At 58.4% G+C, this 230686-nt stretch carries 208 protein-coding genes and 11 pseudogenes (2 of these 219 only partly in view); 126 read left to right on the plus strand and 93 right to left on the minus strand.

The genetic code is table 11. From position 1 onward, the window contains the following. Positions 1 to 401, minus strand: the 5' portion of a protein-coding gene (locus tag CAter10_RS00255; RefSeq protein ID WP_061531822.1) for a DUF4148 domain-containing protein. The gene continues 1 nt to the left of window position 1, outside the view; only the first 401 of its 402 coding nucleotides appear in the window; the start codon lies at positions 399 to 401; the stop codon is cut by the window's left edge — 2 of its three bases fall inside, at positions 1 to 2. 633 nt (positions 402 to 1034) lie between these two features. On the opposite strand from CAter10_RS00255, the gene CAter10_RS00260 reads away from it, so the two are divergent. The 7 genes and pseudogenes from CAter10_RS00260 to CAter10_RS00285 all read left to right on the plus strand — a co-directional run bounded on the left by CAter10_RS00260 (position 1035) and on the right by CAter10_RS00285 (position 6418). Further along, a complete protein-coding gene (locus tag CAter10_RS00260) occupies positions 1035 to 1652 on the plus strand; it encodes a TetR/AcrR family transcriptional regulator (RefSeq protein ID WP_061531823.1) in 618 nt (205 codons plus the stop codon). A 359-nt stretch (positions 1653 to 2011) separates the two neighbouring features. Then, positions 2012 to 3223, plus strand: a complete 1212-nt coding sequence (locus CAter10_RS00265; RefSeq protein WP_061531824.1) for a porin — start codon at positions 2012 to 2014, stop codon at positions 3221 to 3223. 103 nt (positions 3224 to 3326) lie between these two features. After that, a complete protein-coding gene (locus CAter10_RS23220; RefSeq protein WP_061531825.1) occupies positions 3327 to 3647 on the plus strand; it encodes a hypothetical protein in 321 nt (106 codons plus the stop codon). Further along, positions 3644 to 4744, plus strand: coding sequence for an SLC13 family permease (locus tag CAter10_RS00275; RefSeq protein WP_061531826.1), 1101 nt, complete (start codon positions 3644 to 3646; stop codon positions 4742 to 4744). Before CAter10_RS23220 ends, CAter10_RS00275 begins: the two co-directional genes overlap by 4 nt. Positions 4745 to 4793: 49 nt before the next feature. Then, positions 4794 to 5642 carry an N-formylglutamate amidohydrolase gene (locus tag CAter10_RS00280; protein WP_061531827.1) on the plus strand — a complete coding sequence of 283 codons (849 nt, stop codon included), beginning with the start codon at positions 4794 to 4796 and terminating at the stop codon, positions 5640 to 5642. Positions 5643 to 5657: 15 nt separating this feature from the next. Beyond that, positions 5658 to 5768 (plus strand): annotated as a pseudogene (locus CAter10_RS24095) (IclR family transcriptional regulator); the annotation flags it as partial. Between the two features lie 107 nt (positions 5769 to 5875). Next, a complete protein-coding gene (locus CAter10_RS00285; RefSeq protein ID WP_335340176.1) occupies positions 5876 to 6418 on the plus strand; it encodes an IclR family transcriptional regulator in 543 nt (180 codons plus the stop codon). A 21-nt stretch (positions 6419 to 6439) separates the two neighbouring features. On the opposite strand, the gene CAter10_RS00290 is transcribed toward CAter10_RS00285, so the two are convergent. Further along, on the minus strand, positions 6440 to 7333 hold the full coding sequence (locus CAter10_RS00290; protein WP_061531828.1) for a LysR family transcriptional regulator: 894 nt from the start codon (positions 7331 to 7333) through the stop codon (positions 6440 to 6442). Positions 7334 to 7429: 96 nt separating this feature from the next. Here CAter10_RS00290 and CAter10_RS00295 point away from each other — a divergent pair, with 96 nt between their 5' ends. The 7 genes from CAter10_RS00295 to CAter10_RS00325 all read left to right on the plus strand — a co-directional run bounded on the left by CAter10_RS00295 (position 7430) and on the right by CAter10_RS00325 (position 11613). Then, complete coding sequence (locus CAter10_RS00295; RefSeq protein ID WP_061531829.1) at positions 7430 to 8395, plus strand: SDR family NAD(P)-dependent oxidoreductase; 966 nt, start codon at positions 7430 to 7432, stop codon at positions 8393 to 8395. Positions 8396 to 8569: 174 nt separating this feature from the next. Further along, positions 8570 to 8908 carry a hypothetical protein gene (locus CAter10_RS23225; RefSeq protein ID WP_236905435.1) on the plus strand — a complete coding sequence of 113 codons (339 nt, stop codon included), beginning with the start codon at positions 8570 to 8572 and terminating at the stop codon, positions 8906 to 8908. Positions 8909 to 9139: 231 nt separating this feature from the next. Continuing rightward, a complete protein-coding gene (locus CAter10_RS00305) occupies positions 9140 to 9532 on the plus strand; it encodes a hypothetical protein (RefSeq protein WP_061531831.1) in 393 nt (130 codons plus the stop codon). Positions 9533 to 9582: 50 nt separating this feature from the next. Next, a complete protein-coding gene (locus CAter10_RS23015) occupies positions 9583 to 9810 on the plus strand; it encodes a hypothetical protein (protein ID WP_061531832.1) in 228 nt (75 codons plus the stop codon). Positions 9811 to 9987: 177 nt separating this feature from the next. Beyond that, the gene (locus CAter10_RS00315; protein WP_014004094.1) at positions 9988 to 10272 is read left to right on the plus strand and encodes an HU family DNA-binding protein; all 285 of its coding nucleotides are present in this window, start codon (positions 9988 to 9990) and stop codon (positions 10270 to 10272) included. 199 nt (positions 10273 to 10471) lie between these two features. Then, entirely contained in the window at positions 10472 to 11158 is a 687-nt protein-coding gene (locus CAter10_RS00320; protein ID WP_061535087.1) for a VIT1/CCC1 transporter family protein, read from the plus strand. A gap of 50 nt (positions 11159 to 11208) precedes the next feature. Further along, positions 11209 to 11613 carry a c-type cytochrome gene (locus tag CAter10_RS00325; RefSeq protein ID WP_061531833.1) on the plus strand — a complete coding sequence of 135 codons (405 nt, stop codon included), beginning with the start codon at positions 11209 to 11211 and terminating at the stop codon, positions 11611 to 11613. On the opposite strand, the gene CAter10_RS00330 is transcribed toward CAter10_RS00325, so the two are convergent. Beyond that, positions 11610 to 12467, minus strand: a complete 858-nt coding sequence (locus CAter10_RS00330) for a cysteine hydrolase family protein (RefSeq protein WP_061531834.1) — start codon at positions 12465 to 12467, stop codon at positions 11610 to 11612. The genes CAter10_RS00325 and CAter10_RS00330 overlap by 4 nt on opposite strands. Before the next feature lie 37 nt (positions 12468 to 12504). Further along, on the minus strand, positions 12505 to 12984 hold the full coding sequence (locus tag CAter10_RS00335; RefSeq protein WP_061531835.1) for an HAD domain-containing protein: 480 nt from the start codon (positions 12982 to 12984) through the stop codon (positions 12505 to 12507). A 246-nt stretch (positions 12985 to 13230) separates the two neighbouring features. Here CAter10_RS00335 and CAter10_RS00340 point away from each other — a divergent pair, with 246 nt between their 5' ends. The 3 genes from CAter10_RS00340 (at position 13231) to CAter10_RS00350 (ending at position 15349) form a co-directional block, all read left to right on the plus strand. Further along, positions 13231 to 14226 (plus strand): LLM class flavin-dependent oxidoreductase, encoded by a 996-nt coding sequence (locus CAter10_RS00340; protein WP_061535088.1) that lies wholly within the window; start codon positions 13231 to 13233, stop codon positions 14224 to 14226. Positions 14227 to 14435: 209 nt separating this feature from the next. Beyond that, complete coding sequence (locus CAter10_RS00345; protein WP_128082942.1) at positions 14436 to 14930, plus strand: pyridoxal-phosphate dependent enzyme; 495 nt, start codon at positions 14436 to 14438, stop codon at positions 14928 to 14930. Further along, positions 14900 to 15349, plus strand: a complete 450-nt coding sequence (locus tag CAter10_RS00350) for a pyridoxal-phosphate dependent enzyme (RefSeq protein ID WP_128082943.1) — start codon at positions 14900 to 14902, stop codon at positions 15347 to 15349. Before CAter10_RS00345 ends, CAter10_RS00350 begins: the two co-directional genes overlap by 31 nt. Here CAter10_RS00350 and CAter10_RS00355 read toward each other — a convergent pair. Then, on the minus strand, positions 15326 to 15589 hold the full coding sequence (locus CAter10_RS00355; protein ID WP_061536869.1) for a hypothetical protein: 264 nt from the start codon (positions 15587 to 15589) through the stop codon (positions 15326 to 15328). The genes CAter10_RS00350 and CAter10_RS00355 overlap by 24 nt on opposite strands. A gap of 112 nt (positions 15590 to 15701) precedes the next feature. On the opposite strand from CAter10_RS00355, the pseudogene CAter10_RS00360 reads away from it, so the two are divergent. Continuing rightward, positions 15702 to 16678 (plus strand): annotated as a pseudogene (locus CAter10_RS00360) (LysR substrate-binding domain-containing protein). On the opposite strand, the gene CAter10_RS00365 reads toward CAter10_RS00360, so the two are convergent. After that, positions 16671 to 17045: a hypothetical protein gene (locus tag CAter10_RS00365; protein ID WP_061531839.1), complete on the minus strand. Its 375-nt coding sequence runs from the start codon at positions 17043 to 17045 to the stop codon at positions 16671 to 16673. The pseudogene CAter10_RS00360 and the gene CAter10_RS00365 sit on opposite strands and share 8 nt — an antisense overlap. Positions 17046 to 17133: 88 nt before the next feature. Beyond that, positions 17134 to 17496 carry a hypothetical protein gene (locus CAter10_RS22685; protein WP_164840391.1) on the minus strand — a complete coding sequence of 121 codons (363 nt, stop codon included), beginning with the start codon at positions 17494 to 17496 and terminating at the stop codon, positions 17134 to 17136. On the opposite strand from CAter10_RS22685, the gene CAter10_RS00370 reads away from it, so the two are divergent. From CAter10_RS00370 to CAter10_RS00395, 6 genes are all read left to right on the plus strand, one after another. After that, positions 17377 to 18015, plus strand: a complete 639-nt coding sequence (locus tag CAter10_RS00370) for a tRNA-uridine aminocarboxypropyltransferase (RefSeq protein WP_061531840.1) — start codon at positions 17377 to 17379, stop codon at positions 18013 to 18015. The genes CAter10_RS22685 and CAter10_RS00370 overlap by 120 nt on opposite strands. 186 nt (positions 18016 to 18201) lie before the next feature. Continuing rightward, positions 18202 to 18480 carry a DnaJ domain-containing protein gene (locus CAter10_RS00375; RefSeq protein WP_061531841.1) on the plus strand — a complete coding sequence of 93 codons (279 nt, stop codon included), beginning with the start codon at positions 18202 to 18204 and terminating at the stop codon, positions 18478 to 18480. Next, a complete protein-coding gene (locus tag CAter10_RS00380; protein WP_061531842.1) occupies positions 18477 to 19019 on the plus strand; it encodes a hypothetical protein in 543 nt (180 codons plus the stop codon). Before CAter10_RS00375 ends, CAter10_RS00380 begins: the two co-directional genes overlap by 4 nt. 140 nt (positions 19020 to 19159) lie before the next feature. Next, positions 19160 to 19885, plus strand: coding sequence for a hypothetical protein (locus tag CAter10_RS00385; RefSeq protein WP_061531843.1), 726 nt, complete (start codon positions 19160 to 19162; stop codon positions 19883 to 19885). A gap of 110 nt (positions 19886 to 19995) precedes the next feature. Continuing rightward, the gene (locus tag CAter10_RS00390; protein ID WP_061531844.1) at positions 19996 to 21228 is read left to right on the plus strand and encodes a hypothetical protein; all 1233 of its coding nucleotides are present in this window, start codon (positions 19996 to 19998) and stop codon (positions 21226 to 21228) included. Positions 21229 to 21356: 128 nt separating this feature from the next. Next, positions 21357 to 22211, plus strand: a complete 855-nt coding sequence (locus CAter10_RS00395) for an NAD(P)-dependent oxidoreductase (RefSeq protein WP_061535089.1) — start codon at positions 21357 to 21359, stop codon at positions 22209 to 22211. Positions 22212 to 22431: 220 nt separating this feature from the next. On the opposite strand, the gene CAter10_RS24430 is transcribed toward CAter10_RS00395, so the two are convergent. The 7 genes from CAter10_RS24430 to CAter10_RS00435 all read right to left on the minus strand — a co-directional run bounded on the left by CAter10_RS24430 (position 22432) and on the right by CAter10_RS00435 (position 29300). Next, a complete protein-coding gene (locus CAter10_RS24430) occupies positions 22432 to 22950 on the minus strand; it encodes a GNAT family N-acetyltransferase (RefSeq protein ID WP_082797735.1) in 519 nt (172 codons plus the stop codon). A 113-nt stretch (positions 22951 to 23063) separates the two neighbouring features. Next, positions 23064 to 23450 (minus strand): hypothetical protein, encoded by a 387-nt coding sequence (locus CAter10_RS22230; protein WP_128082944.1) that lies wholly within the window; start codon positions 23448 to 23450, stop codon positions 23064 to 23066. 385 nt (positions 23451 to 23835) lie between these two features. Continuing rightward, entirely contained in the window at positions 23836 to 25266 is a 1431-nt protein-coding gene (locus tag CAter10_RS00410) for an IS1182 family transposase (protein WP_061531847.1), read from the minus strand. A 141-nt stretch (positions 25267 to 25407) separates the two neighbouring features. Further along, positions 25408 to 25776, minus strand: coding sequence for a hypothetical protein (locus CAter10_RS00415; protein ID WP_061531848.1), 369 nt, complete (start codon positions 25774 to 25776; stop codon positions 25408 to 25410). Between the two features lie 877 nt (positions 25777 to 26653). Beyond that, positions 26654 to 27241, minus strand: a complete 588-nt coding sequence (locus CAter10_RS00425; protein ID WP_061531850.1) for a hypothetical protein — start codon at positions 27239 to 27241, stop codon at positions 26654 to 26656. 895 nt (positions 27242 to 28136) lie between these two features. After that, positions 28137 to 28646, minus strand: coding sequence for a DUF2199 domain-containing protein (locus tag CAter10_RS00430; RefSeq protein WP_061535090.1), 510 nt, complete (start codon positions 28644 to 28646; stop codon positions 28137 to 28139). Positions 28647 to 28895: 249 nt separating this feature from the next. Continuing rightward, entirely contained in the window at positions 28896 to 29300 is a 405-nt protein-coding gene (locus tag CAter10_RS00435) for a hypothetical protein (RefSeq protein ID WP_061531851.1), read from the minus strand. Positions 29301 to 29513: 213 nt separating this feature from the next. Between CAter10_RS00435 and CAter10_RS00440 the strand changes: the two genes are divergently transcribed. Further along, on the plus strand, positions 29514 to 30944 hold the full coding sequence (locus CAter10_RS00440; protein WP_061531847.1) for an IS1182 family transposase: 1431 nt from the start codon (positions 29514 to 29516) through the stop codon (positions 30942 to 30944). Positions 30945 to 31474: 530 nt separating this feature from the next. Beyond that, positions 31475 to 31876, plus strand: a complete 402-nt coding sequence (locus tag CAter10_RS00445) for a cupin domain-containing protein (RefSeq protein ID WP_231879097.1) — start codon at positions 31475 to 31477, stop codon at positions 31874 to 31876. 152 nt (positions 31877 to 32028) lie between these two features. On the opposite strand, the gene CAter10_RS00450 is transcribed toward CAter10_RS00445, so the two are convergent. Then, entirely contained in the window at positions 32029 to 32397 is a 369-nt protein-coding gene (locus tag CAter10_RS00450) for a MerR family transcriptional regulator (protein WP_061531853.1), read from the minus strand. A 106-nt stretch (positions 32398 to 32503) separates the two neighbouring features. Between CAter10_RS00450 and CAter10_RS00455 the strand changes: the two genes are divergently transcribed. Further along, entirely contained in the window at positions 32504 to 33307 is an 804-nt protein-coding gene (locus CAter10_RS00455; protein WP_061535091.1) for an SDR family NAD(P)-dependent oxidoreductase, read from the plus strand. 79 nt (positions 33308 to 33386) lie between these two features. Here the strand turns inward: CAter10_RS00455 and CAter10_RS00460 are convergent, their stop codons facing one another. The 3 genes from CAter10_RS00460 to CAter10_RS00470 form a co-directional block, all read right to left on the minus strand. After that, on the minus strand, positions 33387 to 34199 hold the full coding sequence (locus tag CAter10_RS00460; RefSeq protein ID WP_061531854.1) for a crotonase/enoyl-CoA hydratase family protein: 813 nt from the start codon (positions 34197 to 34199) through the stop codon (positions 33387 to 33389). 135 nt (positions 34200 to 34334) lie between these two features. After that, positions 34335 to 36410: an NADPH-dependent 2,4-dienoyl-CoA reductase gene (locus CAter10_RS00465; RefSeq protein WP_061531855.1), complete on the minus strand. Its 2076-nt coding sequence runs from the start codon at positions 36408 to 36410 to the stop codon at positions 34335 to 34337. Between the two features lie 152 nt (positions 36411 to 36562). Beyond that, positions 36563 to 37675 (minus strand): SGNH/GDSL hydrolase family protein, encoded by a 1113-nt coding sequence (locus tag CAter10_RS00470; protein ID WP_197467163.1) that lies wholly within the window; start codon positions 37673 to 37675, stop codon positions 36563 to 36565. A gap of 273 nt (positions 37676 to 37948) precedes the next feature. On the opposite strand from CAter10_RS00470, the gene CAter10_RS00475 reads away from it, so the two are divergent. After that, entirely contained in the window at positions 37949 to 38869 is a 921-nt protein-coding gene (locus CAter10_RS00475) for a LysR family transcriptional regulator (RefSeq protein WP_061531856.1), read from the plus strand. A gap of 21 nt (positions 38870 to 38890) precedes the next feature. On the opposite strand, the gene CAter10_RS00480 is transcribed toward CAter10_RS00475, so the two are convergent. The 5 genes and pseudogenes from CAter10_RS00480 to alaC all read right to left on the minus strand — a co-directional run bounded on the left by CAter10_RS00480 (position 38891) and on the right by alaC (position 44711). Beyond that, a complete protein-coding gene (locus CAter10_RS00480; protein ID WP_061531857.1) occupies positions 38891 to 39364 on the minus strand; it encodes a TssQ family T6SS-associated lipoprotein in 474 nt (157 codons plus the stop codon). Between the two features lie 23 nt (positions 39365 to 39387). Next, positions 39388 to 41031: a serine/threonine protein kinase gene (locus CAter10_RS00485; RefSeq protein ID WP_231879099.1), complete on the minus strand. Its 1644-nt coding sequence runs from the start codon at positions 41029 to 41031 to the stop codon at positions 39388 to 39390. 83 nt (positions 41032 to 41114) lie between these two features. Further along, positions 41115 to 41957: a PP2C family protein-serine/threonine phosphatase gene (locus CAter10_RS00490; RefSeq protein WP_061531859.1), complete on the minus strand. Its 843-nt coding sequence runs from the start codon at positions 41955 to 41957 to the stop codon at positions 41115 to 41117. 45 nt (positions 41958 to 42002) lie between these two features. Beyond that, on the minus strand, positions 42003 to 43202 hold the full coding sequence (gene tagH / locus CAter10_RS21705) for a type VI secretion system-associated FHA domain protein TagH (protein ID WP_164840396.1): 1200 nt from the start codon (positions 43200 to 43202) through the stop codon (positions 42003 to 42005). A gap of 316 nt (positions 43203 to 43518) precedes the next feature. Then, positions 43519 to 44711: pseudogene (alaC, locus tag CAter10_RS00500) on the minus strand (alanine transaminase). Positions 44712 to 44929: 218 nt separating this feature from the next. Here alaC and CAter10_RS00505 point away from each other — a divergent pair. The 4 genes and pseudogenes from CAter10_RS00505 (at position 44930) to CAter10_RS23245 (ending at position 47636) form a co-directional block, all read left to right on the plus strand. Next, positions 44930 to 46191, plus strand: a pseudogene (locus tag CAter10_RS00505) (DEAD/DEAH box helicase). Positions 46192 to 46606: 415 nt separating this feature from the next. Beyond that, positions 46607 to 47122, plus strand: a complete 516-nt coding sequence (locus CAter10_RS23235; RefSeq protein ID WP_236905439.1) for a Glu/Leu/Phe/Val dehydrogenase dimerization domain-containing protein — start codon at positions 46607 to 46609, stop codon at positions 47120 to 47122. Then, positions 47095 to 47352: an NAD(P)-dependent oxidoreductase gene (locus CAter10_RS23240; RefSeq protein ID WP_236905560.1), complete on the plus strand. Its 258-nt coding sequence runs from the start codon at positions 47095 to 47097 to the stop codon at positions 47350 to 47352. The genes CAter10_RS23235 and CAter10_RS23240 overlap by 28 nt, the downstream gene beginning before the upstream one ends. Continuing rightward, positions 47307 to 47636 (plus strand): Rossmann-fold NAD(P)-binding domain-containing protein, encoded by a 330-nt coding sequence (locus CAter10_RS23245; protein ID WP_236905441.1) that lies wholly within the window; start codon positions 47307 to 47309, stop codon positions 47634 to 47636. Before CAter10_RS23240 ends, CAter10_RS23245 begins: the two co-directional genes overlap by 46 nt. Positions 47637 to 47714: 78 nt before the next feature. On the opposite strand, the gene CAter10_RS00515 is transcribed toward CAter10_RS23245, so the two are convergent. Then, the gene (locus tag CAter10_RS00515) at positions 47715 to 49895 is read right to left on the minus strand and encodes a xanthine dehydrogenase family protein molybdopterin-binding subunit (RefSeq protein ID WP_061531860.1); all 2181 of its coding nucleotides are present in this window, start codon (positions 49893 to 49895) and stop codon (positions 47715 to 47717) included. 10 nt (positions 49896 to 49905) lie between these two features. Then, on the minus strand, positions 49906 to 50364 hold the full coding sequence (locus tag CAter10_RS00520) for a (2Fe-2S)-binding protein (protein WP_061531861.1): 459 nt from the start codon (positions 50362 to 50364) through the stop codon (positions 49906 to 49908). A 175-nt stretch (positions 50365 to 50539) separates the two neighbouring features. On the opposite strand from CAter10_RS00520, the gene CAter10_RS00525 reads away from it, so the two are divergent. Continuing rightward, positions 50540 to 51076, plus strand: coding sequence for a methylated-DNA--[protein]-cysteine S-methyltransferase (locus CAter10_RS00525; RefSeq protein WP_061531862.1), 537 nt, complete (start codon positions 50540 to 50542; stop codon positions 51074 to 51076). A gap of 4 nt (positions 51077 to 51080) precedes the next feature. On the opposite strand, the gene CAter10_RS00530 is transcribed toward CAter10_RS00525, so the two are convergent. The 3 genes from CAter10_RS00530 to CAter10_RS00540 form a co-directional block, all read right to left on the minus strand. After that, entirely contained in the window at positions 51081 to 52259 is a 1179-nt protein-coding gene (locus CAter10_RS00530; RefSeq protein ID WP_061531863.1) for an NAD(P)/FAD-dependent oxidoreductase, read from the minus strand. A 140-nt stretch (positions 52260 to 52399) separates the two neighbouring features. After that, positions 52400 to 53812: a heavy metal sensor histidine kinase gene (locus tag CAter10_RS00535; RefSeq protein WP_061531864.1), complete on the minus strand. Its 1413-nt coding sequence runs from the start codon at positions 53810 to 53812 to the stop codon at positions 52400 to 52402. Beyond that, on the minus strand, positions 53809 to 54489 hold the full coding sequence (locus tag CAter10_RS00540; RefSeq protein WP_061531865.1) for a heavy metal response regulator transcription factor: 681 nt from the start codon (positions 54487 to 54489) through the stop codon (positions 53809 to 53811). The genes CAter10_RS00535 and CAter10_RS00540 overlap by 4 nt, the downstream gene beginning before the upstream one ends. Before the next feature lie 191 nt (positions 54490 to 54680). Between CAter10_RS00540 and CAter10_RS00545 the strand changes: the two genes are divergently transcribed. From CAter10_RS00545 to CAter10_RS00555, 3 genes are read left to right on the plus strand one after another with little or no spacing between them, the layout of a single operon-like run. Next, positions 54681 to 55319 (plus strand): hypothetical protein, encoded by a 639-nt coding sequence (locus tag CAter10_RS00545; RefSeq protein ID WP_061531866.1) that lies wholly within the window; start codon positions 54681 to 54683, stop codon positions 55317 to 55319. A gap of 58 nt (positions 55320 to 55377) precedes the next feature. After that, complete coding sequence (locus tag CAter10_RS00550) at positions 55378 to 56049, plus strand: cytochrome b/b6 domain-containing protein (protein ID WP_061531867.1); 672 nt, start codon at positions 55378 to 55380, stop codon at positions 56047 to 56049. Next, positions 56046 to 56804: a molybdopterin-dependent oxidoreductase gene (locus tag CAter10_RS00555; RefSeq protein WP_061531868.1), complete on the plus strand. Its 759-nt coding sequence runs from the start codon at positions 56046 to 56048 to the stop codon at positions 56802 to 56804. The genes CAter10_RS00550 and CAter10_RS00555 overlap by 4 nt, the downstream gene beginning before the upstream one ends. A gap of 7 nt (positions 56805 to 56811) precedes the next feature. Here CAter10_RS00555 and CAter10_RS00560 read toward each other — a convergent pair whose 3' ends face one another. Then, entirely contained in the window at positions 56812 to 57021 is a 210-nt protein-coding gene (locus tag CAter10_RS00560) for a hypothetical protein (RefSeq protein ID WP_061531869.1), read from the minus strand. After that, the gene (locus tag CAter10_RS00565; RefSeq protein WP_061531870.1) at positions 57018 to 57668 is read right to left on the minus strand and encodes an epoxyqueuosine reductase QueH; all 651 of its coding nucleotides are present in this window, start codon (positions 57666 to 57668) and stop codon (positions 57018 to 57020) included. The genes CAter10_RS00560 and CAter10_RS00565 overlap by 4 nt, the downstream gene beginning before the upstream one ends. A gap of 261 nt (positions 57669 to 57929) precedes the next feature. Here CAter10_RS00565 and CAter10_RS00570 point away from each other — a divergent pair, with 261 nt between their 5' ends. Beyond that, entirely contained in the window at positions 57930 to 58868 is a 939-nt protein-coding gene (locus tag CAter10_RS00570) for a S1/P1 nuclease (protein ID WP_061531871.1), read from the plus strand. 187 nt (positions 58869 to 59055) lie between these two features. Here the strand turns inward: CAter10_RS00570 and CAter10_RS00575 are convergent, their stop codons facing one another. After that, positions 59056 to 61104 carry a M3 family metallopeptidase gene (locus CAter10_RS00575; protein WP_231879100.1) on the minus strand — a complete coding sequence of 683 codons (2049 nt, stop codon included), beginning with the start codon at positions 61102 to 61104 and terminating at the stop codon, positions 59056 to 59058. A gap of 269 nt (positions 61105 to 61373) precedes the next feature. Between CAter10_RS00575 and CAter10_RS00580 the strand changes: the two genes are divergently transcribed. Beyond that, on the plus strand, positions 61374 to 62597 hold the full coding sequence (locus CAter10_RS00580) for an MFS transporter (RefSeq protein WP_061531873.1): 1224 nt from the start codon (positions 61374 to 61376) through the stop codon (positions 62595 to 62597). 10 nt (positions 62598 to 62607) lie between these two features. Here the strand turns inward: CAter10_RS00580 and CAter10_RS00585 are convergent. From CAter10_RS00585 to CAter10_RS00615, 7 genes and pseudogenes are all read right to left on the minus strand, one after another. Then, positions 62608 to 65348, minus strand: a pseudogene (locus CAter10_RS00585) (molybdopterin-dependent oxidoreductase). Between the two features lie 36 nt (positions 65349 to 65384). Continuing rightward, positions 65385 to 66626: an NAD(P)/FAD-dependent oxidoreductase gene (locus tag CAter10_RS00590; protein ID WP_061531874.1), complete on the minus strand. Its 1242-nt coding sequence runs from the start codon at positions 66624 to 66626 to the stop codon at positions 65385 to 65387. Next, on the minus strand, positions 66623 to 66970 hold the full coding sequence (nirD, locus tag CAter10_RS00595; RefSeq protein WP_061531875.1) for a nitrite reductase small subunit NirD: 348 nt from the start codon (positions 66968 to 66970) through the stop codon (positions 66623 to 66625). The genes CAter10_RS00590 and nirD overlap by 4 nt, the downstream gene beginning before the upstream one ends. A gap of 141 nt (positions 66971 to 67111) precedes the next feature. After that, positions 67112 to 69682 (minus strand): nitrite reductase large subunit NirB, encoded by a 2571-nt coding sequence (gene nirB / locus CAter10_RS00600; RefSeq protein WP_061531876.1) that lies wholly within the window; start codon positions 69680 to 69682, stop codon positions 67112 to 67114. A 10-nt stretch (positions 69683 to 69692) separates the two neighbouring features. Continuing rightward, positions 69693 to 71017, minus strand: a pseudogene (locus CAter10_RS00605) (MFS transporter). A 301-nt stretch (positions 71018 to 71318) separates the two neighbouring features. Continuing rightward, positions 71319 to 71963: a LysE family translocator gene (locus CAter10_RS00610; protein WP_061531877.1), complete on the minus strand. Its 645-nt coding sequence runs from the start codon at positions 71961 to 71963 to the stop codon at positions 71319 to 71321. Between the two features lie 11 nt (positions 71964 to 71974). Further along, on the minus strand, positions 71975 to 72835 hold the full coding sequence (locus CAter10_RS00615; protein WP_061531878.1) for an NIPSNAP family protein: 861 nt from the start codon (positions 72833 to 72835) through the stop codon (positions 71975 to 71977). 110 nt (positions 72836 to 72945) lie between these two features. Between CAter10_RS00615 and CAter10_RS00620 the strand changes: the two genes are divergently transcribed. Both CAter10_RS00620 and CAter10_RS00625 read left to right on the plus strand, forming a co-directional pair. Further along, on the plus strand, positions 72946 to 73893 hold the full coding sequence (locus tag CAter10_RS00620; RefSeq protein ID WP_061531879.1) for a helix-turn-helix transcriptional regulator: 948 nt from the start codon (positions 72946 to 72948) through the stop codon (positions 73891 to 73893). A gap of 244 nt (positions 73894 to 74137) precedes the next feature. After that, a complete protein-coding gene (locus tag CAter10_RS00625; RefSeq protein ID WP_061531880.1) occupies positions 74138 to 74584 on the plus strand; it encodes a ProQ/FINO family protein in 447 nt (148 codons plus the stop codon). A 121-nt stretch (positions 74585 to 74705) separates the two neighbouring features. Here CAter10_RS00625 and CAter10_RS00630 read toward each other — a convergent pair whose 3' ends face one another. From CAter10_RS00630 to CAter10_RS00640, 3 genes are all read right to left on the minus strand, one after another. Beyond that, positions 74706 to 75164, minus strand: coding sequence for a transposase (locus CAter10_RS00630; RefSeq protein WP_061531881.1), 459 nt, complete (start codon positions 75162 to 75164; stop codon positions 74706 to 74708). A 97-nt stretch (positions 75165 to 75261) separates the two neighbouring features. Beyond that, positions 75262 to 75807, minus strand: coding sequence for an isochorismatase family protein (locus CAter10_RS00635; RefSeq protein WP_236905444.1), 546 nt, complete (start codon positions 75805 to 75807; stop codon positions 75262 to 75264). Between the two features lie 97 nt (positions 75808 to 75904). After that, positions 75905 to 76516, minus strand: a complete 612-nt coding sequence (locus tag CAter10_RS00640; RefSeq protein WP_061531883.1) for an NAD(P)-dependent oxidoreductase — start codon at positions 76514 to 76516, stop codon at positions 75905 to 75907. 105 nt (positions 76517 to 76621) lie between these two features. On the opposite strand from CAter10_RS00640, the gene CAter10_RS00645 reads away from it, so the two are divergent. Further along, on the plus strand, positions 76622 to 77047 hold the full coding sequence (locus CAter10_RS00645; RefSeq protein WP_082797738.1) for a winged helix-turn-helix transcriptional regulator: 426 nt from the start codon (positions 76622 to 76624) through the stop codon (positions 77045 to 77047). 54 nt (positions 77048 to 77101) lie between these two features. Here CAter10_RS00645 and cqsA read toward each other — a convergent pair whose 3' ends face one another. Continuing rightward, entirely contained in the window at positions 77102 to 78346 is a 1245-nt protein-coding gene (gene cqsA / locus CAter10_RS00650; protein ID WP_061531885.1) for an alpha-hydroxyketone-type quorum-sensing autoinducer synthase, read from the minus strand. Between the two features lie 165 nt (positions 78347 to 78511). Between cqsA and CAter10_RS00655 the strand changes: the two genes are divergently transcribed. The 3 genes from CAter10_RS00655 to CAter10_RS24005 are packed head-to-tail and all read left to right on the plus strand — an operon-like array spanning position 78512 to position 81658. Beyond that, a complete protein-coding gene (locus CAter10_RS00655) occupies positions 78512 to 79831 on the plus strand; it encodes a sensor histidine kinase (RefSeq protein ID WP_061531886.1) in 1320 nt (439 codons plus the stop codon). A gap of 60 nt (positions 79832 to 79891) precedes the next feature. Further along, positions 79892 to 80899, plus strand: a complete 1008-nt coding sequence (locus CAter10_RS00660) for a response regulator (protein ID WP_061531887.1) — start codon at positions 79892 to 79894, stop codon at positions 80897 to 80899. Positions 80900 to 80920: 21 nt separating this feature from the next. After that, complete coding sequence (locus tag CAter10_RS24005; RefSeq protein WP_082797739.1) at positions 80921 to 81658, plus strand: helix-turn-helix transcriptional regulator; 738 nt, start codon at positions 80921 to 80923, stop codon at positions 81656 to 81658. Positions 81659 to 81722: 64 nt separating this feature from the next. On the opposite strand, the gene CAter10_RS00670 is transcribed toward CAter10_RS24005, so the two are convergent. Further along, positions 81723 to 83363 carry a methyl-accepting chemotaxis protein gene (locus CAter10_RS00670; protein WP_082797740.1) on the minus strand — a complete coding sequence of 547 codons (1641 nt, stop codon included), beginning with the start codon at positions 83361 to 83363 and terminating at the stop codon, positions 81723 to 81725. 285 nt (positions 83364 to 83648) lie between these two features. On the opposite strand from CAter10_RS00670, the gene CAter10_RS24010 reads away from it, so the two are divergent. Continuing rightward, complete coding sequence (locus tag CAter10_RS24010; protein WP_257722348.1) at positions 83649 to 83774, plus strand: hypothetical protein; 126 nt, start codon at positions 83649 to 83651, stop codon at positions 83772 to 83774. Between the two features lie 7 nt (positions 83775 to 83781). Here CAter10_RS24010 and CAter10_RS00675 read toward each other — a convergent pair whose 3' ends face one another. Both CAter10_RS00675 and CAter10_RS00680 read right to left on the minus strand, forming a co-directional pair. After that, on the minus strand, positions 83782 to 84036 hold the full coding sequence (locus tag CAter10_RS00675) for a hypothetical protein (RefSeq protein WP_061531889.1): 255 nt from the start codon (positions 84034 to 84036) through the stop codon (positions 83782 to 83784). A gap of 95 nt (positions 84037 to 84131) precedes the next feature. Beyond that, on the minus strand, positions 84132 to 84548 hold the full coding sequence (locus tag CAter10_RS00680; RefSeq protein ID WP_061531890.1) for a MarR family winged helix-turn-helix transcriptional regulator: 417 nt from the start codon (positions 84546 to 84548) through the stop codon (positions 84132 to 84134). A gap of 175 nt (positions 84549 to 84723) precedes the next feature. Here CAter10_RS00680 and CAter10_RS00685 point away from each other — a divergent pair, with 175 nt between their 5' ends. The 3 genes from CAter10_RS00685 to CAter10_RS00695 all read left to right on the plus strand — a co-directional run bounded on the left by CAter10_RS00685 (position 84724) and on the right by CAter10_RS00695 (position 87243). Then, positions 84724 to 85293, plus strand: coding sequence for a TetR/AcrR family transcriptional regulator (locus CAter10_RS00685; protein ID WP_061531891.1), 570 nt, complete (start codon positions 84724 to 84726; stop codon positions 85291 to 85293). 137 nt (positions 85294 to 85430) lie between these two features. Next, the gene (locus tag CAter10_RS00690) at positions 85431 to 86069 is read left to right on the plus strand and encodes a glutathione S-transferase family protein (RefSeq protein ID WP_061531892.1); all 639 of its coding nucleotides are present in this window, start codon (positions 85431 to 85433) and stop codon (positions 86067 to 86069) included. An 88-nt stretch (positions 86070 to 86157) separates the two neighbouring features. Further along, positions 86158 to 87243: a pyridoxamine 5'-phosphate oxidase family protein gene (locus CAter10_RS00695; protein WP_335340177.1), complete on the plus strand. Its 1086-nt coding sequence runs from the start codon at positions 86158 to 86160 to the stop codon at positions 87241 to 87243. A gap of 7 nt (positions 87244 to 87250) precedes the next feature. Here CAter10_RS00695 and acpA read toward each other — a convergent pair whose 3' ends face one another. Next, positions 87251 to 89383: an acid phosphatase gene (gene acpA, locus CAter10_RS00700; RefSeq protein WP_061531893.1), complete on the minus strand. Its 2133-nt coding sequence runs from the start codon at positions 89381 to 89383 to the stop codon at positions 87251 to 87253. Positions 89384 to 89563: 180 nt separating this feature from the next. On the opposite strand from acpA, the gene CAter10_RS00705 reads away from it, so the two are divergent. Continuing rightward, positions 89564 to 90835, plus strand: a complete 1272-nt coding sequence (locus CAter10_RS00705; protein ID WP_231879103.1) for a cytochrome-c peroxidase — start codon at positions 89564 to 89566, stop codon at positions 90833 to 90835. 45 nt (positions 90836 to 90880) lie between these two features. Here CAter10_RS00705 and CAter10_RS00710 read toward each other — a convergent pair whose 3' ends face one another. From CAter10_RS00710 to CAter10_RS00735, 6 genes are all read right to left on the minus strand, one after another. Beyond that, entirely contained in the window at positions 90881 to 92536 is a 1656-nt protein-coding gene (locus CAter10_RS00710) for a bifunctional aspartate transaminase/aspartate 4-decarboxylase (protein WP_061531894.1), read from the minus strand. A 677-nt stretch (positions 92537 to 93213) separates the two neighbouring features. After that, positions 93214 to 94899 (minus strand): aspartate-alanine antiporter, encoded by a 1686-nt coding sequence (aspT, locus tag CAter10_RS00715; protein ID WP_061531895.1) that lies wholly within the window; start codon positions 94897 to 94899, stop codon positions 93214 to 93216. A gap of 361 nt (positions 94900 to 95260) precedes the next feature. Then, positions 95261 to 95890, minus strand: coding sequence for a glutathione S-transferase family protein (locus CAter10_RS00720; protein WP_061531896.1), 630 nt, complete (start codon positions 95888 to 95890; stop codon positions 95261 to 95263). Between the two features lie 85 nt (positions 95891 to 95975). Further along, the gene (locus CAter10_RS00725) at positions 95976 to 96677 is read right to left on the minus strand and encodes a helix-turn-helix transcriptional regulator (RefSeq protein WP_231879106.1); all 702 of its coding nucleotides are present in this window, start codon (positions 96675 to 96677) and stop codon (positions 95976 to 95978) included. Between the two features lie 32 nt (positions 96678 to 96709). After that, positions 96710 to 97855, minus strand: a complete 1146-nt coding sequence (locus tag CAter10_RS00730) for a branched-chain amino acid ABC transporter substrate-binding protein (protein WP_061531897.1) — start codon at positions 97853 to 97855, stop codon at positions 96710 to 96712. A gap of 62 nt (positions 97856 to 97917) precedes the next feature. Then, the gene (locus CAter10_RS00735; RefSeq protein ID WP_061531898.1) at positions 97918 to 98400 is read right to left on the minus strand and encodes a hypothetical protein; all 483 of its coding nucleotides are present in this window, start codon (positions 98398 to 98400) and stop codon (positions 97918 to 97920) included. Positions 98401 to 98609: 209 nt separating this feature from the next. Here CAter10_RS00735 and CAter10_RS00740 point away from each other — a divergent pair, with 209 nt between their 5' ends. Both CAter10_RS00740 and CAter10_RS00745 read left to right on the plus strand, forming a co-directional pair. Further along, a complete protein-coding gene (locus CAter10_RS00740) occupies positions 98610 to 101036 on the plus strand; it encodes an alkaline phosphatase family protein (RefSeq protein WP_061531899.1) in 2427 nt (808 codons plus the stop codon). Positions 101037 to 101186: 150 nt separating this feature from the next. After that, positions 101187 to 102539, plus strand: a complete 1353-nt coding sequence (locus tag CAter10_RS00745; RefSeq protein WP_236905446.1) for a cytochrome-c peroxidase — start codon at positions 101187 to 101189, stop codon at positions 102537 to 102539. Here CAter10_RS00745 and CAter10_RS00750 read toward each other — a convergent pair. The 7 genes from CAter10_RS00750 to CAter10_RS00775 form a co-directional block, all read right to left on the minus strand. Then, positions 102536 to 103048: a hypothetical protein gene (locus CAter10_RS00750; protein ID WP_061531900.1), complete on the minus strand. Its 513-nt coding sequence runs from the start codon at positions 103046 to 103048 to the stop codon at positions 102536 to 102538. The two genes, CAter10_RS00745 and CAter10_RS00750, sit on opposite strands and share 4 nt — an antisense overlap. An 82-nt stretch (positions 103049 to 103130) precedes the next feature. Beyond that, positions 103131 to 104123 carry a prolyl aminopeptidase gene (pip, locus tag CAter10_RS00755; RefSeq protein WP_061531901.1) on the minus strand — a complete coding sequence of 331 codons (993 nt, stop codon included), beginning with the start codon at positions 104121 to 104123 and terminating at the stop codon, positions 103131 to 103133. Between the two features lie 79 nt (positions 104124 to 104202). Continuing rightward, on the minus strand, positions 104203 to 104379 hold the full coding sequence (locus CAter10_RS22695) for a hypothetical protein (protein ID WP_164840397.1): 177 nt from the start codon (positions 104377 to 104379) through the stop codon (positions 104203 to 104205). Next, positions 104376 to 104879, minus strand: coding sequence for a hypothetical protein (locus CAter10_RS00760; RefSeq protein WP_205630277.1), 504 nt, complete (start codon positions 104877 to 104879; stop codon positions 104376 to 104378). Before CAter10_RS00760 ends, CAter10_RS22695 begins: the two co-directional genes overlap by 4 nt. A 79-nt stretch (positions 104880 to 104958) precedes the next feature. Further along, the gene (locus tag CAter10_RS00765; protein ID WP_061531903.1) at positions 104959 to 107439 is read right to left on the minus strand and encodes a DEAD/DEAH box helicase; all 2481 of its coding nucleotides are present in this window, start codon (positions 107437 to 107439) and stop codon (positions 104959 to 104961) included. After that, a complete protein-coding gene (locus tag CAter10_RS00770; RefSeq protein WP_061531904.1) occupies positions 107436 to 108209 on the minus strand; it encodes a hypothetical protein in 774 nt (257 codons plus the stop codon). The genes CAter10_RS00765 and CAter10_RS00770 overlap by 4 nt, the downstream gene beginning before the upstream one ends. Further along, positions 108206 to 108976, minus strand: coding sequence for a GNAT family N-acetyltransferase (locus CAter10_RS00775; RefSeq protein ID WP_236905447.1), 771 nt, complete (start codon positions 108974 to 108976; stop codon positions 108206 to 108208). The genes CAter10_RS00770 and CAter10_RS00775 overlap by 4 nt, the downstream gene beginning before the upstream one ends. Positions 108977 to 109178: 202 nt before the next feature. Here CAter10_RS00775 and CAter10_RS00780 point away from each other — a divergent pair, with 202 nt between their 5' ends. From CAter10_RS00780 to CAter10_RS00795, 5 genes are all read left to right on the plus strand, one after another. Beyond that, positions 109179 to 110777, plus strand: coding sequence for a S9 family peptidase (locus tag CAter10_RS00780; RefSeq protein ID WP_236905448.1), 1599 nt, complete (start codon positions 109179 to 109181; stop codon positions 110775 to 110777). Next, positions 110708 to 111337, plus strand: a complete 630-nt coding sequence (locus CAter10_RS23260; RefSeq protein ID WP_236905450.1) for a prolyl oligopeptidase family serine peptidase — start codon at positions 110708 to 110710, stop codon at positions 111335 to 111337. The genes CAter10_RS00780 and CAter10_RS23260 overlap by 70 nt, the downstream gene beginning before the upstream one ends. A gap of 58 nt (positions 111338 to 111395) precedes the next feature. Further along, positions 111396 to 112817 carry a prolyl oligopeptidase family protein gene (locus CAter10_RS00785; RefSeq protein ID WP_061531905.1) on the plus strand — a complete coding sequence of 474 codons (1422 nt, stop codon included), beginning with the start codon at positions 111396 to 111398 and terminating at the stop codon, positions 112815 to 112817. Continuing rightward, positions 112754 to 113581: a prolyl oligopeptidase family serine peptidase gene (locus CAter10_RS00790; protein ID WP_061531906.1), complete on the plus strand. Its 828-nt coding sequence runs from the start codon at positions 112754 to 112756 to the stop codon at positions 113579 to 113581. The genes CAter10_RS00785 and CAter10_RS00790 overlap by 64 nt, the downstream gene beginning before the upstream one ends. A 213-nt stretch (positions 113582 to 113794) precedes the next feature. After that, the gene (locus tag CAter10_RS00795) at positions 113795 to 116068 is read left to right on the plus strand and encodes a glycoside hydrolase (RefSeq protein WP_061531907.1); all 2274 of its coding nucleotides are present in this window, start codon (positions 113795 to 113797) and stop codon (positions 116066 to 116068) included. A gap of 250 nt (positions 116069 to 116318) precedes the next feature. On the opposite strand, the gene CAter10_RS00800 is transcribed toward CAter10_RS00795, so the two are convergent. After that, positions 116319 to 117392, minus strand: coding sequence for an AraC family transcriptional regulator (locus CAter10_RS00800; protein WP_164840398.1), 1074 nt, complete (start codon positions 117390 to 117392; stop codon positions 116319 to 116321). Between the two features lie 183 nt (positions 117393 to 117575). Here CAter10_RS00800 and CAter10_RS00805 point away from each other — a divergent pair, with 183 nt between their 5' ends. The 7 genes from CAter10_RS00805 (at position 117576) to CAter10_RS00835 (ending at position 128204) form a co-directional block, all read left to right on the plus strand. Further along, complete coding sequence (locus CAter10_RS00805) at positions 117576 to 118976, plus strand: flavin-containing monooxygenase (protein WP_061531909.1); 1401 nt, start codon at positions 117576 to 117578, stop codon at positions 118974 to 118976. Next, positions 118973 to 119821, plus strand: a complete 849-nt coding sequence (locus tag CAter10_RS00810; protein ID WP_061531910.1) for an SDR family NAD(P)-dependent oxidoreductase — start codon at positions 118973 to 118975, stop codon at positions 119819 to 119821. Before CAter10_RS00805 ends, CAter10_RS00810 begins: the two co-directional genes overlap by 4 nt. A gap of 163 nt (positions 119822 to 119984) precedes the next feature. Then, positions 119985 to 121202 (plus strand): MFS transporter, encoded by a 1218-nt coding sequence (locus CAter10_RS00815; RefSeq protein WP_061531911.1) that lies wholly within the window; start codon positions 119985 to 119987, stop codon positions 121200 to 121202. A 65-nt stretch (positions 121203 to 121267) separates the two neighbouring features. Next, complete coding sequence (locus CAter10_RS00820; RefSeq protein ID WP_231879107.1) at positions 121268 to 122647, plus strand: DUF1329 domain-containing protein; 1380 nt, start codon at positions 121268 to 121270, stop codon at positions 122645 to 122647. 100 nt (positions 122648 to 122747) lie between these two features. After that, positions 122748 to 124682: a DUF1302 domain-containing protein gene (locus tag CAter10_RS00825; protein WP_061531912.1), complete on the plus strand. Its 1935-nt coding sequence runs from the start codon at positions 122748 to 122750 to the stop codon at positions 124680 to 124682. 67 nt (positions 124683 to 124749) lie between these two features. Continuing rightward, positions 124750 to 127167, plus strand: coding sequence for an efflux RND transporter permease subunit (locus tag CAter10_RS00830; protein ID WP_061531913.1), 2418 nt, complete (start codon positions 124750 to 124752; stop codon positions 127165 to 127167). 8 nt (positions 127168 to 127175) lie between these two features. Further along, positions 127176 to 128204: a WD40/YVTN/BNR-like repeat-containing protein gene (locus tag CAter10_RS00835; RefSeq protein WP_128082948.1), complete on the plus strand. Its 1029-nt coding sequence runs from the start codon at positions 127176 to 127178 to the stop codon at positions 128202 to 128204. A 9-nt stretch (positions 128205 to 128213) separates the two neighbouring features. Here the strand turns inward: CAter10_RS00835 and CAter10_RS00840 are convergent, their stop codons facing one another. From CAter10_RS00840 to CAter10_RS00855, 4 genes are all read right to left on the minus strand, one after another. Further along, positions 128214 to 129371, minus strand: coding sequence for a nucleoside hydrolase (locus CAter10_RS00840; protein WP_197467165.1), 1158 nt, complete (start codon positions 129369 to 129371; stop codon positions 128214 to 128216). A 73-nt stretch (positions 129372 to 129444) separates the two neighbouring features. Next, positions 129445 to 130404 carry an alpha/beta fold hydrolase gene (locus CAter10_RS00845; protein WP_061531914.1) on the minus strand — a complete coding sequence of 320 codons (960 nt, stop codon included), beginning with the start codon at positions 130402 to 130404 and terminating at the stop codon, positions 129445 to 129447. Positions 130405 to 130500: 96 nt separating this feature from the next. Further along, entirely contained in the window at positions 130501 to 132762 is a 2262-nt protein-coding gene (locus CAter10_RS00850) for a TonB-dependent receptor (RefSeq protein ID WP_082797741.1), read from the minus strand. 528 nt (positions 132763 to 133290) lie between these two features. Next, complete coding sequence (locus tag CAter10_RS00855; protein WP_061531915.1) at positions 133291 to 134019, minus strand: GntR family transcriptional regulator; 729 nt, start codon at positions 134017 to 134019, stop codon at positions 133291 to 133293. Positions 134020 to 134336: 317 nt separating this feature from the next. Between CAter10_RS00855 and CAter10_RS00860 the strand changes: the two genes are divergently transcribed. From CAter10_RS00860 to CAter10_RS00910, 11 genes are all read left to right on the plus strand, one after another. Further along, the gene (locus tag CAter10_RS00860) at positions 134337 to 135875 is read left to right on the plus strand and encodes an ABC transporter ATP-binding protein (protein WP_061531916.1); all 1539 of its coding nucleotides are present in this window, start codon (positions 134337 to 134339) and stop codon (positions 135873 to 135875) included. Beyond that, on the plus strand, positions 135868 to 136956 hold the full coding sequence (locus CAter10_RS00865) for an ABC transporter permease (protein ID WP_061531917.1): 1089 nt from the start codon (positions 135868 to 135870) through the stop codon (positions 136954 to 136956). The genes CAter10_RS00860 and CAter10_RS00865 overlap by 8 nt, the downstream gene beginning before the upstream one ends. Before the next feature lie 8 nt (positions 136957 to 136964). Beyond that, positions 136965 to 137885, plus strand: a complete 921-nt coding sequence (locus tag CAter10_RS00870; protein WP_061531918.1) for an ABC transporter permease — start codon at positions 136965 to 136967, stop codon at positions 137883 to 137885. Between the two features lie 73 nt (positions 137886 to 137958). Further along, entirely contained in the window at positions 137959 to 139101 is a 1143-nt protein-coding gene (locus CAter10_RS00875) for a BMP family ABC transporter substrate-binding protein (protein WP_061531919.1), read from the plus strand. A 221-nt stretch (positions 139102 to 139322) separates the two neighbouring features. After that, positions 139323 to 140447 (plus strand): sterol desaturase family protein, encoded by a 1125-nt coding sequence (locus CAter10_RS00880; RefSeq protein WP_231879330.1) that lies wholly within the window; start codon positions 139323 to 139325, stop codon positions 140445 to 140447. A gap of 167 nt (positions 140448 to 140614) precedes the next feature. Beyond that, positions 140615 to 141589 (plus strand): alpha/beta hydrolase, encoded by a 975-nt coding sequence (locus CAter10_RS00885; RefSeq protein WP_061531920.1) that lies wholly within the window; start codon positions 140615 to 140617, stop codon positions 141587 to 141589. Positions 141590 to 141784: 195 nt separating this feature from the next. Beyond that, positions 141785 to 142162: a nuclear transport factor 2 family protein gene (locus CAter10_RS00890; protein ID WP_061531921.1), complete on the plus strand. Its 378-nt coding sequence runs from the start codon at positions 141785 to 141787 to the stop codon at positions 142160 to 142162. Between the two features lie 76 nt (positions 142163 to 142238). Next, positions 142239 to 142616, plus strand: a complete 378-nt coding sequence (locus tag CAter10_RS00895) for a hypothetical protein (RefSeq protein ID WP_128082950.1) — start codon at positions 142239 to 142241, stop codon at positions 142614 to 142616. Positions 142617 to 142789: 173 nt separating this feature from the next. After that, positions 142790 to 143305, plus strand: coding sequence for a hypothetical protein (locus CAter10_RS00900; RefSeq protein ID WP_061531923.1), 516 nt, complete (start codon positions 142790 to 142792; stop codon positions 143303 to 143305). A gap of 50 nt (positions 143306 to 143355) precedes the next feature. Continuing rightward, positions 143356 to 143817 carry a GNAT family N-acetyltransferase gene (locus tag CAter10_RS00905; protein WP_061531924.1) on the plus strand — a complete coding sequence of 154 codons (462 nt, stop codon included), beginning with the start codon at positions 143356 to 143358 and terminating at the stop codon, positions 143815 to 143817. A 19-nt stretch (positions 143818 to 143836) separates the two neighbouring features. Then, positions 143837 to 144271, plus strand: coding sequence for a GNAT family N-acetyltransferase (locus CAter10_RS00910; protein ID WP_061531925.1), 435 nt, complete (start codon positions 143837 to 143839; stop codon positions 144269 to 144271). Between the two features lie 26 nt (positions 144272 to 144297). Here CAter10_RS00910 and CAter10_RS00915 read toward each other — a convergent pair whose 3' ends face one another. Then, positions 144298 to 145341, minus strand: coding sequence for a questin oxidase family protein (locus CAter10_RS00915; RefSeq protein WP_061531926.1), 1044 nt, complete (start codon positions 145339 to 145341; stop codon positions 144298 to 144300). Positions 145342 to 145429: 88 nt separating this feature from the next. Between CAter10_RS00915 and soxR the strand changes: the two genes are divergently transcribed. The 6 genes from soxR to CAter10_RS00945 all read left to right on the plus strand — a co-directional run bounded on the left by soxR (position 145430) and on the right by CAter10_RS00945 (position 149651). Beyond that, a complete protein-coding gene (soxR, locus tag CAter10_RS00920) occupies positions 145430 to 145915 on the plus strand; it encodes a redox-sensitive transcriptional activator SoxR (RefSeq protein WP_082797742.1) in 486 nt (161 codons plus the stop codon). Between the two features lie 129 nt (positions 145916 to 146044). After that, on the plus strand, positions 146045 to 146323 hold the full coding sequence (locus tag CAter10_RS00925) for a metal/formaldehyde-sensitive transcriptional repressor (protein WP_061531928.1): 279 nt from the start codon (positions 146045 to 146047) through the stop codon (positions 146321 to 146323). A gap of 90 nt (positions 146324 to 146413) precedes the next feature. Then, on the plus strand, positions 146414 to 147529 hold the full coding sequence (locus tag CAter10_RS00930; protein ID WP_061531929.1) for a nickel/cobalt efflux protein RcnA: 1116 nt from the start codon (positions 146414 to 146416) through the stop codon (positions 147527 to 147529). Positions 147530 to 147671: 142 nt separating this feature from the next. Then, on the plus strand, positions 147672 to 148070 hold the full coding sequence (locus tag CAter10_RS00935) for a nuclear transport factor 2 family protein (protein ID WP_061531930.1): 399 nt from the start codon (positions 147672 to 147674) through the stop codon (positions 148068 to 148070). Positions 148071 to 148153: 83 nt separating this feature from the next. Further along, positions 148154 to 149020, plus strand: coding sequence for a helix-turn-helix domain-containing protein (locus CAter10_RS00940; protein ID WP_061531931.1), 867 nt, complete (start codon positions 148154 to 148156; stop codon positions 149018 to 149020). 88 nt (positions 149021 to 149108) lie between these two features. After that, the gene (locus tag CAter10_RS00945; protein ID WP_061531932.1) at positions 149109 to 149651 is read left to right on the plus strand and encodes a DUF3455 domain-containing protein; all 543 of its coding nucleotides are present in this window, start codon (positions 149109 to 149111) and stop codon (positions 149649 to 149651) included. Between the two features lie 24 nt (positions 149652 to 149675). Here the strand turns inward: CAter10_RS00945 and CAter10_RS00950 are convergent, their stop codons facing one another. Continuing rightward, positions 149676 to 150968: an ATP-binding protein gene (locus CAter10_RS00950; RefSeq protein WP_236905451.1), complete on the minus strand. Its 1293-nt coding sequence runs from the start codon at positions 150966 to 150968 to the stop codon at positions 149676 to 149678. A 7-nt stretch (positions 150969 to 150975) separates the two neighbouring features. Continuing rightward, positions 150976 to 151653, minus strand: coding sequence for a response regulator transcription factor (locus CAter10_RS00955; protein ID WP_061531934.1), 678 nt, complete (start codon positions 151651 to 151653; stop codon positions 150976 to 150978). A 264-nt stretch (positions 151654 to 151917) separates the two neighbouring features. Between CAter10_RS00955 and CAter10_RS23265 the strand changes: the two genes are divergently transcribed. From CAter10_RS23265 to CAter10_RS00985, 7 genes are all read left to right on the plus strand, one after another. Then, positions 151918 to 152604, plus strand: coding sequence for a TonB-dependent receptor plug domain-containing protein (locus tag CAter10_RS23265; RefSeq protein WP_236905457.1), 687 nt, complete (start codon positions 151918 to 151920; stop codon positions 152602 to 152604). Next, entirely contained in the window at positions 152601 to 154091 is a 1491-nt protein-coding gene (locus CAter10_RS00960) for a TonB-dependent receptor domain-containing protein (RefSeq protein WP_236905561.1), read from the plus strand. The genes CAter10_RS23265 and CAter10_RS00960 overlap by 4 nt, the downstream gene beginning before the upstream one ends. 55 nt (positions 154092 to 154146) lie before the next feature. Next, the gene (locus tag CAter10_RS00965) at positions 154147 to 154824 is read left to right on the plus strand and encodes a MotA/TolQ/ExbB proton channel family protein (protein WP_061531935.1); all 678 of its coding nucleotides are present in this window, start codon (positions 154147 to 154149) and stop codon (positions 154822 to 154824) included. Position 154825: 1 nt separating this feature from the next. Further along, entirely contained in the window at positions 154826 to 155224 is a 399-nt protein-coding gene (locus CAter10_RS00970; RefSeq protein WP_061531936.1) for an ExbD/TolR family protein, read from the plus strand. A gap of 8 nt (positions 155225 to 155232) precedes the next feature. Further along, positions 155233 to 155922, plus strand: a complete 690-nt coding sequence (locus tag CAter10_RS00975) for a TonB family protein (protein ID WP_061531937.1) — start codon at positions 155233 to 155235, stop codon at positions 155920 to 155922. 51 nt (positions 155923 to 155973) lie between these two features. After that, a complete protein-coding gene (locus tag CAter10_RS00980; protein ID WP_061531938.1) occupies positions 155974 to 156696 on the plus strand; it encodes an acid phosphatase in 723 nt (240 codons plus the stop codon). Positions 156697 to 156841: 145 nt separating this feature from the next. Beyond that, positions 156842 to 157627: a hypothetical protein gene (locus CAter10_RS00985; protein ID WP_061531939.1), complete on the plus strand. Its 786-nt coding sequence runs from the start codon at positions 156842 to 156844 to the stop codon at positions 157625 to 157627. A gap of 77 nt (positions 157628 to 157704) precedes the next feature. On the opposite strand, the gene CAter10_RS00990 is transcribed toward CAter10_RS00985, so the two are convergent. Continuing rightward, positions 157705 to 158229, minus strand: coding sequence for a DUF1993 domain-containing protein (locus CAter10_RS00990; RefSeq protein ID WP_082798027.1), 525 nt, complete (start codon positions 158227 to 158229; stop codon positions 157705 to 157707). Between the two features lie 280 nt (positions 158230 to 158509). Between CAter10_RS00990 and CAter10_RS00995 the strand changes: the two genes are divergently transcribed. Continuing rightward, complete coding sequence (locus tag CAter10_RS00995) at positions 158510 to 158956, plus strand: CBS domain-containing protein (RefSeq protein ID WP_128082951.1); 447 nt, start codon at positions 158510 to 158512, stop codon at positions 158954 to 158956. Positions 158957 to 159054: 98 nt separating this feature from the next. Then, a complete protein-coding gene (locus CAter10_RS01000; RefSeq protein ID WP_061531941.1) occupies positions 159055 to 160206 on the plus strand; it encodes a tetratricopeptide repeat protein in 1152 nt (383 codons plus the stop codon). 231 nt (positions 160207 to 160437) lie between these two features. Here the strand turns inward: CAter10_RS01000 and CAter10_RS01005 are convergent, their stop codons facing one another. Next, the gene (locus CAter10_RS01005; RefSeq protein WP_231879115.1) at positions 160438 to 161466 is read right to left on the minus strand and encodes an SMP-30/gluconolactonase/LRE family protein; all 1029 of its coding nucleotides are present in this window, start codon (positions 161464 to 161466) and stop codon (positions 160438 to 160440) included. Between the two features lie 98 nt (positions 161467 to 161564). On the opposite strand from CAter10_RS01005, the gene CAter10_RS01010 reads away from it, so the two are divergent. After that, positions 161565 to 162446, plus strand: a complete 882-nt coding sequence (locus CAter10_RS01010) for a LysR family transcriptional regulator (RefSeq protein WP_061531942.1) — start codon at positions 161565 to 161567, stop codon at positions 162444 to 162446. Between the two features lie 11 nt (positions 162447 to 162457). Here the strand turns inward: CAter10_RS01010 and CAter10_RS01015 are convergent, their stop codons facing one another. Further along, a complete protein-coding gene (locus tag CAter10_RS01015) occupies positions 162458 to 162940 on the minus strand; it encodes a GNAT family N-acetyltransferase (RefSeq protein ID WP_061531943.1) in 483 nt (160 codons plus the stop codon). Between the two features lie 277 nt (positions 162941 to 163217). Between CAter10_RS01015 and CAter10_RS01020 the strand changes: the two genes are divergently transcribed. The 9 genes and pseudogenes from CAter10_RS01020 to CAter10_RS01060 all read left to right on the plus strand — a co-directional run bounded on the left by CAter10_RS01020 (position 163218) and on the right by CAter10_RS01060 (position 171315). Then, positions 163218 to 163538, plus strand: coding sequence for a hypothetical protein (locus CAter10_RS01020; RefSeq protein WP_061531944.1), 321 nt, complete (start codon positions 163218 to 163220; stop codon positions 163536 to 163538). Positions 163539 to 163698: 160 nt separating this feature from the next. Further along, positions 163699 to 164253, plus strand: coding sequence for a GNAT family N-acetyltransferase (locus tag CAter10_RS01025; RefSeq protein ID WP_061531945.1), 555 nt, complete (start codon positions 163699 to 163701; stop codon positions 164251 to 164253). Between the two features lie 202 nt (positions 164254 to 164455). Further along, a complete protein-coding gene (locus CAter10_RS01030; protein ID WP_061531946.1) occupies positions 164456 to 165250 on the plus strand; it encodes a substrate-binding periplasmic protein in 795 nt (264 codons plus the stop codon). Further along, positions 165247 to 168336, plus strand: coding sequence for a bifunctional diguanylate cyclase/phosphodiesterase (locus tag CAter10_RS01035; RefSeq protein WP_061531947.1), 3090 nt, complete (start codon positions 165247 to 165249; stop codon positions 168334 to 168336). The genes CAter10_RS01030 and CAter10_RS01035 overlap by 4 nt, the downstream gene beginning before the upstream one ends. A 53-nt stretch (positions 168337 to 168389) precedes the next feature. Beyond that, positions 168390 to 168632, plus strand: a complete 243-nt coding sequence (locus CAter10_RS01040; protein ID WP_061535103.1) for a DUF6868 family protein — start codon at positions 168390 to 168392, stop codon at positions 168630 to 168632. Between the two features lie 43 nt (positions 168633 to 168675). Further along, positions 168676 to 169362 carry a haloacid dehalogenase type II gene (locus CAter10_RS01045; protein ID WP_061531948.1) on the plus strand — a complete coding sequence of 229 codons (687 nt, stop codon included), beginning with the start codon at positions 168676 to 168678 and terminating at the stop codon, positions 169360 to 169362. 59 nt (positions 169363 to 169421) lie between these two features. Continuing rightward, positions 169422 to 170069 (plus strand): annotated as a pseudogene (locus CAter10_RS01050) (LysE family translocator). 34 nt (positions 170070 to 170103) lie between these two features. Continuing rightward, the gene (locus CAter10_RS01055) at positions 170104 to 170691 is read left to right on the plus strand and encodes a YdeI/OmpD-associated family protein (RefSeq protein ID WP_061531949.1); all 588 of its coding nucleotides are present in this window, start codon (positions 170104 to 170106) and stop codon (positions 170689 to 170691) included. A gap of 72 nt (positions 170692 to 170763) precedes the next feature. Continuing rightward, positions 170764 to 171315: a GNAT family N-acetyltransferase gene (locus tag CAter10_RS01060; protein WP_061531950.1), complete on the plus strand. Its 552-nt coding sequence runs from the start codon at positions 170764 to 170766 to the stop codon at positions 171313 to 171315. Here the strand turns inward: CAter10_RS01060 and CAter10_RS01065 are convergent. Beyond that, positions 171312 to 171776: an RDD family protein gene (locus CAter10_RS01065; protein WP_061531951.1), complete on the minus strand. Its 465-nt coding sequence runs from the start codon at positions 171774 to 171776 to the stop codon at positions 171312 to 171314. The two genes, CAter10_RS01060 and CAter10_RS01065, sit on opposite strands and share 4 nt — an antisense overlap. An 84-nt stretch (positions 171777 to 171860) precedes the next feature. Further along, the gene (locus CAter10_RS01070; protein ID WP_061531952.1) at positions 171861 to 172574 is read right to left on the minus strand and encodes a GntR family transcriptional regulator; all 714 of its coding nucleotides are present in this window, start codon (positions 172572 to 172574) and stop codon (positions 171861 to 171863) included. Positions 172575 to 173104: 530 nt separating this feature from the next. Between CAter10_RS01070 and CAter10_RS01075 the strand changes: the two genes are divergently transcribed. The 3 genes from CAter10_RS01075 (at position 173105) to CAter10_RS01085 (ending at position 176537) form a co-directional block, all read left to right on the plus strand. Then, positions 173105 to 174184 carry a porin gene (locus CAter10_RS01075; RefSeq protein WP_197467167.1) on the plus strand — a complete coding sequence of 360 codons (1080 nt, stop codon included), beginning with the start codon at positions 173105 to 173107 and terminating at the stop codon, positions 174182 to 174184. A 41-nt stretch (positions 174185 to 174225) separates the two neighbouring features. Next, complete coding sequence (locus CAter10_RS01080) at positions 174226 to 175686, plus strand: NCS1 family nucleobase:cation symporter-1 (protein WP_061531953.1); 1461 nt, start codon at positions 174226 to 174228, stop codon at positions 175684 to 175686. A 116-nt stretch (positions 175687 to 175802) separates the two neighbouring features. After that, on the plus strand, positions 175803 to 176537 hold the full coding sequence (locus CAter10_RS01085) for an aspartate/glutamate racemase family protein (RefSeq protein ID WP_061531954.1): 735 nt from the start codon (positions 175803 to 175805) through the stop codon (positions 176535 to 176537). 21 nt (positions 176538 to 176558) lie between these two features. On the opposite strand, the gene CAter10_RS01090 is transcribed toward CAter10_RS01085, so the two are convergent. Together CAter10_RS01090 and CAter10_RS01095 are read right to left on the minus strand one after the other, a co-directional pair. Beyond that, positions 176559 to 176921, minus strand: a complete 363-nt coding sequence (locus CAter10_RS01090; protein ID WP_061531955.1) for a hypothetical protein — start codon at positions 176919 to 176921, stop codon at positions 176559 to 176561. Positions 176922 to 176989: 68 nt separating this feature from the next. Beyond that, on the minus strand, positions 176990 to 177877 hold the full coding sequence (locus CAter10_RS01095) for an HTH-type transcriptional regulator ArgP (protein WP_061531956.1): 888 nt from the start codon (positions 177875 to 177877) through the stop codon (positions 176990 to 176992). Between the two features lie 211 nt (positions 177878 to 178088). On the opposite strand from CAter10_RS01095, the gene CAter10_RS01100 reads away from it, so the two are divergent. Then, positions 178089 to 180473 carry a penicillin-binding protein 1A gene (locus CAter10_RS01100; RefSeq protein ID WP_231879119.1) on the plus strand — a complete coding sequence of 795 codons (2385 nt, stop codon included), beginning with the start codon at positions 178089 to 178091 and terminating at the stop codon, positions 180471 to 180473. 4 nt (positions 180474 to 180477) lie between these two features. Further along, positions 180478 to 181101: a trimeric intracellular cation channel family protein gene (locus tag CAter10_RS01105; RefSeq protein WP_061531957.1), complete on the plus strand. Its 624-nt coding sequence runs from the start codon at positions 180478 to 180480 to the stop codon at positions 181099 to 181101. Between the two features lie 45 nt (positions 181102 to 181146). Here CAter10_RS01105 and CAter10_RS01110 read toward each other — a convergent pair whose 3' ends face one another. Further along, positions 181147 to 183258 carry a carboxy terminal-processing peptidase gene (locus tag CAter10_RS01110; protein ID WP_061531958.1) on the minus strand — a complete coding sequence of 704 codons (2112 nt, stop codon included), beginning with the start codon at positions 183256 to 183258 and terminating at the stop codon, positions 181147 to 181149. 363 nt (positions 183259 to 183621) lie between these two features. Between CAter10_RS01110 and CAter10_RS01115 the strand changes: the two are divergent. The 6 genes and pseudogenes from CAter10_RS01115 (at position 183622) to ahpF (ending at position 193602) form a co-directional block, all read left to right on the plus strand. Next, positions 183622 to 185234: pseudogene (locus tag CAter10_RS01115) on the plus strand (S53 family peptidase). Further along, on the plus strand, positions 185231 to 186832 hold the full coding sequence (locus CAter10_RS01120; protein WP_082797743.1) for a S10 family peptidase: 1602 nt from the start codon (positions 185231 to 185233) through the stop codon (positions 186830 to 186832). Before CAter10_RS01115 ends, CAter10_RS01120 begins: the two are co-directional and overlap by 4 nt. A gap of 169 nt (positions 186833 to 187001) precedes the next feature. Beyond that, entirely contained in the window at positions 187002 to 188660 is a 1659-nt protein-coding gene (locus CAter10_RS01125) for a VRR-NUC domain-containing protein (protein ID WP_061531959.1), read from the plus strand. After that, complete coding sequence (locus CAter10_RS01130) at positions 188657 to 190921, plus strand: ATP-dependent DNA helicase (protein WP_061531960.1); 2265 nt, start codon at positions 188657 to 188659, stop codon at positions 190919 to 190921. The genes CAter10_RS01125 and CAter10_RS01130 overlap by 4 nt, the downstream gene beginning before the upstream one ends. Before the next feature lie 453 nt (positions 190922 to 191374). Beyond that, complete coding sequence (gene ahpC / locus CAter10_RS01140) at positions 191375 to 191938, plus strand: alkyl hydroperoxide reductase subunit C (RefSeq protein WP_061531962.1); 564 nt, start codon at positions 191375 to 191377, stop codon at positions 191936 to 191938. Positions 191939 to 192006: 68 nt separating this feature from the next. Beyond that, the gene (gene ahpF / locus CAter10_RS01145; protein WP_061531963.1) at positions 192007 to 193602 is read left to right on the plus strand and encodes an alkyl hydroperoxide reductase subunit F; all 1596 of its coding nucleotides are present in this window, start codon (positions 192007 to 192009) and stop codon (positions 193600 to 193602) included. A gap of 117 nt (positions 193603 to 193719) precedes the next feature. Here ahpF and CAter10_RS01150 read toward each other — a convergent pair whose 3' ends face one another. The 7 genes from CAter10_RS01150 to CAter10_RS01180 all read right to left on the minus strand — a co-directional run bounded on the left by CAter10_RS01150 (position 193720) and on the right by CAter10_RS01180 (position 202450). Next, positions 193720 to 194514, minus strand: coding sequence for an SDR family NAD(P)-dependent oxidoreductase (locus CAter10_RS01150; protein ID WP_061531964.1), 795 nt, complete (start codon positions 194512 to 194514; stop codon positions 193720 to 193722). Positions 194515 to 194680: 166 nt separating this feature from the next. Then, positions 194681 to 196177 (minus strand): cytochrome c, encoded by a 1497-nt coding sequence (locus CAter10_RS01155; RefSeq protein WP_082797744.1) that lies wholly within the window; start codon positions 196175 to 196177, stop codon positions 194681 to 194683. A 3-nt stretch (positions 196178 to 196180) separates the two neighbouring features. Further along, the gene (locus tag CAter10_RS01160) at positions 196181 to 197833 is read right to left on the minus strand and encodes a GMC family oxidoreductase (RefSeq protein WP_061531965.1); all 1653 of its coding nucleotides are present in this window, start codon (positions 197831 to 197833) and stop codon (positions 196181 to 196183) included. After that, positions 197830 to 198360, minus strand: coding sequence for a sugar dehydrogenase complex small subunit (locus CAter10_RS01165; RefSeq protein WP_061531966.1), 531 nt, complete (start codon positions 198358 to 198360; stop codon positions 197830 to 197832). The genes CAter10_RS01160 and CAter10_RS01165 overlap by 4 nt, the downstream gene beginning before the upstream one ends. A gap of 309 nt (positions 198361 to 198669) precedes the next feature. Continuing rightward, complete coding sequence (locus CAter10_RS01170) at positions 198670 to 198858, minus strand: hypothetical protein (protein ID WP_128082952.1); 189 nt, start codon at positions 198856 to 198858, stop codon at positions 198670 to 198672. A gap of 123 nt (positions 198859 to 198981) precedes the next feature. Then, complete coding sequence (locus tag CAter10_RS21710) at positions 198982 to 199233, minus strand: hypothetical protein (protein ID WP_061536888.1); 252 nt, start codon at positions 199231 to 199233, stop codon at positions 198982 to 198984. A gap of 634 nt (positions 199234 to 199867) precedes the next feature. Further along, on the minus strand, positions 199868 to 202450 hold the full coding sequence (locus CAter10_RS01180; RefSeq protein ID WP_061531969.1) for an alpha/beta hydrolase family protein: 2583 nt from the start codon (positions 202448 to 202450) through the stop codon (positions 199868 to 199870). Between the two features lie 300 nt (positions 202451 to 202750). Between CAter10_RS01180 and CAter10_RS01185 the strand changes: the two genes are divergently transcribed. From CAter10_RS01185 to CAter10_RS01205, 5 genes are all read left to right on the plus strand, one after another. Continuing rightward, a complete protein-coding gene (locus CAter10_RS01185; RefSeq protein WP_061531970.1) occupies positions 202751 to 203449 on the plus strand; it encodes a dienelactone hydrolase family protein in 699 nt (232 codons plus the stop codon). A gap of 155 nt (positions 203450 to 203604) precedes the next feature. Beyond that, the gene (locus tag CAter10_RS01190; protein ID WP_061531971.1) at positions 203605 to 204189 is read left to right on the plus strand and encodes an RNA polymerase sigma factor; all 585 of its coding nucleotides are present in this window, start codon (positions 203605 to 203607) and stop codon (positions 204187 to 204189) included. An 11-nt stretch (positions 204190 to 204200) separates the two neighbouring features. After that, the gene (locus tag CAter10_RS01195) at positions 204201 to 204506 is read left to right on the plus strand and encodes a hypothetical protein (RefSeq protein WP_061531972.1); all 306 of its coding nucleotides are present in this window, start codon (positions 204201 to 204203) and stop codon (positions 204504 to 204506) included. Between the two features lie 2 nt (positions 204507 to 204508). Then, positions 204509 to 204814, plus strand: coding sequence for a 4Fe-4S dicluster domain-containing protein (locus tag CAter10_RS01200; RefSeq protein ID WP_061531973.1), 306 nt, complete (start codon positions 204509 to 204511; stop codon positions 204812 to 204814). 4 nt (positions 204815 to 204818) lie between these two features. Beyond that, the gene (locus CAter10_RS01205) at positions 204819 to 206075 is read left to right on the plus strand and encodes an MFS transporter (protein WP_061531974.1); all 1257 of its coding nucleotides are present in this window, start codon (positions 204819 to 204821) and stop codon (positions 206073 to 206075) included. A gap of 93 nt (positions 206076 to 206168) precedes the next feature. Here the strand turns inward: CAter10_RS01205 and CAter10_RS01210 are convergent, their stop codons facing one another. Continuing rightward, positions 206169 to 206546: a VOC family protein gene (locus CAter10_RS01210; RefSeq protein ID WP_061531975.1), complete on the minus strand. Its 378-nt coding sequence runs from the start codon at positions 206544 to 206546 to the stop codon at positions 206169 to 206171. Positions 206547 to 206680: 134 nt separating this feature from the next. Beyond that, on the minus strand, positions 206681 to 207049 hold the full coding sequence (locus tag CAter10_RS22235; RefSeq protein WP_128082953.1) for a hypothetical protein: 369 nt from the start codon (positions 207047 to 207049) through the stop codon (positions 206681 to 206683). Between CAter10_RS22235 and CAter10_RS01220 the strand changes: the two genes are divergently transcribed. Both CAter10_RS01220 and CAter10_RS01225 read left to right on the plus strand, forming a co-directional pair. After that, positions 207037 to 207831 (plus strand): transporter substrate-binding domain-containing protein, encoded by a 795-nt coding sequence (locus CAter10_RS01220; protein ID WP_061531977.1) that lies wholly within the window; start codon positions 207037 to 207039, stop codon positions 207829 to 207831. The two genes, CAter10_RS22235 and CAter10_RS01220, sit on opposite strands and share 13 nt — an antisense overlap. A gap of 174 nt (positions 207832 to 208005) precedes the next feature. Then, positions 208006 to 208542, plus strand: coding sequence for a DUF2058 domain-containing protein (locus CAter10_RS01225; RefSeq protein ID WP_061531978.1), 537 nt, complete (start codon positions 208006 to 208008; stop codon positions 208540 to 208542). 59 nt (positions 208543 to 208601) lie between these two features. Here the strand turns inward: CAter10_RS01225 and psrA are convergent. Continuing rightward, positions 208602 to 209697 (minus strand): annotated as a pseudogene (psrA, locus tag CAter10_RS01230) (iron-containing alcohol dehydrogenase PsrA). Between the two features lie 139 nt (positions 209698 to 209836). Here psrA and CAter10_RS01235 point away from each other — a divergent pair. Next, positions 209837 to 210721 (plus strand): LysR substrate-binding domain-containing protein, encoded by an 885-nt coding sequence (locus CAter10_RS01235; protein WP_061531979.1) that lies wholly within the window; start codon positions 209837 to 209839, stop codon positions 210719 to 210721. 25 nt (positions 210722 to 210746) lie between these two features. On the opposite strand, the gene CAter10_RS01240 is transcribed toward CAter10_RS01235, so the two are convergent. Beyond that, the gene (locus CAter10_RS01240) at positions 210747 to 211661 is read right to left on the minus strand and encodes a LysR family transcriptional regulator (RefSeq protein ID WP_061531980.1); all 915 of its coding nucleotides are present in this window, start codon (positions 211659 to 211661) and stop codon (positions 210747 to 210749) included. A gap of 227 nt (positions 211662 to 211888) precedes the next feature. On the opposite strand from CAter10_RS01240, the gene CAter10_RS01245 reads away from it, so the two are divergent. The 3 genes and pseudogenes from CAter10_RS01245 to katG all read left to right on the plus strand — a co-directional run bounded on the left by CAter10_RS01245 (position 211889) and on the right by katG (position 217276). After that, positions 211889 to 213286 carry a YfcC family protein gene (locus tag CAter10_RS01245; RefSeq protein ID WP_197467168.1) on the plus strand — a complete coding sequence of 466 codons (1398 nt, stop codon included), beginning with the start codon at positions 211889 to 211891 and terminating at the stop codon, positions 213284 to 213286. 90 nt (positions 213287 to 213376) lie between these two features. Then, positions 213377 to 214579, plus strand: a complete 1203-nt coding sequence (locus CAter10_RS01250) for a M20 aminoacylase family protein (protein WP_061531981.1) — start codon at positions 213377 to 213379, stop codon at positions 214577 to 214579. Positions 214580 to 215129: 550 nt separating this feature from the next. Further along, positions 215130 to 217276: pseudogene (katG, locus tag CAter10_RS01255) on the plus strand (catalase/peroxidase HPI). A gap of 189 nt (positions 217277 to 217465) precedes the next feature. On the opposite strand, the pseudogene CAter10_RS01260 reads toward katG, so the two are convergent. Further along, positions 217466 to 219282 (minus strand): annotated as a pseudogene (locus tag CAter10_RS01260) (phospholipase C); the annotation flags it as partial. Between the two features lie 558 nt (positions 219283 to 219840). On the opposite strand from CAter10_RS01260, the gene CAter10_RS01265 reads away from it, so the two are divergent. Next, entirely contained in the window at positions 219841 to 221223 is a 1383-nt protein-coding gene (locus CAter10_RS01265) for a cytochrome-c peroxidase (protein ID WP_061535109.1), read from the plus strand. Positions 221224 to 221235: 12 nt separating this feature from the next. Here CAter10_RS01265 and CAter10_RS01270 read toward each other — a convergent pair whose 3' ends face one another. Further along, positions 221236 to 222210, minus strand: a complete 975-nt coding sequence (locus CAter10_RS01270) for an AraC family transcriptional regulator (RefSeq protein WP_061531982.1) — start codon at positions 222208 to 222210, stop codon at positions 221236 to 221238. A gap of 75 nt (positions 222211 to 222285) precedes the next feature. Between CAter10_RS01270 and CAter10_RS01275 the strand changes: the two genes are divergently transcribed. Then, positions 222286 to 223101: an SDR family oxidoreductase gene (locus tag CAter10_RS01275; RefSeq protein WP_061531983.1), complete on the plus strand. Its 816-nt coding sequence runs from the start codon at positions 222286 to 222288 to the stop codon at positions 223099 to 223101. A gap of 93 nt (positions 223102 to 223194) precedes the next feature. Here CAter10_RS01275 and CAter10_RS01280 read toward each other — a convergent pair whose 3' ends face one another. The 5 genes from CAter10_RS01280 to CAter10_RS01300 form a co-directional block, all read right to left on the minus strand. Beyond that, positions 223195 to 223428 carry a hypothetical protein gene (locus CAter10_RS01280; RefSeq protein WP_128082955.1) on the minus strand — a complete coding sequence of 78 codons (234 nt, stop codon included), beginning with the start codon at positions 223426 to 223428 and terminating at the stop codon, positions 223195 to 223197. A gap of 277 nt (positions 223429 to 223705) precedes the next feature. Next, positions 223706 to 224827, minus strand: a complete 1122-nt coding sequence (locus CAter10_RS01285; protein ID WP_417924701.1) for a thioredoxin family protein — start codon at positions 224825 to 224827, stop codon at positions 223706 to 223708. A 147-nt stretch (positions 224828 to 224974) separates the two neighbouring features. Then, positions 224975 to 225787 (minus strand): alpha/beta fold hydrolase, encoded by an 813-nt coding sequence (locus tag CAter10_RS01290; protein ID WP_061531986.1) that lies wholly within the window; start codon positions 225785 to 225787, stop codon positions 224975 to 224977. 34 nt (positions 225788 to 225821) lie between these two features. Continuing rightward, positions 225822 to 226238 (minus strand): organic hydroperoxide resistance protein, encoded by a 417-nt coding sequence (locus tag CAter10_RS01295; RefSeq protein WP_061531987.1) that lies wholly within the window; start codon positions 226236 to 226238, stop codon positions 225822 to 225824. A gap of 114 nt (positions 226239 to 226352) precedes the next feature. Beyond that, complete coding sequence (locus CAter10_RS01300) at positions 226353 to 227399, minus strand: alpha/beta fold hydrolase (RefSeq protein ID WP_061531988.1); 1047 nt, start codon at positions 227397 to 227399, stop codon at positions 226353 to 226355. Between the two features lie 178 nt (positions 227400 to 227577). Between CAter10_RS01300 and CAter10_RS01305 the strand changes: the two genes are divergently transcribed. The 3 genes from CAter10_RS01305 to CAter10_RS01320 form a co-directional block, all read left to right on the plus strand. Next, positions 227578 to 228048 (plus strand): MarR family winged helix-turn-helix transcriptional regulator, encoded by a 471-nt coding sequence (locus tag CAter10_RS01305; protein ID WP_061531989.1) that lies wholly within the window; start codon positions 227578 to 227580, stop codon positions 228046 to 228048. A 905-nt stretch (positions 228049 to 228953) separates the two neighbouring features. Then, a complete protein-coding gene (locus tag CAter10_RS01315) occupies positions 228954 to 229589 on the plus strand; it encodes a hypothetical protein (protein WP_061531991.1) in 636 nt (211 codons plus the stop codon). 245 nt (positions 229590 to 229834) lie between these two features. After that, positions 229835 to 230686: the 5' portion of an arabinofuranosidase catalytic domain-containing protein gene (locus CAter10_RS01320; protein ID WP_061531992.1), read on the plus strand. 651 nt of this gene lie beyond the right edge of the window; only the first 852 of its 1503 coding nucleotides appear in the window; its start codon is at positions 229835 to 229837; its stop codon lies beyond the right edge, outside the window.

Below are 230686 nucleotides of genomic sequence, written 5' to 3' on the forward strand. Positions count from 1 at the left end.
CAGGACTTGGTGTTCGAGTCGATTGGATATTGCGAGCCGCTGAAATCGAGTTGGCCGGAAGAACGGGCTTGCGACAACTCGGCTTTGACTTCGGCGCGGGTTTTACCGATGGCGTTCGATGGTGTGAACACTGGGTATTGCGAGCCGCTGAAGTCGAGTTTGCCTGCAGCGCGGGCTTGTGCCAGTTCTGCTTGCACTTCGGCGCGGGTCTTGCCGGGGGCGGTTGATTTCGCCAGAACCGGGTATTGACCGTTGCTTTGCACCAGTTCGCCGGCGGCTTGGGCGCGGACCAGTTCAGCTTGTACCTGGGCGCGGGTCAGAGGAGTAGTGTTGTTGTCTGCAAAGGCAGGGGCGGAGACGATTGCTGCAAATGCCAGAGTGGCGATGACTGTGGTTTTCATGATGGTTCTTTCTTGATTTTCAAGTTAATGACAAAGTGCCAAATACAGCGGTTACACAAGCGCCTGTACTAACAAGAATCTCGACAAACCTACTACGCTACGGTTTTTCGAGATCCCCTGACGGTTCGGCGTTCTTGCTGCACCGTCGGTGCTTTGGGCGGAGCTGAATTTACATCTATCACTAGATAGACTATCGGATGAAATAAAAAGCGTCTTGCTTGGCGACGCTTGTCCTATCCTTAATTCTTGCCCCTATAAAGCCCGGGCACGTCATCCAGGCCAGTCCTTAACGAAAGGAAAACAAAACTGGCTGCGGGACGTATGAAACAACGTGTCTGCAACTACTGTAAGACTGATTCTAGTTATCTACTGGAAGGTAGTCAAATAGAATATGCATATAACAAAACATCATTACCAAATGGGCCACAATCGAAGAAAACAGCTTGATTGTCTATCTTTCGATAGATAAAATAAGCGGGTAGCGTCTTTGTGATCCTGAGTTTTACTGAATAGTCGGCAAGAAGTTGCCGACGGACCTATAAAAGACGTAGCATGGCGGCTAGCCCAGCTGCCTGGAATTGAAACGCCGGATGTCGGCGCCATGCATCGCTATCTCTCTATAGGTAAATCATCATGAAGACCGTCTCTCCCGTCCGCGAACAACTGCTGGAGCACACGCTGGTGCTGCTGGGAACGCGCGGCTATAACGGTTTCAGCTATCGCGACCTGGCTGAACTGGTCGGCGTCAAGACTTCCAGCATCCACTACTATTTCCCGACCAAGGAAGACCTGGCGCTGGCTGCAGTGCAAGCGTATGCCGCCAACATCGGTGAAATCATGCGCGATATGGATATCAACGGCCCGCTCAAGGAGCAGATCGAGAAATATCTGGCGCTGTGGCGCAAGAACCTCGGTACCGGCAGGGTTTGCCTGTGCGGCATGCTGGCGGCCGAAGCCACCAGCCTGCCGGAAAACGTGCTGGCCGCATTGCAAACCTTTTATTGCATGCATGAAGCCTGGATCACGCGGCGTCTTGAACGGGTTGTTGCCGAAAAGGGCGCGCAGTTGCCGGCCCCGCCGGCAGCATATGCGATGACGATCCTCGGCGCGCTGCAAAGCGGGCTGGTATCGGCGCGCCTGTTCGGCAAGCCGGACCGCCTCGATGCAGCATCGGCAATGCTGCGCTCGGCCATTGGAGCGGACAGCAGCAAACAAACGGCGCCGGTTGCGGCCGTTGCCTGGTCAGACTAACTCCGCCGGACTGATCCTTTTCTGACTCGGGCGTCGCGCAAAGAAAACCCAAAGCGCCACGCCGATTTCAATTTTTCTCCCCTGGCAATTCAAGCATCGTCATCTTTCCGCTCTGTTTGCACCCCCTTCACTTTTCTCCCGCACGCAACACCCGCTCATAGAGCGCGCTCAAATTTTCAGCAATTGAGATTGACACGGGAAAATATCGCCCCTACCATTGTTTCATATATCAATACGTTGTTTTATTAGATGAAACAATAGAGCAAGCGATCCGGCACAGGTTTTTCAATAAACCTCGAATAAAAACAAGCGCCGGGCGAAGTTGCCTTAGGATTTTTTTCAACAGGGAGGAGTGGTTCATGAAGAAGTCGTTAGTTGTACTTTCCGTTTTGGGTAGCTGCAGTTACGTAGCGCAGGCGCAAACCAACGTCACCGTCTACGGTTTGCTGGATTCCGGCGTTACCTATGTGAATAACATTGCCACACCAAGCACGAGCAATCCGCGCGGTACCGGCAGCCGCATGAGCGTCGACTCAGGCGATCTGCAGCAATCGCGCTTCGGCTTCAAGGGCGTCGAGGACCTGGGCGGCGGCATGAAGGCGATGTTCAACCTGGAAGGCGGGTTCGCAGTCGATACCGGCGCTTCCGGTCAGGGCGGCCTGACCTTCGGCCGCACCTCGATCGTCGGCCTGTCAGGCAATTACGGCTCGCTGCAACTGGGACGTCGCAAGGACTTCATCGACGAAGTAGCCACTTACTACTCAAGCGTCTACGACTTCGGCGTCTTCATCAATGGCGTGCACGATAATAATCTGGACCGCGTCGGCGGCAACCGCGCCAATAATCAGATCCGCTACGACACACCGTTGTTCAAGGGCCTGGTGCTGAACGCCACCTACGGCTTCGGCGAAACCGCAGGTTCGACTTCCACCGGCCAATCGCTCGGCCTCGGCGCGAATTACACCAACGGCCCATTCGGCGTCGGCTTCGGTTACTGGCAATCCAAGCTCGGTACCCTGTCGGGCGGTGTCAATACGTCCAGCGACCAAGGCACCAGCCTCGGCGCCGGCTGCACCCCGAGCTACGGCCATCCTGGCGATACCTGCATCAAGACCTGGATGCTCGGTTCAAGCTACAAGACCGGCCCGTGGCGTTTCTTTGGCGCCTGGTCGAAGGTGCTGCAGCCGCTGGCCACCAACGGTGGCGCAAGCGCCCCGCTGGTCGCGAAGTTTGCCGGCACCGCAGGCCTGTCACCATTTACCGCTGGCGGTTCCAACAACAACAGCACCAACGTGTTCGACCTGGGCGTCAATTATGCAGTTTCGGATAGCCTGCGCCTGGTTGGCAGCGTATTGCAATCGCGCTACGGCTTCGTGGGCAGCGACACCAAAGGCCGCCTGACTCAGCTCAACCTAGGTCTGACCTACGCGTTCTCCAAGCGTACCGACCTCTATAGCTATGTCGCCAACCTGCGCGCGTCCGACATGTATAGCCCGGGCATCACGGGCGGCGCTCCTGGCGCCGACAATTCGCAAACTGCATTCACTGTCGGCTTGCGTCACAAGTTCTAACATGAGGTAGAACGACCGGGCCGGAAAGGCGCAATGCTTTTCCGGCCCGTACATTGAAAAGCATACTATTCTGCAAACGGACAGACAGGCACACGGAGATCACATGGCCAGTACCACCACCGACGAGCAAAAACAGGATGCGCACGGCAAGAGCCGCATGCTGCATCCGGTGGCGATGATGCTGCTGATCATGCTGGTAGCGGTCGGCCTGACCTATGTGCTCGATTCGGGCGAGTTCCAGCGCCAGGCCAAACTGGTGGTGCCCGGGACTTATCAACTGATCGCCAAGGAGCGCGACCTGGCCGCCCTGGTGGCCGCGCATCCGCCAGCAAGCAGCATTGAGCGCGCCTACCCTGCCAGCCTGTTTTCTGCGATGTCGGCGATTCCTGCCGCCTCGCCAAAAGTGCGCCGCTGGTGTTCATGATCATGTTCATCGGCGGCATGTTCGGTGTGCTGCGCAAGAGCGGCGCGCTGGACGCGGGCATCGACCGCTTGCTGGTACGTACCGGCGGCAACGTCTACCTGCTGACGCCGGTGCTGATGCTGGCGATTGCCGCCGGTAGCACCTTCCTCGGGCTGATTTCTGAATACCTGGTGATCATTCCGATGATGCTGATCCTGGCGCAGCGGCTCGGCCTGGGGCCGTTGTATGCCACTGGGTTGGTGGCGATTGCCGCCAAGATCGGTTACCTGGCTTCGGTCACCAATCCGTTGGCGCTGGTGATCGCCCAGCCGATCGTACAGGTGCCGCTGTTGAGCGGCGCCGGTTTGCGGATGGCGGTGTTTGTGCTGTTCCTGGCGATCGGCATCGCCTATTTACTGCTTTACGTAAAGCGCACGGGCTACAGCGTGCCAACCGGTCTCGACCTGCAGGGTCGTCTGTTGTTGTCGCACCGCTTCGTATTATTTGTGGTCGGCGCTAGCGTGGTGGTGCTTGTGATCGGCACCAGCGTCTGGAAATGGGGCGATATCCAGCTCGGCGCGTTTTATATTTTTGAGGGCATCATCATTGCCATCGCCGCCGGCATGTCGGTGCGCACCGCCTGCGATGCGTTTGTCGAAGGCATGAAAGGCATGATGCTGGCGGGTTTGCTGATCGGCCTGGCGAAAGCCATCGAAATCGTGCTGCACGACAGCCTGGTGCTCGATACCGTGATTTACCACCTGGCCGCAATCGTTGAAGGCCGCAGCAAGATCTTTGCGGCACAAGGCATGATCCTGGTGCAGATGCTGCTCGACGTGCTGATTCCGTCGACCTCCGGCAAAGCCGCCATCAGCATGCCGATCCTCGGCCCTATCGGCCATATTTCCGGCGTCAGCGGCCAGAGCGTAGTGCTGGCTTTCCTGTTCGGAAACGGGCTGACCAACATGGTGACGCCGACTTCCGGCATGCTGCTGGCCTACCTGGCGACCGGCAAGGTTGGCTATGGCGCCTGGCTGCGTTTCATTTTTCCGCTGTTCGCAATTTTGACGCTGCTATCGATGGCGGTCATGGCGTTTGCGGTCTATACCGGTTATTGAGTCAAATCAGATTCAGATAGAAAACACAGAAGTGCTAAGGAACACCAAGATGCAAGAAGCTTTTATTTTGACCATTTCGGATAACGCCAAGTTGATCCCGCTGGTCTTCGATTCGCCGCACAGTAGCCGCTACTGCCCGCCGGACATGCAGGCGGTGGCGCCGGAAGCCGCGCTGATGTCTGGTTGGGATGCCTATGTCGATGAACTGTGGAGCGGCGCCGTGCAGCATGGCGCGACACTGTTGGCGGCGCGTGTGCACCGCTGCTATATCGATTTCAACCGCAGCCGCAGCGACATCGACCCGGAATTGCTGGATCAGCCCTGGCCCGAACCGATCAAGGTGTCGGAAAAGAGCAAGGCCGGCATGGGCCTGATCCGCCGCTATGCGCTGCCGGCGGTGCCGATGTACGACCGCAAGCTGGGTATCGCCGAAGTGCAGCAGCGCATTGAGCGCTATTACGATCCGTATCACGCCGAACTACAGCGCCTGATTAACGCCGCGCACGCGCGCTTCGGCCGCTCCTGGCATATTGATTGCCATTCGATGAAGTCGGTCGGCAATGCGATGAATATCGACAATGGCGCGCGCCGTCCCGATTTCGTGCTGGGCGACCGCGACGGCAGCGCCGCCGATCCGGTCTTTACCGCCTGGGTCGCGCAGCAGTTGCGAGGCATGGGCTATGTGGTCAAGATCAACGATCCGTATCGCGGCGCTGAACTGGTGCGCGCCTACAGCGATCCGCAGCGCGGCCGCTACAGCATGCAGATCGAAATCAACCGTGCGTTGTACATGAATGAGCAAAGCCTGGAGCGCAGCGCCGGATTTGCGACGCTGCAGCAGCATTTGACACAACTGGCGCAAGCGATGTCGAGGTATATTATCGACCAATTGAATTAACGAGAATCCCCACGCATGGCCGACTACACCGTTGCCGCAGTAGATGAAGCATTGGCGCTGCTCCTGTTGGTCGCTCAAAGTCCGGGACTGGGCGTGACCGAGCTATCGGTCCGTTCCGGCAACACCAAGGCACGAACCTTCCGCCTGCTGTACACGCTGGAACAGCGTGGCCTGCTGCATCGCGAAGGCGATACCCGACGTATCATCTTGGTTACAAGGCGCTGTATTTGGGCGTGGCGGCGCAGGAACAGGTCAGCCTGGTGCGGGTGGCGCGCAGCCATTTGCGTGATATTGGCGGCATCTGCAACGAAAACGTCCAGGTGCGGGTGCGCGACGGATTGGAAATGGTCTGCGTGGCGCGCTGGGAGTCGACCCAGGCGATTCGCGTCCACACTGATGTCGGCAACCGTCGGCCATTGTATGCCGGTGCGTCCGGCAAAGTGCTGCTGGCGCATGCGCCGCAATCGGTGCAGCAGGCAGTGCTGGGCGGTACGCTGACGCGCTTCACCGATAACACCATCATCGATCGTCAGTTGCTGGAACAGGAACTGCAGCAAGTACTGGCGCAAGGCTACGCGGTTTCCTACGCCGAGCGGTCCAGCGGTGCGGTAGCGATCGCAGCGCCGATCATGGATGCCGACGGTGAAGTGATCGCCGCCCTCGGCATCGCCGGCCCGGCCAGCCGCATCACGGCCGATAACCTGCAAGGCTTTATTGATCTGGTGGTGCAGCGCGCACGCGATCTGTCACTCGGCCTGGGCTATGTTTACCGTTGAGTCGGGTCACAACAGTTGCGATCAGCCGCCATCGGCAATATAGCTGGACACACCGCTGACCAGCGCGTCGAAGACGATCCGGCAGCGCTCGCTGGAGCGCAGGTCTTCATGCATCACAATCCAGGTTTCAAGCTCGCTCTTGACGGCTTCCTCCAGCACGGGGAATAGCTCCGGGTTATGCCTGGCAAGCGGCGTCTGGCACATGCCGATGCCGTAGCCGGCACGAATCGCCGCCAGTTGCGCCAGCTGGTTGTCGGTATGGAGAGAAAACATCTCGCGCTGCAGCGCCAGGCCGCGCCTTTGCATGACGCGGATGTAGTTGGTTTCCTGATCGAACCCGATCAGCGCATGGTTCTTCAATTCCCCATACGTCGCCGGCACACCACAGCGATCCAGATAGCGCCGGTGCGCGAACAGGCCGAGCGGGATCGCCCCGATGCGGCGCGCAATCAGCGCCGCCTGGCTCGGTTGCACCATGCGCACCGCGATGTCGGCGTCGCGGTTCAACAGGTCTTGGGCGCGGTTCGACAAGACCAGTTCGATCTTGATGGATGGATGTGCCTCGCGCAATGCAGTCAGGATCGGCGGCAGCACTTCGGCGCCGACCACATCTGACGCAGTGATCCGCACCGTACCGCTGGCGCCGGCAGCGGTTGACGCGCGGCGCAGCGCGTTGGCGGTGGCGCGCAGGTTTTCGGCAAACGGACGCAGGGTCAGCGCAATGTCGGTCGTCGCCAGTCCGGTCTGCGAACGGGTGAACAACTTCACCCCGAGCGCCTGTTCCAACGCCTCGATCTGGCGGCCGACGGTTGGTTGGGTCAGCCCCAGGCTGCGCGCGCCGCCGGACAGCGAACCTTCTTCCAGTACAGCCAGGAAAGCCCGGTACAGGTCCCAGCCAGGTTCTTGGGTAGTCATACAAATATGTATAGTCGCTATGTGATGATAGGTAATTTTAAACCAACATGGCCGGTGCTAACCTGAATTCCTACAACAACTTTAGGAGTTCCTGTCATGACACAACGCAAAATAGCCCTGGTACTTGGTGCAACCGGCGGCATCGGCAATGCAATGGCGCAAAAACTGATACAGCGCGGCTGGCAGGTGCGCGCCCTGCACCGTCGTGCTGGTGAGATGGCCGTCAGCAACAGCAGCGGCATCGAATGGCGTCAAGGCGACGCGATGCAGGCGCAGGATGTGATTGCCGCCGCCGAAGGCGTCGCGCTCATCGTCCACGCAGTCAATCCGCCGGGTTACCGCAACTGGGCGCAGCTGGTGCTGCCGATGATCGACAACAGCATCGCCGCCGCCCGCGCCAGCGGCGCCCGCATCGTCCTGCCCGGCACCGTCTATAACTATGACGCCGACGCAATCCTAGCGCCGAACGAGGCGTCGCCACAGAAGCCTGTCACCCGCAAGGGCGCGATCCGGGTCCAGCTGGAACGGCGCTTGCAGGCAGCGGCGCAAAGCGGGGTGCGGACCCTGGTGGTGCGCGCCGGGGATTTTTTCGGGCCGCACATGGCCAATTCGTGGTTTTCGCAAGGATTGGTCAAGGCCGGCCAGCCGATCAAGAAGGTGGTCTACCCGGGCAAGCGCGGCATCGGCCATCAATGGGCTTATCTGCCCGATGTCGCCGAAACCATGATGCAACTGATCGAGCGTGAAGCGGAACTGGGCGCTTTTGAGACCTTCCACATGAACGGTCACTGGGATACCGATGGCACGGAAATGGTGGCGGCAATCGGCCGCGCGAGCGGTCAGCCGGACCTGCGCGCCTGGGCTTTCCCCTGGTGGCTGGTGGTGCTGGGGTCGCCTTTCGTGCCGTTGTTCCGCGAAATGCGCGAGATGAGCTACTTGTGGCGGCAACCGTTGCATCTGGACAACCGACGCCTGCTCAAACTGCTCGGCAAAGAGCCTCACACGGGGCTCGATGAGGCCGTACGGGCCGCTTTGACCGGTATCGGCTGCATCAAAACGTAGTGATGGGCGGGCCGCATGCACAATTATTTTGTCGGAATCCATTCGCAGCAAATCGTGTCGGGGGATAATGCGTACTGCATTTGATTCACACACGGTTGCCTGCATGCCGGCGGCCATCATTATTGGAAGTAACGCATTTTGAACACGACAAGAAACAAACGCTGGAGCGGTAAGATGGACTCCCTGACAACGGATTACCTGAAAGATGTCATGGGGAAGATGGAAGTATATGGCGACCGCGTGCAGTTCGGCCTCACCAGCCCGGGGCCGCGCCCATATTATCAGGTGACCAATACTGCCGAAAAGAAAATGGCATTCGACAGTAATCACCACCTGTTGCACCCTAAGGAAGACGAGTTTGTCGGCGTCAACAGCACCCGGTATTCTCGCTGGAGCAGATCAAGGCGGCGGTTGCTGCCGGCGGCTTCCGCTCCACCAGCAGCCGCAGCACGGGCGGCACCCGCAGCAGCAGTGGCAGCAGCGGCGGTACGCGCGGCGGCAGCGCTGCAGTAAAGGCCAAGGATCTGATCGATGCTGCAAAATACGCGTATTTCAAGGAAAATCGCCATATGTTGCCAGATGGTATCGGCGGACACTCTGCCGAAATCACCGAACTGATGATCAAGGGCAGCTCCGCCGCCGAGGCGTTCGAGGTTGTCATCAACCGGTATTTCTGAGTACCGTAGCGAGACCCGGCCTACGCGCCGGGTTGCTTGCCTGTCTGATTTTTCTGAAAGGGTGGGAATGATTCGCGCAGTGATATTTTCCATCGCCGCATCTGCGGTACTACCCGCCTGGGCCGGTTGTCCGGCCGCAGAAGGTCTGATCGCGCAATACGGCATTTCCTTTTCCGGATTCAAACAAACTTTGCCGCGCGTTTCCGCACCGGCCGAATCGCCGGCCCAAGCCAGCGAACTGGTGACGATTGCGCTGCCGAACAAGAACGGCAATGTCAGCGATGGCTACGTGCATTCCGCACTCATCAACAAAAATCTGAAACGCGCCTGGATCCTGCGCACCGGCGGCTTTGCCGGCGTCTACGAATGGTATGGTCCGGTAGCGCTACCGAGCAGCGATTTCGCCGGCTGCATCGGCGAGCCGGGGCGATTGCCGCAGCCGTCCACCGCGACGCGATGACGTGTTAGTGTTGGCGCTTCAAGCCCCATCTTTACAATCTGCTCTACGTAATGATCGCCCCGCTGTTGCCACTGGCCCGGCGATTGTTCCCTCAATTTGTGACGACGAGTGAACAAATCGGCCGCGCCATGATCAAACTGGCGCGTGACGGCGGTCCGCAGCCGGTATTGGAAAGTATCGGCATCAACGCTATGTCGCGTGTTGACGTTCAAATTGTCCCGTCAGGCGCGCCGGTAAAGGGCGCCGTGGCAGCGCCGCACCCCCGGTTTTGCGCATAAGAATCCTCGTTTTTTTCGCAAAACCTGTGGTTTTGTGCTGCCGATACAACTGGGGGCGCGCCAAAAATCAAAAGCAATTTGTCTGAAAGCCGCGTTTGCGGTAGTCTACATCGCCGATTCCAAGCAGATACGGTGCTAGAATTTGCAACTCACAACTTTTTTTGAGGATTTAACGAAATGAACAAAACCGAATTGATCGACGCCATTGCCACCGACTGCGAAATCTCGAAGGCCGCTGCACAGCGCGCTTTGGAATCGGTCGTAGACAATGTGATCAAGGCTGTTACCAAAGGCAGTACCGTTCAATTGATTGGATTTGGTTCGTTCTCTTCCGGCAAGCGTGCCGCTCGCACTGGTCGTAACCCACGTACCGGCGAAGCAATCAAGATCGCAGCAGCTAAAACCGTGAAATTCACGGCTGGTAAAGCGTTCAAAGATGCAGTGAACAAGAAGAAGAAATAATGTAAGCGAGCCCCTTGGAGAAATCCAAGGGGCTTTTTTTTCGTCATCCGCTTCTTGATCGGCACGGTTCTTATTGCTGCCGTTGCGATTGTCAGACGACCCGTCTTGGCGTGCACGCTCCGGCGACATGGACCGGTTGCCCCCAACTGTGGCCGTCAACGCCTATACTGCATGCATTCTGCAGAAATTTTTATATTCCATGACTTCACATACGCATCGGACTCACCGCTCTGGATGGTTGCGCGCAGGCGTGCTTGGCGCCAACGATGGCGTGCTGTCGATTTCCAGTTTGCTGCTCGGCGTCGCTGCGGCGCAGATGGATGCCGGCCAGATCCTTGTGACTGGATTGGCTGGCCTCGTTGCTGGGGCGTTTTCGATGGGCGCGGGCGAATATGTTTCGGTCAGTTCGCAGGCCGATACCGAGCGCGCTGACCTCGAAATTGAACGCGCTGCGCTGCTGAACGACTATGATGCCGAGCATCTCGAATTGCGCGACATTTATGTCAATCGCGGCCTGGATATTGAACTCGCATCGGAAGTCTCGCGGCAGCTGATGGCGCACGATGCGATCGGTGCGCATGCCCGGGATGACATCGGCATTACGGAAACGCTGGCAGCGCGGCCGCTGCTGGCAGCTGTGGCGTCGTCCGCCAGCTTTGTACTCGGCGGGATCGTGCCGCTGCTGGCATGCATGCTGGCACCGAGAGAGGTGCTCATCCCAGCGATTGCCGTCGTATCTCTTGTCTTCCTCGCCGTACTCGGCGCATCCGCAGCGCGTGCGGGTGGTGCGCCGGTTGTTCGTGGCGCGGCGCGCGTCCTGATATTGGGAGTGCTGGCGATGGGAGGAACGGGTTTGATCGGCTCGTTGTTTGGTGGTGTTGCATGATGGGCGTCGGCCGATCACGCTGAGCGCTCCATGCGGCAAGAAAGTAAAAAATGTATAAACAATTATTGCCGACGTTGATATTGGTCTTCCAATTATCCGCTGCAAGCGCCGCCGGCGACCCGATAGCCGGCAAAGCCGCATTCGCGAAATGTGCCAGTTGTCATCAGGTAGGTCCCTCCGCCCGCGGCGGCTTCGGGCCGCAATTGAACGGCATCATCGGCCGGCCGGCGGCGTCGACCAAGGATTACAAGTATTCGCAGGCCATGCAAAGTTCGGGGATTGTCTGGTCTGAGCAAAAACTGCGGGCCTTCCTGAAGGCGCCCGGCGACGTGGTTCCTGGTACAAAAATGCGTTTCTTCGGGATTGGCAGCGATACACAGATTGATAATCTGCTGGCGTATCTGCGCACTTCCAGCGCGGTTTCCAATGGCGCACCTGCGTCGTCACCGCGCTAACTTTCCGCGTTTTCCAGCAACTCCGCCAGCACCTGTGCGGCATTCGCCGTGCGTGCACCGCGCGTCACCATGTCGGCAACAAACTGCCGGTACTGCGTCTCGAAGCCGCTGACCGGGCTCATGCAATCGCTGACCAGCACCAGCTTGGCCATGTGCTCTGGGCCAAAATAATCCGCGATGTGTTCGGTAGTGGCTTTGACGCAGTGACTGCCGGCTTCGCCAGTGATATAGATGCGGTCTGCGCGGGCCAGGCTGTCGAGGAAGGGCCGGTTCGATTGGGTCAGCTCATCGTCGGGATCGGGCACTTCGGCTTGCACCGCGGAATAGTGTTCGGTCCACGGGTTGCTGCCTTTGCTGATCTTGTTGACGCTGCGGAGCGTGCGTTCTTCCCACAGGTTGTAGGCGTGCCGCACGTCAGCATGCACGTTGTGGCCCCAGGAGCCGATCTCGCAATGGACCGGCCACACCATCAACTGGTAACGCCCTGCCGCTTCCAGCTGGTCGAGGTAGTGCAGCACGCGCGGCAGCGTGGCGGCCACGCGCGGTTGATACTTTCCGGCGCGGACATCGGTTGCCGAGATTTGCGTAAATGGCGTGACGTCGCCGCCGTTTGCGCTGTTCCAGAAACCGGGATGGGCGATGTCGAGCCGGTGATGCGAATCGAGCGTGATGCTGATCTCGTCGATACCGGCGCCGCCGCGATTGATCAGCTCGGTCACGCGCAGCATGTCGGCGTGAGCGCCGGGCACCGGTAGCGACGGCGCCAGCTTGCCGCCGGCAGGAAGATAATCCGCGGGCAGATCGCAAAAGTCGTTTTGCGGATCGATGATCAATAGGTGCAACTGACGGCGCATCTTGCTCTCCCGGAGGACCCTTCTAATCGATGGCGGCTTACAGCGCAGCCAGCATTTTTTTCAGTTCATCCTGCGTGGCCGGATCGCTCAGGCCGAGATTGCCCTTGGTTTCCAGCAGGCGGTTGCGGCAGGCTGCCGGCCAGCCGAAAGCGTCGTCGTCCAGCGCCAGCCAGCTGGTAGGCTTGCGGCGTTCGACATCGCGCCAGACTTGCATGCCGCGCGGCATGGTGTCGAATTCCGATGGCGTCAGTTTGGGATGGTGGAAGGTCGAGCCGATCACGCGTTCTTGTAACGGAACGGAGAGCTCATGGCGAGTGGCGTCGAAGCCGAGCGCCCGTACCCAGCTGGTTGACAGCACGATCTTGACGTCCGGGTACGGCGCCAGCAGTTCTTCCAGGATCGGCATCCATTCGAAGAAGACGCGGTCCGGAGTGGCGATGTAGAGACCGCGCTGGCGGTTGCGGATTACCTTGGCGTCGTGCAGAACGCCGTTGTAGTCCAGATATAAAATTTTCATTGGATGTGTATTTGTTAAGATTGAAGCGAAAGCCAGGTTCCGCCGAGCCACAACGGCAACGACAGCCGCGGGCGTCAGTTCTGGCATTTGCCGGAATGGCGCTATTAGACCATCAAGTTTACTCCAAGGGAATCCGGGCGGCCCGGCGTCTGTTTGCGTGATCGGCAAAATCGGGCGTCGCCAGCAGGCTTGAAGCGCTGCGGCTATACTCGAAAACCGCACAATCAGTCGAACAAGGAAGTCTCCGTGATCCCTATTTCAATCCTGGACCTGGTCCGCATCAGGGAGGGCAGCGATGCCCGTGCAGCGCTCGATAATGCGCGCGACCTGGCACGGCATGCCGAGGGCTGGCAGTATCGCCGCTTCTGGATGGCCGAACACCACAACATGCGCGGCATCGCCAGCGCCGCTACCGCAGTGGCCATTGCTCACGTTGCCGCTGGTACCAGCACGATCCGTGTCGGCGCTGGCGGCGTCATGTTGCCGAACCATGCGCCGCTGGTGATTGCCGAACAGTTCGGTACGCTGGCCTCGCTTTTTCCCGGCCGCATCGATCTCGGTCTCGGGCGCGCGCCCGGCACCGACCAGATAACCACCCGCGCATTGCGGCGTGATCCGGCCAGCGCCGAATCTTTCCCGCAAGATGTTCTGGAACTGCAAGCTTTCCTGGCCCCGGCGGAAGTCGGCCAGCGCATCGTCGCCGTGCCCGGCCACGGCACTCAGGTGCCGTTGTGGATTCTCGGTTCCAGCACCTTCGGCGCGCAACTGGCGGCCGAACTCGGGCTGCCGTATGCATTTGCCTCGCATTTCGCGCCCGATTCGCTGGAGATGGCGCTGCAACTGTATCGCGCCCGGTTCAAGCCATCGGCGCAGCAGGCCAAGCCGCATGCGATGGTCGGCGTCAACATCATTGCCGCCGATACCGACGCCGAAGCGCGCCGTCTGGCCACCACCCAGCAGATGTCGTTCACTGACATGCACCGTGGCGTGCGCGGCCTCAGTAAACCGCCGATCGACGATATCGAAACCTATTGGTCGCCGCTGGAAAAGGCGCAGGCGTCGCACATGCTGGCGTGTTCGATCATCGGCTCACCGGAAACCGTGCGCGCCGGCATCGAACGATTCCTGTTGCAGACCGGCGCCGACGAATTGATGATTGTCTCGGATGTGTTCGATCACCAGGCACGTTTGCATTCGTATGAATTGATTGCCGAAGTGGCGCGCGGTGTTCAGCCTATCTGACCATTTGCGGTGCAGGGTTCATAGTCACCTGCATCTTATTTAACATCTGGGGTCATCCCCGCGCACGCGGGATCCATTTTGCGCAACGTGGATTCCCGCGTGCACGGGAATGACGGGGACGCCTAGTCGGGGGGGGGGCGAGCTGGGGTCACCGAGCCGGATAAAATTAAATAGCCCCTATTTACTCGCACAGAAAAGCAGCAAGACCAATGCCCTTCCCCAGTTCTCCTTCCCCCTGCCATCTCATCGAAAGTACCGCTTTCCTGGGCCGCAAGGTGTGGGTCAAGCGCGACGATCTGTTGCATCCGGAAGTCTCCGGCAATAAATTCCGCAAGCTCAAATATCCGTTACTGGCCTGGCAGGATCGCCACCCGACCTGGGTCAGCATGGGCGGTCCCTGGTCGAACCATCTGCACGCTCTGGCCCACGCCGGCGCTCTCGGCGGTTGGCCGACCAAGGCGCTGGTGCGCGGCGCACCCGGGATGCAAAGCGCCACGCTGGATGATTGCCGGCGGCTCGGCATGCAAGTCAGTTTTGTATCGCGCGACGACTATCGCCAACTGCGCGAAGATCCGCAAGCCTGGCGTCGCCATCTCGATACGGTCGACGATAAACACGTCTGGCTACCGGAAGGCGCAGCTCACCGCAGGCATTGCGCGGCGTTGCCGAACTGGTGGATGAGTTACCGTTCATTCCGGAAGTGATCATGGTCGCCTGCGGCACCGGCGCCACGCTGGCGGGAATCCTGGCGGGGTTGCGCGGACGCAGCCGTGTGGTCGGCATTGCGGTACTGAAGAACGCCGACTACCTGCGTCAGGAGATCGCAGACTTGCTGCTGCAGGCCGGTTATCCGGCGTATCAAAACTATGAGTTGATCACCGATGCCCACCATGGCGGTTACGGCAAGGCGCCGCCAGAGCTGCGGCAGTTCTGCCGCGAATTTTCAGCGGCATGCGATTTGCCGATAGAGCCGGTATACACAGGCAAGTTATTCCACGCGCTCAAGAAAATGCAGCAGGCGCAGGCATTTGGCGACGACGACCGCGTGCTGGCGATACATACCGGCGGCATGCAAGGTGCACGCGGATTTGCCGAAGCCTCATTGATCCCGCCGCAGGTTTGATTGCTTACGTGGCGGAAGTACATCGATATAGCCGATATCGCGCAGCAGATGGTCGCTCATCTCGCTCATGTTAATCGGCGGTTGTGCAGACGGTGTGAGGAGACGTTGCTGCCACCAGTTGGAAACCTGTATGGCGACTTGTCCGAACGCCTGCGCCAGACGTTCCGAACGCGACTGCGCCGCCAGCGATTCGCATGGCAATGTAGTGGCAACTTGGCAAGATGTCGGTGCGTAGTTCATGGCGAGCTCCCGGAGTGGTTTCGAAGAATGTATAAAGTTGTTTCGGTACTGGTCAGAATATCCGACCAATTTAACAAAGGGAAACGACTTGTTCTAACCACATTGGTCAGTTATGCTTACCAACATGAGCCGACTCCCACTTCACACCCTCCCGGTCTTTCGCACAGCAGCGCGGCTGCAGAATTTGCGCGCCACCGCGCTTGAAATGCACCTGACCCACAGCGCCGTCAGTCAGCAGATCGGCGTGCTGGAAGAACAGCTCGGTTTTGCGCTGTTCGAACGGCGCGGGCGCCGCATTGTGTTGAACGAAGCCGGCCATGCATTGTTGGCAGTGTCGAGTCGGCGCTGGCGCAACTGGATGCCGGCGTGTTGATGGCTGCCGCCACCGCAGTCGGCAGCAGCCAGCGTTTGCGGCTGACGGTCATGCCTTCCTTTTTACAGCGCTGGTTGTTGCCGCGCATGCAGCGCTGGCGCGAACGTCATCCAGACATTGCGCTGGAATTGCATTCGTCGCAGCAACTGATGGATCTGCAGCGCGACGGTTTTCACGCCGCCTTGCGTCAAGGCAGTGGCGGCTGGCCCGGCTTGAGCGACGAGCGACTTCTGGACAGTCCGCTAGTGGTGGTCGCTTCACCCGGCACTGCACGCCGACTGCAAGGTGGCAGCATTGCCGCGTTGGCGCACGAGCCGTTGCTGGGTGATGCCGACCTGTGGGATCGCTGGTTCAGCGAAGGCGGCCTCAAGCTGCGCAGCAATCCGGTCGCCAGTTTCAACGACGCCGGGCTGATGCTGCAGGCGGCGGAGCAAGGTTTGGGCATTGCGCTGGGACGCGAGTTCATGGTCGCCGACGCCTTGCGCGACGGCCTGCTGGTGCAGTTGTCGGAGCAAAGGCTGGCGCCGGATGCGGCGTATGCTTCTTACTTCCTGGTTTATCCGCCCGCCTTGCGCGACTGGAAGCCTTTGCGGGCTTTGCGAGAGTGGCTGCATGAAGAGGTGTGCATGCTACAGAAGAGCATGCCGGCGGCGACGCCAGTGTTGACGCCGGTCGAGCCGCCGAAGCCGCCTCAACTACATAACGGACTTACTTGACCAGTTTGGCCGGCACCAATGCCAACACCTGATCGTCGCTGATCAGCAGCACGCCTTCGGCGACTGCGTTGGCCTTGATCGTGGCGCCGGCGTTCAACAGCAATTCGCCCAGCGCACTGCCGACCACGGTAATCGTGCCGCTTACGCCGCTCTTGTCCAATTGATAGACGGTGCCGTCGGCCGACGCTTCCACGTTTTTCACCTGATAGCTGGCGCCGCCAGCAATGAACGCCGCCGGCGCCGCAACCGCAGCCACCATCGAGACCGCAGTCATGTCGACGCCGCCGGTATCCACCGCCCAAACACTGCCGGTTGCCAGGCTGGCGCAAAGGGAAAGTGCGATGGCGATACGGTTGAATTTCTGCATGGCGGCCTTTGGAATGATGTTCGGATGAATTCCGGGGGCTCCGGATTTTCAAAAGAGACGGATCATAACAAAAAGCCATGCTCAGCGCTCAATTCAGGTGCAACAGTTCCGACGGCAGGAAATCGGCGGCGTGTTGCTGGTGACACTGTTGACGATTTATCGTTTCGTCGCCGTCATGTCGGGCAATTTCATCTGCTGAATCCGCAAACATTGCGGTCATCGCGGTCACGACGGCGCCAATGCTGGTTAGAAGTTGGCATCGCGGCAGAGTTAAAATTGCTGCTGAAGCCGATTCTTTCACGCCGTGATGTAGCCAGAAATGCAGCCAGAAATGCAGCCAGAACCCATCAAACGCCCGATTTGCCCGACATGCTTGCGCCCGCAGCGGACCTGCATCTGCGAATGGATCACGCAGACAGATAACACCGTCGAATTGCTGATCCTGCAGCATCCGCTGGAAGTCGATCAAGCCAAAGGCAGCGCGCGCCTGCTCACCCTGAGCCTGGTGCGCAGCGAAGTGATTGTCGGCGAAACGTTTGCCGAAGCTGGCCTGCGGGATCGCCTGCACGCAGCGTGGCATGGTGCCGCGGCGCCCGGTTATACCGCCTTGCTCTACCCGGACAGTCCGGATGACCTGGGCCTGAAACTGGCGACGCCGCCAGTCCTGGATCAGATGCAATTGCAACAGCCGGCGCAGCTGCGCCTGGTGGTGCTGGACGGCACCTGGCGCAAGAGCCGCAAGATGTTGTACCTCAATCCACTGTTGCAGCATCTGCCGCGCCTGGCATTGCGCGATGTGCCGCCGTCGCGTTATCTGATACGCAAGGCCCATGCGCCGGGGCAGTTGTCGACACTGGAAGCGACTTGCCAGGCGTTGATGCAGCTGGAGCAGAATCAGGAGAAGTATCTGCCGCTGCTGGAGGCATTCAGCGGGTTTGTGGGGCGGCAGGCGAGTTACGGCCATTCCTGAACCACCCGGCTGGCTGTGGTTTGGAGTCGTTCTGCCATCGACTTAACGCCGCCATTGGTGTATGCTCTCAGACCTCTTCCAAAGTGTTTGTTTGCGTTCGGCAACAAACGTTTACCCAGCAAGTATTCCCTAGCAAGCAATATGCGACAGTCTCTGCTGATCGCCGATACCAACGTGTGAGGACGCATGAAGGATTATTACGCCGTTCTTGGCATAGACAGCGATGCACCGATCAGCGCTCTGAAAAGCGCGTATCGCAAGAAAGCGTCGGAGTTTCACCCGGACCGCAACACGTCGCCCGATGCACCGTCGCGGTTTCGCGAAGTGCAGGAAGCCTATGACCTGTTGTCGGATGCGGTGAAACGGCAGGAGTATGACGAGAACCGGCGGCGCAGCCTGCTGGAAAACCCGCTGGAAACCGCCGAACAAATCTGGACTACCTATATCAATAAGGTTCTGCAATGATGCTATCTTCTTTCTTCGAGGACTTGACCAAGGCTTACCAGGCTGAACTCGAGGACTTGCAAAGCGATTCCGAAGGCAACGACATCCTGACCTCGCGCCTGAAAAGCAAGCGCGCGCAGTTTGCGCTGATGATGCCGATGATCGATACCGATCCGGAAATGGTCTCCGTCGCTTTTCACGGCGGCATCGATTTCGTCAATCCGCAATTGCTGACGATGCTGTCATCCGACGAGCCGGACGATTTTCCATCCTGGGCCGATGTTGCCGACGCTGTGCAATTCGAATCCTGGGCGCAAAAGCTGGCCGACATCGCATTGCAGGAACCGGGCGGCGAGCGCTTCCTGATTACCACCATCTGCCTTGAATACCTGTACGAGAAAAGCAACGGCAACTACCATGGCGCGTACAACCAGTCCGCCCATGGCGAGTCGGACGATGCGGTTGAAGGTGTCGAGAACGATGAAGACGAAGATGGTAGCGATCTGGAAGTCGAAGGCGCCGATTGGCTCGCGGAGCAAGGCTTCGAACGGCTTGGTTAAGCAAGTATTACATTTCAAGTATTACGTCTGCGTCATTCCCGCGAAGGCGGGAATCCATGTTGATCTTAAAATGGGTCCCCGCGTTCGCGGGAGCGACAAATCAGCAGAAATAATTTCACGCATTTTTTTACAGTGAACCCATGACAAACGCGCTCATAGTAAAAGCAGCAAACCTGATCCGCAACGGCGACATCGCCGGGGCGGAGTTCGCACTGGTCAGTCTGGCGGAAACCGAAGGCGATTACGCGCTGGTCGCGGCGCTGGATACTTTGCCGCCGAAAGACTTGCTGGCCGTGATCCGCGAATACGATACCTCGAAAGAGTCGGTCGTCAACCTGCTGGTGACGCCGGAACAGTTCGCGCGTGCGGTCGTCATGGAGCGCCTGTATGGCGACCACAGCCATGTGCGCCTGCGCGGCATGGTGAATGCGGTGCTGTTTCGCGATGAAACACAAACCGGTGATTTCATCGAAGCCATCGGCGATGTTGACGGCGGCTGCGAAGCGCTGGTCGATTATCTCTCCGAGCGCGATGAAGAAGTGGTGCATTTCGTCACCTACGATACCTTCAACGTCAATCGCACTGAAGAAGGCGACGAAGTCGACAAAGCGGAAGTCAGCGACCGCGATTGGAAAGAACTGACCTGGCTGCTCAAGCACGAGCACCCGGACATGTTCGAACAGATCTGGCCGGTGCTGAAAAAACGCATGAAGGAACGCCTGCGGCGCGAAGCGGAACTGGAAATGCTGGAACAGCAGCAGTTGGATCAGGCCGACCACGCCGAGCCATCAGAACAACCATCGCGCAAAACCGCCGTCAAGCCGACGCCAGGCGCCGTCGATCCGGGCGAAGAGTCGGCGCTCTAAGACGGCGCGCCGGATTCAACCGGCCCCGTTGCGCCGAACCGGTCTTGCCGTCGCCTGTCTGTCCCGCGCGGCAAGATGCGTTTTAACCGTTCCAGACATCCAAGCATCCCATGTCCGACAACCTCCGGAAACTACAAGTCATCGACAAGCGCCCTTTCTTTGAAAAGGCGCTCAGTCACGGCGTGACGCATCATATTCTCGACCAGGCGAAATGTCGCGCGATCATCGCCGACGGCGCCAAGGGCACGGTGCAGGTCGCCGCATTTTTCGGCACCAGCCACCTGCATACGGACCTGGAAAACGCGCGCCTGCGCGTAGTCAACCTGGTCAGTCTTTACCTGGAACACACCTTCGACGGCGATCTGCAGAAAGCCGCGGAATCGCTGCGCGACAATACCTTCCTGTCGCATTCGCGCGGTGGCAACGAGATGCTCAAGGCGCTGCACGCCATGCCGGATTCGACCGTCTTGGCCGACACCAAAGGTCAGGGACAGAAAGAGTTCCAGGACGAACGCACGCTGGCCAAGCCGTTTTCGCTGGCTGCCTACCGCAAGGAACGCAAGGCGCGCGAAGAATCGGCTGCCGTGATCGCGGCGGCCCTGTGGTTCGCCAACGACCTCGGCCTGGCACGCGCAGATCTCGATTTCGTCGGCGCCGAAGCGGTGATCCGCAGCGCGATATTGGTGCGCCTGGGCGATGCCGAAGAATTCCCCAGCCGCCTCGGCTTCGCCCGATTGATCGACAAGATCCGCGGCCAGCACAAGGCCGGCACGAAATGGAAAATCGCCAAGACGCTGCTCGACGACGTGCCATCGGCGCATCACGACATCGCAGAAAAAATCCGCCGTGAAATCGAAAAACATGATGCGCCATTGCTGTCGGATCAGGCCATGCCGCTCGACGTCTTGCTCAACCAGATCGAGTCACGTTACTTCGTGCAGGAAGGCGGTCTGGAAGAAGTCGACAACTTCGACGCGCTGGTGTCGAAAGAGTGGCACAAGGTCACCAAGGGCAAGGAAGATCCTTATTCGCGCCTGACCGTGTTCATGTGTATCGCCTGCGGCATAAAGCCGAAGACCACCATCTCGGATACCGAGGCCAGGACCATGATTCGTCACGTGCGCGAACACGGTTTCGACAGCGACGCAGTCACCGCCTTCATCGCCGGCGCCGCGCCATTTGAGATCAAGGACAACCTGCAATCCCTGTGGGAAGACGAATTCCTGCCGGAAGCGGAGGAATACCTGGACGACGACAGCGACCCCAAATACACCCGCGCGCTGCAGTTCCTGAAAGAGAACTGCAACATCAAAAGCAAGAGTGCGGGTAAAGAAACGAGGTAAGCGGCGTTACCGAGGCACCCTCGGTCAGCGCACAGCAGCGCAAAACCAGCAGCCGCAAACTGCCAAATTGTTCCGGTGTTATATTTCAAGGCCTTGCTGTTCAAGCATAATTTGAAAGGAACATGATCATGGCAACTATCGCTTTTCTCGGCACCGGCCTACTCGGCAGCGCATTCGCAGAAGCCGCCGCAAAACGCGGCGATACAGTCACCGCATGGAACCGCTCCATCGACAAGGTACAAGCCCTCGCCCAGTTCGGCGTCAAGGCGGCAGCAACGCCGGCCGACGCGGTGCGCGGCGCATCAAGAGTGCACATCGTGTTGAAAGACGACGCCATCGTCGAAGAAGTCATCTCGGCAGCGCGCAGCGGACTGTCGCCTGACGCCATCCTGATCGACCACACTACAACGCTGCCGACACTGACCGCCGAACGCGCCAAACGCCTGCACGCCGCCGGCATCAAGTATCTGCACTGCCCCGTTTTCATGGGCCCGGCAGCCGCGCGCAACGCCCAAGGCTCGATGATGGCCGCCGGCCCGAAAGCGCTGTTCGAATCAGTCCAGGCAGACCTCGCAAAAATGACTTCGCGCCTCGAATACCTGGGTGAGCGCAGTGACCTGGCCGCCGCCAACAAACTGTTCGGCAACGCCATGATCATCGGCCTCTCCGCCGTCATGGCCGACGTCCTCACCCTGGCGCAGGCAAGCGACGTCAACGGCGAAGACGCGATCAAACTGCTGAGCTTGCTTGACCTGAATTCGATGGTCGCGGTGCGCGGCGTGAACATGGCAAAAGGCAATTTCACCCCAAGCTTCGAACTGGCAATGGCCCGCAAGGATGTCCGCCTGATGCTGGAAACGACAGGCGACCGGCCAATGGCGGCGTTACCTGCGGTTGCCGCCAGAATGGATCAGCTGATTGCGGCGGGACATGGAGCTGAGGATGCTAGTGTTGTTGGGATTGATGCGGTGTCGCGCGGGTAATCGTTTGGACTCATGGGGCAGGGTTTGATCTGATGAGACATGGCGGCAGCGCGAGGGTTGCGATTTGACTCAAGTCTGCCGCTTGTGCGATCCACGTTACGGCATGAGGACTGATGAACGGCTGTTTGCGACCCAAAGCAGCCTGTGACGATTCCGAAAAGCAGACTTTCAACACCTGAGCTAAGTGGGGCTGCGAAGCGGCTTCGGCTTGAACAAATTGTTAGATTGCGGCGTGCGCGCGAATGTCACTACGCATGCGAAGAGTCACCGAGGACGTCTTTGCGTCGGATAAATGTTCTTCCTCGGCGACTGGAACGTACCCGGCCCGATGGTAGAACTCAACGGCGTTGAAGGAAGCCTCAAGAGTGAGCGCTTTGATGCCACTCACAGCCGCCATAGCTTCAAGTGCGCGCAGGATTTTCAGACCAACCCCTTGCCGGGAATGGGATGGACTGACATAAACAGCCTCGATGAACGCAGTCTCTGGGTTCAACTGGCCGAATGCGATGATACTTTCATTTATTTCTTCGACGAGCACTGTTTGTAGTTCAATCGCCGGGTGATATGTCTCGGCGGTTCGAGAGGAACACCAGCCTTCTATTTCTTTCGCCGGATAATGCGCAGCGGCTTGCCCCCGAATTGCGGCTATGCGGGTTTGCAGTATTTCCGATGCATCAGGGATTTGGCTAGTCGGAGCATTCTTCTGCGGTCTAACGCGATTAAAGGTTAATTTGAAAATTAATCAGTGCTAAGAACAATATCATGAATGCCCGTTATTGCCGATAGCGGACGCACTTGGCGCTTTTATAATCAAGTGCAGCCACATAAATACTCGCTCAAACTAAGTGTTGTTTAGTTCATGCGTTCGCGTCGCTGGAAATATAGCGCCCCGCCGTAGATACAAAGTAACGGGTAGACAAACCAAAAAACTTTGCGCCAAACTTCATTGATATTTGGGAGATGAGACAAAAGTAAAATGACAACAGACAGGCCAATGTGAAACAGTGGAGCGCGCCAAGATGCTGGCGGAGACCATCTGGCTGCGACAAAGCCGGTTAAAAAATAAGCAAGAGCGCCGGGAATTTGGTAAATAAACCATTCGTTGGAATTCACATCCAACGGGCCTGACGACCCGTAGGGGGCATTGTGTATGGCTGGCCAAATAACAAATATATTCACCAATATACAAACAGGAATGCCAATGACCTTCGCGACAACACCTGCAATAATTCCGCGCAATGTACTCCGCTTCCGATGCGACGTTGATATAGATGGAGAACTATCAGTATTTTTAGGAAACATATATTTAAGAAGTTTTTATTCAATATCGATGAATCGAAGGGCAATATATCCCGATTTTACTTCATGGACCGCACCTCTTTGGAACGGACGATTGCCTTGAATGTAGTCAACATTTTGACCTGGTATGGATGGAAGCATGACGCTGGTGAAAGTCTGCTTCTGGCCGAGGCCGTGTAAAAACGCTGAATCCATCAAGGGAGCCGAGATCCACGTCATTTTAACGCGACATTGTTGATAATAGAGAGCCCTGCAAACGCGGCGGCTATTTCCCTTGGCCTAGTAAATAGCCGTCTCCAAACATATCTCCTGACGCTAAAAGCGCCTATGCGCTCATCACCTTCATCAAGGTTCCCACGCCCAGCACGTTGATCATCCGCTTCATGTTGTAAGCCAGGACATGCAAGCTCATCTCGGTGCTCACTCGGGCCTTGGTTTTGGTGAGGAAGTGCGTAGCACCCATCCATGCCTTGATGGTGCCGAATGGATGCTCAACCGTTTGCCGGCGTATTCGCATCGCCTTCGGCGTTCGTTCCAACCGCTCCTGCATGGCCTCCAGTACAGACTCATGCTCCCATCGTGTCACGCGCCGTTGAGGACTTGGCGTGCATGCGGATTTGAGTGAGCACTGCTGGCAATTCGAGCTCCAATAGCGGTGCAAATTCAAGCCTTTCTCTTTGCTCGTGAAACGCCAGATCAATCGCTCTCCGGCGGGACACTGATATTCATTGGCGCGTGCGTCGTAAATGAAATCCGCTTTGCCAAACCGACCTTCAGCAGAGGCATTGGAGGTCAGGTTCTTCGGGACGATCACGTTGATGCCGGCTTGTGTGCACGCCAGGATCTCTTCTCCTTTGAAGTAACCACGATCAGCAACTACGGTCAGCGATGCGGTGCCAATCGCTTCTTGCGCTTGCCGGCTCATCGAGTGCAGTTGATCCCGGTCGCTCCCGATGTTGGTCACCTCGTGCGCCACAATCAGATGATGCTTTGCGTCGACCACCGTTTGTACGTTGTAGCCAACGACGCCTGTACCACGCGTCTTCATCGACCGTGCATCAGGATCGGTTTGAGAGACTTGTTGATCCGGCGTCTTCTGGAGTTTTAATTGGATGTCTTCAAGCTCTCGCATCTGCGCCTTGAGCGCTGCGATATTCTCATGCAGTCGAGTTGTCGTGAGTTGCTTGCGGTCCGGCTCTTGGCGATCCGCCGTGTCGAGGGCTGTCAGATAGCGATCAATGCTCGCTGCGATCTCTTCCATGCGCCGTTGCAGCTTGGCGCTGGTGAAGTTGCGGTCGCGGTTGTTGACGGCTTTGAATTTGCTGCCGTCAATAGCGACCAGCGCTTCAGAGAACAGGCCAAGTCGCTGACACAGCACGACGAACTGCTTGCATACATTGGAGATGGCACGGCCATTGTCTTTGCGGAAGTTGGCGATAGTCTTGAAGTCCGGCGTCAAATGCCCTGTCAGCCACATCAGTTCAACGTTACGCTGCGCCTCTCGTTCCAGGCGACGGCTTGATTGGAGCCGATTGAGATAGCCGTAGATGTAAATCTTGAGAAGAACCGATGGGTGATAGGCCGGACGTCCTGTTTGTGCAGGCATTGTTCCTTCGAAACCCATTTGCACCAGGTCCAGTTCATCGACGAAAACATCGACTACCCGCACTGGGTTGCTATCGGCAACGTAGTCGTCCAGTTGCTCGGGAAGCAAAATGCGTTGACTGCGATCCAGCCCTTCAATGAAGCGTTTCATAGGTGTACCTCGAACAGAGTCATCTGTTCGTGTGACATGGATCGCCGCAAATCGTTTACTTCCGATTAGAATTAGCGCTCAACAGCGTTTTTACACAGCCTCGGCCGATACCAGACGCAGGTGAATGGATAGTCGATTCGGTTACCGGAGTGCAACAAAGGCAGCATGCATAGCCAGTTCGTAAGCCTCTTCGTTGAATCCTGGGTTTCCCATTTTGAAAGCAATTAGTTCTTCTTCGAATGTCCGCTTGGCCCGAGGATACTTAAATAACGCTAGGCCTACTGCTGTCGCGTCTTTCCACATTCGCTTCACCAAAGCCAAGGCGTGCTCATAAGCAGGCTGGCTCAATGCAGGCAGAACTTCCGACAAGTCAAGCGCCGGGGGACGCTCCGATGGTGGTCCCCATTTACGCGTCCATTCGTTGTAGTAGAAGAGCAGGAACACCGCGTCTAATAACTGGGCGGCACGTATTTTGCGGATGTAGTCCGCCCGTTGCTCAGTCCTGTCCATCCCCCTCCCGATTATTGTTTGAAGCGGATAACCCAGAGTCTAGACTCTCGGTGGTCGATTGAGCATCAATGCCCAAGCTGCACTGGCCCACATAATGATGCCTGTGCCTAGGCAGCCAATTGCGTCAAATGCAACGACAGGTACAAGCTGCGGGTATACGACGGCGAACAATATCAACGCGCTCCCAGTAAAGTAACGAGGGCGGGTTGAGAGGATATGCGTAAGCGGAAAACAGAACAGACCAATGACGAAAATGGCGGATGGGAAGACCCAGGTAGCAAGGTTAATCCTTGGCAAGAGTATATAAATTACAGCTATCAAGCCCATTGAGTTGTATTTACGATGGTAAAGACACGCTTTGTCCGTTGCCCCTGAGGGGAGTTGGCGTCTATTTTTAGAGCGCCTTGATATTTCCGGTATTGCAAAAGAGCGAGGACAGTTAATGCGAGTGTGCCTATTATTGTGAGCACCAGCCCAGTGAAATGTATTCCGTTGGCAAGATTCAAACACCAAAGGCCAAGCCCCATGCCGCCTAAAACGGCGAATCTTCCTGCCTCAGAAGCTTGATTTGCACGAAGTACATCTATGCTTGTGGGGGCTGGAATCATATTCGTAACACTCCCTTCAATTAGATTTCTTAAGTGATTTACATGCTTGGCTGGAACGAGCGCTTCTGGCCCAAGCAGTATAAAAACGTAAGCCTTAGAAATAATATATATGTAACTGATAAACAACTGTGAAATGAGGCAGCTTAAGCCGATGCCATGATGGCAGAAACAAAATTTCCTTACGACAACATGTTCGTTTTTGTTATCGATTTGACGGCGGGCATAACCGGCCGGTTTTGGCCGACTACGGTCGTCCGCCGTGGGTAGCTTCAGAAGGGATTGTTCTCGCCCTGGGCGCCATTTTCAAACATATTGAATGCGCCCCTAAAAGCCCATATTTCGGGAGGCGTAGGATGTCGAGGCCCGCCACGTGGGACTTTGCTTGTCTGTTTCTTGACCCATTGTCTGAGCATTTTCCAGAATTTTTCAGTTTGCATCGTCGCCCCGATACCAATTACACGGTAATGATTGCCAATCCATTCAAAGGATGACAGCCCTATGGTGCGCATTTCAGAGAGCTTATCCGTTTGCATATTGCGAATATTCAGCCAAATTACACCGGGGTGGGCACCAAAATAAGGTAGCGAAGTATCTGCTCCCGATTTAACTTCTACCCAACCGTCGAACGGATTGCTAATTTCTCCTGACGTTTCCTTAGCACCTCGAAAAAGAGGAAGAGAGCCACTGGGGATGTGCCAAAGGCAATAACGGCCTGGCTCTAAAACCTCAATGCGTTTTACTGCTACCCATCGTCCTGCGCCAGCCGAGACTATGAACGCAATTTCCTCATTTTCATTGAGATAAGAAAGCACCTCTAGCTGGTCGGATTCGTTGCAATAAATTGGCAACCAAGGCATGTATTAACTTCCTATTCAAATGGCAATGTCTCGAGATTAAACTGCTTCTGCTTCTGCTTCTGCTTCTGCTTCTGCTTCTGCTTCTGCTTCTGCTTCCGCTTCTGGCCGCATTGCGACCTTCATTTGCCATTCGAATTGCGCTTTATGGACTTGTTAGTGTTTCCGTCATGTCACGCCATGCAATCGACGCAGGAAATTCACGGCCATTAAAAAACGCCAGAAACGCATCTACCACCATCGGAGCCGTAAACCATTCATCCGCCAATAATTTTATTTCGCCACCCCCAAAGGCCAAGATTGTGCCATCGGGATAAGCCTTGCTCGGGTATCGTGATATCCGCGGTAATGTCGATTCTTGAAGATGTCACGATGTTCCAACATGCATGTAACGCCACCGCCGGCAACTTGCAAATAGTTCCCATGGACGTCAGTTAGCGATGCATATGATGAAGGGCCGTAACTACGCAGTACCAAAATCGCCGAACGAACCTGTGCCTCGTTGGCATTTTCAACTGGACGCTTTTTCTCAACCTCTAGCCGCATTATTTACTGACCTCCCGAATACCCCATCACCTACCTGCGGCAACATTAAATTTCCAAAATAGTATCAGATTGCTCAAACGCTCGACCGTCTGGAATTGGCCGTTTTGTGTCGGCCGACTCATAATAAGTTGTCCACTTTCATACGCATCTTTGAAGCCCCGGCATGAATTCCTCGCAGATGAGTCCTCCACATATATTTTCTGCTAGCTTGGGCGTATTGCCGTTAATTTCCAGGGAGGTTCAGCGGGACACATCATTGTGCGATGAAATTTCAAGCGAATTGGATATTAATTTTGGCGCTTCTGCGGCTATAACGAAACACCACCGCTGAATCACCGGTTAGCCTATTCCGCTACTTCCCCACTGGATGCATCATTACAGAATAAAGTTCAGCAACCCGCTCCACCGTTACTCCGTTCCGCTGCTCCATTGCAAGTGGGTGGCCAGTTGGCTCAAGCTCAATATACGGACGGATACCATCGTCTCGTAAATGAACCATCGTTTTGAGATTCATTGTGTCTGGATAGGGCTTCAGCCACGCGTTAAGCCAGCCAAAGAATGGCCCAACTTGCGAGCGCTTATCCTGCTCAAAATATTTGAGCCATTCAATAAAATTGGCGTCACTAAGTGATACCCATACGCCCCAACTGAATGGTTCTGCTTCTCCTATGACTGGGATTTCAATGCATCCGCGAACGAAGAAATGCTGTTTATCTATAACGCAATCGTCGCTCCCCAAATCGCACCGGGTCGCACGCTCGCCTTCAGGAATTTCGTAGTAACTAAGTGGGGCATGGGCGCCAAAGCTCGGCATACCTTCGTGAATCTCGCCGCATGAATTGCATTTGAATTTAAATGACATATTGAACGACGAGGCGGGCGAGTTTGCGATTATGAATCCTGCCATGGAAAATTTGGCAAAGCAACATTAATTCGAGCTCGCACTTGAAGGACGGCTATTGGCCAATAGCGGGCGCTAGTTTAAGGTAACCTGTGAGCGAACTCCATAACGAGACGCCGATTGTGATATGTAGTCCGCAGCAGTCACCCTGCATTCCTCATCAGTAGTCTATTAATGATCCCTGGAAGATCAGTGAATCCATCCCAGGATTCAAGGCTTTTTAACAAATTCGACACGATAATCGGGGACTGTCGATAACAATTTTCCGCCCCTCGTTGACAGGGTAAACATTCCTACCACTACATCATTTTTTATGTCCTCGTAGTTTTTTTGATCGATAGTTTCACCACGCAATGCGTTAGTCAGGCCCTTTCGAATGGATGGTTCGACAATAAAACAAGCTGTCGCTACTAAACTTTCGACTAGTTGCCCGTTGACCAGGAGGCTACGTTTTTCCCTGAGCTCAGTTGCACTAAACTCGAACTCGAGATTCGGACTTTTGTAGACGAAAAAAAACTCATCCGCAATGTCGTAAAACTTGGTTGAGCCCCTAATTCTTATATTTTTTTCTGTATCGACAGCACTAATCGTCTTCTGGTCATATTGAAACGCCATTCTGTGCTCCTTAGGCTATGCGATTTTCTTGATATTGGCGATGGTCAGTCATATGACGATGATGTCCAGATGTCCGCTTTGGGCTGAATTCGTCAATGACTGCTACTGGCCGAGGCTGTGTAAAAACGCTGTCGAGCGCTAATTCTAATCGGAAGTAAACGATTTGCGGCGATCCATGTCACACGAACAGATGACTCTGTTCGAGGTACACCTATGAAACGCTTCATTGAAGGGCTGGATCGCAGTCAACGCATTTTGCTTCCCGAGCAACTGGACGACTACGTTGCCGATAGCAACCCAGTGCGGGTAGTCGATGTTTTCGTCGATGAACTGGACCTGGTGCAAATGGGTTTCGAAGGAACAATGCCTGCACAAACAGGACGTCCGGCCTATCACCCATCGGTTCTTCTCAAGATTTACATCTACGGCTATCTCAATCGGCTCCAATCAAGCCGTCGCCTGGAACGAGAGGCGCAGCGTAACGTTGAACTGATGTGGCTGACAGGGCATTTGACGCCGGACTTCAAGACTATCGCCAACTTCCGCAAAGACAATGGCCGTGCCATCTCCAATGTATGCAAGCAGTTCGTCGTGCTGTGTCAGCGACTTGGCCTGTTCTCTGAAGCGCTGGTCGCTATTGACGGCAGCAAATTCAAAGCCGTCAACAACCGCGACCGCAACTTCACCAGCGCCAAGCTGCAACGGCGCATGGAAGAGATCGCAGCGAGCATTGATCGCTATCTGACAGCCCTCGACACGGCGGATCGCCAAGAGCCGGACCGCAAGCAACTCACGACAACTCGACTGCATGAGAATATCGCAGCGCTCAAGGCGCAGATGCGAGAGCTTGAAGACATCCAATTAAAACTCCAGAAGACGCCGGATCAACAAGTCTCCCAAACCGATCCTGATGCACGGTCGATGAAGACGCGTGGTACAGGCGTCGTTGGCTACAACGTACAAACGGTGGTCGACGCAAAGCATCATCTGATTGTGGCGCACGAGGTGACCAACATCGGGAGCGACCGGGATCAACTGCACTCGATGAGCCGGCAAGCGCAAGAAGCGATTGGCACCGCATCGCTGACCGTAGTTGCTGATCGTGGTTACTTCAAAGGAGAAGAGATCCTGGCGTGCACACAAGCCGGCATCAACGTGATCGTCCCGAAGAACCTGACCTCCAATGCCTCTGCTGAAGGTCGGTTTGGCAAAGCGGATTTCATTTACGACGCACGCGCCAATGAATATCAGTGTCCCGCCGGAGAGCGATTGATCTGGCGTTTCACGAGCAAAGAGAAAGGCTTGAATTTGCACCGCTATTGGAGCTCGAATTGCCAGCAGTGCTCACTCAAATCCGCATGCACGCCAAGTCCTCAACGGCGCGTGACACGATGGGAGCATGAGTCTGTACTGGAGGCCATGCAGGAGCGGTTGGAACGAACGCCGAAGGCGATGCGAATACGCCGGCAAACGGTTGAGCATCCATTCGGCACCATCAAGGCATGGATGGGTGCTACGCACTTCCTCACCAAAACCAAGGCCCGAGTGAGCACCGAGATGAGCTTGCATGTCCTGGCTTACAACATGAAGCGGATGATCAACGTGCTGGGCGTGGGAACCTTGATGAAGGTGATGAGCGCATAGGCGCTTTTAGCGTCAGGAGATATGTTTGGAGACGGCTATTTACTCGGCCAAGGGAAATAGCCGCCGCGTTTGCAGGGCTCTCTATTATCAACAATGTCGCGTTAAAATGACGTGGATCTCGGCTCCCTTGATGGATTCAGCGTTTTTACACGGCCTCGGCCGGTTACGGTCATTCATGTTGAATGACTTTATCAGAAGTATTTAAGTTTTCTCGACTGAGCCAAGAAGCATATAACTAGCCGCGTTGATTTCCGATAGGTTGGCAGTAGGGGCGGAGCCATAAGGTTTTCTTTACTCTTGCCAAAACTAATCTCGCTTGCGCGTGCTCCTCCGAAAGAGGATATTTCAGTCTTTGCATGACTCAGGGCTGACTCCATTGCGTCTATAAATACCGCCATTGAGAACATCAATGGTGACGGGACTGGTTCCGATTTGCTGGAAATGAACGCTTTGCTGAACGTCCAATATCTAACTGAAAAGTTACGACACCTTATCAATATTAATTCATAGAATAGTTCGGAGAACCCATAGTGAAAGCGTATCTTTCTATTTCCATCCTTCTGGCGGGCATTCTGTCGGCGCATTTTGCAATGGCTGCGGATATGGCCCCGGCAGCAAAGGCGACACAAGTCTTGCAAAGAATCCGCGTGCAGGGAACCGAGCGCGAAATGGGCATGGGGATTGCTGAGTTCGCTCCGAACGCCGAAAAACCTCGCCACAAGGCGATAGGGCCCGAGATCGTGTATGTGCTTGAAGGGGAAATAACGGTTCTGGTAGATGGTGCGCCTGCAAAAGTTGTGCATGCGGGCGGGAGTTACCAGCTTGCAGCGAAAGATGTGCATGTCACTAAAGCAGGACCGGCAGGCGCGAAAACCATTGCATCTTGGGTGACCGTACCAGGCAAGCAATTTAACGTATTTGTGCCAAGATAATCAGGGAGAAGCAGCCGCTTGCGATAGGCTGATTTCACCTAACTGCGGCCGGTCGCGATCCTGATAGTGGTCGTTCGACTTCGCCAATGATGCACTGCCAATCTCGTGCTTTGCGAGGCAAAACAGCTATCGCATCATATCTTTCAGCTGCACTAGACTTCATCGTTGCAACCGCTTTCGACCTTGTTCAAGGCATCTGACAATGCAACGCGCAATATGGATAGCGAATGCGCTTTTTTCTCCACTTCACACATTTTTTCTTGAATCAGAAGACGTTTTTTGCTCGGGGCCAGCCAGTCCTGCTCCCAGGCGACGATTACGTCCGCGATCTCTTTTAAAGTAAATCCGAGCGCCTTGGCGTGTGTAATAAGCGCAATGCGGCGCAACGCCAGCGGCGAATATTCCTTATAGTTGTTGCTTAAATGAGGCTGGGCCGCCTCGTCGAGCAAGCCCATACGTTCATAAAATCGGACAGTATCGCGCGATACGCCGGCCCGAGATGCAATTTCACCAATCCGCATTGCCCAGTTCCCTTCCAATCGAGATGCAAGCAGTCGAAAATAATGATTGACCATGGACCGTAGTCCACGCTTTACATTCGACATTCCCATAACGAATCATTTCACCATGCGACCACTCAACTATCGCAACACCGCCGTCATGATAACAGGCGCCTCATCCGGAATTGGCCTGGCATTTGCCCATGCGCTTGCCGCACGCGGTGCGGACCTGATTCTTGTCGCACGCTCAGGTGACAAGCTAAACAGCCTGGCGCGGGAGCTGGTGCATTGTCACGGCATCCTGGCTCGCGCTCTGGTAGCCGATCTGACCGAATCCGGTGCTGCCAGCGATGTCCATGCAAGGGCAAGTGCGCTTGGTTTGACGCCGAACATTGTCATCAACAATGCCGGCTTTGCGACTCACGGTCATTTCGATACGTTGTCGCTAGAACGGCAACTCGATGAGATATCGCTCAATTGCAGAGCCGTTGTCGAACTCACTCATGCAGCATTGCCAGCCATGTTGAATCAAGGAGAGGGATCGATCATTAACGTAGCGTCAACCGCCGCTTTGCAGCCACTGCCCTATATGGCCATCTATGGCGCCACCAAGGCTTTCGTGCTCTCTTTTTCAGAAGCTTTGTGGCAAGAATATCGTGCTCGTGGCGTGCGCGTGCTTGCGGTGTGCCCAGGTGCCACCGATACCGCTTTCTTTGATGTCGTGGGCGCCGCCGAGGCCGGGGTTGGCACGCGCATGGCCACAGACACTGTCGTCAATGCGAGCTTGCAGGCACTCGATCGCGGTCAAAGCCATGTCGTCCCCGGAGGCGCAAATCGGATGCTTGGGTTGTTACCGCGGATACTCCCAAGGCAAACAATATTGCAAATCGTCGCGAACATGCTCCGGCCTCGTCATCAGGGCTCGATGTGATTCTTCGAAGTCCCCCATGTTTGCATGACATTCCGGCATGAATGATCTACCTCCGATAGACATAAACTGCCGGGCTCGATCAGTCCTTGAATTCAGCCGGACGCTTGCCAACATTGGCCATCATCGCCTCTTGCAGATCATTAGACATCAACATGGCGGCGTTCCAGGTGGCGATGTATTTCAGGCCATCGGCCACGGAGTGGTCGCGTGCGTAGGTAATCATTTCCTTGACGCCGCGGATGGCGAGAGGCGACTTCGCTGCGATGCTGGCGGCAATCTCCATTACCCCTTCGCGTAGCGCTTCGCGGGATGCGAATACACGGTTAACCAAATGGATGTCGCGGGCCTCCGCAGCGTCCACCTTGCGTGCGGTGTAAGCCAACTCACGCGCCATGCCTTCACCGATGAGCTTTGGCAGCCGTTGTAGCGTGCCGACATCAGCGGTCATGCCGATGTCGATTTCCTTGATGCTGAAATAAGCATCGCTGGAGCAATAACGCATGTCGGCGCAGGTGATCAAATCGATGCCGCCGCCGACACAGGCACCATGCACGGCGGCCAGTATCGGCTTGCGGCAGCGCTCCAGGCTGCTTAGCGCATCTTGCAAATTGAGGATGATGCTGCGCAAGGCTTCGCGCTTGCGACCTTCGCACGGGTTCTGGATTTGCGCTCCCAGTCCCATCATCATTTGCAGGTCTATGCCCGCAGTGAATGTCTTTCCTTCTCCTTCGAGAACCGCCACCCGTGCTTCTGGAGTGGCGTCCACCCACTCGAAAGCCGTTCGAATCTCCTGCCACATCTGCATGTTCATCGCATTGGCCTTGTCAGGGCGATTCAAGCGAACAATGGCGATGTTTTGGGCCAGGCTGACGGATAACGTTTCATAAGTCATTTGAAAGCTTTCAGTACGATGGGTTAAGGTAACGTGTTCAGGTCGGGCGCGATACCATGCCTGAGCGTGACATCGCCACCTCACAAAATTCATGCAAATATTGCGCGCTCAACTTTGATGAGCACAACCAGATCCTTACAACCCAGCCGCCAACTCCGCACCTTCCCGTATCGCCCGCTTGGCATCCAGCTCGCTCGCAAACGACGCACCACCAATTACGTGATAACGGGTCCCGGTTTGTTGCGGCTTGGTCTTGACGGGTTCACCTGGCTTGCCTGGCAGGATCGCATCTGCGGGAATCAGTTCATGCAGGGATTCCTGGCCGGCGCAGATGATGACGTTGTCTACCGCCAGCACGCGTTGTTCGCCAGCGATACAGATGTGCAGGCCCTGGTCGTCGATGCGTTGGTAGTCGACGCCGGCCAGCATCTGCACGCTGTTGCGCTGCATGACGCTGCGATGTACCCATCCTGATGTCTTCCCCAAACCTGCGCCGACTTTGCTTTGCTTGCGTTGCAGCAGATGGATTTCGCGCACCGGCACCACCGCTTCCGGCTGCCGCAGGCCGCCTGCTTGCGCGGCCAGCGGATCGACGCCCCATTCATCCATCCAGTTGGCAATTGGCAGCGGTAGCGGTACGTGCGGATCGTGCAGCAGGAATTCGCAGACGTCGAAACCGATGCCGCCGGCACCGATCACGGCGACGCGTTTGCCGACTGGTGCGTTCCGTTGCAGTACGTCGAGGTAGGACAGTACCATCGGATGGTCGATGCCGGAGATGCGCGGATTGCGTGGCGAGACGCCGGTGGCAACGATCACGTCGTCGAAGCCTTGCGCCTGCAGTTGCTCGCGGGTGACGCGCTGGTTCAGTTTCAGTTCGACACCGGTACGTTTGAGGCGGTGCTGGAAGTAGCGGATGGTTTCGTTGAACTCTTCCTTGCCTGGAATCCGTTTGGCGACGTTGAACTGACCGCCGATTTGCGCTGCAGCTTCAAACAAGGTGACCTGATGGCCGCGTTCGGCGGCGACGCTGGCGGCCGACAGGCCGGCCGGGCCGGCGCCGATCACGGCGACTCGTCGTGCTTTGGCGACAGGCCTGTAAACCAGTTCGGTTTCATGACAGGCTTGCGGGTTGACCAGGCAGCTGGCGCGTTTGTTCTGGAAGGTGTGGTCGAGGCAGGCCTGGTTGCAGGCGATGCAGGTGTTGATTTCGTCGGCACGGTTCTGCTGCGCTTTCAGCACGAAGTCGGGATCGGCGAGGAACGGCCGCGCCATCGACACCATATCGGCATCGCCTTCGGCCAGGATCTGTTCGGCCACTTCCGGGGTGTTGATACGGTTGGAGGCGATTACGGGAATCTTGACCGCCTGCTTGAGGCGGGCGGTAGCTTCGCGGAAGGCGCCACGCGGCACAGAGGTGACGATGGTCGGGATGCGCGCTTCGTGCCAGCCGATGCCGGTATTGAGCAAGGTGACGCCGGCGCGTTCCAGCGCCTGCGCTACCGCGACCACTTCCTCCCCGGTGTTGCCGTTTTCGACCAGGTCGAGCAGTGAGAGCCGATACATGATGATGAAATTTTTACCGACTGCCTCGCGCATGCGCTGCACGATGTCGACTGCCAGCCGCATGCGGTTTTCGATGCTGCCGCCCCAGCGGTCCTGGCGGTGGTTGGTGCGCGGCGACAGGAACTGGTTGAGCAGATAGCCTTCGCTGCCCATGATCTCGACGCCGTCGTAGCCGGCGCGTTGCGCCAGCGTCGCGCTGCGCACGTAGGCATTGATGGTGGACTGGATGCCGCGTTCGGTCAGTGCGCGCGGTTTGAACATCGAGATCGGCGATTTGATGGCGGAGGCCGAGACCACCAGCGGTTGATAACCGTAGCGTCCGGAATGCAGGATCTGCATCACGATCTTGCCGTCTTCCTCGTGCACAGCCTTGGTCACGCGGCGGTGATTGAAGATATCGCCGACGGTGTTCATGGTGCCGCCGAACGGCAGCAGCCAGCCTTGCCGGTTCGGCGAGATGCCGCCGGTGACGATCAGGCCGACGCCGCCTCTGGCGCGCGCCCGGAAATATTCGGCCAGCTTGGCGTAGTGGAAGAAGCGGTCTTCCAGGCCGGTGTGCATCGAACCCATGACGACGCGGTTTTTCAGCGTGGTGAAACCGAGGTCGAGCGGGGCCAGCAGGTGTGGGTAGACGGGATGGGACATAGGGATTCTTATAGGTTTTTTAACAGGCCGCGACATTGTAAAAGTCGGCTACTGGCCTGGAATTTACCTGAAAAGCACCGGCGGATCGCTGAAATAGCGCGATTTTGCCGGTGATTAGAGTCAAAAACCTATTTAGAGTCCGTCTTCAGCTGTCATGGTTTTCCCAATAATTGATGCAGATCGATGGCATCGGCCATGGCCTTGTAGCCGCGATCGCCAGGGTGCAGGTGGTCGCCGGAATCGAAGGCCGGCAGGAAACGGCGCGGCTGTTGCGGATCCCTGAGTACGGCATCGAAGTCGATCACCGCGTCGAATTCGCCGCTACTGCGTATCCATTGATTGAGCCTCTGCCGTGTCTGTTCCTTGGCTTCGGAGTAGTAATTTTTGATATCGCCATCCTGCAGCGCGCCTTTGAACGGCGTCAACGTCGCGCCGACGATGCGAACATGGCGCAAGTGGGCGCGCGCAATCAATTGGCGATAAGCTGCGATCAGCGGATCGACGCTCATCGCGGGATCTTGCGAAGCGAGGCTGCTGCCGGGCCAGGCAATATCGTTGATACCCATCAGCAGGATCACGCTATCGAGATTCGGCTGGCTCAGCACATCCCGATCAAAGCGCGCCATGGCATTGACGCCCATCTTGTCGTCCAGCATTCTGGCCCCCGAAATGCCAGCGTTGATCACCGCGACCTGTTGCCCGACCAGCCGTTGCGCCAGCAGATCGGGCCAGCGCTGATTGCTGTTGGAGGTGGAACCGGCACCGTCGGTAATCGAATCGCCAAAGGCGGTCACTACCGGCGCTGCTGACGGTGTATCGACCAGGATCGCGCTGAGGAACAAACGTGCTTCCACAGTGTTGTCGGTCTCGATCAGAGGTGCTGCCGCCAGGTCGCCCTGACCAATGTAGGCGGTCTGCTTGCCATCCCAGTGGAAAGTGGAGAGCGGCGTTGCCTGTGGCAGGTAGATGCTGACCGCGACCTGGGTCAGCGGCGCCAGTTCGAGGTTGACCGGATCGCTGATCGCCGATGCGCCCGGTGCAATTGTCACCGCGCCGCTACCTCCGAAAGTCAGCGCATGGTCCGAGCCGGCCGCGATGCGCGAACCGCCCGCCGCCCGTGCAATGTGTGCTACGCCAATTACCAGCGGTGTCGCGCCATATTCATTAGATAACACTACTCGAGCGCGTTTGCCGCCGATGCTGAGCCTGGCGATCTGACGCACTGTCTGGTTCGACAGGCTGGCCGGAATATTGGTCGGTAGCATAAAGCCCGGCTCCCACACCGGCTGTGGCTAGGCCGTCCAACTAGGACTCCAGTGGTGTTCGGCGTAGTTAGCCTCAGCTGCCTGGACGGCGCCAACGGATGTGTTCAGTAGCGACAGCAAAGCAAGGGTCGCGGCGATTTTTGGATGGTGTTTAAGTAATTGCATGAGTCACTCCATGAGTTGATCGCTGATGCGATGTCATCAAGATATGCTCTTCACAATGCGCATGGTAGAGGCGATAATTGGATATGGTTTATTCCAAAATGGAATGATATGGATCAGATCAAGGCAATCCGCGGCTTCGTGCGCGCAGTGGAACTCGGCAGCCTGTCAGCGGTAGCGCGCGAGCAGCACACAACGCAACCGACCGTCAGCAAGATGATTGCAGCATTGGAAAAGGAACTCGGGGTGCGGTTGCTGGAACGCAGCACCACCAGCCTGACGCTGACCGACCAGGGCAAGCGTTTCTATGAACGCTCCAAGCGTGTGCTGGAGGAATTCAGCGAAGCCGTTAGCGATGCACGTGGCCTGACCGAGAAGCCGGCCGGCCAGTTGCGCGTCAATGCGCCGCTCGGTCTCGGACAGTTGCGTTTGAACGCGCTGGTGCTGGAGTTTCTTGCGCTTTATCCGGACATCGAAGTGGAGTTGATCCTGAACGATCGCTTTGTCGATCTGGTCGAGGATGGCGTCGATGTCGCCTTGCGCTTGGCCGGTTCATTGCCGCCGAATGTGATTGCGCGCAAGATCGCCGCCTCGCAGCGCTATCTGGTGGCAGCGCCGGCCTATCTGGAACGCTACCCGGAGATACGCAGCCCGGCCGACCTGGCCAGCCATCGCTACATCGGCTTTGCGCGCCCGGCCAATGGCGAAGTGACCGAGCTGAGCGGCCCCGGCGGTACGCTGGAGATCGTCACCCGCAGCCGTTACCAGGTGAACAGTTCACTAGCGATACGCGAGAGTTTCCTGATGGGAGCGGGCCTCGGGATATGTCCGTCGTGGCTGGTGCACGACCTGGTGGCGAGCGGACAGCTGCGGCGGGTTCTTCCCGAGTGGAGCGCGGCCGGGCAGGAAGCGTCGCTGCTGTATCCGTCACGCCGCTATCAATCCTTGCGCGCCACGTTGTTCATGCAATTCCTGGCGGAGAAAATCCCGCAACTGCCGGGTTTTACCGCGCCGTCGTTTTACGCTGAGTGACAGCTTGCTTGCTGCGCACTCCTACGCAGGCTTTTTGGTCTTCGCTGTGACTGCCTTCTTGGCCTGATTGAAGACAGGACCCCACAGCGGATGACCCTTTTCTCCCGGCGCCAGATCGAATGCAGGATCCAGTTTCAGGGCCTTTTCAAATTGCAGCCGGCATAGTTTTTTTCTGGAAGTCACGCAATAGCTGAAGGCCATGTACTTCAATGCTTCGGTCTGGAACGCCGTGTCCGCCGACCAGATCTCCTGGGCATTGGCGAGCCGCTTGATCGCGCCATTGTAATTGCCGTTGTTGTACAGGGAAATACCGTCGGTCAGCGCGGCTGGTGGTGGTGGCGGTTCCGGTGTGACTGGGGCTGCCGGCGCGGCAACGCTCGGGGTTGCATCGGCCGGCGCCGTCTTTTGTGTGGAATCCATTGTGTCGCAGCCGGCCAGCAGCAGGGCGGCGGCGATCATGGCGATATTGCCGATATGGCGGAAGTTGGTCGTCATTGTTCGGCCTTGTTGATCACTTGCTATTTATCGGGAGAAAAATCGAAGTCGATATTACTCGATTTTTTCTTCGTCACGTTGATGTCGATGGCGTGGTCCGGGAAACTCGGGTTCACCAGCTTGATCTGGTGCTTACCCTCGGGCAGGACCAGCTTCTTCAATGGCGGGCTGACACCTTTCATGCTGCCGTCGACCAGCACATTGCCCCACGGCTTGATGGTCAGCGTGACGATGCCGGTCGGATCGGGCGCTTTGGCTTCGGCCGCCTTGGCGTCTGCTGTTACTACGGCATTGTCGGTGTTGCCCTTGGCCTGCATTTCCGATAAACGATCGCGTGCCTGTCCGGCGTGTTTGCCGTTCGGGTACTTCTGGATAAAGTTGTTCACTTCCTGTGGCGTCGCATCCCGCTGTTTCAGCGTTTCCCAGGCGACAGTCTCGTCATCCAGCACTTGCTCGGCGGAGGTTGCCGCGAGCGCGGCGGCTGGCACGGGTTTGGGCGCCGTGGTTGCCGTCGATGCCGGCGGGGCGTGCGGATGAACCACGATGGCAACGGCGGTTGTTTCTGGTGCTGGCTGGAACAGGAGGTAAGCGCCAGCTAGCAACATACATGTGATGACCGCGCCTGCTCCCAGGAGCTGGGTGCGTGTCAATTTTTTTGTCATGATTGCTTGCGGCGTCGTCGCATGAGATGCCTTCCCGTCCGAAGACCTGGATTTCTCCTTGCCTTGGTCGCTGTCGACTTTTCTGCTGCGGCTGCGGGAGGAAATTGGAATGGCGATATCGCCATCCGGCATGGGCATCGGTACCGACAATTCCAGATCCAGCAACTGCCGGAACTCCTCGATCGATTGCGGCCGATCTTCCGGCTTGACCGCCAGGCCCTTGTCGATTGCCGCCAGAAATTCTTTGCTAAAGCCGGGATGGTCGCCGTTCTGCAGCAGTTCGATCGGGTCCTTGATCATGCGGGCGACCGAAGTCGGCGGCGCGCTCTTGACGATGGCGAAATAAATGACGGCAGACAGTGAGTAGATGTCGGTCCACGGTCCCTGCTTCATCATGGCATCGTCGGCATACTGCTCGATCGGTGCGTAACCGGGTTTCAGGATCACGGTCAGCGAATGGGTCATGTCGCCGATGATCTGGCGCGCCGCGCCGAAGTCGAGCAGCACCGCTTCACCGCTCTTCTGGATCATGATGTTGTCGGGCGAAATATCGCGATGCAGGATCTGCACCCGGTACATCGCGGCCAGTGCTTCCAGCATCGGCTTGAGCATGCTCTTCAGCCAGGCTTCGGTGATCTGCGCCGGCGAGTTCTGCACCACGCTTTTCAGGGTGCGGCCTTCGTAGTAACGCATCGCCATGTAGGCGGTATTGTTCTGTTCCCAGAAGCGGTACACCTTGATCAGCGCCGGATGGTCGAACTGCGCCAGCAGGCGCGCTTCCTTGATGAAGCTCTTGAGGCCGATGGTGAAGGTTTCGCGGTGGCGCTGCGAGCGCACTACCACCTTCTTGTCCGCGCCGCGCCCGGCAAAGGCGCCCGGCATGTATTCCTTGATTGCCACCATGCGGCGCAGCGAACGGTCGAAGGCGAAATAGACGATGCCAAAACCGCCTTCGCCAATGACGCCGATGATTTCAAAATCGGCCAGGCGTGTGCCTTTTGGCAAGCAGTTTTCGACAGCCGTTGCTGGTGCTTCTGTAGTTTCAATCGGCTTGACGTTTTGCATATTCAGTTTTGGGTTCGACTTGGTTAAATATTGGTGCGAATGATATTGGGCTGGTTCCTAGGGGCGCTTGCCTGATGCGGATCGGCGATAAAGACGGTAAATGCCGTGCAGTTATCGTGCTTGGTTGTCGATGCGCCGCCGTTCCTTTCAACCACTGCGTGCATCAGGTCCAGCCATTCCTGTGCTGAACCGGCCTGGCTTACAGCCAGCTCCATGTCGGTTTCGGTGATCCACTCCCAGAAGCCATCCGTGCAAAGCAGGAAAGCGTCGCCATCCAGCAGTTCAGTGGCGTTTTGCGTGACCTCGGCCGGTGCGCTGCCTTCGGCGCCGACGGCGGCGCACAGGATGCTGCGCCGAGGGTGACGCCGCAGCTGTTCTGCCGAACAATGGCCGGCATCGACGAATTGCTGGATCAGGCTGTGATCCTTGGTTGCGCTATGCAGCTTGCCGCGGCGGAACAGGTACAGGCGGGTATCGCCCATATGCCCCCACAGCGCCTGGCGATTTTTCTGGTCGATCAACAGCACCGCCACGGTGGAGCTCATGTCCTTCAGGCGCGGTATCTGCGACTGGCACCAGGTCAGCTGGTCTATTGCGTGGTCGATATAGGATTGCAATGCACGCGGACCGACAGATGCTTCATGCAGGAATTTCGCCAACACCGAATCGACCACCACGTTCGATGCAATCTCGCCGCCGTGCTGCCCGCCGACGCCGTCGCACACCACGATGCAGGCCAGGTCCTCATGCTGCGCGCAGCCCCAGGCATCCTGGTTGACCTGGCGGCCGCCGGCATGGCTCAGTTGCGCCATGCCCAGGACCACCGGTTGCGCGGTGCCGCTGCGCAGGGACGGACTGGCATTCATCGATTTGCTACCTGCGCGATGCGCTCCTGCTTGAAACAGGGCCGGTTAGGCATGCTGGGTTTCTTTCTTCAGTTTCTCGACCTTGCGTTCATAAGCCTGCAAAAAGGACTTGCCAAACAGCGCCTGGAATTCGTCGGCCGACGATTCGGCGATGATTTTCTGGAAGCGCTCGACATACGCATCCCACAGTTTGGCCTTGCGCGTGGCCGGGATCAGCGATTCCAGCAAGCCGCCCTTTTTCTGGCGTTTCTCCATGACTTCAGGATTGAAGCGTTGCATCATCTCGTTCATCGTCGCCCGCATGCCCGACACGACGCCGAACTGGTGCGCATGCAAATCCTGATAGGCGTCCTGCATGGCTTCGGTGGCGCCCATGAAGCCTGGCATTTTCTTGCGCAGCATCTGGATCAGCACGGTCTGGCTATCGGCGAAAAATTTCAGCGGATTGTTGTTCCTGACTACCACCTTGGTCACATCGGCATGCGCTTCGCGCTTGACCAATGCCCGCGATGCATTCAGATCGATCGTGCCTTGCACGGCGGTCGCCAGCAGCTTGCCGACGGTTTCCATCATTTCCGGCGTCAGACCGGGCGACAAGGCGCCAGCCGGCAAGCCCGCACCTTTCATGAACGCCAGGATCAACGCGTGGTTGTCGGCATGCACGGCCGGTTGGGCCGCTGCCGCGTTGTCTTCCTCGGGGACGGCGAGTGTTGCCGCTACGGCCGGCGCCGGTGATGTCGCCGCAGTCGGCAGACTGGTCGGCAATCCCGCGCTGGCAGTGGCGGCCAGCTCCAGGTTCAGTTGCGCCAGCGCCGCCATCCGGGTTTCGGAGACGCTCAGCAGAGGTTTGGGGCTGTTCGCCCGCCGGCTTGGGTTGGTCGATGCATGGTCTGTAGGGCTGATCATGTCCGGGTTATCTTTCATCAAGTTGAGCTGCGCTTCGGCGCGCAGCAAATAAAGTCCAATCTGGATTTCATCGCCTATCTGCAAGTCGTATTCGGATTCGGGATCGATCTCGTGGCCATTCAGCAGGATGGGATTGGCGCGGCTGAGGTTGGTAATCGTGTGGCGCAGGCCGTCGCTTTTGACTTCAGCCTGGATGCGGGAAACGAGATTGCGGGAATCGAGCAGGATGAAATAGTTTTCTTCGCTGCGGCCAAGGGTTTTTGGCTCACGACCGAAAACGGCCGACAACGGCAATTCGGGGGCTACGTTGTTGTAAGAAACAACATTAATTTTGATCATCGGATAAGCTTCCTGGAGCTGGTGTGGCATGCGCAGCGCAGATCTGCGCCGGATGGGTTGCAGCTGGACTGGGAAATCATTGCATGCTTGGCAGCAAGTTTCATGCCCAAGAAGTGCGACCAGGAATTGACCTGAGATAGACAGAAAATCATGCATTTGCAGGGCTGGCAACCTGCAAAACTGCCCTCGCTTGTCATTCGTGGTGACGTTTTCTGTCAGCGAGAGTCTGCTGACAGGCTCCAAGGGGGGAGTCGAGAATTGTAGATAAAGTTGAAATGGCCGGATAGAGTGAGTGACGCTCTATCCGGCCCAGGCTTCAGTGCTCGCGCAACATGGCCTTGATGCCACGTACCGCCTGGCGGATACGCGCTTCGTTTTCGATCAAGGCGAAGCGCACATATTCGTCGCCGTATTCGCCGAAACCGATGCCGGGCGAGACGCACACCTTGGCTTTTTCCAGCAGTTGCTTGGAAAATTCCAGCGAACCGAGATGGCGGTAAGCTTCCGGAATGCGCGCCCAGATGTACATCGACGCTTTCGGGATATCGACCATCCAGCCGGCCTCATGCAAGCCCTTGGCCAGCACGTCGCGCCGGCTCTGGTACTTGGCGCAGATATCCTTGACGCATTGTTGGTCGCCCTCCAGCGCCGCAATCGCCGCCACCTGCACCGGCGTGAAACTGCCGTAGTCGTGATAACTCTTGATGCGCGCCAGGGCGGCGACCAGTTCCTTGTTGCCGACCATGAAACCGATGCGCCAGCCGGCCATGTTGTAACTCTTCGAGAGCGTGAAGAATTCCACCGCGACATCGCGCGCGCCCGGTACCTGCATGATCGATGGCGCTTGCCAGCCGTCGAACACGATATCGGCATAGGCCAGGTCGTGCACCACCAGGATATTGTGCTCCTTGGCCAGCTTGACCACGCGCTCGAAGAATTCCAGCTCGACGCACTGTGCGGTCGGGTTGGAAGGAAAGCCCAGCACCATCATTTTCGGTTTCGGGTAGCTTTCCCGTATCGCCCGTTCCAGCTCGGCAAAGAAATCCACGCCGGACTCATTCGCACCGAGCGGATATCAGCGCCGGCGATGACGGCGCCGTAGATGTGGATCGGGTAGCTCGGATTCGGCACCAGCACGGTGTCGCCGCGATCCAGCGTCGCCAGCATCAGGTGCGCCAGCCCTTCCTTGGAGCCGATGGTGACGATCGCTTCGGTATCCGGATTGAATTCGACGTCGTAGCGCTTCTTGTACCAATGCGCAATCGCCCGCCGCAAGCGGGGAATGCCCTTGGAAGCGGAATAGCCGTGGGTATCGGGGCGTTGCGATACTTCGATCAGTTTTTCGACGATGTGCGGCGGCGTGGCGCCGTCCGGATTGCCCATCGACATATCGACAATATCTTCGCCACGGCGGCGCGCCGCCATCTTCAGTTCGGCGGTGATATTGAAAACGTAGGGAGGCAGGCGATCGATGCGCGAAAATCTGCGCGGAGTTGGGGATTCAGACATGTTTTTCTCTCACGTAAGCGCCCGGAACCGTCCGAGCGACGTTGGAACGGGAGCGCCATCGGTGCGACATGCATGGCGTTGTTCCGCAAACGATTCTAGAGAACATCCGGCGCTTATGCAATCCACTTATTTGCAAATGGTAAGATGGCTGCGCGCAAGCCGTAAGCTGAAAAGCGGCGCGCCTCATTTTCCTCTATACGCTGTCAAGGCCCGCCATCATGTCATTTTCCTCCCTGGGTCTGTCCCCCGCTATCCTGCATGCCGTCGCTGAACGTGGTTATGTGACGCCTACGCCGGTCCAGATCGCGGCGATTCCGGCCATCCTGCGCGGCGGCGATGTGCTGGCTGCTGCGCAAACCGGCTCCGGCAAAACGGCTGCGTTTGCGTTGCCGTTGCTGCAGATATTGCTCGATGCCCGCAGCGAAAAGCCACGGCGGCTACGCGTGCTGATCCTGGTGCCGACGCGCGAACTGGCGCAGCAGACTGCGGAAGCCATCGGCTTGTTGGCCCAGGCGGCGCAGCAGCCATTGAAAATCGTTGCGTTGTTTGGTGGCGTGTCGATCAATCCGCAGATGATGGATCTGCGCGGCGGCGCCGACATCGCGGTGGCGACGCCGGGCCGCCTGCTCGATCTGGTCGAGCATAATGCACTCAGCCTCGGCGGCGTGTCGACGTTGGTGCTGGACGAGGCGGATCGCTTGCTGGACATGGGATTCGCCGACGAGATCGGCCGTATCCTGGTGCAGTTGCCGAAGCAGCGCCAGAGCCTGTTTTTCTCAGCGACTTTTCCCGCCGACGTGCATGCCCTTGCCGCCAGGATGCTGCAGCAGCCGACGCGCATCGCCATTCCATCGCTGGAGCAGAACCAGCCCGCCATCGAGCAGCGCGTGATTCTGGTCGATGCCGGCCGGCGCACGCAATTGCTGCGGCATCTGCTGAAAGAAAACAATTGGGGCCGAGTGCTGGTTTTCGTTGCCACCAAATACGCGGCGGAACATATCGCGGAAAAATTGCACCGCGCCGGTATCAAGGCCAGTGCTTTCCACGGCGAATTCAGCCAGGGCGCGCGCAACGAGATACTGGCGGATTTCAAGGCCAGCAAGCTGCAGGTGCTGGTCGCCACCGATGTCGCCGCGCGCGGGATCGATATCGCGCAGCTGCCGGTAGTCCTGAACTACGACTTGCCGCGTTCGGCGGTCGATTACACGCATCGCATCGGCCGTACCGGCCGCGCCGGCAAGAGCGGCATCGCGATCAGCTTCGTCAGCGCCGACACGGAAGCACATTTCCGGTTGATAGAAAAAGACATCACCTGAAATGCGTGCGTGAGCAGATCGCCGGCTTCGAGCCGGTGGAGGTTGCCGCGCCGGCATCAACCGGAGCTGCGGATGCGTCGCCGTCCTATGGCGGTGTCAAGGGCAAGCGCAAGAGCAAGAAGGACAAGCTGCGCGAAGCGGCCGCCCGCGAGGAATCCAAATAGTCGGGGTGTGCCAAAGGATGGTCGTCACGGGTTCACTTTAATGTTTTTGGGTAAGGTGGTCTTGAGTCATCTTTATCGCGTTTCAACGCCCTCGGCTCGGCATCCCGTCACTCCCGCGAACGCGGGAATGACGCTGCCGAAAGAATTTCATTCGAGCTCATATGGAGTAGCAGTGATGCACCCGCTGTTGTTTTATAAATTATCAATACGATAATTTATTCGCTTGGCTGCGAACTCGATTGAGTTTCACATAGCGATAAATTACACTCTCGCCTGCGTGACAAAATCACGGCTATACCGTTGCCGGCACCAACCCGCCATCAACACCAGAAACATTGTCCTTAACCCTAGAACACCGGAAAACCATAGCCCGCCTACCCGGACGCGCGAATGCTATCCGTACGGAGCCAAAAGCATGAGTACTTTCATTTTCAATGAATTGAATTTCGACAACCACGAACAAGTGGTCTTCGTTTCCGAAGAAAAATCCGGCCTCAGAGGCATCATCGCTGTCCACAACACCAACCTCGGCCCGGCCATGGGCGGTTGCCGCATGTGGGACTATGCCAGCGAAGCCGTCGCCGTCAACGATGTGCTGCGCCTGTCGCGTGGCATGACCTACAAGAATGCAGTTGCCGGCCTGCCGATCGGCGGCGGCAAGAGCGTCATCATCGGCAATCCAAAGACTGCCAAGACACCCGCATTGTTCGAAGCCATGGGCGAAGCCTGGAGCGCCTGGGCGGCCGCTACATCACGGCGGAAGACGTCGGCACCAGCCCGGCCGACATGGCGCATATCGCCACCAAGACCAAATATGTCGCCGGCCTCGGCGCCAGCGGCGATCCATCGCCATTCACTGCGCTGGGCTGCTTCGTCGGCGCGCAAGCCGCAGTCAAGCATTACCTGGGCCGCGACTCGCTGGAAGGGTTGACTGTTGCAGTACAAGGACTGGGCAATGTCGGCTACGATTATGCACGCCGCCTGCGCGCTGCCGGCGCCAAGCTGATCGTTACCGATATCGACCAGGTTGCATTGGAACGCGCACGCAGCGAACTCGGCGCCGAAGTGGTCGCCCCTGACGCAATCTATGACGTGCAGGCCGACATCTACGCACCTTGCGCACTCGGCGCCACACTCAACCCGGCCACCTGGGCCGTCTGAAAGCCAAGATCGTCGCCGGTGCTGCGAACAACCAGTTGGCCACCGCCGACATCGGTGAACTGCTGCGCCGCAAGGAGATCCTGTACGCGCCGGATTTCGTGATCAACGCCGGCGGCATCATCAAGGTCTGCTACGAGTACTACGACAAGCCGGAAGCCGATGTCGAAGCGCACGTGCGCGAAATCGGCGCGACACTGGCCGAAATCTTCAAGCAGGCCGATAGCCAAAGTTTGCCGACCAGTGTGGTCGCGGACAAACTGGCGGAAGCACGTTTCAAGAAGTAAACGAAAGCTGAATCGTTGGCAGGCGGGTCGATTTACACGCAGTGAGATCGACCCGCAACCACATGTGCTGTCGTACAGTTACGTCGCAATCGTCTCGAACGGCAACTTGCGCAGCCGCTTGCCGGTCAATGCGGCAACCGCGTTGGCGATAGCCGGCGCAATCGGCGGCACCGGCGGTTCGCCAACCCCGGTCGGGGTATCGGCGCTGGGCACCAGATAGACCTCGACGGTCGGGCACTGGCCCATGAGGACCGGCATGTAGTCGGGAAAATTCGACTGCTGAACCACCCCATCTTTCAACGTGATTTCATAGCCGGGCTGTATGCTCGACAGGCCAAACACCAGGCCGCCCTGTATCTGCGCCTCGATGGTGCGCGGATTGATCGCCATATTGCAATGCACGCCGGCGGTAACTCGATGCACCTGCGGCCGCCCATCCTTCAGCGACACTTCCGCCACATAGGCGACCGAGGTGTCGAATGCGTGATGCACCGCCACGCCCCAGGCGTGGCCAGCCTCCAGCTTGCGCTTGCCGTAGCCGGAACGTGTCACCGCCAGATCCAGCGCCTGGCTGCTGCGACCGCCCGGTTGGGCAAACAGCGCCTTGCGGTATTCGACCGGATCGCGGCCGACAGAGCGAGCAATTTCGTCGATCAAGGTTTCCATCACATAGCCGTTATGACTGTGGCCGACCGAGCGATGCCAAAGGACAGGCACATTGGCTTGCATGTTGTGCACCGACAGCGCCAGGTTAGGGATTGCATAGTGCGATTCCAGTACGCCCTCGGTCATGGTGCCATCGACGCCGTCCTTGACCAGGAACGATTCGAACGGGCTGCCGGTGAGGATCGATTGCCCGGCAATCACGTGGTCCCAGGCGGCGATCTTGCCGCTGGCATCGTAGCCGATGCGGACCCGGTGCACATGCATCGGCCGGTAATAGCCGCCGTGCAGATCGTCTTCGCGTGAATACATGACCTTGACCGGCGTGCCGCGCATCACCTTGGCAATATAGGCGGCCTCCACTGCATTCTCGGATTCCGGCAGGGCGCGCCGGCCAAAGGCGCCGCCCGCCATCATGGTGTTGAAGTCGACCTTGGTGATGGCGATCCCCAGCACTTTGGCAATCGCCTGCCGATCCATCGACTGGAATTGCGAACCGGTCCAGACGGTGCAAGCATCGCCGGTGAAGTGCAGCGTCATGTTGAGCGGTTCCATCGGCGTATGCGCCAGGTAGGGGAACTCGAAGACTGCCTCGATTTTTTTCGGCGCCGTCGCCAGCGACGAGACATCGGCCTTGGCGGCTGGTGTGCCGGGCTTCATCGCCGCTTCACGATACGCGGCAAACAGGCTGTCGGAACTGACGCGTTCGATGCCTTTGGCATCCCATTCTATCTTCAATGCGTCGCGAGCTTTCTTGGCGATCCAGTAGCCGTCGGCCACTATCACCACGCTCTGGCCGCCGCGTATTCCCGGAATCGTAAAAATTTTGCGCACACCGGGAATCGCCTTGGCGGCGCTGTCGTCGAGCTTGCCGATCTTGGCACCCCACGGCACGGCCCGCGCCAGCAGCGCGACTTTCATTCCCGGCAGATCGACGTCGATGCCGAATTTCTGTTGGCCGGTGGATTTGGCGGCGCCGTCAAGGCGCGGCGTGGCTTTGCCGATGATCGTGAACTGTGCCGGGTTTTTCAGCTGCACGGTTTCCGGCGCCGGCAACTGCATCGCGGCGTTGGCGACTGCGCCATAAGTCGTGTGCTGACCCGTCGGGCCGGTAATGACGCCCGCGGCGGTCTTGCAGGCGGCTGGATCGACTTTCCATTGTTTGGCCGCAGCGGCGACCAGCATGCTGCGGGCGCGGGCGCCGATTTCGCGGTATTGCTGATAAGTGTGAGCGACACTGGTGGAGCCGCCGACCATCTGCATGCCGAAGGCAGTGTCGCGAAATACGTCTTCGCCTTTCGCCAGTTCGGCATGGACATTGTTCCAGTCGCAATCGAGTTCTTCGGCCAGCAGCATCGGCAGCGCGGTCAGCGTGCCTTGGCCGATATCGACCTTGGAGACCTGGATCACGACCTTGTTGTCTGGGCCGACCCGCAGGAAGGCATTCGGCGGATAGCTTTTCTTGGTCGCGGTTTGCGCACTGGCGATACCAGTCAGCGAAGGAATGTAGAAGCCTAGCACCAGGCCGACACCGCTCACGGCGGATGCTTTCAGAAAAGTGCGGCGTGAATTTTTCGAGGGGATTGCATGTGTCATGGCCGGCTCCTCATACCAAGGAATTGGAGGCGTCCAGCACCGCTTCCTTGATGCGCTGGTAACTCCCGCAACGACACAGGTTACCGCCCATCGCGGCGACTACCTCGGCCTCATTTGGATGCCGTTTCTTCTTGAGGAAATCGACAGCGGTCATCACCTGACCGCTCTGGCAATAGCCGCATTGCGGGACGTCGTGCTTGATCCAGGCCACCTGCACTGCCTTGCCTACCGGATCGGCGGCAATTGCTTCGATCGTGGTGACAGGCTGGCTGCCGACTGCAGACAGCGGATAGGAACAGGAACGCACGGCATTGCCGCCGACATGCACGGTGCAGGCGCCGCAGGCAGCAATGCCGCAGCCGAATTTGCTGCCGGTCAGTTTGAGATTTTCACGCAGTACCCATAACAGGGGCGTATCTGGGGCGGCGTCGACTTGTACGGTGTGGCCATTCACTTGAAGACTGATCATTACGATTTCTCCGATAGAGTTGCGGCTGGTTCAAGACGGTCTGGATGGGCTGCAGACTGTTTCAATACTATAGACAGCGAGAGCGAAAAAACAAAGGCAAGATACGGCATGCACGGAAGGGCTGCTGCCATTAAACTACACGTTAATATGCGACGACTGTAACGAGATTGCCAACATGAATTTATTCCTTCACAGGATCACATCGCCGCTGGGCACGATCCTCCTGGTCACCGATGCCGAGGACCGGGTGCGCGCGCTCGATTTCGACGATTACGAAACGCGCATGCGCAGCTTGCTCAGCACGCACTACGGGCACTACGATTTGACGCCGGCGACGATACCATCGCGCGCCGAGCCTGCCTTGCAGCGCTATTTCGCGGGCGAGCTGCATGCATTGCAGGACATTGACGTCGCCACCAACGGCAGCGCATTCCAGCAACGCGTGTGGGCGGCATTGCGCCAGATTCCACCGGCGCGGATGACCACCTACGGCAAGCTGGCGTTGCAATTGGGCCAGTATAACGGTGCGCGCGCAGTCGGTAGCGCCAACGGCTCAAATCCGATTGCCATCATCGTGCCGTGCCACCGGGTGGTCGGCGCCAACGGCAAATTGACCGGGTTTGCCGGCGGCCTGGAGCGCAAGGCCTGGTTGCTCGGCCACGAACGCGCCGAAGCCGGCGACCAGCAGACTCTGCGCCTGCCGGGTTTCTGACAAATTAGCAGGAATCGCTGGCCACGCTGTCCGGCGGCTTGCTCGGCAGCAGCCAGCGCGGTAGGTTGAGCGCAGTCTTGCGCAGGCATTCGCGGTAGCCGATGTCGCCGCTGATCAGCCCGGCGAAATCATGGTTGATCTTCTGGTTAAGCACCAGATGCGAGAAGGCGAATTTGGGGAAGCGGTAGATCAACTGCGCCATCCTGGCCGCAGCGCGCAGTTCGGGTAGCAACTCGCGCTGCAGCAGGCGGCCGTAGCAATCAGAATCGGCGCGCAAACCATCTTCGGCAATTGCCTTGGCGGCAAGTGTCGCGCTCTTCAGCGCAAAATAAATACCCTCGCCGAACAAGGCTTCCGCCAGGCCGGCGGCGTCGCCCAGCAGCCAGACCCGGCCGCGCTGGAACAGCTGGCGGCGGTTGGCAAGCGGAATGATGTAACCCTGATATTCGACCCGACGCGGTTGCTGCAAACTGGCATATGCCGCGGTAAAGCGATCCAGGTGCCGGCGCAGAGAGGTGCCGCCGAACGGTGAGTACACGCCGACATTGAAATGATCGCGTTTAGGAAATATCCAGCCGTAGCCGCGCGGCATGCCGTCGAAATCGAACAAGGCGCGTCGGCCGAAGCGTTCCAGCGTTCCAGGCGCCGGCCACATCATGGCTTCCAGCGCCGGTACGTAAGACACCAGGTCCTTGCCGAACAGTTTGTTGCGCACCGCGCTGGCGGCGCCGTCGGCGGCCAGCAGCAGGCGGCAGCGCAACACGCCGCGACTGGTGCTGACGCTGACCGCATCTGCACTCTCGCTGGCATCGACAAATGCGGTTTCAGCAAGGAAGCGCGCGCCGGCGGCGCATGCGCGATCTAGCAGCAACTTGTCGAATTCGCTGCGCACTACGGTGCAAGCCGCTATTGGCTGCATTTCCTTGATGATGGCGTTGTGGTTGTGAAAATTGAGGATGGCGGCATCGATCGGCCGGTGCAGCGCCGGTCCGAGATCGAAGCCGAGCAGGTCCATCGACTTGCGCGACAGGCCGCCGCCGCACACCTTGGCGCGCGGGAAATTTTCCTTGTCGATGAGGGTCACCTGCAAGCCCTGCCGTGCCAGCAACCAGGCCAGATGGGAGCCGGCCGGGCCGGCGCCGACGATCAACACGTCGGCGATATCCGTACCATCATAAGACATGGCAATTTTCCAATGGAGGCGCAACGAAACGATATGCTTCTGAACTTGTCGGCGACGTCATCAATAGAGCCTCGCAAATGTCTGAATCGCTTGTTTAATTTACCCGGCGGAATCGTCAGCATAGCTGAAAAACGGCAATGTCAGGTGGGTGCAACCGGGTTGGGAAAATACAATCCGAAGCGGATGATTCCCTCGCTGGAACACACAACGTCGGCATTGCCGCCATGAACCAGCATGATGGCGCGCACGATAGCCAGGCCAAGGCCGTTCGATTCGGTGTATTCGCTGCGCGATTTGTCGCCGCGATAGAAGCGGTCGAACAGGCGTTCGAGCTGTTCTGGCGGAATCGGGTCGCCCTGGTTTTCCACTTCTACGCGGACGCCCACCCCTTGTTGACGGCTGCTCAGACGGACCGTACTGCCCGGGATCGCGTAGCGTACCGCGTTGACCACCAGGTTGCTGACCGCGCGTCGCCACATGATGGGGCTGGCCTGCACCTGGCCGTCGGCGTCGACGACCAGCTGGATGTTGCGTTCTTCAGCTACGCCCTCGAAGTAGTCAGCGATCTTGTGCAATTCATCAGCCAGCGCCAACGGCGTTTTCTCGACGGTCAGTCCGGCATGATCGGCGTGCGCCAGGAACAGGATGTTTTCGACAATCCGGCTCAAGCGCTGCAATTCTTCCAGGTTCGATTCCAGCACGTGCTGATATTCGCCGGCGCTGCGCGCCTGGCCCAGGGTCACCTGGGTTTGCCCCATCAGTGCACCGATCGGGGTGCGGATTTCATGTGCGAGGTCGGCAGAAAACTGTGACAGATGTTCATAACCGTCGGCCAGCCGGTCCAGCATCGCATTGAACGATGCAGCCAGGCTGCGCAGTTCCTGCGGCGCGTCTTCCTCGCGCAGGCGCACTGCGATATTGGTCGGGCTGACTTCGGCGGCACGTTCGGCCATCGTCGTCAGTGGACGGAAGCCGCGTTTGAGCACCAGGAAGCCGAACAGTGCAGTCAGCAGCACGGAGATCATCGCTGCCGCGATCACCTGCCAGTAGTACGCCTCCAGGATGTGCGATTCCTGCGTCATCACGTGGGCGCCGACGATCACCACCGTCGTACCGTCGCTGCCGACTTCGGCCAATGCCGATATCCAGCGCACGCGGACTCCATTAACCGGTTTGCCAGGATGCAGCGCGTCCAGCGACAGCGGCTGGTCGAGGGCCAGCGGCGTCATCGGCGGTGGCACCATGTTGTCGGGATTGACGCGCACGAATGGCGCTTGCCCCGGGTAGGCGAACATCAGCACATCCTGCTCGTTGCCCAGCATGGTTTCGAACAGTGCCGGCCGGTCTTCCATCTGCTTGACGTTGTATAGATCGTGCAGCAAACGGCGGAAGTGTTCGACGCGGCCGATCAGCGAGTAATCGGCACGGGTTTCCAGCGCCTGCCGGGTCGACGAATACAGGTACATGCCAAGGCTGGTGACGATCGCGCAGGCAATCAATGCGAACAGGAAAGTCACCCGGGCGGTCAGCGAGCGGGTACGCCAGATCATCATGGATCTTCCGAAAACATGTAGCCGATGCTGCGCACCGTGTGGATCAGTTTCTGCTGGAACGGATTATCGATCTTGGCGCGCAAGCGCTTGATGGCGACGTCGACCACGTTGGTATCGCTGTCGAAATTCATGTCCCACACTTCCGAGGCGATGACTGTGCGCGACAGTGCTTCATCCTTGCGTTTGATCAGCAGATGCAGCAACAGAAATTCCTTGTTGGTGAGGACGATGTCGATGCCCTGCCGCGTGACGCGGCGCCGGAGCAGATCGAGCTGTAGATCGGCGATCTGGAAAAAATCCAGTTCATGTACCTCGCGCACCACGCCACGGCGCAGCAGCGTGCGAATCCGCAGTAGCAGTTCGGTGAAGGAAAACGGCTTGACCAGGTAGTCGTCGGCGCCGAGTTCGAGGCCGCGGATGCGGTCGTTGACGTGATCGCGTGCAGTCAGGAAGATGACCGGCAGATCGCGCCTGGCGCGCAGCGCGCCCATGATCTTCCAACCGTCGGTGCCGGGCAGCATGACATCCAGCACCACCAGGTCGTAATGGTTTTCCAGCGCCATGTGCAAGCCGTCGCTGCCGTTGCGGATCAGGTCGACCGCGTAGCCGGATTCACGCAAGCCCTTCTTCAGGTAGTCGCCGGTTTTGGGATCGTCTTCGATTACGAGGATAGCCATGCTGGATTCATTGCGAAGTTGCGACAACACGCCAAACGGTGCTGTTCCGCGGCTCCGGCCGAGGTTGAGAGACAGCTCATTCTATCAATTCGATTGCCGCGAAGAATGACAATATTGTCATTCATATGTCACCGATAAGACACTGCACCGGCCCCAAACTGGGATTCCCAGCAACCACCGAGACAGTTTTCATGAAAACATCACAACTCTTGCGCCGACTTGTCCCCGTATTGGCCGCATCGACCTTCTTGGCCTACGGCACCGCCGCCAGCGCGCAAACCGCAGCCGCTGCCGCTCCGACAACACCGGTTCGGGTGCGCGCCACGATTGACAAGGTGAATACCGACAGCCTCGAAGTCAGTGCAAAAGGCGGCAAGAAAATGACCTTGAAACTGGCGCCAGACCTGATGTTGTTCGGGGTTAGCCATGCCGCCATCAGCGATATCAAATCGGACAGTTTCATCGGATCTGCTGCGGTGCCGTTACCTGATGGCAGCTTGAAAGCGCTGGAGGTACATGTGTTCCCGGCCGGCATGAAGGTTGGCGAAGGCAGTTACGCCTGGGATCTCGGCAAGAACAGCAGCATGACCAACGGCACTGTGGGCGATGTCGTTGTCACCAGCGGCCGCACCATTACCGTCAAGTATCCGCAGGGCGAGAAGAAAATCGTGGTGCCGGCCGACGTGCCGATCGTCAGCCTGGAAAAAGGTGATCGCAGCCTGCTGGTTCCGGGCGCACATGGCGTGTTCTTCGTCAGCAGGGCAGCAGATGGCAGCGACATCGTGGGGCGGGCGACTATCGGCAAGAATGGCGTAGTGCCGCCGATGTAATTCAGTATGAAAGGCGGGCGCCGTTGTCGCCCGCGCACCCTCTTTGCAAGGCGCATCCATGACAACAGCAGAAACCCTTCCGCAACAGAATCGAGCAAGCCCGGCCGCCAGGCGCCGCATCATCCATCCGTTGCCGGTGCGTGCTACGCACTGGATCAACGCCTTCGCCATGGTATGCATGGTGATGAGCGGCTGGGAGATCTATAACGCTTCACCGTTGTTTGGTTTTTCGTTCCCAAAATGGGCCACGCTGGGTGGTTGGCTGGGCGGCGCGATAGCCTGGCATTTTGCCGCCATGTGGCTGCTGGTGGTGAATGGCTTGATTTATTTTTTTTACGGATTGGCGCGCGGGCATTTTCGCCGCCACTTCCTGCCGCTGCGCGGCGCTGATCTGATGCGTGATGCCAGGCAGGCGCTGACATTCAAATTGCCGCATCAGGCCGGCGTCTACAACGCCGTACAGCGCTTGATGTATATCGGTGTGCTGCTGCTGGGCGTGCTGGTGGTGGCGTCCGGTCTGTCGATCTGGAAGCCGGTGCAACTGGATGTCCTGGTCGATCTGTTCGGCGGTTACGACGTGGCGCGTCGCGTGCATTTCGTTGCCATGGCCGGCATCGTGGCGTTTGTGGTGGTTCACCTGGCGCTGGTGCTGATCGTGCCCAGTACATTATGGCCGATGCTGACCGGACGCGCCCCAAAATATAAAGTGGCACAGGAGTCGCAACCATGACGGATAAAAAACCGGATGTGCCGACCAATTCGGAGCTGAAGCCTGAACTGGTGCAATTGCAGCGCCGCTTGTTCCTGCGCTCCGGCTTGTCGCTGGGTGCGCTGTCGATGCTGTCGGGCTGCAATCTGCAAGATGGAGATATGGTCGACAAGGTGCTGTGGGCGATGTCGCGCTGGAACGACCGGGTGCAGGGTTTGTTGTTTCGGCCGAATCACCTGGCGCCGACCTACCCGGCCAGCATGATCACCAAGCCGTTTCCGTTCAACGCTTTCTACGACGCCGATTCGGCGCCGGAAATCGATGGCGATACTTACAAGCTGGAAGTCTCCGGCCTGGTACGCGACAAACGCAGCTGGAGCCTGGCGCAATTGCGGGCGTTGCCGCAGGCTTCGCAGATCACGCGCCATATCTGCATCGAGGGCTGGAGCGCCATCGGCCAGTGGAGCGGCGTGCCGTTCCGTACCTTCCTGGCGCATATCGGCGCCGATACGACAGCGCGCTATGTCGGCTTCAAATGTGCGGATCGTTATTATTCAAGCCTGGACATGGCGACTGCGCTGCATCCGCAAACAATACTCGCGTTGGATTTCGGCAAAGAGCCGCTGCCGACCGAATATGGTTATCCGTTGAAACTGCGGGTGCCGACCAAGCTGGGTTTCAAAAATCCCAAGCACATCGCAGCGATCTTCGTGACCAATGAAAATCCCGGCGGCTATTGGGAAGATCAGGGCTACAACTGGTTCAGCGGTTCCTGACGACTTTTCATTCGCCGCGTCCGGTGCAGCAAGGGCAGCCGCGATGCTGATTTTGCAGATGCGGCGCATCGATTTCTTCATCATCCTGCGCCAGCGTCTGCATGTAGGCGGCCAGCGATTGTTCCATGCTGGCCAGTAGATCGGCAGGCTTGCCTGATTGATGCTCTGGTCCGGCCAGCCATTGCTCGATGACGGTCATGTGGCGCGGGTTCTTCATTCTTCCACCTGGCCGTAAAATTTCTCGCAAATCTTGATCCGCTCGCGTCCTTGTTCCTTGCGCCAGCGGTTGGTGTCACGCAGAGAATAGACGCAGCCGCAGTATTCCTGCTGATAGAAATTCTCGCGCTTGGAAATCTCAATCATGCGCGTCGAGCCGCCCTGCTTGCGCCAATTGTGATCCCAATACGTGATGTCCGGGTAATGTCCGGCAGCACGCACCCCGCAGTCGTTGATCTGCTGCATGTTCTTCCAACGCGAAATCCCTAGCGAACTGCTGATGACCGAAAATCCATGCTCATGCGCATACAGCGCGGTACGTTCGAAACGCATGTCGAAACACATGGTGCAGCGCTTGCCGCGCTCCGGTTCTTGTTCCATCCCTTGGGCACGTGCGAACCAGTTATCCAGATCGTAGTCGGCATCAATGAACGGCACGCCGTGCTGCTCGGCGAAACGGATGTTCTCGTTTTTGCGCAATTCATATTCGCGTTGCGGATGGATGTTGGGGTTGTAGAAATAAATCGAAAAATCGATTTCGCTGTCGAGCAAGGCTTCCATCACCTCACCAGAACAAGGCGCGCAGCAGGAATGCAATAGCAGTTTGTTGTGCCCGCCCGGCAGGGCGAGTTTCTGGCGTTCGGTCATGGTCGGGATCAATGAAGAATTGCGGCGGACGGGAGCTGACGTCGAGTGTCTTGCTTCACGCTGGATGCGTCAAGCGACAAACTCTCAAGTTCGCATGAGCCAAATTCATACAGGCAGCGTGAGCCCTGTCAGCTTTGGCAGGTTTTATTGCAGATGACATGCTGCGGTCATAAATGCGGTTTACATTCCGGAAAATGATGCATTTTGGAAATATTTGCATTCATTTTATCTTCCCGTTACCCATCATTCTCGGAGCTTTTCATGAAAATCAGCCGCAAATTGTTGTGCACCTTCGTCACCGGCGTGGCTTGCGCCGCGCCTCTGCTAATGGCAGCACCCCACGCCATGGCGTGGGGCGATGAAGGGCACATGGTGGTTGGCCTGATCGCCAATAATTACCTGACCGCAGATGTTCGCGCGCAGGTCAACGCCATCCTGGCTAACGACAGCAGCGGCCTGACCGCGACCGACATCGCCTCCGAAGCGACCTGGGCCGACAAGTACCGCAACGCGCATCGCGAAACCGCGGCTTGGCATTTTGTCGATACCGAAATCAGCGACGGCGATATCGACGCCGCCTGCTTCGGCCATCCGACGCTGCCCGCCAATACACCGGCGTCGGCTGGCGTCGCCCAGGATTGCGTGGTTGATAAGGTCGATCAGTTCACCGCCGAGCTGCGCGATCCGAATACCGATCCGGCCGAACGCCTGCTTGCGCTAGAGTTCCTGCTGCATTTCGTCGGCGATTTGCACCAGCCGTTGCATTCCAGCGATTCCAATGACCGTGGCGGCAACGACGAAACCGTATCGGCAACCGGTATTGCCGCCGGCAAGCTGCACGCGTATTGGGATACCGCCTTCGTGAACAAATTAGGGACAGATCCGAACCAGGTGGCGTCGGCATTGATCGCCAAGATCAGCACGGCCCAGATCGTGCAATGGCAGCAACAGACGCCGCGCGACTGGTCGCTGGAAGCCTTCGACCTGGCCCGCACCGACGCTTACGGCAAGTTGCCGACACCCGATTCCAGCGGCAAATACAAGCTGCCGGCGACTTATGTCAGTAACGCCACCAGCGTGGTAGCCACGCAGCTGAGCCGTGCCGGTGTGCGGCTGGCCAAGGTATTGAATGATGCGTTGGGCGGCAGCGCTGCGACGAATAGCGCGGCAGTATTTGCATCGCCGTTCAGCAGCAAGTAGGGTGCTCACCCGTGCCCACGCGTGACCTCAAATTCCATCGCGCCCTTTGAGCAACGTGTGGGCAAAAAAACTTGCCGACCCTACTTCTTGATTAACAACGATCATTCTCGCGAACGCGGGAATCCACGTTACGTAAAATGGGTCCCCGCGTTCGCGGGGACGACGCTGTTAATGGCGCTTCACTAAATTACGCAATCAACCCACGCTTGGCCAGCATCGGCTCCACCTTCGGATCGCGGCCGCGGAAGGCGCGGAACGCCTGCGCTGGATCCTGCTTGTTGCCGGAGCTGTAGATGTGACGCTGTAGGCGTTCGGCAATCGCCGGCTGGAACGGATCGCCGGCTTCGATGAAGGCGTCGTAGGCATCGGCATCCAGCACTTCGGCCCACATGTAGACGTAGTAGCCGGCGGCATAATCCGAACCGGCAAACAGATGCTGGAAATGGCTCAGGTAATGGCGCTGGCCGATGTCCTGCGGAATGCCCAGCAATTCGCACTGCTGCGCTTCAAAGGCTGCGAGGTCAACCTTCGTCCCATTCGGCAGCGAATGCAGCGCCATGTCGATCAGCGCCGGGCCGGCGTACATGATGGTGGCCCAGGCCTGGTCGAATTGACGTGCGCGTTTCAGCTTTTCCAGCAGGGCTGGTGGAATCGCTTCGCCGCTCTGGTAATGACGCGCATGACGTTGCAACACCACTTCCTCTTCGGCCCAGTTCTCGAAAATCTGCGACGGCAATTCAACGTAATCCTGCAGCACTTGCGTGCCGGCCAGGCGCTCGTACTTCACCTGCGACAACAAACCGTGCAAGCCGTGCCCGAATTCGTGGAACAGCGTGCGCACATCGTCGAAACTCAACAGCGCCGGATCGGCCTTGGCGAAGTTGTTATTGTTGATGACGATCGGCAGTGTGCCGCCATTGTGGCCGGACTGGCTGCGGAAGACATGCATCCAGGCGCCGCTGCGCTTGCTGGCGCGCGCGTAGTTGTCGCCGATGAACAAGCCGATCAGTGCGTTCTCGCGGTTGCGCACTTCCCACAGGCGGGCGTCGGGATGATGCAGGGCGACGCCGTGCTGTTCGACAAAGCTGATGCCAAACAGGCGATGGGCGCAATCGAACATTGCAGCGATCATGTTTTCCAGCGCAAAGTAGGGCTTCAGTTCGGCATCGTCGAGATCGTAGCGTGCTTGCCGCACTTTTTCAGCCAGGTAGCGCCAGTCCCAGGCAGCGATCGGGGTCGGCTGTCCCAGGCTGTGCGCCATCTCGGTCAGTGCGGCGCGATCTTCGCCAGCCTTGTCCTTGGCTGGTTCCCAGACCTTGCCGAGTAACGCTGAAACGGCTTCCGGCTTGCCGGCCATGCGGTCGATCAACTGGTAATCGGCGTAGGTTGGGTAGCCGTGCAACTGCGCCTGCTCCTGACGCAAGGCCATGATTTCTTCAGCGATTGGACGATTGTCATGCGCGCCGGCATGGGCGCCGCGCGCGATGCGGCCACGCCACACGGCTTCGCGCAGGTCGCGTCGGTCGGAGAACGTCAGGAACGGTTCGGCCAGCGATGGCGATAGCGTAATCACATGGCTGCCTTCCGGCAGGCCAAGTTGTTGCGCCGCCGAACGCGCCGATGCGCGCAGGAAGTCTGGCAAGCCGGCCAGAGCCGCTTCATCTGCAAGTTCCAGCGCAAAGCCGGATTCGTCGGCCAGCACATTCTGGGTAAATGCCGTGCTCAGGGCTGCCAGCCGTTCGGTCAGGGCGCTGTAACGGGCGCGCGATTGTGGCGGCAGATTGGCGCCGGCGCGTACAAAATCCAGGTGTACTCGTTCCAGCAAACGCAATTGCACCGGATCCAGGTCCAGTTCGGCGCGACGCGCATACAGCGCATCAATCCGCGCAAACAAGCCGGCATGCAGGTAGATCGCATTGCGGTGCGCTGCCAGCTGCGGCGCCAGCTCGACTTCGGCCGCTTGCAGCGCCGGCGAGGTTTCGCTGGCGGTGAGGTTTTCGAACAGCAGGCTGATGCGGTTGTTGAGGCGGCCAGAGGTGTCGAAGGCTGCCAGCGTATTGGCAAAATCGGGCGCGGCGGATTGGCCGGCGATCGCATCGATTTCGGCCAGGTGCGCCGGCAGCGCCACGGCGAAGGCCGGCGCGAAATGCTCGGCCTTGATCAGGTCGAAAGGCGGCAATCCGTAAGGAGTGTTCCAGTCTTGCAACAGCGGGTTGGTGGCGTGCAAATCAGTCATGGCGGCTAGCATCCGGGCTAATGAAGAGAACGCTATTGTATAGCTCTACATAAACTTTTACGCAGGCCGCCGGAGGTTGTTATAAAGCCAAATCGCTCAGTGTCGTGAGACTCGTAAGCGTAGCGCATCCGATCTGCTCGCGCACGCGTAGGAATTGATGGCGATTGCGTCGGACGCTTTGTTGTAGAAACTGCCGTTTGTGGGGCTACGCAGCAACATATTCGGATAAGGGATAAAGTGTCGGGTCGTATTATTAAAGGCAACTCGCAATGACAGACGCACAATCCTCCAAACTCAGCCCTGGCCTGGTCATCATGATGTCGATCGCCACCGGCGTCGCCGTGGCCAGCAATTATTACGCCCAACCCTTGTTGCATACGATTGCATCGCGCTTCGGCATATCCAACGGCAGCGCCGGCCTGATCGTGACCGTGGCCCAGCTCGGCTACGCGTTCGGCCTGATGTTGCTGGTGCCACTGGCGGACATGGTGGAACGCAAAAAACTGATTATCGTGATGACCCTGTTGTCTGCTTGCGGGTTGCTGATCACCGCGACCGCGCAAAGTATGGCGTTCGTGCTGATCGGTACCGCGCTGACCGGCTTGTTTTCCGTGGTGTCGCAGGTGCTGGTGCCGTTTGCCGCGACACTGGCGGCGCCGCACGAGCGCGGCAAGGTGGTCGGCCATGTGATGACTGGCCTGTTGCTTGGCATCCTGCTGGCGCGTACCGTGGCCGGTTACCTGTCGGCCTTGGGCGGCTGGCAGACGGTTTACTGGTTCGGCGCGGCGCTGATGATCGTGACGGCGATCGTACTCGGGCGCGCCCTGCCGCGTCATCACCAGGAACAGCATCTGAACTATCCGCGCCTGCTGGCGTCGATCCTGACTTTGTTCGTACAAGAACCGGTATTGCGTATCCGCGCCCTGCTCGGCGGCATCATCTTCGCCGTGTTCAGCGTGCTGTGGACATCGATTTCGTTCCTGCTGGCGGCGGCGCCGTTCAACTATTCGGATGGCACCATCGGCCTGTTCGGTCTGGTCGGCGCTGCCGGCGCACTGGCCGCTTCGCATGCCGGACGGCTGGCCGATCGTGGGCATGCCGGACGTTCCACCGCCATCGGCCTGGCGCTGCTGTTGCTGTCCTGGCTGCCGCTGGTGTTCGCCAAAAGTTCGCTGCTGGGCCTGATCATCGGCATCCTGGTGCTGGACTTGATGGTGCAGGCGGTGCACGTCACCAACCTGAGCGTCATCAATCATCTGCAACCCGAATCGCGCAACCGCCTGACGGCCGGCTACATGACCTGTTACTTCATCGGAGGCGCCTGCGGCTCGGTACTGTCGACCGCGATGTACGGCTATGCCGGCTGGTTCGGTGTGTCGATGACCGGCGCCGGGCTGAGTGCGGCCGGTTTGCTGGCATGGCTGCTGCTGGGGCGTAACGAACAAGTTACGCATGTCGCCGCCAGCTCGATCCGCGACGGCGGCAATCACTGATGATTGGCGCTCACGCGCCCTCTTCGACCAGGATTTCCGACAGCAATTTTTTGATTTCGGGAACGCATGAACCGCAGTTGCCGCCCGCCTTCAGGCAGGCGGTGACCTGCGCGACATTGGTCAACCCCTGCTTGCGCACTGCATCGCAGATGGTATTGCGGCCGATGCCGAAGCAGGAACACACGGTAGGTCCGGTATCCACACCTTTCTCGATGGGCTGGCCGAGTAGCAGGCCGATGCGGTCGGCATCATCCAGTTTTTCCTTGCCGAACAGGCTGGCCAGCCAGGCGCGTGACGGCAGGTCCGGGCGTGGAGACAGGAACACGCAGGCATCGATGCGATCATCGACCACATGCACGGCCCGATAGATGCCGGCGCTGACATCCTGATACTCCAGCCAGTCGGCGTCGGCGGTATCGACACCTAGTAGCGCCGCCGCCCAGGTGCTGTGCTCGGAAATTGGGCTGCGCCCCGCCAGTTCGTAGCGGTTGAAGCGCCTTCCCTGAATCCGCGTCCAGTGGGTCACATCGTCCAGCATCGGTCGGCTGCGGCTCAACACGAAGCCGTACCAGGCCACGCGGAATTCCTCGACCCGCACCGGCGTATGCTTGAATTCCGGCTCCCCGGAAACCGGATCGACCGCCGGGTTGACCAGCGCCCCGACTCGCGCATCCGAAGCCGACTGGCCGTTCCAGTGGATCGGCACGAAAATGCTGTCGCGGGCAATGCCGCCGCTGTGCTGCACCCTGGCCACCATCTCACCCCAGCGACTCGATATCCGCGCCAGCATGCCTTCGCGCACGCCGTGCAGCAGCGCGTCCTGCGGATGCATGTCGACGAACGATTCCGGCACGTGGTCGGCCAATTTGGGTGACTTGCCGGTGCGCGTCATGGTGTGCCACTGGTCGCGCACGCGGCCGGTATTGAGGCTCAGCGGATAGTCGCTGTCGGTTGCATATTGCGGCCCCGGGGAACGGTGGCGATGAAGCGCGCCTTGCCATCCGGGTGCGCGAAGCGGCGGTCGGCAAACAGCCGCGGCGTACCTCGTTTGTCACCCGATGCAAGCGTGGTCAGAGGCCATTGCACCGGCGCCATCGCATCGAACTGTTTTTGATCCAGACCGCTCAGGCCACTCAGGTTGAATGTGCGGCGCTGACCAAAGGCGTCGCCATTGCGATAGGCGCTGAGGCGAGCGTGTTCATCGAACACCTGATGTACAGCCGCGAAATCGAATCCCTTGAAACCCATGCGTTGCGCAACTTGGCACAGGATCTGCCAATCGGCGCGGGCCTCGCCCGGTGTCGGCAGGAATGCGCGTTGACGGGAAATGCGGCGTTCCGAACTGGTGACGGTGCCGTCCTTTTCACCCCAACTCAGCGCCGGCAGCAAGACGTGGGCGAAGGCATTGGTGTCGGTTTTTTCGATGATGTCGGATACCACCACCAGTTCGCATTTGGCCAGGGCGCGTTGCACCTGGTCGGCATCCGGCAGGCTGACTACTGGATTGGTGGCGATGATCCAGACTGCCTTGACACGACCGCTTTCGATCGCATGGAACAGATCGACTGCCTTTAATCCGGGCCGTTCCGCCATGCGCGGCGCCTGCCAGAAATCCTGCACGGTTTGCCGATGCTGCGGATTTTCCAGTTCCATGTGCGCCGCCAGCATGTTGGCCAGACCGCCGACTTCACGGCCGCCCATCGCATTTGGCTGCCCGGTGATCGAGAATGGCCCCATGCCAGGACGGCCGATGCGGCCGGTCAGCAAATGGCAGTTGATGATGCTGTTGACCTTGTCGGTGCCGGACGACGATTGATTGACGCCTTGCGAAAAGGCGGTCACCGTTCTTTCGTGCGCGGCAAACCATTCGTAGAACGTCAGCAAATCGTGTGGGTCGAGCTTGCAGGCCTTTGCCACCGCGCCATGGTCAACGCAGCCGCTTTCGGCAACATCCAGCGCCGCCGCCATGCCGTTGGTGCTGGTGTCCACGAAGTTGTTGTCGATGGCGTTGTTGCGCGCCAGGAAACTGAGCAAGCCGTTGAACAGCCAGACATCGCTGCCGGCTTTCAAAGGCAGATGCAGGTCAGCGAGTTCGCAAGTTGCGGTGCGGCGGGGATCGATCACCACCAGTTTCATCTGCGGCCGCGTTTCCTTTATCCTGGCGATGCGCTGGAACAGGATCGGGTGGCACCAGGCGGTGTTGGAGCCGACCAGCACCACCAGGTCAGCCAGTTCCAGATCCTCGTAACAGACCGGCACCAGGTCGGCGCCGAACGCGCGTTTGTGGCCGGCCACTGCGGACGACATGCACAGGCGAGAATTGGTGTCGATGTTGGCGCTGCCGATGTAGCCTTTCATCAGCTTGTTGGCGATGTAATAGTCTTCGGTCAGCAACTGGCCCGATACATATAACGCGACCGAATCCGGCCCGTGCTGTTCGATGATCGAACGAAAGCCGTGCGCTACCTGATCCAACGCTGCGTCCCAGGAAACGCGTTGCAGCGGCTGGGTTGCGTCGGCTTCCACGCGCATCTTTGGATACAGCAGACGGCCATCGAGATCGACGGTTTCGCCCAGCGCCGAACCCTTGACGCACAACCTGCCGTAATTCGACGCATGGCTCTCATCGCCGGCGATATCTACCTGGCCGTCGCTGTGCAAGGTAGCACGCACACCGCAGCCGACGCCGCAATAGGGACAGGTGGTCAGCGTGCTGCCTGGTTTGTAACTCAGTTTCTCAGCCGGTAGCAGCGGGAAGGAAGGAGCCGATTTCACACGCGCCCCCGATCAGGCGGCCTGGGCGCATAGCGCCTGGCCGAACAGTAATTGGCTGCGTAGCCCGGAGATATCGATGCGCTGCTGGATCAGTTCAAAATACCAGGGGCCATCCTTGACGTCGCCGTACAGCACCGCGCCGACGATATGCGGACCCTTGATGACCAGCCGTTTGTAGATGCCACGACGCGGATCGCGCAGCACCAGGTCTTCGCTGCCCTCGCTGCCGATGAAATCGCCTGCCGAATACAGATCGACACCGGTGACCTTGAGCTTGGTGGCGGTGGCTTGCTGCACATAGCGCCGATGGCCGGCGCCGGCCAGGTGAGCGCCGCAGACCCGCGCCTGTTCCCAGATTGGTGCCACCAGGCCGAAGGTCGCCAGGCGGTGCTGCACGCATTCACCAACTGCGTAGATGCGCGGATCGTAGGTCTGCAAGGTGTCGTCGACCACGATGGCGCGTTCGCAATGCAGGCCGGCCTGTTGCGCCAATTCGATATTGGGACGGACGCCGGCGGTCATTACTACCAGGTCGGCGGGAATGTCACTGCCGTCTTTGAAACGTACCGCAGTGACTTGCTGCTCGCCGACGATTTCAGCTGTCTGAGCGTTCAATAAAAAGCGCAGACCTTTCTGTTCCAGCGCAGTCTTCAACAGCAACGCAGCCGGCTTGTCCAGTTGTCTTTCCATCAGGCTGTCCATCACATGCACCACGGTCACGTCCATGCCCTGCCGCAGCAAGCCATTGGCGGCTTCCAGGCCCAGCAGGCCGCCGCCGATGACCACCGCGTGGCGATGATTGCGCGCCGCGTTCAGCATGGTTTCGACATCCTGGATGTCACGGAAGGCGATCACGCCCGGCAACTGATGACCGGGCACCGGGAGGATGAACGGCTTGGAGCCGGTCGCCAGTAGCAGGCGGTCATAGCGCAATGCAACGCCGGCGCGGGAGCGCACGATGCGGCGTTGGCGGTCAATGCCCGTTACCGGATCGCCGGCATGCAGCGTAATGCCGTTTTGCTTGTACCACTCGGGCGTATTGAGCATGATGTCGTCAATGCTCTTGTCGCCGGCCAGCAGCGGCGACAGCAGGATACGGTTGTAATTGCCGTGCGGCTCGGCGCCGAACACAGTGATATCGTACAGATCCGGCGCCAGCTTGAGCAATTCCTCAACCGTGCGCATGCCGGCCATGCCGTTGCCAATCACCGCCAGCACCGGTTTGTTTGCAATCGATGGCGCGCCAGCTGTCATATGCCTACCCAGACCTGGCCGTCGGCGATGCGGGCCGGATAGGCGGCGACCGAATGTTCCGGTGCTTCCAGGCACTCGCCGGTCTGTAGATCGAAGTGCTGCTTGTAAATCGGTGAAGCCACCACGATGCGTTCACCCAGGCTACCGACCAGGCCACGCGACAACACGGAGGCTTCGGCGTTCGGATCGTAATTGCCGATAGCGAAGACGCGCGATCCGCCATCGATGACATGGAATACCGCAACCTGCTGGTCATTGATCAGCGCGCAGACGCCGGTGTTCGGCACAATGCGTTCGAGTGGGCAAACGGCAATCCAGTTACTGCTTTGACGGTCATTGTGCATGGGATATTCCTTTGATACGACCTCAAATGATTTCTGTAGCGTCATTCCCGCGCACGCGGGAATCCATTTTTTTTCGGTCACTTGATTTCGTCCGTAACCTGGATCCCCGCGTGCGTGGGATGACGGTGTTATAAAAAATATTTAAGCTGCCTCAACAACAATCGGGATGTTGATACGCCTGCGTTCTTCCACCGTAGCCGGCCGGATCTGCCGCCGCTCTTCGACGAACACCACGTTATCGTCGGCCTGATCGCTGTTGACGAAGTGCTGGAAGCGCTGGCGTGTGGCGGGATCGGTGACAGCGGTTTTCCATTCGCACTGGTAGGTGTCGACTACGTGCTGCATGTCGGCTTCCAGCTCGGCGGCAATGTGCAGCTTGTCGTCCACCACAACCTGCTTCAGGTAATCGAGGCCGCCTTCCAGGTTGTCGCGCCAGACGCTAGTGCGTTGCAGGCGATCGGCGGTGCGGACGTAGAACATCAGGAAGCGGTCGATGGTGCGGATCAACGCCGCCTTGTCCAGATCGGCCGCCAGCAGTTCCGCATGGCGCGGCTTCATGCCGCCATTACCGCAGACATATAGGTTCCAGCCTTTCTCGGTGGCGATGATGCCGACATCCTTACCCTGCGCTTCCGCGCATTCGCGGGTGCAGCCGGAGACGCCGAACTTGATCTTGTGCGGCGCGCGCAAGCCTTTGTAGCGATTTTCCAGTTCTATGGCCAGACCGACGCTGTCGTCCAGACCATAGCGGCACCAGGTCGAGCCGACGCAGGATTTCACGGTGCGCAGCGATTTGCCATACGCATGGCCGGATTCGAAGCCGGCCGCGATCAACTCTTCCCATATCAGCGGCAACTGTTCAACTCGGGCGCCGAACAGATCAACCCGCTGGCCCCCGGTAATCTTGGTGTACAGGCCATATTTCTTGGCCACCTGGCCGACCGCGATCAAGCCGTCCGGGGTGACTTCGCCGCCTGCCATGCGCGGCACCACCGAATATGTGCCGTCCTTCTGGATGTTGCCGAGGAAGTAATCGTTGGAATCCTGCAGGCCGGCATGTTCTTTCTTCAGTACGAAATCGTTCCAGCAGGACGCCAGGATGCTGGCCGCGACTGGCTTGCAGATGTCACAGCCCAGGCCCTTTCCGTGCTGTTGCAACAAGGCGTCGAAAGTCTTGATCTGGCCGACGCGCACCAGGTGATACAGCTCCTGGCGCGAGTACGCGAAATGTTCGCAGACATGGTTGTTGACTGCCATGCCCTGCTTCTTCATCTCCGCCTTCATGACTTGGGTGACCAGCGCCACGCAGCCGCCGCAGGACGTGCCGGCCTTGGTGCAGCTCTTCAGCGCGCCGATGCTGGTAGCGCCGGCGTTGACCGCCGCGCACAACGCGCCTTTGGAAACGTCGTTGCAGGAACAAATCTGCGCGCTGTCCGGCAACGCATCAACACCAAGCCCGACCTTGGCCTGGCCATCGGCCTGCGGCAGGATCAGGAATTCCGGCGATGCCGGCAACTCGATGCGGTTCAACATCATCTGCAGCAGCGTGCCGTATTCGCTGGCGTCGCCAACCATCACCCCACCCAGCAGATACTTGCCGCATTCCGACACGACGATTTTCTTATAGATCTGCTTGCGTTCATCGGTGAATTGGTAAGAGCGGCTGCCGGCTTCCTTGCCGTGCGGGTCGCCGATGCTTGCCACGTCAACGCCCATCAGCTTGAGCTTGGTGCTCATGTCGGCGCCGGTAAATTCCGGAATTGCTACGTTGCTGTCCGTGGTGAGGGTCGCCAGCACGTGTTTGGCGGCGATGCGCGCCATATCGTAGCCGGGCGCTACCAAGCCGAAGATCCGGCCGTTCCATAATGCACATTCGCCGATGGCATAGATATCCGGATCGGAGCTGCGACAGCTGTTGTCGATCACGATGCCACCGCGATCGCCGACTTTCAATCCGCTTTCGCGCGCCAGTTCGTCGCGCGGACGGATACCTGCCGAGAACACGATCATGTCAGTATCGAGATGGCTGCCGTCGTCGAAATTCATGCGATGCGTGCCGGTTTTGCCGTCGACGATTTCCAATGTGTTCTTTTGCGTATGCGCAGTGACACCCAGTTCCTCGATTTTCTGGCGCAAGATGCGGCCGCCGCTTTCATCTACCTGCACCGCCATCAGGCGTGGCGCAAATTCGACCACATGGGTTTCCAGCTGCATATCGCGCAGCGCCTTGGCGCATTCCAGGCCAAGCAGGCCGCCGCCGATCACGACACCGCTGCGCGAGCGCTGGCCGCATTCCAGCATCGCTTCCAGGTCTTCGATGGTGCGATAGACGAAGCAATCCTTGCGCTGGTTGCCGGCCAGTGTCGGCACGAACGGATAGGAACCGGTGGCGATCACCAGTTTGTCGTAAGGCAGCATCTGGATCGCACCGTTGATATTGAACGTCACTGTCTTGGCTTCGGTGTCGATCAGTTGCGCCTTGGCGTTCAGCTTCAGTTCGATATGCCGGGTTTTTTCGAAAAACCCCGGCGTCACCAGCGACAAATCCTGCGCCGATTTGCCGGCAAAGAATTCCGATAGGTGCACGCGGTCGTAGGCTGGACGCGGTTCTTCGCACAACACCGTGACCTCGATGCCGGCGACGCCGGAGTCGGCCAGGCATTCCAGAAATTTGTGGCCGACCATGCCATGTCCGATGACGATGATTTTCATGTTGTCTCCCTTAGGCGCTAATGCTTTTTGCTGCCATGACACTGTTATGCAATTCCTGTTCCCGTGCCTTGTGTTCGGCACTGAAGCGCACCGCAATCGCGCATAGCGCCGAGACCGACACCAGCACGCCGAGCGCAGTCAGCGTCTGCTGGGTATCGCCCAGGCCCTTCATCAGGAAGCCGGCGGCGACTGCACCGACATTGCCGCCGGCGCCGATGATGCCGGCGACGCCGCCGAGTGCCTTGCGATCGATGAACGGCACCAGCGCATACGTTGCGCCGCAGGCCATGTGCGTAAACAAGCCGAAAGTCAACATGGCGACCACCGCCAGTGCAACGCTGCTGGCATGCGCAAACCACAGCAGGCCCAGCCCCTCGCCCAGCATCAGCACGAACAGCAAGGTGGCGCGGCTATCGAGGTTGCTGCGCAGGGCCATCTTGTCGGACAGCCAGCCTCCCAGGGCACGCGCAAACAATGCCAGCAAGCCGAAGCTGGCGGCTGCCATGCCGCGCTTTTCAGCGACAGGCCGAAGTGATCGACGTAGTAAATGGCGGCGATGTTGTGGATGAATATCTCAACGCCAAAGCAGGCGCCGTAGGTGACGAACAGCAGCCACACCCGGTAGTTGGTGCTGGCGGCGCGGAAGCTGGCCCAGCCGCCCTTTTTACCGCCTTCGATAGCGATGCCGGCAGCACGCAATTCGGCGTAGTTCCCTTGCGGACAATCTTGTGTGTAGCGCCAGTACAGCGCCGCCATGATCAGCATGAACACGCCTGGCACCAGCAGCGCCAGACGCCAACCCATGGTTTCGCTGACGCCTAGCATCAGCAACGCCGCCACCAGCAACGGCATCAGCGCTTGCGCTGCACCGCCGCCGCTATTGCCCCAGCCGGCGGAGGCAGCGTTGGCAGTACCGACGACATTGGAGGCGAACATCACCGAGGTGTGGTACTGGGTGATCACAAAACTGGCGCCGACTGCGCCGATGCACAGGCGAAAGAACAGGAAACTTTCGTAGCTTTGCACCAACGCCACGCCGAACACCGGCAACGCGCCTATCAGCAACAGGCCCGTATAGGTCTTGCGCGGGCCGTAACGGTCGCATAGCGGACCGACCAGCAGCCGCACCAGGATCGTCACCGCCACTGCCGCGATATTGATGTTGGCGATTTGCGCCATGCTCAGTCCGAGTTGACCCTTGATCAGCGGCATCAACGGCGCACAGGCGAACCACGCGAAGAAACAGACGAAGAATGCCATCCAGGTCAGGTGGAAGGCGCGCATCTGCGGCGTGCGCAGACTGAAAAGTTCGATGCTGGTCGCTTTGTTTGCCATTTTTCGTCTTTAAAAACAAAAAGGCGTCCTCTTGACTCAGCCACAAGGCCGAGCAAGAGGACGCCGTTGTCCAACAGATCCATCGTTGGACCTGCGTTAGAAAGGGTAGGATCGTCGTTGATCCTGTAGCCTTATCCAGAGCAAACGCCGTGCCACAAATTTAAGTCATTGATATTTATGAGGTTATTTCTTTATCTGGTGTCTTTTGAGATCAACTGATGCGCAGGTGCAGGTCGACGACGGTGCGTTTTGCGTGAAATTGGTGCGCCGCACACTATTTCGGTGCGGCCCTTGCCAGAGATTACATTGCCTGCCAGCCTTCGACCCCGGTAAATATCCCTGCTGCAATCAATAGACCGCCTACCATGCGCGCGGCGATCAGGCTGCCGCGCGGATTGTCATCGAACCAGGCGCGGGTGCGACTGGACAGGATGGCAATGACGCCATACACGCCGGCCTGAGTCAGCGCAGTGATTACCCATAGCACCAACGCCTGTCCCCAGAGCGGGCCGGCGTCGATTTTCAGGAACTGCGGGAAAATCGCCAGCATGAAGACATAGGCTTTCGGGTTGAGCAAGCTGGTCAGCATGCCCTGGTAAAACGTGGTGGCAGGCGCCTTGGCCGGGGCTTGTCCTGGCGTGGCGGCGAATTGGAAGCCGTCCTCGCTGCGCAATAGCGACCAGCCAATCCAGGCAATATAGGCAGCGCCTGCCAGTAGTACCAGGTTGAACAGGCTGGGCCACAGCTTGAGCACAACAGCTAGGCCCAGCATACCCATGGTGACGTGGCAGACGCCGCCGGCGATGATGCCCGCCACCGCCGCCAGGCCCGAGCGGCGTCCGCCCACCAGTGCGCTCGCCAGCACGAAAGCCATGTCCAGGCCCGGTAGCACGATGACGCCGAACACGATCAGGAAGTACAGCCACAGATTGATGGATTGCGTCATTTAATGTCTCCTCATATTGGTAACGTGTCTGCAGTGCTTTCTATGTTTTCGGCCAGCCAGCGCAGCCGCGAGCGCTTGCCGGGATCGAGGATTACCAGTTCGGGCGCCGACCTGAGCAAGCCCTCGGCAGCCAGCGCATTGGCGGCATGATCGGCCAGCGGATAAAAATTCTGTAGTTGGCCGTCGTCCCGGGCGATTCCCAGCCACACCAGATACAGGCCGTCTGTCCTGACCGGCAATTGAGGGAAATTGTTTTTCGCGTCGAGCGTCACCAACAGCCCTGCCTGGCGCAGGCCGGCGGCCTGGTAAGTGGCGAAGACTGATGCGGCGCGACTGGCGAATTGCTCGACGTCGCCGCCCTTCAGCGCAAAGATTTGCGCCACCATCACGCCTTGAGCGCCTTGCACTTCGCATGCCGGATCCACCGCCGGCAATACACTGACGCCGCTGTCCCGGTTCAGCGGACGCAGCAGCAGCACGTTATCGCTGTCGATCATCAGGTTGTTCAAGGTGGTCCGGTGCTCCTTCCATACCGGTCCGTAATAGAACGCGCTGTTGACGACGGCACGGGCATCCATGTCCTTGAAGCCACGCAGCCAGGTAAATACATTTGGATTACTGCGCTCGCTGAACTGGCCGAGGGCCAACGCACCGAGTTGCTGGAATGCTTCCGGAAAAAAGCTTTCGAAATAAGTGGTGAATCTGGCCAGGCCGCCATCCTTGATCTGATAGCGGCGGAATTCAACTACCTGGAAATCGTTGGTATCGCTGAGGGTTTGCATGGCATTTTGTTGGTTGGTTGAGGGAGTTGGCGCAAATGTCGATGCATGCGCCGCCGCCAACAGGAGAATCCCGGCAATGAATCGGTACATGGCTGTCCTCCTCTCCTGCTTGCGGTTAGCTGCAAATTTTTGCTGCCGGAATCAAAGATAAATTGAATTTAGGACATAATCTGCCCTATATATAAAATATCCTTCAAGCCATGTACCACCCAACCACACGTGTGCTGGCAGTGCTGGAACTGCTGCAAACCCATGGCCGAATGAGCGGGGCCGAGATGGCCGCGCGCCTGGAGGTTGATGGCCGTACATTGCGTCGTTACATCGTGACGCTGGAGGAAATGGGCATCCCCATCACGACCGACCGCGGCCGTCACGGCGGCTACGCGCTGATCGCGGGTTTCAAGCTACCGCCGATGATGTTTACCGACGACGAAGCACTGGCCTTGTCGATCGGCCTGCTGGCGGCACGCAGCCTCGGCCTGGCCGAAGCAGCGCCGGCGGTGGCGAGCGCCCAGGCCAAGCTGGAACGCATCATGCCGGACAACCTGAAGCGCCGGGTCAGCGCGGTGGATGAAACCGTGAAGCTGGATTTGTCGCAGGCCGCTGCGCCCGAGAGCAATGCAGCATTAGTGATTCTCAGCGGCGCCGCGCAGAATCGGCAACGGGTGCATATGCACTATCGCAGCGCCACCGGCGACGACAGCGAGCGCGACTTCGATGCCTACGGGTTGGCTTACCGCGGCGGCCGCTGGTATACCGTCGGCATGTGCCATCTGCGCCATGGTTTGCGTTCGTTTCGGTTGGATCGCATCGGCCGGGTGCTGGCGCTGGAACAGACATTTATGCGCCCGGCCGATTTCGATGCGCTGGCGCATCTGGCTCTGTCAGTCGCCACCATGCCGCGCGCATTTGCCGTCGAAGTGCTGCTCAAAACCGACCTGAAAACGGCGCGCGAACAACTGTTCGACGCCGTCGGCCTGTTCGAGCAAACGGCAGACGGCGTGCTGTTGCACAACCAGTCCGACGATCTCGACTGGTTTGCCCGCGAACTGGCGCGGTTGCCATTCGCATTCGAGATCCGTCATCCGCCCGCGCTGCGCGACGCGCTCAAGACTTGTGCCTCAAGGTTATTGCAGCTTGCAAAATGAGAAGCATTAATGCATTTCATGAAGACGTTGCAAGCAGGTTGCAGCGCCTGGTAACCCTGGCAGTGTTCACGCGAATGGCAGTGCGATAGACTGTCCGAAGAGAAATCCGTTGCCGATACGGCTGCGCATGTCGCGGGAATCGCAATAAAATGCGCCGCCACGCGCTTAAATATGGCCAACACAAGGGCTTTGAGGCATCTACGTGATATCCTGAGCGTTCTAAAACACACTGCATTTGTTGTCAATGAATACACCCGCTGTCGCAACTCCGAGTCCTGTCCAAACTGCCCGCGTTCTGCTCAAGGAGCTGCAAGAGAAATTCGCGGTATTCCGCGATTACCAGCCACTGGCGATCGGCATCGATAAGCAATTGATTGCGCGTATCCCTGAACTCAACCGCAAGACCTTGCGGATTGCGTTGGGCATGCACACCAATTCGCTGCGTTATCTGAAGGGGATGGAAAAGGCCACGGTCAGGTTCGATCTCGACGGCAATAACGCCGATGAAGTCACGGAAGTCCACCGCACCCACGCCGCGGAGACGCTGCGTGAGCGTTTCAAGAAGAATGCCGAGCAGCGCAAGGCCCAACGCGCGGCTGAAGCCGCACAGCTGGCAGCCGAAAAAGCGGCGCGCCAGCATGCCGAAAAATTGAGCCAGCTGACTGCGAAATTCTCCCGCAATCGCGGTTGAACACGGATTTGCGATAGCAGCAAGGGGGGGGGCCTCAGGCTGTCGCAAGGCGCCAACTTGCGATGTCTCTTTGATGCAATCGCTACATAGGCGGAAAAATGCTTTTCGTTTTTCTGCCGCGTCATTTGTGCGTCAGCAGCCAGATCCAATTGGTATCAAGGTTCTGCGCTTTTCCACGTTCCTTTGCGGCGTCGGGCGCCGGCGGTAGCGGCTGTCTTGGCAGGCCGCTGCCGTGCGCCACTTTGTTCTTTCTGATGAGCGTCCTGCGCGACAAGCGCCAGGCATAATCGTCGCCAAACGCGGCAATTGCATCCAGCATGCGTTGCAACGCGGGATCGGCGTCGACATGATCTGCCATCTGGCGCCAGATACCGGCCTGATTCCAGCGACGAAAACGCATGTAGGCCGTCTGCCACTGGCCGAAGCCGGATGGCAGTTGAGACCATTTCGCCTCGTTCAGCACTATCCAAAAAATTGCGTTGACGAACAGGCGGTTGTCGCGGCCGGTAACGCCGGGGGCATTTTCTCCACCCGGCAGAAATGGCTTCAGTTTTTGCCATTGATCGTTGTTGATAGGCATGTCGTGTTTTGATGAGAATGATTCAATTCATTGTCATCACTCAAAACACAAAAGGACATAGGAAAAACGCTGAATTTCCTATCGCTATCTCGGGTTTTTATTTGATCAGTTTCAATATCTCGCGAAACTTCGGATGCTCGCTGTTTCTCATCCATTCGAACATTACCATTTCGCTGCTGACAATATCGGCGCCCGCAGCGCGGGCGCGATCGATGGCGCAGATTTTGTCGCGCTCCTGGCGTGAGCCGATGGCGTCGATCACCAGTTTTACGCGCCGCTGCCGATGCAGCAAGCCAAGCACGGTTTGCAGCACACAGACGTGGGCTTCACAGCCAAGTATGACCAGTTCGTCCCGGCCATTATCCAGCGCGGCCAGGAACGCCGGTTCGGCGCGAGCGTCGAAACTGCATTTCTCGATAGTCTGGTCGAGCATGTCGTCGATCAGCGGCATCGTGCGTCCCAGCCGTAGCGGCTGCTGCACGGTGCCGATCACCGGAATCGCCAGCAGCCTGGCAGCTTGCGCCAGCACGGAAGCGCGTCGCAGCACCTGCGCATTGTCGAAAATCACCGGCATCAGTTTTTCTTGCAGGTCGATGATAACCAGGTTGGCGGCGGATGCATTACATAAGTAGCTCATGGGCATGTTGTGGAACGGTTGAAGGATGTCTTCCCTTATGCCATGAAATCCAGTGGAACGCTACGCTGGCGTGGCGGCAAGTCGCGGCAGGCCCGGGTGTTATTTAGTAAGCCACTGTGAAGCGCTGGCGTACGTGCTTGGGTTGTTCGATTTCATCGAGCAGCGCAATTGCGTAATCTTCCATCGAGATCTGACTCTGACCTTGCTCATCGCTCAGCAACTGGTTTTGGCCGATACGGAATTTCCCGGTGCGTTCGCCTGGGGCAAATAAAGCCGGCGGGGAAAGGAAAGTCCAATCGACGGTCGTTTCGGCGCGCAAGTCGTCCAGGAACTGCTTGCCCGGCACTGCTTCCACCTTGTATTCGGCGGGGAAATTCGGGCTGTCCAGCAGGATGGCGCCGGGCGCCACTTCCAGGCTAGCGGCGCCGCCCACCACCAGCAGTCGCTTGACCCCGGCGCTCTTGACGGCCTGCAGCAGCGGAGCAGCTTTCAGCACGCGGAATTGGGCTGCGCTGACAACCGCATCCTGGCCGCGAATCAGTTCCGCCAGTTGTTCCGGCTGGGTGGCGTCGCCTTGCAATAGCTGGACGCCGACTGGCGCCGTCGTCTGTTCGACTGAACGGGCGATGCCGGTGACCGTGTGGCCGCGGCGCAATGCTTCTGCGGCAATGCGTGAGCCGGCGCGGCCGGTAATGCCGATGATGGCAATTTTCATGATGGCTTTCCTTTCGGTTGAAGCCCGGAACGCGTCTCGGGCCGTGGTAGTTATTTAAAGTAACCAGTATAATTATTTAGAACTTTAGCGCAAGAAGGCACTTTGATGAATGATAGGAACATGCAGGTAACTGCGGCGCCGGCCGGCGCCGCTCTGGCGCGCGGCCGAGGACGCCCCAGTGCAAGCGAAGATTTGCCGTGCCCGATCCGCGATGTGCTGGATCGGATCGGCGATGCCTGGAGCGTGCTGGTCATCACCACGCTGGAGTCAGGTCCTTGCCGTTTCAACCAGCTGCGGCGCGATGTCGACGGTATTTCGCAGCGTATGCTGACGGTCACGCTGCGTCATCTGGAGCGCGACGGGCTGGTGTCGCGCACCGTGATTCCGAGCACGCCGCCGCAGGTCGAATATGCATTGACCGATACCGGACGCTCGCTCTGCGCGCCGCTCAAGGTGCTGGCCGATTGGGCCGGCAGCCATCAAGGCGTGATTCGCGGCGCGCGCCGCCAATACGACCGCGCAGGCAACTGAGCCGGGCCTGGTTTAATTGCCGGCCCGGTGATTGACCTGCCGCCGACTGCGAGGTCAAGCCGCTGCTGCAGCCGCGCGCCGGGTCGAGGACCAGCTGGACAAATGCACTTCTTCACGAATACTGTCGCAAGCCTGCAGCACCCTCTGAATTTCCACCTCGGTCAGTCCCGAGTTCAGTGTGAGCCGCACCAGCGAGCGGTTCTTGGGCGTCGCCGGCGCGCAAAAGACCGCACCAAAGATACCCTCCGCTTCCAGCGCCTTGCGCAGACACAAGGTCATCGGTTCGGTACCGGCTTCAAGTGCAATGATTTGCTCGGTGCCATCGCTGACGTTGTAGCCCAATGCGGTCAGTCCGTCGCGAATGCGGCGGGCATTGCGATGCAGGCTGGTGCGCCGGTCGTCGGCATGACGGATGAAATCGAGCGCGGCATCGAACCAGGCCAGTTCATGTCCCAACAGGCAGGAGCTGAAAATCGCCGGACGCGAGGCCGACAGGAAATAGCCCTTGAACTTGCTGGAGCAGGTGATGAAACCGGCGCGGCCGCCGAATGCCTTGGCTAGCGAGGCAGTGCGGAAATGGACGCGATCGGACAAACCCATCTGCGCCACCAGTCCGGCTCCGCCCGGACCATGCGTGCCGAGTGAATGCGATTCGTCGACCACCAGGATGCTGCCGCTGTCTTCGGCAATGGCTAGCACTTCGGCCAAAGGACAGATGCTGCCATTGGTGCTGTAGACGGCGTCGACCACGATCACGCCGGCGCCATGCTTGAGCACTTGCCGCCGCAAGTGCTCGATGTCGTTGTGCAGGAACGGCACCGGCCGAGCTTCACCGGAATGCACGCCTTCCCACAGCGACGCGTGGGCCTGCATGTCCAGGTAGACCGGCACGCCGGGGCTGGCGATGCTTTGCATCAGCCCGACGTTGGCGCTCCAGCCGGATTGAGAAATCAAGCCGTCTTCCGAACCCATAAAGCGGGCCAGCTTGTTTTCAAGGCGATGCTGAGGGCTGCCTTCCTGCAGGAAAACCGATGACATCAGCAAATCGGCATCGCCCTTTTTGAGGCGTGCAGCCTGTGCTTCGATCAGCTGCGGTTCGGCGGCAATGCACAGGTAATCGTTGCTGGACAGGTAGATCGCATCCGGGCCTGGCGCGCACCATTTGTGCATGTGTTCGCCGCCCAGCAGTTTCTCTACGCGATCAATATAATGCTCGTCCATCCTTGTAGACACGAAGGCGGGCAATCTTTGCTCCGCTGCCAAAGTTATTTCGGCATGGTAGCTTGCAGTTAGTGGCATAATTTTCTCCCAATACTCTCTGTTGACATGCCAAACAGAGTAGCCAGGGCTCCCCTGTCTGGAATTCGGAGCCAAGCTAAGTATTCGTTGCGGAGGCGCGGCGATCAACCGGCTTCGCATCTCTTACCGCATAGCGATTTATGATAGACCAATATCTGACACCCCATGATTGAGCACATCGGCAACTGGACCAGCCGGCGCTGGCAGGTATGGCAGCATGCTGCGGGCAGATGGTTATTGAGTTTTAATAGGCAATACGACAACACAATCAAGCGCCTGGTGATATTGGCGTGGATTGCTGTGGTCGGCATGCCGCTTTATTACGTGGTGTGGGCCTACTGGTTTCCACAGCCGTACGAAAACCTGAGTCTGCGGATTTTCGGAGTGGTGTTGTGCCTGCCGGCGATTTTCGTCAGGCGCCTGGTAAAGAAAAAATGGCTGGCGGCTTATTTCTTCATCGGCCTGACTTACGTGTTGCCGTTCTTCTTTACCTTCATGTTCCTGATGAACGACGGCTCCTCCATCTGGAGCCAGTCGTTGCTGATTGCGTTGATCATTTTGTTTCACTTCGATACGACCTTGGCATTCCTCGCCTATTTCACCGGCACCGCGCTGGCTTATCTGGTGTTTGCAATCATGCACGGCGGCAGTCTGCCGCTCAGCGTACAGACGCTGGAGCAATGGCCTATCCAGTTGTTTGCGATCATCACGGTGTCGCTCGCCAAGGTCGGCCGTAAAGTCCTGGCCCAGGAAAAACTGGCCGGCATGGCGACGGCGCTGGCGACGGTGTCGCATGAATTGCGCACGCCTTTGCGCAGCATCAATGCCAATGCGCGCGGCCTGAGCCGCCTGCTGCAGGAGAGCGCGATACCGGCGGCGCCGAGCCAAATACCGATGGAGAAGGCATTGGCGCGAATCGAGTTCGAAGTACGCCACATGAACAACGTGATCGACCTGTTTCTGTTGAGCGCCTCAACCGGCAAGGAAAACCTGCAACCGAAAGACATCCTGTCGATGGCGACCACAGTGGAACAGATGCTGTTGCGCTACCCGTTCGTCAACCAGGAACAGCGCGAGCTGGTGGCCGTGACGGTACATGCCGATTTCCGCCTGCTGGGGCAAACCGAGCTGTGCTCAATGGTCCTGATCAACCTGCTGCGTAACGCACTGACTGCGATCCAGCGCATTGGCAAGGGCCGCATCAGGATCGTCATCGAAGGCAACCGCGCCCGGCCCCGGCTATTGTTTATCGATACCGGCTGCGGCATCGAGCCGGGCCGCGCGTCGCATATTTTCGAGCGCTTTTACGCCTATCCGGAATATAACGGCACCGGTATCGGACTGGCGTTCTGCAAGGACGTGCTGGAGGCTTGGGGGGCGCATATACGGCTGGTGTCGCGGCCGCTGGCCTACACGATATTCGTCCTGGATTTTCCGCCGGTGCTGCAACAAAAGGCATCCGACGTGCGCTCTCTGTTAAATTAGCATCCTCTCCCTTCAACCGAACACCGCCTTGCCGCGCCTGGCGCCTGTATTGCAGCCAAAATGAATATTTCGTTACCTGTTTATCAACACCCAACCACGACTGTCATGATCGACGACAGTCAAAGCTTCCTGGACAGCCTGGCTTTCCAGCTGCCATCGCAAATGCCGCGCAAAGTCTTCCACGATACCCATGCGGCGCTGGAATGGCTGCGCGCCGCCTTTCGCCACACTCCCAGTAAAAGCCAATCGATCCGGGTCAACTATGACGAACAGACATTTTCATTCGACCGCCGCACCGTCGCTGTCGATATCGATCAGATCTATCGGCAGTCGCTGAATCGGCAACGCTTCATGCTGCCTTCCGTGCTCGTGATCGATTATGCAATGCCGCAGATGAATGGCCTGGAGTTTTGCCAGGCCGTTCAGGAGCTGCCATGCAAAAAAATCCTGTTTACCGGCCAGGCCGACGAAAAGCTCGCTATCGAGGCCTTCAATCGGGGACTGATCGACCGTTTCATCAAGAAGAGCGATCATGACGCGCTTGACCATCTGGAACTGGAAATCCGCAGCTTGCAGAAGGAATTCTTCCATGTCCAGTCGCTGACGCTAAAGGACCTGCTGACCCGCCACTCCTATACCTTCCTGTCGGATCCGGCGATGGAAGCGTTGGTCGAGCAGCTTTGCAAACGTCATGGCTTTGTCGAATATTATTTGTTTCCAAACCCCACCGGCATCCTGTTCTTTGATATAAATGGCAAAGCGACGCTGATGGTGATCGAAACCGAGGCCAGCCTGATGTCGCAGCTTGAGGTGGCGCAGGATTATGGTGCGCCGCTGGAATTATTGACAGGTTTGCGGGAATTGCGGCTGGTGCCATTCTTTTCGGACAGCGGCGGGATGTACACCGACGCGATACGCCACGATTGGCTATCATATTGTCTGCCGGCCCAGACTTGTTTCGGCATACAGGACTATCATTGGGCGTTATTTGATTTTCCTGGGCATTATCTGCATCAGCCTTTTTATTCGTTGGCGGAGTTCCTGCGTGACCAAGTCGACGTCAAATAACCAATTCGGATCAAACATCTCATGCTGCTAAGCCAAGCTGCTCACCGATTATCTGCTCCGGACCTGCTGGAGATATTGCAGGCGTCCGATTGGGGGCCGTTGCGGGACCGCATGCATCGCCTGTTGGCGAAATTGGATAGTTGTGATTTCAGTTTGAAGATGGACATCACGAGCGCTAACGGATCGCCGCTGGTGCAGACGTTCGGCAGTCTGCCGAGTGCGATGCTGCAATTGCTGAGCAATCCGCCTGGGGACAAGAGCGATCCGATCCAGCAGCACCTGGCGCGTTCGCGGCTGCCGCTGAACTGGCAGGTGGAGCAGGTGTGCAAGTTATGCGATGGTGCGCTCTACCCTCTGCTGAAATCGATGGGCATCACGCAAGGAATGAGTGTGGCCATCCACAGCAAGAATGCCGTGAGCCGGCTGGATTTCTATGGCAACGCCGTGGTGCCGAATGCGTTCTCCATCAGCGCCCAGGCCGATGCGTTGCTGCTTGGAGTGCACCTGCAGGAAGCTGCGGAACTGCTTTGGCGCAAAGTCGCGCAGGGCCAGGAGCCGCTGTTGTCGACGCGCGAGCTCGAATGCCTGCGCTGGAGCGCAGATGGCAAGACCAGCAGCGAAATCGGGCTGATCCTGGGCATATCGCAGCGCACCGTGTATTTCCATCTGAAGAACGTGGCCACCAAGCTCGGCGTGTACAGCACTCGCCACGCGATCAGCCGAGCGGTCATGATGGGGATCATCAAGCCCGATAACTGAACGGATGCGGGGCTCTGCCCCGTCCGTTTCTTCTATTCCTGCCCGACCTGATGCCTCTGGCGCGTTATGCGGCCAGCAGTTCGCATTGAAATGCGCTGTTCGTCGCAATACCGCTGCTGCCGCCTGTCGCGGCAACCGCATTCAGTTTGAATACACTGACTACTGAAGCCAGATTGGCGGCCTGCTCCTTCAGCGACTCCGCTGCGGCGGCAGCCTCCTCGACCAAGGCTGCGTTCTGCTGAGTAACCTGATCCATGTTCCCGATCGCCTGATTAATTTGTTCGATGCCGCTGCTTTGCTCTTCACCGGCGGTGGTAATTTTTGCCATGATGTCGCTGACGCGCTTGACGCTATCAACAATCTGCTCCATCGTGGTCCCCGCTTCAGCAACCAGCGCGCTGCCGGCATCCACTTTTTCCACTGAGTCGCCGATCAGCGATTTGATCTCCTTGGCCGCCGCCGCCGAACGTTGCGCCAGATTGCGCACTTCGCTGGCGACCACGGCAAAGCCGCGTCCTTGTTCACCGGCTCGCGCAGCTTCGACCGCTGCATTCAATGCCAGAATATTGGTTTGAAACGCGATGCCGTCGATCACCGCGATGATGTCGACAATCTTTCTCGCCGAATTGTTGATTGACGCCATGGTCGTCACCACCTTCGATACCACGGCTCCTCCTTCGACCGCAACGCCGGAAGCGGACGCTGCCAGTTGGTTGGCCTGGCGTGCGTTGTCGGCATTTTGCTTGACGGTCGACGTCAGTTCTCCCATCGATGCTGCGGTTTGTTCTAGCGATGCCGCCTGTTCTTCGGTACGCGCCGACAGGTCGAGATTGCCGGTGGCGATCTGGCCGGAGGCGGAGGCCATGGTCTCGATGCCGCTGCGGCATTGACCAACAATGTGCTGCAGGCTGCCGTTCATATGGCGTAGGGCATCCATCAGTGCGCCTATTTCATCCTTGCTGCCAACTTCGATGTGACTGGTCAGGTCGCCGGCTGCGACGGTGCGGGCAACCTTGACTGCGGAACGCAAGGGGCCGGTGATGCCATTGATGATCCAGTAGGTCAGGATGCTGCCAACCAGTGTACCGACGGCCACTACCGCCAGCAGGATGCGCAAGGCTACGATATTGCTGTGTGTTGCTTCGGCTTCGCTTTGCCGCATCAGGCTTTTGGAATGTTCGACAACCAGGCCGACGATATCTTCGATTCTTTTGGTGGGTTCGCGGTCGAGACCGGTCACCAGCTTGTCGACGACGTGTCCGCTTTCAATCCTGGCAGGGGCGAATTGTTTCAGCGCTGTCAGGTATTTCTGCTCCAGCTCCGCATTGGTCTGGCTTGCCTGCTTGGCGAGCCCGGCATCGATGTCCAACTGCCTCAGCAACTGATCCAGTTGCGCCAGTTCAGCTCTGGTTTCTTCACCTTTCTTGAGGAACGCATTCTTGTGCTTTTCAAATGCAGCGGCGTCGTTACCGCGCAGCAGAAGGTCTTTCCATTCCTGGATTTCTATCTTGAAATCGACCTGAGCTTTCCTGGCGAGATTGACAGCCGACTGGAAGTCTTCGGCGTTTTGCATCATGTCTGCGCTTCTTGCGTCGCTATCGTAGAGTGAGCGCCAGCCGATCATGCCCATCAGGGCGGATGTCAGAATCAGCAAGGTGGATAGTGCTGTGAGTCTTGTGGAGATTTTCAAATTTGCGATATTCATTGTTTTTTTAAGAACGAGAAAAGGTATTGATGGACAATGAATGACGTTGTGCCAAGGGCCTGTTATCAATTAATTTGGGAATGCGAACGCGCCGCGTGCGACGCCTGTCGTCCTTCCCCGACGGTTCAGTCAAATTATTTGATAGCAGGACCTAGGCGACCGTCCCTCGACTCGGCAAATCACGGGCCTACAGGCTCGGTGCCGTTATCGGGGTTTACGGCGTGTGGTATCAAAACTTGAAAATCATTTGTAACCATATGTGGCCTGGCGATCGCCTGGCGGTCGTTGCTGCTCACTCCTTGGGTCGGCGCCGCAATCGCCGCCCTGGTTTTGTTGTGTGTCTGTTTTTCGTTGTACGTCAGCCATACGTCGCAACCGGTGGGCGAAGTGTTTACGCCGGTGGTCGACTAAAGTCCGGCTACGGCACCATGCCGGTGCAGGATGACAGCGCTGCGACCATTTGTTGTTGGTAGCGCGTGTCGCTGGTCAGTTGGCTACTGCTGATGCCCAGCTCGGCGGCATGCGCCGCCAGGCAGAAATCGTGTTGTTCACCTGGCTTGTGGCCGATGGAAAAAAATACGATGCAGCCGAGCGCAAACGCTGCGCCCAACAGGCCGGCCAGCAGGGTAGCGGCGCGCGCACCATGCGGCGTCGATCGGGAGATGACAGTCATGTTGCCTCCTTCTTTTAAACAAGTTTTTAAATAAGTTAGCTAGACAACTAATTGATGGAAACTATTGCAATCATCCAGGTAACATCGGAACTGCTCTAACCAATGATTTCGCGAATCTCGCGCATGGCGCCGATGGCGTCGTCAAACTGCGAGCTGCCGATCTGTTGGCGCAGGCGCTGCGCTACTTCGGCGCTGACGGCATTGATCGGCGCGTCGAGCGCCAATGCCGCCTCAGTGGGAAAAATATGCGACTCGCGGCCATCCGCGGCGGAGGAGCGGCGCTCGATCAACTTTTTGACGTCGAGATGATCCAGCAACCGGCTCGCAGTGGGCCGTGAGATGCCAAGCAGCTCAGCCAGCTCGCGATTCAGCATGCCGGGCTGCCTCAGCACAGCGCGCAGCACGAAACCCTGCGGCGGTGTCAAGTCGAACGGTTGGTAAGCAGCAAGCCACTCACGCTCGACGATGCGCGCCAGTGCAGTGGTATTGAAATAAAGGCAGTGATCGAACATGAGCTGAAGTATAAATGCACATAATTAGCTACGCAACTATTATTTGCCTGACGTTGCGGGGATGTTGCAGGGGTGTTGCATGTCGATCGGGTAAGTAAATCCTTGCTGTTTTGTCGATTTGCCACTAAATTGGTAACAACGAACATTCGGTACATTCATCGGTACATCATCTATCATGCCAGCAGCCACTCTCACCCGCGACGAGGTCGTCGAACGCATCCTGGCGGCTTTTCGCCGCTACGGCTATGAGGGCAGCAGCTTGTCGCGCCTGTCGGAAGCGACGGGCTTGGGCCGTTCCAGCCTGTATCACTATTTCCCGAACGGCAAGGAGGACATGGCGAGTGCCGCGATGGCGGCGGTAGGCGCCTGGTTCACACAGAATGTGCTGTGCACGCTGCAAGGCCGGGATGCGCCAGCGCAGCGCCTACAGCGCTTTGCCGGCAAACTGACCGAATACTATGCGAATGGCTTTGCGCCCTGCCTGATGGACGTGTTCACCATCGGCGAGGCCGGTTCGCTGTTCCAGCAGCATCTGGGCGGCCGCATGCGGGCGTTGATGAGCTTGCTGGCCGCAGTGGCGGAAGAGGCAGGAGTCGACAAGGTGGAGGCCGCGATTCGGGCCGAAAACGCCGTGGTGTCGATCCAGGGATCGTTGATTGTGTCACGGGCCATCGGTAACAACGGCCCGTTCTTGCGCATGATAGAGAATTTCCCGGGCAACCTGGTCGGCGTCCAAGCCGACTGAATTCCAGATTTTTACTTGACAACATAGGATTCGCTTTGTATTGTACCGATTGTTCGGTACAGAGAATGCCGGATGTATACCCACCGATGCAAATTCATGGTGCATCGCGTTACGTCAACGTATCCAGGAGATCTACCATGCCAGTCACACATCCGAAGCAGCCTATTCGCCTATATCGTGCCGCATTATCCGGCCATTCCCATCGCGTCCAGTTGTTCTTGTCGCTGCTTGGCTTGCCGTTTGAGATGATCGAAATCGATCTGCGCGCAGGTGAGCACAAGAAGCCCGAATTCCTGTCCAGGAATCCGTTCGGCCAAGTGCCGGTGATCGAAGATGGCGATGTGACGCTCGCCGATTCCAATGCGATACTGGTCTATCTGGCAAGCAAGTACGGGGAACCGAGCTGGCTGCCGCGGGATCCGCTGGGCGCTGCAAACGTGCAGCGCTTTCTGTCGGTGGCAGCGGGAGAGATTTTCCGCGGCCCAGCCACGGCACGTATCGCCAATGTGTTTAACCTGCCGCTCGATCGCGATGCTGCCTGCACGACCGCGAAAAACTTGTTCGCGATTCTGGAACCGCATCTGGCCACTCGGCCATTCCTGATTGGAGGCCAGATCACCATCGCTGACGTTGCGGCCTATAGCTACATTGCCCATGCTCCGGAAGGCGGCATCGCGCTGGACGACTACGCCAACTTGCGCAACTGGCTGGCGCGGATGGAAGCGCTGCCCGGGTTTGTGCCGATGCAGGCGACCAAGGTTGGATTGGCTGCCTGAACCGGTGAGTGCGGCGGCAGGTGGATGCAGCAACGCAGACCGGCCGCCGATCGAATCGGATAACCAAACTGTTGATGAGGTAAAGCTCATGTCCCAGACCGAAATACCGGAGCCCGCAGGCGAAGGCGATATCTTTCATCGCGGCGAGCGCGCGGCGCAGCAACGTGCCGGCGTGCTGGAAAAGATGGCTGCACGTGGCAGCGTGGCGATTCGCACCTACATGCCAGATCAGCATCGCGAATTCTTTGCGCAATTGCCGTTCATCGTTGTCGGCAGCATCGACCAACAGCGGCAGCCGTGGGCATCGGTGCTGGTCGGCCAGCCAGGATTCGTCACTTCCCCCGATCCCGAGCACCTGGATATACGCGCCCATACGCTGAGCGCTGATCCGCTCAGCCAGGCACTGGAACCGCAAGCAACGCTGGGGCTGCTGGGTATCGAACCGCATACGCGGCGTCGAAATCGCATGAACGGCAAGGTGGAAAAAATATCAGGCGATGGTTTCACCTTGAAGGTCGATCAGAGTTTCGGCAATTGCCCGAAATATATACAGGCGCGTCGCCCGGAGTTGATTGATACCACTGATCGCCCGCAGCCGAATGTCTGGCGCAGCCACCAGCTCGATGCCCCGATGCAACACATGATCGGGAGGGCGGACACCTTCTTCATCGCGACCGCTTTTCTCAGTGCCGACGGCGCCAGCGGGCGCAAGTACGGTGTCGACGTTTCGCATCGCGGCGGCAAACCTGGCTTCGTCCGCATAGACGACGCCAGGACGCTGACGGTGCCGGATTTTGTCGGCAATTTTTTCTTCAATACGATCGGCAACCTGATCGAACATCCACGCGCCGGTCTGTTGTTCATCGATTACGCCAGCGGCGATCTGCTGTACCTGGCGGTTGACGCCGAACTGATCTGGGACGGTCCGGCGGTGGCCGCTTTCCAGGGAGCGCAGCGCCTGCTGCGTTTCCACATCAGGCAGGCGATCCGGGTGGAAGCGTCGCTGCCGCTGCGTTGGGGGAATCGGAGTTATCGCCGGCGCTGGCCGGCATGGGGGCGTGGTGACAGCGCGTTTCTGCAAGGCATAGAAAAAAACCGGCCGCCTTTTTCAAGGGGGCCGGCTTTATCGATTTCCACCCGGTCGCTCTGCGTCTTCAGCGAGGACGCAGAGTGATGTCGTATTACTCTTGCGGTACGGGTGTCAATGCTGCAGTCAAATCGCCCATCGGCTTGCCGCCGTTGGCAACCAGCGCCTTGTCGCGCGCCGTAATGCCTGGCAAGACAGGCAACGCATAGCGGTGCGTGATGAAGCGCAGGATGGAGGCCGTGTCGTACTGGGAGTGATCAACAAAACCCTTCTTCGCGTACGGCGAAATCAGGATGGTCGGCAGACGTGTGCCTGGCCCCCAGCGGTCGCCTTTCGGCGGTGCAACGTGATCCCAGAAGCCGCCGTTTTCGTCGTAAGTCACGACGATCAGCATGTTCTTCCATTGCGGGCTGGCTTGCAGCTTGGCGATCACGTCGGCGATGTGGGCATCGCCGTCCGAGACGTTGGCGTAACCGGGATGCTGGTTCAGGTTGCCTTGTGGCTTATAGAACGCAACCGGCGGCAACGTTCCTGCAGCAGCATCCTGCAGGAACGAGGCGTCGAAATCCTTCAGGTGGTTGCTGCGTTCGGTCGCGCCGGCGGCAGTCGCCGGATCGAAACGGCTGTAGTAGTTAAACGGCTGGTGATGTGGCTGGAACTGGATTTTGCCGCTATAGATCACGCTGCGGCTGGCGTTCGGCGCGTCGGCCAATGCCGCATTCCAGGCGCCGGCGTACCAGGCCCAGTTGATACCCTTGGTGGTGAGCTGGTCGCCGATGGTGGTCTGGGTTTGCGTCGGCAAGGTGGTGGCCTTGCTTGGGTCGGCATAGGAGGCCACTGCAGCAGGGGTGTTGCCGCTAGGCTGGTAAGGCGGCTGCATCGTGTTGACCGCATAGAACATGCCGGCAGCATCCTTCGGCGTGATCGTGCTGTCCTTCAGATAGACCGGTGCACCGTTCAATACCGAGCTCGGATTGCCGGTGCCCGGCGCCAGTCCGATCAGATTGCCATTAGCGTCCAGGTTGACGGCCGAGATGCTGTTTTTGGCTGGTGAGGTTGCCGCGTCGGCATTCGGATAAGTCGGTGCGCAGGCGCAGATCAGGTACTGGTGGGTCAGGAAAGAGCCGCCGAAAGTGCCCATGAAGAAGTTGTCGGCCAGCGTGTATTGCTTGGCGATGTTCCACAGCTTCATCTTGCTGCCGTCGTAGTAGCCCATGCTGAGGCCACCGGCGTCGGAATAAGCGGTGAACTTGTCGTTCTTGCCACCGTTGATCTGCATCTGGTTGTTATAGAAACGGTGCACCAGGTCGCGCGTGATGACGGCCGACGACATGTAGATCGGGCTGTTGGTATCGTCGATCTGGAATGGTTTGTTCGGCAGATTGGCTGACTGCGCTTGGGTAATCACGGTGCTTTGACCTGCCAGCGTCATGCCGCCCCAGGTTGGGGGCAGGACCGGCAGGGTGCTGCCGTCGAAGTCCTTTTGCGGAACATAGGCGGAGGTCGAAGTCGGATTGACGCCCGGAATACCGTTGGCGCCCGGGAACAGGCCGTACAGATTGTCGAAGCCGCGGTTTTCGGCAAAGATCACGACGACGTTCTGGATGTTGTTCATGGCCAGCGCGCTTCCCAAGGCCTGACCCAAGTCAACGTCGCCGCCCTGTGCGATGGCATTGGCGATCGCAGCGTTGATGGCAGCGGCTTCGGCCTTCAATTTGGCCTGGTCGGCGCTGCTCAGCTTGTTGATATCGGCCAGCAAGTTGGCTTCGGAAGTGCCGATCTTGGCTGCCAGCTTCTTGCTGGCATCGGCGAAATTACCGCCGTTGGCTTCCATCGCGGCAGCCAGCTCAGTCGAAATGGCGCTGACATAGCTGCTGCGACCGGCCGGTGCGCGGAACACCAGTTTCTGCGTGACGCTGCTGCCCTTGTCGCCTAATACTTCGTGACGGATGGCATTGGAGTCGATGGTTGCCACTACCGCGCCTTGTCCCTTGAGCGAGTAGGAACCGTCGGCGCCGGTTTTGACTACCGGCGAGGTGGCGTCGCATGTCGCTTTCTTTACCGCATCCTCGAAGCAGACTTGTGCATTTTCGTAGTAGCTGCCGGTCACCTGGCCGCTGGTGACCGGGCCGTTTTCGCTAACTGTGCCACCGCCGCCACCGCCGCAAGCACTCAAGCCAGCGGATATTGCCACCGTTAATGGCAGCCATTTGAAATTCCCCTTCATAACCCCTCCCCGGGTGTAAAAAGGGCAATCCTATGCTTCGAATATTTCAACTGTGTGAAATTAATGCCTATAGGTAGTATTTATTTTTTGTAAATGAGCGCGTCATCGTTCTGTCACAGAGTGGTGCTAGTCTTGCGCGGCATTTATTCCTCCATGTCGTGCCATGTCTACTCCAATCCAATGAAACCAGCGGTCACTGCATTCCTGATCGGCGCCGTTGCGCTCTTCCTCAACGCCTGCGGCCAACGGTCGGCAGAGGCCAACCCGGCAGCAACCAGCCAACCTGCGAAGCCGGCCTATGTCGGCGCCACCTATGCGCCGTCATTGAAAAAGCAGCCGTCCGTGACCGCCATGACTGATCTCGGCCGCATCATGTTCTCGGATCCATCGTTGTCGGCTTCGGGCAAGATGTCTTGCGCCACCTGCCACAGTCCCGAGCACGCGTTCGGTCCGCCGAACAACCTGGCAGTCCAGCTCGGCGGCAAGGACATGAAAACGCTGGGTACTCGTGCGGCGCCGTCATTGCGCTATATACAGAATGTGCCGGCCTTCACCGAGCACTTCTTCGATGACGATGGCGACGACAGCATCGATGCTGGCCCCACTGGCGGCCATAACTGGGATGGCCGCGCGCCATCGACCCACGACCAGGCGCGGATTCCATTGTTGTCGGCGCACGAGATGGGCAATGCCGGTCCCGCCGAAGTGGTTGAGAAGCTGAAGAAAGCCGCGTATGCAGGGCAGTTCCGCCAGACCTTCGGCGAGGATATTTTCGATAAGCCGGAGCAGGCATTCAAATGGGCACTGATGGCGCTTGAGGTGTATCAGGAAAGTCCGGCCGAATTTTATCCATATAACAGCAAGTACGATGCTTTCCTGCGTGGGCAGACACAGCTCAGCAAGCAGGAATTGAACGGCTTGCGGTTGTTCAACGATCCCGCCAAGGGCAATTGTGCTTCCTGTCATATCAGCGGCATCGCGCCGAGCGGCGCCTTTCCGCAATTCACCGACTACGGCTTGATCGCCATCGGCGTGCCGCGTAACAAGCACATCCCGGCTAACGCCGATCCGAAATATTTCGACATGGGCCTGTGTGGGCCGGACCGCACCGACCTGAAGGAGAAAACGGAATATTGCGGCATGTTCAAGACGCCATCCTTGCGCAATGTCGCCATGCGCCAGGTGTTTTTCCATAATGGCGCTTTCGACAGCCTGGAAAAAGTGATGCAGTTCTACGTGCAACGCGATACCCAGCCGCAGAAATGGTACCCGCGCAACAAGGATGGCAGCGTCGACAAGTTCGACGACTTGCCGGTGGCATATCGCGACAACGTCAATGTCGAAGCGCCGTTCGACCGCAAGCCCAGCGACCGGCCGGCACTGAATGATGCCGAGATCAAGGATGTGATCGCGTTCCTGAAGACACTCAACGACGGCTACACCAAGCAATAAAAAAGGCCCATGGGATCCATGGGCCTTGGGTTCTGGCAGAAGAGCTTATTTTTTGGCTTTCTTGCCCGCCTTCGCTTTTCCGCCGCTTGTCTTGGCGGCTGTCACGGCCTTGCTGCTGCCGCTGCCTTTCTCAAACTGCGCATAAAATTCTTCCGCCAGCTTGCGGATCGCGCGGCCGATGTTGGCGTAATCGTATTCGTTGAGATTGGCCAGCGACACCCGCGCCGATGCATGCGCAGTGCCAAAGCCGCGACCCGGCAGCAGGATGACACCGGTTTCCTCTGCCAGCCTGAACAGCGCTTCGTTCGGTTTCAGGCGCTTGACCATCCACTTGGCAAAAGCGGCGCTGTACATTTGCGTGGCCAGCGGTTCCAGGTCAAGCAGATGATAGTAGTTGACCGAATCGGGATCGACCGGCACCGGCAAGCCCAGCGCACGGTACAGCGCTTCCTTGCGGCGCAGGACGATGCGCTTCATCGATTTCTTGTAACTCTCCGGCTCATCCATTAGCGAGAACAGCGAGAACAGCACCATCTGCACCTGTACCGGTGTTGAGAGCCCGGCGGTATGGTTGAGCGCGACGGTACGGCTGTCGGCTACCAGGCGGTCGATGAATTTCAGCTTGCGCGGTTCGGTGGTGATCGAGTTGTAGCGCAGGTCGAGTTCCTTGCGGCGCGCTTCCGGCAGGGCAGCTATCTTGGCGTCGAGGATGTTGTCTTCGTGGGTTGCAACCACGCCCATGCGCCAGCCGGTGGCGCCGAAATATTTCGAGAATGAATATACCAGGATCGTGTTGTACGGACACATCGCGAACAGCGATACGAAGTCGTCGGCGAAGGTGCCGTAGACATCGTCGGTGAGGATGATCAGATCCGGCCGCTTCTTGACGATCTCGGCGATGTAGGCCAGCGTTTCGTCGTTGATACGCACCGACGGCGGATTGCTGGGGTTGACCAGAAAGAAGGCCTTGACCTTGGGGTCGAGCAGCTTGTCGAGCTCCTGCTTGGTGAATTGCCAGTTGTTTTCCGGCGGAGCATCGATCATCAGCTCCACCAGCTGGTAGTCGTTCAGGTGCGGGATCTCGATGTAAGGTGTGAAGATCGGCATGCCGAGGGCGATGGTGTCGCCGGCCTTGATGAGGTGATTTTCGCGCAGGCTGTTGAAGATGTAGGTCATGGCGGCGGTGCCGCCTTCGACTGCATACATGTCGAATTTGCCGGAAAACGGGTGCTTGCCTACCATTTCGCGGTGGATGTAATGACCGACGATTTTTTCGCTGTGACGTAGCATGCGATCCGGTACCGGGTAGTTGCAACCGAGGATGGCTTCGCACATTTCATAGATGAAATCGCCGGCGGACATGCCAAGCTGGTCGCGCACGTACGATACAGCGGCTTCGATGAAGCGGATGCCGGGGACGCCGGGACGGGATTTGGCGAATATTTCGAAGCGTGCTTCGATGCCGTCGCGTTGCGGGAAGCCGCCGACGTCTTCCATATAGATGTAAGAGCGTTCAGCTTCGGTCATGGCGAACAGGCCGAACTGGAAGAAGCCGTGACGCGGGGTGGTGGCGAGGAAATTGGGATTGCCGCGGCCGGCATTGAGCATTGAGCGGTCGCTCTTGGAGGCGACCTGGATGAGTGCATCTTTTAATTCGAACGGGCTTAACAGAGCGAGCTTTTCTGGGTTGCTGAAATCCATTTCCGATACTCCTTATTCAAAATGTCGAGTCCGCAGTGGCGGGCTCGGGGTGAGGCGGCTAAGAATTCTTTGTTGTCTTCTTGCGGGCGGATGGCTGGCGTTCGGTTTCTGCTTGTCGTTTCTTGATGCGATTTCTATTTGGTGCCAATGGCTACGCGCACACATTAGTTAAATGGGGTCAGAGTTTTTTTTCGCGGCTTCTTGCGAAAATTACTCTGACCCCTTTTAACGGGCCACGGAGTAAGTGTGGTGGTGCATTCAGAATTTACGGCCGTCGTTACTTAATGCGGTCGGCGCTCCGTGGATACTAGCCGGGGGCGGCCCGGCAGCCGCTCACTTTCTTTGCTTCGCCAAAGAAAGTGAGCAAAGAAAGGCGATCGCACAGCCGTTGCCCGCCTTCGGCGGGTCCCCAAATGAGCCGTGCGCCAGTCGGATGGGACACATACTCGCTGCGCTCAAACATGTGTCCCATAATTCCCGACTGTCGCACGTCCCATTTGGCAACGTCAGCATGCGAAAAGTCAAAAGCAACGTCAAAGTCAACGTCAACGTCAAAAACAGCTGCAACTGCAACTTCAAAACCATAACCACCGGTAGTTAAATGGGGTCAGAGTTTTTTTTCGCGGCCTTTTGCGAAAATTACTCTGACCCCTTTTAACGGGCCACGGAGTTCATATTCACACCAACGCTACAATCAACGGCCCCAACAACGTCAGGAATACATTCGCCAGTGCGTACGTGATCGCAAACGGTACTGTTGGAATCGAATTTTCCGCCTTGTCCAGCACTTCGCCGAAAGCGGGGTTGGCGCTGCGGGAGCCGCTGAGGGCGCCGGCGAAGATGGCGGTGTTGTCGTAGCGCAGGATGTAGCGGCCGATCAGCATGGTCAGGATCATCGGCAGGATCGTCACCACCACGCCGACGCCGAAGATCGTGAAACCTTGCTGCTTGACGGTTTGCACCGCCTGCAGGCCGGATGACAGGCCGACCACCACCACGAAACCGGCCAAGCCCAGGTCTTTCAGAATCTGCACGGCGCCGGCCGGCATTTCACCGAATGTTTGATGCTTGGAGCGGAACCAGCCGAACAACAGACCGGAGAGCAGGGCGCCGCCGCCGCTGCCCAGCGTCAGCGGGATCGAGCCGACCTTGGCCACCAACAACCCGACCAGCAGGCCGACCACCAGGCCGGCGCCGAGGTAGACGAAATCGGTCTTGGCGCTCGGCACGATCACATAGCCGACGATACTTGCGACCCGCTTGACGTCTTGTTCGGCACCGTAGATGGACACCACGTCACCCACCTGTACGATAGTCTCCGGCAGCATCGGCAATACTCGTCCCATGCGGCTGATCTGCACCACGAAAATGCCATGGCGCACGCCACCTGCAGTCTGGGTGCGGATTTCTTCAACGCTCTTGTTGTGGAATTCCTTGTTGCTCAGCACTACATCGCGGTGCTGCATGGTCAGCTCCATGCCTTCCACTGCATACACTTCCTTGCCGAGAAATCCGGATGTGCTGACTACCGCTTCGCGCCGGCCGACTACCAGCACGATGTCATGCGGCTGCAGTTCCAGTTGTGGATTGACTTCGATCACCTGGCCACCGCGTTTGACGCGTTCGATGGTGACGGCAGTAGCCGGATCGAGATTCTCGACTTCCTCGACCGTGATCTTGCTCTGGGTGATTTCATACAGTCGGCCGACGAGTTCCGGCAGCGCCGCATGCTGGCCCGGTCCCAGCACCTTGACTCCGGCCTGCATCGCAGTCTCGGCCTTGATCGCGTCTTCGCGAATGCTGCGCCCCATCAGTTTCGGCAAGATGTTGACGCAGACGATGATCGCACCGAATGAGCCGAATACATAGGTCACCGCGTAGCCGACGGCGACGTTGCCTTGCAGGCGCGCCACCTCGGCCGCATCCAGCCCAAGCTTGGTGATGGCATCGCCGGCGGTGCCGATGATCGCCGACTGCGTCAGGCCGCCGGCGGCGACACCCGCCGCCAGGCCCTTGTCGAGGCCAAACAGCTTGGCCATGATCACCACCGTCGCCAAACCGGTCAGCGCCAGGATCGCCGCCAGGATGATTTCCCGGATCGACTGCTTGCCAAGGGAGTTGAAGAATTGCGGTCCGCTTTCGTAGCCGACCGCATAAATGAACAGCGCGAATAACACCGCCTTGACGCCGGGATCGATGTGTACCCCGACCTGGCTCACCAGCACCGCCACCAACAACGAACCGGCGACGCCGCCCAATTGGAATTTCCCGAATTTGATCTTGCCGATTGCGTAACCGACCGCCAGCGATAAAAACAGTGCTATTTCAGGGGATTTCTTGAATAACTCGTGCAGCCATTCCATAACGAACATCCTTTCATGACGAGACTTCCGGATTGTTCAACGAACCAGCGTGTCGCGACCTGGCCGGCCGATGCGAGCGGGTTTGCAAGCATTGGATGCCCGCATGGCAGGTTCATGGTGCAAAAAATTATCTAGGCAAGTTGCCAAAAAGAATCGTCATGATAGCAGAATCACCATTGTCGAAATTAACAAATTGGAATTTTTATTGGAATCTGCTAGGAGCTGTGGATATTCACTCCGGATACGCGAACCTGCAGCGGGCATTGCAGGCCACGGTGTTACGAGGCGGCGAAATATGCATTGCCGGATCATATCCTTGTCAACGGCGCCCCCTGACCGCCGCAGCAGGTCGGTGGCTGGATTAGGCTGGCAGCATATCCTCTGCGGCGGTCTGTTGCCAGGCGTCCAGCTCCTGTACGCGGCCGAACCAGGCTTGCAGATGTTCGTAGCGGTTCAGCGATACGCCCCCCGGTTCCGCCGCCATCAAGGGCGCGGCGATGGCCAGGTCAGCCAGGGTCAGGTTGTTTCCCGATACCCACTGACGGCGCGCCATGTGGCCATCCAGCACGCCTGCATAGGATTCCAGGTCGACCATGCCACGCTTCAATTCGACCGGGTCAGGCCGGCCGGCGCCGATCAGGCCCTTGATGAAATTTTCCCAGTAAAAAATGCCGATCGCCGGCGCCAGATGCTGGGCCGACCAGAACATCCAGCGGTTGACGTCGGCGCGCGCCCGCAGTTCAGTTGGATAGACGGTCTGGCCCGGGGTCTTGTCGGCCAGGTATTGCATGATTGCGCAGGATTCCCAGAGTGTGAAATCGCCATCTACCAGTACCGGGATTTTTTCGTTTGGATTGATGGTCAGCAGGTGCTTGCGCTGCTCCGCGCTGGAGAGGTCAACCAGCACCAGGTCGACCTGCTGCTTGAGATGATGGGCGGTCATGATGGCGCGGCGGGCATTGAATGAGATTGGGTGATGATAGAGGCGCATGATGATTTTCTCCGGTTGTTGTGATGCGGTGAAATCATCTTAGTCCGGGTTGCTGACAGCTAATGTCAGTAGTCTTTTGCTAGGCTTAGCTGTCCAACAACTGGTTTTCCTGGCGCCAGGCTTGCAGCAGCACGCTGCGTTGTTGCGGATAACGCTCTTTGGTGACGGTCAGGAGGCCGATCCGGTCGCAGCGGAAGTGACGGAAACTGGCGCGCAGCTCGCACCAGGCGACGACCAGGCGCTTGCCTTCGAAAAACGCCAGTGCGATCGGCCAGATCAAGCGCTCGCTGGCTTTACCGTTCTCATCGCGATAGCTGATGCTGATTTTGTGCTGGCGCCGGATTGCTTCGCGAATCGGCCCGAGCGTAATGCTGCTGAGGGGCTCCGCCTGGTAGCTGGCCGCCCACAGACCCATGTTGGCCATGTTGTCGCGCAGATCGGCCGGCGAAGCGGTAGCGATCTTGCTGAGTGCATTGGCGGCGGCCTGGCTCAAGCCCGCGTCGCCTTGTTGCTGGACCCAGCGAGCACCCAGCACCAACGCTTCCAGTTCATCCTCGTTGAACATGAGGGGCGGCAGGAAAAAGCCGGAGCGCAGCACGTAGCCAAGACCTGCCTCACCTTCCACCGGCGCGCCCAGCTCGATCAGGGTTTGCATGTCGCGGTAGATGGTGCGCACCGAGACCGCCAGATCCTCGGCCAGCCGCGCCGCCGTGACCGGGCGCCGGTGGCCGCGCAGTGCGTCCATCAGCATGAACAACCGTCCGGTACGGCTTGCCGCTTGTGCCAACGCCAGTCTCCTCGCCTAAGTTGCGACGCCGCTTATTTGGTCACCGTCAGCAGGGTTTGCTGGCCGTTCCGGAAAGTGTAGATCGACAGCGTGCCGTTGCGGATATCGCCGTTCTTGTCGAAGGCGATCTTGCCGGTGACGCCGGTGTGCTGGATCTTGGCCAGCGCCGGCAGGTATGTTTTCGGATCGACCGAATTGGCCTTCTGCATGGCGTCGGCAATGGTCATCACTGCATCGTAGGTGTACGGCGCGTACTGCACGATATCGGTCTGGTATTTTTTCTTGTAGGCGGCTTTGAAGGCGTCCAGCGGTGCATTGTCCTCGACACCGCCGGCGATTGCGCAATATACGTTGTCGTCGACCAGGCCTTCACCGGCCAGACGCGGCAGGGCTGAGGTGCAGATCGCGTCGCCGCCCATGAACTTGGCGTTGATGCCGAGCTGGCGGATCTGGCGCAGCATGGCGCCGGCGCTAGCGTCGATGCCGCCGAAGAAAATCAGGTCTGGCTTCTTGGCCTTGACTGCGGTCAGGATGGCGCTGAAATCGATGGCGCGGTCGCTGGTGTACTGGGTGGCGACGATCTCGACGCCATTGGCTTTGGCGTCCTTGGCGAACTCGGTCGCCAATCCCTGGCCGTAGGCAGTACGGTCATCAATCACGGCAACCCGTTTGGCGTGCAGGGTCTTGGCGGCGTAGCGTCCCATCACGGCGCCCAGCTGGCTGTCGTTGGCGACCACGCGGAAAGTGGTGTTGAAGCCTTGTTGAGTATATTTGGCACTGGTGGCCGAAGGCGAAATTTGCGGGATGCCGGCATCGTAGTAGATCTTCGAGGCAGGGATCGAGGTACCCGATTGCAGGTGGCCGATCACTGCCGCCACCTTGGCGTCGACCAGCTTCTGCGCTACCGAGGTGGCTTGTTTCGGATCGCTGGCGTCGTCTTCAGCCTGCAACACGAACTTGATCTTTTTGCCATCGATGACAATACCCTTGGCGTTCAGGTCGTCGATTGCCATGCGCGCGCCGTTCTCATTGTCCTTTCCGACATGGGCGACCGGGCCGGTAATCGGGCCGACGTGGGCAATCCTGACTACTTGCTCCTGCGGCTGTGCATGGGCGGTAGAGGCCACCACTGCGGCTACGGCCAGGGTAAGTGCGCTCATCTTGGCATTGATCTGCATCTGTTTTCTCCGGAATTCGATGTGAAGTTCCGCAATTATCCCAGTCTCCCGGCAACTGCGCTCTATTGGTTTTGCGGGTTTTTTGTTGCAGTGGCGATGCCGTTCCAGGATGTGCCGCCGCATTTCCCGGTCTGAGTCAATAGCCAGCCCTGCAACTGCTTGTCGATCACCAGCGGATCGCTGCTGAAGCACTCCCCCTTGGGCGCCGACTTGTTTTGCCCGATCGACACAAACAACGGCCCCTTGGGCTCGACAATCGGCTCGCTGCTGCGCACTTTCCCAGAACCCAGGTCGACGTTGCAGTCGTAGCGGCGGCCGGAAGTGTCCGCAGTGACGATGCCGACCATGCCATGATTCATCGGATAGACATTCTCGACAAAAATTGTGTCGCCCCTGGGGTGTTTCTGCAAGCAGGCATTGGCGGCCTGCATGACATCCTTGTCGCGCAACATGCCGGCGACCGTCATCGAAATGTCGTCGTCTGCCGAGGCGTTGCCTGAGGCCAGTACGGCACTAAGCAAAAAGAGGATAGGAAAGATTTTCATGACGACCCTTGAGTTTACGAACGCAACACACTAAACGACCTGGCGCAATGGATGGCTGCCTCTAATATATCCGGCAAGCCACAGATTGCTGACATCACACTGTCATATTCCTTTGCAACAATAAAAGATTAGTTTAGATTCATGCTGCTTGCATCTGTTTGCACGCATGGAGACAGACCTTTATTGAAATCCAACAACAGGATAATTCCATGAAACTTCGTTCATTGGCGCTGGCATGCGCAACGCTAGTCTATCTGAGTGGTTGCGGCGGTGGTGGCGGCAGTTCGATCGGCACAGCACCGGCCACGGTAAATGGCGTCGCGGCCAGCGGCAAGGCACTGGTTGGCGTAACAGTCACCATCACCGACAGCAGCGGCCAGAATGTGCAGACCGCAGTGACCGACGTCAACGGCAAATTCTCCATTCCACTCAAGGGCACAGCGCCCTTCATCCTGACCGCGCCATTCAACGATGCCGACGGTAGCGCCGCAACCTTGTCGGCCGTGATCAATCCGAGCGCAGCCCAGTCGGCGGCGGGCAGCACCGTGCAAGCCAACCTGAATCCCCTGACTTCGCTAGTCACGCAGCGCGTGCTGGGGCTGGTCCCGAGCGGTAGCCCGAGCGCCGCGCAAATCAGCGCCGCGAAGATCAGTTCTGCAAGCATTGCGCAAGCGGTGACCGATGTCGGTACACCGTTGCAGCCGCTGTTCACGGCGCTCGGCGTGCCGGCTGCTGAAACCAGCGATCCGATTGGCACTACTGCTTATCAGGCCAATTCCAGCGATCCGCTCGATAACCTGTTCGACATTACCCGTTTCAATGTGCACAGCGGTCAGATTGCCGTCGGCACCGATGCCAACCGCGCCGTGCTGACCATCCCGCTGAGCGGCAGCGTATCCGGCAGCTTGCCGAGCGCCGCGATCCAATCAGTGATGGCGTTGAACAACGGCCCGACCACCACGCCGATCCAGAACGTGATCGTGGTCGTTGGCGAAAACCAGACATTCGACGCCGTATTTGGCGCCTATCAGCCGCCGCAAGGCCAGACAGTAAAGAATCTGCTGTCGCAAGGCATCATCAATGCCGATGGCACACCGGGACCGAACTTCAGCCTGGCGCTGCAAAACCAGGGGGCAACGCAGACCGCGTATACGATCACGCCGACCCGTTCCACCGCATACGCCACGCTGCCGCAACCGACCGCCATCGGCGAACTGATTCCGCCGACTTTCCAGGACCCGGGCGGCGTACCGGATAGCCGCTTCCCGGCGAACCTGCCGAACGGCCCGTTCCAGATCACCAAGTACGTCCCTTACGGCACCGCCACTACCGCGCAGACTGGCGATCCGGTACATCGCTTCTTCCAGATGTGGCAGCAGACCGGCGGCGACAACAGCAAGCTCGACATGTTTACTTGGGTCGCCGATACTGTCGGCCAGGGTGGCGACACCAAGGGCATCACGCCGAGCAATCCAGGCCAGGGCGGCGAGTTGATGGGCTTTGTCAATATGGTCAGCGGCGATGCGCCGTTCTTCAAGTCGCTGGCGCAGCAATATGCGCTAAGCGACAACTATCACCAAGGCATCATGGGCGGCACCGGCGCCAACTTCTTCAATATCGCCACCGGCGATCTGCCGTATTTCAATAGCGGTGGCGCGGTTGCAGTGCCGCCGGCCAACCAGATCGAGAATCCGAATCCGATGGCGCAGACGGCGAATTTCTATTCGCAGGACGGTTACCAGGGCGGCTCCTACGTCAATTGTTCCGATGCGACCCAGCCGGGTGTCGGCGCGATTCTGAATTTCCTCGGCAGCAAAAAGGTCAAGAGCAACTGCGACGCCGGCAAGTATTACCTGGTCAATAACTACAATCCAGGTTACGACATGAACGGCAACGTCCAGCCGATCGGTCCTAACAATTACAACTACCCGCCACAAACCGTACCGACCATCGCCGAAGGGCTGGCCAAGAAGAGCGTTGCCTGGAAGTGGTACACCGGCGGCCGCGAAGCCGCGGACGTGACTGCAGATGCAGCGGCTTTCGGCTTTCCGGTGGCTGTCGCCCAGATTGCTCAGTACAACGCCATCGGCGATCCATTGGTGGCATCCAGCAATGTCATGACGACTGCACTGAAATCGAACCTGGCCGGTCTCACCACGTTCTATAGCGATATCGCCAAGGGCACGTTGCCGGCAGTTTCGTTCGTGGTGCCGAAGAACCTCGACAGCGGCCACCCGGGCTACTCGGCGCCGGCCCGCTACGAAGCCTTCCTGCAAGACCTGATCGCTAAGGTCAAGGCCAATCCGACGCTGTGGGCACACACTGCGATCCTGGTCACCACCGACGAAGGCGGCGGCCATTTCGATACCGGCTACATCCAGAACCTGGACTTCTTCGGCAACGGCCCACGGATTCCATTCCTGGTGGTATCGCCGTATGCCCGAACCGGCTTTATCGACCACACCTATTACGACCACTCGTCGATGCTGAAATTCATCGAGCGCAACTGGCGCCTGCCACCGCTGTCGCCGCGCAGCCGTGACAACCTGCCGAACCCGGTCAGCGTCGCCGCCGACCAGTACCGCCCGGTGAACACCACCTCGATCGGCGACCTGATGGCGATGTTCAACTTCTAAACCCCTTTATTTGGGGTCAGAGTCGAATATGTCGCTACGGCTATATTTGACTCTGACCCCAATTAAAATGCTGGGGATGTCGCAGAGATTGCTGTCGTTCACGTTGCGCGAGTGCCAGCAACAACACAGATTTGAAATGGATTCGATTTGTTGAGCTTCAATCAAGGTCGGTTGCTGGATTACCAATGGGGTGCCGGACTGGTGGCTCTGGTCAGCGTGGTGCTGCTGGCTGGTTGCCACGATGGGGATACGCCTGCGCGCGCCGCAGCTAAGGCCGGTCCGGCCAGCGTCGCGGCGGCGCCTGCTGCCGCTTCCGCTCCTGCTGACAAGAAGCCTTCGCTGAAAATGTGGGTGCGTTATCCGGAACCGCCGGCGACATTGAGTGCCGCCGCTACATTAGGCAAGCAATTGTTTTTTGATGCGTCGTTGTCGGCTTCCGGCAAGATGTCCTGCGCTACCTGTCATAGCCCCGATCATGCTTATGGACCGCCGAATGGACTCGCGGTGCAGCTGGGCGGCGCCGACATGCAACGGCAAGGTACACGCGGGGTGCCGTCGCTGCGCTACCTCGGTTTCACACCGAAATTCACGCGCCATTACTATGTGCCCGGGCCAGATGAAACCGAAGATGAAGGGCCGACCGGCGGCTTTACTCATGATGGCGCGGTCGATTCGCTGCACGAGCAGGCGCTGATTCCGCTACTCAATCCGAATGAAATGGCGAATGCCAATCCGGCCGAGATAGCTGCCAAGCTGCAGAAGACCAGTTATGTCGAACAGTTCCGGCAAGTGTATGGCGCCGGCATTTTCGATCATCCCGAGGCAGCGGTGGAAAAAGCCACGCTGGCGCTGGAAGCGTTCCAGACTGAAGACCCGAGCTTCCATCCGTACACCAGCAAATTCGATGCGGCGATGGCCGGCAATGCCGATTTCACTCCGGCTGAATTGCGCGGCTACGGCCTGTTCAACAATCCGAACAAGGGCAATTGCGCCAAGTGCCACGTCGATACCCCGGGGCCGGGCGGCCGGCCGGCGCAGTTCACCGATTTCGGTTTCCAGGCATTGGGTGTGCCGCGCAATCCGGAGATCGCCGCGAATCGCAATCCGAAGTATTTCGATCTCGGCATTTGCGGCCCGGACCGCAAGGACATGGCGAAGGAAAGCGAATTCTGCGGCATGTTCAAGTCACCGACCTTGCGTAATGTCGCCACGCGCGGCGCGTTCTTTCACAACGGCCGCTTCCATACGCTGGAAGACATGCTGCATTTCTATGTCGAGCGCGATACCGATCCGGCCAAGTGGTACCCGAAGGTCAAAGGTAAAGTGGCCAAGTTCGACGATCTGCCGCCACGCTACCGCGCCAATATCGATACGCTGGATGCGCCGCTCAACCGCAAGACAGGCGACAAGCCCGCCTTGAACGATGAAGAAATCGGCGACCTGATCGCCTTCCTGAAAACCCTCAACGACGGCTATTCGGCCAAGTCCGGCGCTGCGCGTTAGCGTGGCGGCGCCAGCGCATAGGGCGCTTTGGCCGCGCCCGGCGCACGCACGTTAACGATCACTCGCTCAACATCTGGCTCGGCACGGACAAAGGCTTCAAGCGCGGCGGCGTCGATGGCCGGATCGGCGCTGCATCCTTCGACCCAGACGAAGCGCCGCTGGAACGTCAGCCATAAACTACTGGCTTGGGCGAATTCCGGCATGGCAGCAAAATGCGTCGCTACCGATTTCGCAATCGGCGCATCGTAAAGATAGGAATTGGGTTTGCTACATTGGCCTGCCAGCCAGCATGTGGTGCCGCGCTCGGTGCGCCAGTGGGATTCCCTGCGCGCCTCCTCCTCATTGACCAGCGGCCCCAGCGGCTGCGGGCAATCCGGCACATTGCTGCGCACCTGGATGAATGGATCGTTGAACCAGTTTTTCAGGATCTCGTCGTGGGCGTTCGCCGTAGTTGCCGATGCCGCCAGAAAAATGGCTAACAGATAATGCAAACGAAGTGGTGGCGACATACCTGGCCTCCCGCGCAATCAACACGCTCAACAAGCACAGTGCATCGTGGCGGAGGACGGGATGCCCTCCGCCGTGGTCAAGCTATCCGGCGAACTTGTCAGTAGCGCGGATCAACTGATCCAGGATACCTGGCTCACTGTACGCATGGCCTGCATCTTCAATGATATGCAACTCCGCCTCAGGCCAGGCTTTATGCAGTTCCCAAGCGGTTTTCGGCGTGCAGCAAACGTCGTAGCGCCCTTGGACGATGACGCCAGGAATGCCGCGCAGCCGGCCGACATCGCGCAGCAATTGCTGGTCTTCAAAAAAACACGCGTTGATGAAGTAGTGGTTTTCGATGCGTGCAAAGGCGATCGCAAATTCAGGCTCTTCATGGTGCTCGGCCAACGATGGATCCGGCAGCAGCTTGACCGTGCTGCCTTCCCAAACACTCCAGGCCTTTGCCGCAGCCAGTTTGGCAGCTTCGTCGCTGCCGGTCAGGCGGCGGTTGAAGGCTTTCACCATTTCATGGCGTTCTTCCGGTGGAATCGGCGCGATGAAATCTTCCCATTTGTCGGGAAACTGGCGCGATGCGCCGTCCTGGTAGTACCACTGGATCTCTTCCTGGCGTCCGGTAAAAATGCCGCGCAATATCAGTTCGCTGACATGCTCAGGATGCTTTTCCGCATAGGCCAGGGCCAACGTGCTGCCCCATGAGCCGCCGAATACCTGCCATTTGTCGACACCGGCCATCTCGCGCAAGCGTTCAATATCGGCCACCAGATGCCAGGTGGTATTCGCCTCCAGGTTGGCGTGCGGCGTCGAGCGCCCGCAACCGCGCTGGTCGAACAGCATCACGCAATATTTTTCCGGATTGAACAGGCGCCGATGATCGGCATTGCAGCCGCCGCCAGGACCGCCGTGCAGGAACACCGCCGGCTTGCCGCTTGGATTGCCGCACATCTCCCAATAGACCTGATGGCCATCGCCCACATCCAGCTTGCCCGATTTAAACGGTTCCAGAGGCGGATACAGGCCCAGCAGTTGCGGGGCGGGGGACGTTTGCTGCACAGCGGGTTGGCTGGAGGTGCTCATGAAATCGTTTCCTTGTGGGAGTCGAGAAACAAAGATCATAAGCAAGTCTGGCGATGGCGTCCAGCGACTGCGCCAGACTCTAGTCCCGTTGTTCTGGCTTCAACTTGCGGCGCAGGCGAACGTTGTCGACGAAGAGTACGAGCAGGGCAATGGTCGAGAGGGCGCTAAATGCGTCGTTGCCGAGGAAGTGCCAGAAAGCCCAGGCGATGATCGCGAACAGGGCGCCGCCTGTCAGCAATTGGAAATGATCCTTCATGCGTAGACTGCCTGAGATCGATAGGCTTTCCTTGCAGGTGCGCGGGAAGCATATATTTCCGGCGAGCGATACAAGTTCTGAATTAGCCATGGTCGATTAAGGTTGTAGCGATGGGCAGTAGAGAGGATGTCGGAAATCGAGGTTCCGCCGGCTAACGAGCGTCCGGTTGCCACAGCAATGCTGCCGATGACGGCGCCAACGTAGAAAGAAGCCGAACACGCCGCTATGACGCCGAGACCTTCCAGTCGCGTTCCTGCGCCAATCAATTCACCGATCGTGACGGTTTTCCCAAATTTATCAATCTGGCTCAAGATGACACTGGCATTGGCAACTGCCGCCTGTACGGAACCGAATAGGGATGCAGGAGCCGGGAGTCCGAGCCCCTCCATATTTTCTTTGAAGTAATCGTAGAAACCGGGCATTCGACTTATCTCCATGATGCGTGACGTTAAAAAATTAACAGGTGCTTTTGTTTTGACAAGGTCCAGCAGCCATTGCACCCTGTTTAGTTATCTTTATTGCAATATACGGAGAATACAGAAGCTCAAAACGAGTGTCTACTGCGAGATTTGATAGGCCCTAGGCCAGCGGCGCCAGCAACAGTTGCAGATCCTCGGCGCTGAACTTGGTCGCCAGCGCCGCATCGCTGCCCAGTACGCCTTCGGCTAGTGCCGCTTTGCGCGCTTGCAGTTCGATGATGCGTTCTTCGATGCTGCCTTCGACCACGATCTTGTAGACGAACACGGTTTGATCCTGGCCGATGCGATGAGCGCGGGCGGTGGCTTGTTCCTGCACGGCAGGGTTCCACCACGGATCGATGTGGATCACGGTGTCGGCGGCGGTCAGGTTGAGGCCGACGCCGCCGGCCTTGAGGCTGATTAAGAGCAGCGGCACGGCCTTGGCCTGGAATTGCGCTACCAGGGCGCCGCGTTGGGACGGTGGCGTTTTGCCGGTAAGGGCCAGCCAGGGCAATTGCAATACAGCCAGTTCGAGTGCGATCAGGTCCAACATTTCGGTGAACTGCGAAAACACCAGGATGCGCCGGCCCTCAGCTACCAGCGCCGGCAGCATGTCGCGCAGCAATTCCAGTTTTGCGCGTTCCATGCCGTCCGCATGCTGCATGTTTTTCAGCAGGAACGGATCGCAGCATACTTGCCGCAACTTGAGCAGCGCATCGAGGATTGTAATCTGACCACCGCTGAAGCCTTTGCGCTTGAGCACGCCGCGTACCTGTTCATCGGCCGCCACGCGCACGCTTTCGTACAGGTCGCGCTGATGTCCTCGCAGTTGCACCAGCTTGACGGCTTCAGTGCGCGGCGGCAGTTCGCTCGCCACTTCGTCCTTGCGCCGGCGCAGGATGAACGGCCTGACTCGCTGCGCCAGCAATTGCGCGCGCAAGGTCTGGCCGCCGATCTCGATCGGCTTGCGCCACAGCCGGCTGAAAGTGCGCATGTCGCCGAGGAAGCCGGGCATCAGGAAATCGAATTGGGTCCACAACTCGCCCAAGTGATTTTCCAACGGTGTGCCGGTGATGCAGAGCCGGTGCCGTGCACGCAGGCGTCGCACCGCACCGGCACTGCGCGCGCCGGCGTTCTTGACAGTTTGTGCTTCGTCCAGGATCAGCATGTGGAAAGCTTGTGCCTCCAGCGCCGAGCGGTCGCGCCATAGCAGCGGATAAGTGGTGAGGATAAGGTCGTATTCCGCCATGCGGGCGAAATCGCGATGTCGCTCCGGGCCTTGCAGGGCCAGCACCCGCAGGCTGGGCGCCATGCGTTTTGCCTCGGCTTGCCAGTTGAAGATCAGCGAGGTCGGCAGCACCACCAGCGCCGGCAGGTCGAGCCGGCCGGCCTGTTGTTCGATCAGCAGATGCGCCAGCGCCTGCGCGGTTTTTCCCAGACCCATGTCGTCCGCCAGGATGCCGGCCAGGTGATGTTCGCGCAGGTACTGCAGCCAGGCCACGCCGTGCAATTGATAGGGGCGCAAGGTGACGCCGAGGCCGGCCGGTGCAAGCACTGGCTGCGGCGTGCCGGCGCCTTTCAGGCGCTGCGCCAATGCGCGTAAACCGGTATCGCCCTGCAGTTGCCAACCGCCATGTGCGCCGGCACGTGCGGCCTGTGTGTCCAGCAGGCTTTGGCGCATCGCCTCAAGCCGATATGCGTCCCATGCCGACAGTTGCAGCGGACCTTCAGGCCTCTGCGGATCGCTCAGCAATTCCAGCATGCTGCCGACGATGGCCTTGAGCGGCGCCGCTTGCGCTTCAATTCGCTTGCCGCCGGGCGCGCGCAACAGGATCAGGTCGTGGTCGTCGATCAAGGCAAGTTTCTTGGCGTCGAGCCAGCGCGCATCGCGTTGCAAAAGGTGCGCCAGCAGCGGTACCAGGTCCAGCATTTCGCCGTCGATTTCGATGCCGAGCGTGAGTAGCCAGGAACCTTCGCCAGCCGGTAGACCGAGCGCCGTCACGGCCTGTTCGCGGCCGCGCATGCGGGTGGCGACTTCTTTGCCCAGCAGCTCACCGGTCTGCGGATTGACGATCAAGTGCCAGGCATCGACCGGCACGCTCTCGTGCGCGAAGCCGGGTCGGACCACGATGGCCCAGCCCTTTGCCTGCAGAGCGGGCAACTGATCGGCCCAGAAATCGCCGAAGAAATCTTCCTGCACCAAGGTCCACAGCGAATCGAGATGTGCCGCTGCTTGCACTGCATCGTCGTTGCGCCATTGCAGCGTATCGGCTGGCAGCGGATGCAAGCCGAGCTCCCACACCAGGTCGAGTGCATCGGCTTCGGCGCCGAGGTCGCGCAGCAGCAGACGCCGGCCGTCGCCAGTGTCAACCGTTTGCGAAGATGCCGGACGGCGGTTCAGGAGTGTGGTTGGGGCCGCGCATTCCCAGCGCAGGCCATCGTCGGCGACATAGGTCCAGCTGATTTGCACCACAGTTACAGTTGGCCCGCGGGGGCCAAATGGACCGGACGGGCGCATGCCGAGAAGGCCGTCGCCACGGCTAAGGGTTTGCAGTGTCAGGCGTGGCCGGAAGCGGCCGGGGGATGCTGCCGCAGCACTCATTTCGGCAGGAAATGCGCACGCAGAACGCCCATATCGCCATACCGGATCGAGATATCGCGAGCCAGCGGCAAGCCGAAGCTGCCGGCATACGAACCGGTGATGACGATTTGTCCGGCCTGCAAGCCTTGTCCGCTTGTACGCAAGAATTCAGCCAGCCAGTACAGCGGCGCGCGTGGCTCGCCATTCGGATGGCGGCCCTGTAGCTGCCGCTGTTTTGTTACGCCTTCGTCGACGCTGATTAGCAGCGTGTTTGCAGCGCGCGCCCTTTCTGTATCGACTTGCGGACCGAGATACAAGCCTTGGTTGAGCAAGCCGTCTGACAGGTTTTCGATGAAGCCGGCATCGTCGGGAGCGCTGTAGCGGCTATCGATCAGCTCCAGCGCCAGATGTGTGCTGCCGATGGCCGCATCGATCTCGGCCTTGGTGTAAGGCGCGCTGCGCGTCGGCAGGTCGTGCGCCAATACGAATGCGAGTTCCGGTTCGACCCGCACCTGGCCGTCACGCACCCAGGCGGTGCACGGACTACTGTTGTGAATGGTATTGGCATAAATCGGCGCCGCCACTGGTTGTCCTTCGACCGGCAAACCGCACTTCCAGCCGCCGATGCGTTCGCCCAGTTGCGCACTGACTGCAGCTTGTATCGCCAACGCGGTCTCGGCATCCTGCGGCCGCAACGGTAGCGGCAGGCGCGCGCCCTGTACGCCTGATCGACGGCGCTCTGCCAGGATGACGGCTGCTTCGGCTGCGGCGTTTGGAGTTTGGAGATTCATGTTCTATGCGCGTACGCGGTAATGGTATTCATATTGTTGTTCGAATCCGAGCTTTCGATACAGTCCGAGGGCGGCCTGGTTGTCGGCTTGGACTTGCAAGTATGCACTGCTTGCTCCTTGTGTCTTGCCCAAGCCAGCAGCGCGCCGACCAGCCGGGCCGCCGCACCGCGCCGCCGCGCTGCGGGCGCAACGACAATATCGAACAGGCCGACCGCGCCGTTTTCTGCTACCGCCAGCCCGTAGGCGATTGGCGCGCCATTGTCGCTCAGGGTAGCGAATGCAGCAGGCATTGTGATGGCAGCGAGCATGCGGTCGTGGGCCGCTCGTGCCGCCTCGGGCACACGATTCGCCTCGGCAAAGCCGGTGCTCCATGCGTGATTTGGCGCCGCCAGGATTTCAACATCGGGCGTGCTTTGGGTTTGCTGCGGCAGCGCGGCAGTCATGACCAGAGAACGATCGATCTTGCGATATCCGGCCTGTTCCAGTTGGTGATCTGATTCCGGACTTGCCAGCGGCGACAAGCGAAATATCGTCGGCAAGCCGTGCCGCGCATAAAAGTCTTCCGCAATACGCAGCGTTTCCGCGAATGCCGCGGTTGGCCGCAAGGCATTGGCGGAATTGGCGCGCTTGGTATAGCCCTCGGACAGGCGCAGCAGCCAGCCGCCGCACAACGCCGATTTTTGCGCCGGCCATGCGTTGAAGGCGCGCTCTTCGAGGGACGTGACGAGATCAAGATCGAAATTGAGCGCGGGCACTGGCGTGGTCATGATTTTTTGTGGTCGGTGGCGGAAAGATATTCTACTCGGCCCGCCGCTTTGGCGCGGCCTGCCCATTGTCTTTTCCCTGGATTGCGGGTAACTTAGCGTTTTGCAACAGAGTTGCAATTAAATATGCAGCGCACAGTTCACATAAACCGCGCGGGAATCCCGGGCCCGGACAGGCCTCTATTCGCAGAAGGATCTGTACTATATGTCTTTTCTTTACCAGTTATTTCTTCATCAACCCGCCCGTACCTTCGGCGCTCTTTCCCTGGCCCTGATGACCTCTACCACTACCCTAGCCGCATCCACTCCAACCCCGCCGGTCGCCGCCAAACAACCATGGCAGGAAACCCGCCATGGAGAGGTTGTTACTGACGACTATCATTGGCTGCGCGAGAAAACCAATCCGAAAGTGATCGCCTACCTGAAGGCAGAGAACGCCTATAGCCAGGCCATGACCAAGAACCTGGCGCCGCTCTCCAAGACCTTGTACGGTGAAATGAAGGGGCGCATGAAGGAAACCGATTTGTCGGTGCCGACCCGGCGCGGCAATTTCTATTACTACAGCCGCACCGAAGCCGGCCAGCAGTATCCGATCATTTGCCGGCGCCATGCCGCTGCGGATTTCAGCTATGACGCCAAGGCCAAGGAGGAAATCCTGCTGGATGAAAACCAGCTGGCGCACGGCAAGGAGTTTTTTGAGGTCGAGAGTTTTTCGGTCAGTCCAGATGACCGCTACCTGGCGTATTCCACCGACACCACCGGCTATCGCCAATATCAATTGCACATCAAGGATTTGAGCAGCGGACAGTTGCTGGCCGATTCGGTCGAGCGCGTCACGTCGCTGGCATGGGCGGCGGATAGCCAGACGCTGTTCGTGGTGCAGGAAGATGCGACCACAAAGCGCTCCGATTTGCTGCTCCGTCTCAAGCTCGGCAGCCAGCCTGTCGAGGTGTATCGCGAAGCGGTGGAGCAGTTCAATATCGGTGTCGGCAACAGCAGCGACCGCCAGTTCATCGAACTCGACGCCCAAAGCACAGATACCACTGAAGTCAGCCTGCTGCCGGCCGACCAGCCGCAAGGCAGCTTCCGTTCGGTGTTGGGACGCACCACCGGCCACCGTTATGGCGTTGATCATCGCAACGGCGAACTGTTCATCCTGACCAACAAGGACGCCAAGAATTTCCGCCTGGTGCGGGCGCCGCTGGCGACGCCGGATGAAGCGCATTGGCAGGAAGTGATTCCGCATGACCCCAAAGTGTTGCTGGAACATTTCGAACTGTTCCGCGATTTCCTGGTGGTCAGCGAAAAGGCCGATGCCCAGGAGCGTTCGCGTATCTACAACTTCGCCGATCACAGCTGGAAGACCGTGCAGTTCGATGAGCCGGTGTACACCTCGCACGCCGGCGGCACGCCTGAATTCACGTCGACCAAATACCGCCTGATGTATCAGTCGCCGGTGACACCGCCGACAGTGTTCGATGTCGACATGGCGAGCGGCAAGCGCGAAGTGCTGAAGCAACAGGAAGTGCCTGGCTACGATCCATCACTGTATGAAGCCAAACGCTTGTGGGCAACGGCGCGTGACGGCGTCAAGGTACCTCTGTGGACCGTCGCCAAAAAGGGGATCAAACTGGATGGCTCGGCGCCTTGCTGCTGTACGCCTACGGCTCCTACGGCATTCCGGCCGAAGCCACGTTCTCCAACAGCAGAGTCAGTCTGCTTGATCGCGGCGTGGTGTTTGCCGAAGCACATATCCGCGGCGGCAACGACATGGGTGAACATTGGCATGACGATGGCATGCTGATGAACAAGAAGAATACCTTCAACGATTTCATCGATAGCGCCGAGTACCTGATCCAGCAAGGCTGGACCAGCCCCAAACGTTTGATCATCGAAGGCGGCAGTGCCGGCGGCCTGCTGATGGGCGCGGTCACCAATATGCGTCCCGACCTGTTCCATGCGGTGCACGCGGCAGTGCCGTTTGTCGACGTCATGAACACCATGATGGACGCCAGCCTGCCGCTGACCACAGGCGAATACCTGGAGTGGGGCAATCCCAATGAAAAGGCGGCCTACGACTACATGCGCAGCTACTCGCCGTATGACAACATCGAGCGCAAGGCTTACCCGGCCATGCTGGTCACCACCGGCCTGAACGACAGCCAGGTCATGTACTGGGAGCCGGCCAAGTATGTCGCAAAATTGCGCGCGATGAAGACTGATCACAACACCCTGCTGCTGAAAGTAAACATGGGCGCCGGCCACGGCGGCGCCTCGGGACGTTATGACGCCATCAAGGAGAGATCCTTCGAGATGGCGTGGATGTTGTCGCAATGGGGCATTACCCCATCCGGCAAGAAATAGGCATTTTTTTACAAGAAGAAAGCTCTACTTTTATTAACTTACGCAGGATTGATTATTCATGTCATTGCATAACCGCCGATTCAAACTTCCCTCGCTGTTGATCGCCGCTGCCTTAGTCACAGCTGCAGCCAGTTCCGCGCACGCCGTCACCGTCGCCCCGGTGCAGGATGTCAGCGATGTCTTGCATGGCGTCACGGTAAAAGACCCATACCGCTATTTCGAAAATGTCAAAGATCCCAAGGTCCAGGCCTGGCTGAAAGAGCAGGGCGACAGCGCGCGCAAGGAGCTTGACCGCATTGCCCTGCGCGGCGAGCTTGAACAACGCATTGCCGAGATTTCGGCCGCTACCGGCGACGATATCCGCGGGATTACGCGCATGGCCGGCGATCACATCTACTACCTGAAGCGCGGCCGTGGCGAGAAGCAATTCAAGCTGATGACGCGCGATGGCCTGCAAGGCGCGGAGCGGGTGCTGGTCGATCCTGAACTGGAAGCCAAGCGCACCGGTGTGCCGCATGCGATCAACTATTTCGTGCCGGCCTGGGACGGCAAGCATGTTGCCTACGGCGTGTCCGCCGGCGGTTCGGAAGATGCATCGCTGTACATCCTCGATGTGCAAAGCGGCAAAACGGTCGGCCAGCCGATTCCGCGTGTGCACGAAGCCTTGATCGGCTGGCTGCCGGACAGCAAATCGCTGACCTACAACCAGCTCAAGACGCTACAGCCGGGCGATGCCGATTCCGAGACCTACCTCGATAGCAAGGTCATGTGGCTGAAAGTCGGCGATGCGGAAGCGCAAGCCAAGCCGGTGTTTGGCCCGACCGTCACCACCGATCTGGGTCTGGCCCGTCTCGATGTCGGCGCCATCATCTTCAATCCGGGTAGCCGCTGGATGATTGCGCGCACTACCGACACCACCCTGCCTGAAGGTAATCTGTTCGTCGCCGATATTGCCGATCTCAACAAGCCGACGGTAGCGTGGAAGAAAATCTCCAGCTTCGACGACAAGATCACTGACGTTGACCTCAAGGGCAATGATCTTTACCTGCTGACCCATGCCGGGGCGCCACGCAATCGTGTGTTGAAGCTGGATCTGCGCCATCCCGAATTGAAACTGGCGCGCGAAGTCGCCGCCGCACCGGCCGATGCGGTGCTAGAGAAATTTGCGCTGACGCGCGACGCCTTGATCGCCGAAATACGCGAAGGCACGTCGATCGTGCTGCGTCGCTATGCGGCTGGCGACACCAAGGGACAAAGCATTCCGGCGCCGTTCAAGGGCGCCGCCAGCTTGCAGAACGATCCTGCCCATGCCTACAGTGATGTGCTGTACACCCTGAACGGCTGGACCGAGTTGCCGCGCACTCTGCTGTTGAAAGGTAAGGTCTCCAGCGATCCCGGCCTGCGCGTCAATCCGCCATGCCTAGCCTGCCGGAAGTGGAAGTGGTCGACGTCAAGGTGCCGAGCTACGATGGCGCCATGATCCCGATGACGCTGCTGTACAAGAAAGGCCTGAAGCGCGACGGCAGCAATCCGACGTTGCTGGACGGTTATGCCGCCTATGGCTTTTCGCAAACCGCTTACTTTTCTCCCGCCAGCATGGCCTGGATCGAACGCGGCGGCGTGCTGGCTTACGCCAATGTGCGCGGCAGCGGCGTCTACGGCGATGACTGGTACCGCGCCGGCTTCAAGGCCACCAAGCCGAATACCTGGAAAGATGGCGTCGCTTGCGCCAAGTACCTGATCGCTGAAGGCTACGCTACGCCGAAAACATTGGGCGTGATGGGCACCAGCGCCGGCGGCATCTTCGTCGGCCGCACCGTGACTACGGCGCCGGAATTGTTTGCGGCCGCCATTTTCAATGTCGGCATCATGGACACCGTGCGCGCCGAAGACAGTGCCAATGGCATCACCAATATTTCCGAATTCGGCAGCGCCCGCAACCCGGCGGAATTCCCGGCCTTGTTGGAAATGAGCACTTACCACAATATCAAGGACAACACCGCCTATCCGGCTGTCATGCTGGTGCACGGCATGAACGATCCGCGCGTCGATGTCTGGCACAGCGCCAAGACCGCGGCCCGTCTGCAAGCGGCCACCAGCAGCGGCAAACCGATCCTGCTGCGGCTCGACATGCAGGCCGGCCACGGCATAGGCAGTACCGCTACCCAGCGTTATGCGCTGTCCGCGGATATCTACAGCTTCCTGTTATGGCAGATGGGGAAAGCCAAACAGAACGGTAGCTGAGCGCTGCCGTCGGGCATTCATCCGCAACGATGCGATCAAGGAAAGATCGTTTGAAATAGCGTGGATGCTGTAGTAATGGTGTATGGCCCTCTAAGGAATGCCCTAAGTGCTTTCATCATGGCCAGCTCAATCGAACCAATCCAAATGGTGGGACGTCCAAGAAAATTGCCTGTTTATTAATCGATAGACTCGGTAATGACATCTTGGAGTCCCATGAAAAAATATCATCGTCTTACTTGCCGCCTATATTTCAGCATGGTTGTGGCCGGCGTCTTGCCTGCGGCGGCGCATGCCAACGCAGTTTTACAGAATCCATTCTGGCGTGTCGCACTCGATCCGGCGACGTTGGCGATCAGGGTTACGCCGGCAGACGGACCGGAAGTTGCCGTATCCAACGGAGTTGATGCACACAAGGTATCTTCCCTCCATGTTGCCGTCGACGAGGCGAGCTGGCGCTGGGATGAGCGTGCTGATAATGGCTACGCGATCGAGGCAAAACTCACTGAGCGCGATCTGGCCCTGACGATACGCGCGAAGGGAACAGGCCAGCTCGCACTTATCCGCCAGCCCGGGCAAGCCATCGGCCGTGGTTTGATCCTGCCGCTCACGGAAGGTCGCTACGTTGCGCGCGACAACAAGGTCTGGAACGACTTCATACTGCAACACATGGAGCGGATCAACGCTACACAGGACCTCAGCTTGCCGTTGTGGGGATTGGATCACGGCAAGTTCACGCTGAACTGGCTGCTGACCAATCCATTCAATAACCAGCTCGATTTCAGTGCAGACAAGAACGGTGATGGTGTGGCGCTCAAGGTCAGCCATACCTTCACAACGCTGTCGGCCGACACGCCGATGACATTGATTCTGCATCTGGGCGAGGCCGATCCGCTGGCCGGCGCCAAACGCTATCGCGCGTGGTTGAAAGAAACCGGTCGCTTTGAATCGCTGGCCGACAAGATCGCCAAAACACCGGATGCCGCCAAGCTGATCGGCGCATCGCACATCTATCTGTGGGGCAGCGGCCTGATCGCCGCCAAGGATATCCGCGACTGGCCGGTCTTCCTGACGGCGTTGCGCGGCAAGGATGGGCTGGCCCAAGATTTGCGCCGCACATTTGATCGGGAGAGCAAATCCGTCCTGGCGCAGGCAAGCGCCAAACCGGACAGGTATCAGCAAAAAGTCATCATCCGCGCTTTCAACGGCGCCATCAACGCCCTTGCGCGCGCGGCATGGCAGGTAGATGAACCCGATGTCGGGCTGCTGGCAAATCGCTACGGCGAATTGCGTGCGCAGGTGGCGCGGACATTTTCCGCCGCGTTGAGTAAAGATCCTGCCGGCTGGGGCGACGGCGTTTCCGTCAACACCATGTCGCAATTGCAGGCTGCCGGCTTGCCGCGTCTCTGGATCGGTCTCGGCGAAGGTTGGGAGGGCGGCCTGTGGCATCCCGAAGCGATCGCCGCCGGCGTCAAGGCGGGCTATATGGTGGCGCCATACGACTCCTATGAAACAGCCTTGCCGCGCGGCGATAATCCCGATTGGGCCACCGCCCATCTCGGCGAAAAGGCCTATCGCGATTGCGCCATCGTGCAGCAGGACGGTACGTTCAAATCCGGCTTCAACCAGTCCGGTCATTACACCAATCCACTGTGCATGCGCCCGCTGTTAGAGGCAAGGGTACGTGCGTTGCAGGAAAAAACCGGCTTCAACAGCTGGTTCCTGGATGCCTACGCAACGGGCATGGTGTTCGACGATTATAGAAAAGCGGCGCCAATGAGCATGGCGCAAAACGCCATCGCCAATGTCGACAGTTCGCGCTGGATTTCGCAAGACCGGCAAATGCCGACGGGTTCGGAGGATGGCAATGCCACCACCTCGCAGGGAATTTTCTTTGCGCACGGCATGCAGACCCCGGTAATCGGCTGGGGCGACAAGGACATGCAGAAAGATAAAACATCGCCGTATTATCTCGGCAAGTATTATCCGCCGGAAGAACCGGAAGTCATGTTCAAGGCCGTGCCATTGAAAGAGCTGTACCGCAAAGTCGACTTCGATCCGGCGGCGCGTCTGCCGCTATACCAGGCGGTATTCCACGATTCGGTCATCACCACGCATCACTGGCTGTTCGATAGCTTGAAATTGAACAATGTCCGCATGGAAAACGAACTGGCGCAATTGCTCTACAACGTGCCGCCGCTGTTTCACCTAAGTAGCGCGACATTCAAAGCCAGATTGCCGCTGATGCAGCGGCAGGATGCGTTCTTCCGGCCGCTACATCAACGCTTGGCGACCCAGGCGTTGACTGGATTTCGCTGGCTGTCGACAGACAAGATGCTGCAGGAAACCAGTTTTGCCGATGGCACCACGCTGGTGGTGAATTTCTCTGATAGCGAACGTCAGGCTGAAGGCCGACGCTTCAAGCCATACAGCATGACGGCGCGTTTCAATGACGGTAGTACATCGATATATGCGGCTGATAAAAAATAGAGTGGTATTACCTGTAATGCCGGTTAGTGCAGATGATCGCTGTCTCTCGCCCTCGTCATTCCCGCGAACGCGGGAATCCATTTTCATGGTTTTGCTCAGTAATTTGGATCCCCGCGTTCGCGGGGATGACGGAGCTGGTGTGGGAGCTTTCCTTGCAATTGCACTTAATTGAACGGTATTGCGACATGACACCTTGGTTCCCGGCCAATGCTGCGTACCAAATCTGGTACAGCATTGGCGCTTTTCATTCCTATTCCCTGATTTCAGTCGGCGCCACGCCGGTCCAGCGCTTGAACGCGCGGCGGAAATTCCGCACGTCCTTGAACCCGGTCTCGGCGGCGACATCCGCCACGGAAAATTTCGAATGCGACAGCAGTTCCAGTGCACGCGATTTGCGCACCGATTCCAGCAAGCCTTGATATGAAAAACCAGCGTCGTTGAGGCGTCGCCGCAGCGTTCGTTCGCCGATGTTGAGGGTGGCGGCGATGCTTTGCAGCGACGGCAAATCCTTCAGGTTGTCGCGGATCGCGCGCTCGATGGTGGTGGAAAGGTCGACTTTCTCCTGCTCTACCGTGAGATTCTCTTCGATCAATTTAATGGCCGTCTTGGCTACCAGCGGATCGTAGGTCGGCAGCGGGTAATTCATCCAGTTGACGTCGGTAATCAGGCGGTTGCGCGAGCAGCCGAAGCGTACCGGACAGCGGAAAATCGTGTCATAGATGGCGGCATGCGGCGGCGGCTGGTACACCAGTTCAATTGCTGTCGGCGTGAATTGCGGGCCGACCAGGTGGCGCACGATATTGACCATGCTGGAGAATGCTTCCTCGATCAGGAACATCTCGATATCCGGATCATAGAACTGCGGATCGGCCAGGATCGCCACCTGCTGGCCGCGCAACTCCATGGCGATATGGATCAGCGAACCGGCGCCTTTCTGATAATGGATGCCCATTTCGCTGGCCTCGCCCAGCGTCGCGCAAGTCATCATGCCAAAGCCGACCAGTCCCCAGGAAACCAGCGTCTGGCGGCTGCCGACTGCCAGCCCGAGGCCGGTGTCGCCGATCAGTTTCTGGCCGCGCCGGATCATCATGCTGCCCTGGCGATAGGAAATCTTGAAGTTGGGCTGGTTCAGGTCTTCCGCCGTGAAGCCGAGGCCGCGGCACAGCGATGCGGTGTCGTAGCCGCGCTCATGCGCCACGACGGACAGGTAACGCGGCGTCAGCGGATTGATCGACGCCGTCGAATAGCGCGGATCGAGACGTTCCGGTTTGGCGGCGGTCGGTTTTGCAGCGGGCTTCGAGGCCGGCTTTGTGGTCGATTTCATGTGTTCCATTGTGTCGGCAAGATAATTTTCTGTCTAGTCCAGATACATACAGCGGACAATATTTTGTCCGTTAAAGACCCTCCCGCCGTCCGTTTAGGCCCTCACTTGGCGCCGCGGACTTCGATACATTGGGGGCACGCAAAAAAATTCAAACAGGTCCGGCTTGTGTTCAGGAGATTGCCAATGAGTGCTTCATCCGTTTTGAGCAGCAACGCAGCAGTTTGCATTATCGGCGGCGGCCCCGGCGGCTTGAGCGCCGCCCGCGCCCTCAAGCGCCAGGGCATCAGCTACGAGCAGTTCGAGCGTCACAGCGATGTCGGCGGCATCTGGGATATCAATAATCCAGGCAGCCCGATGTACGAATCGGCGCATTTCATTTCGTCGCGCGATTTGTCCGGCTACGCCGATTTTCCGATGCCGAAAGATTATCCCGATTACCCGACCAATCAGCAGATTGTCGACTACGTCAGGTCGTTTGCCCGGGCCTTTGGTTTGTATGACAACATCCGTTTCGGCGTGTCGGTAAAGGCGATTGACAAGTTACCGGACGGCCGCTGGCAAGTCACGCTGGAGAACGGCGAACAGCGTCATTACCGGGCGGTCATCTGCGCCACCGGCTGCAACTGGGATCCCAGCCTGCCGGAAATCAAGGGCCATTTCAACGGCGAAATCCGCCACTCCGTGAGCTACAAGCGCGGCGAGGAATTCAAGGGCAAGCGCGTAATGGTGGTCGGCGCGGGTAACTCCGGTGCTGACATCTCCTGCGATGCGGCCACCTACGCCGATGCCGCCTTCATCAGCATGCGCCGCGGCTACTACTTTATTCCCAAACACTTGTTCGGCGTGCCAGCCGACGAGTTTGCCGAAAAGGGGCCGCAATTACCAATGTGGGTGGAGCGTCCAGTATTCAGCGTGATCCTGCGCATGATCACCGGCGACCTGACCCGCTATGGCCTGCAGAAGCCGGATCACAAGTTGTTTGAAAGTCATCCGTTGATGAATACGCAATTGCTGCATCATCTGCAGCACGGCAATATCGCGGTACGCCCGGACGTCGAGCGTTATGACGGCGACGAGGTGGTGTTCAAGGATGGCAGCCGCGAGAAACTGGACCTGGTGCTGTACGCCACCGGCTACAAATGGAGTGCGCCGTATGCCGGCCGCTATTTTGAATGGCAGGGCGGACGACCGCAGATGTATTTGTCGGTGTTCAACCGGGTGCATCGCAACCTGTTTGGGATCGGCTACATCGAAACCAATTCCAGCGCCTTCAAATTGTTCGATGCGCAAGCGCACCTGATCGCCAGCTATCTGCGCGAGCAGTCCGCAGGAGTTGAGCGAGTGCGCACTTTCGACGAACTGATTGCGCATGACGATCCCGATCTGTCGGGTGGCATCAAGTTCATCAAGTCGCAGCGACATACGGTTTACCTGGAAGTGCATGCGCTCAAGCGCTACCTGAAGAAGCTGCACAAGCGCATCGGCTGGCCGGCTTTGCGCGATGGTGATTACCTGCCACTGCTCAAGCCGCAAGTGGCGGCAATCCCGTCGACCCGCAATGATCCGCTGAAGGAGGCGGCATGAAGCTCGGCCCGGAATTCGCCGGCCGGGTCGCCTTGCTGACCGGCGCCGCCGGCGGCATCGGCCGCGAGATCGCCAAGCGCCTGGACGCTGCCGGTCTGCGGCTGGTGCTGTGCGACCTGAACCAGGATGGCCTGGCCGAACTTGCTGCAGGCCTGCAGCAGGCGCCGCTGCTGATCGCTGGCGACCTGTGCCAGCGGCCGTTGCTGGAACAGATCCACGCCACCGTCGAAAAGGAATTCGGTCATCTCGACATCCTGCTCAACAATGCCGCAGTGGTACGCACCGATCGCTTTGACGAATACACACTCGATCATATCGAAGGTGACCTGCATATCAATCTGATCACACCGCTGTTGTTGGCGCGCATCATGGTGCCATTGCTCAAGCTGGCGCCCGATCCACGCATCATCAATACGATTTCGCTGGGCGGTGTCTTGCCGATGCCGGAGAGTCCGTTGTACAGTGCCAGCAAGTTTGGTTTGCGCGGCGCGACGCTGTCGATCGCGGTCGATTTTGCAAAGAAGGGAATCAAGGTCGGCGGCATCCTGCCGTCCTCGGTTGACACCGCGCAGTTGCGGCATGAAGCACTGACCGGCGGTAGCGCCTTGAACTTCATCGACCCGCCGCAAAGCCCGGCACATGTGGCTGACGAGATGTTGCGCATGTTGCTGGAGCCACGCTTCGAGCGTTATCCGAAAGTGTCCGATGCAATGATGGTGCGGCTGGCCATGCTGTTCCCGAATCAGATCGGCAAAATCATCAACTGGTTTGAAAAGAAAGGCCAGGCCGGGCGCAAGCGCTATCTTGAGGAGCGCGGCCTGACCGGCCAAGTGGTGCGTTGGTAGTTGCGCCTGGCCGACAGAGGCATTAGATAGAAGCATTAGAAATAGGCATTAGAAATAAACGCAACACCAAGGCGGCCGGATTCCGCAGTAGACGGACGGCCGCCGGGCAGGACCCCTGATCCCGCTGTACAAACATAACAACCCCGCCTGAGGGAGATGAGATATGGCTTCAAGCGCAGCGCCGGCCACGGCCACTGTGACCACGCTCGATTCCACCGCGCCTGCTTCGGCAGCGCCGGCTGCCGCCATGACGGCGCCAAGTCCGCGCGCATTGCTGCGGCTGGGCGTGGTGTATGCGGTCGCCATCAACGGCACTATCCTGACGCCGTTCATTGTCTCCACCCTGATGCTGCGCTTCGGCCTGGACGAAGGCCAGGCAACCATGATGACCGGCTTTGAAATGCTCGGCATGGCGCTCAGTTGCATGCTGTTGCCGCATCTGGCGGCGCGCTTTGCGTTGCGCTTTGCCTGGATCGGCACGCTCGGCGCGATTACCTGCCAGGTTGCCAGCGCACTGTTGGCCGGCGCCCAGGCGGTCGGGATTGCGCGCGGCCTGGCCGGCGTGTTCGAAGGCATGCTGTTCATGCTGGTGGCGGCGCGGGTCGCCAACCAGCCGTCAGCCGAGCGGATCTGGGGTGCGATCATCCTGTTCGCTGGCCTGGTCAACGGCGCGCTGCTGATCGGCATTTCGTATTTACCGGAACGTTGGGCAGCGCAATGGCTGTTCCTGGCGTTGGCCGCCTTGATTGCGATTGCTGCGCCGCTGTTGTTGCACGCCGGCCGCGATATTGTCCATGCACCACGCCAGGCCGCGTCTGCGGCCGGTCTGCCCTGGCTGCGCGTCGGCGCCGTCTGGCTTTTCACGATCTTGATCTACGGTGTGCAGGCCGGGCAGTGGGCCGTCACTGAACTGGTCGGCCAGCATGCCGGGCTGGCGACATCGACCATCGGCATCCTGCTGTCACTCTCTTCCTTCCTCGGGTTTGTCGGCTGCATCGCGTCTTCTTGGCGCGGCAGCCATCGACATCGCATGCCGATCATCTGTGCTGCCCAACTGCTGATGATTGTGTCGCTGCTGTGGTTTTTCTCAACCCGCAACGGCGCCGCCTACTTCAGCAGCCAATTCCTGCTCAACGTCGGCTTTTATGCGCTGACGCCATTCCTGACCGGCCTGTTGTCCGAGATCGACGAAGACGGTTCGCTGGTGTCGCGCACGGTGGTAGTGACGCTGGTCGGCGTGGCATTCGGCACCACGCTGGCGGGCTGGCTGTTAACTGCGCTTGGTGTCGAACATTTCGGCATGGTGCTGGCGGCAGCGGTGTTACTTGGCGTGCCTTTGGTAGCCATTGCCTTTTCCCGGCCAGGCACGGCCCGAACCTGATCCCGATACAGAAGTAATCCAGATTTTCCCATCTGTTGTGATTTGACCTGCGAGGAGATATAAAAATGAAAATTCATCCAATCCAGCCGAAAGCCCTGGTGTTGTTGTTGGCCGTGGCCTGGGGCTGCGGCCAGCTGGCGGCGCCGGCATCGGCCCAGCAGGCAGCCAAACTGGGTGCCGAACTGACGCCGATCGGTGCCGAAAAGGCAGGTAACAAAGATGGCACCATCCCGGCCTGGAGCGGCGGCGATGTTACGGCGGCGGGATACAAAGCCGGGCAGCCGCGCCCCAATCCATACGCCAGCGACAAGCCGCTGCTGACCATCAATGCTGCCAATGTCGATAAATATGCAGCGCGGTTATCGCCCGGCCAGGTGCAACTGATCAAGAGCATCAAGGGTTATCGGATGGATGTGTATCCGACCCACCGTTCCTGCGGTTATCCGGAGGTAGTGTACGAACGCAGCAAGGCCAATGTCGGCTTTGCCAAGATTGCGGCCAATGGCTACGAACTGGCAGAAGCCAAGACCGCCGGCTATCCGTTCCCGATGCCGGCCAACGGCGTCGAGGCAATGTGGAATTTCAAGATGCGCTACCAGGGCGAAGGTTTGACCTGGGCCTACGCGACGGTAGTTCCGCCTAAGGGCGGCAGCGGTATCGGCGAACCGTTGATCCAGGAGGACTACATCCTGTTTCCGCTGTCGGATCCAAAAAATAACACCATTGCCGGCGCCAAGGGCGTCGAGTCCCTTTACCTGAGCCCTTACATCGCACCCGCCCAGTTCGCCGGCGACGTCACCCTGTCGCACGGGTATATCGGCAAGCCGAATGATATCTGGCTGTACTTCGCCAGCCAGCGCCGGGTCCGCCGCGCACCGACCTATTCCTACGACGCGCCGATCCTGAATGATGAAAACCTCGAAACCATCGACCAGTACACGATGTACAACGGTCCGCTCGACCGCTACGACTATAAGCTGGTCGGCAAGAAGGAAATGATCGTTCCTTACAACTGGAACAAGGTCAACTCGGTGGAAAACAAGATCGCCGATGTGGTGCAGCCGACCTTCCTCAATCGCGACCTGACCCGCTACGAAACCCACCGTGTCTGGGAAATTGAGGCAACCGTCAAACAGGGCGCGCGTCATACCTTCCCGAAACGTACTTTCTATCTGGATGAAGATTCCTGGCAAATCCTGGTGCAGGACCTGTACGACGGCCAGGGCAAGGTGCAGCGTGTGATGGAAAGCGGTGTGGTGATGGCCACCGAACTGCCGGCATGTGTGCAAGAAGCATACGCCAGCCATGACCTGTCGCTGGGCCGCTATATCGCCGAACGGATTCCGGCTGGACAAAAGCAATCGGACTGGCTAGCCGGGCGCGACGGACGCGTCAAGGAATCGATGTTCGAACCGGATGGCTTGCGCCGCTTCGCTAGCCGCTGATTGACGCATACACGGTGGCGGCGGGCATTGCCGGTGATTGCCGGGGCGCCGCCCATTAATAAAAATCGCGCAGTTCATTCGTAGCCGGGGAGAGACAGGAATGAAGAAGATGGGGAGAAACACGCGGCCAAGTTTCAGGCCGGGCATGGTGGTGGCGTTGGCATTGGGCACGTCGACGGTAATCAGTCATTCGGCCAGGGCAGAACAGTTCGATCTTGGTAACGGCCTTCGGGGCAGCTTCGATTCATCCATATCCTTCGGCGTCGGAGTGCGCACGTCGAGCCCAAACTGTACTTTCATCGGCCAAGACAACGGCGGATGCGCGAGCAGCGGCCAGGTTGAATTGGCGCGTCGCGATCCGGTGAATTTCAATCAGTCCTACGATCTGACGCGACTCAACCAGGACAACGGCAACCTCAATTATAAAAGCGGACAGGTATTCTCGGCCGCCGTGCGCGGCGTGCACGACCTCTACCTGAAAGCGCCGGACGGCTGGAGCGGCCTGATGCGCGCCGCCTGGTCTTACGATTTTGCCGCAGACCACACCAGCTACGCAGATCTGGAACCAGACGCACGCAGCCATGCGGTGCATGACATCCGCTTGCTGGATGCTTACGTCAACAAGGAGTTCGAAATCGACCAGCATCCGGTGCGGGTGCGGGTTGGTAATCAGGTGATCAGCTGGGGCGAGGATATTTTCATTCCCGGCGGGATCAATTCGATCAATGCCATCGATGTGCGGCGTGCGCATAGTCCGGGCGTGCAGTTGAAGGAAATATTTCGCCCGGCGCCGATCCTCTCGCTCAACGCCGAGGTAGCAAAAGGTTTGAGCGTGGAAGGTTATTACCAGACGCGCTGGAACGGTTACGAATTCGATCCGGTCGGTACTTTCTTCTCGACCAGCGACATCGTCGGTCGCGGCTCCACCGGCGCATTCTTGCCGACTTCGCTGGTCAATTCGGTGACTGGTCCACTGGGCCTGCCGTCAGCGCCGCCAGGTACGGTCGGCGATACCGGAACCCGCATCATCGGCATCAATCCGAGTACGGGCTTGCCATTCAACCGTCAACTGACTGCGGGCGAACTGGCCGATCCAAACCTCAATCCATTGTATGGCCCGCTGGTCCACAGCGGCAGCGTGATTCCGCGCGGTATCGACCACAATCCCAGGAACAGCGGGCAGTTCGGGCTGTCGACACGCTATACCTTTCCCGATAGCGGCGACGAACTGGCTTTCTACTACGTGCGTTATCACGACAAGATTCCGTTTGCCAGTATCCGCGTCAACCAGGGCACCACCGCCAATCCGTTCGGCTGGCAGGATATCTACCTGGATTACGCTGAAGACCGCAATCTGTTTGGCGTTTCCTACAACACCCGCGCCGGCGACTGGGCGTTTGGTACGGAGTTGTCGTTCCGGCCGAAGGAAAGCATTCCCATCGATCCGACCATCGTCGCCAATCCGGCCAACCCGTATTACTGCAATGCCGACCTCAATCCCGCTAATTACCGGCCAACCGGCTATGTCTGTCGCGGTGCGATCGATCAGAAGAAATATCAGTTCCACCTGACCGCACTGAATATCTTTACGCCGGGCGGCAGCTTTGGCGGTTTGCTGCGGGCGCTGGGCGCCACAGAGGGTTCCTTTACCTCAGAACTGGCAGCAGCCTATTATCCCGACGTCGACCTCAATCAAGGCATTCCGTATTCGGTCACCTCCGATTATCGGCCGCCGACAAAGCTTTCCAGCGGCCTGGTGGCGCAGATTGGCGTCAATTATCCGGCAGCGTTCGGCGGCCAAGCCTCCTACGCGCCGGATCTGTCGGTGTCATATGGCGTCTCGGGCGTGTCCGCCAGCGCCTTACCCGGATTCATCCAGGGGGCGGGCGCTGTGGTGGTGGGCCTGACCGTGGATTTCAAGACCAAGCCGGCGACCAAGATGCGGGTCGACTATACCCACAACTATGGCGGCGGCCAGTCCAACCTGAGCCGTGACCGCGACTTCGCCACCTTCAGTTTCACCACCTCGTTCTGATGGGCGCCGACGTTGGCATCGGCAAACGGGTGCACTCATCTACCAAGATCATTGATTGGATTCAGGCATGAGCGGTACAACTCAACATCGCGCCAGGGAAGGGCGGCTGACACGGCTGGTGGCCGCATTGGAAGCGATATTGTTCAGACGGCGCCTGGCGGTGCTGCTGACCTTCGCCGTGTTTACAGTGTGCATGGGCGTGCTGGCGCTGGGCTTGCGCATGTCGGCAGGATTTGAAAAAACCTTGCCGCAGCAGCACGAATATATCAAGACCTTCAACCAGTATCGGGAAGCGTTGTTCGGCGCCAACCGCCTGATCGTGGTGGTGCATGCCCGCCACGGCGACATCTGGAATCCGCCGGTGCTGCGCCAGTTGCTGGGTGTGACCGAAGCGGTGAATTATCTGCAGGGCGTCGATCGCAGCAGCGTCATGTCCTTATGGACGCCGAATGTGTTTTTCACGGAAATCACCGAAGAAGGCTTCAAGGCGCTGCCGATCACCGGCGGCGACATCATTCCGGACAAACTCAATCCACAGGTGATCGCCGACATCCGCGGCCGTGTGGCCGCTGGCGGCTATCTCGGCAACCTGGTCTCGCGCGACCAGACCAGCGCCATGGTGCTGGCGGAATTGCAGGACAGCGATCCGCAAACCGGGCAGCCGCTCGATTACCGCGTCTTCAACCAGCTGCTGGAAGACAAGGTGCGCAAGCAGTTTGAAAATGCCGATGTCGAGATCCAGATCATCGGCTTCGCCAAGGCCATCGGCGATATCGGCGAAGAAGCCAGTCGGGTCATGGAGTTCTTCGGCATCGCCTTGCTGCTGACCGCGGCCGCGGTCTACTGGTATTGCCGCTCGCTGCGCCTGACCTTGCTGCCGCTGGTGTGCTCGCTCAGTTCGCTGGTCTGGCAGTTCGGCACATTGCGGCTGCTGGGCTTCGGTCTCGATCCGCTGGCGATCCTGGTGCCGTTCCTGGTGTTTGCGATCGGCGTCTCGCATGGCGTGCAGCAGATCAATTTCATCGTGCGTGAAATTGCCGACGGCAAGAGCACCGAACTGGCGGCGCGCCACAGTTTCACCGGCCTGTTGATACCGGGTACGCTGGCGCTGGTGACCGCCTTTATCAGCTTCATCACGCTGACCCTGATTCCGATTCCGATGATCCGCGAGCTGGCGATCGCCGCCTCAATCGGTGTCGGCTACAAGATTGTCACTAACCTGGTGATGTTGCCGCTGGCCGCCTCGTATTTCAATTTCTCGCAGCAATATGCGCAACGCGCGATAGGCCGCCGCGAACAACACAATCGCTGGCTCAGTGGCCTGGCGCTGGTGGCGCGGCCGCGTAATGCCTGGATCGTGGTGACGTTTGGCGCATTGCTGTTCGGCGTGGCGGTGTGGCAGAGCCAGGGGCGCCATGTCGGAAGCCTACAGGCCGGGGCCGCCGAATTGCGTCCTGAGGCGCGCTTCAATCGCGATGCCGCCGATATTACAGCACGTTTCGACGTCGGCCTGGATTGGCTGACTGTAGTGTTCGAAGTGGCGCCTAGCGCCAAGCTGGATGCCTGCGCGCGCCCAGACGCCCAGCTCTTCATGGACGATTTCGCGCAGCAGATGAGCAGCGTGCCAGGTGTGCTATCAGTACGTTCGGTGGCTGATGTGCTAAAGGGCGTCAATGCCGGCCTCAACGAAGGCAACCCGAAGATGGCTACCATCACCCGCGACGCGCGCGGCCTCGGTTCGCAATTCGGCAGCGCCAACAACCAGTTGCACGGCTTTTCCTCATCGGATTGCCGCGCTCAAGGCGTCAACCTGTATCTCGGCGATCACAAGGCCACTACCATCAAAGGCGTGGTGGCGGCAGTTGAACAGTTCCGTCGCGAGAATCAACTGGCAGGTGTGAATATCCGCCTGGCGAGCGGCAATGCCGGCGTCCAGGCCGCCACCAATGAAGTGCTGGAACGCAGCGAACTGCCGATGATGCTGTATGTGTATGCCGCCATCCTGCTGCTGGTGCTGCTGGCCTACCGCGACTGGCGCGCGATGCTGGCCTGCTGCCTGCCACTGACGGTTGCCACCTGGCTCGGCTACTGGTTCATGAAAGACCTGAATATCGGCCTCACCGTGGCGACGTTGCCGGTGATGGTGCTGGCCACCGGCATTGGTGTCGATTACGCCTTCTATATCTATAACCGCCTGCAACTGCATCTGGGGGCCGGCATCGGTATCAGCGAGGCAGTTGAACGCAGCTTGCACGAAACCGGCGTGGCGACCGTATTCACCGCGTTGACGCTGTCGATCGGCGTCGCCACCTGGTCGTTCTCGCCGTTGCAGTTCCAGGCCGACATGGGAAAGCTGTTGACCTTCATGTTCCTGGTCAACATGGTGATGGCGGTCACCTTGCTGCCGGCGTTTGCCGTGGTGCTGGAAACCGTGTTCCCGCGTCGCGCCGGATTGCCGCGCATGCCCACTTACGCCGCTCATTGAGGAAAATCATGTTGCGATTGTCGATTACTTTTTCTGTGCAGCGCGCTTCGTTTGCCATGTTGATGGCCGCAATGCTGGTTTGGAGCGGCGCTGCTGCCGGTGCTGCTTCTTCCGGCTGGCCCACCGACCGCCCCGCGCAGCTGCGTCCGCAAGCTAGCACGACAGCGTTGCTGGCCGCGACTCTAACTGGCGCCGGCAACCGGATCGTCGCAGTAGGCGATCACGGCGTGATCCTGCTATCCGATGATGGCAAGACTTATCGCCAGGCGCGCAGCGTGCCGACCCGCACCATGCTGACCACGGTATTCTTCATTGACCGCCAGACCGGCTGGGCCGCAGGTCATGACGGCGTGGTCCTGAAAACCGTCGATGGCGGCGACACCTGGCGGCTGCTGCGTCAGCAGTATGGCCAGGAACAGCCGATATTGTCGATCTGGTTTGCCGATGCCGACAATGGCCTGGCGGTCGGGCTGTTTGGCATGGCGTTGCGGACTGCCGACGGTGGCGTCACATGGCGTGAAGTGAAATTGACAGACGGCGATGCTGCCGATCGCCACCTGTACCGGATTCTCGCCACCCATACCGGAACCTTGCTGATCACGGCCGAAGCCGGCACCGTGTTCCGTTCGGAAGATGGCGGCAAGCATTGGGATGTGATCGATACCGGTGAAAAAGGCTCGCTATGGAGTGCCACGGCATTTGCCGAGAATGGCGTCAGCACGGTGGTCATGGTCGGCATGCGCGGCCATATCATCCGCAGCGCCGACGACGGTAAGAGTTGGCAAGCCATCGCCTCCGGTACCACGCAATCGTTGACCGACGCCGATAGCCTGTCGGAACGGGAACTGGTAGTAGGCGGCATGGGCGGCACTCTGTTGCGCAGCAACGATGGCGGTCGCCATTTCGTTGCCGTGCCGGGTGCCGGCGACGCGCCGATTACGGCGCTGGTCAAGATGCCTGGCGCCGAAACAGCGCCGCTGGCGCTGTTTTCATTGGGTGGCGTCTTGCCGCCATTGCCGCGCGCCGCGCTGCAATGATGGACGCAACTATCGCTGGGCAGTCACCGCAGGCGTCGGCAGGTTCATCAGCCTGATCATCAATTTCTCAAAGGCCGGCACGTTCACTTCGCGCACCACCGTGGTAGGGCTGGCGATCAGGCCAGGCGGTGCGTAGGCTGCGGGCCAGGACAGAGTATTGCCGTAGCCGGCGCCGAAGTCGGTGTCGATGCTGACATACAACTGGTCGGACTTGCTGATCAGGCTTGGATCGAGCCATACGGCGGTAGCCAGTTCATCCCACAGTGGAAAACCGGTTTCGGTAACTTTTTTTACCACTTGCGCCATTTGTGTATTTGATTTGGTCATGTCGCTCAGCAGCTTCGCGCTCAGCTCGGTCGCGGTCGACGGATCGGCAGGCACCATGACGATGTGTTTCCACGGCGCGCGCAGCACAATCTTGGCGGCTTCCGGGTCCCAGCGGAAGTTGAATTCGAGGCGTGGCGTGTTGATGTATTCCCGCGCAAACTGTTCTGCCGATTTCGATGGTAGAACCTGGTGCGGATTCAGGCTGCCGCCCATGTAGACGATTTCCTTGGCGGTCGCCGCAAAGCTGGGGTCGAGGCTGATGGCCAATGCCACATTGGTCATTGGTCCGGTTGCCAGGATGGTTACCTGGCCAGGAAATTCGTGCACCTTGCGGATCATGAAATTGGCGGCGATTTCGTTGGCTGGCTTGGTGTGCGGCATGCCTTCTGGCAGAGGCGGCACCACATCATGAGCATGGTAATTCGGCTGGCTCTGGATCGTGCCATCCGGCCACTTGCCGTCCATCCAGGCGCCTTTATAGACCAGCTTGCCGTACAAAGCTTCCCAGCGTCGCGTTGTTTCTTCCGTGTTCAGCAACGGGAACACCGAACCGGGCACCACTGGAATGTCGCTGCGGCCGATCAACTCCAACGTACGCAGCGCATGTGCGACGTTTTCGTCATGCCAGGTCGAACCGCTGACGATGGTCAAGCCCAATACCTCCACCTCCGGCGACTGCAGGGCCATCAATTGCGCCGCGCGCGGACCGCCGATGTCGTCGTCGATAATCACCTTGCGCTTGCCTTCGGCGTGCGCCTGTAGCGGCAATGTTGCAGATACCGTCAACCCCAGCATGAATACCGCCGATATCAGTCGGCGACGCAATGGATTCGATTTCATAAGCTACTTTCAAAGAAAAAGGATAAAAACCTGCCTGCCGCAGCCGTCGATGTGGTCGTAGCCGGCATGCAGGTTATCGTAAAAATGGCAGCAACGCCGCCAGGAATGCATCCGGCGTTTCGATCATCGGCGCATGGCCGCTGTCGGCAATCACCTCCAGCTTGGCGTCGGCTATTCCGGAAGCGAAATGGCGGCCATCGCTGAGCGGTAGCAAGGCGTCGTGCTGGCCCCAGATCACCAGTGTCGGAATGGTGATGGCGCTCAACTGCTTGTCCACAGTTTCATTGAGCAGCGCGGGATTGCGCACCGAGCGGATGGCCCATGCATCGCCTTTCGCCAGGCTCCAGGCCAGGCCGTCACGCAAGGCCTGGTCGGTATGATACGAGGGCGCGTGGAACACGCTTGCCAGCAATTTCTTTTCACCTGCCAGCGATGCGCCGACGATGTTTTGGTTGCCATGAGGCGACGCGGCTAGCTGTCGCTTCATGGTTGCGTACAAGCCGGCGGAATCAGAGAGTACCAACCTGGACGGTTTTGGCAGGGCCAGGGTAGGGCCTGCCGCGATGCCGTTCAAGGCCTGTATCGTGTATTGCGCGGAGATCCAGCCGCCTAGCGACTCACCAACCAGCGTGAAATCGGAAACCTGCTGCTGGCGCAGGAATTCGCCGAGGAAATCAACCCAGGTCTGGATGCCGAAATCGATCTGTGGCTTGTCGGAATTGCCGAATCCTAATTGATCAAGCGCCAGCACCCGATGATTTTGCGCCAGCGGCAGCATCACGCGCCCCCAATCGCCTTTGGCGCTGCTGCCCAGGCCATGCACCAGCACCACTGTCGGGCCGCTACCGATGTCGTAGTAGCGGATCGTGGCGCCGAACAATGTGGCGCTCTTTTGCTCTGGCAAGTCGGACGCTGCGGCTGGCACCAGTGCGCCAATGCCGATTGCGACGGCACAAAACAGGCTTGCCGCAATGTGCCGCCAAGCCGAGTTGGTCTGAAGTGATCGATCGTTCTTTGCGCTGGTGTTATTCATGTGCCCTCTCGGCGATCGGTGGATAGCGGCACGCGCTGAACCAGCCGGCGGCGACAATGCCGCCGGCTCAAGCTAGCCGTGCAACTGCCTGACAGATCAGAAGTTCGAGCGGAACTGCACGCCGAACATGCGTGGATCGTTGATGAACGCGGTCAGGTTGTTGAAATCGATACCGCCCGTGGCCACCACCTTGTTGGTGATGTTGCGGGCGAAAGCTGCGATCTCATATTTGTCGCCGTCCCATTTGTACCCCATGCGCAGGCCACCTTCGAGCAACGGCTTGCCGGTGAATTCGGTCGAGTTGTACAGGAAAAAGTTAATCTTGCTGCGATACGACCAGTCTGTGTAGAAGTACAGTTCGTCATTGTTGCCAAGCGGTATGCCGTAGCGCGCGGTGACGTTGGCAATCCACTTCGGTGCTTGCGGCAGTGCGTTGCCGTCGATCGAATACAGGCCTGGCCTTACCTGGGTGTTGAGCATGGTACAGGTTGCACAGCCTGCCACCAGCAGATTTGGATCGCGAATCTGCGTGTAGTTGTAGCTGCCGCCGAACGTCATGCGCAAGCGTTCGGTCAGGTTGGCTTCCAGGTCCAGTTCGGCGCCGCGTCCGACCGTCTTTGCAGCATTGACCAGCGAGATCGAGTTGGAAGCACCGCCGACCGCGGTCAGCTGTTGATTCTTGACGTCGTAGCTGTAAATGCTGAAGTTGGCGCGGGCGCGACGATTGAACAGGTCGGCCTTGATCCCGGTTTCATACGACGTGATGGTCTCGGCGTTGGCCACAGTGATCGGCACGGACGATGATGGCGCGGCAATACTTGGCGCACGGAAGCCGGTGGCAACTCGTGCGTAGGTGGTGATGTCGTTGGTCAGCGCGTAATTGGCGCTGGCGTCCCAGCTGACGTTCGATTTGCTTTCGCTGATCGAACCGGGGCCGGAGAACCTCACGTTGTCGGCGACCTCTGTCGAAAAATCTTTCTTGTCCTGCGTGTAACGCAGGCCGCCGCGCAGTTTGAAGCGGTCGTTGACATCATAGGTCAACGAGCCGAAGACTGCGTACGCCGTGTTCTTCTGGCGATTCTGCAGGTAACTGGTCTGTTGCTGAGTGGTGCTGTTGAAATTGGCGCTGTTGCCGGTCACGTCTTCATTGAAATAGTAGAGGCCGGTCTGCCAGTTGAGTGGCCCGTCGTTCTTCGATTCAAGCCGGAATTCCTGCGAAAACTGCTTGTCGTCGCCGACACCGCCACCGGTTTGCACCTGGAACGGGATGAAACCGGGGCCGGTCGGCGTGCCGCCGTCGATGTCGCCGCGGCTGAAATAGCTGGAGATGGTTTCATAGCCAGTGATTGAGTATAGCTTTACATTTTCCAGATTCCAGGTCAGGCGAGCGCTGCCGCCGGCGGTATGCAGGGACTGCGAGTTCAGGCCGTTGAAGGTGACTTGCGACGGATCGAAACCAGGAACGAAGCCGTTCGTGCCTGGCTCCAGGATATTGGCGCGGAACAGGCGCGCACTGCCGGTGGTGGCGCGGGCGTGGATGTTGAACAGTGCATTGAACGTACCATCCGGCTTGTACAGGAACTGCAGGCGGCCTGCGCGTTCGTCGTAGCCTTCCAGGTTTGGCGTGCCGCCGCCATTATTCGTGACCCAGTTGTCGCGGTGTTCGACCAGCGTCGAGAAGCGCATCGCCCATTGATCGCTTAACGGCACGTTGACCGCCGCTTCAACGTTGGCGGTATTGTGGGTGCCGTCGGAGACGCTGTAGTAGCCGGATACGCCGTCCAGGCTCGGTTTGGCGGAATCGAACTTGACCACGCCGGCTGGCGTGTTGCGGCCGAACAGCGTGCCTTGCGGCCCACGCAAGACTTCGACGCCAGCAAGGTCGAACATCGGGAAACCTTTGAGGGCGGCATTCTCTTGCACAACATCATCGAATACCAGCGATACCGGCTGCGAGGCGAAGGTAGAGAAGTCGGTATTGCCGTAACCGCGGATATAAAAACGTGGGAAAGTGCGACCGTTCGACGATTCGATATTCAGGCTTGGCACTTTGGCGGCTAATACCCGGATATCGGCCCCACCGGAATTCAGCACGTCCAGCGTTTCGCCTTTCAGCAGCGTCACCGAGATCGGCACGTCTTTGATTTTCTCAACCTTGCGCTGCGCAGTCACCGTCATGGTTTCCAGCTGCAGGTTGCTTTGTGTGGTGTCCGCCGCCGGCGCTGCACTCGCCGCTGGTGTTGCAGGTACCGGGGCTGTCTGCGCCAGTACCGCCCCGAATGGCAGTGCCGCCCCCAATGTCAGTACTACTTTATGCGCACAACGCATGTGGGCGCGTGCCCTCGCTTTTTTTCCCATTTTCATCCCTCTGTTATCCACATTGATAAACCGAACTCGCTTTTTTTCTTGTGCTGATCGTGCTACGCAATGCAATACGAACTTCGTCGGCACCAACAGCGGCAATGCCAACAGCGAACTGCATGTCAGGAGATCGGATGCCGAAAAGTCGAGTGGCCATCCGATCGGATCGGACTCATCAACGCAAAGACCGTGCCAGAAATTTTCCGGGCAGGAAGGATTAAAAAAATCGTATGGAGATTTTTATAAAAAATATATTGTATACATATGATGGCCTATGATCGTTGCAACGCGATGATGCCAGGACGGCAATTTCTGCCTATCGTCTGATCCCGCTTATCAGCAAGGAATAACGCCATTTAATGGGGAGGGGCGCGCCAAATTAGGGATTGGTTGTTGCAGTTTGGCCCGGATTAGTGCGTCGCAATATATCGAAATCGCGACATTTTTTTATAACTTGTATACACTTTGAAGCGCCTTGAGGCGACGCTGCCAATGCACTGCCTACGGGCGAAAAATCGTTCGCCTTCAGGCGATGTCGAGGATGTCTGCCAGGTTGACTTCGTGTTCATCATCGCTCAGCAGCAAGGCGCGTTCGATGTCGATCAGATGCTGGTTCATCAAGCGCACCGCCTGCTTTGCGTCGCCGGTTGCGATGGCGTTAATCAGTTCTTCGTGTTCGTCGTTCGGACAGGCGGTCTTGTTGGGCGCCTGGTACAGGGCAATGATCAGGGAGCAGCGCGACACCAGTTCACGCAGGAAGCGGGTGAGCACCGGATTGCCGGCGCTCTCGGATAACAGGATGTGGAATTCGCCGCCGAGGCGTATCCATTTGGCGTGATCGCCGCTATGAAAGGATGCATGCTCTTCTTTCACAATCTGGCGCAAGCGGCTGATTTGCGTACGTGTCGCATGTTCCACCGCCAGTGGCACGATGGCGGCTTCGATAGCCCGGCGCGCAGCGAAAATTTCGCGCGTTTCCTGTGGCGTCGGCTGAGCGATGATGGCGCCACGGTTCGGTCGCAGCTCCAGGATGTGATCGTGCGCCAGCCGTTGTATCGCCTTGCGCACGATGGTCCGGCTGACCGCGAACAACTCACACAGGCTGGCCTCTGTCAGCTTGGTCCCCGGCCGCAGGCGCTGGCTCATCACTGCCTTCAGCACCGAGTCGTAGATCTTTTGATCGACAACGCCGCTGCCGCGTTTGACGATGGCCCTGGCCGGCGCAGCAGCGGTGTCATCAGACTTTTTGCTCATGGATTCCCATTTCTGTTTTGGATTGCAAGCCTGCGGTCATGCTACCGCAAATCGCTGACGCCAGACACAGGCACAAAATGTACCAGATGCCGAAATATGTCGATTCTCGCTGGCATGCGGATTGCTTTTGTCATGGTCTTTAAGCCGGCCGAATTTGCTGCTTTATATGGCGTTTTAGTCGGTGTTGAACAACGAAATTGATGTAGCATGTTGCTTGCCTTTGGTATGTGGCCGCCGTTGCTGTATTGCAGTACGGCAGGCAAGCGCAACGCTGGAATCATTTTGCAACGGTCTTACACTGTTACAGGCAAAAGAAAGTGACTTCAACCATACCGCGTCTGGAAATCGCCCATATCCGCAAAGCCTATCCTGGCGTGCTGGCCAATGACGATATCAATCTGCGTGTTGTTCCCGGCGAAATCCATGCCGTCCTCGGCGAGAACGGCGCCGGCAAATCGACCCTGATGAAAATCATCTTCGGCACGGTGAAACCCGATGCCGGCGATATCTTCTGGAATGGCGAGCAGGTGCATATCGCCAATCCGCATGTCGCCCGCAAGCTTGGCATTGCGATGGTGTTCCAGCATTTTTCATTGTTCGATACGCTCACCGTCGCGGAAAACATCGCGCTCGGCCTGGCTTCCGATGTCAGCATGCCGGAACTGGTCGCGCAGATCCGCCAGACCGGGGAGAAATACGGCCTGGAGCTGGAGCCACATCGTCACGTGCATACACTGTCGGTCGGCGAACGCCAGCGCGTCGAGATCGTGCGCGCGCTGCTGACCAATCCGCAATTGCTGATCCTTGATGAACCAACCTCGGTGCTGACGCCGCAGGCGGTCGACAAATTGTTCGTCACCTTGCGCAAGCTGGCCGACGAGGGCTGCAGCATTCTCTACATCAGCCACAAGCTCGATGAAATCCGAGCCCTATGCCATAGCGCCACCGTGATGCGTAATGGCAAGGTCACCGGCAATTGCGATCCGCGCAACGAAACCAGCGCCGGCCTGTCGCGCATGATGATCGGTGACGAGCTGGTGCGCTTGCAGCGCGAACGCAATCCTGATTCGCATCGCAGCGAGCGCAAGCTGCACATCAATCGCCTGAGCCTGCCGAAGGCGCATCTGTTCGCCACCGAATTGCACGATATCGAATGCGAAGTACGTGCCGGTGAGATCGTCGGTATTGCCGGTGTCTCTGGCAACGGCCAGCAGGAATTGCTGGCTGCGCTGTCCGGTGAAGATCAACGCGCCGCACCGAACATGCTGATGCTGGTCGGCCGCGCCGCCGGTAATCTGGCGCCGAATCCGCGCCGCGCGCTCGGCCTCGGGCTGGTGCCGGAAGAGCGGCTGGGGCGCGGCGCGGTGCCGACTTTATCGCTGTCGGCCAACATGCTGCTGTCGCACCAGAAGACGCCCTACGTGAAGCGCGGCATGATCGATTTTGCTTATACCCGCAATGCCGCCGCCGCCATCATCGAGCGCTTCAAGGTCAAAGCCAGCGGCCCCGATGCATTGGCCAAGAGCCTGTCCGGTGGCAACCTGCAGAAATTCATCGTCGGCCGCGAACTGGAACGCAAACCAAGCGTGTTCATTGTCGCGCAACCGACCTGGGGCGTAGATGTTGGCGCTGCGGCGCAGATCCACGCCGAAATCCTCGCATTGAAACAGGAAGGTTGCGCTGTGTTGGTGATATCCGAAGAACTCGATGAGCTGTTCGCGTTGTGCGACCGCCTGCACGTGATTGCCAAGGGGCGCCTATCGCCGTCGATCCCAATTGAGCAGGCAACGCGCGAGCAGGTCGGGTTGTGGATGAGCGGCTTGTGGCAGGATGGCCAGGAGGCCGCGCATGCGTAATCCGTGGCCGTGGAAACTGGAGCTGCGCGGTACGCCGTCGCGGTCCATGACGTACCTGTCGCCGGTGCTGGCGGTGGTCCTGACGATGCTGCTTGGCGCGTTGCTGTTCATGGCGCTGGGCAAGGATCCGCTGGCCGGCCTGAAAGTGTTCCTGATCGATCCGTTCAACGGCAAGCGCGCCATCAGCGAGCTGCTACTGAAATCGGTGCCGCTGATATTGTGTGCGCTGGGCCTGGCAGTGTGCTTTCGCGCCAATATCTGGAACATCGGCGCCGAGGGCCAGTTCACGGTCGGCGCCTTGTTTGCCGGCGCCACGCTGGTGGCGATCGACGTGCCGGGCCATGCGATCCCGGGTGGTCTCGGCCTGTTGCTGATGATTGTCGCCGGGATCCTCGGTGGCGCGTTCTGGGCCAGCATTACCGCCGTGTTGCGCGATCGTTTCAACGCCAACGAAATCCTGGTGTCGCTGATGCTGACCTATGTTGCGCAATTACTGTTGATGTATGCGGTCAACGGTCCGTTGAAGGACCCCAATGGCATGAACTTTCCGCAATCGAAAGTGTTCTCCAGTGAATTCATGTTGCCGGAACTGATCAGCGGCACGCGCTTGCACATCGGCTTCGCAGTCACGCTGGTGCTGGCAATCGTGATGACGGTCTTCATGACGCGCAGCTTCCGTGGATTCTCGCTGATCGTCGGCGGTACCGCACCGCACGCGGCGCGTTACGCGGGATTCTCCAGCCGCAGCGCGTTGTGGATATCGCTGCTGATCTCGGGCAGCTTTGCCGGCCTGGCCGGGGCGTTTGAAATCGCCGGGCCGATAGGTCAGCTGCTGCCATCGGTATCGCCGGGCTACGGCTTCGCCGCCATCATCGTCGCCTTTATCGGTCGCCTGCATCCGGTCGGCGCGGTGCTGGGTGGGTTGGTGATGTCGCTGCTGTACCTGGGCGGCGAGCTGGCGCAGTCGCGGCTCGGGCTGCCGTCGGCAATCACGGGCGTGTTCCAGGGCATGCTGCTGTTTCTGCTGCTGGCTAGCGATACACTGATTGATTATCGCCTGCGCTGGAAAGCCAAGGTTTAAGGAAAGACATGGAACAATTCGCTTCTCTTATCGCTGCCTCGATCAATGCCGGAACGCCGTTACTGCTGGCAGCGCTCGGCCTGCTGATCAATGAGCGCGCCGGCGTGCTCAACCTCGGCGCCGAAGGTATGATGCTGGTTGCTGCGATTGCCGGCTTTGCAGTTGGCTACGCTACGCATAGCCCAATGCTCGGCTTCATTGCCGGCGCCCTCAGCGGCATGCTGATGGCGTCGCTGTTCTCCTGGCTGGCGCTGATGCTGGCTACCAACCAGGTCGCCACCGGTCTGGCGCTGTCGATTTTCGGCACGGGATTGTCTGCCTTCATCGGTCAGCGCTTTGTTGGTTTGGCCTTGCCTTCGCAAACGCTGTCGATCCCATTTCTTAAAGACCTGCCGTTCGTCGGCCCGGCGCTGTTCCAACAGCACTGGATGAGTTACCTATCGCTGCTGCTGTGTGCGGCGATTGCCTGGTTCATCTATCGCACCCGTGCCGGATTGATCCTGCGCGCGGTTGGCGAGTCGCCGGAGTCGGCGCACGCGCTTGGTTATCCAGTGCGCTGGATACGCTTTGCCGCGCTGCTGTTCGGCGGTGCCTGCTGCGGCTTGGCCGGCGCCTACTTGTCGCTGGTGTATACGCCGATGTGGGTCGAAGGTCTGGTGTCCGGCCACGGCTGGATTGCCCTGGCGCTGACGGCGTTTGCCACCTGGCGTCCGCTGCGCGTGCTGCTGGGGGCCTTGCTGTTCGGTGGCGTCACGATCCTGCAGTTTTACTTGCAGGGCATAGGCGTCACCGTGCCGTCGCAGATCCTGTCGATGCTGCCGTACGCGGCAACCATCGTGGTGCTGGCGCTGATTTCGCGCAATCCGGACTGGATACGCTTGAACATGCCGGCGTCGTTGGGCAAGCCGTTCAAGCCGAATGCAAGTTGAATAATTTGATGAAGTAATACACAAGCAAACCAGATAGCAAGTCGACCAACCATCACACAGAGGGAGATAGATAATGAAGATATCGCGCAGGACATCACTGGCCATGCTAGCAACGCTGGCCGCCGCAACGCTCATCGGCTGCGGCAAGAAGGACGAGCCGGCGGCGGCCCCCGCTTCTGCCGCCGCTTCGGCAGCAGCACCGGCCAAGGCTGAACCGCTGAAAGTCGCTTTCGTCTACATCGGACCGGTCGGCGACGCCGGCTGGACCTTTGCCCATGACCAGGGCCGCAAGGCGGTTGAACAGAAATACGGCGACAAGGTCAAAACCACTTTCGTCGAGAACGTCCCCGAATCGGCTGCCGATGCAGAGCGTGTGATCCGCCAGTTGGCGACAGATGGCAACAAGCTGATCTTCGGTACCACTTTCGGCTACATGGAAGCGATGCTGAAAGTGGCCAAGGAATTCCCGGACGTGAAGTTCGAACATGCGACCGGCTTCAAGACTGCCGACAACCTGGCGCAATACGACGTCCGCACCTATGAAGGCGCCTACCTGGCCGGTGTCGTAGCCGGCAAGATGAGCAAGACGGGCAAGCTCGGGGTGGTCGCTTCGGTGCCGATTCCTGAAGTGATCCGCAATATCGATTCATTCACGCTGGGCGCCCGTTCGGTCAATCCGAAAGCCACCACGCGCGTCGTTTGGGTCAACAAATGGTTCGATCCGGGCAAGGAGCGTGAAGCGGCCACTACCCTGATTGGCCAGGGCGTTGATGTGCTGATGCAGAATACCGATTCCGCCGCCGTCGTGCAGACCGCGCAGGAAAAGGGCGTATATGCATTCGGCTGGGATAGCGACATGAGCAGCTTCGGTCCGAAAGCGCATCTGGCGGCATCGATGATCAACTGGGGCACCTACTATACCAAACGCGTCGGCGAAGTGCTGGACGGCAGCTGGAAAACCGGCACCAGCTGGCTCGGCCTGAAAGACGACGGTATCGATCTGGGCGCGTTCAATGCGGCCTTGCCGGACGACGTCAAGGCGCTGGTAGCGGAGCGCAAGAAGGCCATCATCGACGGCAGCGCACCGATCTGGAAAGGGCCAATCATCGACAACACCGGCAAGGAAGCAGTTGCCAAGGATGCAGTGGCCAACGACGATTTCCTGCATGGCATCAAGTTCTACGTGCAGGGCGTAGAGGGCAAGGTGCCGGGCTAATTTCCAACACGACGGATCGGCCATGCTGCATGGCCGGTCTGGTCTCCGGCGGCAATATTTATTTGCAATGTTGTGATTTGGCAATGGTGAGTGCATTGCTCCGCTGCTATACTCCGATTTCTTTCAATTTTCATAACGGAATAGCCATGCCAGATCAGGACCAGGCTTCGAAAGCGGCGTTACGCGTCAAGTCATCCAAAATCGGTAACCTGACCACCGCGATGGTCGAGGATACAGCCAGTATTCTGCATCAAAGCGGAGAACTGCAGCCGGGCACCGGCCTGATCACGAGCGTGATTGCGCTGAGCCTCGGCTTCCTGAGCCTGTTAGGCGTGCTGGCCTTCCATTTCCCGCAGTACCTGACCACGCCCGAGCTGCGTCACGTCTATTCGGTCAGCCTGATGCGCCAGATTCTGTTCGGCGCGCTGCTAGTGTCTGGCGTCCTGTCGCTAGTAAATATCCTGTTTGGCCGGCATCGCTCGCTGAATTTCACCGCACTCCTGATGGTGCTGGTTGCGGTAGCGTGGGGCGGTTCAAAGGTTGCGGTCGGCGAGTTTCCGGACCACACGCCATACATCGGCCTGGACTGGTTCATCATCGACCTGCTCGGCTCAACCCTGATTTTCGTACTGATCGAAAAGATGTTCCCGTTGTATCGCAAGCAGGCGATATTCCGTTTTGAATGGCAGACCGACCTGGTGCATTTTGCGGTTAACCATTTCATCATCGGATTGGCACTGCTGGTGGTCAACGTGATGATTCACCGAGTATTCGGCTGGATGGTGCATGCCGATTTCCAGAACACGGTTGCCTCCATCAGCTTCATTCCGCAACTGCTGCTGTGCATGCTGGTCGCTGACCTGATGGAATATGGCGCACACCGCGCGTATCACGAGGTGCCGTTTCTGTGGCGCTTCCACGCAGTGCACCACAGCGTCAAGACCATGGATTGGCTGGCCGGTTCACGCCAGCACATACTGGAATTGATCTGTACCAGAGTACTGGTGCTCGGCCCCTTGTTCGTGCTCGGCTTCGACAAATCCGTCGTTAACGCCTACATCATCATCGTCGGCTTCCAGGCCGTGTTCAACCATTCCAATGTGCATTTGCCATGGGGGCCACTGCGCTACATCTTCGTGACGCCGGATTTCCATCATTGGCACCACTCCTCGGAAGACGAAGCGATCGACAAGAACTACGCGGCCCACTTTGCCTTTATCGACTATTTCCTCGGTACGGCAGTCAAGGTCAACCGCGCGTTCCCGGAGAAATACGGTGTGGTCGGCGATTACATGCCTGATGGCTTCATCAAGCAGCAGGCGTTTCCGTTTCGCAAGCAGGATTGAAACTAAATCATCGGCATATCGGCAGGCATTCACGAATGCCTGCCTTCAGATCGCCGTTCGCGCCGGCAACCCGCAGTTCGGTCGTGCCTGGCTGCGGTTCATCGCATAGTCGTGGCAGCTGAAGCCCGGGTTTCATAAGATTAACTGGACACTTCCAGGAGATCATCATGAAACCATTCATATTTGCCGCGCTGATCCTGTTCGCATTGATGTCCGTCATCGTCGCCCTCGCCATCGGCTTCGGTGGACCGCATGAGCCGCGGCCTATGGCAAGCATGAACAATCCATTCAAAAGCGTCGATTTCTCCGACCTGCCGGCTATCCGCCGCTACGCGGCGCGCGACGGCGCGCAACTCGCATTTCGCCAATATCCTGCTGTCGGTGACCATCCCAAAGGCAGCGTGGTGCTGGTGCACGGATCGTCTGCGCGCAGCGATAGCATGCATGTGATGGCCAAGGCGTTCTCCGCTGCCGGTTATACCGCCTATGCGCTCGACATGCGCGGACATGGCGAGTCCGGCAGCAAAGGCAGCATTGCCTATGTCGGACAATTGGAGGACGACATCGAGGATTTCACGCGCGCGTTGACGCCGGCCATGCCGTCCACGCTTGCCGGCTTTTCTTCCGGCGGCGGATTCGTGCTGCGTTTCGCCGGTGGTCACAAGCAAACGCTGTTTTCCAACTACCTGCTGTTGTCGCCATTCATCAGCCAGGATGCACCGACTTTCCGCCCTGACAGCGGAGGCTGGGTGAGTGTTGGTGTCCCGCGCCTGATGGCGATCAGCCTGCTGAATGCGATAGACATACATGCGTTGAATGGGCTTCCTGTCGTGCGCTTCGCACTCGACGAACAAGCCAAGCCTTTCCTGACCCCGGAGTATTCGTATGCACTGACGCAGAACTTCCGGCCACAGGCGGATTGGCAGGCGAACATACGCGCAGTCCGGCAACCGCTACGGCTGGTGGCGGGGCAGGATGACGAGGCATTTCATGCCGAACGTTTCGCTGAAGTGTTCAAGGCAGCAGGTAAGGATGCGCCTGTCACCTTACTGCCTGGGATCGGGCACATCTCGTTGACGCTTGACCGAACCGCGGTTCAGGCGGCGGTGGCGGCTGTCAACGGCATGAACCGGTTTCGGTAGGAAAATATTCTTCCGTCGACATGTTTCGTCCGCCGCGCTCCTGGCTGCGCATATGATCAAGCACGGCGGGTCTTGTGCTGATGCCGATGCGGATGTGTTGCCGGGGGAAGGCATTTGCGTGTCGACACGAACGCAATCCACAGAACGTATAAAATGAGCCGCGTTCCCAACACTCTTTTCAATCCCGGAAAAATCATGCCGCCAATCTCGCCTCAAGCCATCGTTCAAGCACAGCTGGACGCCTATAACGCCAAGGATATCGATGCCCTGCTGGCGACCTACGCGGCTGATGCGGAGCAGTACCAGTTGCATGGCGACCTGCTTGCACGCGGCCATGAACAGATGCGGACGCGCTTCCTGACGCGCTTTGCCGAACCGGATCTCCATGCACGCCTGCTGTCGCGCACGGTCATGGAAAACATCGTCATCGACTTCGAACTCATTACACGTAATTTTCCCGAAGGCGCCGGAACGGTGGAAATGCTGTGCGTCTACGAGATTGCCGGTCAGCGCATCGCGAAGGCGTCGTTCGCTGTTGGCAAGACGACGCTGGCTGCTGCATCCTCATCCTGAGTGAGTTCCCCTGTCGGCAACACGGAAGATGTCGGCAGCCGTAGCCAATTTGTTAACGAATACTGATGAGCAGGACATGGATCGGAAGAATTCAAGGCTTCAGCGTCACCTTTATCTGGCAAGCGCCATTGTCTTGCTGGCTGGGTTGTTGAGCGCCGGCCTGGTCTATTACTCCGCCTCCGGCGGCTACAATCGTGCGCTCGGCTATGACGTGGTGGGCGGCAATGTCTATTCTGTCGCGCCGGATGAATCGAAGTCCTATCGTCGCGACATGGAAATGTACAGCGGTAAGTCAGGTTTGCTCATCGCTGACTTCAATGGCTGGCTGGCCAGCCTTTGGCACGGCAAGCGGTTGGCTTATGTGCTGGCTATTTCTGCGGCCTTCATCTCCTACGCCTGTTTCTGGATCGCACGCGACCTGGATCTGGCCGGCACGGAGGGGCCGGAGGATTGATTTTTCGTTGACGCTCCCGTTTTCGATTGATGTCGCGGCAGCGCTGTTGCTTAGTTAATCGCCGTATGGCAACATGCTGCGGCAATCAAGGGGGAGCAGGCGCGCCGGAAAGACGGCAACAATTGAACGGCTTGTCGCGACCATACGTCAGTGATCAACGGAAAAGAAAAACCATGTTCAAGAAGATAGCGATGTCGACCATGCTTGCGCTGGCTGCGCAGGTCTCCTATGCAGACGACGCCAATGTTGTGGCAGCAGCCAAACTGGCTGACAGCATGCACTTGCAAGAGCGGATCAGCGGTTTCAAATTGCAGGCGCAAGCCATGGGCCAAAGGCAAATCGACCAGATCGTGATGCAGATCCAGAAAAGCGTGCCGCAGCTGAGTGATACCCAGAAGACCGCGATCCGTGTCGCCGCCGGCGAATTTATCGCCAGCGTATCCAATTCCTGGAGCAGCGAAGAAGTCGCGAAGATTTACACCACATCGTTGACCAAGGATCTGCCGCCAGAGGTGATCGGAAAAATTACCGATTTTTACTCTACGGAGCAGGGGCAGATGGCCTTGCAGGCTTCCAGCAATGCTGACCAAAGCATCGTTAGCTACATCTCCAGTGCGCAGGAAAAGGCGATGGCGACCAGCTATCCCGTTCTCATGGACAATTTCAAAAGTATTATTACCGGCAAGTAGTCAAAGAGGCGGCACGATTGCCATATCGGCTTTTATTTTCCAGTTGACCCATGCATGAAGCATCAGCCGTAATCCGCCTGGCGAAAGGCGGTGATAGCGCCGCCATCCAGAATTTGTACCTAGAGTTGACCGGTGACGTGCGGGTACATGTCTTGCCCGAACAGATCGAGGCGATGCATGCCGATCCTGCAACACATCTTCTGGTGTGCGATATCGCCGGTAATGTTTATGGAACGGCGCTGCTGTCGCTGTGCGCCGACGCGATGTATGGCAAGCAGCCTTTTGCGACAGTGGAAAACATCATTGTTGCGAGCGCCGCTCGTGGCACAGGATTGGGCCGCCAACTGATGGCAAGTATCGAAACGATTTGTGCCAGCCATGACTGTTCCAAGATCATGCTGCTGAGTTCCTCCAGCCGCAGCGAAGCCCATGCATTTTTCGCGAGTTGCGGATTTTCCGGCGACAAGAAGCGGGGCTTCGTAAAATATCGCAGTCAATTCCATACGGCTTGAAAAGAATGCAGAACCAACAATGAATACCGAATCAAATATTGAGTTACGCGCATTCGTCATCGCGGACTATGAGGCGGCTTTTGCATTGTGGTCGTCGATTGACGGACTCTACCTCAGCGAGTCTGATACGAAAGAAGCCGTCGCTGTTTTCCTGGATCGCAATCCCGGTTTCAGCGTGGTTGCCATCGATGAGCGCGGCAACATGGTCGGGGCGGTCTTGTGCGGGCACAACGGCCGCGCCGCTTCCCTGTATCACCTGGCTGTGGCCGAAAGTGCCCGCGGCAAAGGCGTAGGGCAACGGCTGGTGCAGTTTTGCATTGCAAGACTGACTGCAGCAAATGTCGCACGCTGCAGTGTCTTCGTCTATACAGACAATGAAGTCGGAAATCGCTTCTGGCTAAACAACGGCTGGTACGATCCAGACACCTGGAAGGTGTTGCAAAGACGTCTTTAAGGTTGAGTAGTCATTGCCTTTCCGGCTCAATGCATCTGTAACACGCGCCCTGCACGTCGCGCTGCTGCGGCCAGATACAGCGGCGATGGCGCCCGCAGGTTTTCGCTATAGCAGGTGTAGACCAGCTTGATCACATGATCATCATCGGAGGCGATGGCAGTGGTGAACAGGTCTTGCCAGGTATCGGCGCTGTCCGGCAACACATCTTCCTCTATCAGTAGCGCAGCAGCCGGCGCCAATGCCGGCGCGCCGATCGACACATAGGCGGCGCATACTGCAGCCCACAGTTCCGGCATCAACTGCGATACCAGCACCGACGGTAGATGTTCGAACACACGCCGCGCCGCATGCAGACCGGTGACAATATGCAGGGCGGTGAAATTATTGGTTTGCCAGTACAAGGCGATGGCTGCCTGCGCCATCTGGTCCAGCAGCTGTGGCTGCGCTGGCGCCGCCGGCAATGCCGCCTGGAAGCGCGGTTCGGCCGCCGCCGCGCGCAGGCGCGAAGTAATCATGCCACCGTCGAATTGCACGCCGTGCACTGCGCGCGACAAGCTGTCAAAACCGGCACGTACTGAAACCGCAGGTGTGCGCGGCTGTGAACCTGTGTCGATATGCAGGTTGCCGCTGGCCAGCGCTGCCAGTCCGGCGGCGATTTCCCCGACATGCTGTGCTTCCAGGCCGTAGCTGAGGCGGATCAACGCGTGAAAGGCACCGCTGGCCGGTGCGAAGGGCATGTGCTGAAGCGTCTGCGCCAGCACAGCATCGGCGCCGCTGCACCAGATCCACTCTTCGAAGCAATCGCGCAGGGCGACAAATGAGGTCGGATTGCCGACGCCGGCCTGCCATGTTTCGCGCTCGACGACTTTGGTTGCCGCAGGTGCGGCAAGGGCGTAGCGGCTTTCCCACATGTCAAAGAAATCCTGCAGTCGTTCCGGCGGAGCGCCCATTGCCGCCAGCGCGCAGAGCGCCATCGGACAGTGATTAGTGGTGCCGTTGCCGCCGAGTGCAAAGCGTGCGTTGGCATCGAGCAGCCGGTGCAGCGTCGCCTGTTGTAATCGTTGCTTCATGCGGTAAATCCTCCGAATAGCTGATTGACCACGGTAGTATGAAAGTTAAAGTAAACTTGAAGTCAAGCACAAAATACGGAGTCAGGAAATGAGCGACAAAATGATTACCATCGGCGAGCTGGCCAAGCGTTCCGGCGTCGCCGCCAGCGCCTTGCGCTTCTATGAAGATGCGGGCTTGTTGCATAGCACCCGCACAACCGGGCGTCAGCGGCAATTCTCGCGCGATGTGCTGCGTCGAGTCGGATTCATCCGGGTGGCGCAGTCGATCGGCCTGCGTCTGGAAGAAATCCGGGCGGCCTTGTCGACACTGCCGGAGAATCGCACGCCGACCAAGCAGGATTGGGAGCGCTTGTCGCGCTCCTGGCGGCCGCTGCTGCAGCAACGCATCGATGCCCTCACCGCGCTGCGCGACCAGCTCAGTTCCTGCATCGGCTGCGGCTGCCTGTCGCTGCAGAAGTGTGCGTTATATAACCCAGAGGATATTGCCCAGACGCGCGGCAACGGTCCGCGTTACCTGCTGGGGAATAGCGCCGAGGAGCTGATGGCTGGCCGCTCCTTGAACGAGTCAGATTGACGGCATTATTGTCAAAATGAAATGAGCGGTTGGCCACCGAAAATGTGATCTGCCACTTTTTCGGTGCGCCAGTATACGTTTTTGATTTCTCGATATAGTATACCCCCTATACTATTAATTGAGATCATCATGGGTCACACCATCAAAGACAAACAAAAACTCCTGAACCGGGTACGCCGCATCCGCGGTCAGGTCGATGCGATCGAACGCGCCCTGGAAGAAGAAAAGGGATGCATGGATGTGCTTCAGCAAATTACCGGTTGTCGCGGCGCGATGAACGGCTTGCTGGCAGTGGTGCTGGAAGACCACATACGCACGCATCTGGTCGATGTTGAACATGAGGCGCATGACGGGCATGGAGATGCCAGAGAGCAATTGATCGACGTTGTCAAAAGCTACTTCAAGTAGGCGCGCTACGCGTTTCCTGCTGTCCAGTTCTCTGGCACAGCAGTCGTCCGGCGATTTTTCGGCAATCCAGATATTTTGTAGGCCATTTCCATGACTGAATTTTCCACTCTGTTGCAGCAGGGCGCTTCCAATGCGTGGCTGTTCATTCCCAGCGCCATTTTGCTCGGTGCGTTGCACGGCCTGGAGCCTGGACATTCCAAGACCATGATGGCAGCTTTCATTGTCGCCATCCGCGGCACCATGACGCAAGCGATTTTTCTGGGCCTGTCCGCCACGTTGTCGCATACCGCGGTGGTATGGGCAGTGGCGTTGATCGGTTTATATTTCGGCCGGCAATGGAATGCGGAAGCCAGCGAGCCGTATTTTCAACTAGCATCCGCGATATTGATCGTTGGTGTCGCACTGTGGATGATGTGGCGCACGTGGCGGCAGCAGCGCTTTGCAGATCATGATCATGCCGATCATCCGCATGACGAAACAAAGCGCATAGATACGGGTCATGGCCTGGTGCGACTTGAAATATTCGAGGACGGCGTGCCGCCTCGCTTCCAGCTATTCACCGATAGCAAGCACGGTCACATATGGCCGGCCAATCAGGTCAGGATAGAAACGGAGCGAGCAGACGGCAGCAGCCAGTTATTCACCTTCGTGCGGCGCGACGGCTATCTCGAATCGGAGCAGGTGATTCCCGAGCCGCACGAATTCGTTGCCCGCTTACGCCTGGGCCATGAGCAACACAGCCATGACTATGACCTGGAATATCTAGAGCACGATCACCATCATCACGCCATCCATGACTATGACGGACTGGATGTGTCGGCGCCGGGTTACCAGGATCCGCATGAACTGGCGCACGCCAACGATATTCGTCATCGCTTCGCCAACCGAGAAGTGACGACCGGGCAAATCATCATGTTTGGTTTGACTGGAGGGCTGATTCCTTGTCCAGCATCCATCACGGTGCTGCTGTTATGCCTGCAACTGAAGAAGATCGCACTCGGCGCCACACTCGTCTTGTGCTTCAGTATCGGCCTGGCGCTGACCATGGTGATGTCGGGCGCTTTGGCGGCCCTGAGTGTGAAGCACGTTTCCAAGCGCTGGGGCGGTTTCGGCGAATTTGCGCGGAAAGCCCCTTATTTTTCGGGTGCTCTGATCCTGTTGGTTGGCGGCTATGTCGGTTATCAAGGTTTGCATCAGTTGATGTAAATTCATTCTGACGCAAGATTTTTGCTTCCGCGATATTACCTGGGAGGTAATCGACCGTGCGCAACGCCGCGCGCAGAATGATTTCGTCGACTACGACAAATCAACCTGAATCGATAATCCGATAACCTTCAAGGAGCAGATCATGACCAGCACCAATACTGCAAAGAATATCGCCGAACAAGCTGCCGCCATCGCCACCCGTTATCTCGCCGCCTGGGACGAACTGGATGCGAGCCGCCGCCGTGCCCGTATTGTCGAAGTGTTCACGCCGGATGCTGTCTATCTCGACCCGATGGCGCGTAGTGCAGGCCACGATGGCCTGGATGCGATGATCGGCGCGGTCCAGCAGCAGTTTGCGGGACTGCGTTTTCGCCTCCATGGCAAGCAAGACGGCCATAACAATGTCGTGCGCTTTTCCTGGACGCTTGGCGCGGAGGGAGCAGAGCCGGTCGCCCATGGCACCGATGTCGTGGTGGTTGCCGACGATGGCCGCATCAGCAGCGTTACCGGCTTCCTCGATGCGCTGGCGTTGCCTGCCTGATGCTCAGGTGGCAGCGTGGTTAGCTGTTATCACGTCGCAAAGAAACAGGGATACACTGCGCAATCAACTTTTGGAGATCGCCGATGGCTACATCGCAAGTCGCGTCGCAAGCACCCGCCCGGAGTGCCGGGCAGGCGTCGGGCAACCGCTACTTCAACGACTTCGCCGCGGCCTTGCGCTACTGGCGCGGCAAGCGCGGTTATAGCCAACTGCGCTTGTCCACCGAAAGCCATATCTCGCAGCGTCATATCAGTTTCCTTGAAAGCGGGCGCTCACAACCAAGCAAGGAATTGATCCTCAAGCTTGGCACGGTGCTCGATATTCCGCTGCGCCAGCGCAATGTGATGCTGCTGGCCGCCGGTTTCGCCCCCGCCTACCAGGAGCGCAAATTGTCCGATCCCGAACTGCAGTCGGTCAAGCAGGCGCTGGATTTCATGCTGGCGCAGCAGGCACCTTATCCGGCACTGGTGGTGGATCGCCTGTGGAACCTGGTGATGAGCAATGGCCCGGCGGCGATGATGATCCGCTGGCTGCTCGACATGCCGGACAGCCAGCCGTTGCCGCGCGAGGGCGTCAACGTGCTCAAGCTGATCCTCGATCCGGCCGGCATCCGCAAGCACCTACGCAACTGGCAGGACGTCTGCGCCGACTTGTTGCACTGGATTCAGCGCGAGGCGATGAGCGACGGCCCCGGCAGCGAAGCTACTCTACTGCTGGAAGAGTTACTGGCCTTCCCCGGCATCAAGGCGGTCAGCCAGACGCCGAACCTCGATACCCGTGCATTGCCATTCCTGGCGATGCAGATCGACAAGGACGGCGTTGAGCTGAACCTGTTCACCTCGATTGCCACCATGGGCACGCCGCACGATGTCACCGTGCATGAGCTGCGCATCGAGTCTTTTTTTCCGGCCGATGAGGCCACTGCGGCCTGGTTCAAACACCGCGCATGAAATGCTGCGCGCCGTTTTACAATAGGCATTCGCAGCAAGTTGCAAATTCTTGATCCAGACTAATCCGACAGCGTGAAGGAAATCCGAGATGGAAAAGCAATTGGCAGGTGCGGCCGCACTAATCTCCATGTCATTGTTCCTGACAGCCTGCAGCAGCACGCCTCGCGCCGCGACGTCAGCCATTCCCGATAATCTCGTCACGCCGCCAACCCAGGCGCTGACGGTGACGGCGCAGGCTAGCGGCGTGCAGATTTATCAATGCGCGGCGAGCGCTGCCGATGCCGGAAAATTCGCATGGCGTTTCATCGCACCCGAAGCTGATCTGTTCGACAACAGTGGCAACAAGATCGGCAAACACTATGCCGGCCCGACCTGGGAAGCGCTCGACGGCAGCAAGGTGGTCGGCGCTGTGCTGGCGCAAAATCCCGGACCAGACGCCAACGCCATTCCGTGGCTGTTGTTGGGCGCGCAATCACATTCTGGCGATGGCGCGTTCGCCGGCATCCAGAGCGCGCAGCGTCTCAATACAGTCGGCGGCAAGGCTCTGGAAAATGGTTGCAACCAGGATCGTCTGGGTCAGCAGGTGCGTATCGCCTATCAGGCGCAATATCGTTTTTATTCAGCAAAATGATGCGGTGAAGGTCCTGCTGTCGTTTCAAGCGGCGCGCTTGAAACTGACGCTGGCCCGCAGTCCGGCAAGCCGGAGCCCCTGACCCAGGCGCACCTCGGCCAGGTGCAGGTCGGCGACTTGTTTGACGATCGCCAGGCCAAGGCCGCTGCCGGTCGCTTGCGGCACCAGGCAGCGATAGAAACGATCGAATACACGTTCCCGTTCTTCAGGCGGAATGCCGGGGCCGCTATCTTCAATCTCCAGCACGATCTCGTGCTGCCCTGTGCGAATGGCCACATCAACCTGACCGCCGATGGGCGTATAGCGCACTGCGTTGTCGATCAGGTTGCGCAGCAGAATGTGCACATGGTGCGCCGATCCCATGATTGCGCCGGCGTCCAACTGTTCAACGCCGAGGTTGATCTTGCGTGTGTTGGCATACGGGATCAGGTCAATCGTCACCTCGCGCGCAATCTCGTGCAATTGCAGCGGAGCGTGCGGATCGTGATTGCCGCCCGACTCCAGGCGCGACACCATCAGCAATTGTTCGACCAGGTGGCTGGTGCGTTTGACGCCAGCCTTGAGATCGGCCAGCGCCCTTGCTTCGCACCCGCTGCCGAGCGATTGTTCGACCAGCTGCGTCTGGATCTGCAGAGTCGCCAAAGGAGTGCGCAACTCATGTGAGGCGTCGGCAATGAATTTCTTCTGGCCTTCCAGCGCCACGCCCAGGCGCTCCAGCAGGGTGTCCAGGGCCTGTGTTAGCGGCTTGATTTCGGTAGGCTGGTCTGGCGCGGCCAGGCGGCCCAGCTTGTCGGGGGTACGCTTGGCCAGTTCCTGCGAAAGACGCGTCAGCGATTGCAAGCCGGTGCCAACGCTCCAATGGATCAGCAAGCCCATGATCAGCAGGAAGATCAGCAACGGGATCAGTGAACGCAGCGCATGATCGACCGCAATGTTGCGGCGGCCGCTCAGCGATTGCGCCACCTGGATAACGTTGCGGTCGGTCTTGCGGATAAATATTTTCCATTCGCCGTCCTGCCATTGCACCACGCTGAACCCCGGTGTCGAAAATTGCGGCAGGACGATCTCGGGATGGGAGTTGTAGTTCAATTTTCCCTGCTGGTCCCAGATCTGCAGAATGCTGTCGTCGCCGTCGTACTTCAAGCCCGGCCCGCTCTGTCGCAGATCTTCGCTGTTGACGTGGGCCGGAATGGCGGACGCGATCTGGTTCATCTGGTCATCGTAGATATCGGCCAGCAGGGCGCGGTCGATCAGGTAGTCCGCCAAGACGAAACACGCGCCCAGGATCGCCAGCCCGGAGAGCAGCCAGAACAGCAAACGGTTCCTAATTGACACACGGGCTTTCGCTGTCAGCCAGCATGTAACCCAGGCCGCGGATGTTGCGGATCACGCCAGGCGCCAGTTTTTTGCGCAACGCGTGGACGTGCACCTCGATAGTGTTGCTCTCCACTTCGTCGTTCCAGCCGTAGACTTTATCGACCAATTGTGCGCGCGACAACACTGCGCCTGGTTTCTCGATCAACGCTGCCAGCACCATCAGTTCGCGGCTGCTCAATGCAACGCCTTTGCCCTTGTAGGTAACTGTATTGCCGGCTGGGTCAAACTGAATTTCACCGTGCGTCAACACCGGGCTGGTGCGGCCGCCGCTACGGCGTAGCAACGCGCGCACCCGCGCCGCCAGTTCATCCAGGTCGAATGGTTTGCTGAGATAGTCATCGGCGCCGGCGTCGAGTCCTTCGATCCGGTTCAGCACGCGATCGCTGGCCGACAACACGATCACCGGTGTGCTGTTGCTGTCGGAGCGCATTTTCTTCAGGACTTCCAATCCCGACTTGCGTGGCAATCCCAGGTCCAGCAGCACCGCCGAATATGATTCCGCCGCCAGCGCCGCCTCCGCCGCAATTCCGTCCTGAGTCCAGTCGACGATGAAGCCGTAGGGGTAGAAACCCTTGCGGATGCTGTTGCCCAGCATGTAGTCGTCTTCAATCAGCAGTAAGCGCATCGGAAAGGGAAACTCGGCTTGGTCGACCTTTCAACATAGCAGCCGATTGTGACGAGAGCGTGAAATACATTGCAGATTGGCATAAATCAGACAGATTCCGCACAGCTCATTTTCGCTTAATTTTCAAAGCTTATGCTTCGCCCCGAACTAGAGCCAGTTACCGCGTTACTTGGCAACAGGCCCTATGCCACCAAGCCACAAACGGCATTTTCTCAGCATCTTCTTCCGATTTTTACGACAACGATCCTAAAAGGAAAACCAGAAATGAAGCGCCCCAGTTTGAAGCCAGGTACCCAGCAAATCTTGCACGCATTAGCCGTCATGTGCATGGCAGCACCAATGATCGCCAGTGCGCAGCAAGCCACGGACCTGGGCGCGGTCAGTGCCAGCGGCGGCTCCGGCGCCACCGATAATTCCAGTGCGCCGGTTACTGCTACCAAGACTGCGCCGGTGCAAGGCTCTCTGACTGCGCGTTCGGCGCAATCGATAGTGAGCGATCAGTTCATTCGTGACCTGACCTCGCCGGTCGCCGATTTCAGTCAGGTGCTGCAGATGACGCCGGGCATGTACAGCTACAGCCCGAACGGCGTCGGCCTGGGCGATACAAAAACCTACTTCCGCGGTTTCTCCGACGGCGACTATACCGTGAGCTTCGATGGCATCCCGTTCCAGGACACCAACAGCCCGTCGCATCACACCTGGGCTTTCTTCCCTAGCCAGTTCCTCGGTGGCGCAGTAGTTGATCGCAGTCCGGCTCGGCCGCCACCATCGGCCCAGCCAACTTTGGCGGCTCGGTCAACCTGTTGTCGCGCAACCTGGAGCCGGAGCAGCGCTTCAGTGCCTTTGACTCATACGGTTCTTTCAATACCAAGATCTACGGCGCTGAATTCGAAAGCGGGCAGTTCGGCGCCGACGGTGCTTCCAACCTGCTGCTCAATGCGCACCAGATGACGTCGGACGGCTATCAAACCTACAACAAGCAAACGCGCGATGCCGTTTCGCTCAAGTACCAATATGCGATTACCGACAACACCGCGCTGACCCTGTTCGGCTCATACATCGACCTCAAGTCCAACACGCCGAACACCAAGGGTGCGACGCGCGCGCAAATTGCGCAGTTTGGAGACGACTACCTGCTGAGCAATAATCCGAAGCAAGCCAATTACTGGGGCTACAACTTCTATCATGTGACGTCGGATTTCGAATACGCCGGTCTCAGTTCGAACCTGGGCGGCGGCTGGAAACTGGATGACAAGGTCTATACCTACGCTTATCATAACCAACAGAATTACAACGGCAGCACCATCACCGCCACCAGCGCTACCGACAAGCTCAACGCCTACCGCACCTACGGCAACCTGCTGCGCCTGAGCCAGGAATCCAGCTTCGGTGTGTTCCGCACCGGCCTGTGGGCGGAAAACGCCGACACTAACCGCTACCAGATTCCATCCGATCCGCGCACCTGGATCGATGCGACGGCGCCGAACTTCCACGAGCGCTTCAAGACCACCACCCTGCAGCCATTCGTCGAATATGAATTCCAGGTCATGCCGGATCTGAAAATCACGCCGGGCGTCAAGTATTCGTCTTATCGCCAGAATCTGACGCAATATGCCGACAACGGCAAGACCGTCGGCAACCTCGGCGGCTTGCCTAGCATCGAGCACGCGGTGACCTACAACACGGTGCTGCCTTCGTTCGATGTGCATTACATGCTGCGTCCTAACTGGTCGGTCTATGGCCAGTATGTCGTCGGCGATGAAATCCCGCCGACCAGCGTGTTCGATGTCAAGAACGCCAACGTCACCGCACTGCCGTCGTCGATCAAGAGCAAGACTTTCCAGATCGGATCGGTCTGGAAATCGGACCGCTTCACGTTTGATATCGACGCCTACCATATCAAGTTCGACAATGCGTACTCGTCCTTCACCGACAACGCTGGCAACACCACTTACTTCGCCAACGGCAGCTCCACCACCCAAGGTATCGAAGCCGAAGGCAATGTGGTTCTGGGCAGCGGTTTCAGCCTATACGCCAACGCCACTTACGGCACGGCGAAATACGCTAGCGGCCAGTGGGTTGCCAGTGCGCCAAGCGATACCGAAACCCTGGGCCTGAACTACAACCAGGGCGGTTGGGATATCGGCTGGCTCAACAAGCGTGTCGGCACCATGTACAACGACAATGGCAGCGTGCATCAGGCGGTCAAGATCGCGCCGTTCACCATTTCCAACCTGTTCGTCAACTACACCATCAAGCATCCGGTACAGATGGTCAAGCAGGCCAAGGTCCAGTTCGGCGTCAACAATCTGTTCGACAAACACAGCATCGTCGGCGTTAATCCAGCCAGCACCACCACCTCGGCGCCGGCGCCGGGCGACGTGTTGACGCTGTTGCCGGCACGCAGCCTGTCGCTGACAGTGAGCCTGGATTTCTAAGCAAATATTGAACGACCGGGGAGCGCAGCTCCCCAATTTTTATGGAAATCGCATCATGAACATTTCACACCTGCTTGAACTGGCTAACGATTCCGGCGGCACTCTCTACCTGATGCTGGTGCTGCTGCTGGTGGCGTTGACCGTCATCATCGAACGCGCCCGCTATCTGTCCAACATGCAGCACGGCGGCGAACAGATCATCGCCATGCTCAAGCGCGAAGAAGGAGGCCTTGAACATAATGCGGTCTTGCCGCCAAAGTTGGCGCGCCTGCCGCATGGCCGCCTGTTCGACGTACTGCAGCATGAGCCTGCCAACGTTGATCGCGCCGCCTTCGACGGCCATCTCGAAGAAGCCATCATGCATGAAGTGCCGACGCTTGACCGTTCGCTGTGGTTGCTGGATACCGTGGTGACACTGGCGCCGTTGCTTGGTTTGTTCGGCACCATCATCGGGATGTTCAACGCCTTTCACGTTCTGGGCGATGCCCAGAACGGCGCTGCGCAAGTCACTGGTGGTATCGCCGAAGCGTTGATCGCCACCGCCTCTGGCCTGTTCATCGCGATGATCGGCCTGGCCTTCTTCAATGCTTTGCACACCCGCGTGCGAATCGTGCTGCACCAGTTGGAAACCATCAAGATCATGCTGCTCAACCGCCACGAACGCCTGAAAACCCGCGCTGCGGCTGGCGTATCCAACGTCAAGTCGATTGCCCATCCAGCGGCGAGGGCTTGAGATGCGCTACCTGGAAACCAAAAAAGCCCGCATCGAAATCATTCCGATGATCGACATCATGCTGTTCCTGCTCGTCTTCTTTGCGATGCTGACGTTGCGCATGATTCCCACCTCCGGTCACCTTACCAAACTGCCGACCAGCTCCACGGCGGTCAGCATCCCGGCACCAAAACTGTTGGTCGAGATCCAGCAAGACGGCACGCTGCTGGTTGAAGGTCAGCAATTGACGCCGGCACAGTTGACCGACAAGCTGCGCGCGCAGGACAACAGCAAGACCGCAGTGACTATCGCCGGCAACCAGACCGCTTCGTTGCAGCAGGTGATGGCCGCCATCGATGCGATCAAGAAAGGCGGTGTCACTGAACTTGGTCTCGCCACTCGCAACGGCGACAGCAAGTAAGGGCGGAAATGTCGACTATTTTTCGCCATTTCCCAGGCCGGGCGTTCGCGCTGGCGATCCTGGCCGAACTGGTCATTGTCGCCGTTTTGGCGCTAATGCTGGCTGGCGCTGTATCGTCCAAACCTGCGCTGTCGGAGCCGGTGCCGATCATGCTGGTCAGCGAAGAACCAGCGCCACCGGAACCGACGCCGCCTGCTCCACCGCCACCGAAGCCACAGCCGCCGGTCGCCTTGCCCAAGCCGCAAGTGCAACCCAAGACCAAGGTGGCGCCGCCGAAGCCGACACCGCCGGCTGCTGTCGCTGCTGCGCCAAGCCCAACGCCAAGCGAGTCTGCGCCGCAAGCAGAAACGCCGACTGCATTTTCCGAGCCGGTGCGAACACCGCCGGCGCCGCCTCCGCCTGCAGGTAACAAAGATGCTCCCAACGCAGAGTATGCGGCCAAGGTCAAAGCGGCGGTGCAAGCTGCCGTGGTGTATCCACCGGCAGCAGCGGCGCTACATTTTTCCGGGCGGGTACGGGTCGAATTCCATCTGCGCGACGGTGTCGCCGGACAGGCCAGGATCGTTACCCCGAGCGGAATCGGCATGATCGACCGTGCGGCGCTGCAATCGGTACAGAATGCCCGCTATCCGGAGGCACCGCCCGATATGCAGGGCAAGGATCACGTGTACCAGGTATGGGTGGAATTTACATCCTGATCGCATTTGGATTTTTTTTATCAACCAGTTACTATTTTGAAAGTACCGTTCATGCGTAAATTCATTGCTTCCGCATTGCTTATGTCTTTTGTCGCCTGCAGCGCCGCACCGGCTCTGGCGCGCGAAGAAAACCCGTTCATCACGTCACGGGAAATCAACCTGATCGAATTGCTGGCGCCGCCGCCAGCGAATGAATCGGAAAAAACCAGGTTCGAACTCGCCGAAGTCATCGCCGTGCAATCGACCCGCACACCGGAAATGGTGGCCCGTGCGCAAGCGGACTCCGCCGAAAACATCTGGCGTTTTGCCGACGTGATGGGCGTGAAATTCAAGCCGGAACAGCTGCCGCTGTTCACCAAGTTTTTCCAGCGTGTGGTGGATTCGGAAGGTGCGGTGGTCGATACCTACAAGGATGTCTGGAAGCGTCCTCGTCCTTATCTGTATAGCGAGATGGTCAAGCCGGTCGTCAAATTGTCGCATTCCGGTTCGTATCCTTCCGGCCACGCTACTGCCGGTACCCTGATGGGTATCGTGTTGTCCAATATGGTTCCCGAGAAGCGCGCCGAGATCATGGCGCGCGCCGCCGAATACGCCAATAACCGTGTCGTTGGCGGCGTTCATTATCGCTCGGACATCGAGGCCGGTCGCATCACCGGCACGGTGATTGCCGCCCGCCTGCAGACCCGTGACGATTTCAACCAGGCTTTCGAAGCGGCCAAGAGCGAATTGCGCGGCGTTCTGGAGTTGGGGCCGGAGCCAGTGGCCAGCAAGTAAATTCCAGTTGCTTTCGTGCTGTAAAAAAGCCAACCTTCGGGTTGGTTTTTTACTTTCTTTTATACGAACGGCCCGCTTTTTTACGACATCTTTATACCGGTTTATCTACACTGATTGCATCAGAGATAGCGATGCGGGTTCCATCATGATCATTACCGTTTTCAGTCAGGACGAATCTTCAAAACGTTCGATATTAGCAGCCAATCTGGCGGCGCACTGCGCGCTGCACTATCGCAAGGTGCTGCTGATCGATGCCACTGCGCCGCATCATGCGTTAGGCTGGAGTGCCTGCCGCGACGCTGCCGGCATCAAATCGAAGCTGGTCGTGCGCGGCGCCGAAAACCTGCAGTCGGAACTGGAAAATCCTGCTTCCTACAGCCGCAGCCACTATGCCGAAATCGTGATCGATGCTGACGGCGCCAATACCCAGGATACCGATGCCGCACTGGTCGCCACCGATGTACTGCTGGTTCCCGTGCATGCGCGGCAAGGCGAAATGCACAATCTGGCAGCGCTGGCCGAGCGCATCGATACCTTGAAGCTGTTCAACCCTACGCTGCGTGTATTGGTGGCGGAAGTGCAGCCAATCAGCGCTTTTGGCGATACGCAAAACTCGCAAAGCAACCCGGCTCGGCAGGTGGCGAACAGCATTCTCACCGCTGTCCTGGCCAATACCGTGATCCTTGAATGGATAGACGATCGCAGCACCTTCCAGCAAGGCCGGTCTGCGATGGATTGCAGCCCACGCAACCAGCGTGCAGTGGCCGAGATACAGAACCTGTATCAGGAGATCGCCAAGACCAGGACCCAGCGCCTGGATCCTGTCGCCAACAGCCGGGCCATATTGCAGGCGCTGCAAAGAAGGACTGAAGAAAAAGAGTTATGCCACATCAGCCCGGACATCGCTTCGAATCAGGCAAGTGCGATGTGACATTGCGGTAGTCGTAACGGACGGGGATATTTTCGTTTGCGGAAAATCCCCGTCGCAAGCTGCGCGGTCGGTGAGGATTAGACCGGCACCATATCGAAATGTCCCAGGTAATCGATCTTCCCTACCGCCAATCCCTTGTTGCGCAAAATGTCGTGCACGGTGGTCAGGTGGAAGAAGAAGTTTGGCAAGGCGAAGGTCAGCAAGTACGCATCGCCTTTTAACGTCGTTTTGAACTTGCTGAAACTCAGCGTCACTTCGCGCGTCTCGCTTCCCGACAAATCCTCGGGTTTTACCGTCTCCAGAAACGCAATCGTCTTGGCCACCCGAGCCTGCAGATCCGCAAGCGTTACCTCGTTATCTTCCATGCGCGGCGCTTCGATCGACGACAAGCGCCCAATCGCGTTCTTTGACGTATCGCTAGCCCGCTGCACCTGACCGGCCAGCGTCAGCATGTCCGGCGCCAGGCGCGCGTTGACCATCTCGGCAGGATCGATATTGTTGGCTTTGGCATGCGCTTCGGCCTTCTCTAGATACGCCGCAAGAATTCCTAATCCGCGGACGAACACCGGGACTGAGATTTGATACATCGATAAGGACTGCATGGTTAACTCCAGGGAAAATGGGAAGGCAATCAAACCGGGTTCTGAAGCGGCGCTGAACGCCAGCCACACCCGGAATCACATCCTATTCCCATCCGCAGATTGCTGCTGGCGGATTTTAATCCGGGGATTGGATTATGATAGGAAGAGAGTTCGTTGCGCCGACAGCGTGCAAGGTCGATGAAAACCTGAATACTCTTGCAATTTGAAAACGAATACGCTACTTTCGTAAGCACCGCTGGCAGATAGTTAAATGCGCAGCCGGCTTGCCGAGGAGACCGTCGTGAAAACCGTCGCACAGATTCTCAAATCCAAGCAAAACCAGGCCACCTATACTATTTCTCCTTCCGCCAAGGTGTTTGACGCCATCCGGATGATGGCCGACAAGAGCGTCGGTGCTCTGTTGGTGACCGAAGGCGAGCAGATCGTTGGCATCGTCACCGAACGTGACTATGCCCGCAAGATGATCCTGCTGGGGCGTTCCTCCAACGACACCTACGTACGCGACATCATGACCACATCGGTCATGTATGTGCGTCTCGACGATACCAATGAGCAATGCATGGCCCTGATGACCGAGAACCGGCTGCGCCATTTGCCGATTCTCGATAACGGCAAGTTGGTCGGCATCATCTCGATCGGCGACTTGGTCAAGGACATCATTTCGGAACAGCAATTCATCATCCAGCAGCTGGAGCATTACATAATGGGACGTCCTGGTATAAGCTGAACAGGTGGGAACCCGGAACAAGCGGCGGCGGTCGCCACGCCTGTTCCATGCCCTTGATTGCGGATGGTGTTTGATCGTCTCCAACATGGTGGTGCCAGATGAAGAAGTGGCTCATCCTGCTGTCTTGTTTTCTACTCGGTGCATGCGCAAGCATGCCGCCGCCGCGGGCCGACGGCCTGTTCAACGACCAGTTGTTCAGCGCGCCATCGCAGCCCATCAGCGCCGCCGAGGTGTTTGCAATCAGTCCGCCGATGCGCAAGTTCCTCGCCAGTCCCGAAATTGTCCACCAGATGCATGCCTATGGCAGCCAGCGCGGCCTGTTTGATGCGCTCTACAGCAAGGGCCAGTTACGGCTCGAATACGATTCGGTGCAGACCCGCAACGCCGCCCAGACTTTCGAGGCCCGTTCCGGCAATTGTCTGTCGCTGGTCATCATGACCGCCGCCTTCGCCCGCCAGCTTGGTTTGCCGGTGCGCTTCCAGCGGGTGTTGATGGATGAATCGTGGACCCGCAACGGCGACATCTATTTCGCCAGCGGCCACGTCAACCTGACGCTCGGCAAGAAAATGACCGATGCCGACACTCGCTACGATCAGAGCCGCCTGATGACCATCGACTTCCTGCCGCCGGAAGATATTACCGGCCAGCGCATCGCCGATCTGGCCGAAGCCACGGTGGTCGCCATGTACATGAATAACCGTGCGGCCGAGACGCTGGCGGCGGGTCAATTGGACGACGCCTATTGGTGGGCGCGTGAAGCGATCCGCCAGGATCCGAATTTCCTCAGTTCCTACAACACCCTCGGCGTCATCTACCGCCGCCACGGCAACCTGGGCGAAGCAGAACAAGCCTTGCGGCGCGTGTATGAGCGCGAGCCGAATAACACGGTGGTCATGTTCAATTTGCAGGCGGCGCTCAAGGACCTTGGCCGCACTGCCGAAGCGCAGGCCCTGGCGACGCGGCTGGCGCAGTTGCAGCCGGAAGCGCCGTTCCATTATTTCAGCCTCGGCATGGAGGCCATGCGTGCCGGCGATTTCAAGGCTGCCAAGGCGCTGTTCACCAAAGAACTGGCGCGCGATCCGTACTATCACGAGTTCCAGTTCTGGCTAGGCATTGCCTGCCTGCGCCTGGGCGAAACCGACGAGGCCGTGCAGCACATGGCGATTGCGCTGGAAAACAGCACCACCCATCGCGACCATGAGCTGTACGCCGCCAAGCTCGACCGGCTCAAGGCGCAGCTGCCGCATTAGCTGCGGCAGCTGTCTCTCCGAAAAAACACCAGTTAACGCCCAATTCCGTTAAGTTGGGCAGTATTCCTTTGTATCGGCATTGGCAATCCTGGCTAGGTGTCCCCGTTTCGGTATCCCCATCTCGGCGACCCCGTCATTCCCGCGCACGCGGGAATGACGGAGGTGTTGTGGGACTCTTCGCGCAATGTCATTCAAATCCTAGATGAATGGCATTACCGGTTAAACCGACGCTTACTCCGGCAACTGGCGTGATTGCACATCGAACGGCACGTTCTGCGGAATATTCGCAGGATCGTCCTTATGCTTGAACAGCAGCGTATATTTCGATTCGATGAAATACACACGGTCACCCACCACCACGCCGGAGGATGGATCATTCAGGCCGGAGACGATGGTTTGCAGCGTTGCCTGCTTGCCGTCAAGATGCGCGACGCTGATCTGGCCGCCATACGGACCGTCGTTGCCGAACGCATTACTCTCGAAAATCGCCATCCGGCCGGGCGCATAGATACGGATCGCATCGGCATTCTTCAGCACGCGCGGCATCTCGACCCGGCTCACCGCAGCGGCTGCGCCATCGGCGCCGATATCGATCTGCAGCAAATATGGCACGGCTGCTATCAGGCTGACATACAGGTGGCGGTCGCCATCCAGCGCGATGCCGTTGAGGAAGAAACCATCCTTACCCGGACTCAGTTGCGGATCTTCTTTCCAGATGCGCAAGGTGTCGTCGCCCGGCTCCAGCCGCAGCACGCGTGCATGGAACGAGTCGGTGACATACAACGTGCCGTGGCTATCTTGCACCAGATCGTTGCAATAACCTTTGTCCGGCATCGGATAGCTGGCGCGCGGTGTACCGCTAGCCAGGTCGTAGCTTTTCAGTGCGCTCGGCGTCGACGGCACGCTGGTGAAACCCCAATTGCCGGAGCATACCCACAGCAATTGATGCGTAGCGTCCACCAACACCCCTTGGCTATTGGCAAGGCCGTTGGAACCGGGTGCGACCAGAACCTGCGGCGCGCCACCGTTGGCAGGTACGCGCGCGATCGCGCCCTGGTGCCAGCTGCCCACATAGAACGCACCGTCCGGGCCGACGGCAAGGCTTTCCGGATACCAATCGGGCGGCAATGGCAAGGTTGATGCGGTTTGGGATGGCGATGCTGTGGATGGCAATGCAACATCCCCGGCGAATGCCGAGTGTTGGCTGCAGAGCAGAGTCGCCAACAAGGTGACCGCAGGCAACAAGATGCTTGGTTTCATTTTTTCTCCATTTCGTAGCAATGACAAGTCATTCTCACTCCACCGCCTTATTTGATAAACTAGCGAATAATTTCATCATTCAACAGTCAGGCTTTCGAATGGATAGATTGACCAGCATGGCTGTATTTGTACGCGTCGTGGAAAAGGGCAGTTTCGCCAGGGCGGCCGAGGATTCCGACATGTCGACCACGATGGTCGCCAATCATGTGCGGTCGCTGGAGGAGCATCTTGGCGCGCGCCTGCTGGAGCGCACCACACGCCGCCATAGCCTGACCGAGATCGGCAGCGTTTATCTGGAGCGTTGCCGCGACGTACTCAGCAGCGTGCAGGCCGCCGATCATGTAGCCGAAGCATTACGCGCCGTGCCGCGCGGCAAACTCAGGATGACCGCCCCGGTCACCTACGGCGCACATCGCCTGGTGCCGCTGATCGGCGAATACATGGCACTGTTTCCGGAAGTGCAGGTGGAGTTGGTGCTGAATGACAGGGTGGTCGATATGGTGGAGGAAGGTTTTGAAGTGGCGCTGCGTTCCGGCAGCATCGGCAATGCCAACCTGGTTGCCCGTCCTTTGCGGCCATCAAGCATGTTGGCAGTGGCCAGTCCGGCCTACCTGCAGCGGCACGGCAAACCAATGCATCCGGCCGAACTGGCGGGCCACAATTGTCTGTGTTTCATGCCCTGGGGCCGGGATTCATCCTGGCGTTTCAGCCGGGGCGAGGAGACCGTGGAGCTGCCGGTGCGCGGCGCGTTTGCCTGCAACAACGGCCAGGCGTTGCTGACTGCGGCACTGCATGGCATCGGCGTGGTGGTGCAGGCCGATGTGCTGTTGGAAGACGCCATCGCCTCCGGCAAGTTGGTGCATCTGCTGCCGGAATGGAGCCTGCCGACCCGTTCTATCCATCTGGTGCGTACGCGCGACGCGCGGCCTACCCCCAAACTGCGCACCTTCGTCGATTTCCTGGTGCAGCGGCTGGGCTGAGCGGCTGACCGTTACAGGCTATAGCGGTAGAACTTCGTGTCAAGTCGCATGCGCGGAAATGCTGCGGGCAACTCGTCCGCAGCTATTTCAACGAAACCGTGCTTCTCGTAAAAGCGGTGCGCCGCCAGGAAGGCCGAGGTGGTGCCGAGGAATACTTCGCGCAAGCCTTGTGCGGTCGACCAGTCGAACAATGCCTGCAATAGCTGCTGCGCAACCTGATGTTCTCGCCCGCGAAATGCCGGCTTGACGAACATCTTGCGCAATGCCGCTTGCCCGTTGCCGATATCGCGCAGGGAAATGCTGCCCACCACTTCGCCATCCGCCAGCGCCACCCAGAAATTGCCATGGCCGCTTTGGTAAAAAGCAGGGATATCGAGTAGGTCGGGCTGTTCTTCAAGTGTGATGGCCAGGCCGAATTCGCCTTGCTGGATCGGCAGGATAAGGTCGACGATGCCGCTGCGATGCTGTTCAGAGTAAGTGGTGATCGTGATCATGACGGTGTTGTCCGTAAGGAGATTATTCTTGCTGAATATTATCAGTGCTGCGGCGCCAGCACAGACGGATGCTTCCGGTGGGCCACCACATCGGCACGGAAAATGGTTCTATGCGGAAATTTTTGTGGCGTACAGCGCAAAATGACCTAAGCTGCTTCTAGCGGGAGCGGGACATGCTGCTTATTTGTAAATTTTTCCAGTGTCGTCTCGTACGCTACAATTCGCCGATTTGCCCGGCGTCAATGCGATGCCGGGTATATTCAACAGGAGAGAGACCATGAAACTGAATCAAGTGTTGCTGGCGGCAATGGCTGTCGCCGCGCTTCAGGGCTGTGCCGTCGCTGATGTCCCCGCTCCCGATCCGCGCGCCAACGAACAAACCGACACCATACCGCCGGGAGGCTGCGCCGCTGACCGGCTGAAAGATCATGCGCTGGTCGGCAAGAGCGAAAAAGAAGCTACCGATCTGTTGCAAGGCTGCACCTGGCGCATCGGTGAACGCGACGGCCAGCAATATGCCGGCACCATGGATTATCGCGAAGAACGGCGCACCATTGGCCTTGCTGACGGCAAGGTGATTTGGGTCCGACGCGGGTAGGCGGCTTGCCTGCCGGCGTATTGAAAGCGTCGGCAGCGCCCTGGCGTGTTGCGATGTGTGCGATAAGGCGCCAATGTTTTTTCCTGGAAAAGGATGGGATATTTCCGTAAGCTGCGGGTGTCCTCATCTATCCGGTCTGAACGCAGACCTGCCACTGTCCATGTCGTCGCCAACGTTCATTGAAACCGAAAGAGCCGTACTGGTCCAGTTACATCCCGATAATGCACATCTGTTGCTGGCTTACCAGATGGCCAATCGCGCCCATCTGGAGCCGTGGGAGCCGGCTCGCACCGAGGATTTTTACACGCCTGAAAGTTGTCATCGGCGTAGCGAAAGCGCCTACCGCGCTTTCGAGGATGGGGTGGCGCTGCATTTCATCGCGATTGGGCGCCAATCTCAAAGAATGATCGCCGGCTGTAATTTCACCAACATCGTCCGAGGTCCATTACTTGGATGCAATCTCGGTTATTCGATCGACCGCGAACACGAAGGGCGCGGCCTGATGCGTGAAATCGCCAGTGCCGGTATCGATCACGTATTCTCGGAGCTTGGCCTGCATCGCATCATGGCCAATCATGCGCCGCGCAACCTGCGCAGCGAGCAACTTCTGCGGCGTCTTGGTTTTGAGCGGGAGGGATATGCCAAGGCCTATCTGAAAATTGCTGGAAAATGGGAGGATATGGTGCTCAACTCCCTGATCAATCCCGTGGGTTAACTGTCGGTAGCAGAAATCCCCAGCGTTGCCTCTCTTGATCCAGTGCTCGCGCAATCCGGCCCTTTCCTGATCGTCGGTAGGCGGACTTTGTATTGGTTGCGGTTTAGGTATGCGTCGAGTAACATCGATTGCGCCGGCGCAATGATTGTATTGCCCATAAAACTCCTTCCTATTTGGTCATTTTTACAACCATGGTGAAGCTATGATCCGAGGTTGCCTTGGTTGCTTGTTGTTCATGGCGTGCAGCCTGGGAAGTGCCGCCACAGCCGGCCCCGATTGCTCGCGCCCTTTCACGCTTGCGCTGCACGAACACGGTCTGCTCTATTCCGCCGACACCGATACTGGCATTGACAAGGATTTCGCCGATGAGCTGATCCGCCGCAGCGGCTGCAAAGTCAACGTCAGCCTGATGTCGCGTGCGCGCATCTGGCAGTTGATCGAATCCGGCGCGCTCGACTTCAGCTTGTCCGGTATCGCCAACACGGAACGCAACCATTTCGCCTCGTTCGCCTGGTACTTCAGCAATAAATATTATCTGCTGGTGCGCAAGGATTCCGGCATGCACCGCCTTCCCGATGTTGAACGCGACGATCGCTTTCAGCTTGGCGTCATCCGCAGCTTCCGCTACAGCGAGTCGGCCAATCGGCTGGTCGACCAGTTGTCCGCCGCCAATCGCGTCAGTCAGGCAAACGGCCTGGCCCCGCTATACCAGGCGCTGCTTCGCGGCAGCATCCAGGGCATGATCATTGAGCCGTTCGACTATCCGGCGCTGGATGAACGGAAGATCAGAAGCGTGACGTCCGTTATCGAATTCAATGATCCGGCGATACCCCACGGGTTGATCATGTCGAAAAGGGCGTTGCCGGCCGCCGAGCAGGAAAAATGGCGCGCGCTGGTGGATGGCATGCGAGCGGACGGAACCGTGCTCCGTATTTTCGAAAAATACTTCAACTCCAGTTTCGCCGGCCCGATGGTCGATTTTCAGGCGCAGCCGTGAGTCGGCTCCGCTTGATCTTGCTTCCCTTGCTGGTCTTGGTCGCAGGACTGAGCGTCACTTGGGCGCTTTGGCATCACGAACAGGAAGTCGTCAGGAAAGAACTGTTGTCCCAGTTCGATGCCGCGTTGCGCGATACGGCCAGCCGGATTGAACTGCGCATGTCTACCTACGAGCAGATGCTGCGCGGCGTACAGAGCCTTTATGCCGCCACCGGTGAGATGGGGCGCGACAATTTCCATGACTATGTCGCCTCGCTGAATCTTGATGCCAACTATTCTGGAATCCAGGCTATTGGCGTTGGCAAGTGGGTGCCGGCGACGAACAAGGATGATCACGTGACCAAAATGCGCCAGATGGGTTTTCCCAGCTATGCGGTGCAACCGGGCGGCCAGCGCGAAAATTACGTGCCGGTAATCCAGCGAGAACCGAACCTGGGGCGTAACCTTGCCGTTCTTGGCTTTGACATGTGGTCCGATCCCACTCGGCGCAGCGCAATGGAACAGGCGCGCGATTCCGGCTCAGTAGCGATTTCCGGCAAGGTCCGACTTGCGACCGACATCGGAGGAGACGCCCGGCCTGGTTTCATCATGTACCTGCCGTTCTATGCGCTTGGCCAGTCGCATAGCAGCATCGCCCTGCGCCGCGCGCACCTGGCCGGCTGGATCTACGCTTCTTTCCACATGAACGATGTAATGGCCAGCCTGTACGGCGAGCAACCGCACGGATTGGCGTTTGATATTTACGATGGTGTCGAACCATCAGCCGACGCACTTCTGTATCACTACGCCGGCGAAGCTGGAAAACCGGTGGCGGGCGCTCTTTCCGCCAAAGAATATCTGGTCCTCGCCGGACACAACTGGACGCTGTCAATGACTGCCCTGGATGACTTCGGCGGGCGATCCAGGCATAACGCCGAACTCCCCATAGTCATCACCGGCGCCGGCCTCAGCCTGTTGCTGGCGCTGCTTGCATGGCAGATGCTGACCGGGCGCAGCCGCGCCATGCAGCTGGCGGCTTCGATGACCAGCGAATTGCGCGAAAGCGAAGCAAAATTCCGCGCCATTGCAGACTGCATGGTCAACTTGGAGGTGTGGTGGGGACTGGATGGCAAGCCGCGCTGGATCAATCCTTCAGTCAAGGAGTACACCGGATACACGGTGGCGGAATGCATGACCATGACGGATTTCGCGGGCACGTTGATTCACCCGGAAGATCTGCCTCGCATCACGGCAGAATTTCAGGAGGCGTTGCGCGGAGCACGCGGTGACGATCTGGAGTTACGTTGCGTGCGCAAGGACGGCTCACAGTTCTGGCTTTCTATCTCTTGGGCGCCGATCAGCGATGTTCACGGTGCATTCACCGGCTTTCGCACCAGCGGGCGCGACATCACCGAACGCAAACAGGCCGAGGCCGAACTGCGCATCGCTGCGGTAGCGTTCGATTCACGCGAAGGCATGATGATTACCGACGTCAACAGCGTCATCCTGCGCGTCAATAGCGCCTTCACCGAAAGCACCGGATACACGGCGGAGGAAGTGGTTGGACGGACGCCGCGCATGCTGCGGTCTGGCCGGCACGATGCGGCCTTCTATCGGCAGATGTGGCAGGCGATTCATCACAACGGCGGTTGGCAGGGGGAAATATGGGATCGCCGCAAGAATGGCGAGGTTTATCCGAAATGGCTGACGATTTCGGCGGTGATGGGAGAGGATGGCGTCGTTACACATTACATCGGCACCCATCACGATATTACCGAGCGCAAGATTTCTGAAGAAAAAATCAGAGAGCTGGCATTTTTCGATACGCTTACCCATCTGCCTAACCGCACCCTGTTGCTGGATCGCCTGACGCAAGCCATTACGCTCAGCGCCCGCAACGAAACCTGCGGCGCGCTGCTGTTCATCGACCTCGATCATTTCAAGACCCTGAATGACACTCAAGGGCACGATAAGGGCGACATGCTGTTGCGTCTGGCGGCGCAGCGCCTGGCCAGCGGGGTGCGAGAGGTCGATACGGTGGCGCGGGTCGGTGGCGACGAATTCGTCGTGGTGCTGGGAAGCCTGAGTGCGAATCTTCAGGACGCAGCCCAGCAGACCGAGTCGGTCGGCGAAAAAATCCTCGTAGCGCTGAGCGGTGTTTACCATCTTGGCGAGATCGAATACAGATGCACCGCAAGCATCGGCGCCACCTTGTTCCGAGGCCATCAGGCTGATATCGACGAGTTGCTGAAGCAGGCTGACATGGCCATGTACAAAGCCAAGGAAACCGGGCGCAATGCCATGCGTTTCTTTGATCCGGCGATGCAGACCGTGGTGGTCGAGCGCGCCATCCTGGAAGCCGGGCTGCGCAAGGCTATCGAAGGAAGTCAGTTCCTGCTGCACTACCAGCCGCAGGTGGTTGAAAATGACCGCATCACGGGTGTCGAAGCGCTGGTGCGGTGGCAGCATCCGCAACGCGGCATCGTGCTGCCGGCCGATTTCATCCCGATGGCTGAAGAAACCGGGTTGATCCTGCCGTTGGGGAACTGGGTGCTGGAGACTGCCTGCGCCCAATTGGCGCAATGGGCAATCCGGCCCGAACTGGCGCATCTGACGATCGCGGTAAATATCAGCGCCCAGCAGTTCCGCAAACCTGATTTCGTGGAAAAGGTGCTGGCGGTCATTCATCGTACTGGGGCCAACCCCAACCGGCTGAAGCTGGAATTGACGGAAAGCCTGCTGGTCGACAACGTGCAGGACATCATCCAAAAAATGGCTGAGCTCAAGATCAAAGGCATATTTTTTTCGTTGGACGATTTTGGCACCGGCTATTCATCGTTGTCCTACTTGAAGCGCCTGCCGCTGGACCAGCTGAAAATCGACCATACCTTCGTCCGTGACATCCTTTACGATTCCAACGACGCCGCCATTGCCGGCACCATCCTGGCGTTGGCCAAGAGTCTTGGCCTGGAGGTGATCGCCGAAGGTGTCGAGACCGCAGCGCAACGGGATTTCCTGGCCAGCGTAGGATGTCATGCATATCAGGGCTATTATTTCTGCCAGCCGCTGCCGATCGAGGGGTTTGAGAAATTCATGATGACGGCTTGAAGCCTGCCGTTCAATATCCGAATAATTGCAATGACGATAACCGGAGCGATGCCATGACTGTCGATGAAATCAAGGAATTCCTGTTTTGGTGCGTCGGCATGAACTATGCGATTCTCATCGTCTGGGCCTGTGTCTTCGTGGCCGCCCACGACTGGCTGTATCGCCTGCACGGACGCTGGTTCAAGCTCTCCCCTGAAACCTTCGACGGCGTCATGTACGGTGCGATGGCCGTCTACAAGATCGGGATCATGCTGTTCAACCTGGTGCCGCTGGCGGCGCTTTACCTGTCGACTTGAGTTTTAATTCCGCCGGCTGCCGATCATTTCCAAAGGGGCGCAAATGAATCACATCAATGGCATCGTATTCGATTTGTACGGCACGCTTTATGACGTCCATTCGGTAGCCAGGCTATGCGATAGCTATCACCCCGGCCGTGGGCGCGAGATCAGCGCTGTCTGGCGCCAGAAGCAGCTTGAGTACACCTGGCTGCGCAGCCTGATGGGCCACTACGCGGACTTCGAACAAGCTACCTATGATGCATTGGTGTTCACGTCCGGACAGTTGAAACTGCCGCTTGATGCGGCGGCGCAGCTTGCGTTGTGCAATGCCTATCTGGAGCTGGCGCCTTATCCGGAAGTCCCGGCGGCGCTCGGCAGGCTGCAGGCAATGGGCCTGCAGCTCGCCATTTTATCCAACGGTTCTCCGCATTCGATACACAGCGTCGTCACGCAATCCGGACTCGCAGCGCGTTTCTCCCACCTGATCAGCGCCGATGAAGTGCGCATCTTCAAGCCGCATGGCAGCGTCTACCAGCTCGCCGAAGATCACATGAAACGCGATCGCTCGGAGCTCCTGTTCGTGTCGTCGAACGCTTGGGATGCATCGGGAGCCCGGCATTTTGGATTTCCCGTGTGCTGGATCAACCGGGCCGGCAATACGTTTGATGAACTGGGGCAGTCGCCCGATCACGTGGTGGGCGGACTGGACCAACTGGCCGACTGGATCGCGGCACCGCGAAACAATTGATGGCCGCCGGCCGATCTGATAACGTATCTGATCCAAGAACCTGAAAAGAGGTGGACGCCATGTCGTTCCAGAATTATTGGCTGTTTGTCCCGGCCTGCTTCGCACTGAACATGGCGTTCGGCCCGAATAATGTCTTGTCGCTGTCGAACGGCGCGCGCGACGGCATGCGTTACTCGATATTGGCAGCGTTCGGCCGGTTGGTGGCCTTTGCCGCGATGATTGCGATTTCCGGTTTTGGCCTGGGGGCAGTGCTGTTGGCTTCGGAAACCTTGTTTACGTTGCTCAAGTTCGGCGGGGCGATCTATCTGGTGTGGTTGGGCATCAAAATGTTCCGCGCGGCCCCCATGCAGTTGGTGCGCGGCGTTGCCGACGCGGACGCCTCGATCGAACCTTCGATGGACAAGTTGCGCCGCCTGGCAAAGCAGGAGTTCCTGGTCGCCGCCGGCAATCCCAAGGCGATCCTGATCTTTACTGCCTTTTTTCCGCAATTCGTTGATCGTTCGGCCTAGGCCGCCAGCTTCACGATACTTGGAGCGATCTTCCTGGTGCTGGAACTGGTCGCCATCGCCATCTACGCTGCGCTCGGCGCCCGGCTTGGTTCATTGGCGCAGGTTGGCAACAGCTTCCGATGGTTCAACCGCGCCAGTGGATCGCTGATGATCGGATTCGGTTTATTGCTGGCTTTCCTGCGACGCCCGGCCAGTTGATCAACCGACGCGCGATGGCGCAGAGGATGTGTTCATGAAATCAACATCTCCAGCAGTGCTGGCGGTTCATCATTTCGAACAACGCGAAGAGTGGGCTGCCTGGCTCACCGATCATCACGCGACATCGCCTGGTATCTGGCTGCAACTGGCCAAGAAGGGTGCAGAGACGTGCTCGGTATCTTATAGCGAGGCGGTCGACGTCGCGCTTTGCTTTGGCTGGATAGACGGCCAGAAGCAAGCGCACAATACGCAGTTCTGGCTGCAAAAATTCACCCGGCGCGCCGATAAAAGTGTGTGGTCGAAAATCAACAGGGACAAGGCGCTGGCGCTGCTCAAGTCGGGCGCCATGCAACCGGCCGGGCTCAGCGAGATAGAGCGTGCCAAGCGCGATGGCCGTTGGGACGCTGCATATGATTCGCCCAGCACTGCCAGCGTGCCGCCGGATTTCCAGGCTGCGCTCGACGCCAATCCCCGCGCCCGGGATTTTTTTGTTTCGCTGGATAGCCGCAATCGCTACGCGTTGCTGTTCCGTATTCAAACTGCCAAGAAGGAAGAAACCCGCGCAAAGCGGATTGCCCAGTTCGTGGAAATGCTGGCGCGCCACGAAAAAATACACGCCTGAGCGATGTGAAGTCCCGCGTGCACGCCAGACATTAATGGACCTCGAAAAACGTTTAATCCCGCGACTATTCTAATGACTATATTAACTACCCAACGGCTGCGGCTTGAGCCATTCAGCGATCTGCACTTGGCAGCACTGCATGCCGTCAATCGCGATCCGGCAGTGATGCGCTATATCACGGGCAAGCCGGAGACAACAGAAGGCACACAGGCGGCGATTGCCCGCGTCAAGAAGCGCTGGGAGGAATGGGGGTTTTCCTGGTGGAGTTTCTTTGAGCTAGACAGCGGCGAAATCATCGGCTCCGGGTGCATACAATACCTGGGTGGCGATACCGCCAACCCGTTGGAAATCGGCTGGAGATTGCGTCAGGACAAGTGGGGCCAGGGCCTGGCTTCAGAGGCGGCGCGGAGCATGGCAGGGTTTGCTTTCGAGACGATCGGCGGCGAACGCCTGTGCGCGGTCTGCCATCAGGACAACCATAGTTCGGCGCGCGTCATGCAACGTCTCGGGATGCAATATCAAGGCATCGAAAGATGGTACGACATGGATACTGCGGTATATGCGATGACGCGCGACGACTGGCAGCGTGTCTCTGTCGAATGGAACAAGCCCAGCGCGACCTAAGCCTCGAAGCGCACCGGTTCGACGTTGCCGCGCTTGGGCCGGACCACCACGGTGCCGGCCAGCTTGTCGTGCCAACCCTGTTTCCTTTTGTCGAGTCCGACCCAGATCAGACCAAGGCAAAAGACAAAGGTCGATGGAAAATAGCCGAGATAGCGGATGATGTTCTGGCCCACGCTGGTCGGGCCACCGGTGCGGGCATCGACGATCCTGGCGGAAATTGCCATCTTGCCCGGCGTGGCCTGCCTGAAGCTCCAGAACAGCAGCACCGCGACCGCCGGAAATACATAGGAAATCAGGAAATTGGCGAAGCCGCTGAAGGTGATGCCTGCGGCCAGGCGCTCACGGCCGTAGATCGCCAGCAGCAACGGCGTAGTGATCGCCAGCACCAGCACCGTATCGATAATGCTGGCCCAGACCCTGAGCCAGAATCCTACATATTCCAGTTGGTTCGTATCGTCCATGCCTGTCGTGCCCGGTTAATTGTACGGTTGATTGTGCGGTTGGCTTTCTGGAACATAACTGATGCCAGGGACTGAGTTTATCGCTTAAACCGACCGCACCGGAGAAAACAGTTTGCCGAAGTCGATTTCCTTGGGCTGGTTCTGCTCGGTCAGCAGTTCGCTGGCGTATTCGCCGAGGTGATGCGCCATCAGGCGCGCCGCTTGCTCGCCATCTCCCTGTTCGATGGCATCAAGGATCGCCACATGTTCGTCCGCTGAACAGCTATTGCGCTTCGGCGTTTCGTACAGGCCGATCAGCAGTGAGCTGCGTGCGATCAAGGTGCGCAGATAGCCGGTCACAATGTTGTTTTGATTGGCTTCGGCCAGCTTGATATGAAATTCGCCGGAGAGGCGAATCCAGTCCCCCCAGTTGCCTTGCTCACGCAGCGCATGCTCGCGCTTCACCATCTCACGTAGTTCAGGCAGACGTCGGCGCTTGCCCGCCAGGCTCTTGACCGAGCCACTTTCGACGATCACGCGGGCTTCGAATACTTCCCGCGCTTCCTTGATGTCATGCATGGCGATGACCGCGCCGCGATTCGGTTGCAGGTCAATCACGCCTTCATGCGCCAGTTTCACGAATACCCGCCGCAATGTGCCACGCGTCACGCCGAAGGCTTCGCATAGCGGCGCTTCGACCAGGCGCGTGCCGGGCGGCAACTGATGGTCGAGGATGGCGTCGATGATCGACAGGTGGATGCGCGCATCCACCTCGTCGTTGCTCAATTCTTCGTGGCGGATGCTGGCGGCCTGGCTCATGCCGCGCCCCCGTTTGCCAGAATGGCTGGCAGGTCGGGTGATTTTAGGATTGTGCACAATTTATACATTGCTCGCCGAATCTTTGTCGAAGTGGTGCACCAGTATAAATCCTAAGTCCACGCCTTGCACGACTGCCAAATTTTTCCAGGCGATATGGATTTCTACCCAACTGTTAGTGCGAATGCGATGCGCCATACTGAGGCATGTGCACAAAAATTAGCGTAATTTGCACCAAATTGTGCACGATCTCTGGCGACCAAAGTCACCTTAATGTTTCCTTGCGATAGTCGCTGCACCGCCCATTTTCATTCTTGCGACACCTGTCGACCTCATCAAAAAATCTCAATTGGCACGGTTCTGGCTTATTGCAAGTCATGGATTGTGCGCAATCCTGTCTTGGATTGTAAAAAATCAAACAATCCTGGACCTCAGGGAGGCGGTTCCGCTAGCTGTTGGTTGCAGTTGGCCGTACTGCGCTGGACGGATCACCGTGGTGAGCAGGCAGGCATACAACATAGACAAGGATAAAGATGAACCCTTTACTCAAACCGGCGGCGGCATTGGCCATGCTGGGCATCGCCGGCGCCGCGCTGGCGCAAACCAGCGTTACCGCCTCGGGCGTGATCGACACCGGCATCGGCTACGCCAACAATGTCGGCAATGGCACGCAATCGAAAGTGGGCGGGACCGACAGCATCCTGGGTGTTTCTAACGTGGGCTTCAGCGGCAAGGAAGATTTGGGCGGCGGGTTGAGCGCCATTTTCAATCTGCAGGCAGGCTTCAATCCGACTACCGGTGCGCAGTCGGCCAGCGGCCAGCTGTTCTCGCGCAATGCGCTGGTCGGCCTGGATAGCCCTGGCGGCAAGCTGACGGTCGGCAAGCAATGGAATTTCAACGATGACTGGCTGGTCGGCAGCATCTTCAAGGGCGGCTACAACTCCGGTGCGATCTTCAAGTTTTCCGAGTTCGATGCTGTCAGCGAGATCTACAACAACACCGTCAAATACGTGTCGCCAACGTTCAGCGGTTTCCAGGGCGGGGCCATGCTCGGTTTCGGTGAAGCAGCCGGCAGCGTGCGCAGCGGCCAGGTCTACAACCTCGCCGGCCGTTACCAGCAGGGGCCGTTGCTGTTGGCGGCCAGCTATGACCATGAACAGGATGGCAATGCCAGCCTGATCAGCAATGGCAGCCTGTACAAGCTGGTCACACTCGGCGCCAGTTACGGCTTCGGCGCGCTGACCGCGCGGCTGGGCTATGCCCACAGCGATATTTCCGGACCCGGCGTCTTCCAGTCGATCCCGTCGCAGTCGGCACGCAAGGCGTATGCGGTCGAGGCTGGCCTGGATTATGCATTCACTCCGGCATTTACCGGCTCGGCCGATGCCATCTACCGAAAGAACACGACGCTCGCCAACAACAGCAAGGTGTACCGCCTGCTCGGCATCTACAGCCTATCGAAGCGCACCAGCCTGATCGCCAATATCGCCCATCTCAACAATGCCGGCGGCGCTTCGGAATCGCTGGTGGCCACCAATTCGACAGCGATCGGCGGCGGTTATGCGAACCAGAGCCAGACCGCCGTCGCGCTTGGCATCCGTCACCTGTTCTGATTGTTAGCGTTTTTAAATGAGGTCCTACATTAGGAGTCACGATGGAAAAGCACAACGCAATTATCAAGCCCTCGTATGACGACCGGCTGACCAACGACGATCTGGCACCGCTGAAAAAACAAACCTGGGGCAGCTACAACATCTTCGCATTCTGGATGTCCGATGTGCACAGCGTCGGCGGCTACGTTACTGCCGGCAGCCTGTTCGCGCTGGGCTTGAGCAGCTGGCAGGTGCTGGTGTCACTGCTGCTCGGCATCATGATCGTGCAGTTCTTCGCCAACCTGGTGGCCAAGCCGAGCCAGGTAACGAGCGCTCCGTATCCGGTAATCTGCCGCACCACCTTTGGCGTGCTCGGCGCCAACATACCGGCCATCATCCGCGGCTTGATCGCGGTGGCCTGGTACGGCATCCAGACCTATCTCGCTTCCGGCGCTTTCCTGCTGATCGTGCTGAAGTTCTTCCCGGAACTGGCGGTCTATGCCGACGTCAAGCAATACGGGTTTGTCGGTTTGTCATACCTGGGCTGGCTTGGCTTCATGGTGATGTGGGTGCTGCAGGCAGTCGTGTTCTGGACCGGCATGGATGCAATCCGCAAGTTCATCGACTGGGCCGGTCCGGCGGTGTATGTCGTGATGCTGTTGCTGGCAGCGTGGCTGGTGGCGAAGGCTGGCTGGAGCAATATCGACCTTAACCTGGGCGGCATCAAGTACAGCGGTTTCGCCGCACTGCCGGTGATGATCAATGCGATTGCGCTGGTGGTTTCGTATTTCTCCGGACCGATGCTCAACTTCGGTGATTTCTCACGCTATGGCAAGGATTTCAAGTCGGTCAAGCGCGGCAATTTCTGGGGGCTGCCGGTCAACTTCCTCGGCTTCTCGCTGTTGACCGTGATCTGCATCGCAGCGACATTGCCGATCTACGGCAAGTTGATTACTGATCCGGTAGCGATGGTCGGCCATATCGACAATACCTTTGCAGTGGTGCTGGGCGGCCTGACTTTCATGGTAGCCACGGTCGGCATCAACATCGTCGCCAATTTCGTTTCGCCTGCTTTCGATTTTTCCAACGTCGCGCCGAAAATGATCAGCTGGCGCATGGGCGGCATGATCGCTGCTGTGGGATCGATCTTCATCACGCCGTGGAACCTGTTCAACAATCCGCACGTGATCCATTACACGCTGGATATCCTGGGTTCCTTCATTGGTCCGTTGTTCGGCATCCTGATCGCCGATTTCTACCTGGTGAAGAAGCAGCGTGTGATCGTCGACGACCTGTACACGATGGATCGCAACGGCGCCTACTGGTACGACAACGGCTACAACCGCAAGGCCATCACGGCGCTGATTCCGGCGGCCATCATTCCGGTCTGCTGCGTGCTGGTGCCCGGGCTGGACGGCCTGGCCAATTTCACCTGGTTCATTGGCATGGGTTGCGGGTTGGCGATTTACTGGGCCATCAGCCACAAGCAGACGGCCAACGTTGCAGCCGGAGCTGTGGCCTGATGCGCTAGCCTGATTCCAGGCGATTCCCATCCGACCGCCGTGGCGGTCGGTTTCGCGGTTATTCCCGGCGCGCCGCCGAGTCTGCGGCGCGCCCATTTAATAGTTAGCGTCCTGTTTTGAAAATCAAGATCATCAATCCCAACACCACCTGGAGCATGACCGAGAAGATCGGTCTTTGCGCACGCCAGGTTGCCGCACCTGGCACCGAGATCGTTGCGGTCAGTCCGGCGATGGGGCCAGCTTCGATCGAGAGTCATTACGATGAAGCGCTCAGCGTGCCCGGCATCCTCGATGAAATCCGCCGTGGCGAAGCAGACGACGTCGATGGCTATGTAATCGCCTGCTTTGGCGATCCCGGTTTGCATGCTGCTCGTGAGGTAGCACGCGGCCCGGTAATCGGTATCGCCGAAGCCGCCATGCACGCGGCCAGCATGATCGGCACCGGTTTCAGCGTGGTGACCACGCTGGAACGCACCTGCGGCATTGCCTGGCATTTGGCCGAAGCTTACGGCATGCGCCGTTTCTGCCGTCGCGTGCGGGCATGCGAACTGAATGTACTGGACCTGGAGCAGCCCGGATCGGATGCCTACCGCATCATCGTTACAGAATGCCGGCGCGCGATGCGGGAAGACAAGGCCGACAGCATCGTGCTCGGCTGTGCCGGCATGGCCGACCTGTGCAAGGCAATCGGCCGCGAGCTCGGTATCAACGTGATCGACGGCGTCACGGTTGCGGTAAAGATGGTGGAAAGCCTGGTGCAGCTAGGCCTGGCGACAGGCAAGCGCGGCGACCTGGCCTATCCCCTCCCAAAACCCTACAGCGGCATGCTTGAAAATTTCTCCAGGCTCTAATGCCAAGAGGCAGCAGCGGCGTCACGCCATGTGATGCGCCTTGCGATACTCCAGCACATGGATCGCCGCCTTCACAATCGCATACATGACGGCCTGCTGCTTGCTCGGATGGTCAGTAAACTGGGCAACGATGGCGCCGATTGTCACCCGGGTGCTGGGTGCATGGTCAGGCGGATGATCGTAGACAGGAGAAAGATCGTACTGCACCATCAGCGGCCCGCAGGCGCTCCAGTCGCGCGTCCATTTCGGCAGCGCCTTGCCGTTATCCCACAGGACGCCGGCGCTTTCGTAGCATTCCTCGATGTTTTCGTGGCCGAGCAGCTTTGCCAGAATCCTTTCCTTGGCAACGCAGCTCCTGAAATACTCTTCATCGCTCATGCGCATGGTAGGGCCTCTCTTTGATTCCATCGGTTATGACGCCAGTATGCATCTGTTGGCGTCACGAATCGAGATCATTTCAGGATTTTTCGTGCCGAAGAAATGATCTGTTGCGAAAGATGCTCCATACGCGGTGATTGCACTTTCCAGGTGTGCCAGTACAGCGCCACCTCGACGGGTTTGCCCGGCGTCAGCATGACGATCTCACTTGGTTTGGCGTTGGCCTTGAGCAGCAGTTCAGGCACCATGCCGTAGCCGAGGCCGTAGCGGATGGCGTTGAAGTGCGATGCCGCGCCTGGTACGTAATGGCAGGGATAGGCGCCGTCCGGCAGACCCAGCTTGCTTAACAGAAATGACGATTGCAGCGTGTCCTTGTGGGTGTAGGCCACCACCGGCGCGCTGCGTGCCGCCTTGCGGGTCAGGCCGTCTGGCAACCACTGCGCAAGGAATTTTTTTGATGCCACCAGCCAGTAGCGCATCACGCCCAGCAGTTCGGCGGAGCAGCCGCGCATCGGTTTCGGCTCGGTGCTGATGCAGCCGATGGCGAGGCCGGTTTCGAGCAGCGTGTAGGTGTGATCCTGGTCTTCCACGGTCAGGTCGAGCAGCACTCGCTCGCGGATCAGTACATCCGACAGCGCCGGGAAAAACCAGGTGCCGATGGAATCGGCGTTCAACGCCAGCACCAGCGTCAGCGGGGCATCCTGCTCCACCGCCATTTCAGTGGCCAGGTCGGTTTCCAGCAGTTTGGCGCGTTTCAGATATTGCAGCAGGCGTTGCCCCATGCGAGTGGCGCGCGCCGGCCGGCTGCGCACCACCAGTGCGTTGCCGAGCTGGCTTTCGAGCGCGCGCACGCGTTGCGAGATCGCCGGCGAAGTCAGGTGCAGCCGGGTTGCCGCCTGTTCGAAGCTGCCGGTTTCGATGACGGCGCGGAATGCTTCGGTATGCTTGGGATTGAGGTTCATGCCGGTATCCTTGCATAAGAAATATTTATTATTCCTTAATAATACTTATTTTTGATAAAGATGTGTCTGCTCCAAAGGACAATGCGCTCTCTGACGATTTCACATCCTGCACGCGAGAACGCGCTGCAGTTACCGGAGCAAGCATGGTCTTATCGAGCAGCACCAGCAAATATCTTACAAAAGCCGATTACGGCCTGGCGGGGATTGCGCCTTGAACGAGCTTGGCAAACAGCCGCAATCGAAGCTGGTCCGCAATCTTAAATTCCTGCTCGGCTTGAGCCTTGGGCTGGCACTCGCAGCAATGCTTGTCGGCGGTTACTGGTTGCGGCAGGCCTGGCAGCAGTTGCCGGCAGTCGAGCACCTGGCGCAATATCAACCGGCGTTGCCGTTGCGGATCTATTCGAGTGAAGGCATCTTGCTGGCCGAATACGGCGAAGAGCGGCGCGAATTTCTGCCGCTGGAACAGATTCCGCCGGTCATGCGGCAGGCCTTGCTGGCGATCGAGGATGCGCGCTTCTACGAGCACGGCGCGGTCGATTTTTTCGGCCTGCTGCGCGCGACGTTGGCCAATGTGGTCACCGGTCAGCATGCGCAAGGCGCGAGCACCATCACGATGCAGGTCGCACGCGATTTTTTCCTGACGCGCGACAAGACCATGCAGCGCAAGCTGATGGAAATTCTGATGGCCTATAAGTTGGAGCAGCGTTACAGCAAGGACAAGCTGCTGGAGTTGTACATGAACCAGATCTACCTGGGTGAGCGTTCTTATGGCTTTGCTGCCGCCTCCAGCATTTACTTCGACAAGCCGCTGGAGCAGGTGACTGTGGCCGAGGCGGCGATGCTGGCGGGATTGCCGAAAGCGCCGTCGGCCTACAATCCGGTCGCCAATCCGCAGCGCGCGCAAGTCCGTCAGCATTACATCCTGCAGCGCATGCATGAGCTCGGCTACATCACGGCTGATCAACTGCAACAGGCGCTGGCGGAACAGCTTGTGGTTAATCCACGCCGCAATCCGTCCGTACGCGAAGCCGCGTATGCGGTGGAACAGGCTCGCCAGATAGTGATGGAGCTGTATCAGGAGCGCGCCTATACGAGCGGCCTGGATGTCACCACCACCATCCGCATGGCGCCGCAGATGGCTGCGGACAAGCAACTGCGTACGGGATTGATAGAGGCGCAGGCGCGCAGAGGCTATCGCGGCCCGGAGGGATCGCTGTCCGTCGATATTGATGCGAGGGAGAGCGTTCGCCAGTTGCGGGCGGCTTATCCGGATAGCGGCGAGTTGCGCGCGGCATTAGTAACGGCCGTCGGCCCCAAACAGATCAGCGCGCTATTGCGCGATGGCCGGACGATCCAGATCGGCGCCGTCGATCCGCGCTTTGTCGGCGGCTGGGCCAAGCTGCCTGCCAGCGGCAAACGCAGTATCGTTCCTGGTTCCGTGATTCGGGCCTATCTGGATAACAGCAAGGGCGAACGCTGGCTGCTTGGCCAGATGCCGGAGATGGAGGGAGCGCTCGTTTCGCTCGATGCCGAGAGTGGCGACATCCTGGCCTTGGCCGGCGGCTTCGATTTTTCGCGTAATCCTTTCGATCATGCCGTGCAGGCATTCCGTCAGCCGGGATCGAGCTTCAAGCCTTTCGTGTATTCTGCGGCGCTGGAAAAAGGGTATTTCCCCGGCACGCTGGTGGATGACGCGCAACGCGTATTACGGCCGGCAGAAACCGGAGCCCGTGCCTGGCGGCCGCGTAATTACGGCAATAACTATGAAGGCTTCATCACAGTGCGGCGCGGCCTGATGCGTTCGAAGAACCTGGTTGCGGTGAGCCTGATGCAGGCTGCCGGCGCCGACTACGTACAGCAGTATGCGACGCGCTTCGGCTTTCTTGCCGAGCGCAATCCAGTGTCGCTGCCGCTGGCACTGGGGGCTGGCGCGGTGACGCCATTGCAGCTGGCACAGTCATATGCAGCATTCGCCAATGGCGGCTATCATACGGCGCCGCGGCTGATCAAGCAGATCAATGACCGGTCGGGGCGGGTGCTATACAGCGATGCCGGGAATAGCCAAACCGCAGCGCAGAAGTCCGGCAAGCGCATCATCTCGGCACGCAATGCCTTCGTCATGGACAGCATGTTGCAGGACGTGGTCAAGTCCGGCACCGGCCATGGCGCCAAAGTATTGGGACGCAGCGATACAGCGGGCAAGACCGGCACCTCGAACAATGCCTACGACGCTTGGTTTGCCGGTTATTCGTCGGGTGTGGTGTCGGTAGTGTGGCTTGGTTACGACCAGCCGAAATCGCTCGGCGCCACCACCGGTGGCGCGCTGGCGTTGCCGATCTGGAGCCGCTACATGCAGGTGGCGTTGGAAGGGCGACCGGAACAGATCCGCAACGAGCCGCAGGGGCTGATTTTCAGCGATGGCGATTATGTTTATTCAGAGTACCTGAATGGCAGTTGTCTGGAAGACGGCAATGCCTTCATCCAAAGCGACTTCAAGTGCGAACCCGATCTGGCAGCGGCAAGTCCGGCCGCAGATGCCTTGGGCGCAGCCCAAGAGCGCGAACAGATATTGAAACTGTTTTCTACGGAAGAATAAAAAGATGTTGTTACACACTATCTACCTGGTTGCGATCGTAGCCGAAGCGATGTCCGGCGCGATCATGGGTATGCGCCGCGGCATGGACCTGTTCGGCATCTGCGTGATCGGCACCATCACCGCGCTGGGCGGCGGTTCGGTACGTGATGTGCTACTCGGAAATTATCCGCTGGGCTGGATCGCCCATCCTGAATACCTGCTGTTCACTGTCGGCGCCGCCATCGTCACCGCCATGGTGGCGCGTTCGCTGCACCATCTGCGCAAGGTGTTCCTGCTGGTCGATGGCCTCGGCCTGGTGGCGTTCAGTGTGATCGGTTGCGACATCGCCCGCGCCAACGGCATGGCCCCCGCCATTGTGGTGCTGGCCGGTATGATTACGGGGGTGTTCGGCGGCTTGCTGCGCGATGTGTTGTGCAATCAGATTCCGCTGGTATTGCAACGTGAGCTGTATGCGACGGTCGCCTTGTTTACCGGCGCCCTGTATGTCGGCTTGCTGTGGTGTGGCGTCGATGCGGCGGCGGCATCGCTGGGTGCAATCGGCGCCGGCCTGACATTCCGTCTGCTGGCCTTGCGCTTTAACTGGAAACTGCCGCGCTTCAACACGGCAGGCATCCGGGGATTCGAATAGCGGGGAGTGACGGGAAGCCGGTACGGCCTCCCGTCGTGGGGAGCATTACTTGGCTTGTTGCGCCGCGAACTTGGTATTGCTCTTGATCAGGTCAGATTGATCGCCGAGAATTTGCGCCGCTTCGTTAAGCAATACATCCTTGGCGTTCTTCTGCGCTTTTTCTGCCGCCAGGTCGGCGCTCAGGCTGCGTTCGTTGGCTTGCAGGCCATCATCCAACGTATCCTTGTTCGCATCCTTGCCATCCGCTTTTTCACGGGCCTTGATGCGCGCTTCCTGCACGGCCAGTTCACTGCGGCGGTCGGCCTCATTGAGCGAAATTGTGCGCTTCTTGCGTAAAGTCTTCAACTCGTCGGCATCTTCCACCAGGCGCTGGAAATCCTTGTCTTTCTCGACCCGGGCATCGTGCCGCATCTGCAGTTGCGGCAGCAGGTCTTTGACATCGCCGAGCGGCGCATAGTCGGCGGCCTTGACCTGTGACCATGGCAGTGCGTTGTCGTAGCTAGACTCGCCAAAACTCTCCGGATCGGAGAAGCCCGGCAAAGTAATATCCGGTGTTACGCCGCGCAACTGTGTGGTGCCGCCGTTGATGCGGAAGAACTGAGCGACAGTCATCTTGAGTTCACCGAATTTCGGTTTGTCGTTATGCGTCAGTTCATCCAGGTTGACCATGCTTTGCACAGTGCCTTTGCCGAAACTGCCTTCGCCGATGATGGTGCCGCGACCGTAGTCCTGGATAGCGGCGGCAAAGATTTCAGACGCCGAGGCGGAGCCGCGATTGATCAGCACCGCCATCGGGCCGGTCCAGAGCGGCGCCGGCAGGTCGTCGCTGCCAATATTGACTTCGCCGCGTGCGTTGCGCTGCTGTACGATCGGTCCCTTGCCGACAAACAGGCCGGTCAGGTTGATCGCTTCATTCAGCGAACCGCCGCCATTGTTGCGCAGATCGACCAGCACGCTGTCGACCTTTTCCTTCTTCAGCTCGGTCAACAACGCCGCCACGTCGCGGCTGGCGCTACGGTAGTTCTTGTCGCCCTTGCGGCGACCGTCGAAATCTTCATAGAACGCCGGCAACGTAATCACGCCGACCTTGCGCGTGGTGTCGCCATTCTTGACCGACATGATGGTTTTCTTGGCGGCCTGTTGTTCCAGGCTGATCTTGTTGCGCACCAGAGTTACCAGGCGATGCTTGCCATCCGGGCCGGCATCGGCCGGCAGGACGTCGAGCCGGACGACCGAATCCTTGGCGCCACGGATCAGTTTCACCACTTCGTCGATGCGCGAGCCGACCACCTCGACCATCGGTCCTTGCGCGCCTTGCGCGACGCCAACGATGCGGTCGCCGACGGCAAGTTTGCCGGACAATTGCGCCGGACCGCCCGAGACCAGCTCGCGGATCGTGGTGTATTCATCGCGTTCCTGCAGCACCGCGCCGATGCCGACCAGCGACAGCTTCATCGAAATATCGAAATCTGCCGCAGCTGTCGTACCGAGGTAGTCGGTATGCGGCTCGATCGACGTCGCATAGGCGTTCATGAAAATCTGGAATACGTCGTCGCTCTTGTATTTATAGACGCGCGCCAGCGAGTTGTCGTAACGCTTGTTAAGCGTATCGCGGATCGCCTGATCGTTCTTGCCTGCCAGTTTCAGGCGCAGCCAGTCGTTCTTGACGCGCTTGCGCCAGAGTTCGCGACTTTCCGCTTCCGTTTGCGGCCACGGTTCCTTGTCGCGCACGAAGGCAAAGTCTTCCTTCTTGCTGAAATCGAAACCCTGCTTGAGGAGTTCACGTGCATAAGTCAGGCGCTCGACCACGCGCTGCTCGTACACATTGAATATGGAAAACGGGATCTGCAGATCTTCGTGATAGATCCCATCGTCCAGTTTGCTGTGCGCTGCGGTGAATTGATCGATATCCGATTGTACGAAAAAGAATTTTTCCGGATCGAGCAATTTGATATAGCGATTGACGATCTTGCCCGCCAACGCATCGTCCAGCGGCATCGGCTTGTAGTGGAAACGCGTCAGGAATTGCGCGCTCAGATGCGCCGCCTGCGCCTGCTGTTGCAGCGGCGTCAGGACTGGCGGCGGTCCTGCTTCCAGCGCTTGGGCTGTGGCCGAGATTGCCAGCAAGATACATAGCAGACTATTTTTGAGGCGCATATTAGCTTCTATCCGAGGTTCGAGGTTGATTCAGGAATGGGTTAATTCTACTTGGCTTTCACAAATGCATGCGATGCGCCGGAAGTCTTTGTTTGTATCGTTAAGTTGGAACCGTCAATGGGCGCGGTCGGCCTGCCGAGATCAGCGCCAGGATTGCTGCGGTCGAGGTTTGTCGATTTTGTAAAAATGACAATTTCCGATCTCGGCGAGTCGACAAAAATGGGAATAAAATGTTTCTTAATAGAAAAGGAACTGTCCCTTCTTGTGTGTGTCTGATTTGAGCGAGATGCGCGCGGCTGGTTTGTCAGTGCCTTGTCGCCTTGTCTATCGCTATACCTGTTGCAAAAACGGAGCATGACAACCATGGCAAAAATCCCTCTCCCCGGCAGTGAGCGCAACATTCCCGTCGATGCGCATTGTGTCGGCAATGCGAATCCCTCGGAACAGCTGGAAGTCACGGTCTTCCTGCGCCGCAATGGCGAGCAGGAGTTGCAGGCACTGGTCGGCCGGTTGGCCACCGGCGATGTTGCCGCACCGCATTTGTCGCGCGCAGAGTTCGCCGGCAAGTATTGCGCCGCACCGGAAAATATCGCCCGTGTTGCCGCATTTGCGCGCAATCATTCGCTGCAGGTAGTGGGCAGCGATCCGGCGTGTAGCACGGTGACCTTGTCTGGCACGGTGGCGCAATGCAATCGCGCCTTCGATGTCGACCTGCAGCGCTACACGTCGCAACAGGGCGATTATCGCGGCCGGGTCGGCGCGCTGCATATCCCTGAAGAATTGCTGGATATCGTGACGGCGGTGATCGGGCTCGACAATCGGCCGCAAGCGCGTTCGCATTTCCGCCTGCATCCGCCGTTTCGTTTTGCGCCACACAGCGTCGCCACTTCCTACCTTCCGACGCAGCTGGCGACGTTATACGATTTTCCTGACAATCAAGGTAAAGGCCAATGCATCGCCATCATCGAGCTTGGCGGCGGCTACAAGCAATCTGATTTACAAACCTATTTCACGCGATTGGGGATTCCTGTTCCGAACGTCACTGCGGTAGCCGTGAACGGCCCCGGCAACCAGCCGAGCGGCGATCCCAACGGCCCGACGGCGAAGTGGTGCTGGATATCGAAATCGCCGGCGCGATCGCGCCGGAAGCGCAGATCGTGGTGTATTTCTCGACCAATACCGATGCCGGTTTCATCAACGCGCTCAACCGCGCCGTGCATGACAGTCAGCACCAACCCTCCATCATTTCGATCAGTTGGGGCAGCGCCGAAGCAGGTTGGACGCAACAATCGATGCAGGCCTTCAACGCGGCGCTGCAAGCGGCGGCGGCGATGGGCGTGACGGTGTGCGTGGCGTCCGGCGACAACGGCTCCAGCGACGGTGTCACGGATGGCGCCAATCACGTCGATTTTCCGGCGTCCAGTCCGTATGCGCTGGCCTGCGGCGGCACGCGCCTGCTGGCCGGCGGCAGCATCATCGAGCGCGAAGTGGTGTGGAACGACGGCAGCCAAGGCGGCGCTGGCGGCGGTGGCGTCAGCGCGGTATTTACGCTACCGCTCTGGCAACAGAACCTGACGCTGACCAGCACCAATGGCAAGCATGTGTCGCTGGCGATGCGTGGCGTGCCGGACGTGGCTGGCAATGCCGATCCGGCCACGGGCTACCAGGTGCATGTCGACGGCAGCGATGCGGTCGTCGGTGGCACCAGTGCCGTGGCGCCGTTATGGGCGGCGCTGTTCGCGCGCATCAATGCGGGCCGTGGCAGCGCGGTCGGTTACGTGAATGCGCGGCTGTATCAGCAGCCGTCCGCGTTTCGGGATATCACGCAAGGCAACAATGGCAATTTTGCCGCCACGCCGGGGTGGGATGCCTGCACCGGGCTGGGTAGTCCGGACGGCAAAAATTGGCCGGCGGCATATAGTCATTGCATTTCCAACGCGGGCGATTGCCGGCGTGCCGAAAGAGAGGGATCATGAACATCAATCATGCAGCGGTCCATCATCCAACAACGGCCCGGGACCAGCCCTTTTTCGATCCGCTCGCCTACGGCAACGGCCCAGCCGATGCGGTTACCGACAGCAGCGAGAATGCCGCCATCACCCATCACAGCACCACCATCGGCCAGCACGTTGATAACTACACCGCGACCGCCGGCCATCTGGTGGCAGTCGATGCCGAGAGTTCGCAGCCGGCCGCCAAGATGTTCTACGTGGCGTTCACGGTCGACGGCCAGGATCTGAACACGCGGCCGGTGACATTCTTCTATAACGGCGGGCCAGGCTCATCCGCAGTGTTCGTGTTGCTCGGTTCGTTCGCGCCAAAACGCATCAAGACCGCCATGCCCGGCTTCACGCCGCCACCACCATACACACTGGAAGACAATCCCGACAGCCTGCTCGACAAGAGCGACCTGGTCTTCATCAACCCGGTCGGCACCGGTTATTCGGCCGCCATTGCGCCATTCAAGAACAAGGATTTCTGGGGCGTCGACCAGGATGCCAAATCGATCCGACAATTCATCAAGCGTTACCTGACCGCCAACGACCGCTGGAATTCGCCGAAATTCCTGTTCGGCGAATCCTACGGGACGGCGCGCAGCGCGGTGCTGTCCTATCTGCTACACGAGGATGGCGTTGATCTCAACGGCGTCACGCTGCAATCGTCGATCCTCGCCTACACCCAGGCCGGCAATCCTGTCGGCGCGTTGCCGACCGCTGTGGCCGACGCCTGGTATCACAAGAAAAGCACGCTGAGCACAACCCCGGCCAGCCTGCCCGACCTGATGGCCAGCGCAGCGCTGTTTGCGCGCAGCGACTATGCGACTGCACTGCAGAAATTTCCACGGGCAGATCCCGCCACGGTCAAGCAACTGAGCGATTTCACCGGCATCGACCAAACCACGCTGACATCCTGGGGGCTGGATGTAGCGGCCCAGGACAACCTGGGCCACACACTATTCCTGACCACCCTGCTGAAAAGCCAGGGACTGGCGCTGGGCGCCTACGATGGCCGCGTGACCGGCATCGATAGCGGAATTGCAGCTACCATTTCACCCAACTCAGGTGGCAACGATCCGACCATGAATGCGGTATCCGGCGTCTACACAGCGATGTGGAACAACTACCTGAATGACGGCCTCAAGTTCACCTCGAATTCGGCCTTTACCGATCTCAATGACCAAGCCTTCGCCAACTGGGATTTCGGCCACATCGATCCGACCGGCGCGCAAAAAGGCGTCGACGCCAAGGGCGATGTGATCCTCTACACCGCGGGTGACCTGGCGGCGACGATGAGCTTGAACGTCGATCTGAAAGTGCTGTCGGCCAACGGCTATTACGATTTCGTTACGCCGTTTTACCAGACCGTGATGGATCTGCAAAAGATGCCGCTGGTCGATCCGAATGTGCGCAAAAACCTCAGCGCAAAGTTTTATCCATCCGGCCACATGGTCTACCTGGAAGCCGCTTCACGCACCGCTTTGAAGGCCGATCTGGCAGCGATGATCGATGCCGCCACGTCGGATCAGCACGCCTTGGCCAGGATCAGGAGTTTGCAGGCGCGCAAGCGAGGATAGCGCGCGTGCGCTATCCAGCGTAGCAAGACGAACACAAGCTGTCGGTGCAATTTGCGGGCATTGACCCGTGCTCATATATACTGAGCATAACTGTATGTCCATACAGTTATAAATTCATCGAGCTCGGTGGGCGCCACCTCTACGGCGCTGCATCGTTTTTACCCGCATCATGATCAGAACGCTGGAAAATCGCTTTTATTACCTCGACAACTTTCGCACAGTGGTCGAGTCGGTACGTGCGCGTTATCGGCATTTATTGAGTGAAGACGAACAGCACTTCGTCGATGGTTTCGGCGCGTTGCCGCAGGCGTCGCAGGCCTTGCTGGTGCGGATGGTGATGCGCAAGGGTGAGCTGTTTCGGCTGAGTAAGTTGAAATACGATGAAATCGGTTGCGCGCGCGGCGCGGCCACAGTCTTGTGCGATGCCGGCTGGCTGGACGCGCAGCCGGCGATCGGCATCGAGCAATTGTTCGGCTTGTTGACCAAAGTTGAAATCACCGATGCCTTCCCGCTGCTGCGGCAAAACAAGGGAGCACGTAAAAGCGAGCAGTTGGCCATGTTACTGGATGCCTGTAACGATATTGACAGCGCGCGTCCGCTGTTGGCCTGGCACCCTGGTATCGATGACCAGTTGCTGCAGTTGCGGATTGCCCCGCTGTGCGATCGCATGCGTCTGATGTTCTTCGGTAACCTGCATCAGGACTGGTCGGAATTCGTGCTGTCCGAACTGGGAATCTTCAAGTATGAGCCGGTTGATTTGTCGCCGGTGTCGCAAGGGTTTAGCACGCGCCGCGAGATCGACGAGTATCTGCATTTGCACGCTTGCCGCGAACGTTTCCACAATGGCGAAACACCGGAAACCGTGGTCGCCGATATCCCTGCCGCGCCGTATTCCAACGACTGGCTGGAGCAGCGCCGCAGCAAGCTGCTGTTCCAGATCGCCCAGCACTACGAGCGCAGTGGCATGCTGTCGGATGCGCTGCGCCATTACGCCGATTGTCCGTGGCCAGGCGCGCGCCTGCGTGCGGTGCGGGTGCTGGAGCGTTGCGGCCAGCCAGTGGCGGCCTTCGAACTGGCGCAGCAGGCTGAGCAGCAACCGGAAGGCGAAGCCGAAAGCCAGCGGCTGCTGCGCATCATGCCGCGCCTGCGGCGCCAACTCGGTCACGGAAAAATAGCAGCGGCCAGTGCGCCGCAGATTGTGGAGCATGCGCTGACTCTGCCGCGGCCTGAACAGGCGATCGCGGTCGAGGCTGTGCTCGAAGCACATTTGTCGCGCGCCGATGCACCAGCCGTCTATGTGGAAAATGCGTTGCTGAATTCGCTGTTCGGCCTGCTGTTCTGGGACGCCATATTTGCACCGCTGCCGGGCGCGTTCTTCCATCCCTTCCAGAGCGGGCCTGCCGACCTGTACAGCCTGGATTTCCGTCAGCGCCGCGCCAGCCACTTTGATGCCGGCTTTGCCCAACTCGAATCCGGTGAATACAGGCAAACCATCCTGCGCAACTTTTCAGCCAAGACCCACACCCAGTCGCCATTCGTGTTCTGGGGTGTTATCGATGACGCGTTGCTGACCATGGCGCTGGATTGCCTGCCGCCGCAGCATCTGCGCATATGCTTCGAGCGAATCTTGCAGGATATCCGCAACAATCGTTCCGGCTTGCCGGACCTGATCCAGTTCTGGCCGGCGGAAAAACGCTACCGAATGATCGAGGTCAAAGGGCCGGGCGACCGTCTGCAGGACAACCAGATTCGCTGGCTGCATTATTTCGCCGAACAGCAGATTCCAGTGACGGTGTGCTACGTACAGTGGGCGCAGGAGGCTGCATGAGCGAGGCCCGTTACGTGGTCGCTGTGCGGGCACTGTGCGATTTCACCGCCAAGCAGGGCGATCTCGATTTGCGTTTTACGCCGGGACCCAGCGCACAGGAAGGCATTGCCGGCCATATCGAAGTGGCGACGCGGCGTGGCGCCGGTTACGAAGCTGAGGTCAGTCTCAGCGGTTCGTTCGGACCGTTGCTGGTGCGTGGCCGTGCCGATGGCTACGATCCGGTGTTGAACCGCCTGGAAGAAATCAAGACTTTTCGTGGCGATCTTGGCCGCATGCCGGACAACCATCGTCACCTGCATTGGGCGCAGATCAGGATCTACGGCCACCTGTTGTGCCAGAGCCGCAATTTATCCGAGCTGCAGCTGGCGCTGGTGTATTACGACATCGGCAAGCAGAAAGAGACATTGCTGACCGAGTACGCCACGGCAGGATTGTTGCAGCAATTCTTCCAGCAGCAATGCGGCCGCTTCCTGGCGTGGGCTGAACAGGAAATGGCACATCGTCTGACGCGCGATGAGCAACTGGCCGCATTGCGTTTTCCACATGCCGATTTTCGGCCCGGACAGCGTGCTCTGGCCGAAGCAGTCTACAAAGGCGCGAGCAGTGGCCGCTGTCTGCTGGCGCAGGCGCCGACCGGTATCGGCAAGACCATCGGTACCTTGTTCCCGCTGCTCAAAGCCAGCCCGGCGCAGCGCCTGGACAAGCTATTCTTCCTGTCTGCCAAAACCTCGGGCCGGGCGCTGGCGCTGGATGCGCTGACGCAAATCCGGCGGAGCGAGCCGGCATTGCCGTTGCGTGTGCTGGAACTGGTGGCGCGCGACAAGGCTTGCGAGCATCCGGACAAGGCTTGCCACGGCGAATCCTGCCCGCTGGCGCAAGGTTTTTACGACCGCCTGCCGCAGGCACGCGCTGCGGCAGTTGACGCCGCTGCCCGGGGCGCGATGGACCGTGAGGGTTTGCGCGCAGTAGCCGCCGCATACCGGGTGTGCCCTTATTACCTGAGCCAGGAAATGGCGCATTGGGCGGATGTGATCGTCGGCGACTATAACTATTATTTCGATCTCGGCGGCATGTTGCATGGCATGAGCGCTGCCAATCAGTGGCGTGTCGGCGTGTTGGTCGACGAGGCGCACAACATGATCGAGCGGGCGCGCAAGATGTACTCGGCCGAGATGGTGCAAAGTCAGTTGAAGGTGCTGCGGCAAACCGCGCCGACGTCGCTCAAGCGCACGCTGGACCGCGTCAATCGACAATGGAACGCCTTGTACAAGGAGCAACGGGAAGAATACCTGCGCCATGCCGACTTGCCCGACGCCTTCCTCGGCGCGCTGCAACAGGCGGTGGCCGATATCACCGACTACATGGTCGAGCATCCGGCGGCGATGGATAGCCAGTTGCAAGGTTTCTATTTCGACGCCTTGCACTTCACGCGCATGGCGGAGCTGTTCGATAAACATTCCCTGTTTGACGTTACCGTGCAAGGCGGCTACGGCGCCACGCTCTGCATCCGCAATATCGTACCGGCGCCGTTCCTGGCGCCACGCTTTGCCGCCGCGCACTCGACTGTACTGTTTTCGGCAACGCTCAGTCCCTGGCATTTCTATAGCGATACGCTTGGCATGCCGGCCGATACGGCCTGGGTCGACGTGCCATCGCCGTTCGCTGCCGAGCAGTTGTCGGTGCGGCTGGTAACCGGCATTTCGACGCGCTTCCAGCAGCGCGACAATTCGCTGTCGCCGATCGTCGACCTGATTGCGCAACAGTATCGGCTGCAAGCCGGCAATTACCTGGCTTTCTTCAGCAGCTACGATTACTTGCAGAAGGTCGCCGGCCTGTTCGCCGAACGCTATCCGGAAATTCCGTTGTGGCAGCAGGCGCGACGCATGGATGAACACGAGCGCGAGGCATTCCTGGCGCGCTTCACCGAGAGTTCGCAGGGCGTAGGTTTTGCGGTGCTTGGCGGCGCCTTTGCCGAAGGGATTGATTTGCCGGGCGCACGCTTGATCGGCGCCTTCATCGCCACGCTAGGGCTGCCGCAGATCAATCCGGTCAATGAACAGATCATGCGACAGATGGAGCAGACTTTCGGCAACGGCTACGATTGCACCTATCTGTTTCCCGGCATGCAAAAAGTGGTGCAGGCCGCTGGCCGCGTGATCCGCACCCGCGAGGATCGCGGCGTGGTGTATCTGATCGACGACCGCTTTGCGCGGCGAGAGGTGCGGCAATTGCTGCCGCAGTGGTGGCGCATCGATACTTGAAGCAGGCAGTGGTGTGCGGTTGTCCTTGATGAGATGGATTATATGGACCTGGACACTGCGGGACCCGGACACTGCACGCAATTTATCAAAAAGACATGCTGCCAATATCTCTTGGCTTCCCTCAATTCAATCCCCCAAGTGAAGCGCGCTACAATCATGGAGCAGAAGATTCGCTTGTTCTGGATAGAACCGGTTTTGCATGCCATGCATGCCGGCGATTCGCGCTGCACAAAGCCACAAGACAAGAATCAGGAGCGGCTTAATGCGCCGGTCCTGAGACTGGATTGATTCGGTTTGGCACTTTCACGGGACATAAGCAGAACCATCTGTCACATCCCGTGCATTATCGATAGTTAAAATGTATCAAAAATATTTTTACAATCAATTTTCAATATTTAGATACATCCTTTAAACTGTCTCTTCATTGATTCACAACCCCACGAGGAAAACACAATGTCTCTAATCAACACACAAATCAAACCGTTCAAGGCAACTGCATATCACAATGGCAAGTTCATTGACGTGAGCGACGAGTCCCTGAAGGGCAAATGGTCAGTTGTGGTGTTTTACCCAGCCGATTTCACTTTCGTCTGCCCAACCGAATTGGAAGACCTGGCAGATCATTACGCTGAATTCCAAAAACTGGGCGTTGAAATCTACGGCGTGTCGACCGACACCCACTTCGCTCACAAGGCATGGCACGACACATCGGAAGCGATCAAGAAAGTGCAATACCCACTGATTGGCGACCCAACTACTGTCCTGTCGCGCAACTTCGAAGTGCTGATCGAAGAAGAAGGCCTGGCACTGCGCGGTACTTTCGTGATCAACCCAGAAGGCCAGATCAAGGTTCTGGAAGTGCATGACAACGGCATCGGCCGTGACGCTTCGGAATTGCTGCGCAAGGTCAAGGCAGCGCAATACGTCGCATCGCACCCAGGCGAAGTTTGCCCTGCGAAATGGACTGAAGGCGCAGCAACATTGACACCATCGCTGGACCTGGTCGGCAAGATCTAATAGCCGCACCGCAGCCGGCCCGGAATGTCCGGGCCGGTGTTGAAAAAATATTGAATGGAAGGCTTATCATGCTTGATGCTAATCTCAAAACCCAGTTGAAAACCTATTTGGAAAAGGTCGTGCAGCCGATTGAGATCGTTGCGTCTCTCGATGATGGCGACAAATCCCGCGAACTGCAGGCCATGCTCCAGGAAATCGTCCTGTTGAGCGACCGCATTACGCTGGTTGAACGTACTGACGACACAGAGCGCAAGCCGTCGTTCAGCATCAACCGCCCCGGTACCGATATCAGCGTGCGTTTCGCCGGTATCCCGATGGGCCACGAATTCACCTCGCTGGTATTGGCGCTGCTGCAAGTCGGCGGCCACCCGATCAAGCTGGATGATGCGGTCATCGAACAGATCCGCAACCTGGACGGCGACTATCGTTTTGAAACTTATATTTCGCTGTCGTGCCAGAGCTGCCCTGAGGTAGTGCAGGCGCTCAACGTTATGTCCATCATCAACCCGCGCATTCGCACCGAGATGATCGACGGCGCATTGTTCCAGAGCGAAGTCGAGGCGCGCCAGGTAATGGCTGTGCCGTCGATTTTCCTGAACGGCGAAGTGTTCGGCCAAGGCCGTTCCGGCGTTGAAGAAATCCTGGCCAAGCTCGACAGCGGCGCCGGCGCACGCCAGGCAGCCGAGTTGAATGCCAAGGATGTGTTCGATGTGCTGATCGTCGGCGGCGGACCTGCCGGCGCGGCAGCGGCGATCTACGCCGCACGCAAAGGCATTCGCACCGGCGTGGTGGCAGAACGCTTCGGCGGCCAGGTGTTGGACACCTTGGCGATCGAGAATTTTGTATCGGTCAAGGAAACCGACGGCCCGCATTTCGCCGTCGCGCTGGAACAGCACGTCAAGGCCTATGATGTCGACATCATGAACCTGCAACGGGCGGCAAGCCTGGTGCCGGGCAAGTTGATTGAAGTGAAAACCGCCAGCGGCGCGGTCTTGAAGAGCAAGTCAGTGATCCTGGCGACAGGTGCGCGCTGGCGCGAGATCAACGTTCCTGGCGAACAGCAATACCGTAACCACGGTGTGGCGTATTGCCCGCACTGCGACGGTCCGCTGTTCAGGGGCAAACGTGTCGCAGTCATCGGTGGCGGTAACTCCGGCGTTGAAGCAGCAATCGACCTGGCTGGCCTGGTGTCGCATGTCACGCTGATCGAATTCGGCGCCGAGTTGCGTGCCGATGCGGTCCTGCAACGCAAGCTGCACAGCCTGCGCAATGTCACCGTCATCACCTCGGCGCAAACCACCGAGATCCATGGCGATGGCAAGAAGGTCAACGGCTTGAGTTACACCGACCGGGTTTCTGGCGCCAGTCACAAGGTTGAACTGGAAGGCGTATTCGTCCAGATCGGCCTGGTGCCGAACACCGAATGGCTGAAGGGCACGGTAGCGTTGTCGCGCCACGGCGAAATCGAGGTTGATGCCAAGGGTCAAACTTCGATCCCCGGCGTGTTTGCTGCGGGCGATGTGACGACAGTGCCGTTCAAGCAGATCGTGATCGCGGTGGGCGAGGGTGCCAAGGCATCGTTGAGCGCATTCGATTACCTGATCCGCACGTCGTTTGACGACGAAACCGAGACTGTGGAAGAGAAGGTTGCAGTGCCGGCGTAACGGTCCTGTTATCGGCAAAAGGCCTCCCGTTCGGGAGGTCTTTTTTTTTTGAAGCAATGCTAGTATTACTATCGCGTTGGCGGGGTAAAAGATGGCCGCGGCAGGAGGCCATCCATATCAAGCGATAGAGCGCACCACGCCGCCATCCACGCGCACCGATGCGCCGGTGGTGGCCGATGCCTGTTGGGATGCCAGGTAGACCACCATGTTGGCAACTTCTTCCACTGTCGCCAGGCGCTTGATCAGCGAGCTTGGACGGTGTTGCGCAACAAAGTCGTTTTCCAATTGTTCGACAGGTACGCCCTGCTGTTGCGCCAGCCCGCCAAAGAAATCGCTTACGCCTTCGGAACGGGTTGGTCCGGGTAGCACGGCATTGACCGTCACGCCAGTGCCGGCCAGGGTTTCAGCTAGTCCGCGCGAGACGGCCAGCAGTGCGGTCTTTGTCATGCCGTAATGCACCATTTCGACCGGAATCTGCAAGCCGGATTCGCTCGACAAAAACAGCACGCGACCCCAGCCGCGTTCCACCATCTTCGGCGCGTAATAGCGCGACAGGCGCACCGCGCTCATGACATTGACGTCGAAGAAGCGTTGCCATTCGTCGTCGCCGATATCGAAGAACCCCTTGGCTTCGAAAATCCCCAGGTTATTGACCAGGATATCCGCCGCAGGAATCGCCACAGTCAGCTTGGCTACGCCTTCGACAGTACCGAGGTCCGCGGCAAAGCCGCGCAGCCGGGCGTCAGGAAATTCAGCGTGGATCGTTGCCAGCGCTTCATCCACGCGCGCCTGGGTGCGGCCATTGACCACCACTTCGGCGCCGGCCTGCGCCAGCCCGCGGGCAATCGCCAGGCCGATGCCGGCGGTAGAGCCGCTGACGATTGCAAGTTTGTTGCTCAGGTCGATTTTCATCACATTCTTCCTTTAAAGGTTGAGCGGCAGGATTGCCGCGTCGGATGTCGCTGCTTTGTTGCACCTGGAGCGGGTATCTCGCAATCATCCCGATGACTGATTTGACACAGCAGCTTGTGTCCAGGACAAAATTGGACGACAGCCGGATGGGCTTGCGGCCATCCGGTTATTTGCGACGCCGGCGCTTGATGGACAGTCCCAGAAGCCCCAGAGGGATTAGCGCGGCAACCAGGCATATCAGCGGAACAATATAGGGCTGCATCCGCGCCAGCATTGGTTTCGAACCACCGTCACGAGCGACCGCCACGTCCTGTGCCGTGACCGGTGCTCCGGGACTGCCATACTGCTGCAACACATGGTTGGAAATCGCGGCGATCTGTTCGTCGGTCAGTGGATTGACATACGACTGGCTGTCAAAGCGTGGCATCAGTACATCCTGGTCGCCGACCTTGCGCTCCACTCCGTACAGGATGGTCGAGATCAAGTTGGCCCGGTTCGCCGAGCCGGTCGCGGTATTGCGAAACAGGGATGGGTAGGCCTGATTTCCGCTGCCGCCGCCATTCGCCTGGTGGCAGCTTGCGCAGTAAGCACTGTATAAAACCGCGCCGCTGTTGAGGCTATGAGTTTCATTCGGACCGACCGCGCCGCGCAATGATGCTTCGGCGCTTTTGGGCTGCCCATACTCATGCGCCGGCTTTACATCGGCAGCATCGCGTATCGGCTTGGTCGTTTTCAAATATGCGACGATCGCCGCGGTATCTTCCTTGGATAAGAATTGCAGGCTATTCTGCACCGCTTCGGCCATGCCGCCGGCCGCCTGGTTTTTGCCGCGCACGTGTCCCGTTTGCAGATACTGCGCCAGCTCCTGATCGCTCCAGCCGCCGATGCCGCTGACCGGATCGGACGTGATGTTGGGCGCATACCATGAGCCCAGCGGTGCACCGCCAAATGCCTTGCTGTTGTCCTCGGCCATCAGTGCATTGCGCGGCGTATGGCAGGCGCTGCAATGGGCCAGCGCATTGGTCAGGTAGGCGCCGCGGTTGATCTGTTGCTGGTCGCTGACGGCAGTGAAACGCTTGTTATCGAGGAACAGCATGTTCCAGGCCATCATCGACGCGCGCACGCTGAACGGGAACGGTAGCGCAGTTTGCGGGGCAACAGTGTCGACAGGCTTTACTCCCACCATGAAGTAGGTATACAACGCATGCACATCGTCGTCGCTGAGCAGCGTGTAGGAGGTGTAGGGCATTGCCGGGTAAAGCCGGGCGCCGTCGGCGCGCACGCCTTCCCGCAGTGCGCGAGCAAACTGTTGCTCGGTGTAGTTGCCGATGCCGGCGCTCTTGGAGGGCGTGATATTGGTGGAATAGATGCGGCCCAGCGGCGAGTCGATGCCGTAGCCGCCGGCGAATGGCTGTCCATCCTTGGGTACCGTATGGCATGCCATGCAATCGGCGGCCACGGCCAGATAGCGTCCCTGCTCAACCAGCGCAGCCTGATCCTTTGCCGCCTGGCCTTGCGCATGTGGTGCGCAGAACAAGGTGGCGATGATGAGGAAGAATGAACCAAGCAATGCCGCTCTGTATTTGTGCAATGCCGGAAAAGGCATGGACGAAGTGGTCAATGCGGCCGATGTCGGCTGGCGTCGGGGCTGTTGAAGGCGCATGATTCAAGCCTTGGCGAGGGTTTTGGCGATCGCGTCGGCCGCTTTCAGGCCCAGCGCCGCCATCGACAGCGTGCTGTTGACCACGCTGGCGGATGGTATCGCACCGCCGCCCGGCAGCCACAAGTTGGCGTGGTCGTACGTGCGGCAATTGCCGTCGACTACCGAATCCTTGGGATCGGAACCCATGATGGTGCCGCCCATGATGTGGTTGTTGGCGTTGAGGCTGGTGGTGATATTGAATTCGGTCGCCTTGAACAATTGGCCAATATGTTCGAGCTGCTTGTGTGCTGCCTCGGCGCCGCGCCGAACGTAGTCGCCGACGTCGTAATGGATGTCGGGGCAGGCCAGACCCAGCGGATCGCGCCGCGTCTTGCTTAATGTCAGGCGATTGTTCGGATCTGGTAGCGGCTCCAAGCTGATCGAGAGGTCGACGCCGTAGGCAGCACGGCGGCGGATTTCATCGTCCAGCTCCTTGCCGACCAATCCCATTTTCAAGGCTTGGTCGGTAGCAGGGCCGACGCGTGAAATATTATTCAGGATCATCTTGTTGGCCGAATATTCGGAGCGGAACACGCCGTCGCGCGGCCCGACCAGGCAGCTGCTTTGCGCCGGTCCGCGCCCCAGCCAGATCGGTTCACTGGCCAGGAAGGTGCAATGGAATCCGGAGTGATCCATCATGTTGCGGCCGACTTGATCCGATGAATTGGCAATGCCGTTCGGATTACGCTCGTTGGCCGCCAGCAGCAGCAAGCGCGGCGTTTCCAGGCTGTTGCATGCCAACACGAATGCTCGTCCTGTGGCTTTATGCGAGCGTTTGCCGGTGTCATACCAATGTACGGCGGTGATGCGGTTGTTTTCGTCGGTGTCGATTTTATAGACCACCGATTCGGCCAGCACCTTCGCGCCCTTTTGTTCCGCGCGCTGTACGTGATGAATGCCGTTGTACATCGCGCCGATCGGGCAGATCGGCTGGCAATTATTGTTGCCGCAACAGGTCGGACGCCCTTGCCAAGGCCGTGTGCTGCGTCCCTGTGGAATAGGCACCGAACGATAGCCGTGCGCGTTGACGATTTCCGCGAAGCGCTTGTCGCCGTAGGCCCAGGGCACCATGTCCATTGGATAGGGTTTGCTGCGCTCGGATGGCGATTGCATTGCCGGATCGTTCGGACCGGCCACGCCCATCTCCTCTTCCGCGCGGCAGTAGTACGGCTCCAGTTCGTCATAGGAAATAGGCCAGTCGCGGCCGACACCGTAAGCCGATTTCATGCGCATATCAACCGGCAGGTGGCGCCAGCATGATGCTGCCCAATGCCAGGTGGTGCCGCCAACCGTGCGCAGATAGCCTTGTTTGAAACTGCTGCCGTTGGGGCCGCTCAGGCCGACGTAATTATTTTCCGGGAAGTACAGCGGTGCTGGCGCGATCGGCGACTGTGGATACAGGCCCTGGTAGTCGGAGCCGAGGCGATTCGCAAACGGCATGTTGCGCCAGTTCTCGACGGCTTGCCCGCGCTCGATGCGCAGCCCGGCTTCCAGTATGAGTACCGAATGGCCGAGACCGACGAGCTGGTCTGCAATCATGGCGCCGACCACGCCGGAGCCGACGATGACCACATCAGCAGTGGCGTCGCCGTTGGATTCGAAAGAAGGAGTTTTCATGGTTCAGGCGGTTGGTGCAACAGATGCGGGATTTGCGTCAGGTGATGGCGGTTCCCCGGTCCACCACAACGGCCGAACGAACAATAGGTGGGCACCGGCAACGCGTCCCTCACGGGCTGATACATCAACGCGTCGGCGTACGATACGACAATGGCTTTCTGCCCCTTTCCGATAGTACCCGTATACCAGGCGGCGACAATGGCCAAGGCTGTATCACGCAGCGCCGGATCGCCGCTGGTGGCCGCCAGCAAGGAACTGGCCGGCTGTCCGGTTTGCACCAGGCCGATCAGTTTGTCGGCATGAGCAGAAAAATCGGGATAGGTGTCACGCATCGCAGCCGAGATGCGCACTGCGGTTTCCGGATTCAGATCGGCATGGCCGGTAAGGGCTTGCGACAACGTCAGAAATGCTGTGGCGCCGGCGGCAGAATTGACGGCATTGCTTGCTATCTTGGTTTGCGCCTGGGTCGGGGATGAGCCTGATAGCAGACCCACTTCGGCGAACATGGCAGCAATACCGATCAGCATCGTGCGGCGCGAAACCCCATGAGAAGAATTGGGGAGGATGGGTTGTTGGTCAGGATCCGAAGAAGGCATGATCTAAGGCTCCGATTTGATTGACGTTTGGCATTTGATCATCTTCGAATTCCTATCTCACAATTGGGTCTCGAAAAGGCAATCATACTACGGGAAAAATATTTTTACCGACGGCAAAAAAATGCCGATCAGACCAATCGATCTGTCAACGTGACGTTGTGCCGACTCGCGAATAGATATGCATGAATGGAATTCTTGGCGCGCTTCGAATGAGGTGCGGGCAATTTTTTCGTAGGAAGATCAAGCAGCGAAGAAACCGTGGCCGGTCAGATCGCGAATGTGCGTCACGCTGACGTCGGCCAACCCGTATCTGGCAACGCTGTCCAACGGGATGACCGTTCGGCCGCTGCGGCCGAGATGGGCAATCGTTTCATCCGCACCTGGATAGAGCAGATCGGCAAACGGATAGTCGAGCAGAAATGCCGACATGGAGTATCGGCGCGGCTCGTCCGTGTTGGCAAGCCGATAGTTTTGCATAGCCCCAAGGTATTGCCATTGTCCGTCTCCATCGAGCTCGAATTGTGCCAGCCGCCGTCGGCGGATGGTTGTCAATTAGCTGCCGGTACTGCCGGACGCTGGTGGCGCAGTGGTCGATCCAGAATTGTTGGCAGGAGCTGAGCTGCTTGGCGTCGCTGGCGCCAAGCCACCGCCGGCGGGCGCAGGGGCCATCGGAGATGTTGTTTGCGGTGCTGTCGTCGCTGGTGAATTATCCACTGCTGGCGCGGGAGCTTCGTTGGCCTTTTTGCATCCGGCCAGGGCTGCTGCGGCAATGATGGTAACGATGGCTGCGTGTCGGATTAGCATGGTGTTTCCTTTCGTTGGTAGCGGCACGCCAGATAAATCAATGCCGCCGGAGGATGAAAGATCAATGGACTCGCGCCCATTTTGGTTTGTTCAAATATCAGGAAGAAATAGGATTGCAGGACGACCTGGGCGTGTCAGCATCACACCTGTCTACAACCTTGTAGGCCGTCCATGCTTAAAACTATGCGCTTCTGGGAAGAATCCGTCCGTGCGGCAGCTAACATAGAAGGAGGATTTGATCTGGCGGTTGGCGCTTCACGTGTGAGAAGGTTTCATTTTTCCTTCCGCAACAATATTATTTGCAATGCTAATCGGTGTTCTGCACCCATCTATTTATTGAGAATTGCATGAAACACGACAACACCAGAAATCTGGTTTTCGTCGCGCTTAATTGGTTATGCTTAACTCGTTGTGCTTAATATAGGCAGCTAACTGGGGTCAGAGTGAACTTTCTGCGTGTTTTTTGCAGAAACTTCACTCTGACCCCACTTAGCGGGCTACAGAGTACATCCTAGTCCTTTGAAAACAACACCATGAATGCGCTTTGTCTTTCTCTGAGTCCGTCATGTGGGGTCAGAGTAATTTTCGCAAAGGACCGCGAAAAAAAACTCTGACCCCAGATGACTCTGTCCATTTAATGTGGCAAGGTTTCTGATGTCGATGTCGATGTCGATGTCGATGTCGATGTCGGTGCTTGAGCACGCGGCTGAGCATCCTTCACATAACGATCGAACCAGCGCAGCATTTCATAAACGAGCTGTTCGTTCGACTCCATGGCCGCGTACCAATGCGGCTCATGTGGCAGCATTACCAGGCGCGTGATGCCGCCATTGCCACGGATCGCTTCATACAGCTTGCTGGCTTGTAGCGGCGTGGTGCCTGGATTGGCATCGTCGGCGCCGTGCACGATGAGGATCGGCGTTTTCATTTTGTCGGCGTAGAAAAACGGCGATACCTTCAAGTAAACGTCCTGCGCTTCCCACACCGACCGTTGCTCATTCTGGAAACCGAACGGCGTGAGCGTCTTGTTGTAGGAGCCGCTGGTGGCGACGCCGGCCCGGAACAGGTCGGAATGCGCCAGCAGGTTGGCCGTCATCAATGCACCGTGGCTATGCCCGGTGACGCCGATGCGTTCAGGATCGGCGACACCCAGACGAACTGCCTCATCAACCGCTGCCTTGGCATCGGCGACCAGCTGCTCCATATACGTGTCGTAAGCTTTCTTGGGATCGCCAACGATCGGGAAGGCGGCGTTGTCGATGATCGCGTAACCGGCCAGCAGCAGCAAGCGATACTGTCGCAACCGCGTGAAGGTCTCTTGCGAGCCGGTGGTCTGGCCGGCCTTGGACGCATCGGCGTAATCGAGCGGATAGGCATACAGGATAGTCGGCACGCGCGTTCCTTCCTTGTAGCCTGGCGGTGTGTATAGCGTAAAGGACAAGTCGAGACCATCCTCACGTTTGTATTTGACCAGGCGCTTCTTGATTTCGCGCACTACCGGCGTCGGATCCGCAATGTGAGTAACGGCGCTGCTGCTCGACGCGAATGCCGCTTCACCGGCGGCTGCGTCAACTGGAGCGCCAAGTGTGCGGATGAATGCATTCGGTGGATCGTTCGCCGATTGACGCCAGGTCAGGAACGCGCGCGAGCCGCTGCCGGTAAAGCCCACGAATTGCTCGTAGGATGTCTTGTCGCTGCGGAACAGTCGCTCCGATTTCAAGGTTTTCAGATCGAGCCGGTCCAGGAATGGGCGATCACCGTCAGGCGAGGAGCCGGCGCCGCTGAGGAAAATGGCATCGCCATCCTGGCGAAGCACCCAGAAGCCGTTCGGCAACTGGCGTTTCACCGGAACGCCGGGATTCGCATATTTCTCGTCGGTCGAGAGATCCCACAGCAGGCGCGGTTGCGGCTGCGGATCGTCGACATTGATCAGGAAACTGCGCCGCCAGTGCCGGTTGCGATCATATTCCGTCAACAGTGCGAGACCGGCTTGTTCGCTCCAGGAAAGACCTGCATAACGTTGTTCAGTTCGCGTGATTTCCTGCGGCGCCGTGTTGAATGGCGCCTTCAGCAGCATCAGCTTGTCGCGCGCCGGTACTTTGGCTTTCCAGTCGCCGCCGTCGAGGGCTTCGGCCCAGATCAGCGTTGCCGGCTCGGTCGCGCGCCAGGAAAAATCACGCGGCCCGAGCTCTACGCCGCCGATTGGCACGCGATCGGCCAATGGCAGCGAGGCGATGTGATGCACGGCGATGTTCTTGCGCGTTGCCAGATCCCAGACTTCCACTTCCTGCGGAAAACGATCAGCAGTCGTCACGTAAGAGTAGGGCTTGCGAATCGCCGTTACCAGCAGATGCCGTCCATCCGGCGCGGTTGCCAGCGATTCATAACGTGCGCTGGCGCCGATTGGAGTGACCGCCATGCTGTCGGCATCAACCAGCGCCAGTTGCGCGGCGGCGTAATAATCGAACAAGTCTTCGTCATGCTTGTTATTGAGCGTGTCGCGGTTTTCGTAGGTGCTGCTCTGACCTTTACCGCCATCCGATTCCTGGATGCTCGGACCGGCAGGGATGCTCGACTCGGCAGGTGGTGGCCCCATGCGCTGGGGAACCAGCTTGACCAGCAGGGTTTTCTGATCGGACATCCATTGCAGTTCATCTCCCAGCATCGGATTCAGATGCGCACCTGGAACACGATGCACAACGCCGGTGGCGGCATCGCCAATCCACAGATCAACCGAGTCCGTGGTGGTGTTTTCGAAGACAAACCGTTTGCCGTCGGCACTCCACAGCGGCCGGTTCGGGCAGGCATCCGCAGGAAGCGCGATCGAGGTGCGCGCACCGTCGGCGATACGCACAAGTTCAAAGCTCGTGGCGCAAGGAGTGATGCCGTAACCTCCTGGGGTATCGTGCTTGCTATGATTTCTTGGTTCGACGCGCACACCGGCCAAGCGCAGGAAAGGCGTCGCCACCCGGGAAATCGAAGGATAGTCTTGCCAGGAAACCAACAGCATCCGGTCTCGCATCGGACTCACAACCGGCACTGGCGGCGATGGCGCGCGCATGACGTCCAGGATATCCTTGGGTGGCTGGTTGTAGCCGGACGCCAGACCGGACACGGGTTGTGGCGATGATGCCACCGGCGCGGCGAACGGCGTCGATGTGACGCCGGCCGCAAGTAGTACGACCCAAACACGGGCCAGGGAATATGTGATTGCCATCAGTGTCCTCAGTTTCGATTCGTCTGCAACGGGAGTTTTGTCGGAGTGGTGAATGACCCCATGGATATTGCCATTTCAAACTGCAAAAAGGGGCACTTTGGCTGAATCTTTTCATCATGCGGCAGGCCGTTTCCTGGCACTGGGCAATTGCATTCTTGAGCCTGCAAACTCACTATCGCCGCATCTGGTAGCATGCTGTTCGGGCATGGACCAGCTCTGATACAGACAATTTCAGCTGCCGCAAATTTGACCTGACTCCCCATACACTGACATTTATTTCTCGCATAGAGAGGATTCATCATGAGCGTTACCACCAAATGGATCGACATCCAGGCCGCCGACGGCACCTTCGGCGCCTATCTCGCCATCCCGCACACCGGCAAGGGCCCGGGCATCGTGCTGTTGCAGGAAATTTTCGGCGTCAACGAACACATCCGCTCGGTTGCCGAACAATACGCCGCCGACGGCTACGTGGTGCTGGTGCCGGATTTGTTCTGGCGCAGCGGCAGCCGTATCGAGTTGGGTTATGACGACGCCGGCTGGGCGCGCGCAGTTGAGTTGATGAAAGCGACCGATGTCGCCAAGGCGCAATCGGATATTGCACTCACCGTGGCCGCGCTGAAGGCGCAACCTGCGCTGGACGGCAAGCTGGCCGTGATCGGCTATTGTTTTGGCGGCATGCTGGCATATAACACCGCGGCCAATGGCCTGGTCGACGCTGCGATCGCCTATTACGGCGGCGGCATCCAGAATCAGTTGCAGCGCGCCGACGAGATCAACGTGCCGCTGTTGATGCATTTCGGCGGCGCCGACAGCCACATTCCACCGGAAGCCGTGCAGAGCATCGCAGAGCGTTTCGAAAACAATGAGGAAGTCGAAGTTCACGTCTATCCGGGCGCCGAGCATGGCTTCAATTGCTCGCACCGCTCCAGCTATAACCAGCGTGCAGCGGCTGAAGCACATGGCAATTCGCTCACTTTCCTGAGCGACAATCTGTAAGATCCATTTGCCGGCAGCACGGATTTCCTGCGTTGCCGGCGCTGACTTTGGTTTCAATGCATTCCCCACATTAGCGGTTCCCGATTCCTGGAACCGTGCACAGGAATATTTTCATTCCGCCACAATATTCTCCATTGTGAATCGTCTTCAATGGTATGAGCCTGCCCAACCGCCCGAATCCGATCAACGACCAAGACAGAAATATCGCCGCGACTGTTTTGCGTGAGCGTGCCAGGCTCGGGAGTTTCATCTCGCGCCGGGTGCGCGATCAGGCCGAGGCGGAGGATATCTTGCAGGATGTACTGTATGAATTCGTCCAGGCCTGCCGCCTTCCCGCACCGATTGAGCAAGCCAGTGCCTGGCTGTTCCGTGTTGCGCGCAATCGCATCATCGACCGTTTTCGCAAGAAGAAGGAATTGCAGATCAGCGAGGCAGAGGATGATTCTGACGGCGTGGACGAGGAGTATCGACTTGATCTTGTTCTTCCTGCACTCGATGCTGGCCCCGAGGCCGTGTATGCCAGGTCGGTACTGCTCGGAGAGTTGCAACTGGCTCTGGATGAGTTGCCGGAAAGTCAGCGCGATGTCTTTGTCGCACACGAACTAGAAGGTCTCAGTTTCAAGGAAATGGCAGAGCAAAGCGGTGTTGCCGTGAACACTCTGCTGGCGCGCAAGCGCTACGCGGTCTTGTATCTGCGTGGTCGTTTGCAGGCGATATACGACGAATTCGACATCGAATAAAGGAATTGAAAATGAATTTCAGAATGAGGCTTGTAGGAAAGCTGCTGTTTGTTGTGGTGGCGGCAGGCGTGTTGGGCGGGGCGGTCATGCTGCTCTGGAATCTAGTGATGCCGGGATTGTTGGTCGGCAGCCGTCCGATCGACTACTGGCATGCGCTCGGTTTGCTGGTTCTCTGCCGCATCCTGTTTGGCGGATTTCGCGGCCACGGCGGGTGGCATGGCCATCGGCACTGGCAAAAGTGGCAGGCGATGACAGAAGAAGAACGTGAACAATTTCGCAAGAACAGGTCATTCGGCCGTCGACGCGGCGAGGAGTAAATATGCGAAAATCCATGACCGCCACTTGCAAGCAGGAACCGGGAGTGATCGCACCGGTAGTCAACCTGAAGCGCTGCGAAGGCAAGGGCGATTGTGTAGATGTGTGTCCGGAAAACGTGTTCTTGGTCCGGCGCATCGACGACAGCGATTATCAACAATTCAACGCGCTGCAAAAAATCAAATTGCGTGTGCACGGGATGCAGGTAGCCTATACGCCAAATGCCGATGCCTGCCGGGCATGTGGTTTGTGCGTCAGCGCCTGCCCGGAACGCGCCATCACGCTTGGCCGCTCTTCAACGAACGCTTGAAACCATGAGTCCTGCAACTACATCTCCTTCTACGCAGTTCTCTCGTTATCAGAAATTTGTCGTCGGCATGCTGGCGTTCCTGCAGTTCGCCGTGATTCTCGACTTCATGCTCATGTCGCCACTGGGTGCGGTGATCATGCCCGCACTGGACATCAGCCCTCAGCAATTCGGACTGGTCGTTTCGGCATACGCGTTCAGTGCCGGCGTGTCGGGACTGCTGACCGCCGGTTTTGCCGACCGTTACGATCGCAAGAAGATCCTGCTGTTCTTCTATAGCGGTTTCATCGTCGGCACATTGTGGTGCGGCCTGGCGCAAAGTTTCGAAACGCTGCTGCTGGCACGCATCGTCACCGGATTGTTCGGCGGCGTCATCGGTTCAGTCGTGCTCGCCATATCCACAGACCTGTTCCCGCTGCACATGCGCGGCCGCGTCATGGGCTTGATCCAGACTGCTTTTGCGGCGAGCCAGGTGCTGGGCATCCCTATCGGTTTGTATCTGTCGAATCGCTGGAACTGGCACGTGCCGTTTCTGGCGATGGCCGCCCTAGGGTTATGCGGTGGTCTCTTTGTGTCCTGGCGCATGCAGCCTGTCGCTGCGCATCTCGCCCTGCCGCAGGAACATAGCCCGTGGATGCATCTGTATCACACGGTGACTGAGCCGCGTTACCTGATCGCCTTCGCGATCACCGCACTGCTGACCACTGGCGGATTCATGCTGATGCCGTTCAGTAGCGCGTTTTCCGTGAACAACCTGGGTATCAGCCTTCACGACTTGCCGACGGTGTATCTGGTGACGGGGATGTGTACGATTTTCTTCGGTCCCATGATCGGCAAGGCTGCCGACAAGTTCGGTAAATTTCGGGTGTTCACGCTCGGCACCGCGTTGTCGATCATCATGGTGCTGGTCTACACCCATCTCGGGCCGATTTCGCTGCCTGGCCTGATCGTCGTCAACGTCGTCATGTTCGTTGGCATATTCTCGCGCATGATCCCATTCCAGGCGCTGGTATCTTCGGTTCCCGCGACTACCCAGCGCGGCTCCTTTAACGCCATCAGCGCATCGATTCAGCAATTGTCCGGAGGCGTCGCTTCGGTCGTTGCCGGGCATATCGTCGTGCTCGACGCAGATGGAAAACTGCAACACTTCGATACGGTCGGCTACGTGGTCGTCGGCACGTCGCTGGTGGCGCTGATGCTGCTCTGGCGCCTCCAGCGACGCTCTGCAAATGAGATCGCGCCGCAACGCGTCACTGCTCCTTAAATGACACCGGCCTGGACTGATCGCTCGCTTAGGTGTCGTTCTTCGCTGCCACGGCCCTAGGCGTTCGATCGCTTGCAGCCATCGATGTCAAGGTCAGGCTTCGGGTTCGTGGCAAACCACTTCGATGTTGTGTCCGTCCGGACCAATGACAAAAGCTGCGTAGTAGTTCGCGTGGTAGCGTGGGCGCAGGCCAGGCGCACCATTGTCTTTGCCACCCGCCTCTAGAGCCGCGCGATAGAAAGCGTCGACTTGTTGGCGTTTCTCGGCCACGAATGCCAAGTGAAGATGCGCCGGCTTCTCCTCGGTTTGGTACAGGCACAATGAAGCCTTGCTCGTTGGACCAATCAGCTCGATACCGTAGGTCTGCGGCCATTCCGCGGCAATAGTTACGCCGAGCGGCTCGAGCACCTTGAGAAAGAACGCTTTGCTCGCTGCATAGTCACTGACTCCAAATTTAACGTGGTCAAACATGATTTCTCCAGAAATGTGTAGGGCTAACGTAATTGAAAATTCTAGAACGCATTTCATCAATATCCGTGAGATGCGTTCTCACCGCTCAATATCAGTTGTCTGAAGCGGACGTGAGAATTTAACGTCGTATGCTGTCACACAAAAATTGCGAGAGCAATATCGGGTGAGAGTATGGCGCGAATGCCGGAGTTGGACGATTGCTGGCAATCGTGAATGCTCCTAATCTCCTTAGTTTGCAGCAGGACGATTTCTGCGCAGTGATCGCCCGCGCGGTGCAGGCGGCGACCACGCGCAGCCGTGAACTGGGCGAGCATTCTTGATGCCGTCATCGGGGAAATAGGAAGCCGGACTTCAATCGGAGACGGCAATCCGACTGACTTGGTTGCTGTGCATCGTGGCATGTATTTTGCATAAAAATACACGCTCGCCAATTCCGATGTATAAAGCATCGAGATAGCCCACACATAACCATCTTCTTCCAGGTGATTCGATGAGATTTGCAAAATTGTTGCTGCTGTCCGTCGTTCTTTGCTTCATGGCAGTGCAAAGCGCCCAGGCCGATGCCCTGGCTGATATCCAGAAGCGTGGCATCTTGCGGATAGCGGTGCCGCAGGATTTTGCGCCATTCGGTTCAGTCACATCGGATATGAAGCTGCAGGGCCTGGATATCGATGTCGCAACGCTGGTCGCCAGGAACATGGGATTGAAGCTGGAGCTGGTGCCGGTCACCAGCGCCAACCGCATAGCCTATCTGCAAACGCGCAAGGCCGATCTGGCTATTTCGACATTGGGCAAGAATGCCGAGCGCGAGAAAGTCATCGCCTTTTCACAACCGTATTCACCCTACAACAACAGCGTCTTCGGCCCCGCCGCCATCAAAGTCTCCGGCCCGGCTGATCTGGCCGGAAAAACCATCGGCGTTGCACGCGGCACATTCCAGGACAGCCAGTTGACCGAAACCGCGCCGCCCAGTGCCGTGATCAAACGCTATGAAGACAACAACGGCATGATCGCGGCCTATCTGGCCGGGCAGGTGCAGCTGGTCGGTACAGGCGATTTCGTCGCCGTTGCGCTGGCCGAAAAGGCCGTCAGCAACAAGCCGCAAATGAAATACATCATTCAAGAGTCCGCCTGCTACGTCGGCCTGTTGAAGGAAGAGCCGGCGCTGATGGCGAAAGTGAATGCCGCGCTGACGCAAGCAAAGAAAAACAATGAATTGAACGCGATCGTAAAAAAATGGCTGAATGTGCCGTTGCCTGGGAAATTGGCCACGCAGTTTGAATAGACGGCTCTGCCGCGCTTATGTGCTCCTCATGAGGGCTCGAGTGGGCCGCAACCATAGCAAGAAAATTGCCGTCATCGCTGGCGCATGCAGCGGGGCCGATATTTGCTATGCTAGCGTCTTTCCGCCGGTCGGTGCCTCTGTCCAGACCGGTGAACCTCATTTACGGAACAGCATATGGCTTCTTTGCAAGAGCAGTTTTTAAAGGCAGGCCTGGTCGACAAGACCAAAGTCAAACTGGTTAACCAGGACAAGAACAAGCAGAAAAAGGCCGAGCGCCGCAGTGGCACGGTTAGTGTCGATGAATCGCGCCTGGCGGCACTCGAAACGCAGCGCAAGAATGCCGAGCGGGCGCGCGAACTCAATGCCCAGCGCGATGCGGCTGCCGCCCAGAAGGCGATCATGGCGCAAATTGCGCAGATGGTGGAACAAAACCGCCAGAGCACCGGTGGCGGCGATATTGCCTACAATTTCACCCATGACAGCAAGATCGAACGGCTGTATGTATCGGCCGCGGTGCAGGGCCATTTGATCGCCGGACGCCTGGTGATCATCTGTCAGGGCGGCAGCAGGGATTTGGTGCCAAGAGTCATCGCCGACAAGATCGCCGAACGCGATGCGTCGATGGTGGTACGGGTCAACAAGACCAGCACCGAAATCGATGCGGATGATCCATACGCGGCCTTCCAGATTCCTGATGACCTGATGTGGTAATTGCGGATCCGCCCTGATTCGGGGCGGTAAATTTTTCTACAGCCAATCTCGGCCGCAGGTCAGGCGATCACGGCTGTTGATCCGATGAAATTTTTTCCTCGCGGGCCTTGCATGGCGTGTTGCAGCATCTCCCGCGCTTCCTCCTCCGAAACGCCATAATCGAGAAATTCGGTTCGGACTCCCAGTTGATGCAGAAAATCTCGTAACCGGCTAACTGCGGTTTGACGATCGGTATTGAACGCCCGCTGCAGGGCAGCATCTCTATCGGCGCGTGCGCCCCAAGCCATGTCGAGAACCAAAGGAAGAGTGAACGAACAGGCTATGCCATGTGGTAGTCCATAGCGCAGCGTCATTTCGTAAGAAATCGAGTGGGCAAGAGCGGTCTTGGTATTGGAGAACGCCAATCCTGCCTTCATCGCAGCAAGCGCCATGGAAGATCGCAATGCCAGGTTGTCGAGCTCTTCGACAAGCGGCGGCAGGAAAGCCATGATCTCGTGGATCGCGCCGATGGCGAAAGCGTCGGAAATCGGGTTGGCATTGACGTTCCAGATTGATTCCAGCGCATGCGATAGTGCATCCAGGCCAGTGGAAATGGTGATTTCCCTGGGGAGCGTCAGCATTAACTCCGGGTCGACAATCGCCGCTTTGGGCCAGGTGCAATCCAGATGCAATGAGTATTTCTTGTGTTTTCCGCATCCCAGATTGTTGCCCACGGCGTTACCTCGCTCCCGGTGCCAGCGGTCGTCGGGATGGCAACGAGCGTCTTTATCCTGCTTGGCGTGAACGATCTGCCATCGGCAAGCAGAGCTAGCAATTCATCGAAATTGCCGCTTTCCGTTCCAACCATTAATGCCTTGGCGGTATCGATGGCGCTACCGCCTCCCAGCGCAACAACGGTGTCGCATGCGCGTTCGTCCGCCAGAACCGGTGATACATGTCTGTCAACTGGGCAACATCCGGATTGGGGCGGACATCTTCAATCACGTCAGTCAGCTGTTTGCCCAGCAATGATTCCATTTTCTCAAGAAGGCCCAGCGATCGTGCTTCGGGAAAGGTCACCACGACAACTTTTGCGCCATTGAGGATGCGCGGCAATTCTTCCAGGCTGCCGGGGCCGAAATGGGTTGCGACGGGATTAAAGAATCGTTGTGCCACTGACGTCTCCGGTTGATCGGCTATCGGTTCTGAGTAGGCGGATTGTCGGCGCGCCAGGTTCAGAGTACAAATCGATTGTTCTGCAGTTCCTATCGATCTGACCGATAATGAAGAACCGCCACCGATAGAATGCGTATTTATGTACCAGTACCATAAATGGATTCGCTCATTTCATGCTGTTGCCAAAATGCGCAGCTTTACTGCCGCTGCAAGCTACCTGAAAATCGGCCAGCCGACCATCAGTGAGCAGGTCGGGGCGTTGGAAGACAAATTCTCTGTAGAGCTGTTTCACCGGCGTGGCCGACATGTCGATTTAACCGACGCAGGGCGACGCCTGTATGAAATCACTGAAGGAATTTTCGGGCAGGAAGACGAAGCGATTCAATTGTTGCAAAGCTTGCATTCCAAAAAAACAGGCTTGCTTCGCATTGGCGCAGTTTCACCACCGGTGGTGATGAACCTGACCTATGAATTGATGCGCAAGCATGCCGACATTGAGTTCGCGATCTCGATCAATTCGGAACAGGAAACACTCGCCCGGCTCTATGATTTCACGATAGACATCGCGATTCTGGCGATCATGGATCCTGACAAACGCTTGCACATCGTTCCTTATCGTACTTACCCTATTGTTGCAATCGTCAGAGACGACCATGCGTGGGCAAGCAAATCGCCCGTGCCGTTGTCGAGCATCAGGAATGAAGCGGTCATCATGCGAGAGCCCGGTTCAAAGACGCGGGATTTGCTGGAGAGCGCTTGCCGCAATCGGGGTATCGAGATCAAATGCGTGATGGAGCTCAATAGCCGGGAGGCTATCATGCATGCCATTGCGGAAGGCCTCGGGATTGGCTTTGTGTCCGAGATCGAATATGTACCGATACCCGGAACGAAAGCGGTCAAGCTCAAAGGCGCGCCGCTGACTATCGATTATTATCTGTGTGCACTTGCCGTGCGAAGGAATCGACCTCTCATCCGCAGCGTGCTCGAATCGGCGATGTCGCCGAAGGCTGCTCATAAAAAGTAGCGTCAACGCCAGCGGGCGTCACTACCTAGACCGAAGACATGAGGCGCACGATTTCCTTCCACAGGAAGTTGGCCGCAGGACTGAGTTTTCGTCCAACGCGCGTTGCCACATAGCGATCGAATGTATTGGCGATCGGATGCTGGATCGGTACGGCCACCACCAGTCCGGCATCCACCTTTTCCTTCGCCGCCAGCCTTGTCATGAATGCGATGCCCAGTCCTTCAGCCGCAAGCGACGATGCGACCGAGAAAAGATCGCAGGTGATTGTTGGCGATACGCTCAAGTTGGCGTCCCAGAACATGGCCGTGACGTAGCTCTGCGCGGCAAACTTGCCTGACATGAAAATGAGCGGGTCGTGCGTCAGATCTTCGATGCGCACCGACGTTTTTGAGGCCAGAGGATGGCCGATAGGTACGATCGCACACAGCGGTTCGCGCTGGAACAGGCGTGCATTCAGGAGCGGGTCGCGTGACGTGCCGACGGAGACGCAGATATCAGCCTCATCGTCCCTCACCATGCGAATCAGCTCTGGCAACGGCCCCGTGCGGATATGTATGGCGATATCCGGGTACTTTTGGTGGAAGCGCTTGAGTACCACGGAAATCAGGCTGCTGACCAAGCCCTCGCCAGCGGCCAGCGTGACATGCCCGCGGCGGAGGTCACGATACTCCGCGATCTGCGCACGAAAGCGCTTTGCGTGACGCTCCCGCTCATGGCCGTATTCGACGGCCGCGAGTCCAACCTGGGTGAGCGTGATGCTGCGCCCCTGTCGCGATACCAGCGCCAGCCGCAGCTGACGTTCCGTCGCAGCGATCTGACGGCTTATGGTCGATACATTCACTCCCAGAGATTCGGCTGCTCGCCGCATTCCGCCGTGCTTCGCCACTGCGCCCAGGTACTCGAGCGTGCGCTCGCTGATCCCCTCTTCTCCTGTCTCCATCCGTCTCTCCTGTTGCGCACCACGCAACATTGTCGCACATCCGGATGTCAGTTTTGAGTGCTTTTTTGGGTGCATACTGCCAGCTCAAACTCAGGTGGCAACCGTTGCCGAACGGGCTGCAAGCCCGGCGTGACTGCCGAATCGGACGGCTGACGTCTATCAGAAAACCTATATGAGGAGACAAAATGGGCGCCAGTCATATTTCGTCCGGCACGATAGCAGCAGACGTGCACGACGGCCCGCAACGCAAGCACACGGCGATCAGTCCGTATGTGTTGTTGTTCGTAGTACTGCTGATTGCTGAAATTGCCACGTGGATCATTCCGGCTGGTGAATTCGACCGCATCGTCAAGAACGGCATCAGCTTCGTAGTGCCACATAGCCTCAAGAGTGTTCCGCAGCACGGCATCGGTCTCGGCGCGGTATTCATGGCAATCGCCAACGGCATGGTCGCTTCGGCACCAATCATTTTCCTGATTCTGTTTACCGGCGGGGCATTGGCGGTGCTGGAGAAAACCGGGGCGATCAAGGCTGCGCTCGGTCGCATCGGAGCAGGATCAAATGCGCAGGATGTCTCGGTGATTGTCACCGTCTGCATTATCTTTTCGTTGCTGGGAACCATCGGCGTCGTCACCAATTCGGTCGTGGCGTTCGTGCCGCTGGGACTCTTGATTGCACGTTCACTCCGACTTCCTGCCGTTTTTGGCGTGGCCTTCATTTACCTGGGGACCTATTCGGGTTTCAACAGCGGCGTTCTTAATCCGGTAACCACAGGGTTGTCGCAGCGTCTGGCGGAGTTGCCGATGTTCTCGGGACTCGCGTTTCGCTCCGCGGTGTACGTTCTCTTTGTCATCGCGACGATCGGGTTTCTCATCGTCAATGTCCGGGCATATCGGCGCAATCCGCAGGCACGGAGATTCCTGATCGCCGAACACGATCTCGTCACGGCCGGACCTGTAGAGAACAGCGCACGGCTGACACGGCGGCAGATCGCGGCGATCGTTTTCTCCGTCGTCGCGCTCTGCATCTTTGTTTTCGGGGCCGTGGAAATGCATTGGGGCGAAGTCGAGATGATCTCGATGTTCATGATCGTCGCCATCGGCTCCGGTCTTATCTGCGGCGTGCGGCCAACCCAGATTGCGGATGAGTTTCTGGCCGGATCGGGCAAACTGGTCCATGGCGCGCTCATCGTCGGTCTTGCACGCGCCATTTCCACCGTGCTGAGCAGCGGCAAGATTCTCGATCCCATTGTCAACCTTCTTTCCGATATGCTGGCTCCCCTTCATCCTATGATGGCTGCCATCGGCATGTTCCTGAGTGCTGCGGTAATGCATATCGCGATCTCGTCAGGCTCAGGAGAGTCGGCGGCCTTGATTCCGATTTTCGCGCCGCTGGGAGATGCACTCCATCTGACGCGCCAGGTCACCGTGCAAGCGGTGCTTCTGGGCGAGGGAATCATGAATTGTTTCAATCCGACTTCCGGCGTGTTGATGGCAGTGCTTGCCACAGCGCGGATTCCTTACGGACAATGGGTGCGTTTCCTCATACCACTGATCCTGCTGTGGAGCATCATCAGCATTGCCGCGCTGATAGTCGGCGTCCTCATTCATTGGGGACCGTTCTAAATGATCGTGGCTCGATCCACATCGACGCACGGGCGGTGCGTGGCGCAGCCGCTGCCGTTATCTTCAATCCATCATTCATAGAGGCGCACGATGCCGCTCAAGATTTTTACATCCCTGACCGATATGGCGCCTCATGAGCCGGATCTCACGCGCTTGCGCTATCAATTGCATTGCAATCCGGAACTGGCATTCTGCGAGAACGAAACCTCGGATCTGGTGGCCGATCGGCTCAAAGAATACGGGTTTCAGGTTCATCGGAATATCGCCAAGACAGGGTTGGTCGGAACGCTCACGGTAGGCGATGGGACTCGCACGATTGGTATTCGCGCCGATCTCGACGCCTTACCGATCAGCGAGGCAAACACCTTCGCACACGCCAGCAGGAATCCCGGGAAAATGCATGCGTGCGGGCATGACGGCCACACGGCAATGCTATTAGGTGCGGCCAAGCATCTGGCACAAACGCGACGTTTTAACGGCACGGTGAACCTGATCTTCCAACCTGCGGAAGAACGCGGATTCGATAGCGGCGCCAAGCAGATGGTTGCCGAAGGCCTGTTCGAGCGCTTCCCGTGCGACGCCGTGTTTGCCTTGCATAACCACCCTGGCAAGCCGGCCGGCACTTTCATGTTTCGCTCGGGCGCTTTCATGGCAGCCGGCGATCGCGTCAACATTCACATCGTCGGCCAGGGCGGGCATGCTGCCAGGCCGCATCTCGCCCATGATCCGATCGTTGCCGCATCGAGCATCGTGATGGGTTTGCAGACCATTATTTCGCGCAACGTCGAGCCAACGAAGGCCGCTGTGATCACGGTCGGGAAATTTGCCGGTGGCGACGCGCCCAACGTTATCCCTGGCCAGGTCGAACTACGCTTGAGCGTGCGATCATTTGACCCCGAGGTTCGGGCCTTGCTGAAAAACAGGATCATCGAACTTGTGCATGCCCAGGCAAAGAGCTTCGAGGTCGAAGCGAACATTGATTATATTGAGGGATATCCGGTTGTCAGCAATACCGACGTAGAGACGCGCTTTGCCATCGAGGTCGCCAGGGAGTTGGTGGGAACTGACGCCGTGAACGACAACATGGAAATGCTCATGGGCAGCGAGGATTTTGCCTACATGCTGCAAGCCGTCCCGGGTTGCTTTCTGCGCCTGGGAAATGGTCCCGCCGATCAGGGGCGCGGCTTACACAGCCCGAACTACGACTTCAACGATCAGAATCTTGCGGTTGGGGCGGCGTTCTGGTCACGTCTGGTCGAACGTTATCTCGACTCGGATCGCGTGACGACTTGATGCTTATTCCGCACATTCGCGATATACGCACTTTTTCACTGTAGTAGAACTACGAATCCTCCTTACGAGCGATCTGCGCTTGCCTGTCTTGCAGGCTGCCGTGGATCGCGCCGCGTTATCTGGCCAGCCGCCTCCCAGGTCGCCAATTAGTGGAACGATGTCCGGCAACTGCATCTCATGTACGTTCAGTGAGGCGCCGGAAGTAACAGGACGCCGGTCGGAGAGCAATGAGCTTGCAGTCTCGGCGCCACATCAGCCAGGATGCAAGAACGCATCTCACGGATATGCATCAAATGAGTTCCAACAACGTCATCGGTTCGGTACACGTATAGTACAGGTTCCAAAGGACAACAATTCGAGCCGTTGGATGGAAGTACAGGGCGCCTTTGGTAACACCTATTTGATAGATAGATTTAATTGAATATTAAAATCGATAGTTATTAGTTATTATGAATATCCCAGCCGGCCAATTGCAAAACAGACCCTAGGCACGCCCTAGCTCTTGGGCCGGGATGTAAGTGCAGCCATTTAACTGACAAAGGAGATTCCCATGTCGAATGAAGCCAAGTGTCCCTTTCACCATGCCGCCGGCGGCGGTACGACCAACAAAGATTGGTGGCCCAATCAACTGCGGGTTGATTTGCTGAACCAACATTCAAACAAGTCCAACCCACTCGGCGAGAAATTCAACTACGCCGAGGAATTCAAAAAACTGGATTACAAGGCGCTCAAGGCCGATCTGGTCAAACTCATGACCGACAGCCAGGATTGGTGGCCGGCCGACTTCGGCCACTATGGCCCGCAATTCATCCGCATGGCATGGCATTCGGCCGGCACTTACCGCACCCTCGACGGTCGTGGCGGTGGCGGTCGTGGTCAACAGCGCTTTGCGCCCTGAATTCCTGGCCCGACAACGTCAACATCGACAAGTCGCGCCGCCTGCTGTGGCCGATCAAACAGAAGTACGGCCAACGGATTTCCTGGGCCGACCTGTTCATCCTGACCGGCAATGTCGCGCTGGAATCGATGGGCTTCCGCACTTTTGGTTTTGCCGGCGGCCGTGAAGATGTGTGGGAACCAGACCTGGACGTGAACTGGGGCGCCGAGACCACCTGGCTGGGCGCCGACAAGCGTTTCCATGGTGACCGCGAACTGGACAGCAATCTTGCGGCCACCCACATGGGCCTGATCTACGTAAACCCGGAAGGCCCAAACGCCAGCGGCGACTACATGGCTGCAGCCAAAGACATTCGCGCCACCTTCAGCCGCATGGCCATGGACGACGAGGAGATCGTTGCCTTGATCGCCGGCGGTCACACCTTCGGCAAAGCGCACGGCGCCGCGCCCGAATCGCACAAGGGTCCTGAGCCGGAAGGCGCAGGCATCGAAGCACAGGGTCTGGGCTGGAACAGCAACTTTGGCAGCGGTCACGGTAAAGATACCGTGTCCAGCGGCCTGGAAGTGACCTGGACCAAAACCCCGGCACTGTGGAGCAACAACTTCTTCGAGAACCTGTTCAAGTACGATTGGGAACTCACGCATTCGCCGGCTGGCGCCAAACAGTGGGTGGCCAAGAATGCTGAAGACATCATTCCTGACGCGCATGTCCCGGGCAAGTTCCACAAGCCCACCATGCTGACCACCGACCTGACCCTGCGCTTCGATCCGGAGTTCGGCAAGATATCCAAGCGCTTCCATGAGGATCCGCAAGCCTTCGCGGAAGCTTTTGCCCGCGCCTGGTACAAGCTGACCCATCGCGACATGGGCCCGAAGGCACGCTACCTCGGCCCTGAAGTGCCTAGCGTTGATCTGATCTGGCAAGACCCGCTGCCAGCCGCCAGCCACCAGCCTACGGCGTCTGACATCGCCGAACTCAAGGCCAAGATCGCGGCCTCGGGTTTGTCGGTGAGTGAGCTGGTCTCGGTGGCGTGGGCCTCTGCCTCTACCTTCCGTGGCGGCGACAAGCGCGGCGGCGCCAATGGTGCGCGTCTGGCCCTGGCTCCGCAGAAGGACTGGGCAGTCAACCAGATCGCCGTCAAGGCACTGCCGGCCCTGATAGAAATCCAGAAGGCTTTGGGCAAGGCTTCGCTGGCCGATGTGATCGTGCTGGCCGGTAGCGTCGGTGTCGAACAAGCGGCCAAGGCTGCAGGTGTCGCGCTTGACGTTCCGTTCACACCGGGCCGTGTAGACGCCACTCAGGAGCAGACCGATATCGCGTCCTTTGCCGTACTCGAACCTCTGGCCGACGGCTTCCGCAACTACAAGAAGGGCAAGATCGGTGCGCCGACCGAATCCCTGCTGGTCGACAAGGCCCAGTTGCTGACTCTGAGTGCGCCAGAACTGACCGCGCTGGTCGGTGGCTTGCGCGTGCTCGGTGCCAACGCTGATGGCAGCCAGCACGGTGTATTCACCAAACAGGTGGGCGTGCTCAGCAACGACTTCTTCGTGAATCTGTTGGACATGGATCTCACTTGGACGGCAGTGGACGGCGAGGCCGAGCTGTTCGAAGGCCGGGATCGCAAGAGCGGGGCGGTAAAGTACACCGGTACCCGCAACGACCTGATCTTCGGCTCCAATTCGGTGCTGCGTGCCTATGCCGAGGTCTATGCTAGCGCCGACGGCAAGCAGAAACTCGTTGCTGACTTCGTCGCGGCCTGGACCAAGGTGATGAACCTGGACCGTTTCGACCTGGCGTAAGCTGTAGCCCCAAGTGATGCGCATCTATTGCATCACTTGGGGCGAATTCGGCGTCCCACATCATGCGCAATATGCTGCCAAAGTGACGCCTGCCGATCATCGCAGGCAACACCTTGGCGGTACGCCATTACAAGGTTTTGATGCAGCCGCAATCACGGCGTTTTTGCTGGTTGTGCCGGTAGTCGCCTGGCCGGTGGTCGGATCAAGGATGAGCTTCGACGTGCTCGGCGTTCCGCCCAGGTTCAACATGTTGTTGAGCGTGCCGGCGATAGCATCGTAGGAACCGGCGATGCGCTGGCCGGATAGCCAGTTGTCTTCGATGAAGCGCAGGATTGACGTCTGGTCGGTCAGTGTATGGTCGACATAGTTCACTTTCGCATACGGCGAGATCACCAGCAGCGGCAGACGTGGACCATAGCCGCAGCGGCCTTGGGCGCTGGTTTTTCCAGTCGCGCCGGACAACACTGTTGGGTGCCTTGTACGGAACCTGGTCCGTTGGTCTTGCATACGCCAGGACCATTCAACATGTCTGCCACGCCAGGCGCAGTCAGGCCATTGCTGCTGAAGGCCGCGGCGGCAGTGGTATTGGCCGACGGATTCAGGATCGGGCTGGCCTGATGATCGTAAAAGCCATCCGAGTCATCGTAGGCAATCACAACCAGCGTGTTGCTCCAATCCGGTTGTTGCTGCAGGAAGTTGACGACTTGGGTGATGAAGGCTTGCTCGTCGATCGGATCAGAGTAGCCGGCGTGGCCGTCTTGATAACCGGGGGCTTTCAGGAAGCTGACTGCTGGATAATTGCCAGCCGATACCGCGTCGAAAAAGTCATGGATGTCGTATTGATGGTTGGCAGGATCCGGCGTTTTGCCATCTGCCTGCAAGGTTCTGCCGATGGCAGATACCGAGCTCGGACGCGCATGCTTCAGGTTCTGCGTGCTCGCATAGTATTGGAATGGCTGGTGATGCGGGATGTAATCGCTCTTGGTGACGCCGGTAATTGCCGATGTCGTTGAACGCTTGCAGCCCGTCGTGCCGTTTGGATTGGTCACGGTCAGATCGAATCCGCCCTGGAAGAAGCCCCAGCTCACATTCGCAGCGTTGAGCAGGTCGCCGACGTTCTTGCCGCTCAGTTGCGCCGCATCGCGTGTCATGCAAGCATCGTTCAACGGCTGGGCATCACCCGCCAGGTTGATGCCGCCCGCGCCGTCGTTGGACAGTTCGCCGTAGTAACCGTCGCCGGCAGCATAGTTGCTGACCTGGCTGGCCGACAGATTGGTGGCGATCACGCCGTTGGTCTGACCAGAAATCAGGTTGATCGCGCCCGGCGCCGACGGGCCGAATGTGGTGCCGAATGAGTTGTCGTTCAGTGCGTAGTGCTGCGCATAGTTCCACAGCGCCGTCACGGTATTGCCATCGAAGTAACCCATGGTCAGGCCGTTGGTGTTGAGCGGAGGTGTCAGCACCTGCGGTGCAGCCGAGTTCCCGGCGCCCAGCGAGGCCGGAAACAGATCCATGGCGCCGCCATTGAAACCCATCTGCTCGGCTTGGTAATCGTGGTCCTGATCGGCGATGACGACTTGCGAACGGTCAAGACGGAATGGATTGATCGCGTTGACACCGTTACCGGTGTTCAGCGTGGTCGGGTTCGATGTCAGCAAACTTGGCACGCGCAGCGCCGCAAAACTATTCGTGACGTCCAGCGGTGTTTGCAGGTTGTTGACGACTGGCGTATTGGATGCAGCCGTAAATACCGGCTCGCCGGTCGGATTGGCGGCGTTCGGATAAGTGCCGAAATAGTGATCGAAGGAGACGTTTTCCTGGAAGATCACAACGACGTGCTGAATCGGTGTAGCCGCTTTCGCTGCCGCCGGGGATGTCGGGCCATTGTCGAGCGCCGATGACGAGCTGCCGGAACTACATCCGCCAGCAGGCCTGCAGTGATTGCCAGCGCAAGCGCAGGCTTCGCGAAGCGATGCTCCGCAAATGTTGAGTGCAATTTCATTCATGCTCCTGATGTGGTTTTATTGTATTGATTAATGCGATCGCGTCGTCTGGCATGCACGGAGACAAGCTCGTCAATCCGTCAATAAACCTGCTTCGTGGGCCAGTTAAGCCGCTTCGCATTACTTTTTATTGATGATCAATTGCAGTTGCGTATTGACGCGCATACAGCCTTCTCCCACGCCAATATTGGTTGAAATGTCGCTTGCCGGATACTGCCCGACAGTCGAAAAAATGACACAGTATTAATGCTACTGAGAAACATTCGGAGCTGAATTGTAGGATTGGCTTGTTACCGCATGATGACCTGCCGAGTTCCTCTTCTGGGACATAGACTCTAATGACAAAGCCGCCGATTTCATCAAGTTGAAATATTTCGGCCCCATCATCTCGGGTTACCGTTTTCATCCAGATGTGCACTCACGTCCGTGGACGTTGCCGCCTGCACTGGAAACTTCACCGTTGCACGTCCTTGAGCCTTTATGAAAATCCGGTTTCAGCCGCATCCAGCTCTTGCTGCGCCAGCAGCGTCAAGCACCGCGATTCTCGCGTTCGCGATACTGATGCTTCTCGTGACTGCCTGCGACCGTCAAGGCAAGACCGGCAGCGCCGCAGCACCGCTTGCGGTTTCTGGTGCGGTTGCGCCTGCTCCAGCCGTTGCGTCGATACCGGCAACGCCCGCCCAGGCGGCGCTTGCGCGCCTGAATGCGCCGATTGTTCCGTTAAGTGCGGTGGCAGAAGTTGGGAAGAAAATTTTTTACGATCAATCGCTGTCGGCCTCCGGCAAGCTCTCGTGCGCATCCTGTCACAATCCAGACAATGCGCACGCACCGGCCAACGGACTCGCGGTGCAGCTCGGCGGCAGGCATGTGCAAGCCCAGGGCGGACGCGCGGTGCCGTCGCTACGCTATCACGAGCACGCGCCGGCATTTTCCATCGGCCCGGACATCAAACCTGATGAAGACGATAAAGGTGCCGTCTTGCAGGCAGCAGCGAAGGCGAACCCGATCGCGCCGGCGGTAGCAAAATCGACCCTGCAACCGGCCGCAGCCATGCAGGAAGTCGTGCCGCAGGGTGGTTTCGATTGGGATGGGCGAGCGATCAATCTGACGGACCAGGCCGGCGGCCCTTTGCTGGCCGCAAATGAAATGGCCAATAAAAGCGCCACGCAACTACTGGCTAAACTCAAGGCGGCACCCTATGCGAAGGACATGCTGCAACTGTTCGGTCCGGCCGTGTTTACGTCGCCCAACCTGGCGCTGGGCGAAGCCTATTACGCGCTGGCGCTCTACCAGAAAGAAGACCGCAGCTTCCATCCTTACGACAGCAAGTACGACTACTATCTGGCTCAGCAGGTACAACTGAGCGAGCAGGAAATGCGCGGGCTCAAGCTATTCAAAGATCCGAAAAAGGGTAACTGCGCAACTTGCCATATCGAAAAGCCTTCGCGCGATGGCAACTTCCCTCCGGTGTTCACCGATTATCAGTTTGAAGCGCTGGCGGCGCCACGCAACAAGGCCATCCTGGCCAACCGTGATCCCAAATATTTTGATATGGGCATGTGCGGCCCGTGGCGCAAGGATGCTGCCAAGCAGCTGAATTATTGCGGTTACTTCAAGACGCCTACCTTGCGCAACGTCGCCACCCGTCAGGTGTACTTCCACAATGGCGTGTTTCATTCGCTGGAAGACGTCGTGCATTTTTACATGGAGCGGGAAACCAAGCCGGAAAAATGGTACCCGCGCGGCAAAGATGGCCTGCTGAAAAAGTATGACGACCTGCCTGCGGCGTATCACGCCAATGTGGATGTTACCGACGCACCGTTCGACAGCAAGGCTGGCGCACAACCTGCGCTGACGGATGATGAAATCAAGGATGTAGTGGCGTTTCTGAAGACGTTGAATGATGGCTATCGGCCTGAAGGCAAGCAAATTGCGGGGAAGTGACTAGGCCCTGATTCAATCGGCCTCGCTGAAGTTTTCACTACCGGTCGCAGACCCGATGTGACCGCTTCGCGCGAATGAGCCTGGGGCCACTCCCACAAAGCGGCTGAAGGCGGCGCTGAACGCACTGGTCGACTGATATCCGATGGCTTGAGCAACCTCACCAAGCGAAAGGCCGTCATGCCACAGCAAGTCCTTGGCCAATGCCATTCGCCATCGCAGCACATACTCCATCGGTGGAATGCCAAGAACATGCGTGAACCGCGCAGCGAAGGATGCGCGCGACATGCCGACCTTGCTGCCCAGGTCTTCAATCGTCCAGCGCCGCGCAACGTCATCGTGAATGTGCCTGAGGGCGGCAGCAAGTCGTGAGTCGGCAAGACCGGACAGCAGGTCGGAAATCGGCGTAGTGTCCTGTGCGGGTTGCCAACGCAGCGCTTCAATCAACATGACCTCAACCAGGCGCGTCAATATGGCGTCGCCACCTGGCTTATCGGCAGCCGTTTCTTCTCCGATCGCGCTCGCAATCCAGCCCAAACGGGCGCTGCCGGCATCCGTCGCCTTGATGTGCACCACTGTCGGCAACAGCCCGACCAGGAGCGGTGCATTGGTGGGATCGAACACGAAGTAACCACCCAGCATTCGTACCGCTGGCTCAACCTCTTGGACGCCATGGCGCGCTTCGCCGTAATCGCTGGCTTCGGCAAGACGCACCGTGGGGCTCTCTAGCGCCTGCAGGTCACTACCCATACGAAATCCGGGCGTTGCGGGTAACAGCACGAAGTCGCCAGTCTTCATCAGGAATGGTTCCGCATCCTCGATGCTGAGCCAGCAAGAGCCGGCTGTCATCAGGCAGAAGCTGGGCTGCCCGTAGTTCGGGTATTGGACCGCCCAGCGACCTGAGCCGCTCACGTACTTCGACAGGACGGTGCGTGGCCGTAGCAAAGCAACAATGGAGGCGAGGGGATCATTTTTTAGACGTTCTCGCATAATTTATGGATCATACGTTATTGTTCGTCTTGATCAAAGCACCTACCATTTGTCCCAATTCAAATGGAGGTTGATATGAAAACCGTACTCATCACTGGCACCTCGTCCGGCTATGGCAAGGCAACGGCCGAGCGATTCCTGCAACAAGGCTGGAACGTCATCGCGACGATGCGCAAGCCAGATCCCGGTCTCTTCGAGCCTGCCGAGCGTCTGCACGTGGTTCAACTGGATGTAACGGACGAAGCAAGCATTGCGCGGGCCGTCAGCCAAGGTATAGAAGCCTTCGGCCAGATCGACGTACTGATCAACAATGCCGGCATCGGCCTGCTTTCGGCCTTTGAAGTGACGCCGGAAGCTACGACCCGAGAACTGTTCGAAACCAACACTTTCGGTGTGATGGCCATGACCCAGGCTATCATTCCGCACATGCGGGAGCGCAGCGAGGGCGTCATCGTCAATGTCACATCCAGCGTCTGTTTCGCCGGCATGCCGATGGTGGCATCCTACGCTGCCAGCAAGTTTGCCATCGAGGGTTTCACTGAGGCGCTGTTCTTTGAACTCGACAGCTTTGGCGTGCGCGTCAAATTGGTCGAGCCTGGCTATGGCCCCGGAACGAACTTCACCGCAAATGGCATGGAACGTATGGATGGCCTCATTCCTCCGGCGTATCAGCAATATGCGGCACAGTTGATGCAGCGCTTCGCGAACCCCGGCGCCGTTACCAATGCAGACCAGGTCGCCAACGGCATTTTCGCTGCCGCCAACGACCAGACCGACCGACTGCGCTTCCCGGCGGGTCCAGACAGCGAGCACCTGGCGAACTCGCGCTGGAACAGCACCGACGAGCAGTTCCTAAGTGGAATGCGCTCGATGCTCCGCATGAAAAAATAGTCGAGGAACTTCGAGGGCAATCCTGCCTCATCACGAACAGTGTACGAGCGGAGTGCCCCAGGAGGGGCCCGCACATGCGGGCCTTTTTGCCGGTTACTTTTGGTAGCGAGCGAGCATTTCATCCCAGTCATTCGGGTGGAGAAACGCCATGACATTCATGACGTAGCCGGGTTCCAGTTGGCAACGGTCTTCGTACTCGGGGTGCGGCCTGGCAGCCGCGAATGGCGCAATCGAAGGAAATGGAATGTACGCCGCAATGAAGTCACGAAAGTCGGGCTCACTGGCTACTTGGCCGGCTTCGTCCCAGTCGCCTTCAGTTAGCAACACGCTACGTCCATAGTTCAGGCTGCCCAGATGCTCGCAGTTCAGCACTCGCTGCCGGACATCATTCCTTCGGCGGGCACTCTCTAGGAGAATCGGAGAATTCTTCTATATACGCCAAAATCGCGACCTGCTCATCAATCGCACCATTACTTCGTTTGACCCTTCCCTCCATTGCCTGGTGAACGCAGCGACTCTTTCCCATTAGAATTCCCACTGTGTACAAGGTGCTGCCGAATTTCTCGTGTCCCCCGCAGGATGGGCTTCGGCGTCTACCGTGCAATCAGCCAAAAGTGAAGGCAAATGCGCCGACCCCTGCATCGAGAAAACGAATTTCGAAGGTGGATTCCTTCACCTTGCCAAACTGGCGCACAAGTTGGTAAAGGCGTGACTCGGTGACGACACCGTTTCCTTCCGCATCGGTATCGGAGCCGTGATCCGCGCGAGGTGCATGACCGTCAATCTTGACTTGAAAACGTACTGGCCTGCCGTCCGCGCGTGGCCCAAGAACCAGATGCAAGTCGCGCGCGTTGAAGCGATACACAATACTGCCGTCAGCACGGTTCAGATTCGCGCGTTCGGCGCCCACGGTCCAGTTGCCTGCAAGACTCCACTCGTTCAAATGCGGCACCATCATGACGTAGTCGTAGGCAGTATCTCTTTTCAATCCGCTGCGCGAAGTGAAATTCGATGCTTGCTCGTAACCGACGTAAGTTTCGCCGGAGCGCAGATGCGCGATATCGGGCGCTGCCTGCTCGGCGCTGGCTGGCGGTGTCGTTAACGCGCCCGCGGCATCGGCCTTGCCAGCTTCGGCCAATAGCGACTGGATGATCGTCTCTGCCTTTTCGTAGTTGCCTTCCCCGGCGAGGCGCGCCCTGACTCGCCCTTGTGCATCGGCGAAATAGAAGACTGGCCACGCGTTGTTACGGAAAGCGTTCCAGATGTGATGTTCGCTGTCGACTGCAATCGGATAATCGATCTTGAAACGCGCTATCGCTTTCCTGATATTCGCGGTGTCTTTTTCGAAGCCAAATTCAGGCGTATGCACGCCGATCACGACCAGGCCTTGGGTGCGGTATTTCTCCGCCCAGGCGCGCACATGCGGAAGCGTGCGGATGCAGTTGATGCAGGAATAGGTCCAGAAATCGACCAACACCACCTTGCCGCGCAACTGCGTGGAGTCGAGCGGCGGCGAATTCAGCCACGTCGATGCGCCGCCGAGAGAAGGAAGATATCCAAGTGCTGGCAAATCGCTGCGGTACGGTTTCATTGCTTTGTCCCCTGCCTCGTCGGCGGCGGATATGTTCGTGAACATCACAACGCCAAGGCCGAGTGCGACGAGAGCAGCGCCGGCGAACCAGTAATGCGAACGTTTGCGAAACAAGGAGGTGAGGAAAAACGGCATGAGGAATTCCTTTTCATTCATGTTGCAACGAAGACTTTCGGTTTCCGAGTCACTTCAACGCCGGACACGTCAAACTCCCCCGCTTTTGCCTGACTGCCTGAAACTGCCAAAAAGTGCAAGCAAAGCAGGAGCACAGTGACGGATTCACTACTTGTTGTCGGCGGCTTCCTCAATCACCTTCGCCACAGCATCCGGCCGGGAGACCATGAGTACGTGAGAAGCGCCTTTCACTTCGACGACATCCTTCGCGCTGGCGCGCTTGGCCATAAAGCGCAGAGCCTCGACAGGAATGTTCTTGTCGGCAGTGCCATACACGAAATAAGAGGGCAGCTGCTTCCAGGCAGCACCGTTCGATACCTCATTGAGTGCGGCGACAGTCACCGGGCGCTGGCCGACAGCCATCAGCGCGGCCTGTCGCGGCGGCACGTCTGCAGCAAACTGCTGAGCGAATTTGTCCTGCCTGATATAAAGATCCTTGCCGCCGTCGGCTAAGGTGACAGGATCAGCAAGCGCATCGCCGAGAGTGCCGCCGGGGAATTTGCCTGCCAGACCGGCGACTGTTTCGCCCTGCTCGGGCGCAAATGCGGCCACATAGACCAGCGCCTTTACTTCGGGGTTGCCTTCGGCAGCCTTGGAAATGACCATGCCGCCGTAGGAGTGACCGACAAGAACCAGCGGTCCTTTGACGGCTCCGATCGCGTTTGCGGCATATTGCGCATCATTGGCGATGCCGCGCAGCGGGTTGGCGATGCTCAGCACAGGATAGCCATGAGCAGTCAGTTTCTTCGCCACGCCGTCCCAGCTGCTGGAATCGGCGAAGGCGCCGTGGATCAGCACGATGGTAGGCTTGGCGATCGTGCCCTGGATTGAGGTAATGGGCGCTTCGGCATGCGCCAGCGGCAGGACGGCGGCAAGCGATGCGGAAGCGGCAATGGAGATCAATAATTTCTTGGCAGTCATGTTGGGTTCCTTATTGGGATAGGTCGAAATTGCCTCAGGCCAGAGTGACACGCACTTCGATGTTGCCGCGAGTCATTTTCGAGTATGGGCAGATCTGATGTGCGGCATCGATCAAGTCTTGTGCCGCATCGCCTGGCAGGCCGGGCAGAGTTACTTTGAGGCGTGCCTGCAAGAGGAAGCCATCGTTTCCGGTGCCGAGGTCGACTTCGGCATCGACGGCGATGCCAGCCGGCAAGGGGAGATTCTTGTCCTTGGCGGCCCGCCCCATGGCGCCTATGAAGCAGGCAGACCAGCCGGCGGCGAAGAGCTGCTCAGGGTTGGTCCCCGCACCGTGACTGCCAGGAGGGGACAACTTGATGTCGAGACGGCCATCGTCGCTTTGCGCGGCGCCGTCGCGGCCGCCGGTGGTGTGCGTCTTACCGGTATAGAGAACTTTTTCGATCTTGTTCATGGTGTTTCCTTTCGAGTGATTGAATGATGCAAAACTGCAATGACATGCTGCGGATGAATGGGTGAATGCCATTGAGCGCTGGCACCTGCAGGCGGGATGCGATCCCGATCATCCTCAGAAATGATCGACTTCGATCACGGCATCCGCGAATGCGCGTGGTGCTTCTTGCGGCAGGTTATGGCCGATGCCGCCGGTGACAAGCTCATGCTTATACTTGCCGGTGAAACGTTTGGCGTATGCTGCAGCCTCAGGATGAGGCGCACCGTTGGCATCGCCTTCCATGGTGATGGTCGGCACCGCAATCGACGGGAACTTCGCCAACCGTGCTTCCAGTTCGTCGTATTTCGCTTCGCCATTTGCCAGGCCGAGGCGCCAGCGATAATTGTGGATGGTTACTGCTACGTGGTCCGGATTTTCCAGGTTCGCGGCACTGCGGTCGAAAGTGGCATCGTCGAAGCGCCATTGCGGCGACGCTGTTTGCCAGATGAGCTTGGCGAAATCGTGGCGGTTCTTTTCGTAGCCGGCACGACCTCGCTCAGTGGCGAAGTAAAACTGGTACCACCATTGCTGCTCGGCGTTCGGCGGCAAGACTTGCTTGCCGGCTTCCTGGCTGCCGATCAAATAGCCGCTGACAGAAACGAGGCCCTTGACGCGTTGCGGCCACAGCGCAGCAACGATATCGGCTGTGCGAGCGCCCCAGTCGTAACCGGCGAGGACGGCTTTGTCTATCTTCAGCGCGTCCATCAGCGCGACGACGTCGGAGGCAAGCGCCGCTGGCTGGCCGTTGCGCACTGCATTGGGGTCGAGGAAACGCGTGGTGCCGTAGCCGCGCAGGTGCGGCACGATCACGCGATAGCCGGCGTTGGTCAGCAGGGGCACGACGTCGATAAAGCTATTGATGTCATACGGCCAGCCGTGCAGCAGGATGACTACCGGGCCGTTAGCCGGGCCTTCGTCAACGTAGCCGACGTTGAGGTCACCGGCGTTGATCTGCTTGATGGACTTGAAGCTAGCCAGCCCGTGGTTTGCCGTTGCAGTCGCGTTCGCCACTGGGCTTACGGATTGTGCTTTGGCTGTTCCTGGTAATGCGAACTGCGCGCCGGCAAGGGCGAAAGCGACAGTGGCAAGGACGAGGCGGCGATGGATGTTGATGTGAGGCATTTGCTTTCTCCAGTAATGGTGAGGTGGTTTTCAGGTTCCTGTTGCTATCGATACGGCGTGGTCAGCAGCAATAATTAATTATCGTCATAATTATTGTGAAGATAAATATATCCGAGCTCACCACAATTTTCAAGTACGATAATCATTATTTCGATAATTAAATTTGAGGGGGTATTAAATGAGCAATAAATCCAGCTCCAGCAAAGACGTTGCCCGGCTCGGCGACTTCATGTGCTTTGCCGTCTATTCGACCAACCTTGCTTATTCGCGCGTCTATAAACCCGTGCTGGAAAAGCTCGGACTCACTTACCCGCAATACGTCACCATCATTTGCCTTTGGGAAGAGGACAACCAGACCGTCAAGGGGTTGAGCGAAAAGCTGTTCCTGGAACCGAGCACGATGACGCCTATGCTGAAGCGGTTGGAAGCGATGGACTATGTGCGTCGGGAGCGAGACAGCGAGGACGAGCGCAGCGTGCTTGTGTCGCTTACTGAAACGGGGAGGGAACTAAGAGAAAAGGCCTTTGCCTTCCGCGAGGTGACGGCCAAGGCATCCGGCTTGGCGCCGGAGGAATTCCGTGTGCTGCAAAAAGCTATCGTCAACCTGCGAACCAATCTGATGAAAGCCTCCAGCCAGAACTCCGCCTAAGGCAGCAAGTACGTATCCTCTTTTTTGCTCTGGAGAGGTTTCTTGGTGCGCTTAGATGCCCAACGCGTCGTCGCGTTAGATGGCGGGTCCACAATAGGTCTACTCATGCAGAAATGAAAAAGCCCCGCATCGCTGCGAGGCTTTTGTATTCGGGCTCCCCGACCTGGACTCGAACCAGGGAACTGCGGATTAACAGTCGACGCACCGCTTCGCGTTGCTCGTCGCTCACCCGCTACCAGTAAGTCTATCGCGCCTCTCAGGTGCAACCTGGAAGCCAGATGGATGTCCTCTAGGCCGATCAAGGTTTCCAGCACCTGAAATTCCGGCGCATATTCGCGAAAACTGGAGCGGAAGCTGATTTCGGCCTGCTCTTGGCACAAATAGTGGTGAATGCTTCACCATGAGGCCGACCTTCCCCGGAACGCTGTTGAGGCGAGAGATGGCCCATGCCGCTGTGCGGCCAACTTTGCGTTGATCAAGTCCACATAGCCGGCGCATGCCTCGGCGGTCAGATCCGAAATCAGTGCGAACACAGGTGTGCACAAGTCGTTGCGCAACGCGATGACGCTACCGGCGATCAAATTCATGCGATACCGGTGTTGGCAAACGTTAAGTCGACCATGCACTTTGTTCTTTGATAGGTACATCCCTCTCTGGCTTACCGATCCGTTTAAGGATCACAGAAGACACTACCAATAAGGAAATGGATATCAATCCGACGCAACATGTGATTGGTTTCTTGAAATGATGATTGCTAATATTGCCAAGCGGCAATCGACTTGTGCGGCGGCGATAGTCGGGCTTGTGTGTGGGTTGATCCTGGCGTCCGAACTGCATGCCCTCTCCAGCGTTAATTGTTCGGTGTAGGTGGTCACTGGAAGTTTAGAAAAGAGGGAAAAGAAGACATGTCTGTTGCTCAAAAAATATTCTCGGGATGCTGCATGATTGCCGCGGCGTGCCTGTGCCTTTACCTACTGATAAGCGCCTATCAGTCAGACAGCGCCGAGCTCACGCTGATAGGCGCCCGGCAGTCAGACGGCACCGTGCCATTGCTGCCACCCGATGCCAAATCCCAGGCAATAGCGGATTCGTCGGATGTTGCGGCACAAGGAAACCTGCGTTGCGCCGACACGGCGCTGAGCAACCCATACGGGCGGGGTGCCTCGAACTGTTCGAATGATCCGGAACCGGTGGCCCCTGCCGCGGATGGAGACGCGAAGATCTTGCGCGCCAAGCTAGATCTGGTATGGCCATGTCAGGGAATTCAGCAACCGAATGCGGCGTCGTCTGAATGCACCAAGATCAACGCCGACGCGGCAAGTCTGGTCAGGCAGCTCGAAACGCTAGCGGAGCGGGGCGACAGCCAGGCAAGCATCGATCTGTCGAATCTGGTGCAGAGCCGGAAAAAAACCGCTACCGGTGAATATTTAGAAGCGCTTGACCACGCAGAAGCCTGGATCTCGCGCAGGCAGATCAGTGGTGAAAAAGAAGCGGAGAAACAGATTTCTCGGTCGTCCCCGGTTCCCGCCGATGGAGCATGACCCGTGGCCGACACAAGGGCATTTCGCTCACCTGAGACCAAGCTGACCCGGTCCGCTCAAGCCGGGGGGCGGGTTTGCCGGCATCGGCTCACTTCCTTGATGTTCACATTATTAGGCAATTAACACAATTCGTTTTTGCCGCAATGGATTTTACGGGTTGAGAAGTAATGGCCCGTGGAATGTAGTGTCGAGAGACACGGTATCAAAGTAAATAACTCTGAAAGTAAATAACTATGGAGACTGAAATGAAAAATCATTGCGTGCAGTCGGGGTTGAATGGGCACCTTCCGTTGAGTAGGCGTGCCGTAAGTACAATAAGTCGCTTATTAATGCTTTTAGCGTGTATCGTATTTTTCAGCATGGGTATGTCGCAAAAGGCTTCGGCCGCTACAAGTACTTGTGACATTTACGCTGCCGGAGGTACGCCGTGCTCTGCGGCCCACAGCACAGTGCGAGCCTTGTTTGGGGCGTATAACGGAAAGCTGTATCAGGTCAAGCGCGCATCTGATGGCGCCACCACGGATATTGGCACGTTAACAGCCGGTGGTATTGCCAATGCTGCTGCACAAGATAGTTTCTGCACAGGTTCTGTATGTACTATTGAAACGATCTATGACCAGACCACAAATGGAAATCACTTGACTGTTGCGCCGGCCGGGGGAAACGGTAGCGCAGACATCACAGGCAGTGCCACCGCATTGAAGGTGACGATTGGCGGAAAGTCTGCGTACGGGGTCTATATTTCCGCGGGCGTCGGGTATCGGCGTAACAACACCACAGGCATTGCAACCGGCAGCGCATCAGAAGGCGCATACATGGTCACCAGTGCTACCCATGTGAATAATGGTTGCTGCTTTGATTATGGGAATGCCGAGACAAATAACAATGATACTGGCAATGGACACATGAATGCGATCTACTTTGGCACGCTGTGCTGGTTCGCATGTAGCGGATCTGGCCCCTGGGTCATGGCAGATCTTGAGAATGGTCTATTCTTGGGCGGCAACGGAAGCAATACGAATAATACTGGCCGCAATACCACTTTTGTCACGGCCATGACCAAACAAGACGCCACGACATATTCCATTAGGGATGGC

This window comes from Collimonas arenae (assembly GCF_001584165.1).
Classification (GTDB): domain Bacteria; phylum Pseudomonadota; class Gammaproteobacteria; order Burkholderiales; family Burkholderiaceae_D; genus Collimonas; species Collimonas arenae.

What these genes read in the sequence shown, in the direction of transcription:
- CAter10_RS00765 (WP_061531903.1), bottom strand. Translation starts at nt 107,439, where the DNA reads ATGAGTGCTGCGGCAGCATCCCCCGGCCGCTTCCGGCCACGCCTGACA.
- CAter10_RS01130 (WP_061531960.1), top strand. Translation starts at nt 188,657, where the DNA reads ATGAGCGAGGCCCGTTACGTGGTCGCTGTGCGGGCACTGTGCGATTTC.
- CAter10_RS00265 (WP_061531824.1), top strand. Translation starts at nt 2,012, where the DNA reads ATGAAGAAGTCGTTAGTTGTACTTTCCGTTTTGGGTAGCTGCAGTTAC.
- CAter10_RS01155 (WP_082797744.1), bottom strand. Translation starts at nt 196,177, where the DNA reads ATGCGCCTTCAACAGCCCCGACGCCAGCCGACATCGGCCGCATTGACC.
- CAter10_RS00810 (WP_061531910.1), top strand. Translation starts at nt 118,973, where the DNA reads ATGAAGCTCGGCCCGGAATTCGCCGGCCGGGTCGCCTTGCTGACCGGC.
- CAter10_RS00730 (WP_061531897.1), bottom strand. Translation starts at nt 97,855, where the DNA reads ATGCAGATCAATGCCAAGATGAGCGCACTTACCCTGGCCGTAGCCGCA.
- CAter10_RS00870 (WP_061531918.1), top strand. Translation starts at nt 136,965, where the DNA reads ATGGAACAATTCGCTTCTCTTATCGCTGCCTCGATCAATGCCGGAACG.
- CAter10_RS01265 (WP_061535109.1), top strand. Translation starts at nt 219,841, where the DNA reads ATGCTTCTCGTGACTGCCTGCGACCGTCAAGGCAAGACCGGCAGCGCC.
- CAter10_RS01120 (WP_082797743.1), top strand. Translation starts at nt 185,231, where the DNA reads ATGAACATCAATCATGCAGCGGTCCATCATCCAACAACGGCCCGGGAC.
- CAter10_RS00705 (WP_231879103.1), top strand. Translation starts at nt 89,564, where the DNA reads ATGAAACCAGCGGTCACTGCATTCCTGATCGGCGCCGTTGCGCTCTTC.
- CAter10_RS00335 (WP_061531835.1), bottom strand. Translation starts at nt 12,984, where the DNA reads ATGAAAATTTTATATCTGGACTACAACGGCGTTCTGCACGACGCCAAG.
- aspT (WP_061531895.1), bottom strand. Translation starts at nt 94,899, where the DNA reads ATGGAATGGCTGCACGAGTTATTCAAGAAATCCCCTGAAATAGCACTG.
- CAter10_RS01095 (WP_061531956.1), bottom strand. Translation starts at nt 177,877, where the DNA reads ATGAACCTCAATCCCAAGCATACCGAAGCATTCCGCGCCGTCATCGAA.
- CAter10_RS01015 (WP_061531943.1), bottom strand. Translation starts at nt 162,940, where the DNA reads ATGATCACGATCACCACTTACTCTGAACAGCATCGCAGCGGCATCGTC.
- CAter10_RS01010 (WP_061531942.1), top strand. Translation starts at nt 161,565, where the DNA reads ATGGATAGATTGACCAGCATGGCTGTATTTGTACGCGTCGTGGAAAAG.
- CAter10_RS00985 (WP_061531939.1), top strand. Translation starts at nt 156,842, where the DNA reads ATGATCATTACCGTTTTCAGTCAGGACGAATCTTCAAAACGTTCGATA.
- CAter10_RS00815 (WP_061531911.1), top strand. Translation starts at nt 119,985, where the DNA reads ATGGCTTCAAGCGCAGCGCCGGCCACGGCCACTGTGACCACGCTCGAT.
- CAter10_RS01150 (WP_061531964.1), bottom strand. Translation starts at nt 194,514, where the DNA reads ATGAAAATCGACCTGAGCAACAAACTTGCAATCGTCAGCGGCTCTACC.
- CAter10_RS01070 (WP_061531952.1), bottom strand. Translation starts at nt 172,574, where the DNA reads ATGAGCCAGGCCGCCAGCATCCGCCACGAAGAATTGAGCAACGACGAG.
- CAter10_RS00935 (WP_061531930.1), top strand. Translation starts at nt 147,672, where the DNA reads ATGACCAGCACCAATACTGCAAAGAATATCGCCGAACAAGCTGCCGCC.
- CAter10_RS01210 (WP_061531975.1), bottom strand. Translation starts at nt 206,546, where the DNA reads ATGTTTGACCACGTTAAATTTGGAGTCAGTGACTATGCAGCGAGCAAA.
- CAter10_RS00355 (WP_061536869.1), bottom strand. Translation starts at nt 15,589, where the DNA reads ATGAACTACGCACCGACATCTTGCCAAGTTGCCACTACATTGCCATGC.
- CAter10_RS00470 (WP_197467163.1), bottom strand. Translation starts at nt 37,675, where the DNA reads ATGCTACCGACCAATATTCCGGCCAGCCTGTCGAACCAGACAGTGCGT.
- CAter10_RS00830 (WP_061531913.1), top strand. Translation starts at nt 124,750, where the DNA reads ATGAGCGGTACAACTCAACATCGCGCCAGGGAAGGGCGGCTGACACGG.
- CAter10_RS00590 (WP_061531874.1), bottom strand. Translation starts at nt 66,626, where the DNA reads ATGACAGCTGGCGCGCCATCGATTGCAAACAAACCGGTGCTGGCGGTG.
- CAter10_RS01270 (WP_061531982.1), bottom strand. Translation starts at nt 222,210, where the DNA reads ATGCGAGAACGTCTAAAAAATGATCCCCTCGCCTCCATTGTTGCTTTG.
- CAter10_RS01305 (WP_061531989.1), top strand. Translation starts at nt 227,578, where the DNA reads ATGAGCAATAAATCCAGCTCCAGCAAAGACGTTGCCCGGCTCGGCGAC.
- CAter10_RS00425 (WP_061531850.1), bottom strand. Translation starts at nt 27,241, where the DNA reads ATGCCTTGGTTGCCAATTTATTGCAACGAATCCGACCAGCTAGAGGTG.
- nirB (WP_061531876.1), bottom strand. Translation starts at nt 69,682, where the DNA reads ATGAAAATCATCGTCATCGGACATGGCATGGTCGGCCACAAATTTCTG.
- CAter10_RS00260 (WP_061531823.1), top strand. Translation starts at nt 1,035, where the DNA reads ATGAAGACCGTCTCTCCCGTCCGCGAACAACTGCTGGAGCACACGCTG.
- CAter10_RS00540 (WP_061531865.1), bottom strand. Translation starts at nt 54,489, where the DNA reads ATGGCTATCCTCGTAATCGAAGACGATCCCAAAACCGGCGACTACCTG.
- CAter10_RS00570 (WP_061531871.1), top strand. Translation starts at nt 57,930, where the DNA reads ATGAAAATCAGCCGCAAATTGTTGTGCACCTTCGTCACCGGCGTGGCT.
- CAter10_RS01235 (WP_061531979.1), top strand. Translation starts at nt 209,837, where the DNA reads ATGTACCAGTACCATAAATGGATTCGCTCATTTCATGCTGTTGCCAAA.
- CAter10_RS00690 (WP_061531892.1), top strand. Translation starts at nt 85,431, where the DNA reads ATGCCAGTCACACATCCGAAGCAGCCTATTCGCCTATATCGTGCCGCA.
- CAter10_RS00385 (WP_061531843.1), top strand. Translation starts at nt 19,160, where the DNA reads ATGACAAACGCGCTCATAGTAAAAGCAGCAAACCTGATCCGCAACGGC.
- CAter10_RS00875 (WP_061531919.1), top strand. Translation starts at nt 137,959, where the DNA reads ATGAAGATATCGCGCAGGACATCACTGGCCATGCTAGCAACGCTGGCC.
- CAter10_RS21710 (WP_061536888.1), bottom strand. Translation starts at nt 199,233, where the DNA reads ATGCTAATCCGACACGCAGCCATCGTTACCATCATTGCCGCAGCAGCC.
- CAter10_RS00720 (WP_061531896.1), bottom strand. Translation starts at nt 95,890, where the DNA reads ATGCGCCTCTATCATCACCCAATCTCATTCAATGCCCGCCGCGCCATC.
- CAter10_RS00345 (WP_128082942.1), top strand. Translation starts at nt 14,436, where the DNA reads ATGCCCTTCCCCAGTTCTCCTTCCCCCTGCCATCTCATCGAAAGTACC.
- CAter10_RS00770 (WP_061531904.1), bottom strand. Translation starts at nt 108,209, where the DNA reads ATGAATCTCCAAACTCCAAACGCCGCAGCCGAAGCAGCCGTCATCCTG.
- CAter10_RS00370 (WP_061531840.1), top strand. Translation starts at nt 17,377, where the DNA reads ATGCAGCCAGAACCCATCAAACGCCCGATTTGCCCGACATGCTTGCGC.
- CAter10_RS00930 (WP_061531929.1), top strand. Translation starts at nt 146,414, where the DNA reads ATGACTGAATTTTCCACTCTGTTGCAGCAGGGCGCTTCCAATGCGTGG.
- CAter10_RS00380 (WP_061531842.1), top strand. Translation starts at nt 18,477, where the DNA reads ATGATGCTATCTTCTTTCTTCGAGGACTTGACCAAGGCTTACCAGGCT.
- CAter10_RS00865 (WP_061531917.1), top strand. Translation starts at nt 135,868, where the DNA reads ATGCGTAATCCGTGGCCGTGGAAACTGGAGCTGCGCGGTACGCCGTCG.
- nirD (WP_061531875.1), bottom strand. Translation starts at nt 66,970, where the DNA reads ATGCACAATGACCGTCAAAGCAGTAACTGGATTGCCGTTTGCCCACTC.
- CAter10_RS00790 (WP_061531906.1), top strand. Translation starts at nt 112,754, where the DNA reads ATGCCTAGCCTGCCGGAAGTGGAAGTGGTCGACGTCAAGGTGCCGAGC.
- CAter10_RS00955 (WP_061531934.1), bottom strand. Translation starts at nt 151,653, where the DNA reads ATGCGCTTACTGCTGATTGAAGACGACTACATGCTGGGCAACAGCATC.
- CAter10_RS00465 (WP_061531855.1), bottom strand. Translation starts at nt 36,410, where the DNA reads ATGTCCCATCCCGTCTACCCACACCTGCTGGCCCCGCTCGACCTCGGT.
- CAter10_RS00820 (WP_231879107.1), top strand. Translation starts at nt 121,268, where the DNA reads ATGAAAATTCATCCAATCCAGCCGAAAGCCCTGGTGTTGTTGTTGGCC.
- CAter10_RS01000 (WP_061531941.1), top strand. Translation starts at nt 159,055, where the DNA reads ATGAAGAAGTGGCTCATCCTGCTGTCTTGTTTTCTACTCGGTGCATGC.
- CAter10_RS00940 (WP_061531931.1), top strand. Translation starts at nt 148,154, where the DNA reads ATGGCTACATCGCAAGTCGCGTCGCAAGCACCCGCCCGGAGTGCCGGG.
- CAter10_RS00280 (WP_061531827.1), top strand. Translation starts at nt 4,794, where the DNA reads ATGCAAGAAGCTTTTATTTTGACCATTTCGGATAACGCCAAGTTGATC.
- soxR (WP_082797742.1), top strand. Translation starts at nt 145,430, where the DNA reads ATGAGCGACAAAATGATTACCATCGGCGAGCTGGCCAAGCGTTCCGGC.
- CAter10_RS01090 (WP_061531955.1), bottom strand. Translation starts at nt 176,921, where the DNA reads ATGCGCATGAGCGATGAAGAGTATTTCAGGAGCTGCGTTGCCAAGGAA.
- CAter10_RS01060 (WP_061531950.1), top strand. Translation starts at nt 170,764, where the DNA reads ATGACTATATTAACTACCCAACGGCTGCGGCTTGAGCCATTCAGCGAT.
- CAter10_RS00710 (WP_061531894.1), bottom strand. Translation starts at nt 92,536, where the DNA reads ATGGATTTCAGCAACCCAGAAAAGCTCGCTCTGTTAAGCCCGTTCGAA.
- CAter10_RS01180 (WP_061531969.1), bottom strand. Translation starts at nt 202,450, where the DNA reads ATGGCAATCACATATTCCCTGGCCCGTGTTTGGGTCGTACTACTTGCG.
- CAter10_RS00620 (WP_061531879.1), top strand. Translation starts at nt 72,946, where the DNA reads ATGTACCACCCAACCACACGTGTGCTGGCAGTGCTGGAACTGCTGCAA.
- CAter10_RS01200 (WP_061531973.1), top strand. Translation starts at nt 204,509, where the DNA reads ATGCGAAAATCCATGACCGCCACTTGCAAGCAGGAACCGGGAGTGATC.
- CAter10_RS00320 (WP_061535087.1), top strand. Translation starts at nt 10,472, where the DNA reads ATGACTTCACATACGCATCGGACTCACCGCTCTGGATGGTTGCGCGCA.
- CAter10_RS01045 (WP_061531948.1), top strand. Translation starts at nt 168,676, where the DNA reads ATGAATCACATCAATGGCATCGTATTCGATTTGTACGGCACGCTTTAT.
- CAter10_RS01025 (WP_061531945.1), top strand. Translation starts at nt 163,699, where the DNA reads ATGTCGTCGCCAACGTTCATTGAAACCGAAAGAGCCGTACTGGTCCAG.
- CAter10_RS00655 (WP_061531886.1), top strand. Translation starts at nt 78,512, where the DNA reads ATGATTGAGCACATCGGCAACTGGACCAGCCGGCGCTGGCAGGTATGG.
- CAter10_RS01205 (WP_061531974.1), top strand. Translation starts at nt 204,819, where the DNA reads ATGAGTCCTGCAACTACATCTCCTTCTACGCAGTTCTCTCGTTATCAG.
- CAter10_RS01005 (WP_231879115.1), bottom strand. Translation starts at nt 161,466, where the DNA reads ATGAAACCAAGCATCTTGTTGCCTGCGGTCACCTTGTTGGCGACTCTG.
- CAter10_RS22685 (WP_164840391.1), bottom strand. Translation starts at nt 17,496, where the DNA reads ATGCTGCAGGATCAGCAATTCGACGGTGTTATCTGTCTGCGTGATCCA.
- CAter10_RS00490 (WP_061531859.1), bottom strand. Translation starts at nt 41,957, where the DNA reads ATGAATGCCAGTCCGTCCCTGCGCAGCGGCACCGCGCAACCGGTGGTC.
- CAter10_RS00975 (WP_061531937.1), top strand. Translation starts at nt 155,233, where the DNA reads ATGTCGACTATTTTTCGCCATTTCCCAGGCCGGGCGTTCGCGCTGGCG.
- CAter10_RS00395 (WP_061535089.1), top strand. Translation starts at nt 21,357, where the DNA reads ATGGCAACTATCGCTTTTCTCGGCACCGGCCTACTCGGCAGCGCATTC.
- CAter10_RS00800 (WP_164840398.1), bottom strand. Translation starts at nt 117,392, where the DNA reads ATGAAATCGACCACAAAGCCGGCCTCGAAGCCCGCTGCAAAACCGACC.
- ahpF (WP_061531963.1), top strand. Translation starts at nt 192,007, where the DNA reads ATGCTTGATGCTAATCTCAAAACCCAGTTGAAAACCTATTTGGAAAAG.
- tagH (WP_164840396.1), bottom strand. Translation starts at nt 43,202, where the DNA reads ATGATCAAAATTAATGTTGTTTCTTACAACAACGTAGCCCCCGAATTG.
- CAter10_RS00520 (WP_061531861.1), bottom strand. Translation starts at nt 50,364, where the DNA reads ATGATCAGTCTTCAAGTGAATGGCCACACCGTACAAGTCGACGCCGCC.
- CAter10_RS01275 (WP_061531983.1), top strand. Translation starts at nt 222,286, where the DNA reads ATGAAAACCGTACTCATCACTGGCACCTCGTCCGGCTATGGCAAGGCA.
- CAter10_RS00525 (WP_061531862.1), top strand. Translation starts at nt 50,540, where the DNA reads ATGAATTTATTCCTTCACAGGATCACATCGCCGCTGGGCACGATCCTC.
- CAter10_RS00615 (WP_061531878.1), bottom strand. Translation starts at nt 72,835, where the DNA reads ATGTACCGATTCATTGCCGGGATTCTCCTGTTGGCGGCGGCGCATGCA.
- CAter10_RS00805 (WP_061531909.1), top strand. Translation starts at nt 117,576, where the DNA reads ATGAGTGCTTCATCCGTTTTGAGCAGCAACGCAGCAGTTTGCATTATC.
- CAter10_RS01185 (WP_061531970.1), top strand. Translation starts at nt 202,751, where the DNA reads ATGAGCGTTACCACCAAATGGATCGACATCCAGGCCGCCGACGGCACC.
- CAter10_RS01250 (WP_061531981.1), top strand. Translation starts at nt 213,377, where the DNA reads ATGCCGCTCAAGATTTTTACATCCCTGACCGATATGGCGCCTCATGAG.
- CAter10_RS00670 (WP_082797740.1), bottom strand. Translation starts at nt 83,363, where the DNA reads ATGAATATCGCAAATTTGAAAATCTCCACAAGACTCACAGCACTATCC.
- CAter10_RS00530 (WP_061531863.1), bottom strand. Translation starts at nt 52,259, where the DNA reads ATGTCTTATGATGGTACGGATATCGCCGACGTGTTGATCGTCGGCGCC.
- CAter10_RS00275 (WP_061531826.1), top strand. Translation starts at nt 3,644, where the DNA reads ATGATCATGTTCATCGGCGGCATGTTCGGTGTGCTGCGCAAGAGCGGC.
- CAter10_RS00430 (WP_061535090.1), bottom strand. Translation starts at nt 28,646, where the DNA reads ATGTCATTTAAATTCAAATGCAATTCATGCGGCGAGATTCACGAAGGT.
- CAter10_RS00695 (WP_335340177.1), top strand. Translation starts at nt 86,158, where the DNA reads ATGTCCCAGACCGAAATACCGGAGCCCGCAGGCGAAGGCGATATCTTT.
- CAter10_RS00305 (WP_061531831.1), top strand. Translation starts at nt 9,140, where the DNA reads ATGATTCGCGCAGTGATATTTTCCATCGCCGCATCTGCGGTACTACCC.
- CAter10_RS01030 (WP_061531946.1), top strand. Translation starts at nt 164,456, where the DNA reads ATGATCCGAGGTTGCCTTGGTTGCTTGTTGTTCATGGCGTGCAGCCTG.
- pip (WP_061531901.1), bottom strand. Translation starts at nt 104,123, where the DNA reads ATGAGCACCTCCAGCCAACCCGCTGTGCAGCAAACGTCCCCCGCCCCG.
- CAter10_RS00965 (WP_061531935.1), top strand. Translation starts at nt 154,147, where the DNA reads ATGAACATTTCACACCTGCTTGAACTGGCTAACGATTCCGGCGGCACT.
- CAter10_RS01020 (WP_061531944.1), top strand. Translation starts at nt 163,218, where the DNA reads ATGAAACTGAATCAAGTGTTGCTGGCGGCAATGGCTGTCGCCGCGCTT.
- CAter10_RS00555 (WP_061531868.1), top strand. Translation starts at nt 56,046, where the DNA reads ATGACGGATAAAAAACCGGATGTGCCGACCAATTCGGAGCTGAAGCCT.
- CAter10_RS01295 (WP_061531987.1), bottom strand. Translation starts at nt 226,238, where the DNA reads ATGAACAAGATCGAAAAAGTTCTCTATACCGGTAAGACGCACACCACC.
- CAter10_RS00625 (WP_061531880.1), top strand. Translation starts at nt 74,138, where the DNA reads ATGAATACACCCGCTGTCGCAACTCCGAGTCCTGTCCAAACTGCCCGC.
- CAter10_RS01190 (WP_061531971.1), top strand. Translation starts at nt 203,605, where the DNA reads ATGAGCCTGCCCAACCGCCCGAATCCGATCAACGACCAAGACAGAAAT.
- CAter10_RS01105 (WP_061531957.1), top strand. Translation starts at nt 180,478, where the DNA reads ATGTTGTTACACACTATCTACCTGGTTGCGATCGTAGCCGAAGCGATG.
- CAter10_RS00545 (WP_061531866.1), top strand. Translation starts at nt 54,681, where the DNA reads ATGAAAACATCACAACTCTTGCGCCGACTTGTCCCCGTATTGGCCGCA.
- CAter10_RS00410 (WP_061531847.1), bottom strand. Translation starts at nt 25,266, where the DNA reads ATGAAACGCTTCATTGAAGGGCTGGATCGCAGTCAACGCATTTTGCTT.
- CAter10_RS00635 (WP_236905444.1), bottom strand. Translation starts at nt 75,807, where the DNA reads ATGCCCATGAGCTACTTATGTAATGCATCCGCCGCCAACCTGGTTATC.
- CAter10_RS00685 (WP_061531891.1), top strand. Translation starts at nt 84,724, where the DNA reads ATGCCAGCAGCCACTCTCACCCGCGACGAGGTCGTCGAACGCATCCTG.
- CAter10_RS00750 (WP_061531900.1), bottom strand. Translation starts at nt 103,048, where the DNA reads ATGTCGCCACCACTTCGTTTGCATTATCTGTTAGCCATTTTTCTGGCG.
- CAter10_RS00440 (WP_061531847.1), top strand. Translation starts at nt 29,514, where the DNA reads ATGAAACGCTTCATTGAAGGGCTGGATCGCAGTCAACGCATTTTGCTT.
- CAter10_RS00390 (WP_061531844.1), top strand. Translation starts at nt 19,996, where the DNA reads ATGTCCGACAACCTCCGGAAACTACAAGTCATCGACAAGCGCCCTTTC.
- CAter10_RS00475 (WP_061531856.1), top strand. Translation starts at nt 37,949, where the DNA reads ATGGATCAGATCAAGGCAATCCGCGGCTTCGTGCGCGCAGTGGAACTC.
- CAter10_RS00680 (WP_061531890.1), bottom strand. Translation starts at nt 84,548, where the DNA reads ATGTTCGATCACTGCCTTTATTTCAATACCACTGCACTGGCGCGCATC.
- CAter10_RS00640 (WP_061531883.1), bottom strand. Translation starts at nt 76,516, where the DNA reads ATGAAAATTGCCATCATCGGCATTACCGGCCGCGCCGGCTCACGCATT.
- CAter10_RS23220 (WP_061531825.1), top strand. Translation starts at nt 3,327, where the DNA reads ATGGCCAGTACCACCACCGACGAGCAAAAACAGGATGCGCACGGCAAG.
- CAter10_RS01225 (WP_061531978.1), top strand. Translation starts at nt 208,006, where the DNA reads ATGGCTTCTTTGCAAGAGCAGTTTTTAAAGGCAGGCCTGGTCGACAAG.
- CAter10_RS00450 (WP_061531853.1), bottom strand. Translation starts at nt 32,397, where the DNA reads ATGCGGATTGGTGAAATTGCATCTCGGGCCGGCGTATCGCGCGATACT.
- CAter10_RS00435 (WP_061531851.1), bottom strand. Translation starts at nt 29,300, where the DNA reads ATGGCGTTTCAATATGACCAGAAGACGATTAGTGCTGTCGATACAGAA.
- CAter10_RS00795 (WP_061531907.1), top strand. Translation starts at nt 113,795, where the DNA reads ATGAAAAAATATCATCGTCTTACTTGCCGCCTATATTTCAGCATGGTT.
- CAter10_RS01055 (WP_061531949.1), top strand. Translation starts at nt 170,104, where the DNA reads ATGAAATCAACATCTCCAGCAGTGCTGGCGGTTCATCATTTCGAACAA.
- CAter10_RS00480 (WP_061531857.1), bottom strand. Translation starts at nt 39,364, where the DNA reads ATGACGACCAACTTCCGCCATATCGGCAATATCGCCATGATCGCCGCC.
- CAter10_RS23225 (WP_236905435.1), top strand. Translation starts at nt 8,570, where the DNA reads ATGGACTCCCTGACAACGGATTACCTGAAAGATGTCATGGGGAAGATG.
- CAter10_RS00415 (WP_061531848.1), bottom strand. Translation starts at nt 25,776, where the DNA reads ATGGACAGGACTGAGCAACGGGCGGACTACATCCGCAAAATACGTGCC.
- CAter10_RS01195 (WP_061531972.1), top strand. Translation starts at nt 204,201, where the DNA reads ATGAATTTCAGAATGAGGCTTGTAGGAAAGCTGCTGTTTGTTGTGGTG.
- CAter10_RS01290 (WP_061531986.1), bottom strand. Translation starts at nt 225,787, where the DNA reads ATGACTGCCAAGAAATTATTGATCTCCATTGCCGCTTCCGCATCGCTT.
- CAter10_RS00550 (WP_061531867.1), top strand. Translation starts at nt 55,378, where the DNA reads ATGACAACAGCAGAAACCCTTCCGCAACAGAATCGAGCAAGCCCGGCC.
- CAter10_RS01220 (WP_061531977.1), top strand. Translation starts at nt 207,037, where the DNA reads ATGAGATTTGCAAAATTGTTGCTGCTGTCCGTCGTTCTTTGCTTCATG.
- CAter10_RS00560 (WP_061531869.1), bottom strand. Translation starts at nt 57,021, where the DNA reads ATGAAGAACCCGCGCCACATGACCGTCATCGAGCAATGGCTGGCCGGA.
- CAter10_RS00980 (WP_061531938.1), top strand. Translation starts at nt 155,974, where the DNA reads ATGCGTAAATTCATTGCTTCCGCATTGCTTATGTCTTTTGTCGCCTGC.
- CAter10_RS01160 (WP_061531965.1), bottom strand. Translation starts at nt 197,833, where the DNA reads ATGAAAACTCCTTCTTTCGAATCCAACGGCGACGCCACTGCTGATGTG.
- CAter10_RS00785 (WP_061531905.1), top strand. Translation starts at nt 111,396, where the DNA reads ATGTCATTGCATAACCGCCGATTCAAACTTCCCTCGCTGTTGATCGCC.
- CAter10_RS00835 (WP_128082948.1), top strand. Translation starts at nt 127,176, where the DNA reads ATGTTGCGATTGTCGATTACTTTTTCTGTGCAGCGCGCTTCGTTTGCC.
- CAter10_RS00325 (WP_061531833.1), top strand. Translation starts at nt 11,209, where the DNA reads ATGTATAAACAATTATTGCCGACGTTGATATTGGTCTTCCAATTATCC.
- CAter10_RS00885 (WP_061531920.1), top strand. Translation starts at nt 140,615, where the DNA reads ATGAAACCATTCATATTTGCCGCGCTGATCCTGTTCGCATTGATGTCC.
- CAter10_RS01125 (WP_061531959.1), top strand. Translation starts at nt 187,002, where the DNA reads ATGATCAGAACGCTGGAAAATCGCTTTTATTACCTCGACAACTTTCGC.
- acpA (WP_061531893.1), bottom strand. Translation starts at nt 89,383, where the DNA reads ATGAAGGGGAATTTCAAATGGCTGCCATTAACGGTGGCAATATCCGCT.
- CAter10_RS00775 (WP_236905447.1), bottom strand. Translation starts at nt 108,976, where the DNA reads ATGACCACGCCAGTGCCCGCGCTCAATTTCGATCTTGATCTCGTCACG.
- CAter10_RS00375 (WP_061531841.1), top strand. Translation starts at nt 18,202, where the DNA reads ATGAAGGATTATTACGCCGTTCTTGGCATAGACAGCGATGCACCGATC.
- CAter10_RS01300 (WP_061531988.1), bottom strand. Translation starts at nt 227,399, where the DNA reads ATGCCTCACATCAACATCCATCGCCGCCTCGTCCTTGCCACTGTCGCT.
- CAter10_RS00910 (WP_061531925.1), top strand. Translation starts at nt 143,837, where the DNA reads ATGAATACCGAATCAAATATTGAGTTACGCGCATTCGTCATCGCGGAC.
- CAter10_RS00915 (WP_061531926.1), bottom strand. Translation starts at nt 145,341, where the DNA reads ATGAAGCAACGATTACAACAGGCGACGCTGCACCGGCTGCTCGATGCC.
- CAter10_RS01040 (WP_061535103.1), top strand. Translation starts at nt 168,390, where the DNA reads ATGACTGTCGATGAAATCAAGGAATTCCTGTTTTGGTGCGTCGGCATG.
- CAter10_RS01170 (WP_128082952.1), bottom strand. Translation starts at nt 198,858, where the DNA reads ATGTCGGCATTTCTGCTCGACTATCCGTTTGCCGATCTGCTCTATCCA.
- CAter10_RS00610 (WP_061531877.1), bottom strand. Translation starts at nt 71,963, where the DNA reads ATGACGCAATCCATCAATCTGTGGCTGTACTTCCTGATCGTGTTCGGC.
- CAter10_RS23235 (WP_236905439.1), top strand. Translation starts at nt 46,607, where the DNA reads ATGAGTACTTTCATTTTCAATGAATTGAATTTCGACAACCACGAACAA.
- CAter10_RS01110 (WP_061531958.1), bottom strand. Translation starts at nt 183,258, where the DNA reads ATGCGCCTCAAAAATAGTCTGCTATGTATCTTGCTGGCAATCTCGGCC.
- CAter10_RS00575 (WP_231879100.1), bottom strand. Translation starts at nt 61,104, where the DNA reads ATGACTGATTTGCACGCCACCAACCCGCTGTTGCAAGACTGGAACACT.
- CAter10_RS00460 (WP_061531854.1), bottom strand. Translation starts at nt 34,199, where the DNA reads ATGACTTATGAAACGTTATCCGTCAGCCTGGCCCAAAACATCGCCATT.
- ahpC (WP_061531962.1), top strand. Translation starts at nt 191,375, where the DNA reads ATGTCTCTAATCAACACACAAATCAAACCGTTCAAGGCAACTGCATAT.
- CAter10_RS00880 (WP_231879330.1), top strand. Translation starts at nt 139,323, where the DNA reads ATGGTCGAGGATACAGCCAGTATTCTGCATCAAAGCGGAGAACTGCAG.
- CAter10_RS22695 (WP_164840397.1), bottom strand. Translation starts at nt 104,379, where the DNA reads ATGAAGGATCATTTCCAATTGCTGACAGGCGGCGCCCTGTTCGCGATC.
- CAter10_RS00315 (WP_014004094.1), top strand. Translation starts at nt 9,988, where the DNA reads ATGAACAAAACCGAATTGATCGACGCCATTGCCACCGACTGCGAAATC.
- CAter10_RS00825 (WP_061531912.1), top strand. Translation starts at nt 122,748, where the DNA reads ATGAAGAAGATGGGGAGAAACACGCGGCCAAGTTTCAGGCCGGGCATG.
- CAter10_RS00960 (WP_236905561.1), top strand. Translation starts at nt 152,601, where the DNA reads ATGACGTCGGACGGCTATCAAACCTACAACAAGCAAACGCGCGATGCC.
- CAter10_RS00675 (WP_061531889.1), bottom strand. Translation starts at nt 84,036, where the DNA reads ATGACTGTCATCTCCCGATCGACGCCGCATGGTGCGCGCGCCGCTACC.
- CAter10_RS23015 (WP_061531832.1), top strand. Translation starts at nt 9,583, where the DNA reads ATGATCGCCCCGCTGTTGCCACTGGCCCGGCGATTGTTCCCTCAATTT.
- CAter10_RS00900 (WP_061531923.1), top strand. Translation starts at nt 142,790, where the DNA reads ATGTTCAAGAAGATAGCGATGTCGACCATGCTTGCGCTGGCTGCGCAG.
- CAter10_RS00365 (WP_061531839.1), bottom strand. Translation starts at nt 17,045, where the DNA reads ATGCAGAAATTCAACCGTATCGCCATCGCACTTTCCCTTTGCGCCAGC.
- CAter10_RS00855 (WP_061531915.1), bottom strand. Translation starts at nt 134,019, where the DNA reads ATGAGCAAAAAGTCTGATGACACCGCTGCTGCGCCGGCCAGGGCCATC.
- CAter10_RS00945 (WP_061531932.1), top strand. Translation starts at nt 149,109, where the DNA reads ATGGAAAAGCAATTGGCAGGTGCGGCCGCACTAATCTCCATGTCATTG.
- CAter10_RS00580 (WP_061531873.1), top strand. Translation starts at nt 61,374, where the DNA reads ATGACAGACGCACAATCCTCCAAACTCAGCCCTGGCCTGGTCATCATG.
- CAter10_RS01285 (WP_417924701.1), bottom strand. Translation starts at nt 224,827, where the DNA reads ATGCCGTTTTTCCTCACCTCCTTGTTTCGCAAACGTTCGCATTACTGG.
- CAter10_RS01075 (WP_197467167.1), top strand. Translation starts at nt 173,105, where the DNA reads ATGAACCCTTTACTCAAACCGGCGGCGGCATTGGCCATGCTGGGCATC.
- CAter10_RS01315 (WP_061531991.1), top strand. Translation starts at nt 228,954, where the DNA reads ATGTCTGTTGCTCAAAAAATATTCTCGGGATGCTGCATGATTGCCGCG.
- CAter10_RS00330 (WP_061531834.1), bottom strand. Translation starts at nt 12,467, where the DNA reads ATGCGCCGTCAGTTGCACCTATTGATCATCGATCCGCAAAACGACTTT.
- CAter10_RS00925 (WP_061531928.1), top strand. Translation starts at nt 146,045, where the DNA reads ATGGGTCACACCATCAAAGACAAACAAAAACTCCTGAACCGGGTACGC.
- CAter10_RS01240 (WP_061531980.1), bottom strand. Translation starts at nt 211,661, where the DNA reads ATGGAGACAGGAGAAGAGGGGATCAGCGAGCGCACGCTCGAGTACCTG.
- cqsA (WP_061531885.1), bottom strand. Translation starts at nt 78,346, where the DNA reads ATGCCACTAACTGCAAGCTACCATGCCGAAATAACTTTGGCAGCGGAG.
- CAter10_RS00645 (WP_082797738.1), top strand. Translation starts at nt 76,622, where the DNA reads ATGAATGATAGGAACATGCAGGTAACTGCGGCGCCGGCCGGCGCCGCT.
- CAter10_RS00565 (WP_061531870.1), bottom strand. Translation starts at nt 57,668, where the DNA reads ATGACCGAACGCCAGAAACTCGCCCTGCCGGGCGGGCACAACAAACTG.
- CAter10_RS00660 (WP_061531887.1), top strand. Translation starts at nt 79,892, where the DNA reads ATGAATATTTCGTTACCTGTTTATCAACACCCAACCACGACTGTCATG.
- CAter10_RS24005 (WP_082797739.1), top strand. Translation starts at nt 80,921, where the DNA reads ATGCTGCTAAGCCAAGCTGCTCACCGATTATCTGCTCCGGACCTGCTG.
- CAter10_RS00630 (WP_061531881.1), bottom strand. Translation starts at nt 75,164, where the DNA reads ATGCCTATCAACAACGATCAATGGCAAAAACTGAAGCCATTTCTGCCG.
- CAter10_RS23265 (WP_236905457.1), top strand. Translation starts at nt 151,918, where the DNA reads ATGAAGCGCCCCAGTTTGAAGCCAGGTACCCAGCAAATCTTGCACGCA.
- CAter10_RS00535 (WP_061531864.1), bottom strand. Translation starts at nt 53,812, where the DNA reads ATGATGATCTGGCGTACCCGCTCGCTGACCGCCCGGGTGACTTTCCTG.
- CAter10_RS00455 (WP_061535091.1), top strand. Translation starts at nt 32,504, where the DNA reads ATGCGACCACTCAACTATCGCAACACCGCCGTCATGATAACAGGCGCC.
- CAter10_RS00890 (WP_061531921.1), top strand. Translation starts at nt 141,785, where the DNA reads ATGCCGCCAATCTCGCCTCAAGCCATCGTTCAAGCACAGCTGGACGCC.
- CAter10_RS00515 (WP_061531860.1), bottom strand. Translation starts at nt 49,895, where the DNA reads ATGACACATGCAATCCCCTCGAAAAATTCACGCCGCACTTTTCTGAAA.
- CAter10_RS00850 (WP_082797741.1), bottom strand. Translation starts at nt 132,762, where the DNA reads ATGGGAAAAAAAGCGAGGGCACGCGCCCACATGCGTTGTGCGCATAAA.
- CAter10_RS00895 (WP_128082950.1), top strand. Translation starts at nt 142,239, where the DNA reads ATGGATCGGAAGAATTCAAGGCTTCAGCGTCACCTTTATCTGGCAAGC.
- CAter10_RS01165 (WP_061531966.1), bottom strand. Translation starts at nt 198,360, where the DNA reads ATGCTGATCGGTATTGCTGCCATGTTCGCCGAAGTGGGTCTGCTATCA.
- CAter10_RS00970 (WP_061531936.1), top strand. Translation starts at nt 154,826, where the DNA reads ATGCGCTACCTGGAAACCAAAAAAGCCCGCATCGAAATCATTCCGATG.
- CAter10_RS01065 (WP_061531951.1), bottom strand. Translation starts at nt 171,776, where the DNA reads ATGGACGATACGAACCAACTGGAATATGTAGGATTCTGGCTCAGGGTC.
- CAter10_RS00290 (WP_061531828.1), bottom strand. Translation starts at nt 7,333, where the DNA reads ATGACTACCCAAGAACCTGGCTGGGACCTGTACCGGGCTTTCCTGGCT.
- CAter10_RS00905 (WP_061531924.1), top strand. Translation starts at nt 143,356, where the DNA reads ATGCATGAAGCATCAGCCGTAATCCGCCTGGCGAAAGGCGGTGATAGC.
- CAter10_RS00845 (WP_061531914.1), bottom strand. Translation starts at nt 130,404, where the DNA reads ATGAATAACACCAGCGCAAAGAACGATCGATCACTTCAGACCAACTCG.
- CAter10_RS00780 (WP_236905448.1), top strand. Translation starts at nt 109,179, where the DNA reads ATGTCTTTTCTTTACCAGTTATTTCTTCATCAACCCGCCCGTACCTTC.
- CAter10_RS00740 (WP_061531899.1), top strand. Translation starts at nt 98,610, where the DNA reads ATGAAACTTCGTTCATTGGCGCTGGCATGCGCAACGCTAGTCTATCTG.
- CAter10_RS00295 (WP_061531829.1), top strand. Translation starts at nt 7,430, where the DNA reads ATGACACAACGCAAAATAGCCCTGGTACTTGGTGCAACCGGCGGCATC.
- CAter10_RS00990 (WP_082798027.1), bottom strand. Translation starts at nt 158,229, where the DNA reads ATGCAGTCCTTATCGATGTATCAAATCTCAGTCCCGGTGTTCGTCCGC.
- CAter10_RS00840 (WP_197467165.1), bottom strand. Translation starts at nt 129,371, where the DNA reads ATGAAATCGAATCCATTGCGTCGCCGACTGATATCGGCGGTATTCATG.
- CAter10_RS01080 (WP_061531953.1), top strand. Translation starts at nt 174,226, where the DNA reads ATGGAAAAGCACAACGCAATTATCAAGCCCTCGTATGACGACCGGCTG.
- CAter10_RS00735 (WP_061531898.1), bottom strand. Translation starts at nt 98,400, where the DNA reads ATGAAAATCTTTCCTATCCTCTTTTTGCTTAGTGCCGTACTGGCCTCA.